At 66.1% G+C, this 230,686-nt stretch carries 174 protein-coding genes, 8 pseudogenes and 1 riboswitch (2 of these 183 running past the window's edge); of the genes and pseudogenes, 61 read left to right on the forward strand and 121 right to left on the reverse strand.

Going from position 1 to position 230,686, the window contains the following annotated elements; translation table 11 throughout:
• The 3 genes in view from ACCQ16_RS19125 to birA are tightly spaced (at most 9 nt apart) and all read right to left on the reverse strand, a layout consistent with a single transcriptional unit that may run on beyond the window.
• Nucleotides 1-203, reverse strand: partial view of an SPOR domain-containing protein gene (locus ACCQ16_RS19125; RefSeq protein WP_277573277.1) — the 5' portion only. Its footprint begins 718 nt before the window's first position; the window shows 203 of its 921 coding nt (coding positions 1-203); the start codon lies at nt 201-203; its stop codon lies off the left edge, out of view.
• A 9-nt stretch (nt 204-212) separates the two neighbouring features.
• Nucleotides 213-941 (reverse strand): type III pantothenate kinase, encoded by a 729-nt coding sequence (locus ACCQ16_RS19130; RefSeq protein WP_029820639.1) that lies wholly within the window; start codon nt 939-941, stop codon nt 213-215.
• Nucleotides 938-1,903 (reverse strand): bifunctional biotin--[acetyl-CoA-carboxylase] ligase/biotin operon repressor BirA, encoded by a 966-nt coding sequence (gene birA, locus ACCQ16_RS19135; protein ID WP_042774001.1) that lies wholly within the window; start codon nt 1,901-1,903, stop codon nt 938-940. Before birA ends, ACCQ16_RS19130 begins: the two co-directional genes overlap by 4 nt.
• A 355-nt stretch (nt 1,904-2,258) precedes the next feature.
• On the opposite strand from birA, the gene ACCQ16_RS19140 reads away from it, so the two are divergent.
• Nucleotides 2,259-2,573 carry a hypothetical protein gene (locus ACCQ16_RS19140; protein ID WP_008576447.1) on the forward strand — a complete coding sequence of 105 codons (315 nt, stop codon included), beginning with the start codon at nt 2,259-2,261 and terminating at the stop codon, nt 2,571-2,573.
• Nucleotides 2,574-2,581: 8 nt separating this feature from the next.
• The gene (locus ACCQ16_RS19145) at nt 2,582-3,337 is read left to right on the forward strand and encodes a M90 family metallopeptidase (RefSeq protein ID WP_029820641.1); all 756 of its coding nucleotides are present in this window, start codon (nt 2,582-2,584) and stop codon (nt 3,335-3,337) included.
• Nucleotides 3,338-3,473: 136 nt separating this feature from the next.
• On the opposite strand, the gene ACCQ16_RS19150 is transcribed toward ACCQ16_RS19145, so the two are convergent.
• The 13 genes from ACCQ16_RS19150 to aroE all read right to left on the reverse strand — a co-directional run bounded on the left by ACCQ16_RS19150 (nt 3,474) and on the right by aroE (nt 18,135).
• Nucleotides 3,474-4,658 (reverse strand): DUF1501 domain-containing protein, encoded by a 1,185-nt coding sequence (locus ACCQ16_RS19150; protein WP_057681281.1) that lies wholly within the window; start codon nt 4,656-4,658, stop codon nt 3,474-3,476.
• A 119-nt stretch (nt 4,659-4,777) separates the two neighbouring features.
• Nucleotides 4,778-6,367, reverse strand: coding sequence for a DUF1800 domain-containing protein (locus ACCQ16_RS19155; RefSeq protein WP_277573276.1), 1,590 nt, complete (start codon nt 6,365-6,367; stop codon nt 4,778-4,780).
• A gap of 118 nt (nt 6,368-6,485) precedes the next feature.
• Nucleotides 6,486-7,856: an ATP-binding protein gene (locus ACCQ16_RS19160; protein ID WP_008576455.1), complete on the reverse strand. Its 1,371-nt coding sequence runs from the start codon at nt 7,854-7,856 to the stop codon at nt 6,486-6,488.
• A 74-nt stretch (nt 7,857-7,930) separates the two neighbouring features.
• Complete coding sequence (locus ACCQ16_RS19165) at nt 7,931-8,614, reverse strand: response regulator transcription factor (RefSeq protein ID WP_002808458.1); 684 nt, start codon at nt 8,612-8,614, stop codon at nt 7,931-7,933.
• 71 nt (nt 8,615-8,685) lie between these two features.
• Nucleotides 8,686-9,051, reverse strand: coding sequence for a hypothetical protein (locus ACCQ16_RS19170; RefSeq protein ID WP_031424692.1), 366 nt, complete (start codon nt 9,049-9,051; stop codon nt 8,686-8,688).
• Nucleotides 9,052-9,325: 274 nt separating this feature from the next.
• Nucleotides 9,326-10,330 carry a tRNA dihydrouridine(20/20a) synthase DusA gene (gene dusA, locus ACCQ16_RS19175; protein ID WP_008576458.1) on the reverse strand — a complete coding sequence of 335 codons (1,005 nt, stop codon included), beginning with the start codon at nt 10,328-10,330 and terminating at the stop codon, nt 9,326-9,328.
• 460 nt (nt 10,331-10,790) lie between these two features.
• Nucleotides 10,791-11,015: a hypothetical protein gene (locus ACCQ16_RS19180; protein ID WP_008576462.1), complete on the reverse strand. Its 225-nt coding sequence runs from the start codon at nt 11,013-11,015 to the stop codon at nt 10,791-10,793.
• A gap of 562 nt (nt 11,016-11,577) precedes the next feature.
• Entirely contained in the window at nt 11,578-12,165 is a 588-nt protein-coding gene (locus ACCQ16_RS19185) for an ankyrin repeat domain-containing protein (protein WP_011348925.1), read from the reverse strand.
• 58 nt (nt 12,166-12,223) lie between these two features.
• Nucleotides 12,224-13,729 carry a catalase KatB gene (gene katB, locus ACCQ16_RS19190; RefSeq protein ID WP_277573299.1) on the reverse strand — a complete coding sequence of 502 codons (1,506 nt, stop codon included), beginning with the start codon at nt 13,727-13,729 and terminating at the stop codon, nt 12,224-12,226.
• Nucleotides 13,730-14,286: 557 nt separating this feature from the next.
• Nucleotides 14,287-16,422: an ATP-dependent DNA helicase DinG gene (gene dinG, locus ACCQ16_RS19195; protein WP_057681239.1), complete on the reverse strand. Its 2,136-nt coding sequence runs from the start codon at nt 16,420-16,422 to the stop codon at nt 14,287-14,289.
• A 264-nt stretch (nt 16,423-16,686) separates the two neighbouring features.
• Nucleotides 16,687-16,923: a hypothetical protein gene (locus ACCQ16_RS19200; protein WP_008576468.1), complete on the reverse strand. Its 237-nt coding sequence runs from the start codon at nt 16,921-16,923 to the stop codon at nt 16,687-16,689.
• Entirely contained in the window at nt 16,920-17,294 is a 375-nt protein-coding gene (locus tag ACCQ16_RS19205) for a hypothetical protein (protein WP_014091345.1), read from the reverse strand. Before ACCQ16_RS19205 ends, ACCQ16_RS19200 begins: the two co-directional genes overlap by 4 nt.
• Nucleotides 17,284-18,135, reverse strand: coding sequence for a shikimate dehydrogenase (aroE, locus tag ACCQ16_RS19210; protein WP_008576472.1), 852 nt, complete (start codon nt 18,133-18,135; stop codon nt 17,284-17,286). Before aroE ends, ACCQ16_RS19205 begins: the two co-directional genes overlap by 11 nt.
• Nucleotides 18,136-18,199: 64 nt before the next feature.
• Here aroE and ACCQ16_RS19215 point away from each other — a divergent pair, with 64 nt between their 5' ends.
• Nucleotides 18,200-19,081, forward strand: coding sequence for a TolB family protein (locus ACCQ16_RS19215; protein ID WP_277573275.1), 882 nt, complete (start codon nt 18,200-18,202; stop codon nt 19,079-19,081).
• A 464-nt stretch (nt 19,082-19,545) separates the two neighbouring features.
• Here the strand turns inward: ACCQ16_RS19215 and ACCQ16_RS19220 are convergent, their stop codons facing one another.
• Nucleotides 19,546-22,080: a PepSY domain-containing protein gene (locus ACCQ16_RS19220; protein WP_277573274.1), complete on the reverse strand. Its 2,535-nt coding sequence runs from the start codon at nt 22,078-22,080 to the stop codon at nt 19,546-19,548.
• A 229-nt stretch (nt 22,081-22,309) separates the two neighbouring features.
• Here ACCQ16_RS19220 and ACCQ16_RS19225 point away from each other — a divergent pair, with 229 nt between their 5' ends.
• Nucleotides 22,310-23,062, forward strand: coding sequence for a DNA/RNA non-specific endonuclease (locus ACCQ16_RS19225; RefSeq protein WP_029820651.1), 753 nt, complete (start codon nt 22,310-22,312; stop codon nt 23,060-23,062).
• A gap of 374 nt (nt 23,063-23,436) precedes the next feature.
• Here ACCQ16_RS19225 and hemB read toward each other — a convergent pair whose 3' ends face one another.
• Nucleotides 23,437-24,429: a porphobilinogen synthase gene (hemB, locus tag ACCQ16_RS19230; RefSeq protein ID WP_031424711.1), complete on the reverse strand. Its 993-nt coding sequence runs from the start codon at nt 24,427-24,429 to the stop codon at nt 23,437-23,439.
• Between the two features lie 224 nt (nt 24,430-24,653).
• The gene (locus ACCQ16_RS19235) at nt 24,654-24,896 is read right to left on the reverse strand and encodes a hypothetical protein (RefSeq protein WP_017156266.1); all 243 of its coding nucleotides are present in this window, start codon (nt 24,894-24,896) and stop codon (nt 24,654-24,656) included.
• Nucleotides 24,897-25,119: 223 nt separating this feature from the next.
• Between ACCQ16_RS19235 and ACCQ16_RS19240 the strand changes: the two genes are divergently transcribed.
• Nucleotides 25,120-25,590 carry a hypothetical protein gene (locus ACCQ16_RS19240; protein WP_008576484.1) on the forward strand — a complete coding sequence of 157 codons (471 nt, stop codon included), beginning with the start codon at nt 25,120-25,122 and terminating at the stop codon, nt 25,588-25,590.
• A gap of 99 nt (nt 25,591-25,689) precedes the next feature.
• Here ACCQ16_RS19240 and ACCQ16_RS19245 read toward each other — a convergent pair whose 3' ends face one another.
• The 4 genes from ACCQ16_RS19245 to ACCQ16_RS19260 all read right to left on the reverse strand — a co-directional run bounded on the left by ACCQ16_RS19245 (nt 25,690) and on the right by ACCQ16_RS19260 (nt 31,481).
• On the reverse strand, nt 25,690-27,480 hold the full coding sequence (locus ACCQ16_RS19245) for a DUF885 domain-containing protein (RefSeq protein ID WP_029820653.1): 1,791 nt from the start codon (nt 27,478-27,480) through the stop codon (nt 25,690-25,692).
• Nucleotides 27,481-27,548: 68 nt separating this feature from the next.
• On the reverse strand, nt 27,549-28,073 hold the full coding sequence (locus ACCQ16_RS19250) for a cytochrome c oxidase assembly factor Coa1 family protein (RefSeq protein ID WP_277573273.1): 525 nt from the start codon (nt 28,071-28,073) through the stop codon (nt 27,549-27,551).
• 148 nt (nt 28,074-28,221) lie between these two features.
• Complete coding sequence (locus tag ACCQ16_RS19255; RefSeq protein ID WP_277573272.1) at nt 28,222-30,459, reverse strand: S9 family peptidase; 2,238 nt, start codon at nt 30,457-30,459, stop codon at nt 28,222-28,224.
• A gap of 332 nt (nt 30,460-30,791) precedes the next feature.
• Entirely contained in the window at nt 30,792-31,481 is a 690-nt protein-coding gene (locus ACCQ16_RS19260; RefSeq protein WP_008576488.1) for a glutathione binding-like protein, read from the reverse strand.
• 383 nt (nt 31,482-31,864) lie between these two features.
• On the opposite strand from ACCQ16_RS19260, the gene ACCQ16_RS19265 reads away from it, so the two are divergent.
• The 5 genes from ACCQ16_RS19265 (at nt 31,865) to ACCQ16_RS19285 (ending at nt 39,497) form a co-directional block, all read left to right on the forward strand.
• Nucleotides 31,865-34,879 (forward strand): TonB-dependent receptor, encoded by a 3,015-nt coding sequence (locus ACCQ16_RS19265; RefSeq protein WP_218499330.1) that lies wholly within the window; start codon nt 31,865-31,867, stop codon nt 34,877-34,879.
• A 187-nt stretch (nt 34,880-35,066) separates the two neighbouring features.
• Nucleotides 35,067-35,768: a SapC family protein gene (locus ACCQ16_RS19270; RefSeq protein WP_008576490.1), complete on the forward strand. Its 702-nt coding sequence runs from the start codon at nt 35,067-35,069 to the stop codon at nt 35,766-35,768.
• Nucleotides 35,758-36,771, forward strand: coding sequence for a cupin-like domain-containing protein (locus tag ACCQ16_RS19275; protein WP_031424715.1), 1,014 nt, complete (start codon nt 35,758-35,760; stop codon nt 36,769-36,771). The genes ACCQ16_RS19270 and ACCQ16_RS19275 overlap by 11 nt, the downstream gene beginning before the upstream one ends.
• 10 nt (nt 36,772-36,781) lie before the next feature.
• Nucleotides 36,782-38,347 carry a tryptophan halogenase family protein gene (locus ACCQ16_RS19280; protein WP_011348942.1) on the forward strand — a complete coding sequence of 522 codons (1,566 nt, stop codon included), beginning with the start codon at nt 36,782-36,784 and terminating at the stop codon, nt 38,345-38,347.
• Between the two features lie 139 nt (nt 38,348-38,486).
• Nucleotides 38,487-39,497 (forward strand): energy transducer TonB, encoded by a 1,011-nt coding sequence (locus ACCQ16_RS19285; protein WP_029820660.1) that lies wholly within the window; start codon nt 38,487-38,489, stop codon nt 39,495-39,497.
• A 155-nt stretch (nt 39,498-39,652) separates the two neighbouring features.
• Here ACCQ16_RS19285 and ACCQ16_RS19290 read toward each other — a convergent pair whose 3' ends face one another.
• The 5 genes from ACCQ16_RS19290 to ACCQ16_RS19310 are packed head-to-tail and all read right to left on the reverse strand — an operon-like array spanning nt 39,653 to nt 44,061.
• Nucleotides 39,653-40,846 (reverse strand): ABC transporter permease, encoded by a 1,194-nt coding sequence (locus ACCQ16_RS19290; RefSeq protein ID WP_014091357.1) that lies wholly within the window; start codon nt 40,844-40,846, stop codon nt 39,653-39,655.
• Entirely contained in the window at nt 40,843-41,589 is a 747-nt protein-coding gene (locus tag ACCQ16_RS19295) for an ABC transporter ATP-binding protein (protein ID WP_014091358.1), read from the reverse strand. Before ACCQ16_RS19295 ends, ACCQ16_RS19290 begins: the two co-directional genes overlap by 4 nt.
• 31 nt (nt 41,590-41,620) lie before the next feature.
• On the reverse strand, nt 41,621-43,222 hold the full coding sequence (locus ACCQ16_RS19300; protein WP_277573271.1) for an alpha/beta hydrolase: 1,602 nt from the start codon (nt 43,220-43,222) through the stop codon (nt 41,621-41,623).
• Between the two features lie 54 nt (nt 43,223-43,276).
• On the reverse strand, nt 43,277-43,477 hold the full coding sequence (locus ACCQ16_RS19305) for a helix-turn-helix transcriptional regulator (RefSeq protein ID WP_008575151.1): 201 nt from the start codon (nt 43,475-43,477) through the stop codon (nt 43,277-43,279).
• Entirely contained in the window at nt 43,474-44,061 is a 588-nt protein-coding gene (locus tag ACCQ16_RS19310) for a hypothetical protein (protein ID WP_277569654.1), read from the reverse strand. The genes ACCQ16_RS19305 and ACCQ16_RS19310 overlap by 4 nt, the downstream gene beginning before the upstream one ends.
• A 457-nt stretch (nt 44,062-44,518) precedes the next feature.
• Here ACCQ16_RS19310 and ACCQ16_RS19315 point away from each other — a divergent pair, with 457 nt between their 5' ends.
• Nucleotides 44,519-46,081, forward strand: coding sequence for a GH39 family glycosyl hydrolase (locus ACCQ16_RS19315; RefSeq protein WP_014091362.1), 1,563 nt, complete (start codon nt 44,519-44,521; stop codon nt 46,079-46,081).
• 118 nt (nt 46,082-46,199) lie between these two features.
• Here the strand turns inward: ACCQ16_RS19315 and ACCQ16_RS19320 are convergent, their stop codons facing one another.
• Complete coding sequence (locus ACCQ16_RS19320) at nt 46,200-46,472, reverse strand: metal/formaldehyde-sensitive transcriptional repressor (protein WP_008575145.1); 273 nt, start codon at nt 46,470-46,472, stop codon at nt 46,200-46,202.
• 64 nt (nt 46,473-46,536) lie between these two features.
• Here ACCQ16_RS19320 and dmeF point away from each other — a divergent pair, with 64 nt between their 5' ends.
• Nucleotides 46,537-47,538, forward strand: a complete 1,002-nt coding sequence (gene dmeF / locus ACCQ16_RS19325; protein WP_029820663.1) for a CDF family Co(II)/Ni(II) efflux transporter DmeF — start codon at nt 46,537-46,539, stop codon at nt 47,536-47,538.
• Nucleotides 47,539-47,623: 85 nt separating this feature from the next.
• Here the strand turns inward: dmeF and ACCQ16_RS19330 are convergent, their stop codons facing one another.
• Entirely contained in the window at nt 47,624-48,451 is an 828-nt protein-coding gene (locus tag ACCQ16_RS19330; protein WP_011348949.1) for a ferredoxin--NADP reductase, read from the reverse strand.
• Between the two features lie 36 nt (nt 48,452-48,487).
• On the opposite strand from ACCQ16_RS19330, the gene ACCQ16_RS19335 reads away from it, so the two are divergent.
• From ACCQ16_RS19335 to ACCQ16_RS19350, 4 genes are all read left to right on the forward strand, one after another.
• Nucleotides 48,488-49,483: an ABC transporter ATP-binding protein gene (locus tag ACCQ16_RS19335; RefSeq protein ID WP_011348950.1), complete on the forward strand. Its 996-nt coding sequence runs from the start codon at nt 48,488-48,490 to the stop codon at nt 49,481-49,483.
• The gene (locus ACCQ16_RS19340) at nt 49,480-50,292 is read left to right on the forward strand and encodes an ABC transporter permease (protein ID WP_029820666.1); all 813 of its coding nucleotides are present in this window, start codon (nt 49,480-49,482) and stop codon (nt 50,290-50,292) included. Before ACCQ16_RS19335 ends, ACCQ16_RS19340 begins: the two co-directional genes overlap by 4 nt.
• Nucleotides 50,292-51,236 carry a 2-dehydropantoate 2-reductase gene (gene panE / locus ACCQ16_RS19345; protein ID WP_218488893.1) on the forward strand — a complete coding sequence of 315 codons (945 nt, stop codon included), beginning with the start codon at nt 50,292-50,294 and terminating at the stop codon, nt 51,234-51,236. The genes ACCQ16_RS19340 and panE overlap by 1 nt, the downstream gene beginning before the upstream one ends.
• A 298-nt stretch (nt 51,237-51,534) precedes the next feature.
• A complete protein-coding gene (locus ACCQ16_RS19350; RefSeq protein WP_029820668.1) occupies nt 51,535-52,050 on the forward strand; it encodes a hypothetical protein in 516 nt (171 codons plus the stop codon).
• A gap of 146 nt (nt 52,051-52,196) precedes the next feature.
• Here the strand turns inward: ACCQ16_RS19350 and ACCQ16_RS19355 are convergent.
• Nucleotides 52,197-52,328, reverse strand: a pseudogene (locus tag ACCQ16_RS19355) (acyl-CoA thioesterase); the annotation flags it as partial.
• Between the two features lie 68 nt (nt 52,329-52,396).
• On the opposite strand from ACCQ16_RS19355, the gene ACCQ16_RS19360 reads away from it, so the two are divergent.
• Nucleotides 52,397-53,499, forward strand: a protein-coding gene (locus ACCQ16_RS19360; RefSeq protein ID WP_094030629.1) for an IS3 family transposase whose coding sequence is annotated in 2 segments (ribosomal slippage) — nt 52,397-52,655 and nt 52,655-53,499 — 1,104 coding nt in all. Because the reading frame shifts where the segments join, the coding sequence is not laid out codon by codon here.
• Nucleotides 53,500-53,532: 33 nt separating this feature from the next.
• Here the strand turns inward: ACCQ16_RS19360 and ACCQ16_RS19365 are convergent.
• The 10 genes and pseudogenes from ACCQ16_RS19365 to mgtE form a co-directional block, all read right to left on the reverse strand.
• Nucleotides 53,533-53,805, reverse strand: a pseudogene (locus ACCQ16_RS19365) (acyl-CoA thioesterase); the annotation flags it as partial.
• A gap of 37 nt (nt 53,806-53,842) precedes the next feature.
• A complete protein-coding gene (locus ACCQ16_RS19370) occupies nt 53,843-54,295 on the reverse strand; it encodes a hypothetical protein (RefSeq protein WP_218493242.1) in 453 nt (150 codons plus the stop codon).
• A gap of 37 nt (nt 54,296-54,332) precedes the next feature.
• Nucleotides 54,333-54,659: a thioredoxin family protein gene (locus tag ACCQ16_RS19375; RefSeq protein ID WP_277573270.1), complete on the reverse strand. Its 327-nt coding sequence runs from the start codon at nt 54,657-54,659 to the stop codon at nt 54,333-54,335.
• Nucleotides 54,631-55,125 carry a flavodoxin gene (locus ACCQ16_RS19380; protein WP_277573269.1) on the reverse strand — a complete coding sequence of 165 codons (495 nt, stop codon included), beginning with the start codon at nt 55,123-55,125 and terminating at the stop codon, nt 54,631-54,633. Before ACCQ16_RS19380 ends, ACCQ16_RS19375 begins: the two co-directional genes overlap by 29 nt.
• A 10-nt stretch (nt 55,126-55,135) precedes the next feature.
• Nucleotides 55,136-55,972 (reverse strand): hypothetical protein, encoded by an 837-nt coding sequence (locus ACCQ16_RS19385; RefSeq protein WP_218542496.1) that lies wholly within the window; start codon nt 55,970-55,972, stop codon nt 55,136-55,138.
• A gap of 72 nt (nt 55,973-56,044) precedes the next feature.
• Nucleotides 56,045-57,088 (reverse strand): ribonucleotide-diphosphate reductase subunit beta, encoded by a 1,044-nt coding sequence (locus ACCQ16_RS19390; protein ID WP_029820672.1) that lies wholly within the window; start codon nt 57,086-57,088, stop codon nt 56,045-56,047.
• 176 nt (nt 57,089-57,264) lie between these two features.
• Complete coding sequence (locus ACCQ16_RS19395; protein ID WP_008575121.1) at nt 57,265-59,763, reverse strand: ribonucleoside-diphosphate reductase subunit alpha; 2,499 nt, start codon at nt 59,761-59,763, stop codon at nt 57,265-57,267.
• A gap of 602 nt (nt 59,764-60,365) precedes the next feature.
• The gene (locus tag ACCQ16_RS19400; RefSeq protein WP_008575120.1) at nt 60,366-61,409 is read right to left on the reverse strand and encodes a DUF475 domain-containing protein; all 1,044 of its coding nucleotides are present in this window, start codon (nt 61,407-61,409) and stop codon (nt 60,366-60,368) included.
• A gap of 105 nt (nt 61,410-61,514) precedes the next feature.
• Nucleotides 61,515-64,223: a bifunctional acetate--CoA ligase family protein/GNAT family N-acetyltransferase gene (locus ACCQ16_RS19405; protein ID WP_218488892.1), complete on the reverse strand. Its 2,709-nt coding sequence runs from the start codon at nt 64,221-64,223 to the stop codon at nt 61,515-61,517.
• A 115-nt stretch (nt 64,224-64,338) separates the two neighbouring features.
• Nucleotides 64,339-65,706, reverse strand: coding sequence for a magnesium transporter (mgtE, locus tag ACCQ16_RS19410; RefSeq protein WP_071117509.1), 1,368 nt, complete (start codon nt 65,704-65,706; stop codon nt 64,339-64,341).
• Nucleotides 65,707-66,331: 625 nt separating this feature from the next.
• Here mgtE and ACCQ16_RS19415 point away from each other — a divergent pair.
• Together ACCQ16_RS19415 and ACCQ16_RS19420 are read left to right on the forward strand one after the other, a co-directional pair.
• On the forward strand, nt 66,332-67,159 hold the full coding sequence (locus tag ACCQ16_RS19415; protein ID WP_127167711.1) for a carbonic anhydrase: 828 nt from the start codon (nt 66,332-66,334) through the stop codon (nt 67,157-67,159).
• A gap of 216 nt (nt 67,160-67,375) precedes the next feature.
• On the forward strand, nt 67,376-69,187 hold the full coding sequence (locus ACCQ16_RS19420) for a monovalent cation:proton antiporter-2 (CPA2) family protein (protein WP_008575111.1): 1,812 nt from the start codon (nt 67,376-67,378) through the stop codon (nt 69,185-69,187).
• Nucleotides 69,188-69,291: 104 nt separating this feature from the next.
• Here the strand turns inward: ACCQ16_RS19420 and zwf are convergent, their stop codons facing one another.
• The 5 genes and pseudogenes from zwf to ACCQ16_RS19445 form a co-directional block, all read right to left on the reverse strand.
• On the reverse strand, nt 69,292-71,142 hold the full coding sequence (zwf, locus tag ACCQ16_RS19425) for a glucose-6-phosphate dehydrogenase (RefSeq protein ID WP_031424748.1): 1,851 nt from the start codon (nt 71,140-71,142) through the stop codon (nt 69,292-69,294).
• Nucleotides 71,139-72,938 (reverse strand): glycoside hydrolase family 15 protein, encoded by a 1,800-nt coding sequence (locus ACCQ16_RS19430; RefSeq protein ID WP_127172444.1) that lies wholly within the window; start codon nt 72,936-72,938, stop codon nt 71,139-71,141. The genes zwf and ACCQ16_RS19430 overlap by 4 nt, the downstream gene beginning before the upstream one ends.
• Before the next feature lie 63 nt (nt 72,939-73,001).
• Nucleotides 73,002-73,300 (reverse strand): annotated as a pseudogene (locus tag ACCQ16_RS19435) (phosphotyrosine protein phosphatase).
• A 26-nt stretch (nt 73,301-73,326) separates the two neighbouring features.
• Entirely contained in the window at nt 73,327-76,647 is a 3,321-nt protein-coding gene (locus ACCQ16_RS19440) for an ankyrin repeat domain-containing protein (protein WP_277573268.1), read from the reverse strand.
• Entirely contained in the window at nt 76,640-76,900 is a 261-nt protein-coding gene (locus tag ACCQ16_RS19445; protein ID WP_005914803.1) for a YcgL domain-containing protein, read from the reverse strand. Before ACCQ16_RS19445 ends, ACCQ16_RS19440 begins: the two co-directional genes overlap by 8 nt.
• A 219-nt stretch (nt 76,901-77,119) precedes the next feature.
• Between ACCQ16_RS19445 and ACCQ16_RS19450 the strand changes: the two genes are divergently transcribed.
• From ACCQ16_RS19450 to ACCQ16_RS19465, 4 genes are read left to right on the forward strand one after another with little or no spacing between them, the layout of a single operon-like run.
• Nucleotides 77,120-78,319 carry a beta-ketoacyl-[acyl-carrier-protein] synthase family protein gene (locus tag ACCQ16_RS19450; protein ID WP_136732958.1) on the forward strand — a complete coding sequence of 400 codons (1,200 nt, stop codon included), beginning with the start codon at nt 77,120-77,122 and terminating at the stop codon, nt 78,317-78,319.
• On the forward strand, nt 78,319-79,092 hold the full coding sequence (locus ACCQ16_RS19455) for a beta-ketoacyl synthase chain length factor (protein WP_014091382.1): 774 nt from the start codon (nt 78,319-78,321) through the stop codon (nt 79,090-79,092). Before ACCQ16_RS19450 ends, ACCQ16_RS19455 begins: the two co-directional genes overlap by 1 nt.
• Nucleotides 79,089-79,910 carry a glycosyltransferase family 2 protein gene (locus ACCQ16_RS19460; protein ID WP_029820679.1) on the forward strand — a complete coding sequence of 274 codons (822 nt, stop codon included), beginning with the start codon at nt 79,089-79,091 and terminating at the stop codon, nt 79,908-79,910. Before ACCQ16_RS19455 ends, ACCQ16_RS19460 begins: the two co-directional genes overlap by 4 nt.
• Nucleotides 79,907-81,529: an NAD(P)/FAD-dependent oxidoreductase gene (locus tag ACCQ16_RS19465; RefSeq protein ID WP_277573267.1), complete on the forward strand. Its 1,623-nt coding sequence runs from the start codon at nt 79,907-79,909 to the stop codon at nt 81,527-81,529. Before ACCQ16_RS19460 ends, ACCQ16_RS19465 begins: the two co-directional genes overlap by 4 nt.
• Before the next feature lie 722 nt (nt 81,530-82,251).
• Here ACCQ16_RS19465 and fabG read toward each other — a convergent pair.
• The gene (gene fabG, locus ACCQ16_RS19470) at nt 82,252-82,983 is read right to left on the reverse strand and encodes a 3-oxoacyl-ACP reductase FabG (protein ID WP_277573266.1); all 732 of its coding nucleotides are present in this window, start codon (nt 82,981-82,983) and stop codon (nt 82,252-82,254) included.
• A 182-nt stretch (nt 82,984-83,165) separates the two neighbouring features.
• Here fabG and ACCQ16_RS19475 point away from each other — a divergent pair, with 182 nt between their 5' ends.
• Nucleotides 83,166-83,705 carry a hypothetical protein gene (locus ACCQ16_RS19475; RefSeq protein ID WP_008571166.1) on the forward strand — a complete coding sequence of 180 codons (540 nt, stop codon included), beginning with the start codon at nt 83,166-83,168 and terminating at the stop codon, nt 83,703-83,705.
• A 9-nt stretch (nt 83,706-83,714) separates the two neighbouring features.
• Here ACCQ16_RS19475 and ACCQ16_RS19480 read toward each other — a convergent pair whose 3' ends face one another.
• The 8 genes from ACCQ16_RS19480 to xanC form a co-directional block, all read right to left on the reverse strand.
• Complete coding sequence (locus ACCQ16_RS19480; RefSeq protein WP_029820681.1) at nt 83,715-84,146, reverse strand: hotdog family protein; 432 nt, start codon at nt 84,144-84,146, stop codon at nt 83,715-83,717.
• Nucleotides 84,133-86,499 carry an MMPL family transporter gene (locus tag ACCQ16_RS19485; RefSeq protein WP_277573265.1) on the reverse strand — a complete coding sequence of 789 codons (2,367 nt, stop codon included), beginning with the start codon at nt 86,497-86,499 and terminating at the stop codon, nt 84,133-84,135. The genes ACCQ16_RS19480 and ACCQ16_RS19485 overlap by 14 nt, the downstream gene beginning before the upstream one ends.
• 138 nt (nt 86,500-86,637) lie before the next feature.
• Entirely contained in the window at nt 86,638-87,285 is a 648-nt protein-coding gene (locus ACCQ16_RS19490) for a LolA-related protein (protein WP_033837365.1), read from the reverse strand.
• Nucleotides 87,209-88,183 carry a lysophospholipid acyltransferase family protein gene (locus ACCQ16_RS19495; RefSeq protein ID WP_008571161.1) on the reverse strand — a complete coding sequence of 325 codons (975 nt, stop codon included), beginning with the start codon at nt 88,181-88,183 and terminating at the stop codon, nt 87,209-87,211. Before ACCQ16_RS19495 ends, ACCQ16_RS19490 begins: the two co-directional genes overlap by 77 nt.
• The gene (locus tag ACCQ16_RS19500; RefSeq protein ID WP_011348971.1) at nt 88,180-88,467 is read right to left on the reverse strand and encodes an ApeI family dehydratase; all 288 of its coding nucleotides are present in this window, start codon (nt 88,465-88,467) and stop codon (nt 88,180-88,182) included. Before ACCQ16_RS19500 ends, ACCQ16_RS19495 begins: the two co-directional genes overlap by 4 nt.
• An 11-nt stretch (nt 88,468-88,478) precedes the next feature.
• The gene (locus ACCQ16_RS19505; RefSeq protein WP_071118221.1) at nt 88,479-89,228 is read right to left on the reverse strand and encodes a lysophospholipid acyltransferase family protein; all 750 of its coding nucleotides are present in this window, start codon (nt 89,226-89,228) and stop codon (nt 88,479-88,481) included.
• Between the two features lie 53 nt (nt 89,229-89,281).
• The gene (locus ACCQ16_RS19510) at nt 89,282-89,965 is read right to left on the reverse strand and encodes a COG4648 family protein (RefSeq protein ID WP_008571156.1); all 684 of its coding nucleotides are present in this window, start codon (nt 89,963-89,965) and stop codon (nt 89,282-89,284) included.
• A gap of 37 nt (nt 89,966-90,002) precedes the next feature.
• Complete coding sequence (xanC, locus tag ACCQ16_RS19515; protein WP_005914783.1) at nt 90,003-90,272, reverse strand: xanthomonadin biosynthesis acyl carrier protein XanC; 270 nt, start codon at nt 90,270-90,272, stop codon at nt 90,003-90,005.
• Between the two features lie 303 nt (nt 90,273-90,575).
• Here xanC and ACCQ16_RS19520 point away from each other — a divergent pair, with 303 nt between their 5' ends.
• Together ACCQ16_RS19520 and ACCQ16_RS19525 are read left to right on the forward strand one after the other, a co-directional pair.
• On the forward strand, nt 90,576-91,925 hold the full coding sequence (locus tag ACCQ16_RS19520) for an NAD(P)/FAD-dependent oxidoreductase (protein ID WP_136732979.1): 1,350 nt from the start codon (nt 90,576-90,578) through the stop codon (nt 91,923-91,925).
• The gene (locus ACCQ16_RS19525; protein WP_008571153.1) at nt 91,922-92,929 is read left to right on the forward strand and encodes a chorismate transformation FkbO/Hyg5 family protein; all 1,008 of its coding nucleotides are present in this window, start codon (nt 91,922-91,924) and stop codon (nt 92,927-92,929) included. Before ACCQ16_RS19520 ends, ACCQ16_RS19525 begins: the two co-directional genes overlap by 4 nt.
• Before the next feature lie 308 nt (nt 92,930-93,237).
• Here the strand turns inward: ACCQ16_RS19525 and ACCQ16_RS19530 are convergent, their stop codons facing one another.
• The gene (locus tag ACCQ16_RS19530) at nt 93,238-94,581 is read right to left on the reverse strand and encodes an AMP-binding protein (protein WP_031424779.1); all 1,344 of its coding nucleotides are present in this window, start codon (nt 94,579-94,581) and stop codon (nt 93,238-93,240) included.
• A gap of 597 nt (nt 94,582-95,178) precedes the next feature.
• Between ACCQ16_RS19530 and ACCQ16_RS19535 the strand changes: the two genes are divergently transcribed.
• The 4 genes from ACCQ16_RS19535 (at nt 95,179) to hemF (ending at nt 100,571) form a co-directional block, all read left to right on the forward strand.
• A complete protein-coding gene (locus tag ACCQ16_RS19535; protein WP_122272170.1) occupies nt 95,179-97,539 on the forward strand; it encodes a S9 family peptidase in 2,361 nt (786 codons plus the stop codon).
• A 432-nt stretch (nt 97,540-97,971) separates the two neighbouring features.
• Nucleotides 97,972-98,688, forward strand: coding sequence for a hypothetical protein (locus ACCQ16_RS19540; RefSeq protein ID WP_122272169.1), 717 nt, complete (start codon nt 97,972-97,974; stop codon nt 98,686-98,688).
• Nucleotides 98,685-99,269 carry a hypothetical protein gene (locus tag ACCQ16_RS19545; protein WP_109290462.1) on the forward strand — a complete coding sequence of 195 codons (585 nt, stop codon included), beginning with the start codon at nt 98,685-98,687 and terminating at the stop codon, nt 99,267-99,269. Before ACCQ16_RS19540 ends, ACCQ16_RS19545 begins: the two co-directional genes overlap by 4 nt.
• Before the next feature lie 402 nt (nt 99,270-99,671).
• Nucleotides 99,672-100,571: an oxygen-dependent coproporphyrinogen oxidase gene (hemF, locus tag ACCQ16_RS19550; RefSeq protein ID WP_127167700.1), complete on the forward strand. Its 900-nt coding sequence runs from the start codon at nt 99,672-99,674 to the stop codon at nt 100,569-100,571.
• Between the two features lie 845 nt (nt 100,572-101,416).
• Here the strand turns inward: hemF and polA are convergent.
• Nucleotides 101,417-104,218 (reverse strand): DNA polymerase I, encoded by a 2,802-nt coding sequence (polA, locus tag ACCQ16_RS19555; RefSeq protein ID WP_277573264.1) that lies wholly within the window; start codon nt 104,216-104,218, stop codon nt 101,417-101,419.
• A gap of 76 nt (nt 104,219-104,294) precedes the next feature.
• Between polA and ACCQ16_RS19560 the strand changes: the two genes are divergently transcribed.
• Nucleotides 104,295-104,585: a DUF2782 domain-containing protein gene (locus tag ACCQ16_RS19560; protein WP_008571145.1), complete on the forward strand. Its 291-nt coding sequence runs from the start codon at nt 104,295-104,297 to the stop codon at nt 104,583-104,585.
• A gap of 353 nt (nt 104,586-104,938) precedes the next feature.
• Here the strand turns inward: ACCQ16_RS19560 and tssA are convergent, their stop codons facing one another.
• The 12 genes and pseudogenes from tssA to ACCQ16_RS19620 all read right to left on the reverse strand — a co-directional run bounded on the left by tssA (nt 104,939) and on the right by ACCQ16_RS19620 (nt 128,852).
• Nucleotides 104,939-105,982 carry a type VI secretion system protein TssA gene (gene tssA, locus ACCQ16_RS19565; protein ID WP_127167698.1) on the reverse strand — a complete coding sequence of 348 codons (1,044 nt, stop codon included), beginning with the start codon at nt 105,980-105,982 and terminating at the stop codon, nt 104,939-104,941.
• Nucleotides 105,983-106,031: 49 nt separating this feature from the next.
• The gene (locus ACCQ16_RS19570; RefSeq protein ID WP_506175366.1) at nt 106,032-110,801 is read right to left on the reverse strand and encodes a beta strand repeat-containing protein; all 4,770 of its coding nucleotides are present in this window, start codon (nt 110,799-110,801) and stop codon (nt 106,032-106,034) included.
• Nucleotides 110,787-114,221: pseudogene (locus ACCQ16_RS19575) on the reverse strand (beta strand repeat-containing protein); the annotation flags it as partial. The pseudogene ACCQ16_RS19575 and the gene ACCQ16_RS19570, both read right to left, overlap by 15 nt.
• A gap of 11 nt (nt 114,222-114,232) precedes the next feature.
• Nucleotides 114,233-115,909: a ShlB/FhaC/HecB family hemolysin secretion/activation protein gene (locus ACCQ16_RS19580; RefSeq protein WP_277569306.1), complete on the reverse strand. Its 1,677-nt coding sequence runs from the start codon at nt 115,907-115,909 to the stop codon at nt 114,233-114,235.
• Nucleotides 115,906-116,367, reverse strand: coding sequence for a hypothetical protein (locus ACCQ16_RS19585; protein WP_277573262.1), 462 nt, complete (start codon nt 116,365-116,367; stop codon nt 115,906-115,908). Before ACCQ16_RS19585 ends, ACCQ16_RS19580 begins: the two co-directional genes overlap by 4 nt.
• A complete protein-coding gene (locus ACCQ16_RS19590) occupies nt 116,364-120,053 on the reverse strand; it encodes a protein kinase domain-containing protein (protein ID WP_277573261.1) in 3,690 nt (1,229 codons plus the stop codon). Before ACCQ16_RS19590 ends, ACCQ16_RS19585 begins: the two co-directional genes overlap by 4 nt.
• A 4-nt stretch (nt 120,054-120,057) precedes the next feature.
• On the reverse strand, nt 120,058-120,774 hold the full coding sequence (locus ACCQ16_RS19595) for a PP2C family protein-serine/threonine phosphatase (RefSeq protein ID WP_011348989.1): 717 nt from the start codon (nt 120,772-120,774) through the stop codon (nt 120,058-120,060).
• On the reverse strand, nt 120,771-121,346 hold the full coding sequence (gene tagF / locus ACCQ16_RS19600; RefSeq protein ID WP_277573260.1) for a type VI secretion system-associated protein TagF: 576 nt from the start codon (nt 121,344-121,346) through the stop codon (nt 120,771-120,773). The genes ACCQ16_RS19595 and tagF overlap by 4 nt, the downstream gene beginning before the upstream one ends.
• Nucleotides 121,343-124,873 (reverse strand): type VI secretion system membrane subunit TssM, encoded by a 3,531-nt coding sequence (gene tssM / locus ACCQ16_RS19605; RefSeq protein WP_277573259.1) that lies wholly within the window; start codon nt 124,871-124,873, stop codon nt 121,343-121,345. Before tssM ends, tagF begins: the two co-directional genes overlap by 4 nt.
• Nucleotides 124,870-126,147, reverse strand: coding sequence for a type IVB secretion system protein IcmH/DotU (gene icmH / locus ACCQ16_RS19610; RefSeq protein ID WP_277573258.1), 1,278 nt, complete (start codon nt 126,145-126,147; stop codon nt 124,870-124,872). Before icmH ends, tssM begins: the two co-directional genes overlap by 4 nt.
• On the reverse strand, nt 126,129-127,463 hold the full coding sequence (gene tssK, locus ACCQ16_RS19615) for a type VI secretion system baseplate subunit TssK (protein ID WP_372380364.1): 1,335 nt from the start codon (nt 127,461-127,463) through the stop codon (nt 126,129-126,131). The genes icmH and tssK overlap by 19 nt, the downstream gene beginning before the upstream one ends.
• 499 nt (nt 127,464-127,962) lie before the next feature.
• Nucleotides 127,963-128,852: pseudogene (locus ACCQ16_RS19620) on the reverse strand (aldo/keto reductase family oxidoreductase).
• A gap of 249 nt (nt 128,853-129,101) precedes the next feature.
• Here ACCQ16_RS19620 and ACCQ16_RS19625 point away from each other — a divergent pair.
• Nucleotides 129,102-129,983 (forward strand): LysR family transcriptional regulator, encoded by an 882-nt coding sequence (locus ACCQ16_RS19625; protein ID WP_209261785.1) that lies wholly within the window; start codon nt 129,102-129,104, stop codon nt 129,981-129,983.
• 58 nt (nt 129,984-130,041) lie between these two features.
• Here ACCQ16_RS19625 and tagH read toward each other — a convergent pair whose 3' ends face one another.
• From tagH to ecfK, 7 genes are all read right to left on the reverse strand, one after another.
• Nucleotides 130,042-131,373 carry a type VI secretion system-associated FHA domain protein TagH gene (tagH, locus tag ACCQ16_RS19630; protein ID WP_277573257.1) on the reverse strand — a complete coding sequence of 444 codons (1,332 nt, stop codon included), beginning with the start codon at nt 131,371-131,373 and terminating at the stop codon, nt 130,042-130,044.
• 319 nt (nt 131,374-131,692) lie between these two features.
• Nucleotides 131,693-132,241: a DUF6931 family protein gene (locus ACCQ16_RS19635; RefSeq protein ID WP_008573306.1), complete on the reverse strand. Its 549-nt coding sequence runs from the start codon at nt 132,239-132,241 to the stop codon at nt 131,693-131,695.
• Complete coding sequence (locus ACCQ16_RS19640; protein ID WP_277573256.1) at nt 132,238-134,205, reverse strand: type VI secretion system Vgr family protein; 1,968 nt, start codon at nt 134,203-134,205, stop codon at nt 132,238-132,240. The genes ACCQ16_RS19635 and ACCQ16_RS19640 overlap by 4 nt, the downstream gene beginning before the upstream one ends.
• Nucleotides 134,206-134,354: 149 nt before the next feature.
• Complete coding sequence (locus ACCQ16_RS19645) at nt 134,355-135,686, reverse strand: tetratricopeptide repeat protein (protein ID WP_277573255.1); 1,332 nt, start codon at nt 135,684-135,686, stop codon at nt 134,355-134,357.
• Between the two features lie 236 nt (nt 135,687-135,922).
• Nucleotides 135,923-136,237, reverse strand: a complete 315-nt coding sequence (locus tag ACCQ16_RS19650) for a PAAR domain-containing protein (protein ID WP_014091406.1) — start codon at nt 136,235-136,237, stop codon at nt 135,923-135,925.
• Between the two features lie 43 nt (nt 136,238-136,280).
• Nucleotides 136,281-138,800, reverse strand: coding sequence for a serine/threonine-protein kinase (locus tag ACCQ16_RS19655; RefSeq protein ID WP_109290453.1), 2,520 nt, complete (start codon nt 138,798-138,800; stop codon nt 136,281-136,283).
• Nucleotides 138,779-139,318 carry an ECF-type sigma factor EcfK gene (gene ecfK, locus ACCQ16_RS19660; RefSeq protein ID WP_218501781.1) on the reverse strand — a complete coding sequence of 180 codons (540 nt, stop codon included), beginning with the start codon at nt 139,316-139,318 and terminating at the stop codon, nt 138,779-138,781. Before ecfK ends, ACCQ16_RS19655 begins: the two co-directional genes overlap by 22 nt.
• A gap of 350 nt (nt 139,319-139,668) precedes the next feature.
• Here ecfK and ACCQ16_RS19665 point away from each other — a divergent pair, with 350 nt between their 5' ends.
• The 5 genes from ACCQ16_RS19665 to ACCQ16_RS19685 all read left to right on the forward strand — a co-directional run bounded on the left by ACCQ16_RS19665 (nt 139,669) and on the right by ACCQ16_RS19685 (nt 147,400).
• On the forward strand, nt 139,669-140,196 hold the full coding sequence (locus ACCQ16_RS19665) for an RNA polymerase sigma factor (protein WP_014091409.1): 528 nt from the start codon (nt 139,669-139,671) through the stop codon (nt 140,194-140,196).
• Nucleotides 140,187-141,263 carry a FecR family protein gene (locus ACCQ16_RS19670; protein ID WP_372380093.1) on the forward strand — a complete coding sequence of 359 codons (1,077 nt, stop codon included), beginning with the start codon at nt 140,187-140,189 and terminating at the stop codon, nt 141,261-141,263. Before ACCQ16_RS19665 ends, ACCQ16_RS19670 begins: the two co-directional genes overlap by 10 nt.
• A 461-nt stretch (nt 141,264-141,724) precedes the next feature.
• The gene (locus ACCQ16_RS19675; RefSeq protein WP_277573253.1) at nt 141,725-144,610 is read left to right on the forward strand and encodes a TonB-dependent receptor; all 2,886 of its coding nucleotides are present in this window, start codon (nt 141,725-141,727) and stop codon (nt 144,608-144,610) included.
• A 103-nt stretch (nt 144,611-144,713) separates the two neighbouring features.
• On the forward strand, nt 144,714-146,015 hold the full coding sequence (locus ACCQ16_RS19680) for a histidine-type phosphatase (protein WP_277573252.1): 1,302 nt from the start codon (nt 144,714-144,716) through the stop codon (nt 146,013-146,015).
• Between the two features lie 71 nt (nt 146,016-146,086).
• Complete coding sequence (locus ACCQ16_RS19685; RefSeq protein ID WP_277573251.1) at nt 146,087-147,400, forward strand: jacalin-like lectin; 1,314 nt, start codon at nt 146,087-146,089, stop codon at nt 147,398-147,400.
• 617 nt (nt 147,401-148,017) lie between these two features.
• On the opposite strand, the gene ACCQ16_RS19690 is transcribed toward ACCQ16_RS19685, so the two are convergent.
• The 15 genes and pseudogenes from ACCQ16_RS19690 to tssB all read right to left on the reverse strand — a co-directional run bounded on the left by ACCQ16_RS19690 (nt 148,018) and on the right by tssB (nt 163,599).
• Nucleotides 148,018-148,752, reverse strand: coding sequence for a hypothetical protein (locus ACCQ16_RS19690; RefSeq protein WP_011349007.1), 735 nt, complete (start codon nt 148,750-148,752; stop codon nt 148,018-148,020).
• Between the two features lie 60 nt (nt 148,753-148,812).
• Nucleotides 148,813-149,472 (reverse strand): CPBP family intramembrane glutamic endopeptidase, encoded by a 660-nt coding sequence (locus ACCQ16_RS19695; protein ID WP_008573281.1) that lies wholly within the window; start codon nt 149,470-149,472, stop codon nt 148,813-148,815.
• 51 nt (nt 149,473-149,523) lie between these two features.
• On the reverse strand, nt 149,524-149,913 hold the full coding sequence (locus tag ACCQ16_RS19700; protein ID WP_029820714.1) for a DUF4124 domain-containing protein: 390 nt from the start codon (nt 149,911-149,913) through the stop codon (nt 149,524-149,526).
• 438 nt (nt 149,914-150,351) lie between these two features.
• Nucleotides 150,352-151,454, reverse strand: a protein-coding gene (locus ACCQ16_RS19705; RefSeq protein WP_094030629.1) for an IS3 family transposase whose coding sequence is annotated in 2 segments (ribosomal slippage) — nt 150,352-151,196 and nt 151,196-151,454 — 1,104 coding nt in all. Because the reading frame shifts where the segments join, the coding sequence is not laid out codon by codon here.
• A 131-nt stretch (nt 151,455-151,585) separates the two neighbouring features.
• Nucleotides 151,586-152,275, reverse strand: coding sequence for a hypothetical protein (locus tag ACCQ16_RS19710; protein WP_031424834.1), 690 nt, complete (start codon nt 152,273-152,275; stop codon nt 151,586-151,588).
• 376 nt (nt 152,276-152,651) lie between these two features.
• Nucleotides 152,652-152,768: pseudogene (locus ACCQ16_RS19715) on the reverse strand (IS5/IS1182 family transposase); the annotation flags it as partial.
• Nucleotides 152,769-152,857: 89 nt separating this feature from the next.
• Nucleotides 152,858-153,739 carry a LirA/MavJ family T4SS effector gene (locus ACCQ16_RS19720; protein WP_029820715.1) on the reverse strand — a complete coding sequence of 294 codons (882 nt, stop codon included), beginning with the start codon at nt 153,737-153,739 and terminating at the stop codon, nt 152,858-152,860.
• 43 nt (nt 153,740-153,782) lie between these two features.
• Entirely contained in the window at nt 153,783-156,545 is a 2,763-nt protein-coding gene (gene tssH / locus ACCQ16_RS19725) for a type VI secretion system ATPase TssH (protein ID WP_372380094.1), read from the reverse strand.
• Nucleotides 156,546-156,598: 53 nt separating this feature from the next.
• Nucleotides 156,599-157,639: a type VI secretion system baseplate subunit TssG gene (tssG, locus tag ACCQ16_RS19730; RefSeq protein WP_029820717.1), complete on the reverse strand. Its 1,041-nt coding sequence runs from the start codon at nt 157,637-157,639 to the stop codon at nt 156,599-156,601.
• Nucleotides 157,603-159,486, reverse strand: a complete 1,884-nt coding sequence (tssF, locus tag ACCQ16_RS19735; RefSeq protein WP_277573385.1) for a type VI secretion system baseplate subunit TssF — start codon at nt 159,484-159,486, stop codon at nt 157,603-157,605. The genes tssG and tssF overlap by 37 nt, the downstream gene beginning before the upstream one ends.
• Nucleotides 159,487-159,490: 4 nt before the next feature.
• A complete protein-coding gene (gene tssE, locus ACCQ16_RS19740) occupies nt 159,491-159,994 on the reverse strand; it encodes a type VI secretion system baseplate subunit TssE (RefSeq protein WP_008572544.1) in 504 nt (167 codons plus the stop codon).
• 6 nt (nt 159,995-160,000) lie between these two features.
• Nucleotides 160,001-160,795 (reverse strand): type VI secretion system accessory protein TagJ, encoded by a 795-nt coding sequence (locus ACCQ16_RS19745; RefSeq protein ID WP_008572543.1) that lies wholly within the window; start codon nt 160,793-160,795, stop codon nt 160,001-160,003.
• 210 nt (nt 160,796-161,005) lie between these two features.
• Complete coding sequence (locus ACCQ16_RS19750) at nt 161,006-161,509, reverse strand: Hcp family type VI secretion system effector (protein WP_008572542.1); 504 nt, start codon at nt 161,507-161,509, stop codon at nt 161,006-161,008.
• Between the two features lie 82 nt (nt 161,510-161,591).
• Nucleotides 161,592-163,085, reverse strand: a complete 1,494-nt coding sequence (tssC, locus tag ACCQ16_RS19755; protein ID WP_127167797.1) for a type VI secretion system contractile sheath large subunit — start codon at nt 163,083-163,085, stop codon at nt 161,592-161,594.
• Between the two features lie 4 nt (nt 163,086-163,089).
• Nucleotides 163,090-163,599, reverse strand: a complete 510-nt coding sequence (gene tssB, locus ACCQ16_RS19760) for a type VI secretion system contractile sheath small subunit (protein ID WP_008572540.1) — start codon at nt 163,597-163,599, stop codon at nt 163,090-163,092.
• Between the two features lie 309 nt (nt 163,600-163,908).
• Here tssB and tagK point away from each other — a divergent pair, with 309 nt between their 5' ends.
• A complete protein-coding gene (gene tagK, locus ACCQ16_RS19765) occupies nt 163,909-164,580 on the forward strand; it encodes a transcriptional regulator TagK (RefSeq protein WP_008572538.1) in 672 nt (223 codons plus the stop codon).
• A gap of 96 nt (nt 164,581-164,676) precedes the next feature.
• Here the strand turns inward: tagK and ACCQ16_RS19770 are convergent, their stop codons facing one another.
• Both ACCQ16_RS19770 and ACCQ16_RS19775 read right to left on the reverse strand, forming a co-directional pair.
• On the reverse strand, nt 164,677-165,123 hold the full coding sequence (locus ACCQ16_RS19770; RefSeq protein ID WP_008572535.1) for a universal stress protein: 447 nt from the start codon (nt 165,121-165,123) through the stop codon (nt 164,677-164,679).
• A gap of 250 nt (nt 165,124-165,373) precedes the next feature.
• The gene (locus ACCQ16_RS19775) at nt 165,374-165,955 is read right to left on the reverse strand and encodes a sugar O-acetyltransferase (protein ID WP_008572534.1); all 582 of its coding nucleotides are present in this window, start codon (nt 165,953-165,955) and stop codon (nt 165,374-165,376) included.
• 449 nt (nt 165,956-166,404) lie between these two features.
• Between ACCQ16_RS19775 and ACCQ16_RS19780 the strand changes: the two genes are divergently transcribed.
• Entirely contained in the window at nt 166,405-166,629 is a 225-nt protein-coding gene (locus tag ACCQ16_RS19780) for a hypothetical protein (protein WP_031424851.1), read from the forward strand.
• 182 nt (nt 166,630-166,811) lie between these two features.
• On the opposite strand, the gene uvrD is transcribed toward ACCQ16_RS19780, so the two are convergent.
• Both uvrD and ACCQ16_RS19790 read right to left on the reverse strand, forming a co-directional pair.
• On the reverse strand, nt 166,812-168,998 hold the full coding sequence (gene uvrD, locus ACCQ16_RS19785; protein ID WP_031424853.1) for a DNA helicase II: 2,187 nt from the start codon (nt 168,996-168,998) through the stop codon (nt 166,812-166,814).
• Nucleotides 168,999-169,302: 304 nt separating this feature from the next.
• Nucleotides 169,303-170,697 carry an FAD/NAD(P)-binding protein gene (locus ACCQ16_RS19790; protein ID WP_277573384.1) on the reverse strand — a complete coding sequence of 465 codons (1,395 nt, stop codon included), beginning with the start codon at nt 170,695-170,697 and terminating at the stop codon, nt 169,303-169,305.
• A 169-nt stretch (nt 170,698-170,866) separates the two neighbouring features.
• Here ACCQ16_RS19790 and ACCQ16_RS19795 point away from each other — a divergent pair, with 169 nt between their 5' ends.
• Nucleotides 170,867-171,262, forward strand: coding sequence for a VOC family protein (locus ACCQ16_RS19795; protein ID WP_277573383.1), 396 nt, complete (start codon nt 170,867-170,869; stop codon nt 171,260-171,262).
• Between the two features lie 10 nt (nt 171,263-171,272).
• Here ACCQ16_RS19795 and cls read toward each other — a convergent pair whose 3' ends face one another.
• Both cls and ACCQ16_RS19805 read right to left on the reverse strand, forming a co-directional pair.
• A complete protein-coding gene (gene cls / locus ACCQ16_RS19800) occupies nt 171,273-172,691 on the reverse strand; it encodes a cardiolipin synthase (protein ID WP_008572527.1) in 1,419 nt (472 codons plus the stop codon).
• 16 nt (nt 172,692-172,707) lie between these two features.
• Nucleotides 172,708-174,012: a LysR family transcriptional regulator gene (locus ACCQ16_RS19805; RefSeq protein ID WP_277573382.1), complete on the reverse strand. Its 1,305-nt coding sequence runs from the start codon at nt 174,010-174,012 to the stop codon at nt 172,708-172,710.
• A 101-nt stretch (nt 174,013-174,113) separates the two neighbouring features.
• On the opposite strand from ACCQ16_RS19805, the gene ACCQ16_RS19810 reads away from it, so the two are divergent.
• The 3 genes from ACCQ16_RS19810 to ACCQ16_RS19820 all read left to right on the forward strand — a co-directional run bounded on the left by ACCQ16_RS19810 (nt 174,114) and on the right by ACCQ16_RS19820 (nt 177,084).
• The gene (locus tag ACCQ16_RS19810; protein ID WP_372380096.1) at nt 174,114-174,785 is read left to right on the forward strand and encodes a 4-carboxy-4-hydroxy-2-oxoadipate aldolase/oxaloacetate decarboxylase; all 672 of its coding nucleotides are present in this window, start codon (nt 174,114-174,116) and stop codon (nt 174,783-174,785) included.
• A complete protein-coding gene (locus ACCQ16_RS19815) occupies nt 174,778-175,833 on the forward strand; it encodes a 4-oxalomesaconate tautomerase (RefSeq protein ID WP_277573381.1) in 1,056 nt (351 codons plus the stop codon). Before ACCQ16_RS19810 ends, ACCQ16_RS19815 begins: the two co-directional genes overlap by 8 nt.
• A 228-nt stretch (nt 175,834-176,061) precedes the next feature.
• Nucleotides 176,062-177,084: an amidohydrolase family protein gene (locus ACCQ16_RS19820; protein WP_008572519.1), complete on the forward strand. Its 1,023-nt coding sequence runs from the start codon at nt 176,062-176,064 to the stop codon at nt 177,082-177,084.
• Between the two features lie 323 nt (nt 177,085-177,407).
• Here ACCQ16_RS19820 and rpmG read toward each other — a convergent pair whose 3' ends face one another.
• The 10 genes and pseudogenes from rpmG to rsmG form a co-directional block, all read right to left on the reverse strand.
• Nucleotides 177,408-177,575, reverse strand: coding sequence for a 50S ribosomal protein L33 (rpmG, locus tag ACCQ16_RS19825; protein ID WP_002809462.1), 168 nt, complete (start codon nt 177,573-177,575; stop codon nt 177,408-177,410).
• A 13-nt stretch (nt 177,576-177,588) separates the two neighbouring features.
• A complete protein-coding gene (gene rpmB / locus ACCQ16_RS19830) occupies nt 177,589-177,825 on the reverse strand; it encodes a 50S ribosomal protein L28 (protein WP_002809459.1) in 237 nt (78 codons plus the stop codon).
• Nucleotides 177,826-178,084: 259 nt separating this feature from the next.
• On the reverse strand, nt 178,085-178,732 hold the full coding sequence (locus tag ACCQ16_RS19835) for a cation diffusion facilitator family transporter (RefSeq protein WP_008572494.1): 648 nt from the start codon (nt 178,730-178,732) through the stop codon (nt 178,085-178,087).
• On the reverse strand, nt 178,729-181,941 hold the full coding sequence (locus tag ACCQ16_RS19840) for an efflux RND transporter permease subunit (RefSeq protein WP_372380097.1): 3,213 nt from the start codon (nt 181,939-181,941) through the stop codon (nt 178,729-178,731). Before ACCQ16_RS19840 ends, ACCQ16_RS19835 begins: the two co-directional genes overlap by 4 nt.
• Nucleotides 181,942-182,520: 579 nt before the next feature.
• Nucleotides 182,521-183,792 (reverse strand): permuted SH3 domain-containing protein, encoded by a 1,272-nt coding sequence (locus ACCQ16_RS19845; RefSeq protein WP_011349030.1) that lies wholly within the window; start codon nt 183,790-183,792, stop codon nt 182,521-182,523.
• A gap of 182 nt (nt 183,793-183,974) precedes the next feature.
• Nucleotides 183,975-185,246, reverse strand: coding sequence for a TolC family protein (locus ACCQ16_RS19850; protein ID WP_277573379.1), 1,272 nt, complete (start codon nt 185,244-185,246; stop codon nt 183,975-183,977).
• A 54-nt stretch (nt 185,247-185,300) separates the two neighbouring features.
• Nucleotides 185,301-185,684 (reverse strand): DUF2946 family protein, encoded by a 384-nt coding sequence (locus tag ACCQ16_RS19855; protein ID WP_011349032.1) that lies wholly within the window; start codon nt 185,682-185,684, stop codon nt 185,301-185,303.
• Between the two features lie 89 nt (nt 185,685-185,773).
• Nucleotides 185,774-186,015: pseudogene (locus tag ACCQ16_RS19860) on the reverse strand (hypothetical protein); the annotation flags it as partial.
• Nucleotides 186,016-186,161: 146 nt separating this feature from the next.
• Nucleotides 186,162-187,979 carry a DUF885 domain-containing protein gene (locus tag ACCQ16_RS19865; protein ID WP_127171735.1) on the reverse strand — a complete coding sequence of 606 codons (1,818 nt, stop codon included), beginning with the start codon at nt 187,977-187,979 and terminating at the stop codon, nt 186,162-186,164.
• Nucleotides 187,980-188,287: 308 nt separating this feature from the next.
• A complete protein-coding gene (gene rsmG, locus ACCQ16_RS19870; RefSeq protein ID WP_008575964.1) occupies nt 188,288-188,926 on the reverse strand; it encodes a 16S rRNA (guanine(527)-N(7))-methyltransferase RsmG in 639 nt (212 codons plus the stop codon).
• Between the two features lie 224 nt (nt 188,927-189,150).
• On the opposite strand from rsmG, the gene ACCQ16_RS19875 reads away from it, so the two are divergent.
• Both ACCQ16_RS19875 and ACCQ16_RS19880 read left to right on the forward strand, forming a co-directional pair.
• Nucleotides 189,151-190,779 carry an alkaline phosphatase D family protein gene (locus ACCQ16_RS19875; protein ID WP_277573378.1) on the forward strand — a complete coding sequence of 543 codons (1,629 nt, stop codon included), beginning with the start codon at nt 189,151-189,153 and terminating at the stop codon, nt 190,777-190,779.
• Nucleotides 190,780-190,950: 171 nt separating this feature from the next.
• Complete coding sequence (locus ACCQ16_RS19880) at nt 190,951-192,522, forward strand: alkaline phosphatase D family protein (RefSeq protein ID WP_277573377.1); 1,572 nt, start codon at nt 190,951-190,953, stop codon at nt 192,520-192,522.
• 16 nt (nt 192,523-192,538) lie between these two features.
• Here ACCQ16_RS19880 and ACCQ16_RS19885 read toward each other — a convergent pair whose 3' ends face one another.
• Nucleotides 192,539-193,135, reverse strand: a complete 597-nt coding sequence (locus ACCQ16_RS19885; protein ID WP_008575969.1) for a 4'-phosphopantetheinyl transferase family protein — start codon at nt 193,133-193,135, stop codon at nt 192,539-192,541.
• Nucleotides 193,136-193,261: 126 nt separating this feature from the next.
• On the opposite strand from ACCQ16_RS19885, the gene ACCQ16_RS19890 reads away from it, so the two are divergent.
• Nucleotides 193,262-193,513, forward strand: a complete 252-nt coding sequence (locus ACCQ16_RS19890) for a GlsB/YeaQ/YmgE family stress response membrane protein (RefSeq protein ID WP_005914591.1) — start codon at nt 193,262-193,264, stop codon at nt 193,511-193,513.
• 61 nt (nt 193,514-193,574) lie between these two features.
• Here ACCQ16_RS19890 and ACCQ16_RS19895 read toward each other — a convergent pair whose 3' ends face one another.
• The 5 genes from ACCQ16_RS19895 to ACCQ16_RS19915 form a co-directional block, all read right to left on the reverse strand.
• Nucleotides 193,575-194,012 carry a GFA family protein gene (locus tag ACCQ16_RS19895; protein ID WP_008575974.1) on the reverse strand — a complete coding sequence of 146 codons (438 nt, stop codon included), beginning with the start codon at nt 194,010-194,012 and terminating at the stop codon, nt 193,575-193,577.
• A complete protein-coding gene (gene xth, locus ACCQ16_RS19900) occupies nt 194,009-194,788 on the reverse strand; it encodes an exodeoxyribonuclease III (protein WP_122272141.1) in 780 nt (259 codons plus the stop codon). The genes ACCQ16_RS19895 and xth overlap by 4 nt, the downstream gene beginning before the upstream one ends.
• Nucleotides 194,789-195,478: 690 nt before the next feature.
• Nucleotides 195,479-197,206 carry a cation acetate symporter gene (locus tag ACCQ16_RS19905; protein ID WP_029820732.1) on the reverse strand — a complete coding sequence of 576 codons (1,728 nt, stop codon included), beginning with the start codon at nt 197,204-197,206 and terminating at the stop codon, nt 195,479-195,481.
• A complete protein-coding gene (locus tag ACCQ16_RS19910) occupies nt 197,203-197,520 on the reverse strand; it encodes a DUF485 domain-containing protein (protein ID WP_008575982.1) in 318 nt (105 codons plus the stop codon). The genes ACCQ16_RS19905 and ACCQ16_RS19910 overlap by 4 nt, the downstream gene beginning before the upstream one ends.
• 86 nt (nt 197,521-197,606) lie before the next feature.
• Nucleotides 197,607-198,989: a DcaP family trimeric outer membrane transporter gene (locus ACCQ16_RS19915; RefSeq protein ID WP_008575984.1), complete on the reverse strand. Its 1,383-nt coding sequence runs from the start codon at nt 198,987-198,989 to the stop codon at nt 197,607-197,609.
• A 296-nt stretch (nt 198,990-199,285) separates the two neighbouring features.
• On the opposite strand from ACCQ16_RS19915, the gene acs reads away from it, so the two are divergent.
• Together acs and ACCQ16_RS19925 are read left to right on the forward strand one after the other, a co-directional pair.
• Entirely contained in the window at nt 199,286-201,229 is a 1,944-nt protein-coding gene (acs, locus tag ACCQ16_RS19920; protein WP_277573375.1) for an acetate--CoA ligase, read from the forward strand.
• Between the two features lie 174 nt (nt 201,230-201,403).
• Nucleotides 201,404-202,072 carry a response regulator transcription factor gene (locus ACCQ16_RS19925; RefSeq protein WP_008575987.1) on the forward strand — a complete coding sequence of 223 codons (669 nt, stop codon included), beginning with the start codon at nt 201,404-201,406 and terminating at the stop codon, nt 202,070-202,072.
• A 286-nt stretch (nt 202,073-202,358) separates the two neighbouring features.
• Here ACCQ16_RS19925 and ACCQ16_RS19930 read toward each other — a convergent pair whose 3' ends face one another.
• Nucleotides 202,359-203,267, reverse strand: a complete 909-nt coding sequence (locus ACCQ16_RS19930) for a DUF4424 domain-containing protein (protein ID WP_218499223.1) — start codon at nt 203,265-203,267, stop codon at nt 202,359-202,361.
• 553 nt (nt 203,268-203,820) lie between these two features.
• Here ACCQ16_RS19930 and ACCQ16_RS19935 point away from each other — a divergent pair.
• A complete protein-coding gene (locus tag ACCQ16_RS19935) occupies nt 203,821-204,384 on the forward strand; it encodes a peroxiredoxin family protein (protein WP_014091440.1) in 564 nt (187 codons plus the stop codon).
• A gap of 3 nt (nt 204,385-204,387) precedes the next feature.
• Complete coding sequence (locus ACCQ16_RS19940) at nt 204,388-204,591, forward strand: hypothetical protein (RefSeq protein ID WP_005922076.1); 204 nt, start codon at nt 204,388-204,390, stop codon at nt 204,589-204,591.
• A gap of 208 nt (nt 204,592-204,799) precedes the next feature.
• Here the strand turns inward: ACCQ16_RS19940 and ACCQ16_RS19945 are convergent, their stop codons facing one another.
• Nucleotides 204,800-206,422, reverse strand: a complete 1,623-nt coding sequence (locus ACCQ16_RS19945; RefSeq protein WP_218490338.1) for a family 43 glycosylhydrolase — start codon at nt 206,420-206,422, stop codon at nt 204,800-204,802.
• 72 nt (nt 206,423-206,494) lie between these two features.
• On the opposite strand from ACCQ16_RS19945, the pseudogene ACCQ16_RS19950 reads away from it, so the two are divergent.
• The 6 genes and pseudogenes from ACCQ16_RS19950 to ACCQ16_RS19975 all read left to right on the forward strand — a co-directional run bounded on the left by ACCQ16_RS19950 (nt 206,495) and on the right by ACCQ16_RS19975 (nt 212,301).
• Nucleotides 206,495-206,732: pseudogene (locus ACCQ16_RS19950) on the forward strand (hypothetical protein).
• Nucleotides 206,729-207,739 carry an aldo/keto reductase gene (locus ACCQ16_RS19955; protein ID WP_372380098.1) on the forward strand — a complete coding sequence of 337 codons (1,011 nt, stop codon included), beginning with the start codon at nt 206,729-206,731 and terminating at the stop codon, nt 207,737-207,739. The pseudogene ACCQ16_RS19950 and the gene ACCQ16_RS19955 overlap by 4 nt, the downstream one beginning before the upstream one ends.
• Nucleotides 207,736-208,608 (forward strand): amidohydrolase family protein, encoded by an 873-nt coding sequence (locus ACCQ16_RS19960; protein WP_277573372.1) that lies wholly within the window; start codon nt 207,736-207,738, stop codon nt 208,606-208,608. The genes ACCQ16_RS19955 and ACCQ16_RS19960 overlap by 4 nt, the downstream gene beginning before the upstream one ends.
• The gene (locus tag ACCQ16_RS19965) at nt 208,605-209,375 is read left to right on the forward strand and encodes an SDR family oxidoreductase (RefSeq protein ID WP_218561012.1); all 771 of its coding nucleotides are present in this window, start codon (nt 208,605-208,607) and stop codon (nt 209,373-209,375) included. The genes ACCQ16_RS19960 and ACCQ16_RS19965 overlap by 4 nt, the downstream gene beginning before the upstream one ends.
• Nucleotides 209,376-209,544: 169 nt before the next feature.
• Entirely contained in the window at nt 209,545-210,402 is an 858-nt protein-coding gene (locus tag ACCQ16_RS19970; RefSeq protein WP_277573371.1) for a fumarylacetoacetate hydrolase family protein, read from the forward strand.
• 576 nt (nt 210,403-210,978) lie between these two features.
• Nucleotides 210,979-212,301 (forward strand): L-fuconate dehydratase, encoded by a 1,323-nt coding sequence (locus ACCQ16_RS19975; protein WP_218559092.1) that lies wholly within the window; start codon nt 210,979-210,981, stop codon nt 212,299-212,301.
• 225 nt (nt 212,302-212,526) lie between these two features.
• Here ACCQ16_RS19975 and ACCQ16_RS19980 read toward each other — a convergent pair whose 3' ends face one another.
• A complete protein-coding gene (locus tag ACCQ16_RS19980) occupies nt 212,527-212,886 on the reverse strand; it encodes an L-fucose mutarotase (RefSeq protein WP_008571727.1) in 360 nt (119 codons plus the stop codon).
• Between the two features lie 2 nt (nt 212,887-212,888).
• Nucleotides 212,889-214,190, reverse strand: coding sequence for an L-fucose:H+ symporter permease (gene fucP, locus ACCQ16_RS19985; RefSeq protein WP_057680794.1), 1,302 nt, complete (start codon nt 214,188-214,190; stop codon nt 212,889-212,891).
• Nucleotides 214,191-214,370: 180 nt separating this feature from the next.
• On the opposite strand from fucP, the gene ACCQ16_RS19990 reads away from it, so the two are divergent.
• Together ACCQ16_RS19990 and ACCQ16_RS19995 are read left to right on the forward strand one after the other, a co-directional pair.
• Nucleotides 214,371-215,120, forward strand: coding sequence for an IclR family transcriptional regulator (locus ACCQ16_RS19990; RefSeq protein ID WP_008571729.1), 750 nt, complete (start codon nt 214,371-214,373; stop codon nt 215,118-215,120).
• 265 nt (nt 215,121-215,385) lie between these two features.
• Nucleotides 215,386-215,546, forward strand: a riboswitch (yybP-ykoY riboswitch).
• Between the two features lie 12 nt (nt 215,547-215,558).
• The gene (locus ACCQ16_RS19995) at nt 215,559-216,143 is read left to right on the forward strand and encodes a manganese efflux pump MntP (RefSeq protein ID WP_209261533.1); all 585 of its coding nucleotides are present in this window, start codon (nt 215,559-215,561) and stop codon (nt 216,141-216,143) included.
• 96 nt (nt 216,144-216,239) lie between these two features.
• Here the strand turns inward: ACCQ16_RS19995 and ACCQ16_RS20000 are convergent, their stop codons facing one another.
• Nucleotides 216,240-219,692: a hybrid sensor histidine kinase/response regulator gene (locus ACCQ16_RS20000; RefSeq protein WP_228729584.1), complete on the reverse strand. Its 3,453-nt coding sequence runs from the start codon at nt 219,690-219,692 to the stop codon at nt 216,240-216,242.
• 727 nt (nt 219,693-220,419) lie between these two features.
• Between ACCQ16_RS20000 and ACCQ16_RS20005 the strand changes: the two genes are divergently transcribed.
• Complete coding sequence (locus ACCQ16_RS20005) at nt 220,420-223,062, forward strand: glycosyl hydrolase 115 family protein (protein WP_277573370.1); 2,643 nt, start codon at nt 220,420-220,422, stop codon at nt 223,060-223,062.
• Nucleotides 223,063-223,155: 93 nt separating this feature from the next.
• On the opposite strand, the gene ACCQ16_RS20010 is transcribed toward ACCQ16_RS20005, so the two are convergent.
• Both ACCQ16_RS20010 and ACCQ16_RS20015 read right to left on the reverse strand, forming a co-directional pair.
• On the reverse strand, nt 223,156-225,555 hold the full coding sequence (locus ACCQ16_RS20010; RefSeq protein WP_277570001.1) for a GH36-type glycosyl hydrolase domain-containing protein: 2,400 nt from the start codon (nt 225,553-225,555) through the stop codon (nt 223,156-223,158).
• 2 nt (nt 225,556-225,557) lie between these two features.
• Entirely contained in the window at nt 225,558-226,940 is a 1,383-nt protein-coding gene (locus ACCQ16_RS20015; protein WP_008571735.1) for an MFS transporter, read from the reverse strand.
• A gap of 157 nt (nt 226,941-227,097) precedes the next feature.
• On the opposite strand from ACCQ16_RS20015, the gene ACCQ16_RS20020 reads away from it, so the two are divergent.
• Together ACCQ16_RS20020 and ACCQ16_RS20025 are read left to right on the forward strand one after the other, a co-directional pair.
• Entirely contained in the window at nt 227,098-227,682 is a 585-nt protein-coding gene (locus ACCQ16_RS20020; RefSeq protein ID WP_008571736.1) for a gluconokinase, read from the forward strand.
• Nucleotides 227,683-228,518: 836 nt separating this feature from the next.
• A complete protein-coding gene (locus ACCQ16_RS20025) occupies nt 228,519-230,249 on the forward strand; it encodes an outer membrane protein assembly factor BamB family protein (protein ID WP_057680798.1) in 1,731 nt (576 codons plus the stop codon).
• A 338-nt stretch (nt 230,250-230,587) separates the two neighbouring features.
• On the opposite strand, the gene ACCQ16_RS20030 is transcribed toward ACCQ16_RS20025, so the two are convergent.
• Nucleotides 230,588-230,686, reverse strand: partial view of a hypothetical protein gene (locus tag ACCQ16_RS20030; RefSeq protein ID WP_005914565.1) — the 3' portion only. Its footprint extends 129 nt past the window's final position; 99 of the gene's 228 nt are visible here — the last part of the coding sequence; the start codon falls outside the window, past its right edge; it ends in the stop codon at nt 230,588-230,590.

Genomic DNA, 230,686 nt, shown 5'->3' on the forward strand with positions numbered 1-230,686 from the left:
GCCGCAGACCCCGATCCCGTACGCGCTGCAGCCGGCAGCCCAGGCCCGCCAGCACCGGTCACTGTCGGCAGCAATTCCAGCCGCGCCACACCGGTCGGCTGCAGCGGCGCCGGCGGTGGTGCCGGTGGCGGCTGCAAGGCCCACCACAACGCCACCCCGGCATTGAGGACGATCAAGACGACGATGAGCGCGCGGACATACATGCGCCGATTCTACGGGGACGCCGCAGCGGTCGCCCACGTCGCCAGACCATCCAGCACCAGGGCCGCGCGGAACGAGGCATCGGGCAGCAGCGGCAGCAACGGCGGCGCGCCACCGCCATGCACCAGCAGCCGCACCGGAACGCCCAGGCTGCGTTGGGCGTGCTGCAGGCTGCGCTCGATCAGCGCCACCGCCGCGCCATCGCAGCCGGAGGTCAAGGCATCGTCGGTGTCGATGGCCAGCTCGACGTAATCGCCGCCGCTGGCCGGCAGTTGCACCGCGCGCGCATGCAGCGCTTCGCGCATGGTGGTCGGCGAGGCGGCGATGCGGCCGCCGTGATGCAGGCCATCGGCGCCGAGCACGTCGATGGTCAGTGCGGTGCCCACGCCGGCCACCAGCACCGGCGCATCGCCCCGCGCACCCAGCAACGCCAGAAAGCGGTCCACGCCGAAGCGGCTCGGGTCGGCATAAGCAATCCGGACGCCGGCGCATTCGGCGGTGGTCCGCACGATGCGCACCTGCGTAAAGCGCTCCTGCAGGCAGGCGATCATGCGTTGCGTCAATGCCGGCGCGGCCACGCTGGCAACATACGCAATACGCCCGGACGGCAGCGCCGCCAGCGCCGCCGCGTCCATCGCCTCGGCGCCATGCGCCCACGCCTGCACCTGGCCGGCACGGTTGCCGTGCAGTGGCGCGTACTTGAAGCGCGAATTTCCCAGGTCGAACAACCACTCGCTCATGCAGGTCTCACGCTCACTTCTCCGGAGTGGAACAGGCGCACCGTCTCGCCCAGTTGCACCCGCAACGCGCCGTCGGCCGCCAGGCCGAGCGCGACGCCACGATGGTGGGTGCCGGCTTCCTCGACTTGCACCGTACGCCCGTGCAAGACATCCAGGTCTGCATAACGCCCCAGGAACGGCGCCAGCCCCTGCGCCTCGAACAGGTCCAGTGCCGGCAGCAACCCGGACAGCACCGCTGCCGTCACCTGGTCGCGCGACACCGGGCCGCCGGCCAGGGTATCCAGGTCGATCCAGGGCTGGTCGATGCTGGCCGCTGCGGTCGCCGGCATGTGCACGTTCAAGCCCAGCCCGATCACTGCACGCGCGTTGCCGGCCATCTCGCCGCCGCCTTCGATCAACAGGCCGCCCAGCTTGCGCTGCCGCGCCAGCAGATCGTTGGGCCACTTCAGCCCGACATCGGCAAACCCGCAACCACGCAAGGCTTCGGCCACTGCGACCCCCACGGCCAAGCTCAGGCCTGCGAGTTGGCCCAGCCCGCCATTGAAACGGCGCGACGCCGACAGATAAATGTGCGCGCCCAGCGGCGAGGTCCATTGACGCCCGCGCCGGCCACGGCCGCCGGTCTGACGCTCGGCCAGCAGCACCGCCACGCCCTGTTCGGGCGCCGGCTGCGCCAGCAAGGTGGTGTTGGTGGATTCCAGCGTCCAGGCCACATCCAGCGCCGCCAGCCCAGCTGCCGCACCGGGGGCCATGCCGGCGCGAATACGCGCCGCGTCCAGCAGATCCAAGGGCGTGGCCAGGCGATAGCCGTCACCGGCCCGTCCTTCGATGTCGACGCCGGCCGCACGCAGATTCTGGATGCGCTTCCACACCGCCGCGCGGGTCAGCCCGGCATCGCGCGCCAACGCATCGCCGGACAACCGGCCACCGGCGAGTTTGGCCAGCAACGCACGGTCATCCACGGCTGCGGCGGGCGATGCGGCGTGAGGTGGCAACGGCGCGGGCTGCAGCACCCGGGAGGAATGCCTGCGCGACGCGGCCGGCGCGCCGCCGAGGCAACGCGCGTGATGCAACATCGACAACCCAGACCAGGCGTGCGGTGGGCTCGGTGACCGACCGCACCGGGCATGCGCCCTGCGGCTGACCGGCGCGCGCGCCCGACCAATCTCCCGCAGCGCCGGCGCCGCACTGCCGGCCGCCGGCGCCTTTCATCTCACAGTGCATTGCGCGCAAAGTCCCCGAATCCATCCGCCAAAGTATGCGCCAAGCCCTCCCGGGCGCCCAGCGCGGCTTGCGTGAGGGAGTGAAAAGCGCGTTATGATCGGCGACTCACGCCGCTTGCCCTGGATGTGGACGATGCGCCGAATCACGGTTTGCCTGCTCCTGTTGTTGGCTCCGCTTGCCGCCCTGGCATCGGACCAGCTGATCGACGGCGATCATGACAGCTGCATCAGCACCAACTCGGCCGCGCGCGGCAGGACACCGGCGCCCGAAGCCGCACCGGCACGCAACAGCCCGCACAAGGCCACGCCGTCCACCGGCGGCGGCGGTGGCAGCGATGGCGATTCGTTGTTCCCGCGCATGCGCACGATGCCGCGCTGGCACAGTTTCCTGCCGGGCATGTTCCGCTGATCCAGTGGTTGATGCGCTGGCTGCGCCGGCCGCCTCCAGACATTGCTGATGCGCTGTGGCAGCGGCTGTGCGGCAGTTGCGCCTGGGTCGCCGCGCTCGATCCACTCCGCCAGCAACGCCTGCGCGCATTGACCGCGCAGTTCCTGCAGCAAAAGACCATTTCGCCTGTCGACGGGCTGCAGCTGCAACCGAACGATCAACTCGTGCTGGCCGCGACCTGCTGCCTGCCGCTGCTGGAAATCGGCGCCGCCGGTTGGCGCGGCTGGTCGCAGCTGATCGTGTACCCGGATGCGTTCCGCGTGCAGCGCACCCACATGGATGCGGCCGGGGTGATGCATGCCTGGGACGACACCCTGATCGGCGAAGCCTGGGAGCAAGGTCCGTTGATCGTCAGCTGGGCCGATGTGCAAGCCGACCTGGACGACCCGCAGGCAGGCTTCAACGTGATCGTGCATGAGATGGCGCACAAGCTCGATGCACTGGATGGCGCGCTCGACGGCACACCGCCCCTGCCGCGCGATGCGCAACGCGCCTGGGCGCGCGATTTCCAGCATGCCTACGATCTGTTTTGCCAACGCGTCGATGCGGGTCAAGACACCGAGATCGATCCGTATGCCGCCGAAGCCCCGGAGGAATTCTTCGCAGTGGTCAGCGAATATCATTTCTCCGCACCGCGCGTGCTTTTGCGCACGATGCCGCAGGTCGCCTTGCACCTGGAACGGTTTTACGGGCGCTCACCGTTTGCAGATTCAATGCAACGTTGATGTGCCGCGTCGCGGAGCGGCGTGCGGTATCGCACTTGGCAGGAGCAACCTGCAGCCGTCGCCCGAAGCAGACGCCGCGGGATCGACACAAGCCGGCTTCGATACCACGCACGGTGCGATCGCTCGCCATGCACACTCACACCAATCCAAGATCGCGTGGCTTGGCACCTGGGAACACCCGCTCCAACTGCGCTGGCGACAGCCCCCATAGACGGCCGAGCATTCCGCCGAACAGGCTGCGGTAGTTGTTGAGCACCGGGTAGTCGCGGTTTTGCAGCAGCTGCGACTGTTCGACCGCCACCTGCTCGCCAGCAATGCGGCCGCCGCGCACGCCACCGCCCAGCACCCAGTACGTTGTGCCATGGCCATGATCGGTGCCCTTGCTGCCATTCTCGCGGAAGGTGCGGCCGAATTCGGAGATGACCACCACCACGGTATCGTTCCAGGCCGGGCCCAACGCATCGGCATAGGCAGCCAGCCCTTCGCCGAGATTACGCAGGTTGTTGGCCAGGCCACCTTCCACACTGCCCTGGTTGGCATGCGTGTCCCAGCCACCGACATCGACGAACCCCAGGCGATAGCGCTCGCGCATCAGGGTCGCCATGCGCCGGGTTTCATCGGCAAACGTGCGTGCACTGGCGGCGCCACGGCCGGCTTGCTCCATCTCTTCGCGCAACTGCGCGGTGACCTGCTGACGCAATGCAAGACCATCGCGCGCAGCGGCGGCCAGCGGCGTGCTGTCGTACATCTGCGACAGGATCTGCGCCTGCCGCGCATCCAGCCCGCCTTTGCCGATACTCCGCAACGACACGTTGGGTAAATCGCCACCGCCCTGGAACGTCAGCGGCAACGAATCGGTGAACGCGATGGCCGGCACGCCACTGAGCACGCCAGACAGGCGCGCCATGAACCCGGAGCGGTAATCGCGGTGCTTGCCGGCCTGGCCGGATTCGATATCGTCCTGGGTTTCGAAGTGGCTGCGCGATAGATCGTCGGTGCCGGCAAACGGCACGAAGGCCACTTGCTTGCGTTCCCACAGTGGCAGCAGCGTCTGGCCTACCACCGGGTTGAGACCCCACTGCGCATCCAGCGCCAGGGCACTGTTTGGATTGGCGGCATCTGGCCGCGCAATCGCCAGGCTCGGCCGCGACTGGTAATAAAAATCGCTGCCATGCGGCACCAGCAGATTATTGCTGTCGTAGCCGCCACGTAAAAACACCACCAGCATGCGTGCGCTATCGCGTGGCGCAGCGAACAGACGGCCGGCCCACGGCATGCTTGCAGCGGCGGCAGAGGCAAGCAGAAATTGACGTCGTTGCATGGTGTACTCCCGCGGCATTGAGCGCCTGGCATTCGTTGGATCGCTGGATCGGTTGTTGTTGCATCTGCGAACGTGACGCGTGGGCCTTGAATCGGCAGATCCGACTCGGCGCCATGGCCTTAGCGATAATTGAAGTCTGGCGACGACAGCAAGAACCCATTCCATTCGACAGGCGAGCGCGCCTGCTCCAGCGCCTGCCGTGTGGCGGCCGACAGTGATGGCGCCAACCAGCGGTACGAGGGGTGCGTATCGATCTGCACCGGCGCAGGAATCGGCGTCTGGTTGTCGCCCTCCAGACGAAACAACTGCTTCGGTGCGCCGCCGATCGAACGCGCCACCTCGAACCTGCGTGCCAGCTGCCCGGAACTGGTCCAGGCCTGCGACTGCAGCGACCAACCATCGGGCGTGATGCGACCAAACAACGGTTCACCCAGCTGCTGCACCCAACTGGCCATTGGCGCGGCGTTGATCACCGGTTGACCCTCGTACGCCACCCGCATCGCCGACACCACGAACCGGTTCGGGTCCTTGAACTTGCGCGGTTGCGCCTGCGCAAACTCCGGCGACGCCAGCATGGTCTGCATGACCTTGGCGATATCGCCATCGCTGTGCTGGAAGGTATTGGCCATGCGCGTCACCAGCGCCGCAGGCGGGGCGTCGCTGACGAAGTACTCGGCCAGACGCTGCGAAATGAAATGCGCACAGGCCGGCTGGCGCACCAACACCTGCACGGCGTGTTCGATCTCATCCAGCCCACCGCCGGCAATGCGCTGGCCAAGCAGTATCTTGTCGCCGGGTTGGTGACGCGCCGGATTGAATTCGAACAGACCCTTGCGCACGACCTGCGCCTGCCCTGGCGCTGCAAGCGGCAACGGCGGCGCGCCATTGGCCTTGATCGGCACCAGGCCCGCGCCGGTGAGGATCAGCGCCAGTTGCTGCACATCCTGCTGGCCGTAGCCGCCGTGCACGCCCAGCGTATGCAGTTCCATCAACTCGCGTGCGTAGTTTTCGTTGACCTTGCCCTTGGCGTTCTTGGCGTTGTCCAGGTATTCCAGCATCGCCGGGCTTTCCAGCGTGGCCATCACCAGGTCGGCGAACTTGCCGGTGGCATTGGGGCGGATCGCATTTTCCATGTAGTCGGCCGCCATCCACTTCACCCGGGCCTTGTCGGCATACACGCTGAAATGATTGAGCCAGAACCACACCAGTTGCTCGCGCAGTTGATCCGGCGCGTACACCGCGCGCAACAGTTGCGCCTGCCGCGCCTGCACCAGCATCTGACCACCGCGCGCCTGCCATTCCTTGCGCAAGGCAACCTTCTCATCGCCATCGGGCATGGATTGCAGGCGGACCTTGTCGGCCTCGTACTGGGTCAGCAATGCCACCAGCGGGGTATGCAATGCGTCGAAGCGCTGCAGCTGCGCGCCTACCGCCGCGGGCAACGCAGCGTCGTCGCTGGGCTGCAACAAGAACGCACCAAAGCGCTTGGGGCCCAGCCGTGTCAGCTGCGTCGCGCTGCTGGCATCAACCCCATAGGTGGCCCGCTGCAGCCAGCGCATCTGCGATGGTGTCAGCGGCGTTTCGGCAGCCGTGCAGGTGAGCGCGTACAGGCTGCCGATCAACAGCGGCAGCACACGCCATCCTCGCGTGCGCCGCACGTGCGCGACGCGCGCATCCACGCCTACGGCCTGGCCAACTTGCTCGAACATGCAGCCCCTCCATCGCAACGGCTTGCCCGCCCAGTATGGGTAAGCCAACGCGTGAGGCGTTAAACGGTTGTCGGAACGCCAGCGCACATTGGCCACGGGTTCATCGGCCCTGCGGCGGTCACAATCCAGGCGGCAGGGTCACATCGAAGCGGGCACCGCCCAGTTCCTGCGAGCGCACCACCTGCAGCTCGCCGCGATAGCCCTTGATCAGGTCCTGCACGATCGACATGCCGATGCCATGCCCTTGCACACGCTCGTCGCCACGCACACCGCGCTGCAGAATCTTGGCCACGTCTTCCGGCGCGATGCCGGGGCCATCGTCTTCCACCGACAGAATCAGCCCGGCACGACGGCTACCGGTGGTGGGTCCCGGTTTTGCGGTCAGCAGCACCCGGCTGCGCGCCCACTTGAAGCCGTTTTCCAGCAAATTTCCAAGCAGTTCCTGCAAATCGCCCGGCTCGCCGTGAAAGCGTGCTTCGGGCGAAATATCGAATTCGCACAACACGCCTTTGACCGAATACACCTTCTCGAGGCCACGCACGATTTCTTCGGCGGTCGGTTCGATGGGCAATGGTGCCGCGAACAATTTGTGCCCGCTGGAAGCCGCACGCGCCAGCTGGTACGACACCAAATCGTTCATGCGGCGCAGCTGCACATCCATCTCTTCGTGCAGGTCGCGCTCGGACGCACCGCTATCGAGTTGTGTGCGCAAGACGGCAATGGGCGTCTTGAGGCTATGCGCAAGATCGGCCAGCGTGTTGCGCTGACGCTCCAGGTTGTCGCGCTCACTTTCGATGAAGGCATTGATGCTGTCGGTCAGCGGCTCCAGTTCGCGTGGATGCTGCTCGCTCATGCGCTGGATCTCGCCGCGCTGCACCTTGGTCAACTCGTTGATGACCCGCCGCAGCGGACGCAGGCTCCATTGCAGAATGAAGGCTTGCAATACCAGCAACACCACACCGGCGCTGCCAAGGTAGAACCACACTGCACCACGGAACACGCGCAGCTGCGCACCCATCGAGCGCGCGTCCTCCATCACGTAGATGGTGTACGGAATCTCGCCGCCGTGCTCGCGTTCGACATAGCTCACGCCCAGCCCGTAGCGATACAGCTGGCCCAGGCTGCCGTCGATCTGGGTCATTTCCAGCGGGCCGATGAATTCTTCCTGGCGCGGCTCGAGCATGCGGCCGTGCGGAATGTTCGGGCCTTCTGCCGACATCGAGGTCCAGCTTTCGTCCGGGCGTACAACTTCAACATAGAGCCCGCCGCCAGGCACATCGAAGCGCGGGTCGGGCGGTTGCCCGCCGATGTACAGCGACCCGTCGCGCACGAAATCGATATTGGCCGCATACGCGGAGGCGTAGTTCTTCAGCCGCTCACGCAGGTTCTTCTCGGCGGTGTCGGCAAACGCCACGTCCAGCGCGTAACCCGCCAGCGCCAGGAAGGCCACCAGGCTGAGGCTGGCGGCCAGCAGCTGGCGGGCCTGCAATGAGCGCGGCCGCCAGCGTCTATACCACTTGGAGCGGCCCGGCACTTGGTCTTCCTGCTCGCTGACGCGCTGACTCAGCCTTCGGTACGCGGAATGGCGAAGCGATAACCACGGCCACGCACGGTTTCGATCGGCTTGAGTTCGCCATCGGGGTCGAGCTTCTTGCGCAGGCGACCGATGAATACTTCCAGCACGTTCGAATCACGGTCGAAGTCCTGCTGGTAGATGTGCTCGGTGAGATCGGCCTTGGAGACCAGTTCGCCGGCATGCATCATCAGATACTCGAGCACCTTGTACTCGTAGCTGGTCAGATCGACGTTGGCGCCGTTGACGCTCACCGTCTGTGCCGCCAGGTCTAGCGCGACCGGGCCACATTCCAGCGTGGGCTTGCTCCACCCAGCAGCACGCCGCAGCAGCGCGTTGACGCGCGCCAGCAACTCTTCGACATGGAACGGCTTGACCAGATAATCGTCGGCACCCTGCTTGAGGCCTTCGACCTTGTCCTGCCAGCTCGAGCGCGCGGTCAGGATCAGCACCGGAAACTTCTTGCCTTCATCGCGCAGGGCCTTGATCAGCTCCATCCCTGACATCTTGGGCAAGCCAAGATCGATGATGCCGACGTCGAATGGCACTTCGCGGCCCATGTAGAGACCTTCTTCGCCGTCCTGTGCAGCGTCGACCGCAAAGCCTTCGCGCTTCAGACGCGCCGCAAGGGTTTCGCGCAGCGGAGCTTCGTCTTCGACCAAAAGGATACGCATGCACTCTCCCTAGTTACGTTGTCGGCCAGCGGCCGGGGAATTTATAAGACTGAACGCAGAACTATCTACGTTCAGTGGTTATCGTCGCGTGGTGGCGCGTCGGGCGGCGGCAAGTTACGCGCAGGCGCGGCCTGCGTCTGCTCCGGCTCATACACGGTGTGCACGCGCCCATCTTTCATGTACTTGACCCGATTGAGATTGCCGCCATCGAACGGCACACGCTCGGCACCCAGGATCTGTCCACCGGTAGACCGCTGCACATGCCGAATGGTGTCCGACAGCGTGCGGCTATTGCCGCGTGCCGAGGGCGGCATCGCCTCGCGTCCGCTCTGCACCATCGGATAGCCCTGGCCCCAGGCCGACGGCGCGGCCATGGCAACCCAGAGGGCAACCAGAGCGACTTGGCGAGCGCGGCAGTGCAATTGGGTCACAAACAAATCCTAGCGGGTTGTTCAGAAACATTCAAAATTCGTGAAATCGACCACGCATACCTGAGGGTCGAGCATCGGAATCGAGCCAAATTCTTGATTTTTCGGGGTGAATCCGATCTGAACTTTTTAGCTTCACGTTAACGGCATTCAGTGAAATGAATGCCGATCAGAGTGGCCGACACGGCGAGCACGCGGTATTACGGACGCGCCTGCTGCGGCAGCCACCGAAACGCTCGGAGATCCAGGCAGCCCGTTCAGGAATGCAAGCGGTGGGCCAACGTCAGGCAACCACGCGCCAGGACCGGGTGTCGGTGCGCTCCAGGGCCTGCTCGACCAGTTCCCAACCGGCGCCCGGGCGATGGGCGCCCTCGCTCAGGACCTGCCGGAACGCCCTGCCTCCAGGCTGACCATGAAACAGACCGAGGACGTGCCGGGTCATGTGCTTCAAGGCCAGACCCTGTGCCAGTTGGGATTCCACGTACGGCTGATAGGCGCGCAGCAAGGACTCGCGCGATTGCTCGGGCCGCTGGTTCAAGGCTGCATCCAGACAATGCAGGACGTACGGGTCATGGTAGGCGGCGCGGCCGAGCATGACGCCGTCGGCGTGCTGCAGATGCGCCATGGCCGTGTCCACGGCCACGATGCCACCGTTGAGCACGACCGGCAGACCGGGCCGCTCCTGCTTGAGCCGGTAAGCCCAGTCGTACCGCAGCGGCGGCACTTCGCGGTTTTCCTTCGGCGACAAGCCCTTGAGCCAGGCGTTCCGGGCATGCACCACCACCATGGCCGCGCCGGCTGCGACCACCTGGTCGACAAAGCGGGCAAACAGCGTGTAGTCGTCATCGTCGTCCACGCCCAGGCGGCACTTGACGGTGATCGGCACGTGGGTGGCCGCGCACATGGCCGCGACGCACTCGGCCACCAGCGCCGGTTCGCGCATCAGGCAGGCGCCGAAACGCCCGGCCTGCACACGGTCGGAGGGGCAACCGCAGTTGAGATTGATCTCATCAAAGCCCCACTCCTGCGCAATCGCCGCCGCCTGCGCGAGCAAGGCGGGATCGCTGCCGCCCAGCTGCAGCGCCAGCGGATGTTCCACCGCATCGAAGCCGATCAAGCGGGCGCGATCGCCGTGGATCACCGCGTTGGCGTGCACCATCTCGGTGTACAGGCGCGCGGACGGCGCCAACAGGCGGTGGAAGACCCGGCAATGGCGGTCGGTCCAATCCATCATCGGAGCGACGGACAGGCGCAGGGAGGCGGCGTAGCGATCGGCGGAAGCGGTCATCGACGAAGTGGCCGCAGCGAGCAGCCATTAGAATGCGAAGCAGGATCAACAGCTTACACGGGCGTCGATGAATCTGCGGCGGTGCGGAGTGGGCGGCTGGAGCGGCTGCTTTGGGACTTAGCTGCAGGATCGCCTACTCGTTGCGCCACGGGATCGCCCCCTATCAGCTGGCCGGCGACGAGCATGACGCGCGATTGCGAGTGGCGCTGGTGACGCGCTTGGGCGGCCAGCACCACGGGTGCGTTTTACTGTCGGAAACGGCAACAGCGCCGAAGATCGCGTTGACGCTGTTTTAGTTTCCCTCGCTCGCCAAGTGCGGGCGGTAACGGAGGCAGCGCTGCAGGATGCGCGGTGCCTGTCTGCGTTCGCCTCTGCGGCGAACGCCTTGCATCGTCAGTGACGAGCGGAGCTTTCCAGGTCCGGTGCCGCGGTGACCGCTGCGCCCGGACGAACCCGGAACTTACGGGTTACGGACACCGACACGCTCTTCGGCGCTCAGCGGCTTGCCCAGTGCATGGTAGGAGGCAACCAGCGTGATCAGGGCAGTGCCCATGACCGTGTAGAAGCTCCACGACTTGGCCAGCACATGCACCTGGCCGAACACCAGCGCAACCACGGCAGCGGCAGTGCACAGCACCATGGCCAGCAGCGACATCAGGAAGGGAATGGAGGGATCGAGCTTCATGGTCCGGGGGTTCCAAGGTGCGATGCGATAGCTGCAGCATCGGCGTTCCCGGCGCTTTCTTGAACTGTTTTCTGCGATTTTTTCCAGGCGATTTAAAGCAAGTCAGCAAGTACTCAGTTTTCTGTCAAAGCCTTGGCGCACAAGGGTTTGCGCGTCAGAAAAATCCTGACGCAATGGCGAAGATTTCACCGCCACTGTCAGAGATCCAGCGCGGCCGTGGCGGAAAACCGACGGCGCTGCAAGGCGCAGTTTGGGGGTACCAGACAGCGGTTCTGAGTGCTGCAATGGATGCGGCGATCCCGATCGACGCCGTCGACATGGCAGGTGCAGCAAGAGCTGGAGGATATGCAGCGACCGGGGGGCGCGGCGTGCACCCACAAGCGTGGCGTCTTCGCGAGAGCCGGGGCGTTGCGACAAGAGCGCGTGTGACTACAACCTGCTGCACGGCCGTTGGCCACGAGCAGCCGCCCGTTGCTTCTAGTGAGTGAAGCGCAACCACGGACGCATCGCGGCCGATGCGGCACGCTGTCAGGGGCGCGCCTGGCAGGCAAGACTGGCGCGCTCAGCGCGCCGGCACGGTGGCAAATTCGCCGCGTTGTAGCTTGGTCACATCGTTGCCCTGCCCGTCCTTGAGGCTGAGATCCGCGCCCTTGGCGGCGAGGTCCTTGAGCACGTCGGTGCGCTGGAACAACGCGGCATACATCGCAGCGGTCTGGCCGGCGTTGTTGCGCTGGTCCGGCGCGCAATCGGCCTGCATCAGGCGCTTGGCGATGCCCAGCTCGCCCTTGAAGATGGCGCCCATCAGTGCGGTGTTGCCGCGCTTGTCCTGCGCACAGGGATCGGCGCCGGCGCTCAGCAATTGCTCCACCGCCGGCCGCTGGCCGTGGTATGCGGCCAGGATCAGGGCCGTATAGCCCTTCTCGTCACGGGTATTGAGGTCGTAATGCGAACGGATGAATTCGGCCAGCATCTCCTGGCGGCCCTCACGCGCGGCGTCGAAGAAATACTCGCGCAGTTGCAGCTTGATCTGCTCAGGCGTGGCAGTGGCAGTGGCCGTTGCGCTGGCAGCAGATGCAGATGCAGATGCAGGCGACGCAGCGTTGGCAATCGCAGACACGCTGCCAAGCATCAGAAACAACAGGGTGCGCATAGGGATCTCCCGAAGTAAAGACGACACCGCGGCGCAGGCCGCGATGTCGTCGGGCGGATCAGTCCTGCAGGCTGGAGGCCAACTGCTTGACCCGCGCCAAATCGCCCTTGGCCACGCGGGTGACGCCGGTACCGTACTCGGGGTCGGCCTTGTACAGGAACGACAGCATCAGGTGCTTGCTTTCGGGGTCGGTGGTGGCCAGCGACTCACCGAAGCTCTGCACCAGATCGGCACGGTCCTTCTTGCTGTAGGAGCGATACAACTCGCCGGCCTGCTTGAAGTTCTGCTCGCGGGTGATCTTGGCCTGCTGGGTGGTGCCCGACAGCGGCAGCTCGCTGTAGCGCGCAGCGGTGTCCTGCGGACGCGGCTCCAGGCGGCTCGGCTCGTAGTTCACCCCACTGGCGGTCTGGCCGATGTTGCCTTGCCCATCCTGATTGCCGTTGTTGACCGCTACACGCGGGCGATTGACCGGCAGGCTCAGCCCATTGGCACCGATGCGATACAGCTGGGTGTCGGCGTAGGAAAAGATACGGCCCTGCAACAGGCGGTCTTCCGAAGGTTCGATACCCGGCACCAGATTGGCCGGCGCCATGGCCACCTGCTCGGTTTCCTGGAAGAAATTATCGACGTTCTTGTTCAACACCATCTGGCCGACCTTCTGCTCCGGCACGTCCGGCCAGATCTTGGTGGCGTCAAGCGGGTCGAAATCGAACTTGGCCAGGTCTTCCGGCTTGAGCACCTGCACGTACAAATCCCATTTCGGGTAATCACCCTTCTTGATCGCAGCGACCAGATCGTTGGTCAGGTGGCTGTAGTCCTTGGCCTGCACCGCGGCGACCTGCTTGGGATCGAGGTTCTTGATGCCCTGCAGCGTCTTCCAATGGAACTTGACGTAGTGCACTTCACCCTGCGCGTTGACCAGCTTGTAGGCGTGTACGCCATTGCCGTCCATGAAGCGATAGCCGGCCGGAGTGCCCTCGTTGGAGTACAGCAGGGTCAGCGTGCGCGTGGCTTCTGGCACGTGCGAGAAGAAATCGAAGCGACGCGAATCGTCATCCAGATTGGTGCGCGGGTCCGGCTTGAACGCGTGCACCATGTCGGGGAACTTGATCGCATCGCGAATGAAGAAGGTGGGGAAGTTGTTGCCGACCAGATCCCAATTGCCTTCGCTGGTATAGAACTTGGTAGCGAAACCATGCGGGTCGCGCAGCGTCTCCGGCGAATGGTTGCCATGGACTACCGAAGAAAAGCGCACGAACACCGGAGTTTTTTCGCCGGCGCTGAAGACCTTGGCCTTGGTCAGGCTGGAGAGATCGGCAGTGGCGGTGAACTCGCCTTTGACGCCAGTGCCGCGCGCATGCACCACGCGCTCGGGAATGCGTTCGCGATCGAAACGCTGCAGCTTCTGGATCAGCTGCACGTCCTGCAGCAGCGTCGGGCCGGTGGCACCGGCTGTCTGCGAATTCTGGTTATCGCCGACCTTGGCCCCATTGTCGCGGGTCAGAACGGATTGGGCGAAGACCGGCGGAGCGATCAACGTCGGGGCTAGCAGGGCTAGCACCATGAGGTGTCCAGGGCGCATGGCGTCAGCTCGTTTGAGGAGGCTGAATCATCGCTAGCAGGCCGGAGTGTGAGAAGTCGTTAGTTATGATCGCTTCGATAGGGGAAGATGATGATGACTGCGTTGCGTGATATGCATCGCCAAACTCGCGAGCGGTACATAGCAAATAACCGCATTATCGAACGCTACGTGCGTCATTGCGTTTTTTTGCGCGACCTGAGTTTCAATCGCGCGCAGCCAATGTTGCGTTGCAGGATCGTGCGCAGTGTGGATGACGCGAGTGGCCCATTGCGCATCGCGCGATGCAGGACTGGGCCACGTCTGCAGCGCCGATTATGCAGAGCCGCGGCACGAGATCCTCCAACGCTGCAGCTACACCATCGCGCGTATGCCGATGCGGTACGACTGGCCATGCTCCCTGTGTGGCTGCACAGCGCGGCGCTGGCTTGCATCGCGCAACACCCGAACCGGCGCGCTACATCCGTATCGGCTGCGCCATCACCGTCGCACGCGAGATTGCACATTGCGATGATGATGGCACTGGCATCGCCAGGCGATCTTCAACGCCCGATCACCCGCTTGAACGGCGGCAAGGCATCGATGATGCGTTTACCGTAGCGACGGGTGAGCAGGCGCGAGTCGAGGATGATCACGCGGCCGTGGTCGCTGGAGCTGCGGATCAGGCGGCCGGCGAATTGGGTGAGCGTGCGCAACGCATGCGGGATGGCGATCAGGTTGAAGGCGTTGTGCCCGCGGCTTTCCAGCCATTCGCTCAAGGTGGAGGTTTGCGGATCGGTGGGCACGGCGAACGGCACTTGGGTGATGACCACGGTGGTGCAGGCTTCACCGGGCAGATCCAGGCCTTCGCCGAAGGAATTGAGGCCGAACAATACCGAGCCTTCGCCGGCGCCGATGCGGCGCAAATGTTCGGTGATCAGTTGCGACTTGTTGCCTTCGCCCTGCACCAGCACGCGATTGCGTTGCGCCAACGGCATCAGGTCGGCCACCTTTTCCATCTTCCAGCGCGAAGTGAACAACACGATGCTGCCCTTGGCGTTCCAATCCAGTTCGCGCACCAGATACTTGGCCACTTCCTTGGGATGGCCTTCGCGGTCGTCGGGAGTGACCGGAAAATTGGGGACGATCAATTCGGCCTGGTTGGGCAGGTCGAACGGCGAGGCCAGCGATGCCATTTCGGCGTGATCGGGCAAGCCATTGTCGATGGCGAAGGATTGGAAATCGCCGCCACCGGTCAGCGTGGCCGAGGTCATCACCACCGAATCCACCTCGTTCCAGATCATCGTGCGCAGCACCTGCGCGGCCGACACCGGCGAGCAATGGCAGATCAGGTCGCCATCGCGCGAGAGGGTGATCCAGCGCGCCATCGGCGGCTGACCTTCCTTGTCTTCGCGGCGCCAGCCACTCCACAGATTGTGTTGCTGCTCGGCCATCTCCAGCGCCAGGCCGAGACTGCGCTGCAGACGTTCGCGCGCGGAATCGTCCTGTTTTCCCTTGGCAATGGCGCTGTGTGCGGCATGCACCCAGTTGAACAGTGCGCGGGTTTCTTCGCCAAGCTCTTCGATGGCCGGGCCCCACTGCGGCGGCAACTTGCCATTGGCCGCGCGCCACAGCGGATCGCGCTCGCCGGGCTCGGGCTTCCACACGCGTTCGACCTCGGCGTGGAAGGCCTTGAGCAGTTTGGACACGCGCGCAGCCACCTCGATGGCTTCGTTGGGCAGCAAGTTGCCCAGCTTGTCCTTGTCCACTGCGCGATAAGCGGCCGCGATGAGGAGCTGCAGGCGCCCGGTGCGCCTGGCCATCTCGTCCAGCGGCAGGTTGGCCGCGCCCTGGTCGATCGCCACGCCGGCGATGTGGTGGCCTTCGTCGAGTACCAGCAGCATGTCCGCTGGCGGGGCGATCAGCGGCTGGCCGTTTTCGGCATCGCCCAGCGACAGCGACGACAGCAGCAAGGCGTGGTTGGTGACCACGATCTGCGCCTCGCGTACATCGGTGCGCGCCTTGAGTACCGGACATTGCGCCGCGTAGCTGCAGCGGCGCCCCGCACAGCCGGAGGCCGGCGTGGTGATGCGCATGCGCAGCGGCACGGAGATCTGTTCCGGCGCATCGTCCAGATCGCCATTCCAGGTGCGGGCGGCGTAGGCCTTGGCCAACCGTTTGGCCAGATCCGCATCGACGGGGCTGAGCGGGCGGTCGTACAGCGCCTGCTCGTCTTCGAACATGGCGTTCTGACTGGTGTCGCCTTCCAGTTCGGCGGCATTGCGGGTGCACAGATAGCGGGTACGGCCCTTGGCCAGCGCCACGGTCGCTTCCAGTCCGGTGGCCTTGAGGAAGGCCGGGATGTCGCGCTCCACCAGCTGCGATTGCAGCGCCACGGTGCCGGTGCTGATGACCAGTTTTTTCTTGGTCGCCAGTGCGATCGGCACGCCGGCGGTGAGATAGCCCAGGCTCTTGCCCACCCCGGTGGGCGCCTCGGCGATGCCGATGCCGCCGGACGTGGCCAGGGCACGGGAGACCAGGCCGATCATCTGGCTCTGTGCGCGCCGCGTGGCAAAGCCCGGCGTATTGGCCTGCAGCTTGGCGTAAGCGTCGCGGATGCTGGCCTTGATCGGGTCGGTCAGGCTGCGCTGGGTGGAAACGGGCGCCGACGGCGCGGCCGGTGGGGCAACTTCACTCATCGCGCTATTTTCGCACGGACCGGCGCAGTGACTGCGACCGGCGCGCCGCAGGGCTGAACAGGTTGCCTGCCTGCGGCGGCCACCCGGCCACTCCCACGCTGGTGCGACTGCTACGCGGCCGAGGGCATGGTTCGATTCTCCGATCGTGGCCCAGCACCGGCCGCCTGCAGGCGCCCGCCGCCGGCGCGACCCGGAAGGCGGCGCAGTGAATGCCGATGCACGAAACGCCGCTGTCTTTAACGCGTCGGCAGGATCGGTGCGCGCTCAGTTCCGCTGCCGGCGTGCCGGCCACGCATGGCGCGCCCACACCAGGCCGATGGCCGCCATGGCCACGCCCATCAACAGCATGCCGGCGCCGACGCCATTGGGCCCGAAACGTTCGTACAGCAGGCCGCCGCGATTGACCGCCGCCAGCGCCTGCGGATGCAGCAGCGTCCACACGCCCTGCCCGGCACAGACCAATCCAACGATCACCAGCAAGATGGCTTTGAGCGGGATCACGGGCGCGGACCAGTGCCAGCCGGCAAACGCTGCAGGCTGGCCGCCAGCGTCCACACCAGTACGCCGATGCCGACGGCCTGCATGGCCATCAGCACGAAGTGGGCGATGCCGACCACCACGCTGATCTGGCGCACGTTGCCTTGCTGCAGCAACACCATCGGAATCGCCTGGACGGCGACCTCGGCGAACAGGCAGCCCAGCAGCAGCCAGAGCGCGGCCAGCCCCGCGCGCCGCAGCGGGCTATGCGGTACGCGCCACAACAGAGCCAGCCCGAGCAGCACCGCAATCAGCATCGGCACGCGCGACAGCAGGCTAGTGACCAGGGTCAGCAGGATCGCGGTGGCATCGGCGCTGCCCACGTCAGTCGGCACTGACCAGCACGGTCTCGCGCGCGCGCAGCGCGGCATAGACCGGGTCGGTGTCCGGGCGCACGCCATGCCACAGCGCGAAGCTCTCGGCAGCCTGTTCCACCAGCATGCCCAGTCCATCGATGGCGTACCGGCATTGCGCCGCGCGCGCCCAGGCCAGAAACGCAATGGCGGTGTCGCCGTAATTCAGATCGACCGCGGCCGTCAGGCTGTTGACCAGACCCAGTGGCAATGCGAACGCACCGGCATCGCGGTCGCGACCGGCGGCAGTGGCATTGACGATCAGTTCGAAGTCGCCCAGCTCGCGCAGGTCTTCGATGTAACGCGAGGTCACCCGCGCCGGCTCGCCCAGCGCATCGCACAAGGCATCGGCGCGCTCGGGCGAGCGGTTCACCACCACCATTGCGGTGATGCCCGCCTCCAGCAGCGCCGGCGCCACACCGCGTGCAGCGCCACCGGCGCCCAGCAGCAGCACGCGGCGGCCACGCAGATCCAGGCCCTGGCGTTCGGTGAGATCGCGCACCAGGCCGGCGCCGTCGGTGTTGTCGCCCTGCCACTGGCCGTCGTTGCGCACCAACGTGTTCACCGCCCCGGCCAACCGCGCGCGATCGCTCAGGCTGCTGGCCAGCGCATAGGCGGCTTCCTTCAACGGCAGGGTGACGTTGGCGCCCTTGCCGCCCTCATCGGCGAAGCGTTGCAGCGCGGCGCTGAAATCCTCCAGCGGCGCGTCGATGGCGGTGTACTCCAGCGCAATGCCGGTCTGCTTCCCGAACTCGGTGTGGATGGCCGGCGACAGCGAATGGGCGACGGGGTGACCGAACACGGCATAACGGGATACGGGCATGAAACGCTCTCTGGTTGACTAGACTGTGCGCGACTTGGAGCCGCTCTTGAGGCAGGAACACCGCATGCACTATCGATGGACGCTGCTCACGCTGGCGGCAAGTTTACTCTGCGTCCCGTCTGCTTCGGGGCTTGCTGAATTCGGCATCGAGGGCATGGGCGTGGTCTCCACGCCGGCCAACGAGGCGCGCGCCACGCTCAGCCCGGACGGGCAGCGCATCGTTTGGGCCAGCGACCGGGCCGGTGGCACCGGCGGCTGGGATCTGTGGCAGGCGCAGCTGCGCGGCGGGCGTTGGCAGGACGCGCAGCCGCTGCCGATCAATACCGCGCAGGACGAGACCACCCCATTGTTCAGTGCCGACGGCCGCTGGCTGCTGTTCGCCTCCACCCGGCCCGGCGGCGCCGGCGGCAGCGACCTGTACCGTGCACCGGTGGATACGCAAGGCGCCGTGGGCCCGGTGCAATCGCTGGGCGCGGCGATCAACAGCGCCGGCAACGAGCGCGCACCGACGCTGTCGCTGGACGGCACACGCCTGCTGTTCGCCAGCGACGGTCATGGCGGTGCTGGCGGCATGGATCTGTTCGTCGCGCGCTGGGATGGACAGGCGTTCACCGCGCCGGTGGCCCCGGTCGACATCAATAGCGCAGCCGACGAGCTGGACGCAGCCTGGCTCGGCGACGGGCGCGCATTGGTCTGGGCCCGGGGGAAGACCGATGGCCCCAGCCAGTTGCTGCTGGCCATCTGCAAGGACGGTCGTTTTGCCCAGGGCTTGCCGCTGCCACTGTCGTTCAACGGGCCGCAGGAGCGCACTTTCGGCGCGGTCGTGGATACCGCCAAGCCGGGCGAATTGCTGGTGACCGGCAGCGCCCGTGCGCCGCGCGCAGGGCAGTTGGACATCTACCGGATGAAGGCACCGGCAGCCGACGGCGATGCGAGTTGCCGTTGAGGTGGATGGGTGCATCGGTCAGATCGAGACGATGTTGTCTGGGCATTCGCCGCAGAGCTGCTGATCGCTTCCAATGCGGGGACTAGCAAACCGTGCGACGCGACGTGCTCATTCTTCGATAAACAACCCGCGAACTGACTGGCGTGGTGCCTGCGCCGCTTGCGGGACCGTTGGCGGCATAGCTGCCGCCGTTGAACCACAGGAATGGGTTCATGGCGTGTCCCGCGCGCGACGAGGACAGCGCACACTCGACCGGCGAGGCGTTGTTGATGGGTCCAACAGGTCGTCAGCCGACACAACGCTGCACCAATGCCATGCAAACGTAGAACGCTCGCCACTCGGAGTGGGCGCGTATCCGTCGTCCACGGTGGTCTGCGGCTCTCTGCTCTGCGCATCCGCACAATGCTCACTCGCCAGGTTCTGCTAGCCGATGTAAGGCGGGGCTGGCGCCATCAGCGCCGCGCTCAATACACATCGCGTCGATAACGGCCGGCCGCGGTCAGCGATTCCAATCGCGTGTCGCCGAGCAGTTCTCGCAAGGTTGCATCGACCTCGCGCGCCATGCTGTCCAGACTGCCGCAGACGTAAATGACCGCGCCGCGGTCGATCCAGTGTCGCAGCGTGTCGCCGGCGTCGCGCAAGTGATGTTGCACATAGCGTTTTTGTGGTTGATCGCGCGAGAACACCCACTCCAGCTGCTGCAGATGCCCGCTCGCCTGCCAGGCCTGCAGCTCGTCGGCGAACAGGCGGTCGTGCGCCGCATGCCGTTCGCCGAACAACAACCAGTGCCCATGCACGCCGGCCAACTCGGCCTCGCGTAGCAGCGCGCGCAGGCCCGCAATGCCGGTGCCGTTACCGATCAAGACCATCGGCATTGTTTCGAGCCGATGAAACCCGGGATTGGTGCGCAACCGTGCGCGCACCGGCGTGCCGATCGCCGCATGGCAGATCAACCACCCCGAACCCAGACCGGGACTGCCATCGGCACGCGTCGTCAGCCGCACCACCACCATCGCGGTGCCGTCAGCCGGTACGCTGGCGAGCGAATAATCGCGTGTGGGCAGCCAGGCACATGCATCCAGCCAGGTCTGCGGATCAGGGCGATGGGCAAGCGGCGTTGCGGGCGGCTCGGGCAGGACGCGCTCGGCGGCAGCCTGCTGCAATGGCAGCAGCTGCGCATCCACGTGCACCAGTGCGTCCGGCGCCAGGCCCCATGCCGCCAGACAGGCGCGCACTTGTGCTTGGGCATGCGCAGGCTGCACTTCGAGGATGTCGCCGGCCTGCCACTGCGCATCGGCAGGCGGCTGCAGATCGACGCGCCAGATCGGCGCCCCCTCGCTGCCCGGATTCAGATGCATGCGCGAGGAAAGGGTCCATTCGGTCAATTTGGGCCGTGCCAGCGGCGCCACGCGCATGGGTGCACCGGCGATCTGGCCCAGCTGCGTATGCCATTGCGCCAGCGCCTGCGGGTCGACGTTATCCAGTTCCACCGCAGGAAACAGCGCGCGTGCACCTTGCGCATCCAGCCACTGTTCGACACGCCGCGAGAACCCGCAGAACTGCGCATATTGGCGGTCTCCCAGCGCCAGCACCGCGTAGGTCAGGTGCGGCAATTGCAGGCGTTGCCGCAGCAGCCCACGCTCGAAACCGCGTGCCGCATCCGGTGGCTCGCCATCGCCAAACGTGCTGATCACAAACAGCGCATGCCCGGTGCGTTGTAGCGCCTGCGCATCCAGCTGCGCCAGCGAGCACACCTGCACCGGCAAGCCGGCGGCCTGCAGATGCCCGGCGGCCTGCCACGCCAGGCGCTCGGCAAAACCGCTCTGGCTGGCAAACGCAATCAACCACGGCGCCGCTTGCGAGGCCGGTGCTGCGCCTTGCAACACTTTGCGCGCAGCGCGCAGTTCGCGTTTTTTGCGGCGCCGATCCAGATACAGCATCCAGCCGGTGACGAAGAACACCGACATGCCCAGGCTGGCGAGCATCACCACGATGCGCCCGGGCAACCCGAAGAAACTGCCCGAATGCAGCGGGAACATGCTCGCCGCCAATTGCTGCCCGCGCGGCAGCAGCGCGTAGTCCAGGCGCTGCAGCAGTGCTCCGCTGTCCGGCGCGATATCAAGACTGTTGTAGGCGCGATCGTGAGCGGGATGGTCGGGCAAGAACCGCACATTCAACGGCTGCCCGGCGCGCGCGGGAATGCGCAGATCCAGGGCGGCGCTGCGCGTGGCGGGAATGCCATCGAGCGTGCGCTGCACGCGTGCAAGATCGACGGTGGCCGGGCGGTTATCGCCTTTGTCGCCGCGTATCGCAGGCAGGCCGCCAAGCAAGGCCATCATGCCATCGCGATACCAGGGGTAGGACCAGGTCAGCCCGGTCAGCGCGACCAGCAAATACACCAGCAAGCACCAGGTGCCGAACACCGCGTGCAGGCTCCACAAAAAACTGCGCCCCTGCCGTCGCCATTCCACCACCCACCAGGTGCGCGGGCTCCACCACCGTCGCGGCCAGCGCAGATACAGCCCCGATGCGCAGAAGAACAGCAAGATGAAGGCGCTCGCACCGGTGACCGCCTGCCCGCGTTTGCCGGCCGTCAGATTGCGGTGCAGGTCTTCGATGAAGGCAAACGCAGTGCTCAGCCGCGGCGGCGCGACCCGCTCACCCGTATAGGGGTCGAAATACACCCGGCCCGCGCCCTTGCCGGAGAGGCGCGCGGCAGACGGGCGCGCACCAGTGGGATCGATCAACAGGCGCGTCACCGTCTGTTTCTGCCCGGCACCGGCTGGCGCCAGATCGAGCCGTTGCAGCAACACATCCACCGGCAAGGGCTGCTCGCCCGCCGCATGCCGTTGCGCCAGTTGCGCAATGGCCGGATTGGCCATGCGCACGATCTCGTTTTCGAACGACATCGCCGCGCCGGTCAACCCCATTACCGACAGCACCAGCCCGGCAGTGATGCCGAGCAGCCAATGCAGCTGGAACAGGAGCGTCTTGATCAAGACCTGGACACGAAACAGGACGGCCGCCCATTGTAGATGAGAATGAGTCTCGCATCCGATCTGCATCGATGCCGACGGCGTTCTATGGCTCGCTGCACGCCGCGCCCGGCAGCGGTCTGTCTGGTCTGACGCGTGCTGCCGCGCCGTCATCTGCCGCACATGGCGCGGTCATCGTTTGGACATCGCGCCTTGCCACCTTCCTCACTTCCCTTGGCAAGCGAGCTCTGCAATGTCCTTCCTCCTGCGCGGTTGTGTGGCCCTGGCAGTGTTGTGCACGACCTCCGTGGCGATGGCCGCCACCCGTTGTCCCAGCCTCTACGCGAATGGCACCCCGCCGAGCGTGGGCAGCAGCACGACCCGCGCCACCGAGGTCTGCCACACCGAATACGTGTTGCTGGCCTCGGGCGTGACCAAGGACCCGGTGTATTCGGCCGAGCACCTCACCGACCAACAGGTTGCCGGCGCCGAGGCGATCGGCCGGGTCGGCTCCTTCCACGACGAAACCGGCATCCCCGCCGCTGATCGCTCGAAAAGTTCCGACTACACCAATACCGGCTACGACCGCGGGCACATGACGCCGGCCGGCGATGCATCGACCGAAAGTTCGGAAAAAGAAACATTTTCCATGGCCAATGTCGTCCCGCAGGACCACAAGCTCAACACCGGCGAGTGGGCGCACATCGAAGAACAGGTGCGTCAGCTGGCCAAGCAACACGGCGAGTTGTACGTGGTGACCGGCCCGGCATTCGACAGCGGCACTGCAGCGACGATCGGCACCGACAACGTCGCCGTCCCGACGTATGTGTGGAAGGCCATCTACGAACCGGGCGTGGGCGCGGGCGCGTATCTGTGCGTCAACGACAGCAGCATCAACTGCGACGTGGTGTCGATCGACGACCTGGTCGTGATGACCAACGTCGACCCGTTCCCCTCGCTCAGCGCCAGCGTGAAGTCGCAGGCGATCGCGTTGGTGCTGCCCTGAGACGGGATTTGGGATTCGGGATTTGCACCACTATCAGTTGCTGGCTCGGCACTGCGCCGTCGCCAGGCGCGTTGCGCGGCTGACCCGGAAATTTCAAGCGTAGCGCACCGGTCCTGTTGCGGCGTACGCAAGCCATACCATCAAAAGGTTTGAACGCTAGTGCATGGGAGCGACGTGCCGTATTGCATCTGATGCAGGCGGCACGTCGACTCCCCGCGATCCAGCGGGCGCTGGCGCATCTGTCAGGCTAACGACGCCCATCGAACCAGACCGCCCGCTCCAGACCCCACTGCACGCAGGCGACTGCCTGGCCGACGCGAGCGGCCCTCACTCTTGCGTAACTGAGTGGCAGCGCCGTCGCACCGTGCTCGCGCTCAGCGCGTTTCGCGCAACCAACGCGCCACTTGCGGGGCGAAATAGGTCAACACGCCATCGGCGCCGGCACGCTTGAAGGCCATCAATGCTTCGAGCACGCACTTGCGCTCGTCCAGCCAGCCATTGGCTGACGCCGCCTTGAGCATCGCGTACTCGCCGCTGACCTGGTACGCAAAGGTCGGCACGCGGAATTGATCCTTCACCCGGCGCACCACATCCAGATACGGCATGCCCGGCTTGACCATCACCATGTCCGCGCCTTCTTCCAGATCCAGGGCGATCTCGCGCAAGGCTTCATCGCCGTTGGCCGGGTCCATCTGGTAGGTGGTCTTGTCGGCCTTGCCCAGATTGCCGGCGCTGCCTACCGCATCGCGGAAGGGGCCGTAGAACGCCGAGGCGTACTTGGCCGAATACGCCATGATCCGCACGTTGAGATGATCGTCGGCATCGAGCGCGCGGCGGATCGCACCGATGCGGCCATCCATCATGTCCGAAGGCGAAATGATGTCCACGCCCGCCTGCGCATGCGACAACGATTGCTTGACCAAGGCCTCGACCGTGATCTCGTTGAGCACATAACCCTTCGCGTCGATGATGCCGTCCTGGCCGTGGGTGGTGTACGGGTCCAGCGCCACGTCGGTCATGACGCCCAGCTCCGGGAAGCGCGACTTCAACGCCCGCACCGCGCGCTGCGCCAGGCCGTCCGGGTTCCAGGCTTCGGCCGCGTCCAGGCTCTTGCCGGCCGGGTCGATCACCGGGAAGAGGTCGATCACCGGGATGCCCAGTTCCAGCGCGTTTTCCGCCTCGCGCAGCAGCTCGTCCAGCGACAGGCGTTCCACGCCGGGCATCGACGCGATCGGCGCGCGGCCAGGCAGTTCGTGTACGAACACCGGCCAGATCAGGTCATCGGTGGTCAGCGTGTTCTCGCGCATCAACCGACGCGAAAACCCATCGTGGCGCATGCGGCGGGGGCGATAGTGCGGGTGGGCCATGACAAGGCTCCTGTAGACAGCGCATCAGTTTACGCCCGCCATGATGCGCAGAACGCGCTGCGACGCAGTGTCGCAGCGCTGCAACGGCACGCGGGTTCTTGCTCGCTTTCTCTCAGCCACAGGTCGAGCAAGGCGCCGACGTCTGGCGATGCAGACCCTGCCGGACACGCGCGCACCCGACACATGCACACGCAGGTGCGCATCGCCGCCTTGTCGAGAGCCCGTTAGATAATCCCGCCGCCCAGGGTCAGGCGCATCACCCCGACCACGATCACCAGGCCGTTGAGCACCAAGCCGGTCTTGGCACGGCCACGGTTGCCTGCCGAGGTGAACAACAGCGCGATGGCGGCGATCAGCGCGCCCACCGCCGCGAACGGAATCAGGAACCAGTTGCCCCAACCCAGCAGCGGAATGAAGGCCAACACCATCCAGAGCAGCGCCACGATGCCCCACAACAGGCTGATCAGTCCCACGTGCCACCTCGTCTTGAAGAAAGCACGAGCTTACCGGCGCGGCCGTCCTCACGCCGTGGGCGGGTGGTCATCATGACCAATGGCGGTTTGGCGGCAGCCTCACACCGGCATGGCTAGGGTGCGCCAAAGTGCGGCGCGATTCAGTCCAGGCGCCGGATCATCGCTGCCACTACGCGGATTTCATTACCCAGCTTTCATCACCCAAGGGGGGTCCACCATGCACAAGCAATCGCTGATCAGGAACGTCGCCATCGCCGCGGCGACCGCCGCCTTGCTGGCCGGTTGCGCCAGCAGCTCCAAGGTGATGCTGGGCCAGGCGCGCGCGCCGATCGACCCGGCGCAGGTGCAGGTGTATTCCAACGCCCCGGTCGGCTCGGTGGAAATCGCCCAGCTCGAATCGACCAGCGCCGCCGGCTTCGGCACCCAGGGCCAGACCGACGCTGCCGTGCAACGCCTCAAGCGCGAAGCCGCCAAGCTCGGCGCCAACGGCGTGGTCATCGTCGGCGTGGGCTCCGAACGCTCCGGCGGCGGCCTGTCGGTGGGCGGTGGCAGCTACGGCGGCCGCGTCGGCGGCGGCTTGGGGATCGGCATTCCCACCACCCAAAAGCGCGCGGCCGGAGTGGCGATCTGGGTGCCGGCGGGGGCACAGCAGCGTCCTGCACCGGACGTCTCCCCAGCGACGCGGTAAAGCCCGCAAAGAATCACCCGCATCACTGCGCCAGGGCGCAACAGAAGGCTGTTTGCAGCCTTTTATCGCGCCCTGTTTTTTTGAACTCCACGGAGCTGGTCAGCGCTTGGCCTGTTGCGCGGGAATGAACTGCGTCTCCACCGCCTTGGCCAGCTGATCCGGTGGCAGCAGGCCCTGGTCGAGCAGGAAGTTGTTGAAGGCCAGGCGGTCGAACTTTTTGCCCAGGGCCAGTTCGGTGCGCATGCGCAGTTCGAGGATGCGGGTGTAGCCGTAGAAGTAGCTGCCGGCCTGGCCGGGGGCGCGGACGGTGTAGCGGTCCAGTTCCTGGCGGGTCATGGCCGGCGAAAGGCCGACATCGTCTTCCAGTACCTGGCGCGCGCGTTCGCGGTCGATCAGGCCCAGGTTGAGCATCGGGTCGAGCATGGCGCGGGCGGCGCGCAGCAGGCGGAACTGCAGGGCGATCAGCTGGCCGTCGAGCGGTTCGTACGGCACCATTTCCGCTTCGGCATACAGTGCCCAGCCTTCGACGTTGACCGAGTTGAAGGCGAACATGCTGCGCGCCAGCGAGACGCCGCGTTCGACCATGGCGGTGAACTGCAGCTCGTGGCCGGGGCGGCCTTCGTGAGCGCTGAGCGTCCAGGCGGCCGAGCCGAAGTTGAAGTCGTCGTATTGCTCTTTCTTGGCGCCATCGGCGGTCGGGTTGCCCAGCGGCAACACGAACTGGCCCTGCTGGCCGGTATTGCCGATCAACGGGGCCGGCAGGAAGTGCGGGGCCGGTTGCGCGGCGCTTTCGGCGGCGCTGCCCAGGCGCATCTGCATCGGGCGGTTAGGCACATCGACGATGCGCTGCTGGCGGATGATCGGGTCGATCTGATCGATCACGCCGCGGTAGTGGGTTTCCAACTGGTCGTCGGCGATCTTGTTGCCCTTGAGGGCGCGGATCACCTGCACATAATCGCCGCCCTGCACGCCCTTGGCCTTGGCCACCAGCGGCGCCAGTTGGCGCATGGCCGAACGGGTCTCCATGAACTCCAGTTGCGCGCGCTGGATCAGCTGCTGCGGCGCGATATCGATCCCGACCTGCTTGAGCTGGAAAGCGTAAAGCGGCTCGGGCAGGCGGGTGTCCTTGCGCGCCTTGGGTAGCACGGTGGCGCGGGTCCACGCGGCGTAGTCCTTCAGTTGCGTGGACATGGCCTTGAGCGCCTCGTCGGCGCCGGCGATCTTGTACTTGGCGAACAGCTCGCCAATACCGGCGACGTAGGTGTCCACATTGGCCAGCGCCTGCTCTACTTCGCGCTGGGTGGGCTGCAGCAGGGCCTTGTTGCTCAGTTTTTCCTCGTAGCGCTGGCGCGCCAGCGTGGTGGTGGGCGTGCTTCCCGGTAACAGGCCGACGTAACGCTTGAGGCGATCCAGCGCCTTGGCGCGGCGCTCGGGCACGGTCTGGTCGGAGAGCAGACCGTTGAGACCACTGAAAACCGCCTCGGGAGCATCGCTCCAGGGCAACAGATACCGTTCGTTGAGCTCGCTGCCTTCGATGTTCTGCTCGGCCGCGCCGATCATGATCTGCAGGTCCTGGCGCACGTTGGCATCGCGCTCGGTGGTCAACTTCGTTTGCAGCGTGGCGCGCGCCTTGCGCATGGCATCGCGATAGCGCGCGGCGTTGTCCGGGCCGAGGTCGACGACCTGATCGTCGTAGCCGGGCACACCGAAGAAGCTGGCGTATTCGGGCTGGAACGGCGCCTGCGCATTGAGCAGGATCTGCGCATAGCCGTTGCTGGTCTGCACCCAGGCCGGGCTGGCGGGTTGTGTGGGCGCAGTCTTGCCGGTCTGTGCCTGCAACGGTAACGAGTAACCGAGCGCCAGCGCAACGGCGAGAACGAGTGGCTTCATGAGGCAGATCCGCGAATTGAGTAGCGCGACCCTACCCATCTGCAGCGGCCGCGGCAATCTGCCTTAGGTCATGGCCGGCGGGGCGGCGGCGGCGAGGCGGCAACAGGTAACACATCGATCCGGGCGCCATCGACGCCGGCGAAGGTCAATGTCCGGTAGGTCCAGCGGCCCTGCCTGCGCATGGCATCCACCTGCACACGGCCCTTGCCGTGCGGGCCGTGCAGCCCGACGCTGAAATGCGCTTCGCCGGTAGGACCGGAATAACGAATGCTGCCGTTGATCGAGACGTCTTCGTTGATTGGCATGCCCAGCCTTTGCACGACCTGCGCGTCGGTCTTTGCGATCTGCAGCGCGTCGCGATACACGTCGCTGGATTTCAGCGCTGCAGTGATCACGTAGAGCACACCACCGATCAGCAACGCCAGGAGTACAGACAGCGCAATACCGATGCCAGGCACGGCCCACTTCCAGTGCCGGTTCTCCAAAGGTCGGCAGCACGCGAGCGTTGCGGTGCTGCTTGAGGAAGCGGTGGTGGCCGGGACATGGCACTCCTTGTGCAAACGCTGAGAACGCGGATGATCGGTACCGCCCATTGTGAGCGACGCACAGCAGTGGACAACGACTGCACAGCCGCCGGCGGGCGCAGGAGATGCTCAGAAGCGGCGCGCTACAGGTACGCGTCGGTTGCTGTGCGCCGCCCTCACCCAGCTGGCTCCTGTTGCTTGCGCCTGCTGGGCACGCTCAGTCGTGCACCGGCCTCAGGCAGCGCTGCAAGAACGCTTCGGCAGTCTTGTAACGATGCAGCGCCGTGGCACCCGACAACCCATGCTTCGCACCGGGATACGTCATCAATTCGAATGGGGTGCCGCGTTGCTGCAGCGCGCTCATCAGCGCGGTGGAATTGGTGAACAGCACATTGTCGTCGGCCATGCCGTGGATCAGCAGCAGCTTGGCGCGCAGGCCATCCAGATGCGTGGCGATGCGTGCCTCGCGGTAGCCTGCGGCGTTGCGAGCCGGCAGATCCATATAGCGCTCGGTGTAATGGGTGTCGTACAGGCCCCAATCGGTGACCGGTGCGCCGGCCACGCCGCAGGCATAGGCGTCGCTGTGCTTGGCCAGCAGCATCAAGGTCATGTAGCCGCCGTTGGACCAGCCCTGCACGCCGATGCGCTTGGCATCCACCCAGGGCTGTTGCTTGAGCCAGGCCACGCCTTGCAACTGGTCGTCCACTTCCACCGTGCCCTGCCTGCCGTACAGCGCGCCACCGAACGCGCGCCCGCGCCGCGGCGTGCCACGGTTGTCCAGCGAAAACACCACGTACCCGCGCTGGGCCAGGTATTGGTCGAACAAGGCATCGCCGCGGCTGGGCCAGGCATCGAGCACGGTCTGCGCCGCCGGGCCGCCGTACACGTAAACGATGACCGGGTAGCGCTTGGCCGGGTCGAACTTGTCGGGCTTGGTCAGCCGGTAATGCAGCGGTGTCTTGCCATCGGCAGCGGTGAGCGTGCCGAATGCGATCGGGCGCTGCGCATCGCGATAGGTGGCGTACGGATGCTGCGGATCGCTCAGGTCGTTCTTCAGCAGCGTGGCGATCTTTTCGCCACTGGCGCGGAACAACTCGATCTGCGGCGGCGTGGTGGTGTTGGACCAGGTATCGACGTACACGCTGGCGTTGCTTGCGAAACTGGCCGCATGCGTGCCGTTGGTGTTGGAGCGCTTTTCGATCGCGCCACCGGCCAGTGGCACGGCGTAAATATGCGTTTGTGTGGGCCCGTCCTTGCTGGCGGCGAAATACACGTTGCCGGCCTGCTCGTCGACGGCGAGCAGGGCATCGACCACCCAGTTGCCGGAAGTCAGTGGCGTCAACGTGCGGCCGTCTTCGGATGCAAGATACAAATGCTCGTAGCCGCTGCGTTCGGAGTTCCAGAGAAAGCGGCCGTCCTTGAGAAACCGCAGGTCGTTGCTGAGCGGCACCCAGGTGGGCGAGGTTTCGGTGATGAGCGTGCGCTGCACGCCGCTGGCCAGCGTGGTTTCGATCAGCTCAAGGGTTTTCTGGTCGCGCGACTGCCGCTGGAAGGTCAGCCGCTGTGCATCGCGCCAATCCACGCGCGCCAGATAGATGTCCGGGTTCTTGCCCAGGTCGATCCAGCGCGGGGTGGCCTTGGCGCGCGGCGCGATCACACCTAGCTGCACCGCTACATTCGGCTGGCCGGCCTGCGGATAGCGCTGGCTGATCACTTCGGTATGGTCGGCATACACTTCCGGGCGCTTTTGCACCGGCACTTGCGATTCGTCGATGCGCGCAAAGGCGATCGCCGAGTCGTCCGGCGCCCACCAATAGCCGGTGTGACGATCCATTTCTTCGTCGGCGACGAATTCGGCCACGCCATTGCCGATGGTCTCGCTACCATCGTGGGTGAGCTGCAGCGCGTTGCCGTTGGCCAACTCGATGGCCCACACGTTGCGCTCGCGCACGAAGCTGACGAAGCCGCCCTTGGGCGAGAGCTTGGCGTCGGTGGCGAAGCCTTCGCCGTGGGTGAGCTTGCGTACCGCGGCCGCGCCGGTCTTGCGCAGGTCGTACAGATACAACTCGCCACCGAGCGGGAACAGCAGCGCGTGCGCATCCGGTGCCCATTGGTAATCGACGATGCCGGTGAACGCGGCGATGCGCTGGCGTTCACGGCGGGCTTTTTCGACATCGCTCAAGACCTCGGTGCCGGGCAGCACGACCTTGGAATCGACCAGCAGGCGCGTCTGGCCGCTGGCGATGTCGTATTCCCACAGATCCAGCTGATTGCGATCATTGTCCTTGCCGCGCAGGAAGGTCACGCGCGAGCCATCCGGTGCCACCTTGGGCTTCATCAACGTGGGACCGGCAAGCGGCAATGGGCCGGTGATGGCCTCCAGGGTGAGTTTTTCGGCATGGGCCATGGGAACGGTGCTGAGCATGAGGGCAAGGGCTACGAACAGGGCGCGCATCGATGATCCTGTCTGACGACTGCGCACAGGATGCGGCGGCGTTGTGGATTTGAGAAGCGCGGCGATCCTGGCGTTGGCCGCTCAGGCGTGCGCGCGTTGGGATTGATGGGGCCGGGGATGCGCATGCATCGCAAGATGTCTGTGGACGATGGGGACTAACGCGCCGCTACGTATGGCGAGGGAGCGCAATTGGGGTCGCTGTCAGTCTCCGGCGATGCCGTACCCTCATCCCAACCCCTCTCCCGTGGGAGAGGGGCGCATGCCGCCCCGTTGATGTGCCGCGCGCGTTTGATGCGCGTGTACTGTTATGCATCCGCGCCTAAGACGTTGCTTCAACGCTTGCCGAACAGGTGCTTGCGCTCTTCATCGCTGAGCGGCTGGCCCGCATTGGGATTGACCTGCTCCTTGAGCGCGTAGGCGCGCTGGGTGGCGGGGCGGGCGGCGATGGCGTCGTGCCAGCGTTTCAGATGCGGGAAGGCCGAATAGTCCGGCTTGAGGTCGCCGTACACTTCGATCCACGGATAGCTGGCCATGTCGGCGATGCCGTAGTCGTTGCCCGCCAGGAAGGCGTGGTCGGCCAGGCGCTTGTCGAGCACGCCATGCAGGCGACGCACCTCGGCGTTGTAGCGCTCGATCGCATAAGCAATCTTTTCCGGTGCGTAGACGTTGAAGTGACCCATCTGGCCGCTCATCGGGCCCAGCCCGCCCATCTGCCAGAACAGCCATTCCAGTGCAGCGATCCGGCCGCGGGCATCGCGCGGCAGGAAGCGGCCGGTCTTCTCGGCCAGATACAGCAGGATCGCGCCGGACTCGAACACGCTCTGCGCACCGCCGCCATCGGCCGGTGCATGGTCGACAATGGCCGGCATCTTGTTGTTGGGCGAAATCTGCAGGAATGCCGGTTCGAATTGCTCGCCCTTGCCGATGTTGACCGGCTTGAGGGTGTACTGCAGCCCCGCCTCTTCCAGAAACAGCGTGACTTTGTGCCCGTTGGGCGTGGGCCAGTAGTACAGATCGATCATCGTGCGCTCCAGTCAAAGGTGGTCGTTGCGGCAGGCCTGACTCAAGGGCGGCTCCCTGGCGTGCAGGCGTCGCGCCGGCAACGCACTCGCACCTGACGAATCCGCTTGCCAGGTGCGCATCCAAGGCGTGTGCCCGCTACCTCAGTGCCATCGCACCTTGAGAGAGGTTGCCATCCAAGCGCGATGGTAAGGCCAAGCGTTTGCCTATGGCGGCATGACACACCTGGCTCGGTGGAACGATGTGTGACGCGACAGGGTCGCGGCCGATGCTGCAGTGCAAATTGACTTTGTTAAGGCTGCACTAACAAATGCTCGATTGTTCCGTCGACCTTTGCCTGCCCCCGTGGGGCCGGCCTTATCTTCTGTTTGGGGAAGCAATCACCGTGAGAGAGACTCGCACCCTGCCGCGCACGCGGCGCTTGACGTCTGCCCTGCTGTTCGCCTTGTCGACTCCGCTGGCCGCGCAGACCGCGCCGGCGCCGCAGTCGGCATCCACTGTCCCGGGTTCCAGTCAGGCCGACCCCGCCACCCTCGATACCGTCCAGGTCAGCGGTATTCGCGGCAGCCTTACCTCGTCGATGAACGTCAAACGCGATGCGCAAGGCATCGTCGACGGCATCGTGGCCGAAGACATCGGCAAATTCCCCGATACCAACCTGGCCGAGTCGTTGCAGCGCATCAGCGGTGTGTCGATCGACCGCTCGCTGGGCGAAGGCTCGCGCGTCACCGTGCGCGGCGTCGGCCCGGACTTCAACCTGGTGCTGTTGAATGGCCGCCAGATGCCGGGCGCCAGCATCGAAGAATCCAATGCCTCCAACTCGCGTGCGTTCGACTTCGCCAACCTGGCGTCCGAGTCGATCTCCGGCATCGAGGTGTTCAAGACCAGCCGTGCCAGCACGCCCACCGGCGGTATCGGCGCGACCATCAACATCAAGACTGCCCGGCCGCTGGATAATCCGGGCATGCATGCCAACGTGGGCCTCAAGGGTGTGCACGACTCTTCCAACGAGAACCTGCCCGGCCGCTTGCAGGGCGATTCGCTGACGCCGGAAATCTCCGGCATCTTCAGCAACACCTCGGCCGACGGACGCTTCGGCGTGTCGCTGAGCGGCAGCTACCAGGAACGCGACTTCGGCTACAGCCAGGTCGGCGTCCCCAATGGCTGGCGCGCATTCCGCGGCGATTCCACCGCCTACGGCACCATTCCGCAGCCGGGCGCACCGGGTTCGGAAAACATCGTCAACCGCCCCGGTCCGAACGATATCTATTCGGTGCCGCAGAACCTCAACTACCGCGTGGTCGGCGTCGAACGCCAGCGCACCAACGGCCAGCTGGTGCTGCAGTACAAGCCGCTGGACAACATCACCACCACGCTGGATTACACCTACTCGGAAAACAAGATCCAGCAGCAGCGCAACGAGATGTCGGTGTGGTTCAACTACGGGCCGTCCGCCAGCGCCTGGACCAAAGGACCGGTCGCCGGTCCGATCACCTATTCGGAAATCGTCAATCCGCCCACCAGCGATCTGGCCACCGCCGGGTCCAATGCGGCCACGCGCAACCAGAACAAGTCGCTGGGTTTCAACGTGGATTGGGCGGTGAACGACCAGTTCAAGCTCAACTTCGACATCCACCGCTCCACCGCCGAAGCCGGCGCGGACAGCCCGTACGGGTCGAGCAACTCGCTGGGCGTGTCCGGCTTCTACCGCGGCACCTCGGTGGTGGATTTCAGCAAGGATTTCCCGGTGCTGCAGCAGCAGCTGGGCTTCGGGCTGAACGGCCTGGACCCGTCGCGCACGCTGGTCACCGGCTCGGCGTTCCGCAACAGCTACATGAAGTCGGAAATCGATCAGGCGCAGGTCAACGGCGATTTCACCTTCGAAAACTATTCGCAGTTGAAGTTCGGCATCGGCAGCACCGAGGTCAAGAACCGCTCGGCGTTTTCCAACGTGCAGCGCGACACCTGGGGCGGCAACGGCACTGCGGCCGATTATCCGGACGACCTGTGGATTCCCAGCTCGTTCGCGCAGTACTTCGATGCGATCGACGGCAGCGGCAATCCGGCGCAGTTCAACCAGCTGTTCCTGTTCGATTTCGAGCGCGCGCGCCAGGCCGCTGCGCAAGCCGCTGGCGACGAGTCGCTGTACCGCATCTCGCCGGTGTTCACCACCGACCGCCGCGTCACCGAAAAATCCAAGAACGCCTACCTGCAGTGGGGCAATAGCTGGGACGATCTGCGCGTGCCGATCAGCCTGGCGGCCGGTGTGCGTTACGAAGAAACCAAAGTGGAAGCGCGCGCGCTGGTGCCGGTGGCCGTGGGCATCGACTGGGTCGCCAACAACGAGCTGCCGATCCGGCTGGCCGACTCGGCGTTTTCCGGTGGCAGCGGCAAGTACGAATACTGGCTGCCCAGCCTGGACCTGAGCTTCAAGCTGCGCGAAGACCTGGTGCTGCGCGGCAGCTACGGCGAAACCATCGGCCGGCCCGGCTGGGGCGACATCCAGGGCGGGCAGACGCTCAACCAGATCGGCCGCATCGAAGGCGGCTCGGGCCAGGAAGGCAATCCCGGCCTGAAGCCATTGCTGTCGCACAACATCGACCTGTCGCTGGAGTGGTATTACGGCGAAGCGAGCTACGCCTCGGTGGGGTTCTTCCGCAAGAACATCGACAACTATGTCGGCGTCACCACCCGCAACGACACCTCGCTCGGCCTGCACACCCCGGTGGGCGGCGCTTACTGGAACCAGGCGCTGGCCAATGGCTGCGCCACTGCCGACCTGACCTGCATCCGCAACTACATCTTCCGCAACTTCGCCGGCCAGCCGGGCGTGGTCCGCGGAACCGACGACACCAATGGCAATGCCACCGGTACGATCAGCGGTCAGCCGGGCGACCCGGTCGCCAACTTCTCCATCACCGCGCCGGCCAACCAGCGCTCGGCCTCGCTGGATGGTTGGGAATTCAACGTGCAGCACATGTTCGGCCAGAGCGGCTTCGGCGTGTCGGCCAACTACACCAAGGTCGACTCCGGGTTGACCTACAACAACTACGTGATCGGCGAGCAGTTCGCGCTGGAAGGCTTGAGCGATTCGGCCAACCTGGTCGGTTTCTACGACAAGGGACAATGGCAAGTCCGTGCGGCCTACAACTGGCGCGACGAGTTCCTGGCCGCGCGTTTTGACGGCAGTGGCCTGCCCAACCCGGTCTACACCGAAGCCTATGGCCAGCTGGATCTGAGCATTGGCTACCAGTGGACCGAGAACCTGTCGCTGAGCCTGGAGGCGATCAACCTCACCAACGAAATACAGCGCCAGCACGGCCGGCAGAAGAACGAGATCATCTATGCCACCCAGACCGGCCCGCGCTACATGCTGGGCCTGCGCTACAAGTTCTGGTGATGCCGCTTGGGCGATGCAGGACTGACTGCATCGCTACAGCAACCCACACGTTTCCCGGCAGCCTGGCTGCCGGGAAACGTACACGGCCGTTGCACCGCCCGGGGACGTGAAGGCATCCGGGGCTTGCCGTGCAATGGCGATTCGTTGAAGCATGGGCCACGCGCCCCCGCGTGCTGTGCCAATCCCCATGACCAATGCCGTGTTGTTGAACAATCTCGATCACCGCGATCTGCGGGTGATCACCGCGCACGGCGCCGCCTACGGCGATGACGTGATGTCGGCTGCGACCTTTCCGCAGGAATTTCGCCAGTTGCAGGCGCAATACCCCATCGTGTTCCATCGCAGCGGCGAGCGCAGTTTCCAGCCGCTGGCATTGCTGGGATTACGCCTGGGCGAGAACCTGTTCCTGGATGGCGCGCGTTGGGATGCGCCCTATGTTCCGCTGGCGATTCAACGCCAGCCGTTCCTGATCGGCGAACAGCCCGATGGGCCGATGGTGCATGTGGACCTGGACAGCCCACGCGTCAGCACCACCGAGGGCCAGTTGCTGTTTCGCGAACACGGCGGCACCACCGAATTTCTGGACCACATCAGCCAGGTGCTGCGCACGCTGCACGATGGCCTGGCGGCCAGCACGGCATTTGTCGAACGTGCGTTGCGTTACGACCTGCTCGAACCCTTCGTGTTCGAAGCCACCTTGAACAACGGCCTGGAATGCCGCCTGGCCGGGCTCTATGTCGTGCACGAAGAACGCCTGCGCGCACTCGATGAGGCGGCGCTGCTCGAACTGCACCGGCATGGCGATCTGGAACCGCTGTACATGGCGGTGGCCTCGATTGCGCAATTGCGCCATCTGCTCGAACGCATGAACCGCCGTCATGCCGGCTGAGCCACGCCCCATCCAAGAGCGTCACGGCCTGGACCCGCAACAGCTGGACCCGGCCATCCTTCGCTCCACCAGCCCGCTGGTGCTGCGCGGGCTGGTGCGCGACTGGCCGCTGGCCCGCGCCGGTGCCAGTTCTGCGCAGTCTGCTGCCGCCTACCTGCGTGGTTTCGACCGCGGCGAGGCGGTGGTGGCGCAGGTTGGGCCACCGGAGATCGGTGGGCGCTTTTTCTACAACGCGGACATGAGCGGCTTCAATTTCCGCCCCGAACGCGTGCCGTTGGGCGTGGTGCTGGACACCTTGCTGCGCGACCTGCACGCCTCCCAGCCGCCGGCGATCTATGTCGGCTCCACCACGCTGGACACCTACCTGCCCGGCTTGCGCGCGCACAACCCGATCGCGCTGCCACAGGGCGAGCCGCTGGCCAGCATCTGGATCGGCAACCGCACCCGGATCGCCGCCCATCAGGACCTGCCCGACAACCTGGCCTGCGTGGTTGCCGGGCGCCGCCGTTTTACGCTGTTCCCGCCCGATCAGCTGGCCAATCTCTACATCGGCCCGCTGGATCTCACCCCGGCCGGGCAGCCGGTCAGCCTGGTGGATATCGCCGCACCGGACCTGCAGCGTTTTCCACGCTATGCGCAGGCGCTGGACCACGCCCTGGTCGCCGAGCTGGCGCCGGGCGATGCGCTGTTCATTCCCAGCATGTGGTGGCATCACGTCGAGGCACTGGAGAGCTTCAACGTGTTGGTGAATTTCTGGTGGCGGCAGAGCCCGGCCTACATGGATTCGCCGATGAACGCGCTGATGCTGGCGCTGCTGACCATCCGCGACCTGCCGGCCGAACAACGCGCCACCTGGCAGGAAGTGTTCCGCCACTATGTCTTCGAGTCCGACGACAGCACCGCCGCGCATCTGCCTGATGCCGCACGCGGCGTGCTGGCCCCGATGGACGACGCCAGCGCGCGCAGCCTGCGTGCGCGGCTGCTGCAACGCTTGAATCGCTGAGGATTTGACCATGCCCGACACCACGCCTTCGGACCCGCAACAGCGCCCGGTACGCCGCGTCGTCATCGCCGGTGGCGGCACGGCCGGCTGGATGGCGGCTGCAGCGCTGTCGAAACTGCTGGGCCGGCACCTGCAGATCACCCTGGTGGAGTCCGACGAGATCGGCACGGTGGGGGTGGGCGAAGCCACCATCCCCAGCCTGGTCACCTTCCACCGCTTGCTGGAAATCGACGAAGCCGCCTTCATGGCCGCCACCCAGGCCACCATCAAGCTCGGCATCGCCTTCGAACACTGGCGTGATGTGGACCAGCATTACATCCATTCCTTCGGGCATGCCGGAACCGACCACTGGAGCGCCGGGTTCCAGCATTTCTGGTTGAAGGGGCGCCAGCGTGGAGTGGCGCGCGACTTCGGCGACTACTGCCTGGAACTGCGTGCGGCGCAGGAAGGCCGCTTCGCGCACCTGCCCAATGGCGGCATGAATTACGCCTACCACCTGGACGCCGGGCTGTACGCGCGCTTCCTGCGCCGCTTCAGCGAAGGCTTCGGCGTCACCCGCATCGAAGGCCGCATCGGCCAGGTGGAGACCGATGCGCAAAGCGGCTTTCTCACCGCACTGACGCTGCAGGACGGCACGCGGGTGGAAGGCGACCTGTTCCTGGATTGCACCGGCTTTGCCGGCCTGCTGATCGGCAAGACGCTGGGCGTGGGCAGCGACGATTGGTCGCGCTGGTTGTTCGCCGACAGCGCGCTGGCGGTGCAGACCGAATCGGTGGGTCCGCCGGTGACCTACACCCGTTCGCGCGCCGACCAGGCCGGCTGGATGTGGCGCATTCCGCTGCAGCACCGGGTGGGGAACGGCATCGTGTATTCCAGCCGCTACATGGACCAGGATGGCGCCCGCGCGGTGCTGGAACGCAACCTCACCGGGCGCGCGCTGACCGAACCGCGGCCGCTGCGCTTCACGCCCAACCAGCGCCACCGCGTGTGGGAGAAGAACTGCGTGGCGCTGGGCCTGGCAAGCGGATTCCTGGAGCCGCTGGAATCGACCAACATCCATCTGATCCAGCGCGGCATCATCCGCCTGCTGCAGACCTTTCCGCAGGTCATCAACGTTGCCGACATCGCCGAGTACAACCGTCAGGCGGCCCAGGAGATCACCCACATCCGGGATTTCGTGATCCTGCACTACCACGCCACCGATCGCCGCGACACGCCGTTCTGGCGCGACTGCGCGGCCATGGACATCCCCGATTCGCTGCGCCACCGGGTGGAGTTGTTCCGCCAGAGCGGGCGGGTCTTCCATCAGGCCAACGAGCTGTTCGCCGAGAACTCGTGGGTGCAGGTGATGCTGGGCCAGGGCGTGGTGCCGCAGCAGCACCACCCGGTGGCCGACCTGATGGGCGATGCGGAGCTGGGCCGCTTTCTGGAGACCATCCGCGCCCGGGTGGAGGCCGCGCTGGTGCGGTTGCCTGCGCACGCGGACTTCCTGCAGCGCTACTGCCCTGCCCCGCCGCTGCCCGAACCGGCCGCTCGCGTGCCGGCCCCGCCGGTCATGGCGACCCCGGCGGGATAAATTTCGGCGATCTGCAGCGCAACCCTTGGCTTAGACCGCCCCAGCAATGCTAGATTGCGGCATTGCCGTCCATTGCGGGAACAATGGCCGGCGCTCGCCGCAGCAACGTTATCTTTCGCACTCGGGGTAAGGGGGACGCATGTTGGATCTGACACAGGGCCGTATGGCACGCCGGATCGCGCCGGTCATTTTGCTGGTGGGCCTGGCCGCCTGCTCCAAGCAGGAAGACAAGGCCGCCACCACCACGCCGGCGACCGGCACCACACCGGCGGCAACGGCACCCACGCCGGCCACGGCGGTCTCGCCGCAGGTGCAGTCGATGGCTGCCGAACAATTGCGCGAATCGGCCACCAAAGCGCTGCAGGACAACCGCATGTACGCCCCGGCCGGCGACAACGCGGTGGAGTACTACCTGGCCTTGCGCGAGAAGCAGCCGCAGGATGCCACCGTCAACAGCGCGCTGACCGATCTGCTTCCCTATACCCTGATCGCCGCCGAACAAGGCATCAGCCGCGAAGAATTTCCCGAAGCGCAGCGCTTGATCGCGTTGATCGAGAAGGTCGACCCGCAGGCACCGGCATTGCCGCGCCTGAAGAGCGGCCTGGAAACGGGCATGAAGACCGCTGCCAACCGCTCCGAGCAGGATGCCGAGCTGGCCAAGAAGCAGGTCGAGGACAAGGCCAAGCAGGCGGCCGAGCAGAAGCGTCTGGCCGAGCAGCAGAGCCGCGAGGCCGCCGCTGCCCAGCAGATTGCCGCCCAGCAGGAAGCGGCCCGCCAGCAGACCGCCGAGGCCGAGCGCCAGGCCGCTGCGCGGCGTCAGGCCGAAGCGCCGGCACCCACACCGGCGGCACCGCGTCCGGCGCCGGCAGCCGCCGCTGCAGCCGCACCGGCCGCGCAGTCGCTGCGTCCGATCAGCACCCCGGCGCCGCGCTACCCCGCCGAAGCCCTGCGCTCGGGGACCTCGGGCGAAGTGCTGGTGGAACTCACGGTCGGTACCGACGGCTCGATCACCGCCTCGCGTGTGCTGCGCGCCAACCCGCCGCGCGTGTTCGACCGCGAAGCCCTCAACGCGGTCAAGCGCTGGCGCTTCGAGCCGGTGGCCGCACCGGTGACCACGCGGCGTACGCTGTCGTTCAATCCGGGCGATTGATGCCCGCGTCGTTGATGACATGGAAACGCAAAAGCCCGCAGCGATGCGGGCTTTTGCGTTGTGGCGGTGGTGCGTTGTAGCGGTGGTGCAACTCTGGTGTTGCGCGTTGCAGGGTGCCGCCGGAACTTGCCGCAAACAGCCGCCACCCAATACCCTCAGCCCGAAATCGCCAGACGCTCCTGGTGATACCGGCGCACTGCGGCATACCACAGCAATGCCGCCACCCCGAAACCGGCCAGCAGATACACCGCCCAGGTCTGCAGGTTGATGGTCTCGTGGCGGATCACCTTCAACAGCATCTGGTTCTGCGCCAGAAACGGCACCGAAAAATGCCACAGCTGCGTCTTCAGCGGATAGGCCATCAAGGCGTAGCCCGGCAGCATCGGCAGCAGCAGCAACCAGGTCATGTGCGCCTGCGCTTCCTTCATGCTCTTGGCCGCGGCGGCCAGATAGGTCAGCAGCGAAGTGCCGACAAACAGCATCGGGACCAGGATGAAGAGCATCTGCAGCATCGGCACGAAGCCGACGTTGAGCTGGCGGCCCAGGTTGGATGTGGAGAGCTGCGCGCTCAGCTTGAAGGCCAGCAAGGTGAGCAACAGCGACACCATGCCGATCACGCAGGCCGCGGCGATCTTGCCGCTGACGATGGCGCTACGCGGCGCAGGCGTGGCCAGCAACGGCTCCAGCGACTGGCGTTCGCGCTCGCCGGCGGTGGCGTCCAGAATCAACGAGGCGCCGCCCAGAAACGAGGTGATCACCAGCAACACCGGCAGCAGCATCGCCATCATCTGGCCGCGCTTGGCTTCGGCAGTGGCCAGGTCTTGCGCGGCCACTTCCAGGGGCCTGGACACCTGCGCATCGATACCGCGCGCCAGCAGCCGCAATGCGCCGACCTGCTGGCTGTAGCCGGTGAGCGCGGCCTGCAAGCGCATGCTCGGCACATCGGCCTCGCGGCGGGTGCTGTCCTTGATGATCTCCACCAGCGCCGGCCGGCCTTCGCGCCAATCCTCGGCGTAGCTGTCGCTGATGCGCAGTGCCACATCCACATCCTGGTTGCGAATGGCCGCGGTCAGATCGGCTGGCGCATCCACGGCATTGAGCCCCTGCGCGGCCAGGAATCGCACCAGATTCGGTGCGTTGCTGCGCCCGAGCGTGGGGATCTCCAGCGGCTTGTCGATCTGCGTGCGCACGCGGCTTTCGCTCAACGCGCCCATGCCCAGGATCAGGATCGGGTACAGCAGCGGCGACAACAGCAACGCCAATGCCAGGGTGCGCCGGTCGCGCGAGATGTCGCGCAATTCCTTGCGCAGCACGGTCCACAGCGTGGACAACAACGATGTGGTGCTCATGCGTGCAGTCCCTCGTCCGAACCGATCGCCTTGACGAAGGCGTCTTCCAGGTTGTGTTCACCGGTGGCAGCGCGCAGTTCGTCGGCGCTGCCGGACGCCACCACCTTGCCCTTGGCGATGATGACGATGCGGTCGCACAGTGCGGCGACCTCTTGCATGATGTGGCTGGAAAAAATCACGCAGCGCCCCTCCGCACGCAGCTGCTGCAGGAAGCCGCGCATGGCGCGGGTGGTCATCACGTCTAGTCCGTTGGTGGGCTCGTCCAGGATCACGTTGCGTGGATCGTGCACCAATGCCCGCGCAATCGCGGTCTTGGTGCGCTGGCCCTGGCTGAAGCCTTCGGTCTGGCGGTCGAGAATATCGTCCATGTCCAACGCGCTGGCCAGCAGGTGCGTGCGCTGCGCGATCTGGCTGCGCGACAGGCCATGCAACTGGCCGAAGTAGGCGATGTTCTCGCGTGCGGTCAGACGCTTGTAGACGCCGCGTGCGTCCGGCAACACCCCGAGTGCGCGGCGCACCGTCACCGGGTCGCGGGCGGCATCCACGCCATCGACCGTGACGCTGCCCTGGTCGGGCGTCATCAACGTGTAGAGCATGCGCAAAGTGGTGGTCTTGCCGGCGCCATTGGGGCCGAGCAGCCCGGTGATCTGGCCGTCGGCAGCGCTGAAGCTGACCCCGTCGACGGCTTTCACCAGACCGGTCTTGGTCTTGAACGACTTATGCAGGGTGTCGACGACGATCATGCGAGCGCCTCCGTGGCGTGGTCGATGCGACTCATGGTTCCCATCCGTTGAACGAGGTGAAGGCAGGCACGGTGTTGAGGCTGGCAACGCAGGTGGTATCCAGCGCCTTGGCATCGGCGGTCTGCATGAACTGGCTCAGCACCTTGGGCATGCAGCCCAGCCGGAACACGCCATGCCCCTGCCCGGGCGCGATCACATGCCGGCCGTTGGGCAGCCCCTGCAGCACGCGCTCGGCGTAGCGTGGCGGCGTGACCGGGTCGAGCGCGCCGGAGAGCAGCAACACCGGCAAGGTGGAGCGGAACGGCGCGCTTGCGGCGGCCGGCGCCGGCTTGGACGGCCACACCTTGCACGGTGCGAAGAACATCTCGGCGACCTCGTTGCCCAGCAACGTGGTGTCCTGGTGTGCGGGTGGGTGATAACGCCCGGCATCTTCGCTGCACAACACCGACCATTGCATCAGGCGATTCATCTGATCGGACATGCCCGATGCGCTCATCTGCGCCAAGGCCATCAACGAGGCGTAACGGCCTGCGGCAGCTTCGTCCAGCACCAACGGCAGCAACGATGCGGTTTCCGGCGCATACGAGAAACCGAACGCCAGGCCGGCCACGGTGTCGGCAGTGACCTGCTCGTGGCGTAAGCCACCGGTGCGCGGGTCGCGGTAGTCCACCGCCACCGGTGCCTGCCGCAGCCGCTCGACCACCTGGCGCAACTGCGTGGCGGTATCGACTGGAAAGCGCCTGGCGCATGCAGGCTGCTGGCGGCATTGCGCAGACTGCAGCGCGATCGCATCTTCGAAGGTGCGCGCGAACTCGCCGCCGATCACCAGATCGTTCGGCGCCACGCCATCGATCACCACGCTGCGCGTGTGCTGCGGATAACGCGCGGCGTAGTGCTGCGCCACGCGCGTGCCGTACGAGGCACCGATCAGATTCAGCGTCTGCACGCCCAGCGCTGCGCGGACCGCATCCAGATCGCCGATGGCTTCGCTGGTGGTGTAGTAGCGCGGGTCGGCGTCGTTGCGCAAACCGTCGGCACATCGGGCCGCATACGCAGTCAATTGCTCGGCGGAGGCCTGGCTGCTGTTCTCCAGCGCCAGCGGCTTGCCCGCCGCGTCGCGACACTCCAGTGGATGCGAACCGCCGGTGCCGCGCTGATCGACCAGAAAGATGTCGCGCTGCTTGCGCACTTCGTGCAGGCCCATGTCCACGATCGCCGCGACCTCAGTGGCCGATTGCCCCGGCCCACCGGCGATGAAGAACACCGGGTCCGGCGTGCTGCCGGCGCCGGCTTCGCTTTCCAGCCAGGCAATCTTCAACCCGATGCTGCGCCCGCTCGGCACGGCCGGATTTTCAGGCACGCGCAGGCTCGCGCATTGCGCTTCGATGTTGCCGGCAGCACCACCAGCGCTCAGCGTGCACGGGGTGAACAGCAGCGTGCCGTAACGATTGCCCGCGGCAGTGCCGGGCGGCATTTTTGAGGCGGACTGCTGCGCAGTCGCACCCGGTGCTGTCGCGGTGGATTTTGCTGCAACGTCGTTTGCTGCGGCCGGCGCTGCGGCGCGCTGGCATCCGGCAGCCAGCATCGCCATCAGCACTGCCGCCACCATCGTGGATTGCTTGACCATCGTCATCCCGTCTCCTGGCATTGCCTGTCCCCTGACGCTGCATGCGGCCACACGTGACCGTTACTGCCCGTCTTCGTAAAGAAAAACGTGCTCGATCGATTCCCCAAACAGGCGTGCGATCCGAAACGCCAACGGCAGGCTGGGATCGTACTTGCCGGTTTCCAGCGCGTTGATCGTCTGCCGCGACACACCCAGCCGTTCGCCGAGTTCCCCTTGCGACCACCCATTGGCCTCGCGCAATTCGCGCACGCGGCTATTCATTCAAAACGACGCGCGTGGATGCTTTTGGTGATGCCGTAGATGGCGCACAGCAACGGAAACACCCACAGCATCGCCGCGCTCGCCGGAACATCGATCAGCGCGGCGGCCTGCAGAAATCCGGCCGTCATGTACGCACCGCTGACCAGGCCGGCGGCAATGGCGATCGCTTCCAGCTCGATCCGTCGTTGCATCTCGTCCGAATCGCGCACGTAACGCGCCACCGCACGAATGACCAGTACCACCAGCACCGCCGGCAGCAGGGCGATCAATACGCGCGCCCAGTGCGGCCCGACATGCCCGAGCAGATAGCGCCAGAACAGCATCACCAGCACGTACAACAGCATCGGGATGCCGAATTCGCGGTAGTACCGCCGCGCCAACGCCGGACGGGTGCTATCGCGCGGATTGCCGCGCGCCAGCCACATCGGCACCGACAGCAGCATGCATGAGCCACCAATACCGGCACTGACCCCGGCTAGGTAGTTGTTCAACGGCAGCACGTGCCACAGACCAAGCAGCCCAATGCCGAGGAAGATCAGCCCCACGCAGAACACCAGCAGCGCCTTGCCTTTGCAGCTAGTCATCACACGGCCTCGGCGAAGCCATGACGCGCTGCCCGATCGCTGCGCGCACGCCCGGCGACCGTGCGCACAGCGCATCGCGTTGCGCGGTGATGCCTGCATTCCATGTGCCTATGCTGCCGCCGCATCTCAGTCGCCTGTCAAGTACGCTTGACAGGCAAGATGCGCCCACTGGCGCTTGCTGTCAAGCACCCTTTACACATTCGAATGCGGTTTTTTTTGCGTCCGCCGTCATTGCCTGGCCTAAGCGGCGAACACCCGTCGCGGGACGTCGGCAGGTAAGACAGACGACACACAGCCGCCGCAGCGTACGCACGGCACATGCCGATGCCGAGCCGCGGCCGCGTTCGCATGGCGGCTGCCCAGCAGTGTTGTTGGCCTCGCTGCATCACCCTGCGTGTCGGCAGTGGTCTGCCGCATATGCGTTAGGCTGCCGGCTGGCACTTCAGCAGGAGCGGCGATGCGTTCACATGTCTTGTTGGCGGCGGCGCTGTGCTGCGTGACGGCTTCTGCACCGGCGCAGCACGCAGCGCCGCGCACGATCCAGCTGGATCTGGCCACGGCGGGTGCGCCGGTCGATCGTTTCTACGACCTGTCGGTTGGCTCGGATTTTCCCGGCACCTTGATTCGCAGCGACACGCAGGCGCATCTGCTGCCTGCCGTGCAGGAGTTGGGGTTTCGCTACATCCGCTTCCACGATGTCTTCCATGATGTGCTCGGCACCGTCAAACAGGTCGACGGCAAACTGGTGTACGACTGGACCAAGCTGGACCAGTTGTACGACGCACTGCTGGCCAAGCGCATTCGCCCCTTCGTCGAACTGGGCTTTACCCCAAGCGCGATGAAGACCTCCGAGCAGACGCTGTTCTACTGGAAGGGCAACACCTCGCATCCGGATCCTGCCAAGTGGAGGCAGTTGATCGATGCGTATGTGCGCCACATCCGCGCGCGCTACGGTGCCGAGGAAGTGCGCCAGTGGTATTTCGAAGTGTGGAACGAGCCCAATCTGAAGGATTTCTGGGAGAACGCCGACCAGCAGGCGTACTTCGATCTGTATGCGAACACGGCGCGCACCATCAAGGCGATCGACCCGCAACTGCGCGTCGGCGGTCCATCCACGGCAGGCGCCGCCTGGGTGCCCGAGTTACTGGCCTTTGTCGCCACCAACAAGCTGCCGATCGATTTCGTCACGACACATACCTATGGCGTGGATGGCGGGTTTCTCGATGAAGACGGCAACCAGGACACCAAGCTGTCTGCGTCGCCGGATGCCATCGTCGGCGATGTGCGGCGCGTGCGCGCACAGATCCAGGCCTCGCCGTTTCCGGACCTGCCGCTGTACTTCACCGAGTGGAGCAGCAGCTATACGCCGCGCGATTTCGTCCACGACAGTTACATCAGCGCGCCGTACATCCTGACCAAGCTCAAGCAGGTGCAAGGCCTGGTGCAGGGCATGAGTTACTGGACCTATACCGATCTGTTCGAAGAACCCGGCCCACCGCCCACGCCCTTCCACGGCGGATTCGGGCTGATGAACCGCGAAGGCATTCGCAAGCCGGCCTGGTTCGCCTACAAATATTTGAATGCACTCAAGGGCCGCGATGTGCCGCTGAGCGACGCACACTCCCTCGCCGCAGTGGACGGCACGCGTGTCGCCGCGCTGGTGTGGGATTGGCAGCAGCCCGTGCAGGCGGTGAGCAATACGCCGTTCTACACCAAACAGGTGCCCGCCACCGATAGCGCACCGTTGCAGATGCGCATGATCCACGTGCCTGCCGGCACCTACCGGTTGCAGGTGCGCAGGACCGGCTATCGGCGCAACGACCCCCTATCGCTGTATATCGAGATGGGCATGCCCAAGGCGCTTGCGCCGCGTCAGTTGACGCAGTTGCAACAGGCCACGCGCGATGCGCCCGAACAGGACCGTCGTGTGCGTGTGGGCGCCGATGGCGTGGTTGCCATCGCGGTGCCGATGCGCAGCAACGATGTGGTGCTGCTGACGCTGGAGCCGGCGGCGCACTGACTGCAAGCGCCAGGGTGCCGCGCATCAGGACGACGGCGCGCGACACGCCCATGCAGGCCGTCCCGCGCGCCTGGACCATAACCGGCCGAGAGTGAGCGCAATGGTGTATCGGCCGCGCTTACTTCAGATAGGTCTTGAGGATGGCCGTGATGTCATCCACTGCCAGCTCACGCTCACCCAATGCATCCGGCGCGGCCACGTGATGCTTCAGGTGCTCGCTGAGCAACTCGACCATCAAGCCCTGCGCCGCGCCGCGAAATGCGGCCACCTGGGTCAGCAACGCGGTGCAGTCCACGTCTTGCGCCAGGGCTTTTTCCAGCCCTTCCACCTGCCCGCGGATCCTGCGCACGCGCGCGAGCAGTTTCGATTTGTCCTGATTGAGATGTGCCACGCCATATACCCCCTGGGGGTATTTAGGATACCCTCTGGGGGTACCTTAGCCAGAGCTACCGCCGATGTCGACCACGCACGCTGCGCCGCATTGCGCGCAGTCGCATACCTTTGCCAGCGCCAACCCGCTCGCCGAGCGCAGCACCCGCAAGGCGGTGATCCTGACCGTGCTCATGATGGCGGTGGAGATCGTGGGCGGTTGGACGCTCAATTCCATGGCCCTGCTCGCCGACGGCTGGCACATGAGCTCGCACGCGTTGGCGCTGGGACTGGCGTTGTTCGCCTACCGCTTTGCGCGGCAGCATGCCGGCGATGTGCGCTTCACCTTCGGCACCTGGAAGGTGGAGGTGCTGGGCGGTTACACCAGCGCGGTCCTGTTGCTGGGGGTTGCCGCGCTGATGGCATTCCAGTCGGTGGAACGCTTGTTCACGCCCAAGCCCATCCAGTATCAGGAGGCCACCGTGATTGCGCTGATCGGCCTGCTGGTCAATCTGATCTGCGCATGGTGGTTGCGCGACTCGCATGGGCATGCGCACGGTCATCACCATGGTCACGTGCACGCGCATGACAGTCACGGACATGCGCACACGCACGAGGGTCATGGTCATGGCCAGGAGGCGCACAGCGATCTGAATCTGCGCGCGGCGTATCTGCACGTGGTGGCCGATGCCGCGACCTCGGTGCTCGCCATCGTCGCACTGGTGGCCGGCATGCACTGGGGCGTGACCTGGCTGGACCCGCTCATGGGCATCGTCGGCGCGGTGCTGGTCACCGCCTGGGCCTGGGGGCTGCTGCGCAGCACCGGCAGCGTGTTGCTGGATGCGGAGATGGACGCGCCAGTGGTGGCCGAAGTGAAACAGGTCATCGCCGAGCTTGGGCATGCGATCGACATCGCCGACCTGCATGTCTGGCGGGTCGGCAGCGAGCGTTATGCCTGCGTCGTCAGCCTGGTCACTGCAGCCGATATCGATGCGGAGCTGGTGCGCCGCGCACTGCAGATCCATGAAGAACTGGTGCATGTCACGGTGGAGCTGCAGCGCCCGGCGCTTCTGGACGCTGCCGGCTAAAACCGCAGCAACTTGGCGTCACACGCTGCAGGCCACAGCACGCCTGCAGACACAGGCGGCATCGACGCGCCGCCTGCATGCCACCTCAGACCTTGGGCGGCGTGGAGCTGACGTACTTCTCGCGGCGAATCTGCGCACTCGGCAGGCCGGCGGCTTTGAGCGCGTCCAGGCAGGTGTCCACCATGTCCGGGTTGCCGCACAGGTAGGCGATGTCGTGCGCGGCATCGGGCGCGAACTCGGCCAGGTGCTGCTGCACGTAACCGTGCCGCACATCGGCATGCGGCTGCTCGGGCACTTCGCGCGAGAAGCACGGCACGTAGCGGAACTGCGGGTGCGCATCGGCAAACGCGCGGAAGTCGTCGCCGTACAGCAGCTCGGTCGGGGTGCGTGCGCCCTGCAGCAACACCACCTGCACACCGCGGGTGGCGATTGCCTCGGCCAGCAGCGGCAGCATCGAGCGGTACGGGGTGACGCCAGTGCCGGTGGCGATCAGCACGTAACGCTGGTTGTGATCGCCCGGCTGCAGGCAAAAGCGCCCGTAGGGACCGCTTGCCTGCAACTGGTCGCCAATCTCCAGGCCTTCGAACAAGGCCGTGGCCGAGCCGCCGGGCACGAAGCTCACCGCAATCTCCACTGCCTCGCCCGGCCCCAGCGCATGATCGTGGATGGTCGCCAGCGAATAGCTGCGCTTGGTCGGCGTGCCATCGGCATAGTCGAAATGGATCTGGATGAACTGGCCGGGCTGGAAATCCAGCGGCTGGCCGTCGTCACGGACGAACTGGCAGTGGGCCACGGTGGGCGCAATCATGCGCCGGTCGACAAGCTTGAGGGGGAATTGAACGGGCACGAACGTATTTGGGACAGTCTGTGATCGGGGCAAGCCCCAACGGGCTTCTATAATAACGGGCTGCAACTCGCTGCGCCGTCACCCTGGCGCGAAGGACCCGGCTTGAATTCCCCATCTCCCCGTGCGCCCGCCCTGCGCGTGTGCGATCTGCGCAAGACCTACGACAACGGCACCCAGGCGCTCAAGGGCGTCTCGCTGGACGTGGCGCCAGGCGATTTCTTCGCCCTGCTCGGCCCCAACGGGGCGGGCAAGTCCACCTTGATCGGCATCATCAGCTCGCTGGTGAACCTGTCCGGCGGCCAGGTGGAAGTGTTCGGCACCGACCTGGTCGCCCACCGCAGCGATGCGATGCGCCTGATCGGCCTGGTGCCGCAGGAAATCAACTTCAACCTGTTCGAAAAGCCGTTCGACATCCTGGTCAATTACGCCGGCTTTTACGGCATGCCGCGCAGCCAGGCGCAAGCACTGGCCGAAGTGGAACTACGCCGCGCCCACCTGTGGGAGAAGGCCCAGGTGATGAGCCGCACGCTCTCCGGCGGCATGAAGCGCCGGCTGATGATTGCCCGCGCCATGATGACCCAGCCGCGCCTGCTGATCCTGGATGAACCCACCGCCGGTGTGGATATCGAAATCCGCCGCGACATGTGGCGCGTGCTCAAGGACATCAACGCCGCCGGCACCACGATCATCCTGACCACGCATTACCTGGAAGAGGCCGAGCACCTGTGCCGCAACCTGGCCATCATCAATCACGGCCAGATCGTCACCCAGGGGCCGATGCGCGAACTGCTGGCCAAGCTCGACGTGGAAGGCTTCCTGTTCGATATCGACGGTGAGCTGCCCACGCAGTTGCCGGTGATCGAAGGCACCACGCTCACCGCCATCGACGGCCACACGCTGGATCTGGACATGCCGCGCGCGATGGACCTCAACCGCGTGTTCGCCGCGCTGGGCGATGCCGGTATCCGCGTGCGCTCGATGCGTACCAAGAGCAACCGGCTGGAAGAATTGTTCGTTCGTCTGACCGGGCCTGGCGAGACCGTCGCCGCCCCGGCTCCTGCCGCAACGGCGCCCGTGCGCCCGGCAGGCCACCCATGAGTCCTTCGGAGCCGTCGATGTCCGCCACGCCCGCCACACCCCGCCAACGCAACTGGATTGCGCTGGGCACCATCGTGCGCCGCGAAGTGCAGCGCATCCTGCGCATCTGGGGCCAGACCCTGGTGCCGCCGGCCATCACCATGACGCTGTACTTTTTGATCTTCGGCGGGCTGATCGGCTCGCGCGTGGGCGAGATGGGCGGCTACAGCTACATGCAATTCATCGTGCCGGGCCTGGTGATGATGAGCGTGATCCAGAACAGCTACGGCAACATCTCTTCGAGCTTCTTCGGCGCCAAGTTCGGCCGCCACGTCGAAGAACTGCTGGTGAGCCCGATGCCCAATTGGGTGATCCTGTGGGGCTACGTGTCCGGCGCGGTGCTGCGCGGGGTGATGGTCGGGGCGATCGTGCTGATCATCGCGATGTTCTTCACCCCGGTGCGGATCCCGCATCCACTGGTCACGCTGACCACGGTGCTGCTGGGCGCGACCATCTTCTCGCTGGCCGGCTTCGTCAATGCGGTCTACGCCAAGAAGTTCGACGACGTGGCGATCGTGCCCACCTTCATCCTGACCCCGCTGACCTACCTGGGTGGCGTGTTCTACTCGGTGAAACTGCTGCCCGGCTGGGCCGAAGCGGCCACTCACGCCAACCCGATCTTCTACATGGTCAACGCGTTCCGCTACGGCCTGCTCGGTAGCTCGGACGTGCCGATCTGGGTCGCCTACGCACTGATGCTGGGCTTTGTCGCCGTGCTCAGCGCGCTGGCGCTGTGGTTGCTGCGGCGGGGTGTGGGGCTGCGGAGCTGATGGCCATGCGCATCCTGATCCTGGGCGCCGGCGGTACCGGCGGGTATTTCGGCGGGCGTCTGGCGCAGGCCGGCGTGGATGCCACCTTCCTGGTGCGCGAAGCGCGTGCGGCGCAGCTGCAGGCCGACGGCTTGCGCATCCGCAGCCCGCTGGGCGATGCCGATCTGCAGGTGGCGCATGTCACCGCGCAGGACTTGCCGGCATTGGTGGCGCAGCGGCCGTTCGATCTGGTGATCTTGAGCTGCAAGGCCTACGACCTGGACAGCGCGATCGAGGCGATTGCGCCGGCGGTGGGCGAGCACACCACGGTGTTGCCCATCCTCAACGGGCTGCGCCATTACGCGGCCCTGGACGAGCGCTTCGGCGCCGCGCGGGTACTGGGCGGGCTGTGCTTCATCAGCGCGACCAAGGGCGAGCACGGCGAGATTGTGCACCTTGGCAAGCCGGCGGCGATCACCTTCGGCGAGCGTAGCGGTGACGCACATTCGACCCGGGTGCAGGCATTTGCCGCCGCCTGCGCGCAGGCCAGCATCGACTACGTGGCCAGCACCCAGATTGCGCAGGAGCAGTGGAACAAGTACAGCTTCCTCACCGCACTGGCCTCGGCCACGTGCCTGATGCGTGCGCCGGTCGGCGCGATCGTGGCCACCGACGACGGCCGCGCCTTGATCAACGGCCTGTACAACGAATGCCTATGGGCTGCCGATGCGGCCGGGCAATCGATTCCCGAGCCGGCACGCGCCAAAGCGTTGCAAACGCTGCTGCAGGTGGATTCGCCGCTCAAGGCCTCGATGCTGCGCGACCTGGAAGCCGGCCAGGACGTGGAAGTGGCGCAGATCGTCGGCGACATGCTGGTGCGCGTGCGCGAAACCGGGCGCAACGCGCCTCTGCTGATGGCGGCCAATGTGCACCTGCAGGCGTATCAGGTGTTGCGGCATAGTTGATCATGGCGGGCAACTGGGGCCGCCTGCGCGTGTGAGCCGTCTGCGCCATCCGCCCTTCGGGCACCTTCCCCCGCAGGCGGGGGAAGAGCGCCGGACAAAGGATGCGGGTCGCTACACGGCAATGGGCCAAAGGCCTGCATATCCATTCCACCGCGTTGCTCTGGGACGTCACTTCTCCCGCTCGCGGGAGAAGGTGGCGCAACGCGCCGGATGAGGGTGCGCCGGGTTGGCGCAGCCTTCGCGCTGCAACGACGCAGTGCACACGATGCTCTGCTTCCCATCGTCCGCCTCGCCACTGATGAAAGCGCTCAGCCACCTGTTTCGTGCCGGTCATTTCGTGATCCTGGCGTTCTTCGTGCTGTGCGCGGCGGGCCTGGTGACGATGGCCGGGCTGGAGTTGTGGCACGGCTTCACACCCGGCGGCGACATGGTGGTGCGCGACCGTTTCAACGTCGTGCTCGAAGCCATCGGCCTGCTGACGGTGGCGCTGGTCACGCTCGAACTGGGCCAGACCATCTTCGAAGAAGAGATCCTGCGCGACGTCAAGGTCAGCGGCCCGACGCGCGTGCGGCGGTATCTGTCGCGCTTTTTCGTGGTCATTGTGATCGCGCTGGCAATCGAAACGCTGGTGTCGATCTTCGAACTGATGCATGCCGACCCAGCCAAGCTGCCTTACGCGGCTGCCGTTGGCTCCTGCGCGGCACTGCTGCTGATCGCCTGGGGTGTGTTCGTCAAACTCAATCGCAGCGCCGAAGAGCTGGAACCGGAGGCGATGGAAGAAACCAAGCGCGAAGACCGCGAAGTGCAGGAGTAAGCGCGCTCACGGCGGCGAACACCACGTCGCGAGCGGTCGTCAGGCGGGTGTGGATGAAGCGCAGCAACCGCAGTGCACGTGATACTTACCGCACCGAGCACTGGCTGCGCTCACATGGCGCAGCGCAGTCGTCTTATTCGCTGCTCTTAGTCGGCTGCCGGCAGCGGCGGCACCGCAGTCGGCTTGCCATCGGCATCAAGCGCGATCATCACGAACTGCCCGCGCGTGCACAGCTCGCGCGCGCCGCTGAGCAGGTCTTCGGCGATCAGTTCCACTTCCGACGCCCCCCCGATTTTGAGTAGCACCTCAGTTTGGAGTCCAATTCCCTAACTCGAGGAGATTGGACGTGAAGAAGCGTTTTTCTGAAGAACAGATCATCGGCTTCCTGCGCGAAGCTGATGCCGGTGTGGCGATCAAGGACCTGTGCCGGCGGCATGGCTTCAGCGAGGCTTCCTATTATCTGTGGCGCAGCAAGTTCGGCGGGATGAGCGTGCCCGATGCCAAGCGGCTCAAGGACCTTGAGTCCGAGAACGCGCGGCTGAAGAAGTTGCTGGCCGAGCAGCTGTTCGAGAACGACCTGATCAAGGATGCACTGCGAAAAAAGTGGTGAGCGCACCGGCGCGTCGCATGCTGGTGCGCGAGTGGATCGGGCGTGGTGCCAGCGAGCGTCGTGCGTTGGCAGTGATCGGCATGAGCGCCAGTGCGCTGCGATATTGCCCGCGCGAAGATCGCAACGTCGAACTGCGCGAACGCATCTGTGCGTTGGCGCATCGCCATCGCCGTTATGGTGTGGGGATGATCTATCTCAAATTACGACAGGAAGGACGCATCGTGAACTACAAGCGTGTGGAGCGGTTGTACCGCGAGCAGCAGCTGCAGGTCCGGCGCCGCAAGCGCAAAAAGGTGCTGATAGGAGAGCGTCAGCCGCTGCTGCGGCCATCGCAGGCCAATCAGGTGTGGTCGATGGATTTCGTGTTCGACCGCAGCGCCGAAGGCCGAGTGATCAAGTGTCTGGTGATCGTGGACGATGCAACCCACGAAGCGATCGCCATCGAGGTGGAGCGCGCAATCTCGGGCCATGGCGTGACACGCGTGCTGGATCGGCTGGCGCACAGTCGCGGCTTGCCACAGGTGATCCGCACAGATAACGGCAAGGAGTTTTGCGGCAAAGCGATGGTGGCCTGGGCACATGCGCGTGGCGTGCAGTTACGGCTGATCCAGCCTGGCAAGCCAAACCAGAACGCCTACGTCGAATCGTTCAATGGCCGGCTGCGCGACGAATGCCTCAACGAGCACTGGTTCCCAACCCTGCTGCATGCGCGTACCGAGATCGAACGCTGGCGACGCGAATACAACGAGGAGCGACCCAAGAAGGCCATTGGCGGCATGACGCCATCTGCGTATGCCCAACAGCTGGCCAACACCGATATCATCAACCCCGGACTCTAAACCCGGCCGCTACTCAGAGCGGGGGGACGTCGCTTCCACCGTGATCGAGCTACGCCCCACCAACACCACGCGGGCGATGGTTTCCACCATCTGGCCCTGGCGGATCGGCAGCTTGAAATCCACCTGATCCGAACGCGCCGTCACCACGGTGCGGCGCGCATAGCGCGAGGCGGCCAGGAACGCGGCCTTGTCCATCCACGCCAGCGCCTGCCCACCGAACAGCGTGCCCAGATGGTTGGTGTGATTGGGAAACACGATCTCGGCCATGCGGGCTTCGGTCGGTGCAACGGGCGTGGAACTGGTCATGAAGAAGTGCCGTAAGAAGGAAGGAAAGCCAGCCCGATCATCTGCGCAGCGTCGGCAGGAAGCTCAGGTCAAGGTGGTAACGCAATGGACGCTGCGGATCGACGAACACCCGCAGCAGTTGTCCATCGGCCATAAACGGCTGCGGATCGACCCACAGATTATCGCTGCGATACTCGGTCAAGGTGTCGTGCGTGCGGTCGTGGCGATGGGCCAGGATACGGAACGGGTGCACGCCGTTAACCTGCAAAGACGCATTGCGTTCAACGCACACAAAACGCGCCTCCACCACCGTGCCATGCCGGCGCAACCACGCAGCACGGCGCGCATGCCAGACGCGATAGCCGAGGATGCCACCACCCACGCCGCCGAACGTCACGCCCAGCAGCAACAAGATCCAGCGCGCCTGATCCGGCAGCAGCGCCGCACCGGTCAACAAGCCCAACCCCGCCAGCAGGAAGCTCCAGGCGACGATGGTGACCGTGGTGTTCATCGCAGGGCGCCTCGCATCGACCGGGCGCCCGTCGCCATCACAGGCCGCTGCGGACCGCCGCTTCCACCTGCGCCGGCGACTGGAAGCCGGGTAGACGCGCTACTTCGGCACCGTCCTTGAACAAGGCCAGGGTCGGGGTCTGCCGCAAGCCCAGATCACGGAAAAACTCCTCGCCCACCACTTCCAGCTTCACCTTGAGCAGTGCGACGCCCGCGGCGTCCTCGCTCGCGGCGAACTTGGTCAGCGACATGTCGAGCATCTTGCAGCCCGGGCAATTGTCCTTGTAGTAGTCGACCAGCAGGCGCGGATGCGCAGCCAAGGCGGCAGCGTAGTCGTCAGGGGTAATGGCGTGGAGCGTCTGCATGGGGCGTGTTCTCGAACGGTGTGTCGGTAAGGGCAAGAATGGTGTCGGTCCAATGTTGGATCTTGGAGGCGTCGCGTTCACCGTGGGGCATTTGTTCGATCTCCAGCCGCGGGTAGCGCGTGCCGAAGAATGCGGCCATGCGCCGGGCCGCACCGCAGTAGTTCTCCTCACCCCACTGAGTTTCGCCGGTGCCGAACACCGCCAGGCGCTCCGGCTTGCCGACCGCGGCGACAAGCTGTTCGATAAAGCGCTTCATCTCCGGTGGCGTACGCCCGGCGTTGATGCTCCAGCTGCCGAGAATGTAGAGCTCGTGCTCGGAGCCATCGGGGCACGCCTGCGCCAGCGTCTGGATGTCGGCATCGATCCAGGTGACCGCATGGCCCAGTTCTTCGCAGCGCGCACGGATCGCGCGCGCGACATCGCGCGTGTTGCCGCTGAGCGAGGTGTGGGCGAGGAGGATGCGCATTAGATCAAGCTTAACCCTTGTTCTGTTGCTCAATCTTTCGCATCACGACATGAATCGTCGCCAGATAAAAATAGAACATCCAGCTGAGCCAAATACTCGTGTCGTAACTGGTCTTTTGTTTGTCGTTGTGATGTCTTAGACCGAAATTATTCGCAATGTTAAACAGATCGCTTTCGTCCGAAGAAGTAAGCAAAGATTTGACTTGGGGCCTTAGATACTCCAGAACATCTGACAAATCGCGCACTGCTTGTCGCCGGTCATCCAAAGTGGATCCATGCCTTCGATAACTAAGCGTCGCAGCCGTCAAACGATCGGCAACACTTTTGTCCTTGGTGGGGATATCCGCCTCAAAAATCTGCTCAAAGCCTGCCTCTGGCTTCTGCAGGATCTCCCCATCTTTCGAAATCTCAAAGCCGCCGACATAGTGCCTTAGCACTGAATTGACCTTGCTACGGAATTCGAGTTGGCCGTCAGCCTTGTTAAAAGTGTTCCAGTGCATTCCACAATCGCCGTAGCTGTGGAGATGGCCATCTACTGGTTTGGAAACATGCACATGAAGAAATTCGATGACGTCGAAGAAATCATCCTCCGAATAGAACTTCGCTTCACTATGAAGAGGCCAAAGTCCCTTCTTGCGAATGCTCAGAAGCATTTCCAGGGGGATGTCTGGAACAGACCCCTCGACGTCACCCGCATCAACACACTTGTACCCAAAAGCTTCGTCAAAGTAGCCGTCGTCTTGGAGCTGTGCAAATACACGAACAAACAGGTCTCTCACATCTGCTAAAGGTAAGCCAGAGAGGTTCGGATTCGTACCCTTTCGCTGTGAGTAGTAAGTGTGTGACATGGCCCAAGTTAGAAGTCTTAAGTCATCGACTGAGTACGGCTTGCGGCTATCGCAAGGCCAAATCATCCCAACTTAAAGATCATCAAACCCGTTATCCGAGTTGGTCTTCTTGTACGAGGCATTGCGCATCTCGAAGAAGTCGGTCTTGGTTTCGGTGAAGTTGTCGGCGTAGGCCTTGATCCACGGCATCACGTTGTCGTTGGCGCCTTCGTACAGCTTCTCGATGCCGAGCATGCCGGCCATCTTGTTGGCGCGGTACTTCACGTAGCGGATCATCTCGTCCACGTCGATGCCGTCGATGCCGTCCAGCACTTCGGCGGTCCACACCGTTTCCAGATCGATCGCGTGTTCGAAGGCCTTGTGCACGTAGTCGGTAAGCTCGTCGCCCTGCAGCGCCTGGTTCTCGCCGATGATGGCGCGGATCAGCTCGCTGATGAACTTCGAATGCGCCAGTTCGTCGCGGTTGATGAAGCTGATGATCTTGCCGGTGCCGGTCATGCGGTTCTGGCGCACCAGATTGTAGAAATACGCAAAGCCGGAATAGAAGTTGATGCCTTCCAGGATCGAGGACTGGATCAGCGAACGGATCAGCGTTTCGGCCGTCTTCTCGCGCATGAAGTCTTCGTAGGCGCCCATGATCGGCGCGTTGCGCTTGATGATGGTCGGGTGCGTGCGCGCGATCTCGAACACGCGGTTCTGGTCGGCCAGGCCGGTGATCGAGGCCAGCACATAGCTGTAGCTCTCGTTATGGATCACTTCCTGCTGGCCGATGATCGCGGCATTGGCGTGCGCGGCCGGGTCGGTGATGTATTCGGCCACGTTGTAGATGAAACGCGTCTGCGGCGAATCCAGCGTGGCCAGCAGGCCGATGATCGAATCGTAGGCATTCTTTTCGCGCGCCGACAGCTCGTTGTACTGGCGCGCATCGCCCTTCATGTCCACCTCGTCGGGGATCCAGAAGTTGGTCGACAGCTCCTTGTAGGCCCGATAGAAGGACGGGTACGGAATATCGTTCCAGTTGAGGATGCCCGAGGTCTGGCCGTTGATGATGCCGGTCGAACGGTTCGGGTTGCGCGGCTCAAGGATCTTGATGCGGTCGAGCGGTGTTGCGGACATGGGTTTCTACTCGTGTTTCAGGCGCCGCGCGTACAAACAGAAACGGCGGCGCAACAAATCAATCTGGAGGAAAGCCCCCTGAGTCAGGGGGCGCGCCAAAGGCGCGGGGTGTGGGAGCTGGTGAAGCAGGGTCCACGGTTCGCAACGCGAACCGTGGAAGCGAAGCGCGAATGCGCTTAGCTACTGCACCACTCGCACTCACTGATGTCGATGTCGTTGGAGCGCACGTAGTACGTGGTCTTCAACCCTTCGCGCCAGGCGGTCATGTGCAGGTCCAGCAGCGTGCTCGCACGGATGGTGCTGGGCACGTAGAAGTTGAAGCTGATCGACTGGTCCACGTGACGCTGGCGACGCGCGTTCTGGCGCACGCTGGCGAACTGGTCGACCTTGTAGGCACCCTTTTCGTAGTACGGCCAGGTCTCCAGCGACAGGCCGGGCGCGGCAACCGGACGACGGAAGTCCTTCTTTTCTTCGTAGTAGAACGCGCTGTAGATCGGGTCGATCGAGGCGGTGGAACCGGCGATCTGCGCGGTGCTCATGTTCGGCGCCACCGCCAGCATCCAGGCATTGCGCACGCCATTGACCGCCACCTGCGCCGACAGCTCCAGCCACTGCGGACTGTTGTAGTCGCGTGCACGGAAGTACTCGCCGTTGTGCCAGTCGCTGCCGCGGAACACGCTGTAGGTGCCCTTTTCCTTGGCCAGCTCCATGCTCGCCTGGATGGTCAGGTAGTTGATGCGCTCGTACAGCTCGTCGCTGTAGTCCTCGGCTTCCTTGGCATTCCAGTGGATGGACTTCTGCGCCAGCAGATGATGCCAACCGAAGGTGCCAAGACCGATCGCGCGGTACTTCTGGTTGGTGATGGTGGCCTGCGGCACCGGCAACTGGTTCAGATCGATCACGTTGTCGAGCATCCGCACCTGGATCGGGATCAGGCGCTCCAGCACGTCGGCGCCCAGCAGATCGGCCTGGTCGGCCTGCACGGTGATCGCGCGGCCCAGGTTGATCGAGGACAGGTTGCACACGACGAAGTCGCCCGCCTTCTTGGTGGTGACGATCTGATTGCCGCTGATGATCTCCTGCATCATCCGCGTCGGGCTCATGTTCTGCAGGATCTCGGTGCACAGGTTGGACGAATAGACCATGCCCTCGTGCTTGTTCGGGTTCTTGCGATTGACTTCATCGCGATAGAACATGAACGGGTTGCCGGTTTCCAGCTGGCTGACCATGATGCGCTTGAAGATCTCGATCGCCTTGACGGTCTTGCGCGTGATGCGCTCGTCGGCGACGACTTCTTCGTACTTGCGACGGAAGCTGCCGTTGGCGTCGCCCTTCTTCTCGTCATAGAAGTCCTGCAGGTACCAACCCTTGATCCGCTTCACTTCGTGCGGGTCGAACAGGTACCAGTCGCCGCGGCGCTCGACCGCTTCCATGAACAGGTCGGGGATGCACACCGAGGTGAACACGTCGTGCGCGCGCAGGCGCTGGTCGCCGTTGTTCAGGCGCAGGTCCAGGAACGCTTCGATGTCGCGGTGGAAGATGTCCAGGTAGACCGCGATGGCGCCCTTGCGCTGGCCCAGCTGGTCCACCGACACGGCGGTGTTGTTGAGCTGCTTGATCCACGGCACCACGCCGCCGGACGAGTTGGACACGCCGCGGATCGCCGAACCCGACGAACGCACATAGCCCAGGTAGGCGCCGACGCCGCCGCCGTGCTTGGACACGCGCGCCACGTCGGTATTGGAGTCGTAGATGCCCTGCAGGCTGTCGTCGACGGTGTCGATGAAGCAGCTCGACAGCTGGCCGCCGACCTTGCCGGCATTGGCCAGCGTCGGGGTGGCCACCGTCATGTACAGGTTGGACAGCGCCCAGTAGGCCTCGCCCACCAGCTGCATGCGGCGCTCGCGGCTGCCCTTGCCGGTGCCGATCTCGTCCTGCATCAGGTACAGCGCGATCGTCAGCCAGCGCTCCTGCGGCAGTTCGAACACACCGCGCGAGCTATCGGTGGCCAGGTAACGCGTGGCCAGCAGGTACAGGCCGTTGTAGGCGAACAGCTTGTCGCGCTCGGGCTCGATCATCTTGCCGGCTTCGATCAGCTCGTCCTTGGAATAGCGGCGCAGGATGTCGTTGGAATAGACATTGCGGTCGGCCAGGCTCTCCTGCAGGCCGACGAACGAGCCGTACTTCTGGCTGGCGTCGTAGAAACGGTTGCGGCTGGCGCGCTTGTACAGGCGGCGCAGATACAGACGCGCAGCGAAATGCTCCCACTCCGGGGTGGTCAGGTCGACGCGGGCTTCGGCCTCGCGGATCAGGTGGTCGACCAGGTCGTCGGCGTTGACGCTGTCCTTGCGCTCGACAAACCCGAACACCGAGCGCTTGTAATCGGCCACGTCCAGCTGCGGGAACTCGGCATGGATCTGGTCGATGGCGCGATTCAGGCGCTCCGGCTCGAACGGAATCTTGCGATTGCCCGCTTCTTTCGTGATCCAGGTGGAGACGTTTTGTTCTTCGATGGTCTGTGCGTGCATTGCAATGGCTTGGCGGGGAGGCGGCACGATGTCCGACGGGTCGGTCAATTCCGGCGCGCCGCAGGCGGGCGCGGCAACGCTGGCGGGAACGCTGGTGGGTGTTGCGGTACCGGCGGCGATCGCGGAAAGGGTGTCGTTGGTGGTCATGCGTCCTCCATGCGTAGGCACACGAACCTGCCGGAGCAGGCAACGACCGAGCGGCGTCCAGGGTGCACTGGCGACACAGGACGCACAGCGCGCAGGCCATGGCCTGCGGCGGCATCACCCACCAATTTCCCTGAACTCCCACGGCCGCCATCACGCGGTGTGCTGTCGCATGATGGTGTTCGGTGGCAACGCGCTGCCGTCGTCGGGCCGGAAGCGACCGCGGCAATGCCGGGGCGCGTACAGGTCGCTGAGATGGGAGCCGCAGGCAATGTCGCACTTGCGCATCGCCTTCGTCTGATCGGTGCCACTTGGGGGCGGTCACCACCGAACCCCAAGATAGTGGGGTACCCCCAGGGGGTCAACACCAAATGTGCCCAAATTGCGCCGAGCCTTGCGGCACAACGGGCTGCGCTGACGAGCGGTCGCCTCGCGCGGCGGGAGGACGAATCCGACTGCGCAGGTCAAGTCGGGAGGGTCCTGATTCGTTCGCCGCACTCACTCGCCGTCGACACCAGGCGTGCTATCGGTCGCGTTTTTTTACCCGCCGGGCGCCCACGCGCCGGCCAGCCGTTCAGCGACCGCGCAAGCTCGCCGGTGATCGCTCAGATCTCGGTCGGCCCGAGATGGTGGCGCTTGCGGTAGCGGATCGACGACCACACCGAGGCGGCGATGAAGGCCACGCCGATCAGGCCGGTCAGCACTTCCGGCACGTGGTAGACGGTGCCCACCAGCATGATGATCGCCAGCACGCCGATGGCGTAATGGGCGCCGTGCTCCAGGAACACGAATTCGTCCAGGGTGCCCTTGTGCACCAGGTAGACGGTCATCGAGCGCACGAACATCGCGCCGATCGCCAGGCCCAGCATGATGATCACCACGTCGCGGGTGATGGCGAAGGCGCCGATCACACCGTCGAACGAGAACGAGGCATCCAGCACTTCCAGATACAGGAACGCGGCGATGCCCGAACGCTTGGCCGGGCCCATGCTGCCGTCTTCGCTCTCTTCGGCCTCGAACAACGCATCCACGCTGCCGACCAGCAGATACAGCAGGATGCCGCCCAGGCCTGCGAACAGCACGCTCTGGAAGATGGCCTCCGGCAGGAACAGCTTGGTGCCCAGCAGCACCGACACCGCCACGATCACCGACATCGCATCGGCCTTGCCCAGCTTGCCGACCAGCCGCTCCACCGGGCCCAGCCAGTGCAGCTTGCGTTCCTGGTCGAACAGGAAATTCAGGAACACCAGCAGCAGGAACATGCCACCGAAGGCGGCGATGGAAGGGTAGTTATCGGTCAGCACCTGGCTGTAGCGGTCCGGCTCCTTCAGCGCCATCTGCATCACCGGCACCAGGCCCATGCCGGTGGCCACCGACACGATCACGATCGGGAACACCAGGCGCATGCCGAACACGGCGATCAGGATGCCCACGGTCAGAAACAATTTCTGCCAGAACGCGTTCATGTGCTTGAGCACGCCGGCGTTGACCACCGCGTTGTCGAACGACAACGACACTTCCAGCACGCTCAGCACCAGGCACAGCCACAGCGCCTGCCAGATCCCCATCGATGAGGTATGGCCCCACCACGCAGCCAGGCCCAGGCAGATGGCGGTGACCACGAACGACATTCTGAAATCGCGAAACATTGACACTCCCAGGCGGGCCGAGACGACAGCCGGAGCAATGGGCCAGATCGAGGCCTGGCAGCCCGGCGTGCAGTGGAGGATGGGGGACCGCGGCGTGACGCAACGTCAGGCCGGGCGCGGCTCGCCCATTATAGGGAGTGTCACCGCCATCAGGGTCGCATCGTCCGGATCCGGGCGCACGCCAAAGCCCAGGCTCTGGCACATCGCCAGCATGGTGCGGTTCTCGCGCAGCACCTGGCCTTCGATCTGTTTGAGGCCCAGCCAGCGCGCGTACTCGATCATGATGCGCATCAGCTGCCAGCCGATGCCGTGGCCCTTGAGGTCCGAGCGGATCAGGATGCCGTACTCGCCGCGCTGGTAATCGGCATCGGCGTGCAGGCGCACCGCGCCGAGCATGTCGCCGGTCTTGGGGTCGATGGCCACCAGCGCGATGGAGCGGGCGTAATCGAGCTGGGTCAGCCGGGCAATGAATTCATGGCTGAAATGCTTGACCGACTGGAAGAAGCGCAGGCGCAGGTCTTCGTCGGTGACGCGGGCGAAGAAGGCGCGGAACAGCGCGTCGTCTTCCGGGCGCACCGGGCGCACCAGCGCATGGGTGCCATCGCCCAGGCCGATCTGGCGCTCCCATTCCTTGGGGTACGGGAAGATCGCAAAGCGCGGATGGCCGCGGCCCTTGTGCAGCTTGCGCGCCGGCGCCACCGCCACGCGGGCGTCCAGCGCAATCACCCCATCGCGGTCGGCCAGCAGCGGGTTGATGTCCAGCTCGGTGATTTCGGGGATGTCGGCGGCCAGCTGCGCCAGCTTGACCAGCACCAGCGCCACCGCACGCTCGTCGGCGGCCGGCACGTCGCGGTAGGCCTTGAGGATGCGCGAGACGCGGGTGCGGCCGATCAGTTCGTGGGCCAGGCGCAGATCCAGCGGCGGCAGGGCCAGCTCGCGGTCGTTGATGACTTCCACTGCGGTGCCGCCGCGCCCGAACACGATCGCCGGGCCGAACACCGGGTCGTCGGCGATGCCGGCGATCAGTTCGCGCGCCTTGGGCCGCAGCACCGTGGGCTGCACGATCACCCCTTCGATCACTGCATGGGGATGCGCGGCGCGCGCACGCGCCAGGATGCCGGTGGCCGCTTCGCGCACCGCCGCCACGCTGGACAGGTTCAGGCGCACGCCATCCACGTCGGACTTATGCGCGATCTCGCTGGACAACACTTTCAATGTCACGGTGCGGCCGACGGCCAGCAACGGGTCGGCCAGCAATGCGGCCTCGTTGGCGGTGGCGGCCACCTGCAGCGGTACGACCGGGATGCCGTAGGCGGCCAGCAGGCGGTTGGTGGCGACCGGATCCAGCCAGCGCCGGCCGGCCGCCAGCGCCTCTTCCACCAGCGTGCGCGCGATGCCGGCATCCACGACGAAGTCTTCCGGCAGGCTGGGCGGGGTTTCCATCAGCGCCGCCTGCGCCTCGCGGTAGCGCACCAGGTGGGTGAAGCCGCGCACCGCATCCGATTCGGTGGCATAGGTGGGCACGCGTGCGGCGTTGAGCGCGGCGATCGCCGCATCGTCCTGGCCCAGCCACACCGCAAACACCGGTTTGTCGCGCTGGTAGCGGTTGCGCTGGTCCAGCGCGCGGGTCAACGCCTTGGCCGCATCGGCCGAGGAGGTGAACGCGGTGGGCACATTGACCACCAGCAGCGCGTCGTTTTCCGGATCGTCCAGCAGCGCTTCGATCGCTGCGGCATAGCGCGCGCCGTCGGCGTCGACAATGATGTCGACCGGGTTGCTGCGCGACCAGCCTTCCGGCAGCGATTGATCGAGTTTTTCCAGCGTCTTGGGCGACAACTCGGCCAGGGTGCCGCCACGCAGCACCAGCTGGTCCACCGCCAGCTGCCCCACCCCGCCGCCGTTGCTCAAAATGGCCAGGCGCCGGCCCGGGAAACTGCCGAGCCGGCCCAGCGTTTCGGCGGCGGCGAACAGCTCGTCCAGCGCGCCCACCCGCAACAGCCCGGCGCGTGCGAACGCCGCGCCGTACACCGCGTCCGAACCGGCCAGCGCCTGCGCGTGGGTGTCGGCATTGGGATTGATGCGGTACTGGCGGCCGGATTTGACCACCACGACGGGCTTGGCGCGCGCGGCGGCACGTGCGGCCGACATGAACTTGCGCGCATCGCCGATGCGTTCGACGTACAGCAGGATCGCGCGAGTACGGTAGTCGGTGGCGAAGTAGTCGAGCAGATCGCCGAAATCCACATCCAGCGTATCGCCCAACGACACCACCGCCGAAAACCCGACCGAGCGCGCCACGCCCCACTCCACCAGCGCGGCGGCAATGGCGCTGGATTCGGAAATCAACGCCAGGTCGCCGGCCTGCGGGCAGTGCGCGGCGATGCTGGCATTGAGCCGCGCATGCGGGGCGATCACGCCCAGGCAGTGCGGGCCGAGGATGCGCATGCCTTTGGCGCGCGCGGCTGCTTCCATGCGTGCGGCCGGCGAGCCGGGACCGCTGCCCAGGCCGGCGGTGAGGATGATGGCGGCCGCCACCCCACGCCGCGCGGCGATGGAGACGATGCGCGGCACGATGCGCGCCGGCGCGGTGATCACCACCAGGTCGGGCACCCATGGCAGATCGGTCAGCCGCGCCACCGTGCGCACGCCGTCGATCTCGTTGTAGCGCGGGCTCACCCAGCCGATCTGCCCCGGGAATCCGGCCGCACGCAGATTACGCACCACCGCCCGCCCGGCCGAACGCTCGCGCGGGCTGCCACCCACCACCGCGACGGTGCTGGGACGAAAGACCTGCTGCAGGTGGTACGTACTCATCGGACGGGGGACGCGAATGCCATCGCGCTACGGTACACGCACTGGCGTTTCAGGGCATGGGGTGACGGATGCATGCGCACGTGCATGCATCCGTGATTACCCGAGCGCGAGGCCTCTACAACAGCGTGCCGCTCAAGATCAGCGCGGCGATGCTGAAATAGATCACCAGGCCTGTGACATCCACCAGCGTGGCGACGAAGGGCGCCGAGGCGCTGGCCGGGTCGAAGCCGAAGCGTTGCAGCACGAACGGCAGCATCGAGCCGGACAGCGAACCGAAGGTGACGATGCCGATCAGCGCCGCGCCGATGGTCAGCGCCACCATCTGCCAGTGCGGGCCGTAGTCGTACAGGCCGGCGGTCTGCCAGATGGTGATGCGCACGATCGCCAGCACGCCCAGGATCGCGCCCAGGGTCAGGCCGGTGGGCAGTTCGCGCAGCGCCACTTTCCACCAGTCGCGCAGGCGGATTTCGCGCAGCGCCAGCGAGCGGATCAGCAGCGAGGTCGCCTGCGAGCCGGAATTGCCGCCCGAGCTCATGATCAGCGGGATGAACAAGGTCAGCACCACCGCCTTGGACAGCTCATCCTCGAAGTGCTGCATCGCGCTGGCGGTGAGCATTTCGCCCAGAAACAGCACGCTCAGCCAGCCGGCGCGCTTCTTGATCATCTGGCCGAAGCCAATCTGCATGTAGGGCTTGTCCAGCGCTTCCATGCCGCCGAACTTATGCACGTCTTCGGTGGATTCGGCGATGAGCGCGTCGAGCACATCGTCCACGGTGACGATGCCGAGCACGTGGCCGCGCGCATCCACCACCGGGATCGCCAGCAGGTCGTGGCGACGGATCAGCCGTGCCACTTCTTCCTGGTCCAGTGCCGGGTCAACGGTGACCGGGGGATTGACCTGCGCCACGTCCAGGATCGGCGCCTCCGACGCGCCGGTGATCAGGCGGCGCATGGTCACCACCTGCTGCAGCACGCGGGTGTGCGGGTCGAGCAGATAAATCGCGTAGACGGTCTCGCGGCTGCGCTCCACTTCGCGGATGTGCTGCAGGGTGCGGCCCACCGTCCAGTCCGACGGCACGGCCACGAACTCGGTGGTCATCAGCGCGCCGGCGGTGTTGGGCGGGTAGCGCATCAGCGCCTGAATCGACAACCGCGCCTCGGCACTGAGCAGCCACAGCAGCGGCTGGCGCTGCTCGGCATCCAGGCCATGGAAGATATCGGTGGCGCGGTCGTCGGCCATCTGGCCAAGCAGCGTGGCGGCCTGCTCGGCCGGCAGCGACGCCACCAGCATGCTGGCATCGCGCAACTCCGGCTGTTCGAGCAATTTCACCGCGCGCAGCAAAGGCAATGCGGCCAGCACCTGCGCCGCGTCGTCGCGGTCGAGGGTGTTGAGATATTCCACCGCATCGGCCGTGTTGAGTTCGGCCAGGGGTGCGGTCAGTGCATCGACGCCTTCGGCAAGGCGCAGGGTTTCGTCGTACATGGTGGTTCGCCTGGTGACGACCGTCGTCGATGACAGCCGGCGAACCTGGGCCTCAGGCGCGCGCCAGCTGGGTCATCGACCCGGGTCTAGGGTGACTGTCGCTGGACATGGGTAAGGGCTCCAAAGGTGCGTACCGACCGGTGATCCGGGCGATGGCGCGGCGCAGTCTGCGCGCCTGAGTCGGCTTGGTCAATGCCCTGCGCGCAGGCCGCTTAAAGCGCGTTATGCACGTTGAGACGAGATGCGTTGCCGCCAGCGGTGTGGAGCGGGTGCTGCGTGGCCGGCTTGACTGGCGCCAAGGCAAGCCGCGCGGCGCCCGCTGCGTGCCGCTGGCGGCCAAGCCTCCGGGAAGCGCCCTGTGGCGTGCCGGCGCACGGGGGGTGCGCAGCGGTGCGGAAAGGCTGGGGACGCTCGCAGGGCGATACGCCAATGCGTGCCGGGCAGGCGAATTGCCAGGTGCCGATGCACCGCCGAGATGGCGCCGCGCAACCGCCTGTCGCCGCGCCGTGCTGAACGTCACAGTTCATTGCTACAGTCCGCTTCCCGCAGCGCCTAATGCGTTGCTCTTACGCGATGGCATCGGCCATCGCATCCACGCAGTGCGTTTTCCTTCCGGAGTTTGTGCATGCCCGTTTCAAGGTCGCTTCTGTTACGTCGCATCAGCCCGCTGTGCCTGTGCATCGCCGCCGGATGGGGCGCGGTGGGCATGGCGCAAACCGCACTGCCCCAGAGCACGCCGGTGCAGGCGCACGAGACCGCGCCGCACAGCGGGCACGAATGGGGCTATACCGGCCCGGAAGGTGCCGAGCATTGGGCCGAGCTGGCCAAGGAAAATGCGCTGTGCGGCAATGGCCAGCAGAACAGCCCCATCGATCTGAAAGGCGCCATCGACGCCAACCTGGGCACGCTGCTGTTGAGCTACAGCGCCGTGCCGCTGGTCGTGCGCAACACCGGCCATTCCATCCAGCTGGATCTGCACGACGGCGGCACCATGGCGACCGGCGGCAAGCAGTATCAAGCGTTGCAACTGCACTTCCATCACCCCAGCGAGCACCTGTTGAACGGCCGGCGTTTCCCGATGGAGGCGCATCTGGTGCACCAGGGCCCGGACGGCACGCTGGGCGTGCTGGCGATCTTCTTCGAAACCGGCAAGGCCAACCCGGCGTTCCAGCGGGTGCTCGACGCCATGCCCAAGGACAAGGACCAGACCCGGCAGGTCGCCAACGCAACGGTGAGTGCCGAGGCGTTTCTTCCGCCGAGCAATCAACGCAGCTTCTATCGCTACGAAGGCTCGCTGACCACGCCGCCGTGCAGCGAAACGGTGGACTGGGTGGTGCTCAGCCAGCCGGTGCAGGTGTCGGAGGCACAGATCAACGCGTTCGAACGCGTGTACCCGTTCAATGCGCGCCCGCTGCAGCCGCTGGATCGGCGTTTTCTGCTTAAAAGCCGCTGATTGCTCGCACGGAGTGTCGACCGTGTGCGGTGCCATGCGCTGCATGCGCACTGACCGTGCAGGCGCAGGCGGTGCCGGACTGATCCGCGCGCGCATCCGCAGATAGGTGCCGGGCCGCATCGCGCAGCCGCGCGTCGTCGCCGTGCAGATGGCACACGCGTGCGCGCAGGCCAACGGAACTGCGCGTCATAATGCGTGCCTCAATGGAGAGTACGCATGCATAGCGGTGGTCTGGAACTGGCCTTGGTGCTGATGCTGGCCGCCATCGTGGCAGTGCCGGTGTTCAAGCGCTTCGGCCTGGGTGCGGTGTTGGCCTACCTGGTCGCCGGCGTGGTGCTCGGGCCCGATGGCGTGGGCGTGGTGCAGGATGCCGAACGCATCAGCGGCGCGGCCGAGATCGGCGTGGTGATGCTGCTGTTCGTGATCGGGCTGGAACTGTCGCCGGCGCGCCTGAAGGTGATGCGCCATTCGGTGTTCGGCGCTGGCGCCACCCAGGTGCTGGTGACGGCGGTGATCCTGGGCGGTTTGTTGATGGCAGCCCAGTTGGGCTGGAAGAGCGCGTTGATCGTCGGCGTGGCGCTGGCGCTCTCCTCCACCGCGGTGGGGCTGCAATTGCTGGCCGAACGCAAGGCGCTGAGCAGCGACTACGGGCGGCTGGCGTTTGCCATCTTGCTGTTCCAGGATCTGATTGCGATCCCGTTGCTGGCGGCCATTCCGCTGCTCGGCGGCAGCAAGAATGCAACGCTTCAATGGCAGGACGTGGCCAAGGCGATGGCGGCCCTGGCGCTGGTGATCGTGTGCGGGCGCTTTGTGTTGCGTCACCTGTTCAACGTGGTGGCGCGCACGCGCATGCCGGAGGTGTTCACCGCCAGCGCCTTGCTGGTGGTGCTGGGCACCGCCTGGATCATGCAGGAGGCCGGATTGAGCGCCAGCCTGGGCGCCTTCATCGCCGGCGTGTTGCTGGCCGATTCAGAATTCCGCCACGAACTGGAATCGCAGATCGAACCGTTCGAAGGCTTGCTGCTGGGCCTGTTCTTCATCTCGGTGGGCATGGGGATCGATCTCCACCGCGTGGTGGCCGAGCCGTGGTTGATCGCAGCAGGCGTGGCGATGTTGCTGGTGGTGAAGTTCTCGCTGCTGGTGGGTATCGGCAGCGTGGCCAAGCTACCGCTGCGCAGCAGCCTGATGCTGGGCAGCGTGCTGTGGCTGGGCGGCGAATTCGCCTTCGTGGTGTTCAACGAAGCCGACCGCGTGGGCCTGCTGGAGCCGGCCAATCACGACCGGCTGGTGGCCATCGTGGGCGTGTCGATGGCACTGACCCCGCTGTTGCTGCTCGGCATGCAGCGCATCCTCAACGGGCCGCTGCGCGTGCGCGCGCCCAAGCCTGATCGCCCGTACGACACCATCGATGCACAGACCCCCAAGGTGCTGGTCGCCGGCATGGGCCGCTTCGGCCAGGTGGTCGCGCGCCTGCTCACCGCACGGCATGTGCCGTTCGTCGCGCTGGAACACAACCCGGACACGGTGGAAGACCTGCGTCGGTTCGGCAGCCAGCTGTATTACGGCGACCCCACCCGCCCCGAGCTGCTGCGCGCTGCCGGTGCCGAGCGCATCAAGGTGTTCGTGATCGCGGTGGACGACCCGGACACCAACATCAAGACGGTGCGGCTGATCCGTCGCCTGTACCCGCAAGCCACCGTGCTGGCGCGTGCGCGCAACCGCCAACATGCCTGGAAACTGATGGACCTGGGCGCAGAACCGTTCCGCGAGGTCTTCGCCTCCAGCCTGGAGCTGAGCGAACGCGTCCTCACCTCGCTCGGCCTGGGCGAAGCCCTCGCACACGATCACGTCAAACGCTTCCGCCAGCACGACGAAGACCTGCTACGCCGCCAGCACCTGGTCTACGACGACGAAGCCAAGGTCATCCAGACCTCGCGCGATGCACGTGCCGACCTGATGAACCTGTTCGAAGCCGACGTCAAGGCGGATGTGGATGGGGAACCTGCACCCACCACGCAGGACCGCTGAGCTCTTCCGAAGGAACGCGCCCGCGCGCGAACAGGCGTTAACGGAAAGCCCGCCGCGCGCGGGCATGCTCCTACATTTGCAGCGAGTGCATGCCGCTCGCATCCTCAGCGGCGTGGCGTACGCGCTGCGGTTCTGCTCACCGATTTCTTCGCTGCACCGTTGCCCGCCGCAGTCTTGCTAACCGTCTTGGCGGCGGTTTTTGCGACCTTGCTGGTGGCGCGTTTGCGCACCGCTTTCTTGGCCGCGCTGCCAGACAACGTCGCCGCATCCTGCGAGGACTTCGCTGTAGCGGCGGACGCGCGTCTGGCAGACGCCCTGGTGACTTTCTTGGCCGGTGCCTTGCCGACCTTGCTTGCCGTCTTCCGGGTGGCGTTCTTCACCGGCGTCGCAGCACCAGCACGCGCTTCTGGGGGGCGGCGCGGCGGCGGTTTGCGGCCGGGCGTGAGGGCGCGCCAGGCGTGTCCGCCGTTCATGGCCAGCAATGCGTCGGCGGCCGAGGGGCCGGCGCTGCCGGCGGCGTAGTTAGGGAAGTCGCTGGGCGGTTGTTTCCATGCATCCAGGATCGGTTGCACGATGCGCCATGCGCCTTCCACCATCGCCGCATCCTGGAACAGGCCGGCCTCGCCGTTCATGCAGTCCTGCAGCAGGCGCTCGTAGCCCACCGTGTATTCCTTGGGGAACCAGTCGCGGTAGCGGAAGTCCATGCGCACCGGTGCCAGCGCCACCTGCGCGCCCGGGCGCTTGACGTCGAACTGCAGCGAGATGCCCTCGTCCGGCTGGATATGCAGCACCAGCCAGTCGGGACCGTAGCCGCCCACCTCGGTGCTGCGGAACGGCGCCAGCGGCGCGGGCTTGAAGCGGATCGCAATCTCGGTGGTGCGTTCGCGCAGGCGTTTGCCGGTGCGCAGGTAGAACGGCACGCCGGCCCAGCGCCAGGTGTCTACCTGCAGTTTCATCGCCACATAGGTTTCGGTGTCCGAATCGTCGGGCACGGTGTCTTCTTCGCGATAGCCCGGCACCGCATTGCGATTGACCGCGCCGGAGGCATATTGCCCACGCACCACATCTTCGGGCCTGATCGGGCGCACCGCCTCGATCACTTCGGCGCGACGGCGATGCATCGCCTCGGTAGTGAACGCCGCCGGCGGTTCCATCGCAATCATCGCCAGCAACTGGAACAGATGGTTCGGCACCATGTCGCGCAGGCAGCCGGTAGGGTCGTAGAACCGCCCGCGCCCTTCCACGCCGATGGTTTCGGCCGCGGTGATCTGCACATGGTCGATGCGGTCGCGATTCCACACCGGCTCGAACAAGCCATTGGCGAAGCGGAACGCGAGAATGTTCTGCACGGTTTCCTTGCCCAGGAAATGATCGATGCGGAACACCTGATCTTCGTGCAGCACCTTGGCGACCGTGGCATTGAGATGCTGGGCGCTGGGCAGATCGTGGCCGAAGGGTTTTTCCACGATCACCCGGCGCCAGCCTTCGCCTTCGCGTTGCCTGACCAGGCCAGCCTCGCCCAGGTTAAGCAATACCGGCTCGAAGAAGCGCGCGGCGGTGGCCAGATAGAACAGCACATTGCCCTGCGTGCCGTAGCGCTTGTGCAACTTGTCCAGCACCCCGCCCAGCGATCGGTAGGCGCCTTGATCGGTGAAGTCGCCGCGCAGGTAATGCATGCGCTCGCGCAACCAGTCCCAGGTGGCGGTATCGAATTCGTCGGTCTGGAATTCGGCATCGCGACTGCTGAGCAGCTGCGTCATCGACTGCCCCATGTTGGTCCGCCACGCGCGTTCGCTGATGTCGCCATGGTCCATGCCGACAATGGCGAACTCATCGCCCAGCGCACCGGAACGGCGCAGGTTGTACAGCGCCGGCATGACCAGGCGCTTGGTCAGATCGCCGCGTGCGCCGAACACCACGATGATGCACGGCGGCGTGGTTGCTTGCTCACTCATGGATGCGTTTCCTTTTCGCCCATGCGTCCATGCAGGCGCAATGCCGCATTGACCAGGGCCACGTGGGAATACCCTTGCGGGAAGTTGCCGAGCATGCGTTTGCTGCGCGGGTCGTATTCTTCGGCGAGCAGACCGACGTCGTTGCAGAGCCCGAGCAGGCGTTCGAGCAGCGCACGCGCCTGATCGGTGCGGCCGAGCAATGCGTAGTTTTCCACCAGCCAGAAACTGCAGGCCAGGAAGGTGCCTTCGCCGGCCGGCAAACCGTCGGCGCTGTCGTCGGCGCGATAGCGCTCGACCAACCCGTCGATGGTCAGATCGCGTGCGATCGCATCGGCGGTGGCGGCGATGCGCGGATCGTCCGGCGGCAGAAAACCCACGATGGGGATCAGCAGCAGCGAAGCGTCCAGCCGGTCCGAGCCATAGCTCTGCACGAAGTGACCGTCCGGATGCACGCCTTTTTCCAGGACTTCGGCTCGAATCTCTTCGGCAATGCGGCCCCAGTGCGCACGCTTTTCTGCGTCTGCATTGGTGATGCCATCGCGCGCGCCGCAGTCGAAGGCCAGCCAGGCCATCACCTTGGAATGCACGAAGTGGCGGCGCTCGTCGCGGATTTCCCAGATGCCCTCATCGGGTTCGCGCCACAGGGTTTCCAGCGTTTCCAGAATCTTTTCCAGCAGCGACGCAGACGATCCGTCGTCGTCGGACGGCAGGCCCACGCCCTTTTCGCGGGCGTAATGGAACGCGCCGATCAACTCGCCATACACATCGAGCTGGAACTGATCCACCGCGCCGTTGCCGATGCGCACCGGGCCGGAATGTTCATAGCCGGGCAGCCAGTGCGCTTCCCATTCCTGCAAGCGGCGCTCACCGGCAATGCCGTACAGCGCCTGCAATTGATCCGGCGAACCGGCAATGGTGCGTTGGACCCAATCGCGGAAGGCTGCCGCTTCGTCGCGGTACCCGGCCTGCAACAACGCGATCAGCGTGAACACCGAATCGCGCAGCCAGCAATAGCGGTAGTCCCAGTTGCGGGTACCGCCCAGGTGCTCGGGCAACGAGGCAGTGGGCGCGGCGACAATGCCGCCGGTGGGCAGATAACTCAGCCCCTTCAACACCACCAGCGAGCGGCGCACCTGCTCGGTCCACGGCCCGACATCGGTACAGCGGCGCGCCCAGCCGTGCCAGAACGCGGTGGTGCGTTGCAGCGCCTGTTCGGCGTCGATCAAGGGCGGCGTGGCTTGATGCGAGGCGCCGTGGCTGAGCAGAAACCAGGTGCTTTCGCCCTCACGCAGGGTGAAGTCGGTTTCGGTGCCCATGTCCTGGCCGCGCAGCGTTTGCGGCGAACGCAATGCAAGCTGATCGGGGCCGGCAATGGCGCGGATGCCATCGACGATGCGCGTCACCCATGGCACCGTGCGGCCGTAGTTGAAGCGGAAGGTCAGGCGCATGTGCATCGGCACGCTACCCTGCACGCAGCGCACGATACGCACCAGATGCTGATGGACTTCGCCGTTTTCGCTGGCGACCATGAAGTCGATCAGTTCCACCGTGCCGCTGTCGGTAATCATGCGCGTGCACAGCACCAGACTATCGTCCTGGTAGGCGCGCTCGCTGCGGAAGTCGGCAGCCGGCGACAACGCCCATTGCCCGTGTTGTTCCTCGCCCAGCAAGGCAGCGAACACCGCATCGGAATCGAAGCGTGGCAGGCACAGCCAGTCGATGGTGCCGCGATGGTCGACCAGGGCCGCGCTGTGGCAGTTGCCCAGCATTGCGTGGTCCTCGATACGCACGCTCATTGGTTGGGCGCTTCCTTCCGGCGAAAGAACGCGCAGTCTTGCATGGGCCGTGTCGGGATCAGGTTACGACTGCGCCGGTAAACCCAGCAGCGGTGGCACCGTGTGTTCCAGGCGGCGTACCAGTGCCGGGTGCATAGACGCATCCTCGTCGGGACGCTGCAGGCAGATCACCCGGCGGTGGCGTAGGGGCGCGGCGACGCTCCATGACCAGCACCACCTCTGCCTCCTGTAATAGCCCTGGGGTGACCTGCACTTGCGCATCGGCCGCCAGCCGGCCGATTGCGCCCGCACGCCGGGCCAGCGGCGAAGACGCGCTCGGCGGTGAGGCTGCGCAGGCGGGTGCGGCTGCACACGAACGGCACCCGCAGCGGTTACCCGACGCGCTGGTTCAGCGGCCTTCGCGCAGGAAGCGCGCCATCGAAGAGACGCCCGGCAGCGCCGGTTCGAACTGGCCGGCCACGTCGATGAAGCCGCGCATGATGGCGATTTCCCGCGGGGTACGGTTGAGCGCATCGCGGCGGTCGGCATCGGCACCGGCCCGCAGCAGGCGCTGCACCAGCAGCGGCAGGCCGTGCAGTGCAGCCAGATGCAGCGGGCCGAAGCCGCGCTGGTCGGCCACATCCAGCGAGACATCTTCGTCGAGCAGGCGTTCGACGCCGGCCAGCACCACCTGCTCGTCGCAGGAGGTACCCGGTTCGGCACGCGCGCCCAGCAACAGCAGCAACGGGCTGACCCGGCCACCGGCCAGGTAGTCCGGGTCGGCACCGGCCAGCAGCAAGGTATCCAGCAGGGCCAACAGGCGGTTCTTGTCGCGCGCGGTGAAGCCGTACAACGCCGCGCAATGCAGCGGCGCCAGCCCCTGATTGTCGGTGGCGTGCACGTCGGCCGCGGCGGTGAGCAGGCGCGCCACGATGTCCGGCAGGCCCAACGCGCAGGCCAGCATCAGCACGGTCACCCCGCCCGGCAGGCGGTGTTCGATCTGCGCACCGGCCTGCAGCAAGGCGGCCACGATCTCGGTCTGGCGCATGCTCACGGCCGCCGACAACGGCGTGGCGCCGCTGTTGGCCGCGCGCTGCGGATCGGCGCCGCGGCCGAGCAGATGCGTCACCACGCCAAGATGGCCACCACCGGCGGCACGCAGCAGCGCGGTGCAGCCTTGCGCGTCGACGGCGTCGACGGCGAGGCCGAGATCGATCAGGCGACGCACCGCATCGGTATCGCCGGTCATCGCGGCGGCCGGCACATCCGCTTCGCGCAGCGTGCGGCGCGGCAGCGACCAGATGCGCCAGTCCAGCCAGTCGGCCAGATCGCGGCGGCCGATCGACAGCGCCACGCCCAGCGGGGTCTGCCCGTCGGCAGCGCGCGCTTCCGGCGAGGCGCCCTGCTTGACCAGCAGTTTCAGCGAGGCATCGCGGCCCAGCGCGGTGGCCAGATGCAGCGCGGTCATGCCGTGGCTGTCGCGCGCTTCGCGGTCCACGCCATGTTCCAGCAACCACTGCTGCAGGCGCAGCCAGCCCAGCCGCACCGCCAGCGACAACGGCGGATCGCCGGCAGCCGACGGAGCGAAGGGGTCGGCGCCACGTTCGAGCAGTTCCAGCGCGAACTGTTCCAGCCCGCGCGATGCCGCATCGTGCTGCACGCAGGCACTCAGCAGCCGGGTCAGGCCACCGGCGCCTGCCGGCGAGACGCCATGCCGCAGCAACGCCTGCAGCGCCGGTACCGCCTCCACGCCGCGCGAGAGCAGCGCAAACATCGGGACATCGCCGCAGGCGTCGCGCACTTCGGCATCGGCGCCATGGCGCAGCAGCCAGTCGACCGCCTCGGCGTTCAAGGCCAGATGCGCATCGTGCAGCAGGCCGCCCAGTTCTTCCGGGGCGCATAGCCGCGCCAGCGCGACCAGACCGTCGCGCTGCCCGAGCTGCAGGCCTTCGCGCAGCAGCACCAGCGGCGGGCGATCGGGCAGCACGGCAACGCCAGGCGCCTCGCCCTGCGCGTCGCTGACCGCGGCCGGCAACGGGTAAGCGGGATCGAGCAGCTGCACGATCGCCCAACGTCCGGCCTCGGCGGCCACATCCACCGCGCGGCGACCGTGCGCATCCACGCTGTCGGCAGGTACCTGCAGGTCCAGCAGGCGGCGGATCAGCGCCGGCGACACATTGTCGGCGGCGCAGGCCAGCATCAACGCGTTGCGGCCGTCGCCATCGATGGCCAGCACATCGGCCTTGCGCGCGACCAGGCGTTCGAGCACGGCGCTGCGTGCCTGGCGCGCGGCATCCAGCCACGGCGTGCGGCCCAGCAGATCACGCGCTTCCAGGTTTGCTCCGGCCGACAACAGCGCCTCGACGATGTCGCCGTGGCCGGCCAGCGCGGCTTCGTGCAGCGCACTGCGACGCTGGCGATCGCGCGCATCCACACGCGCCTTGTGCTTGAGCAGCAACTGCACGCCGGCCGGGTCGTCTTCTTCGGTACCGGCTGCCGCCAGCAGCACCGGGGCGCCGCCCTCCGGTTCGGACTGCGCGCCGCGCTCCAGCAGGAATTTGGCCAGCCGCCAGTTGCCGACCTGGCAGGCCATCGCCAACGGCGAATGGCCTTCGTTGTTGAGCGCGTCGAGCTCGGCGGCGGCATCGCGCAACAGCGCGGCCACGCCCGGGTCGGAACTGCGCACGGCGTGATGCAAGGGGGTATTGCCGTCGTTGTCGCTGGCGCGCGGGTCGGCGCCATTGGCCAGCAAGGTCATCACCGCATCCGGGCGGCCGTGCCAGCTGTCGCGGGTGGCGGCCAGCAAGGGGGTCATGCCGCGATGCGGTTGATTGACGTCGACGCGGCGCACGATCAACTCACGCAGCAGGCGCAGATCCGGCAGTACGGCCGCCAGCGCCGGCAGGCTGCGTTGATCGCGCCATTCCGGCAGCGGCAACGCCTGCGGGTCGGCACCGGCCTCGAGCAATTGCAGCGCGCGGTCCACCCGGCCACTGCGCGCGGCCTCGAAGAGTTCGGGCACCAGCTGATGCCGGGCCACCGGTTCCAGCGGGCGCGGTTCGGCGGCGGCTTCGGAGAAGAAATCGGCGGCCTGGCGCGTATGCGGCGCATCGCTGCGCATGGGTGCGGCGGTGCGTTGCAGCAGCAGATGGGCCACCGGCAGCAGCACACCGGCAGCCACCGCCAAGACCCAGCGCAGGCCGCCGGACAACCAGCCCGGCCAGGCCAGCACCACGGCCAGGGTGCACACTGCCAGCACCAGTGCAGCCGCCAGCAGGCCGCGCCAGGCATGCAATTCCTGCGCGGCCAGCGCCTGCCAGCGTGGCGCCAGCGCGCCGCCGTCGCGTTCCACTTCGCCCCACAACGGCCAGGTCCGCCACAGCCCCAGCAAGGCCGCGCTGACTGCGACGCTCAGCGCCAGCGCGGCAGCCAGGCTGCCGCTGTCGCGCAGGGCGGTCAGCGGCCAGCTGATCAGCGCAGCCAGCGCCAGCAGGCCCACGCCCCAGATGGCCAGCAACGGCGGCAGCGCCTGCGCGACCGCGCGCGGCTGGCCCGGCACTGCGCGCGTCCCACGTGCCCACGACACCGCCAGCGCGAACGCCGGCTGCGCCAGCCACAGGCTCAGCGCGGCAACCACGCCGCCAATGCCACCGAGCAGGCAGAGCACCACGCCAGCCGCACCGGCCAGCGTTGCGGCGCGCATCCGTGCGCCACGCACAGGCTCAGTCATGGTCGCACTCGCCTGCGAGCACGATGGTCTTGGGCAATTGCAGATAGAAGCCGTGCTTGCCCAGCGCCTCGCGCACCGTGGCCGCGTCGGCCTGCGCCAGCCGGCGCTCCGGCGTCAACGCCACATCCAGCACGAACGTCAACGGCGCCAGCTGCGCCTGCACGGCGGCAGGAAGACCGGAGAAATCGTCACGTGTGGCGAGATAGACGAAGGTGTCCTGCTTGCGTTGGCTTTTATAGACGTAGGCGTGCATGCGCGCGTGGTCGCGCTCGGAAGAGAGATGTGTCGCGCCGATTGTGTCGCAATTGCGGCGACGGCGAAAGCGCGGCCTGTGCGAAAAATCCCAGCCGCGTCAGCGACATGACGGTGACGTTCAGTTGCGCCGTCCACGGGACCCACGCGCGCCATCGATATACTGACCGCACTTTTTGCCAGCCAGACCATCGTGAGCCAAGCGCAGCATTCGTCCCAGATGGCCCCGGTTGCCGTCACCGCGTTCACTTCCACCACCGCACTCGGTGCCGGGCTTGCCGCCCAGGCCGCCGCGTTGACCGCCCGACGCAGCGGCCTGCGTCGCAACGATTTCGGGCCGCAACCGCTGCTGCCCTGCTGGGTCGGGCGCGTCGATGGCGTTGAAGAGGTTGTGCTGCCCGATTCTCTGCACGCGTGGGATTGCCGCAACAACCGCCTGGCCTGGCTGGCACTGCAGCAGGACGGGATGGCGCAGGCCGTGCAGGCCGCCGCGCAGCGCTACGGCGCCGAGCGGGTAGCGGTGATCATCGGCACCTCCACCTCCAGCATCGGCGCCAGCGAAGAAGCGTATACGCGGCTGGTCGACGACGCCGACGGCGCGCGCTTCCCCGAGGATCTGAATCGCCCGATCGTGCACACCCCGCATTCGCTGGGCGACTTCGTGCAGCACGCCACCGGCCTGCGTGGCCCGTGCGTGACCGTGGCCACGGCCTGTTCGTCCAGCGCCAAGGTGTTCGCCCAGGCGGCGCGGCTGATGGAGGCCGGCGTGATCGACGCGGCGCTGGTCGGCGGCGTGGACACCTTGTGCGGCAGCGTGCTGTTCGGCTTCAACTCGTTGCAGGTGGTGGCGCCGGAGATGTGCCAGCCGTTCGACGCGCGCCGGGTCGGCCTGAGCCTGGGCGAGGCCGGCGGCTTTGCGCTGCTCGAACGCCCGGCCGCCGCACCGGATGCCGCGCTGTGGCTGTACGGCTACGGCGAATCCAGCGACGCGCACCATATGTCGGCGCCGCATCCGCAAGGGCTGGGCGCGCAGCTGGCGATGCGCGGTGCGCTCGACCGCGCCGGTCTGGAGCCGGCCGCAGTGGGCTATCTGAATCTGCACGGCACCGCCACGCCGGCCAACGACAGCGTGGAAGCCGCCGCAGTGGCAGCGATCTTCCCCGGCACCTTGCACGCCAGTTCGACCAAGGCCTGGACCGGCCACACCCTGGGCGCGGCCGGCATCGTCGAATCGGTGATCGCACTGCTCGCGCTGCGCGACGAGGTGCTGCCCGGCACGCTCAACAGCGACATCCCCGACCCGGCCTGTGGCCCGCAAATCCGCTTCGACAACGCCCATGCCCGCATCGATTACGCCATGAACAACTCCTTCGGCTTTGGCGGCAACAACTGTTCGCTGCTGTTCGGGCGGGCGTGCTGATGCTGACCGCGACCATCGAAGGAATCGGCTTCTGGACCCAGGGTCTGCCCAACTGGGACGCTGCCAGCGCCTTCGCGCGCGGCGGCGCGCTGCAGGAAACTCCCGCCCGCCCGGCGCCGCAGCTGCTGGCCGCCAACGAACGCCGGCGTGCGCCGGATACGGTGGCCGTGTCGCTGGAAGCCGCGCTGGCCGCCTGTAACGCCGCAGGCCGCGACCCGGCCAGCCTGCCGTCGATCTTTACCTCGACCTACGGCGACCTGGCCATCTCCGACTACATGTGCACCACGCTGGCCAGCGATCCGTTGGCGATTTCGCCAACCAAGTTCCACAACTCGGTGCACAACGCCGCCGCCGGCTACTGGACCATCGGCGCCGGTGCGATGACCCCGGCCACGGCGATGAGCGCCAGCCTGGGCAGCTTTGCGCAGGGCCTGCTGGAAGCGCTGGTGCAACGCGCTGCCGGCGCCCAGGCCGTGCTGCTGGCCAGCTACGACGCCCGCTCGGTCGGGCCGCTCGGGCGCGTTGCCCCCAGCCAGGGGCTGCTGGGTAGCGCGCTGGTGCTGGGTGCCCCCGGCCAGGCCGGCAAGCCGCAACTGCACGCACATCTGGACGACGGCGCTCCCTCGCCCGGCGATGGCGCGCTGGCGCGCCACATCGCCGGCAATGCAATGGCGCCGATGCTGCCGCTGCTGGACCTGTTGGCCGGCAATGGCGGCAGCGTGGCGCTGTATGCCACGCCGGGCCGGGTGCTGCGCGTGGAGGTCCGGCAATGAGCCGGCAACCGCTGAGCCGCGAGGACACCGCCATCCTGGTGCCGGCCTTGAACGAGGCGCTGCGCATCCGCGAAGTGGTCGCCGACGCGCTGACCTATTGCGCGCACGTCATCGTGATCGACGACGGCTCCGACGACGGCACCGCCGAGTGCATCGCCGGCATGCCGGTCACGCTGATCCGTCACCCGCAGCGCATGGGCAAGGGCGCGGCACTGCGCAGTGGGTTTGCCGAAGCACAGCGGCTTGGCATGCGCGCGGTGATGACCATGGACGGCGATGGCCAGCACAAGGCGGCCGATTTCCCGCGCCTGCTGGCCGCCGCCAACCGCCACCCAGGCTGCGTGATCATCGGTGCGCGCATGCGCAAGCGCGCCGCCCAGCCCACCATCCGCCGCATCGGCAACGATTTCGGCGACTGGGGCATTGCCTGGGGGTGCGGCTTCGGCCTGATCGACAGCCAAAGCGGCCAACGCTTGTATCCGGCCTCGGTGTTCACCCTGCCCAACGTGCCCGGCGAGGGCTTCGTGTTCGAAGCGCAGCTGCTGATTTCGGCCGCACGCCAGGCTGGCGCGCGCGTGGTCGCCGTGCCGATCGAGACCCGCTACGCCGGTACCTCGCCGGGCACCTTCCGCAAGAGCCATTTCCGGCTGGTGCGCGACCTGTGGAATATCACCTCGCACGTGGTCAAACAGGTGTGGGCATACGGCCATGTGTGGCGCGAATATCGCCGCGTGCGCGCCAACCCGGTGATCGTTGACGATCCCGATGGCGAATTTGCTACTGTCCCCGCGGTCACCAAGAGCAATCACTCCTCATGAATGCACAGCGCGCCGATGTCGTGATCACCGGGGGCGGCCTGGCTGGCCTGAGCCTGGCCCTGCAACTGAAGCAGCGCGATCCGCAGCTCGCCATCACCGTGCTGGAACGGCGCGCGCATCCGGTCCGCGAGGCCGCGTTCAAGGTCGGCGAATCCACGGTGGAAATCGGCGCGCATTATTTTGCCGACGTACTGGGCCTGCGCGAGCATCTGGAGACCGAGCAGATCCGCAAGTTCGGTTTCCGGTTCTTCTTCTCCGACCAACGCCACGACATCGACCGCTGCACCGAACTGGGCGTGAGCAAGATCCTGCCCACGCCGTCGTGGCAGATCGACCGCGGCCGCTTCGAAAATTTTCTGGGCGAACGCGCGCGTGCCCAGGGCATTGCCTTCATCGACAGCTGCAGCGTCAAGGGCGTGGACCTGTCCGAAGACGACAGCGACCACGCCGTGCGCTTCGAACGCGACGGCACGCCAGGCACGCTGGGTGCGCGCTGGGTGGTGGATGCCAGCGGACGTGCCGGCCTGCTCAAGCGCAAGCTCGGTCTGGCGCAGAACAACGAGCACAACGCCAATGCAGTGTGGTGGCGCGTGGAAGGCCTGATCGACCCCAACGGCTGGTCGCAGGACAGCAGCTGGCTGCAACGCTGCACGCCGCCGGACCGCTGGCGTTCGACCAATCACATGTGCGGGCCCGGCTACTGGTTCTGGCTGATCCCACTGTCGTCGGGTGCGCATTCGCTGGGCATCGTCTGCGATGCAGACCTGCATCCGCTGGAGAGCATGAACACCCACGAGAAGGCGATGAACTGGCTGCGCACGCATCAGCCGCAGGTGGCCGCCACGCTCGACCAGGCCGATTACCGGCTGCAGGACTTTCTGTTCCTGCGCAACTTCTCGTATGGCTGCAAGCAGGTGTTCTCGTCGCAGCGCTGGGCACTGACCGGCGAAGCGGGCGTATTCCTGGACCCGTTCTATTCGCCGGGCAGCGACTTCATCGCCATCTCCAACACCTACATCTGCGAATTGATCGGCCGCGACCGCGCCGGCAAGTCGCTCAGCCCGTACGTGGAGCTGTACCAGCAGCTGTATTTCTCGTTCTACGAAAACACGCTGACGCTGTATCAGGATCAGTACGCGCTGTTCGGCGACGAGCAGGTCATGCCGGTCAAGGTGATCTGGGATTACACCTATTACTGGTCGTTGCTGGCACCGCTGTTCTGCAGCGGTCGCATCGCCCATCTCAGCCTGCTCTCGCGCATGAAGAACGACTTCCTGCACGCGCGCGACATGAACCTGGCAATGCAGCAGGTGCTGCATGCATGGGGCGTGCGCAATACCGCCCAGGGCATCGCCGCCGGCAGCGGACGGCTGCTGGACCAATACCTGATCGGCTGGTTCAACGAACTCAATGGCGCCTTGAACGACACACTCGACGATGATGCGTTTGTCGCACGCATCCACGGCAATGTCGCGCAGATGGCGGTCCTGGCGCGCGAGATCCTGCAACAGGCACGTCAACGCTACCCCGACCTGCCCGACTACGGCCTGGAGGCGCTCACGGCCGATGCCAGCGGCGAGGCGATTCTTACGGCGCCGTGGTATGCCGACGCGGCGTGAGGCTGTGGAACGCGCCAACCCTGGCGCTTTTCCCTAGAAACGCATGTTCTCGAGCGGCACGTGCTTCACGCAGGCGCGCTCTGATCATGAAGAGAAGAAGAGTCCGGCGGCCAAGCCGGCATGCCTTGCTCGCAGTCCTGCATACCGACACTTTCGACTGGTCCTCGCCGGCCCACGCAGCGCGACCTGACGCGGCATCGACACCACGGGAGAGCTACAGGGACATAGTGGCAGCCTGTCCCGCCATGATGGGCAAGCAAGAACCAGCAGCAAACGCACGGCGTCGAGCGCGCGGTGCCCTCACCGCTCGCGGGACACGCCGTAAACCCGTCCATGGGGGCTCGTTGGCGGCATCCATGCCGCCAACGGTCCCGCAATCGGCAAGGACACCGCACCAACAATTGGCTGGTGGTTTTGTTGAAGAGCGAGGACACCGCGTCGCGCGGTTCGATGCTCGCTTGTTGAAACCTGCGCGCACCAACCATCCCAACTGGTCCTTGCCCGCTCGCCGTCGCGGGACCTTTGGCGGCATGGATGCCGCCAAAGAGCTTACAAGGACGTACTTGCAGCGTGTCCCGCGATGGTGAGCGGGCAAGGACCCTGCAGCAACTCAAAGCTTCGACTACATGGTGCTCTCAACTGCCAGCCTAGCCGTGTACTGATAGCGACCCCAAAGCAGGCCGCGCCCGACTGGCACTACGCACTCGTTTTGTTGGTCGTCCTCAGCCCATCCCACCATTGACGCCAATCACTTGGCCATTGATGTAACCGGCCGGTTCCGAGCACAGAAAGGCGACCAGCGCGGCCACTTCATCGGGTTTGCCGACGCGGCCGGCCGGCACCAGTTGCTTGATCACCTCCGGCGCAAAACTGTCGCCGACCATGTCGCTTTCGATCACGCCCGGCGCGACCACATTCACTGCGATGCCGCGGCTGGCCATTTCGCGCGAGAGCGACTTGCTGGCGCCGTGCAACGCCGCCTTGGCGGCGGCGTAGTTGGTCTGCCCGCGGTTACCCAGCACGGCCGCCACCGACGACACGCTGACGATGCGGCCCCAACGCGTGCGCGCCATCGGCAGCAGCAACGGCTGGGTGACATTGAAAAAACCGTGCAGCGACACGTCGATGACGCGGTGCCACTGCTCGGCATTCATGCCTGCCATCGGCGCGTCGTCATGGATGCCCGCGTTGTTGACCACGATCTGGATCGGGCCAGCGTCCAGCAAGCTCTCCAGCGCCGCCGAACTTGCCTGCGCGTCGGCCACATCGAAGGCCACTGCCTGTGCGCTGCCGCCATCGGCCACGATCGCGGCAACCACCTCGTCCGCACGCGCCAGGTGGCGGTTGGCGTGCACGATGACATGCCGGCCCTGCGCAGCCAGGTGCCGGCAGATCGCACCGCCAAGATCGCCGCTGCCGCCGGTAACGAGTGCGCGTCTTGCAGCTGAGTTCATAAGCCACGAACCATATGAGCAGAGAAGGAGCGTTATCGTAGATCAAGCTGCCCGTTGAAGGACGGACTCTTGGTACTTCTCGCGTATTTGCCTGACCATGCCGCAAATCCGATCGCTGCCGCTTGAGCGCTTTCGAATCCGGCTGGTAGCTTTCGAACACGGGCGGCGATGAACGAAACGAGATGAATGCAGTGAACTTGGCGGGCCTTGGCAAGCAAGGCGAGGACGCGATGAATGCATGGCTGCAGCTCCATGGCTTCAGCTATGTGGCCATTTGCCAAGCGCCGGACACCTTCGCGCCGTTGTTCGGCACAGCGGTCAAACGGCCGGATTTCCTGCTGCTGCTGGAGTCGATCGGCTTGATCGCCATCGACGTCAAGAACCGCAACAGGTACAAGAAAACCTGTTACAGCCTGCCCTATGAGGATGAACTCAGACGCGCGGTGGCGTTTGAGCGGCTGTTCCGCATTCCGGTCTGGTACGCCTATTTCAATCGCGAAGACGCTGGCCAGTCCTTCCATTGGATCAGCGCCTTGAAGGCACTCGAAGTCGGCGAGATCAAGACGCCGCACGATGGCAGTGCGGAATTCCTGTCGATCGGTCTGGAGCATTTCGAGCATCTGCACAGCGGCAGTGACATCGCGCGGCTGTATGCGCACCGCCTGCCCGGCGTCGGCAATCTGAGCGCGCTCATCGCGGCGAAGACACCCGTCAATCCCTGAGCGCAGGCCTCAGGCGGCACCCAGCATCACGGTGGCGCGTCCTTCGGCAAGCAATTGCTCGCCATGGGTCAGGCGAAAACTGTATTGCTGGCTGTCGTCGCCCTGCATCAACACCTGCGCCTGGCAGTGGATCGCATCCGGCAAGGTGTCCAGATACACCACGTGCAATTCCACGCTACGCAGCGCGACCAGCATGCCCGGGCGTACCGGCATGCCGGATTGGCGACCCAGCAATCCGCCATGCACGGCCATGGCCTGCGCGCCGTACTCGCACAGATGCAGCGCGCGCAAACGCCCGTTGCACCGCAGCGGATGCGTATCGCTGCGGTGTGCGTGACTGCGCAGCACAATGCGCTGTGCATCCCACTCAATCACTTCTTCCCACAGGCACATGCTGCCCTGATGCGGAATCAGCGCAGCGATTGCGTCACGTCCCTGCATGCGGCTCTCCGTTCGCGGTGCGTTCCAGCGCCGGTTCGCGCGACACCAGCAAGGCCAGAATGAAATTGAACAACACGCCCAGCGCCACCGTGCTGCCGATGGCACGCAAGACCGGGATACTGGAAGCGGCCAACAGCGCAAACACCAGCAGTGTCATCAGGCTGCAGACGATCAACGCGTGCAGCGTGCGCAGCTGGTCGGCGTGATCGTCGCCGGCATGATCGAAGAACAGCGCGTAATCCAGGCCCAGACCGGCGGCCAGGATCAGCGCGATCAGATGGAACAGATTGAGCTCCACCCCGGTGCCGCGCAGGATCGCCAGGATCAGCACCGTGGTCAGCGCCATCGGTAGCAGCACCCGCACGATGCGGCGCGGGCTGCGCAATGCAATCGCCACGGTCACCGCCAGCAACAAGGCAGCCAGGACCAGCGCACCGAGCACGCGTCCGCGGTAGGCGGCCACCAGCGATTCGGAGGCGTCCTTCAGATCCAGCAATTGCGCCCCGCTGCCCTGCACGGCGGCCGCCAACACCGCCGGATCGCGCAGGCCGGTCAACGACACCAATGCGGTGCTGCGATCGCCACGGCCGAGCAGCAGGCCACCGACCGACGTGGCCAGCGGCGAGCCGCTCAGATCCTTCGGCAGCAGCGGTGCGGCGCGCTTGGCGGCGTCCAGATCCTGCAGGAACGGCGCAAACGCATCGCTGCGGAATGGCGTGGTGGCCACGGCGCGCTCGGTCAGCGCGCGCGCCTGGGCGGCATCGGGCAATGCGGCCTGTCGCGCACGCTGGGTCTTGGCACTGGGCAGATAGCGTGCCGCCATGTCGTAACCGAGCAACACACCATCGCGCACCAGCGCATCCAGACGCGGGCGCAACTGCTCGCTGGCCTGCAATGCCGCTTCATCGCTGGCTGCCGGCAGCGCCAGCACGTAACGCACATCCGGCGCGCCCAGCTCCTGACGCAGATGGGTGTCCTGCGCCAAGGCCTTGGGTGGCACCGGGGTCAGCTTCGACAGATCGTTCTGCCAGAATTGCCCGGGCGCGAACACGATCACCGCAATGCCGATCACGGCCATCACCGCCAGGCTGATGCGTGGCCGCGGCAGGCGCGCAATGCCACGCCACAGCACCGCCAGCAGGCGCGAGTCCGCGTAGTCGCGCGGGGCCGGGTCGATCAAGGCCGGCAACAGCCAGCGCGTGGTGACCGCGGCGGTGGCAAGGCCGGCGATGGTGAACACCGCCAACTGCCGCAGGCCGTCCACGCCGGAAAACAGGAAGGTCACATAGGCAATGCAGGTAGAGACCACGCCGGTGGCCAGTGTTGGCCACAGGTGCCGTGCGTTCTCGCGCGGATCCAGACCGGGGCGCTGATGACTGAACAGGTGGATCGGGTAATCCTGCACCACGCCGATCAGCGTGAAGCCGAATGCCACGGTGATGCCATGCACGCCGTCGAACAGCAGCGCCACCGCACCCAGGCCGGCCAGACCGGCGCTGGCCAGCGGCAACACGCCAAGCACCGGAATCTTCCAGCTGCGGTAGGCCACCAGCAGCAGCAACACCAGGCCCACCGTATCCAGCGTGCCGATCCACTGCGCCTCGCCCTGCGTGCGCGCGGTGATTTCCACGGCGAATGCGCCCGGCCCGGTCAGCGTCAGCCGGGTGGCAGTGCCCTTGCTGACCTTCGCGAACGCCGCTTGCACGGCGTCATAGGCCAGTTGCTGGCCGGTGGGGTCGAAGCCGGCCGCGCGGGTCTGCACGATCAACAGCGCCGACGTGCCGGCGCGATCGAACCACACGTCATTGCGCGTGCGCGGCATCGCTGCCGGCTGCAGGGTTTCGGCCAGATGCAGGATTTCCATCGTGGGGTCGCGCGGCAGCAACGGCTCCACCATGGCCGCCGCCGGCGAGCCCAGATCCTGCACGCGCGCCTGCAACGCCGCTTCCAGCGTCGGCGCGTCGAGCGGGGTCTTGTCGAAGCTGTCGCTGAGCAGATAGCGGTACGGCAGCAAGCGCTTGGGAATCGCCTCCAACCCGGCATTGCCGCCGTTGCTGACCAGTTCGAACAGCTCCGGCTGCGCGGACAGCGCCTGGTGCAGTTGCTGCGACTGCTCGGCCAAGGTGACCGGATCGTTGTTGGACAACGCCATCAGCAGCAACCGCGATCCAGGGCCTTCGCCGAGTTCTTCGATCAGCAGTTTTTGCGCCGGCGTGCGCGGGACGGGCATGAACTTGCGCAAGTCCCCAGTGACCTTGAGCGTCTCGCTCAACCAGAAGCCAGCCACTGCCAGCAGGGCCAGCCAAAACAGCGCCAGGCGGATGCGGCGGTTTGCGTTCAATTCAAGCGCCATGGCATGCATATCCTGCTGCAGCGGCCGAACGCCCGCCGGCCGCACGCGCGACATCGGTCGTTATTGGCAACGTGCGCGTTTCAGCTGCGAAGGGTGTGATGTGTTTAGAGACGACCGGCGCAACCATCCCGCGCGCGGTCACGCGCCCGAACCGTGGCAGAGCGCGGTCAGCGCGGCGGCATCGGTCACGCCGGCGGCCGCGCGCGCGGCACCGGCCAGCAGGGTGCGCTGCATGTCGCCCTTGGCGGGCACGCTTTCGATACACCGCAGTTCGTCGTTGCCTCCGTACAGGCGCAATTCGTGCACCTGCTTGGCCACGGCAGCATCCTTGGGCTGCAGCGTCAGCTGCCAGGCCTGCGGCTGGCCCTGCCCACTGACGCGATAGTGCTGCTCCAGCAGCGCGCGGTCGCCGGACAGCAACGCGCCGAAGCCGGACTTCAAACCGGCCAGCTCGGGCACGCGGCTCAACGAGAAACGGCGTGGCGATTTGCCTTCGCGTTCCAGCACGCCTTCGTCGCCGGTCAGCGTGGTGGTTTCGTGGTACGGCGCACTGACCTCGCGCACCAGGGTCTGCGCGTCCGGGCGACGGTAGTGTCCTTCCACGCGCAACGGCGTCTTCAGCAAGGCCGAGCCGCGCAATTCGACGAATTCGGTGCTGACCGGTGCGGGGCGCGCCAGGCGCTGCAGCACCTGCCCGACGTCCAGCGTCTCAGGCGGTGCGGCGCATAGCGGTGCGGCGCTGAACAGCAGTATCAGCATCCACGGCAGGGTGCGGCACATCGGCATGGTGGGTGTTCCAGAAATCGTAGAAGTTGAACCAGTTGTACGGCGCGTAGCAGGTGTAATGTTCCAGCCTGGCAGCGTAATCGCGCATGAGTACCGCAAGCACCGGGGCGCGCTGACGACGCGGCACGTCCAGGCCTTCGCTGAAGGTCTCGAACGCCAGCTCGTAGTGATTGCCGCCGTGATACAGGCCGAACGCCAGCACCACCGGCACCTTGAGCGCCGCGGCGATCAACCACGGCGAGGTCGGGAACATCGCATTGCGGCCCAGGAACATCGCCGGCAGCGCCGGGTCGCCTTCGCGCGGACGATCGATCAGCAGCGCCACCAGCGCACCGGCATCGGTGGCTTCCTTGATCGCCATGACGATCGAGGTCGCATCCATGCCGGCGTCGATGATGTTGGCGGCCAGCTGCGGGTTGAGCGCCCCCAGCAGGTCGGTCATGGCGCGGTTGTGCGCCTTGTCCAGCACCACCTTGACCTGCACGTCCGGGCGCTCGGTGGCCAGCACGCGCAGCGCATCGAAGCTGCCCAGGTGCGAGCCGAAGATCAGCACGCCGCGGCCGCGGTCCATTTGCGTGTGCAGTTGATCCAGGCCGGTGATGTCCACGCGGAAACGCTGCATCTGCCCGCACAGCATGTACACCCGGTCCAGGATGGTCGAGGCGAAGGTATGGATGTGCCGCGCCACATCGCGCAGCGTGGCCGGGCGGCCCAGCACCCGCGCCAGGTAGGCACGCGAGGCGGCGCGCTCGGGGCCACGCACCAGCAGGAAGTACAGCGTGATCGGATACAGCAGCGCACGCCCCACCGCACGTCCGGCGTGCCGTGCAATGCCGCGGATCAGCCACAACGCAAAGCGCCCGCCACCTTCCGGACGCTGTTTCCAGTGCTTGCTCATGCCGCCGCCTCGGCCACCAGTTCGCCGCTGACCAGCAACGCCTCGGCGCGCTGCACGCGGAAGCGCCAGCGCGGGCCATCGCCTTCCAGCGTGACCGACGCGGTCTGGCCGGGCAGCAAGGGCTGCACGAATTTCACCTGCGGCAGGCGCATGGCCGCGCGCGGACCATGCAGGGCTTCCACCGCCTGCAGCACATGGTCGAGCACGACTACGCCAGGCACCACGGGACGGCCCGGGAAATGTCCGGGCAGGCAGGGATGATCATGCGGCACAACGAAATCCATAAGCGCAGAACTCAGATCCTGGGTTGAAGCATTGCAGCCACGGCCTTGTGTGCCTGCTCGGTCAATTGTTGGCGATCAGGCGCATCCGGCCCGGTCACCGCGATCGGCGCACCGATCCGCACGCGGATGATGCCCGGCCTCACCCTGAACAGGCCATCGACCGGCAAGACCTTGCCGCAGCCATCCAGCGCCACCGGCACCACCTGCACGCCAGCATCGATAGCGGCCTGCAGTAGCCCGGCCTTGAATGGCAATAATGCGCCGGTACGGCTGCGGGTGCCTTCGGGAAACAGACACAACTGTTTGCCCTCGCGCAGCAATGCGGCCGCCTGGCGCCGCACCAACGCCCCTGCCCTGCGGCTGTCGCGGTCCAGAAACAGCATGCCGGCGGCGCGCGCATACCAGTTCACGAAGGGCACCTTGCGCATTTCTTCCTTGAGTAAAAAGCGCAGCGGCACCGGCAAGGCATGGAACATCGCGCAAATGTCGATGATCGACTGGTGGTTGCTCACGAACAGATAGTTCTTGGACCAATCCACCCGCTCGCGCCCTTCCACGATGACGGTGGCGCCCGCACCGCGGAACAGCACCGGCGCCCACATCCAGCTGCCCATGCGCAGCAGGCGGTCGGCATCGCGCGTGATCGCCAGCGATGCCAATGCGTAGACGATGCCGCCAGCGGTAAAGGCCAGCGTGAACGCCAATTGCAACAGGTTGAACACAGCCCACGCCAGGCGCGACGGCATCCTTGCCAACGGCATTTTTGTCTTGTCCCCGAAAATATGCACGTCCGTCGCTGCCCCAGGCCACGCACTCAGCGCAGCAGATCGCGCCAGAAATCCGGCCCAAGCCGCGCCATCTGACGCAAGAAGTCTGGCAGATTACGATAGGGGCGCTGTGGAAACCAGCGGCCACGCAATAGATATTCCCCAACGAAGAAGCCGCCAATCACCCCATAGGCGAGCAGGTTGGCGAACAACGAGGCGCGCGCGTCGCTGATCGGCAGCGGCGAGGCATGACCCAGCTGCGCGAGCACGCCGCTGGGCTCGGCGCACAGACCCAGCACCAGATTGGCCAGGGTCAGACCGCACAGCAGCACTGCCCAGGCCAGCGTGAGGCGGCGCGTATAGCGGCGTTGTTCGGGCGTGATCAGCATGCCGGCCTGGCCGTACAGGCCCTCGACGATGCGCGTGATCAGCGGCGTGCGTCCGGCCCGCAGGCTGCGCCCGAAAAACCAGGCCACCCAACCGGTAAATACCACCGGCGGCGCCGCCAGCACCAACATCGCATACGGCGAATGCCACAGCGCGCCCAGCCCGGCAAGCAGCAACAGCGCCAACGCCCAGGCCCAGGGCCGGCGCGCAACCATCGGTTCGATCAACACCATCAGCACCAGCAAACCACCGGCGATGACGGCCAATTCCGGGCGGTGACTGGCATTGGCCCAATGCGCCAACGGCGAATACGCCACCGCCAGCAGAACGCCCAGCCCCAGCACCCACGCGGGTGCGTCGGGGGATGGCGCAGTTGGCAGATCAGACGGTCTTGTTGGCTTGGACATGCGCCGACAGTGCGCGCAGCGACGCGAAGATGCGACGGTTTTCGTCGTTGTCAGAGCGCAGCTGGAAGCCGTAGCGCTTGCTGATCGCCAGCGCCAGTTCCAGGGCGTCGATCGAGTCCAGCCCCAGCCCGGTATTGAACAGCGGCGCCTCCGGATCGATGTCGGCGGGTTGGACGTCTTCCAGGTTCAGACTTTCGACCAGGAGTTCGGCCAGTTCACGTTCGGCAGCGGTTTGCGAGGACATCCAGGATTTCCACAGGTCAGGGTCGGGCAACAAGAGTGAGAACAAGCAGGAGCAGCGCGGACGAGCATCGGCATGCATGAGCGTCGCGCCGGGCCGTAGTGTACGTTGCCGCCGCTGCCAATCCGAGCATCTGCCGCGCGGCTGGCCGGTGCCTGCACGTGCTGCCGGTCGTTCTTCACATATGAATCGGCGGGCCGCAAGCTGGCCGGGCCGCCGGTCAGGCTATCATGACTGCATGACGCTCGCCCGCCGCAGGTTCGTTCCAGGATGACTTCCACCGCTGTTCGCCTTACCCCGACCGCCATGCCGGCAGCCGGGCCGGCTCCCGGACCGGAGTGTCCGGATGTTCTGATCGTCGGCGGCGGCCCGGCTGGCTGCACCGCGGCCATCGCACTTGCCGAGCTCGGTTGGTCCGTGACCCTGCTCGAGAAGGCGCAGCACCCGCGCTTTCATATCGGCGAGTCCTTGCTGCCGATGAACATGCCGATTCTTGAACGCCTCGGCGTGCTGCAAGACGTGCGCGCCATCGGCGTTCTGAAGCGTGGGGCGGATTTTCCCAACGACAGCGGCGGCTACAACACGTTCCGTTTCTCCCACGCGCTCGATGCCAAGGCCGATTTCGCCTTCCAGGTGCCACGTGCGCAATTCGACCACGTGCTGTTCCAGCGTGCGCGTGCGGTGGGCGTGGATGCACGCGAGCAGGTCTGCGTGGAGCAGGTCGCATTCGACGGCGAACAACCGGTGCTGCAGGCACGCACGGCAGACGGTGGCGTGCAGCAGTTCCGCCCGCGCTATCTGCTCGATGCCAGCGGCCGCGACACCTTTCTGGGCAGCCGCCTCAAGCTCAAACGCGCCAATGCAACGCATCAGTCGGCCGCGGTGTTCAGCCATTTCCGCGGCGTGACGCGACGCCCGGGCGAGGATGCCGGCAACATCAGCATCTACCGGCATGCGCACGGCTGGATGTGGCTGATTCCGCTGCCGGACGACATCATGAGCGTGGGCGCGGTCTGCTACCCGGAGTACATGAAGACCCGCAAGGGCGACAGCGAGGGCTTCTTGATGCGCACGCTGGCGCTCAATGCCGAGCTCAACGCGCGCATGCTCGGCGCCGAGCGCGTGGCGCCGGTGCATGCCACCGGCAATTACGCCTACGAATGCACGCGCATGGCCGGGCCGCGCTGGTTGATGCTGGGCGATGCCTACACTTTCGTCGACCCGATGTTTTCCTCTGGCGTGTTCCTGGCCATGCACAGCGCCGAACGTGGCGCGGCGATGGTGGATGCGGCACTACGCGCACCGCAGTCGGAGGCGAAACTGCAGCGTGCCCTGCAGCGCGAACTGACGCGCGGTGTGGATGAATTCAAGTGGTTCATCTACCGCTTCACTTCGCCCACCATGCGCGCCTTGTTCGCGCACCCGCAAAACACCTGGCAGGTGGAACAGGCGGTGGTGGCAATGCTGGCCGGCGATGTCTTCGACGCCCCCAAAGTCCGCATCCGCCTGCGCGCCTTTCGCGCCCTGTACGCACTCACCACCTTGTCGATGATGCCGCGCGCCTGGCAGTCGTGGCGCCATCGCCGGCGTCAGGCCAAGCTCGGCTTCGACGGCGACACATTGCAATGCGACACGCAACAACGAGACGCTCAATGACCGCTTCCCAGGCCCAGACCACGCACGCCGTGCGCCATCCCCGGCTGCAGGTCGACTATGTCGACCAGACCGACCCTGCCGTGCTGCTGACCGACCCGCAGGTGCTGGCCGTGTTCGGCTTCGGCGATGCGGCGCCGCGCCTGCACGACCCGCGTTATCTGCGCGTGCCGCTGCAGCCGTACCAGGCCAGCGTGCTGGAAGTCTGGCGCACCGATGCGCCGGTGAGCAGCGGCCGCGATGGCAACATCGCCTGGTCCAGCGATGGGCACCTGCAGTTCGGCGTGATCGAGATCGACGAGCAGGATGTCGATATCGAAGAAGCCGCTGCCAGGGCATATGCGGAAATCACCGCCTTCGTCAGCAACGGCCAGACGCCGCGGTTGCTGCGGATCTGGAATTACCTCGACGCCATCACCCTGGGCAGCGGCGATCGCGAACGTTACCGGCAGTTCTGCGTGGGCCGTGCACGCGGGTTGGGCGCATTCGACACCGCGCAGTTGCCGGCGGCCACCGCCGTGGGCCGTTGCGATGCCGAGCGCATCATCCAGATCTACTGGCTGGCCGCCACCAATGCCGGCACGCCGCTGGAAAACCCGCGCCAGGTCAGTGCCTACCATTACCCGCGCCAGTACGGCCCGCAGCCGCCCAGTTTCGCCCGTGCCATGCTGCCACCGGCCGGCAGCGACATGCCGCTGCTGCTGTCAGGCACCGCTGCGGTGGTGGGCCACGCCTCGATGCACACCGGCCAATTGCTGGCGCAGCTGGAAGAAACCTTCGCCAACTTCGACGCCCTGCTCGGCGCCGCGCGTCAGCATGCACCGGCGTTACCGGCGCAGTTCGGCGCCGGCACCCGCCTGAAAGTCTATGTGCGCGAGCGCGACGACCTGCCCCGGGTTGCGCAGGCACTGGATGCCCGCTTCGGCGATGCGGTCCCGCGCCTGCTGCTGCACGCCGTGATCTGCCGCGATGAGCTGGCGGTGGAGATCGATGGGGTGCATGGGTGATGCCACGTGCCGCGGAGGCCATCTGCGGCGATCGATCGAGCAGCGCCCACGGATGGCGCGATGCGGGCTGACCTGATGCGGGCATTCGTGCCGCGCATCCCTGACCCCGCATCGAAGGCGCCACACAGGTGCCGATGAACGCCGACAACACCACCGCGCAGATGACGACCAGCAAGGCGGCAACGCTCTGTGGCCTGCGTCGACCACGCCTGCCCGCGCGTTCTTCGCGCTGTGTCTGCGGCCATTCATCGCCACGCTGACTGCCGCGTCCATGACGCCTGCCGTTGCGCACACGCGGCAGGTCACGCTCAGCCGTTGAGCAATCCCAGCACCACATCGCGCGGCAGCTTGCCGGTTTCGTTGCGTGGCAGGGCGGCGACCTTGCGCAGGCGGCGCGGCAGGAAGACCGGGTCCACGCTGACGCGGAGCGCGGCCAGCACCTGGGCTTCGTCCAGGGTGGGGGCGACCACCAGCGCGGCGATGCGGCCGACCGCCTGGCCGGGGTCGGGCGCGAGCTGCACGATGGTCCCGTCGATGACGCCGGGAATGGCGAGCAAGCGCCGTGTCAGATCGGCCAGCGATGCGCGCTTTCCGGCGATTTCCAGCAGGTCGGCCTGGCGGCCGCGCACCTGGAAGCGGCCGTCGTCGGCCACGTCCATCATGTCGGCCAACAGCACCGGCGTGGCCAGATGCGGCGCATGCACCAGCGTGCCAGAGGCCTGCGTTTCCAGGCGCACGCCGGGCAGAGGCGTCCACGCCGCTTCCAGCGCCGTACGGCGCACGGCGAACACGCAGGTTTCGGTGGAGCCGAACATCTCGCGCACCTCACCGCCAAAACGCGCTTCGGCGGCAGCGGCGATCTCCGGCGCCAGCGGCGCGGTGGCCGACACGATGCCGGCCAGCGGCGGCAGCGCCACGCCGGATTCGACCAACGCACGCAGATGCACCGGTGTGGTCACCAAGACACGCGGCGCGGGAATATCGGCCAGTGCACGTGCCACGTCGTCCGGAAAGAACGGGCGCCCGGCGTGCACCGCCAGCGTGGTCACCATCGGCAGCAGCACCGACAACTCCATGCCGTACATGTGCTGCGGCGGCACGGTGGCGACCACGTGCGGGACGGCATCGGTGTGCGTCCACAGACTTTGCAGCGCAACCAGATCCTGGCGCGTGCTGGTCAAAAAACTGCCCCATGTCTTGGGATTGGGTTGCGGGCTGCCCGTGCTGCCGGAGGTGAAACCGATCGCCACCAGCGCATCGTCGGCCAGCTGCGGAATCGGGCCCTGGGCCTGCGGCAACTCGGCCGGCAGCTGCCAGTACCGCGGCGGCGCCAGCTCCAGCGTCAGGTCGCCCAGACAATACGTATCGACGTAACGCGCCTGCACTTCGCCCACGACTGCCGGCGCTCGCGAGGACGGCAGCAGCGAGACCTGCCCGCGCAGCGCACATGCATAGAACGCCACCATGAAACGATAGCGGTCCTCGCACAGATTCACCGCATGGCGGCCCGCGGGCAGCTGTTGCGCCAGGCCGTGCACGTGCGCGATGAAGGTCGCCAGATCGACCGACTGCCCCGCGCGCCAGGCCAGCGGCCGGTCGGGCGCACCAACAGCCATCGGATGGGAAATAGCGGGGGCAGGCAGGCTGGACATGGAAACCGACGGTCGCAAAAGCGCGCTAGCTTGGCCGCCACCTGCGCCGCTGGCAAGTCAGGGGTTTTCCTCTGCGACGCGCGAAGTGGATCGCCGCCAGGGTGTGGCATGCGGGTGGCCAGGCCAGTTGGTGTGAGACGCGCGCCTTGTGCGGCATGGCACATCATCGTCGCTGCACGCGGCAAGTCTTCACCAGTGCGTGGTTGCGCTGGGCAGTGCGATACGCCGACGGGCTGCAGGTGTGCAGGGCAGTCGTGCGGCGCCTCTGCGCAGGTGCGCTTCCATACGAGATTTTCGTTGCGTTCGTCGGCGCATGTGCCAGTTGAGCGCGTGGCGTTACCAGTCCAGTGCCGTGGCGTTGAAGGATTCATTTGCGCTGTCGTGTCGTGCAGCGCCGATGCCGCGCACCGCTCTCATCTGCGAGTGCATGCTTGCGCAGCGCAGGCCCATGGTCGCGCCCGCTCATTGCGCGCTTACAGGTGCTACCGGGCGCTGCATGCAGCCACGCACGCATGACCTGTGGCCCAAGCCTGCTGCGAAGGCGAACTGCTAGGCTTGCGCGCTCTCCTTTGCGTCCAGCCGTGTCCGATGCCTAGATTGTTGCCGTTGACCCTTCTGCTGCTGGCCACCACTGCGCATGCGCAGTCTGCCGCCCCGCTCACCATCGAACAGGCGATGGCCGACCCGGACTGGATCGGGCCGGCGGTGGACCAGGCCTGGTGGCAATGGGACGGCAAACAGGTGCAATACCTGCTCAAGCGCGATGGCAGCCCGGTGCGCGACACCTATCGCCAGGGCACCGGCGGCGGCACCGCCGAGCGTGTGGCCGATACCGCGCGCGCCGGCCTGGACGCGGCAAACCCCAGTTACGATGCCACCCGCCAGCGCATGCTGTTCGCACGTAACGGCGACATCTTCCTGCGCGATCTGCGCACAGGTGCGCTGACCCAGCTGACCCGCAGCAACGAGACCGAATCGCGTCCGCAGTTCGCCAGCGACGGCGGTGCGATCTGGCGCGCGGGCAACAATTGGTACCACTGGCGCGCCGACGGCGGCACTGCGCAGGTGGCGGTGGTCAAGGCCGAGCGCGACCCCAACGCCGCTCCCAAGGCCGATGTGCTGCGCGAGCAGCAACTGGCGACGCTGGCCACCTTGCGCCGCGACAAGGAGCAACGCGACGCGCTGCGCACGCAGGAAGACGCCTGGCGCCGCGCCGATGCCACGCGTGCGGCGGCGCCGGTGTATCTGGGCGATGAGGTGGAGATCGTCGACAGCGCGTTGTCGCCGGACGGCCGCCATCTGTTGGTGGTCACACAGGCCAAGAACGCCGACGAAGGTCAGGCCGGCAAGATGCCCAGATACGTGACCGAATCCGGTTACGAAGAATTCCAGGAAGTGCGCACCCGTGTCGGCCGCAACGCCCCGGCAGCGCATGCGCTGTGGCTGGTGGATGTTGGCGCGGGCACGGCCAGATCGCTGTCGTTCGACCCACTCCCCGGCATCGCCACCGACCCGCTGGCGGCCTTGCGCAAGGCCGCCAAGCGCGACCCCCTGAAGGGCAACCGCGCGGTGCGCGTGGAAAGCGATGGCGACGGCAGCGGGCCGGCCGTGCACTGGAGCGATGACGGCCGCAACGTGGCGGTAGAAATTCGCGCGGTGGACAACAAGGACCGCTGGATCGCCAGCGTGGACCTGGACAACGCCAGGCTGCAGCCGCGTCACCGTTTGAGCGATAGCGCGTGGATCAACTGGGACTTCAACGATTTCGGCTGGCTGCCCGACAACCGTACGCTGTGGCTGCTGTCGGAAGAATCCGGCTATTCGCAGCTGTACACCGTGGAAGGCAACGGCAAACCGCGCCAACGCACGCGCGGCAAGTGGGAAGTGTCGATGCCGGTGCCCAGCGCCGACGGCGGCGGCATGTTCTTCCTGTGCAACCAGAAATGGCCGGGCGATTACGAAGTCTGCAAGCTCGATCTGCGCAACGATCAGCTCACCGAGATCACGGCGTTGAACGGTGTGGAAGGTTTCAGCCTCTCGCCCAACGGGCAGCAGTTGCTGGTGCGTTACTCCGGCAGCTATCTGCCGACCCAACTGGCCGTGGTACCGGCCACAGGCGGTCAGGCCACCGTGCTCACCGACACCCGCACGGCAGCCTTCAAGGCGCAGCCGTGGATTGCGCCGCAGTACGTGCAAATCCCGTCCAAACACGGTGCCGGCACGGTCTGGGGCAAGTATTACGGCCCCAAGACGCCCGAGCCGGGCAAGCAGTATCCGATCGTGATGTTCGTGCACGGCGCCGGGTATCTGCAGAACGTCTCCGAACGCTACACCCCGTATTTCCGCGAGCAGATGTTCCACAACCTGCTGGTGCAGCAGGGCTACATCGTGCTGGACCTGGACTATCGCGCCTCCGAAGGCTACGGCCGCGATTGGCGCACGGCGATCTATCGCAACATGGGCCACCCCGAGCTGGAAGATTATCTGGATGGCCTGGACTGGCTGGTCGCCACCAAGCAGGGTGATCGCACACGCGCCGGCATCTACGGCGGCTCGTACGGCGGCTTCATGACCTACATGGCGCTGTTCCGCAGCCCTGGCACGTTCAAGGCCGGGGCGGCGCTGCGCCCGGTCGGCGACTGGATGCAGTACAACCACGAGTACACCTCCAACATCCTCAACACGCCCGAGCTCGATCCGGAGGCCTACAAGATCTCCTCGCCGATCAATTACGCCGAGGGCTTGCGCGACCACCTGCTGATCGCCCACGGCATGATCGACGACAACGTGTTCTTCAAGGATTCGGTGGACATGACGCAGAAGTTGATCGAGCTGCACAAGGACAACTGGCAGGTGGCGCCGTACCCGCTGGAGCGCCACGGCTTTACGCGCGCCGATTCGTGGCTGGACGAGTACAAGCGCATCCTCGAGCTGTTCAATGAGCAGGTGAAGCCTTAGAGCATGCCAGGTACTTCGAGGTGAGGGCGAAGCGTCCTGTGGCGCGTCGAGACAGGGCGTGCGCCTTGCCCACGGGTCGGCCGCCAGCGGCACGGGGCGGGCGCCGCGCGTCCTGCACGCAGATGCCGGGGTCAGGCCATCTCGCAGTCACGATGCGCCCTGACCAACCGCGCAGAACGTAGCCGATCCGGCCAACTGCAGCGACGACGCTGCGATCAGGATCAACGACGCGGCACGTGCGCGGGCAAACCAACACCGGCGTCTGGGTTGCTTCCCGCTCACCTGTTGCTACGCCAGTGGCTCTAAGCTTGGCGCTGGACCGGTAACGCGCCATCGCTGCACGCGTGCTGCTGCACCGGTCCGCCGCATGACCGGTGCGCCGCCGGCATGACGGCGCTTCCACTCACCACGGGCGCAGGGAAGGGAGACGCGATGGGCCTGTGGGACCGTTTGTTTGGACGCAAGAGCACTGCGGCAAACACGCCGCGCACGGCACCGACGGCTGCGCCTGTCGCTGCCGCAGACGTGTCGGAGGCGGTGGCCGAGATCGATCCCGCACTGCAACCGGCGCTGAGCGCGTTTCAGCGCGGCGACCATGTGGCTGCCTACAACGCTGCGCAGACGCAGCGCCACCTTGGTGCCGATGCGCAGCGCCTGTGCGCGCTGTCGTTGAGCGCGCTGGACCGCTATCGCGAGGCCTACCCGTACTGGCTGGCGCTGTATGCGCTGGAGCCCACGGCACACAACGCACTGCAGCTGGCAACCACCTCGGTGATGTGCAACGAGATCGCCCAGGGCGAGCAGTGGTTGCTGACCTTCGACGATCTCAATGCACAGGAGCGGTCCACCTCGCCGGCGACCGCGCGTACCAGCTTCCTCACCGCGCTCACCCGCGCCGGCCACGGGGCGCACGCGCTGCCGCACCTGGAATGGCTGCGCGAGGCATATGCTGGCATGTCCATTACCGACAGCCATTTCCTGTACGTGCGCGGGCTGCCGTTTCTCGAAGCATTTCTTGAGCGCAGCACGCCGCTGTTGCGCCAATGCCTGCCAGCCGACGCAGTGCCCGAGTGGTACGCGCGCCTGCAACCTGCGCTGGATCCGCCCGGGCAGGCGATGGTGGCTGCCCACATCGCATCACTACGATGAGCGCCGTCCGGCCAGCATCGGCGCGCCAGCGCGGTGGCTTCGTCACTCCGCTGGCTGGGGTTTCCCTGTTGCTGGGGGCGGTCAGCGTGCTGGCCAATCTGATGCAGATCGCAATGATCGCACTGGCGCCAGGTGCGGCATCGCTAGGGCTGCCCCAAGGCATCACCCTGCCCCCCTCCTGGCAATGGCTGATCGATCACGCGCTGTCGTTATCGGTCGCCGGCGTGGTGCTCTCGGCTGCGTTCTGCTGGTTGAGTTGGGCGCTGCTGCAGCGGCGCGAGTGGGCAAGGCGTGGCTTCGTGGCGGTGTTGCTGGTGACCGGGCTGCTCAATTTCGGCGGACTGGCGTTGATCGGGCCCTTGTTCGACGGCGTGCAGACGCTGCTGCCCGCCGATGTGCTGCAAAGCCCGGAGTGGCCGCAGATGCAGGCACGTTTGCAGGCCACCCAGCAAATGGCACTGGTCCTCACCGGCCTGGGTGCGCTGGCGATCGGCTGCGTCCACGCAGCATTGGCATGGCGGCTATGCACGCCCGCTGTCCGCGCGGAGTTTTCGCAAGCTGAGCGACCTGATAGCCGGTAAGGACGTTGCAGCCTGCAGCAGTTCAGCTGCCTTGCAACGAAATACGCCTCGCTCGCCAGTTGCGCATCGAAAACTGAGAGCTTGCGTGTGCGGTTGCCTGGCTATCTTCAATCCCAGCTCGAATGCACGGCGCCCGCATCGCTCGCGGCACACGCCGTGAACCCATCCTTGCGGCAAGGACACTGCACCACACGTTGGTCGGCAGTTTATGAAGTAGCTCCTGATACGGAAACGGCGCTGTAGAACAAGCGAGTCTCGCCCCTCGGTTGCGCTGGCGTACGACCATCTCGACTGGTCATTGCCCAGCGGTGATCACTGCGCCGTCATCCCGCATCGCACTGCGACAAACGGGCGCGCTTGCGCGGGATGCACCGCGCGGAGCGCACGGCTTAGAATTGGGACATGAACGAATTCGACCGTGTACGCGATTATCTGACCGACCTGCAGGACCGCATCTGCGCCGCTGTGGAAGCTGCCGACGGTAAGGCACGCTTCGCCGAGGACCTTTGGAAGCGCGAGGAAGGCGGCGGTGGCCGTACCCGCATCCTGCGCGACGGCGCGGTGTTCGAGCAGGCCGGCATCGGTTTTTCGGATGTGTCCGGTACGCGCCTGCCGCCGTCGGCCAGTGCGCACCGGCCCGAGCTTGCCGGTGCGACCTGGCGTGCATGCGGCGTCTCGTTGGTGTTTCATCCGCACAACCCGTATATCCCGACCACGCACATGAACGTGCGCTACTTCCGCGCCGAGCGCGATGGCGAGACGGTGGCCGCCTGGTTTGGCGGTGGCTTCGACCTGACTCCGTTCTATCCCTTCGATGAGGATGTGCAGCACTGGCACCGCGTTGCACAGGCGCTGTGCGAGCCGTTCGGCCAAGAGCGCTATGCCACGCACAAGCGTTGGTGCGACGAATACTTTTTCCTGCGCCACCGCAATGAAACGCGTGGCGTGGGCGGGCTGTTCTTCGACGATCTGGGTCAGGATTTCGAGCGCGACTTCGCCTACCAGCGCGCAGTGGGCGATGGCTTTCTGGATGCGTACATACCAATCGTGCAGCGGCGCAAGGACACACCCTACGGCGAGCGCGAACGCGAGTTTCAGCTGTACCGTCGTGGGCGCTACGTGGAATTCAATCTGGTCTACGACCGCGGCACCCTCTTTGGATTGCAGAGCGGTGGGCGCGCCGAGAGCATCCTGATGAGTTTGCCGCCGCGGGTGCGTTGGGAGTACGGCTTCACGCCGGAGCCGGGCAGCGCCGAAGCGCGGCTGGCCGATTACCTGATTCCACGCGACTGGCTGGGTTGATCGAAACGCCGCCGTAAGGCGTGGCGTGTTGGCGGACGTCCACGCAGGCGGTGGCATTGGCGGGCACGTTACAGCGGGTCGCGAGCAAGCGCGTTGCCTGCTGACGGCTCGATCCACTGTGCATCACCGGTGCGCCACGCTGCCTGGAGACAGAGGCCGCACAGGCGCGGATCGCATGACTGCGACGGCGCCCTGGTCCTTGGCAGAATGAAACTCGCCCACCAGCGCCGGTAGCGGTAGCGTGCATGGCAAACACGCGCAAACGCGACAACCGTAAATCGATAGATGAATACGCGCGCGGCCGGCCTATAAACTGAATGAGCAGCATGGCCTCGTACCGCCGTCGCAGCATGCCCTCTGCATCGCCGCACCCGAACGATTGAGCGGGCATTTACGCTGCAACGCGGCATACATTTGAGCGTGGCGCCAAGCGAATGCGTTGCCTGCGCGAGGTCTTGGTCTGACGTCGCTACACGCCACGCGCCTGCGCATACCGGAGGCACCTGCAGCATCGCTGTTAACGCTGCAGCGCTTGCGCATAGTGGAAGGACACAAATAAAAAGCCCCGCAGACCAGGGGGAGGTCGGCGGGGCCAGGGAACGGAAACTTGGGGAGGAGTTTCCGCTCCGAGATCTGCTCCAGGGGATGGGAGAGATCTACCGACAGGCGTTGCGCCCGTCGAGGGATATAACAACATTTTCTACATTGATGGATCGTGAAGATAACTGTTAAAAAAATGTAGAATTTAGGGGGTATTCATTCCATTAACTCAGCTGAATTCACATTATGTTTGGAACGGATTATTGCTGATCTGCGTATTCAGCATATCGCAGCCATTCACCGCATCAATGCGCTTGGTCCCAGTTATCGCCAACGCCCGAATCCACCACCAACGGCACGCGTAATTCGGCTGCGCCCGCCATGCGCGTGGTGACCTCGCTCAGTAGCGTATCGACGAAATTAATATCGGCTTCGAACACCAGTTCGTCGTGCACCTGCAAGATCATCTTCGCGCGTTGCGCGTGGTCGGCGATCCAGCCGTCCACGTTGACCATGGCGCGCTTGATGATATCTGCGGCGGTGCCCTGCATCGGCGCGTTGATGGCGGCGCGCTCGGCACCGGCACGCTGGCCCTGGCTGCCGGCATTGATGAAGTCCAGATACAGCCGGCGCCCGAACACCGTTTCCACGTAGCCCTTGTCGCGCGCCTGCTGGCGGGTGGTTTCCATGAAGTCGCGCACGCCCGGGTAACGGCTGAAGTACAGCGCGATGTAGTCCTGCGCCTCGCCGCGGCCGATACCGAGCTGACGGGCCAGGCCGAAGGCGCTCATGCCGTACATCAGGCCGAAGTTGATGGCCTTGGCGGCGCGGCGCTCATCGCCGCTGACGGTGTCGATGGTGCGGCCGAACACTTCGGCGGCGGTGGCGCGGTGGACGTCGGCGCCGGATTCGAACGCGCCCACCAGTCCGGGGTCGCCGGACAGGTGCGCCATGATGCGCAGCTCGATCTGCGAATAGTCGCAGGCGATCAGCTTGCGTCCGGCCGGGGCGACGAACGCGCGGCGGATGCGACGACCGTCTTCGGTGCGGATCGGGATGTTCTGCAGGTTCGGATCGGACGAGGACAGCCGCCCGGTGGCGGCGCCGGCCTGGTGGTAGCTGGTGTGCACGCGCCCGGACTGCGGGTGGATCATCTCCGGCAGCTTGTCGGTGTAGGTGCTGCGCAGCTTGGCCAGGCCACGGTATTCCAGGATGACCCGCGGCAGCTCGTGCTGGTCGGCGATGGCTTCCAGTGCTTCTTCGTTGGTCGAGGGCTGGCCCTTGGGCGTCTTGACCACGGCGGGGAGCTTGAGTTCGTCGAACAGCAAGGCCTGCAGCTGCTTGGGCGAATCCAGGTTGAAGCTGCGCCCGGCCAGCTCGGTGGCTTTCTGCTGGGCAGCGAGCATGCGCTTGGACAGGTCCGCACTCTGGCGGCGCAGTTCGGCCGCATCCACGCACACACCGTTGGCTTCGATGCGGGCCAGCACGTCCACCAGCGGCATTTCGATGTCGCGGTAGACGCGCTCCAGGTCCGGTTCGCTGGCCAGCCGGGGGCCGAGCACGCGATGCAGGCGCAAGGTGATGTCGGCGTCCTCGGCGGCGTAGCGGGTGGCGTCTTCCAGGCTGATCTGGGCGAACGGGATCTGCTTGGCGCCCTTGCCGCAGACGTCTTCGTACTTGACGGTGTCGTAGCCGAGATAGCGCTTGGCCAGGCTGTCCATGTCGTGGCGGGCACTGCCGGAATTGAGCACGAAGCTCTCCAGCAGGGTGTCGTCGGCATAGCCGGCCAGCGCCACGCCATGCCGGCGCATCACGTGCAGGTCGTACTTGCCGTGCTGGCCGAGCTTGCGCACGGCCGGGTCGGTGAGCAGTGGCGCCAGTTGCGCCAACGCCTGGGTGCGGTCGAGTTGAACCGGCGCACCGGGGAAGTGATGGCCGAACGGCAGGTACGCCGCCTGGCCGGGCTCGGCCGCCACGCTCAGGCCGATCAAATCGGCCTGCAGCGGGTCCAGGCTGTCGGTTTCGGTATCGAAGGCGAACTGCCCGGCGGCACGCAGCCGCGCGATCCAGCTGTCGAGCTGCTCCTTGGTCAGGATGGTCTCGTACTGGCCGGGCGCCGACAGCGACGGATCGAGATCCACCGCGGCGTGGACGGGGCCGGAGACGAAGCCGGTGCCGCGCGCGCGGCCCGGCTCGGTGCGCGCAGTGGCAGCAGCAGCGCCCAGCGCCACCGGCTCGGCCAGCAGGCCCGCCTGCGCGGCCGCACCACCGAGTTCGCGCAGCGCCTGGGTGAAGCCGTAGCGGGCGTACAGCACCGCCAGCGCCTCGGCGTTGGGCTCGCGCAGGTCCAGCGCGCGCGGGCCGCTGGCCAGGGTGACATCGGTCTTGATGGTGACCAGCTCACGGTTGAGCGGCAGGCGTGGCAATGCGGCGCGCAGGTTGTCGCCGATCTTGCCCTTGATCTTGTCGGCGTTGGCGATGACGCCATCGAGCGAGTCGTATTCGGCCAGCCATTTGGCGGCGGTCTTGGGGCCGCACTTTTCCACGCCGGGCACGTTGTCGACGGTGTCGCCCATCAACGCCAGCAGGTCGACGATCTGATCGGGCCGCACACCGAACTTGGCGATCACCGCCGCGTCCGAATCCATGCGGCTGCCGCTCATGGTGTTGACCAGTTCGATGCCCGGACGCACCAGCTGGGCGAAGTCCTTGTCGCCGGTGGAGATGGTAACGCTCAACCCATCGGCGGCGCCCTGCAGCGCCAGCGTGCCGATCACATCGTCCGCTTCCACGCCGTCGATGCGCAGGATGTCGATGCCCAGCGCATGCACGATGTCGCACATCGGCTGCACCTGCGCGCGCAGGTCGTCGGGCATCGACGGTCGGTTGGCCTTGTAGTCGGCATACAAGTCATCACGGAACGTTTTACCGGGCGCATCCACCACGAAGGCGATGTAGGCCGGGCGCTCCTTCAAGGTGGCGCGCAACATGTTGACCACGCCGAACAACGCACCGGTGGGCTCGCCCTGGGCATTGGTCAGCGGCGGAAGTGCGTGGAACGCGCGATACAGGTAACTGGACCCGTCGATCAGGACTAATCTGCTCATGGCCCGATTCTACGCTGCACGCCCAGGGCACACCGCGCCAGCGCATACTGGCTGGCGATCAACACGGATAACGACAATGAACAAAGCACGTCTTTTGCTGCTGCCGTTACTGCTGCTCGGCGGCTGTGCCACCGGCGGCGGCGACCGCGCCGGTGGCGATATCCCGGCTGGCGCCGATGTCACCAGCAAGACCATGGGCAACGGCGACAAGGTCGACGAATACCGCGTCAACGGTCAGTTGGAGATGGTGCGGGTGACGCCGGCGCGCGGGGCGCCCTACTTCCTGTACGACCGCGACCATGACGGGCATACCGACGCGGAAAAGGACAAGGTCAACAAGGTGTATTGGCAGCTCTATAGCTGGTGATTGGGGGTTGGGATGCGGGATTCGTGGGGCATGCGTCGGGCATTGAAACGCCCGGTGGCGTTGCGTTTTGATCTGCGCTTCGTTGCCTTGGCCGAATTGCCGCCGTGCCTGGAGATGTCCCCTTGCGCACAGCGCGCCGCACACCCGCGTGGTGCGCTTGCGGTAGCGCTGACGATGGGCTGCCGGCATGCAGCCGTGCCCAGCGCTCTTTCACACGATTGGGCGCTACTCAACCGTGTTCACGATTGCTGGGCGCACCGCTCAGGTGCCCTGCCTGTCCAGCGCAACCGCTGCTCGGCGTTCCCTGCCCGGCGGGACACCAGGTGCTCGGGTTTCTTGCCTGGCAATGCGGCTCAGGTTTCTTCCAGCGGGCCGGTGACGCGTTGCAGTTCGTCGATGCCGGCCGGGGCCAGCTCCTTCATCAGCGCCAGGAAATCGCAGCCGACCAGGCGTTGGGCGCGGCGCAGCAGCATCGGCACCGGGCTGGATGGTTCGTGCCGGGCGTAATAGGCGCAGATCTCTTCCAGCCGCCGCTTCACATCCTCGGGGCCGGCGATCTCGTCGTTGCGGCGGGTGGCACTGGTTGCCGTGGCGGCGGCGTGGCCCTCGCCGGCAGCCTGCTCACCGTCTTCAGTGACCGCAAGGACGCCCTGCCGCGCTTGCCAATGCGGCAGTACGAAGCGCTCCAGATCGCGCAGGTCGGTCAGCAGCGGCCGCAGGTCCGGCGCAGCGGTGCCGACGCGCTCGCTCAGCAGCGCATCGATCGCGCGCGCCTGCCGCAGCGCCTCGGCAATGGCCTGGGCGGAGGTGGCCAGCGTTTCCGGCGCGCAGTCCTGGCAGCAGGCTTCGATTTCGGCCAGGCTGGGGCCGCTCTGGCCGTCGGGCAGCTTGATGCTGCCGTTGGCCACGCGCAGATCGCGCAGGCTGAAGCGGCCCAGCCGCGGCGACTGCACGAACGCGGTGGTGCGCAGCGCACCGAGCAGGCCCATCGGGTCGCTGAGGCCGACCAGCGCATTGATGCGCGAGGTGGGGTCGTTGTCGTCGTCGGCATCCAGCTGCGGATGCACGCTGTCCCAATGACGCTCGAGCAGGCCGTGGATCAACGCCAGCGCATCGGCCCAGCCCGGCAGGCCGCGCAGGCGCAGCCAGGCGGCGCCGAGCTTGCCGGCCACGCGCAGGTCGCGGCTGCGCCGGCTCAGTTCCAGCGCCAGCGCCTGCACCTTGTCCCAGTCCGGTTCTTCGGCGGCGATGACGCTCTCGCCCAGCGAGCGCTCGGCGCGGACCGCCGATTCACGCTCCAGGCGCAGGAACTCCGGGTCGTATTCCAGATCCGGTCCGGCCGGGGCATCGTCGCCGAGCGGCGCCAGCAGGGTCTCCAGGGAACTGTCGTCTTGCATGGCACGGCCTCCATCGGGGAAGCCGCCGCGGTGAGCGGCGGCAGGCAGGTCACTCGGGATTGCAGACGGCATCCGGGTCGCCGACATCGCAGGCCGGCTGCTGGTCGTCGGGCAACCGCAGGCCGGGGCGGACCAGGCCGAAGGCGCGGTACGGGGTACCGCTGGCCGACAGGTCCACGAAGGCCACGGTGCGGCTGGCCGAACTCTGCGCACGGCCGGCAAACGCCGAGGCCGGCACATTGAAGCCGGAGCCGCCGGCCAGATCGAGCAGGCTGCCGTCGACCGTCGTGGCGTTGAAATAGGCCGGCGGCGCGCCGATCGCCGCCACGGTCTGGGTGCCGGTGCCGATCACATAGATCGGGTTCTGCTGCGTACCGATCTGGCCGGTGGCGGCGAAGGTGCCGGTGCCGTTGCGCAGCGGCGCACGGCCGTCCTGGAACAGATTGCCGCGGACCGACAGGAACATCGCGCTGTTGCCGGCATCCACGCTGTAGCTGCTGCCATTAGCCAGCACCAGCAGCAGATCGCCGCCATTGGTGAAGCTGAACCCATTGCTGGCGACGAAGTCGCCCAGGCGTACGACACGGTTGTCGACGAAGCCGGCCGCATCGCCCAGCACCACCGCGCCGCCTGCGCTACCGCTGAGCAGGCCGGCGGTGATCGAACTGCCGGCGCGCTGGCGGATGCCGGCAGCGGCCTGCAACCAGCTGGTGGCGCCGCTCAGCTGGCCGCTCAGGTGCAGCTCGCCGCCGCTGCGCAGGCGCAGCGAGGGGCCGCCGTCGACGCGGCCGCTGACCAGCAGCGAGCGATTGCTGACCAGATCCAGGCCTTGCGCGCTGAAGTTGCCGAGCGCGTCGATGGCGTTGCCGCTGCCGGTGAGCGTGACCGCCCCGGCGGCATTGCCGCCGAGCTGACCGGCGCGCAGGTTGCCGGCGTTCTGGGTGATCGCCCCGCCGCTGCTCAAGGCCACGCTGGCGCCTTCAACGTCGTGACCGAGTACCACGCCGGTGCCGCCGCGCAGGGCGATGGCGTTGGCACTGAGCGCGCCAGCGGTGGTGAGCTGGCCACCGGCCTGCAGACGCAGGGCATCGCTGGCTTGCGCAGTCGCCGCCAGGTCGTTGCGATCGACGATGGCAATGCTGCTGCCGCGCGCCTGCACCGTGCCCTGGAAATCGTTACCGGCCGCATCCAGCACGATCGCACCGGTGCCGGCATCGAGCACGCTGCTGCCCGCCACGGTCAGCGCACCTTGCTGGGTAATGCCGGCAGCGGTGGCCGCAGGCACGGCAATCGCCTGGGCAACGATCCTGTTGGCCTGGGCCGTTGCTGCACTCCCGCTGCGTGCCACCAGCGCACCGCCGACGCGCCCCTGGCCCAGATCCAGGCCGGCGCCGCTGGCGACATCCAGTGCATCGACCTCCAGATTGCCCAAGACCAGCGCATTGCGATCGCGCACGCTGGCCGCGCCGCCGCTCAGGCTCACCGCCGCCTGGAAATCGTTGTCGGCATCGGTCAATGCAATGGCAGCGCCACTGCTGTTGATGCGGGTAATGCCAGTGACGGTCAACGCGCCGCTCTGGGTGACGGCGCCGCCATTGCTGGCCGCATCCAGATCGCCATCGACCAGGCCAACGCCCAGATTCAGCGCGCCGCTGTTACGGACCTGCAGGTCGCCGGTGTTGAGCGTGCCCAGGGTCAAGGCATTGGCATCGCGCACGCTGCTGGCCCCGCCGCTCAGGGTGAGCAGGCCCTGGAAGTCGTTACCCGCCGCCTCCAGGGTGATGGCGCCGCTGCCGGCATCGACCGTGGTGTCGCCTGCGACGAGCAACGCGCCACCGGTCTGGGTGATGGCGGCATTGGTGCTGTTCAAGCGCAGCGCGTTGCCTGCCGTGAGCGTGTTGCTCAGCGCGATGCCATTGGCGCCGGTCAGTTGCACCGTGCCACCGCGCAAGGCGCCCGCAGAGCGCAAGGTACCGCCGTTGGCTGTCAGCGTCAGCGCGCCGGTGCCGGTGTCGATCTGGCTGGCCGGCAGGTTCAAGTCACCGCCGGCGACCAGCGAGATCGCCGCGTTGGCACCGCTGCGCACCGCAGCGATGCTGAGGTCGTTGCGATCCTGCACGGCGATGGCATTGCCGGTGAGCGCAACCGCGCCGACGAAGTCGTTGTTGGCATCGGTCAAGGCGATGTCGCCGCTGCCGGCATTCAAGCTGGATGCACCGCCGACCGACAAACCGCCGCTCTGGGTGATCGCTGCATTGCCGCTGGTGCCGTTCAACGCGCCACGCACCACGCCGTTACCTAGATTCAATGCGCCACTGCTGTTGGCGGTGAGTGCATTGGTGGACAGCGTGCCGAAACTGAGCGCGTTGCCGGCGATCTGCACATCGCCTGCCGTGAGATTGACCACGCCGTTGAAGGTGTTGCCCGCGGTATTGAGCGTGACGTTGCCACTGCCTGCATTGACGGTGGTGGTGGTGCCAACGTTGAGTGCCGCGGCGGTCTGCGTGATCGCGGTGTTGTTGCTGCTCAGCGACAGCGCGTCTGTGGTGGTGATGGTGTGGCCGATGGTGAGACCGTCGCGCGCGGACAGGGTGACGTTGCGGCCGCGCAAGTCGCCGCCGGTGCTCATGCTGCCGCCATTGGCGATCAGGGCAAGATCGGCGGTGCCGGTGTCCAGGTTCTGCGCGGAGAGGTTCAGTGCGCCGCCGGCGGTCAACGCGATGGTGCCGTTGGCACCGGCGTTCAAGGCATTGATGGTGAGGTCGCCGCTATCGGCCACCGTGATGCCGGTGCCGGTGAGACTGATGCCGGCGCCAAAGCGGTTGCTGCCGTTGTTGAGCGCGATGCTGGCGCTACCGGCATCGACGGTGCTGGTGCCCACCACGTCGAGTGCGCCGGCGTTCTGCACGATGGCGGCGTTGGTGCTGCGCAGGGCGAGCGTGTTGGCGGTGACGGTGTGGCCCAGGGTCAGGCCGTCGCGTCCGAACAGCGTCACGTTGTTGCCACCCAGGGCTGCGGCCGTGCTCAGTGCGCCGCCGTTCGATGCCAGGGTCAGGTTGCTGTTGCCGACCGCGATAGCCTGCGACGGCAGGCTCAAGGTACCGCCGGCGGTCACTGCAACACTGCCGTTGCCGGTGCTGGTCAATGCGGCAAGACTGAGGTTGTCGCTGTCGGTCACGCCAATACCGTTGCCGGTCAGGCTGACGCTGTTGAAGTGATTGCCGGCTTGCAGCAACGAGATCGCACCGGTGCCCGCATCGACCGTGGTGGCGCCGCTGACCAGCAGTGCGCCGCCGCTTTGCGTGATGGCGGCATTGCTGCTGGCAAGCGACAACGTGCGCGCGGTGATGTTGATGTTCTGGCCCAAGGCCAAGCCGCTGTTGGCGCGCAGGCTCACTTCATCGCCAAGCAGTGCGGCAGACAGGCTCAGGCTGTTGGCGATCAGGTTGATGTCTCCGCTGCCGTTGTTCAACGTCGTGCCTGGCAGGATCAGGTTGCCGCCGGCGGTCAGCGCGATCGTGCCGCCGTTGTTGCTGGTCAGCGAAGAGAGCGTGAGATCGTTGCTGTCGCGCACCGCGATGCCGGCGCCGGTCAGGCTCATGCTGCCCTGGAAGTCGTTGCTGCCGTCGATCAGCGCGATGGCGCCGCTGCCGGCATTGAGGGTGGTGGCGGCATCGACGATCAGTCCGCCGGCCTGGCCGATGGCGCCATTGCCGCTGCTCGCAGCAAGGGTGCCGGCAACGCGGCCGCTTCCCAGGTTCAATGCGCCGTTGCTGGTGGCGGTGAGGTTGGCGGTGTTCAGCGTGCCCAGCGTCAACGTGCTGCTGTCGCGGATCGACACCTCGTTGCCGGTCAGGCTCACTGCACCGCCGAAGTGATTGCCGGCACTGCCCAACGCGATCGCGCCGGAGCCGGTGTTGAAGCTGGAGGTCGAACCGATGCGCAAGGCGCCTGCGGTCTGGTTGATCGCGCTGTTGCTGGTGGACACCACCAAGGTGCTGCTGTCGATGCTGGTCGCCAACGTCAGTGCGTTGGCGCTGAACAGCGAGACCGCATTGCCGGCGAGATCGCCGCCCAATGTCAGCGTGCCGTTTTCTGCGCGCAGCGTCAGGTCATCGCTGCTGGTCAATCCGCTGCCGGGCAGCGTGAGCGAGTTGCGTGCGGTGAGCGCGATGGTGCCGGCTCCACCGTTGTTGAGCGAGACCACGCTGAGATCGTTCCCATCGACCACCGCGATATTGCGGCCGGTCAGTGCAAGGCCGTTCCTGAAGTCGTTATCGCGTGCGAGCGAAATGGCGCCGTTGCCGGCATCGACGGTGGCAAGGCCGCCGACGTCGAGCACCCCTGCATTCTGGAAGATCGCGTTGGTGGTGGCAGTCAGGCCCAGGCTGCCACTGGCGGTGACGTTGTGATTGAGCACGATGCCATCGCGGCCGCTCAGGCTCACGTTGCCGCCATTCAAGCTGCCGTTCGTGCTCACTACGCCGCCATTGGCGATCAGGCTGAGCGCGCCGGTGCCGGTGCTGAGGTTTTGCGTGGGCAGCGTGAGCGCGCCGCCGGCTGTCAGGGCGATGGCGCCATTGGTGCCGTTGCTGATCGAGGAGATGCGCAGATCGTCACGATCGACCACGCTGATGCCGGTACCGGTGAGGCTGACGCCGCTGCGGAAATCGTTGCTGCCGTCGGTCAGCGCGATGGCGCCGCTGCCGGCGTTGAGGGTGGTGGCGGCATCGACGATCAGTCCGCCGGCCTGGCCGATGGCGCCATTGCCGCTGCTCGCAGCCAGGGCGCCGGCAACGCGGCCGCTGCCCAGGTTCAATCCGCCGTTGCTGGTGGCAGTGAGGTTGCCGGTGTTGAGCGTGCCCAGCGTCAGCGCGCCGCTGTCGCTGATCGACACGCCGTTGCCGGTCAGGCTCACTGCGCCGACGAAGTGATTGCCCGCGCTGCCCAGTGCCAGCGCGCCGGTGCCGGCGTTGAAGCTGGAGGTCGAACCGATGCGCAAGGCGCCTGCGGTCTGGTTGATCGCGCCGTTGTTGGTGGACACCGACAAGGTGCTGCTGTCGATGCTGGTCGCCAGCGTCAGTGCGTTGGCGCTGAACAGTGACACCGCATTGCCGACCAGATTGCCGCCCAATGTGAGGGTGCCGCTGTCTGCGCGCAGCGTCAGGTTGTCGGTGCTGGTCAATCCGCTGGCAGGCAGCGTGAGCGAGTTGCGTGCGGTGAGTGCGATGGCGCCGGCGCCCCCGTTGTTGAGCGAGACCACGCTGAGATCGTTCGCATCGGCCACTGCGATATTGCGGCCGGTCAATGCAATGCCGTTCTTGAAGTCGTTATCGCCTGTGAGCGAAACGGCGCCGTTGCCGGCATTGACGGTGGCCAGCCCGCCAACGTCGAGCACGCCCGCGTTCTGAGTGATTGCGGCGTTGGTGGCAGTCAGGCCCAGGATGCCGCCGGCGGTGACGGTGTGATTGAGCGCCACGCCATCGCGCGCGCTCAGGCTGACGTTGCCACCGCTCAAGGTGCCAAGCGTACTCAAGGCACCGCCATTGGCGATCAGGCTGAGCGCGCCGGTGCCGGTGGAAAGATTCTGCGTGGGCAGCGTGAGCGCGCCGCCGGCTGTCAGGGCGATGGCGCCATTGGTGCCGTTGCTGATCGAGGCGACGCTTAGATCGTCGCGATCGACCACGCTGATGCCGGTGCCGGTGAGGCTGACGCTGCTGCGGAAATCGTTGCTGCCGTCGGTCAGCGCGATGGCGCCGTTGCCGGCGTTGAGGGTGGCGCTGCCATCGACGATCAGTCCGGCGCTCTGGCTGATGGCGCCATTGCCACTGGTTGCATCCAGGGTGCCGCGGACGCTGCCGCTGCCCAGGTTCAACGCACCATTGCCGGTGGCGGTGAGGCTGCCGGTATTCAGCGCACCCAGCGTCAGCGCGCCAGTGTCGGCGATGCGCGTGTCGCCGCCGGTCAGCGTCACCACGCCCTGGAAATCGTTGGTCGCTTCATCCAGTTCGATGGCGCCGGTTCCGGCATTGACGGTGCTGGTGCCGGTGGCGGTCACGCTGCCGGCGGTCTGGGTGATCGCGCTGTTGGTGGTGGTCAGTGCCAGCGTGCCGCTTGCGGTGACGTCATGCCCCAGAGTCATGCCGGCAGTGCCGGTGAGGTCCACGTTCGTGCCGGCCAACGCGGCGCGCGTGGTGAGGCTGCCGCCACTGGAAAGGGTGAGGTTGGCGCTGCCGGTGTTGATCGCCGTTGCCGGCAAGGTCAATGCACCGCTGGCACGCAGCGACAGCGCGCTGTTGTTGCCAAGATTCAGGGTGCCGATGGCCAGATTGCCGGCAGCGTTCAACGAGATGCCGCGACCGGTGGCGCTGACCAGATCGCCAAAGGCGTTGCCGCTGTTGTTCAGGGTGATCGCACCGGTGCCGGCAGTGAGGTTGCTGGTGCCGACGATGGTCAGGAAGTTACCGGCCGACTGGGTGATCGCGCCGTTGTTGCTGGTGGCGAGCAAGGCACCGCCCACCCGGCCGCTGCCCAGGGTCAACGCGCCGTTGCTGATGGCGGTGAGATCGTTGACGTTCACCGCACCCAGTGTCAGCGCGCCGCTGTCGCTGATGCGCGTGTTGCCGCCGGTCAGCGCCACCACGCCCTGGAAGTCGTTGCCTGCGCCGTCCAGCGTGATGGCACCGGTTCCTGCATTGATGGTGCTGGTGCCGGTGGTGGCCACGCTGCCGGCGGTCTGGGTGATCGCGTTGTTGGTGGCGGTCAACTTCAGCGTGCCGCTTGCCGTGACGTCATGCGCCAGCGCGATGCCGCCGCGACCGGTGAGGTCCACGTTCGTCCCGGTCAGCGTGGCGCGCGTGCTGAGGCTGCCGCCGCTGGACAGGGTGAGGTTGGCGCTGCCGGTGTTGATCGCCGTTGTCGGCAAGGTCAATGCGCCGGTGGCACTCAACGACAGCGCACTGTTGCTGTCGAGGTTCAACGTGCCGATCGAGAGATTGCCTGCCGCGTTCACGGCAATGCCGTTGCCGCTGGCGCTGAACAGGCCACCGAAGGTGTTGCCGCCGTTGGTCAGCGAAAGCGCACTGCCGGACTGCAGGAATTGGCTGGTGCCCGTCACCGCCAGCGCACCGGATTGGGACAACGCGACCGTGTTGGTCAGGCTGAGGTTGCCGCCTACATCCAGGTTGCCGAGGCCGCTGATCTTGTTGGCGCCGCTGAAGGTGGCACTGCCACCGATAAAGCCACCCAGGCTGCCGGCGGTGTAGATGCCGGTCTGTTGCACGCCGCGACCGGTGCTCAGGGTGATCGCCCCGGTGCCGGCATCGATGCTGCCGCCGCCGGCGACGTCGAAGCTGCCACCGCCGGAGGCGATGAGCGACACGCTGCCGTCGGGGCCATTGGACAGCGACGCCGCACGAATGGTGCCGCTGTTGTTGATGAGTCGATCGAAGATGCCTTGCGCCGCGCGCGCCTGCAGCTGGATCGCGCCGCCTGGCGCGCTCAGGGTGCCGGAATTGTCCACCGCCTCGGTCGCCAGACTCAGCTGCAGCGGCTTGTCGATCAGCACGCCGAAGCCGCCGCTTTCGAACGTCAGCGTGGCTGCGTCGGCACCGGCGAGCGTGATGTTGCCGGCGGTGGCGGTGATGGTGCCGCTGTTGGACGCCCGGCCACCGATCAGCACGGCCGACCCGGCAGCGGCGTTGATGGTGCCGCTGTTGATGACCTGCGCCACGGTCGTGCCGCCGGCATCCAGGCTGTAGTCGCCGCTCATGAACTTGGACACGGTGGTGCCCAGCGTACTGACCACCAGGCCGCCGACATTGATGTTGGCGGTGTTGCCGATCAATACGCCGTTGCTGTTGAGCAGGAACACCTGCCCGTTGGCGTTGATGTTGCCGTAGATCTGCGTCGGGTTGCCGCTCTGCACCAGGTTGAGCACCACCGAACTGGCGCTGGGCTGGTTGAAGATCATCGTCGCCGACGAGCCGATGTCGAACGCCGACCAGGTCAGCGCCATGCGCGAGGAGGTCTGGTCGACGGTCCGGCTGCTGCCGTTGACGGCATTGATGGTGCCGGTGCCGCCGGCGATGCTGCCGCCGGTCGGCAGCTGGTTGGCCGCCACCTGGGCCAGGCCGCTGACCGGCATGGTCATCAGGGCGGCTGCCAGCGCAACGGCCAGCGGGCAGTGACGCAACGGGAGCGTGCGCGGCGAGGTCGCGGTATGGATGGTGGCGTGCATGCGCAGATCCCTCAGAAAGTGAAGCCGAAACGCGTGTAGATGCGGGCGTCGTCGCGTCCGTCGGAGGCATCGCGCGCACCGGTCGGAAGCGCGGCGCTGATGCGCCACTCGAAATTGGCGTACTGCGGCAAGCGGAAGGTCAGGCCCACGCCGGCGGCATCGAAACTGGCCGGCGCCAGGCGGCCATTGGCGGCGAACACGCGGGCGTGGTCGGCGAAAACATCCAGCTCCAGCAATTCGCGCCAGGGCCGGCCATTGAACGGCGATGCGGCATCGGCAAAACCGGGGGCATCGATGTGGTATTCGAGCGCGGTGTAATACCCGCGGTCGCCCAATGCATCGGAGACCGGATAGGCGCGCACGCTGTCGGGCCCACCGACAGCGAACTGCTCCATCGGGGTCAGCGTGTCGTCGCTGTATTGGCCGTTGAACTTGAAGTACAGCCGCTGCGTGCGGGTGAGGTATTGCAGGCGCGTGTAGGCCAGCCGCGCGATGGTGAAATAGCTGTCGCGACCGGGGCTGATCTGGTCCACCGCCGCCGAGCGGTCGCGCAAGGATTGCCGCACGCTCCCCTGCAGCAGATCCACGCCGCGCCAGCGCAGGTCGGTGCGCCGCAACGACAGGCCCAGTTCGGCGACATCGAACTGCTGGTCGGACAACTGCATGCCCAGCGCGCTGAGCTTGGATTGCTCGCGCAGATAGCGCGCCGAGCCCTGCAGCTGCAGCGTTTCGGTGTTGATGAATTTCCAGTCGGCGCCGGTGTAGACGATGGAGGTCGGCCCCTTCAGGCCAAGCCGGGCGAACACGCCGTTGCGCACTTCCAGTTCGCTGCGGCTGGCGCCCACCACCGCGCTCAGGCCGGACACGCTGCCGATCGGCAGGCCATAAGACAGCGCGCCGATCTGGCTCTGCCGCGGCGCCAGCGAATAGGCGTAGTTGGCGGCGAACACATCGCCCAGGCCGAGCGGACTATTCCAGGTGATGCCGGCCTGGGCGCGATAACGGCCGGTCAGCTCGGTGCCGTAGTTGTTGCCGCCCAGGGTGATCACATACGGGCGGGCGGCCTCGCTGGCGACCAGCACCACGTCGGTCTCGCCTTCCTTCTGGCCCGGCTGCAGCACCGACGACACCGACACGCCCGGCAGATCGCGCGCATACAACAGCGCGGTGTCCACGTCCTGCTTGCGCAGCGGGCGGCCCTGCAGCTGGCGCAGCGGTGCCGACAATGCGTTGCCGCGGTAGCGTGCGGCGCCCTGCACGCTGATCTGGCCGATGCGCCCTTCCAGCACGCGGATTTCGATCAGTTGGTCGGGGCCCGGCGTCTGCGCCGGCAGATAGGCCGTGCTGACGATGAAGCCGGCCTGCCGGTAGGCGCGGGTGACCGCATCGGCGACCGCCTGCAGTTGATCGAAGCGCAATGCCACCACCGGCTGGCCCTGGGCCAGCTCGGCGAAGGCAGCGTCGGCCACGGCCTGCATGCGGGCCGGGTCGATGCCGGCTTCCGGGTAGTGGCCCACATCGCGCACGCGAAAGCCGCGCACCTGCACGGTGACCGCCTCGGTCCGGTCCCTCATGGCCGGCACCGCCGCTGCCGACTGCGCAGCAGCCGTGGCATCGGTCGGCGACTGCGCCCACCCAGGTGCGGCCAGCAGTAGGCACGCGGACACCGCCGCGGCCAGACACGTCATACGCATACGTCCATTTCCCCTGAGACCATCCGGTGTTGCGCATGGCCGACGTGTCCCGCTGCACACGCAGGCGCCACGGCGGCGACTGCACGGCGATCGGCGTGTCTGACCTCGCCCCTTGCTGAACGTCGATCAAACCCCGACGTACATTTATGCAATGTTAGCAAGATTATTGCGATGAGCATCACGATTATGAAGACCGCTGCCACCTGACTGCGCAGTTTGCGTGCGACCGGATGCGCCGACAGCGGGCCCGGCCGGGCATCAGGCGAACTCGGCAAGGCGTTGCGCAGGGTCGCCCCCTGGGTCTGGCGGGCGGCGTCCAGTACGCGCCGACGGCGTGCGCGGTACTGCTCGCGGTCGAGTTGGCCCTGCTGATGCGCCAACGCCAGCGCCTGCAGCTGCGCATTGGCCGGGTGCGCAGCGGCAGCGGTGGGCGACGGCGGGGCGGCGCTCACGGCAGCTCCCGCAGCACGCGCAGGCCCACGTCCGGTTGCGCCGAGCCGTTGTCGGCGCGGCTGGCCTGCACCGTGCAATCGGACCAGTAGCTGGAAAAACTTCCGCCGCGCGCCTGCACGCCTGTTCCGGTCGATACCCATTCCCAGACATTGCCGGTGAGATTGATCAGGCCCCAGGGATTGGCATCGCGCCCGCGTGCCGACACCGGTGCGCGCGCGGCATCGCCGGCACTGGCGTTGGGCGGCACGCAATTGCTGTCTTCGGCCTGCCGCCAGTTGCTGGCCGCCTGCGCGGCATGCAGCCACTCGGCATCGCTGGGCAGGCGGTACCGCCAGCCGCCGCTGCCGATGGTGAGCCAGCGCAGATAGGCGCGCGCCAGGGTCAGGCTGATATTGCGCACCGGCGCGCGCGCCAGCTCCGGGGTGGCGGCGGCCTGGGCGGTACAGCGGCCGGTGGCCTGGCAGAACAGGTTGAAATCGGCCACCGCCACTTCGCCGCGCGACAACGCGTACGGCTTGCCGCCGGCGATGGCCGGGATCACCACCAGCATCGGCCCGCGGGTCTGCCCGAGTGTGTCGAAGCACGCCGCGGCACGCCCGGCCAGGCCGGCGCAGGGATCCGGGCCGGTGGGCACCGGCGGCAGGCTGTCGGCATCGTCCGCGTTGGCGGGCAATGCCGCAGCGGCGGGGTCGCGCGCAGTCGTTGGGGTGGCGGCGGGCTTGGCAGCGGATTTGCCGCGCGCCGGTCTTGCGCCGGCGGCCGGCGCAGCTGTCTCGGTGGCGCCGCCCGGCGACACGCTGGCGTCGGCCGGCGCATCGGCGGCGGGCGCGCGTTGCAGACGGGCCGACAACGAGCCTTCCGGCAATTGGCCGGCCGCCTTCATCTGCGCCTCCAATTGCGCCAGCGCGGTGGCGTCGGTGCGATAGAGCGTTTGCAGGCGCCCGGCGAGTTGCTGGCGTTCGCCGGGCGCCAGCGTGCCCGCGGTCATCACTGCGGCGGCCACCGCATAACGGGTTTGCGCGCTGCGCAGTTCGTCGCGCTGGCCGAGCGTCTGCAGCCCTTGCCTCAGCAGGTCGGCCGCCTGCGCGTATCGCCCGTGTGCGAACGCATCGCCGGCGGTGTTGCGATACACCTGCGAGAGCAGTTGCGGGCCTTCGCTGCGCAACAACGGATGGTCCGGTTGCAGGGTGCGGATGCGCGCCAGCGCATCGCGGGTCTTGCCCAGATCGTTGGCGGCGGCGGCGCGGCGCAGCGACTCGATCCGCGCGGCCAGTTCGGACTCGGCGCTTTCGCGCGCCAACGCTTGTTCGAGCTGGTGCTCCAGCGTCTGCAGGCGTGTGCGCTGGGCCAGCAGGCCGGCCGATTGCGGGGCCACGCCCAGGCCGACATCCACCAGCGCCTGCGCGCCAGCCAGCTGTGCGGGGTCGCTTTGTGCGGCAACCGCCGTGCTGATGGCCTCCGCCAGCGCGCTGCCCTGGCTGCTGCGCTCGGCCACCGGCAGTGCGGCCAGTGCGGCGTCGATACGCGCGCGCCAGGCCGGGTCGGTGCTGGGGTTGGCCAGATCGGCAGCCAGTGCCTTGCGCGCGCTGTCGGCATCGCGCGGCGCGGCGGCAACCGGCGTGCGTTTGGCTTGCTGCTCGGCCACGCCGACCTCGGCGCTGCGCAACTGCAAGCGCAACGAGTCCGGAAACGCTGCGCGCGCCTGTTCTACTTCGGTCCGCGCGGTGGTGAGTTGCCCGGCCGCCACCGCCTGCGCGATGGCCGCGTCCAGGCGTACTTCCAGTGCGGAATGGCGCAGCAGGCTGCTGCCCGGATCGATGCGGCGCACCTGGTCGAGCGTGGCCAGTGCGTTGTCGGGCCGGGTGCGGAACAACAGCCCGGCATCGAGCTGGCGATTGAGCGTGGTGTCGAGCGCGTTGAGGCGTTGGTTCTTTTCGCGCTCGATGGCCTGGCGACGCGCATCCAGCGCGGGCGAATACAGCCGCAACCGGTCGCGCAAGGCGAACACCTGCAACGCGCCGCGGTAATCGTCGCGGCCGTTAGCCGGATTCCACAGCGCGTCCAGGCGACGCAGCAGGAAATCTTCGATGAGGTCGCTGCGGTCCATCAGCACGCGCCGGCGGTCGTCTGCGCTCAGGCTGGACAGCGCCTGCATGACCTGGGTTTCGTTGCGGTACTGCTGCGGGTCCTGCGCACCGAAGCGTGCGATGACCTCATCCAGATGGCGCTGATGCAGATAACGCGATGCGCCCCACCCGCCCACGCCGACCAGCGCGAGCGCGGTGGCGCCATAGCCGATCAACGGCAGCGCGCGCTCGCGCAGAGGCACCTGGCGCAGGCCGTCGAGCAGTTGGTCCACGCGCGTGAGCCGCTGCGCAGCCGGGAATGCCACGGCCGCGCACAACGTGGCGTACTGGCGACGGGTCAGGCCCGGCACCGGCGGCGGGCGGCGGCCTTCGCGCAGCGCCACTTCGGCACTGAGTTTGTCGAATGGGTGCTTGCCGGTCAGCAATTCGAAACACACGCATCCCAGCGCGTACAGATCGTCGGCCGGGGTGGGCGCCTGTCCGCGGATCATTTCCAGGCTGGCATAGGCCGGCGTCAATGCGCCCAGCGTGGCCGCATCGAACACGGTCTGTTCGCCGGCGACATCGGCCGCATGCTTGCCGGCGCGTGCGATGCCGAAATCGAACACCTTGGCCACGCCATCGCGGGTGACCATGACGTTGCCGGGCTTGAAATCCGAATGCACGATGCCGGCCGCGTGCGCGCGCATCAGCGCCCGGCCCATGCCCTCGATCAGCGGCCAGGCCTGCTTGAGCGGCATGCCGTTGTAGGCCTGTTCGCGGATCAGCGTTTTCAGGTCGCAACCGTCGATGTACTCCATGGTCATGAAGACCAGGGTGCGATCCTTGTCGAAGTCGTACACGCGCACGATGTTGTCGTGGGCCAGCTTCTGCGAGCGGCGCGCTTCGCGCTGCAGGGCGACCAGTGCGTCGGGATGGCGGCGGAATTCGTCGCTGAGCACTTTGACCGCCAGCCACGGGTCGCGGTCGCGTGCTTCCACCTTGCGTTCGTCGCGGGCCAGATACACCACCCCCATGCCGCCGCGGCCGAGTTCGCGTTCGAGCTGGAAGCGGCCTTTGAGCAGGCTGCCAACACCGGCATGATCGCCACCGGTAGCTTCGGCCAGGTGCTGCCAGCTGGACAGGCTGGCGGTACCGGCCGTGCCGGTGCCGGTGCCCGTGCCGGTCTGCGTGCCGAGGTGGGTGGGCGTGCCCAGCCCCAGGCTGGTGAGGCTGGGCGCATCGCCGGGCAGGGGCTGCGCCGGTTGCACGCGGGTGATGTCGTCTTCGACCACGCGCGCCGGGCCGGGTCGTGGCATCACCACGGTGGCATCGTCGTCGACCATCGTTGGCGTGGGTATTGGCTGCTGCGTTGCCGACGGCGCAGGCGCAATCGCACGATCGCGCAACGCATCCAGCCGGCTCACCAGCGTGGTCACGGTGGCATCGTCGAGCAGGTGCTGGCGTTGCAGCGTCCACAGCGTTTCCACCCCGGCACGGTATTCGGCCTCCGGTACCGCGGCGCGCTTGCCCAGCGCGGCCAGGACGGCATTGAGGTCGAGCGCGCCGCGGCGCATGGCGGTGACCAGTTCGGTCACGGTGGCGGTGTCTTCGTGCATGCACTTACTCCTGCAGGCGGACGACGACGGCGGTGACGTTGTCGCGTGCCGCCCTCCCCATCGCCAATTCGAACAGACGCGCCAGCAGCGCGCGTGGATCGCCGAAGCGATGGCATTCGGCATCCAGCTCCGGGTCCGGGATTTCCTTGTTGATGCCGTCGCTGCACAGCAGAAACTGCGTGCCCGGCAGGCTCGGCGTCAGCACCCAATCGACGAACAGCGGCTCTTGCGCACCCACCGCGCGCGTGAGCACGCCGGCCGCCGCGGCGCTGGCGTGTGCGCTGCCGAACTGGGTGACATCGTCGCGCACGCCGTGCACGTGGTCGCGGGTGAGCTGGCGCAGCGGGCCGCCATGCTGCGCGTAGATGCGGCTGTCGCCGACCCAGCCGCACAGCATGAAATCCGGGTCGTGCACCAGCACCACCACGGTGGTGGCGATCATGTCCACGCGGCGCTCGCGCGCAACCTGCAGCAGCTCGCGATTGATCTGCGCCAGGGTGTCGTCGATGGCGTCCAGGAAATCGCACAGGTCGGCCGGGCGCACCAATGCGCTCAGCCGCTGCACCAGCAGCTGGCTGGCGTAATCGCCGGCGCTGTGGCCACCCAGGCCATCGGCCACCACCCAGAGGCCGGCGTCTTCGCGCAGCAGCAAGGCATCTTCGTTGAGCCGGCGCACCTTGCCGGTCTCGGTGTGCCCGGCCGATTGGTAGGGCGCGCTCATCGGGTCACCTCGGTGATGTCCTGCTCGGCCAGCAACCACTCCAGATACATCTGGGCGGCGGGCAGCCCGTCGATCGATTGCGCGGCCGCGCCCAACCGCCACCACAGCGATTGGCCGGGCGCCGGTACATGCGTGCTGGAAGGCGCGGCCGGCACGCCGAGCGCGCGCAGCGCGGCATCGAATCCGGCCGCATCGGTGCGTGCGCGCAAGCTGCGGCCCAGGCACGCAGCCACCGCGCCGAACCATGCCGCCGACGGCAGGCGCAGGTGCGGCAACGGCATTGCCACGGTCAGCGGAAAACAGCGCCCCACGCGGTCTTCGCCCGGGCCGAGCAGGCCGGCCCAGGCCTGCGCGCCGCACACGCCCGGCCCCAACGCAAACGCGCGCAGGCCGCTGTTGCGATACGCGCCAGGCCAGTGCTGCCCGAGTTGCTGGCGCGCCGTGTCCAGGCAGTTGGCGAACTGCAGGTCCCACGGCTGCACGAAGCTGGCCGGCAGGCGCCGCTGCACGAAGTCGCCCACGCCGGGCAACTTGCCGTGGAAACCGAGTGGTTCGTGCGCCGGCATGCTCATCCGCCGCACGCGAAGTGCTGGACGTCGCTGTCCAGAAACGGGTGGCGCAGGTTGCCGGCCCGCAGCGGCACCTGCACGTCGTGGCCGCCAAGCGCGAAGCGGGCGACAAAGCGCAGGTCCGACGGGTTTTCCAGGTGCCCGGCCTGCAGCGCGCGGAACAGCGCCCAATCGCCCTGGTAGTCCAGCGTACCCAGCGCCACGCCATCGGCGCCGAAGGCGGCGATGGACACATGCCCCGGCACCGGCCCGGGCCAGATCATCGGCATGCTTTGCGCCGCGCCGGGCTGGTAGTCGTAGCGCTGGCCTTCGATATCCAGCGTCAGCCGGGTCACGCCTTCGCCCAGCGTGGGCGCCAGCACCGTAAAGCCGATCTGCGGCGTGGGCCCGCCGCGAAAATATTTCTGCCGGATCCGCTGCGCCAGTTGCAGTTGCACCGGCAGACCGGGCGCGCCGATGACCGCGTCCGGGCCATCCTTCCAGCGCCATTGCGGGGACTGGGTGTCCAGCAGCGGTTTGACGGTGCCGGTATACAGCGCATCCAGACGGCCGCCGCTACCGAACAACTCGCCGAAATTCTGCAGCGGGATCTCCACCTGCGCCTGCGGATCGAACGGGTAGCGGCCGCGCACGAAATCCGTGCACACCTCGCCCACCGATTGCCTGACCTGCGCATCCAGCGCGGCGCGTGCGCCCTGGGTCATCAAGGTGGCGCTGCTGCCGGCCAGGCTCTGCAGCCAGTCGGTCACCGGCGGCGGCAGTTGCGCCATTTCCTGCCGGGCCAATGCCAGTTGCGCGTTAGCCGCCGCGGCATCGCCGCCGCCCTGGGAAATCACCAGCAATTGCCTGCCGAGCTGATCGAGCACGCTCAGCAGATGGTCCAGCGGCGTGCTGCCGGGCGCGCCGGCGGCCAAGGCGTTGAGCGCCAGAAAATGCTCGCTGATCGCCGCACCCGGTGTCGGCGCTGCAGCTGCGCCACCCTCGGCGGGCGTGGCCAGCGCGGCGCTCATCGCCGCCCCGCCGGGGAGTTTGGCCGCGGCGGCAGTCGCCTTGGTGCCTGCCGAGTTGGCGGCAGCTGCCAGCGCGCGCTGCGCGGGGTCTGCCGGTGGTGCGCGGTCCATTGCCTGGGTGTGCTCGCCGACCACGCCCAGCAGCAGCCGCAGTGGCGAACTGGGCCCGGCCAGCTTGGCGGCCGTGGCGCTGGCACCGGCCAGATCGGCCGACGGGCGCAGTTGCAGATCGGCCAGCAACGCATCCCAGTAACGGATGTAATCGGCCGTGTAGCGCTGCCCCACTTCGCGCACCAGCGTGGCCTTGGCGGACGCATTCAGCGCCGCACCGCCGAAGACCCAATCGTCGCGGCCGAAGCGTTCCACCGCCTGGCCGATGCCATCGCGTTGCAACGCGGCGAATACCGGCTGGGTGTACAGCGCCGGCACCGGGGTGGACAACGCCGTGCCACTGCGGCGCACGAAGGTGTCGGCCAGCAGGCCCAGCGCTTTATCCAGCCGCAACGGCGTGCCGTCCGGCGGGGTCAGCAACAGGTTGCCGTAGATCAGTGTCGATAGGTCGGCGGCGCGCAGGCTGGCGCGCGCCTGGGCGATGCGCTGATTGTCCAGCGACAGCGCACGCACGCGCGTGGGCGAATCGAGCACGGCCTGCAGATGCGCACCCAGCGCCTGCTGCAATGCCGGCTCGCGCGGGAACAATTTTGCCGCTTCGATGGCGGCCAGCGCGCTGAGTTGCGCCGGGTCCAGATGCTGCGGCTGGCCCAGCATCAGATAGCCCTTGAGCGTGTAGTACAGCGCCTGCGGTGCCTGTGCGTTGTCGACCAGACCGGTGCGCAGGCGCACCGCCAAGGCCGGCAACAAGGTGGCGTTGAGCTGACGCAGGTAGCCGGCCTGCACTTGCTCGCCCACCGCCTGGCCCTGGAACAACCCCATGCGCAACGACCACGGCGCGCCGGCGCGATACTGCTGCGCCACCTTCACCACCGCCTGCGTCGCATCGGCTTGCTGCAGGGTGCGCGCGACGTACTCGGGCATGCCGGTGGCGGCATTGGGATCGGGCACTGCCGGCCGCGCGTCCAGTGCAGCGCGTACCTGATGCAGGTACGCACGGTTGCCCACGTAGCTGAGCCCCAACCCGGCCAGCACTGCGCCGGTCAGCAGCGCCACACCCGCGTACGCGGCGGCCTGCAACCACGCCCTGCGGCGCTGCCGGGTGGGCGGGGTATTGGCCAGGCCGGATTCGCGCAGCACCACCTCGCGCAGCAGCCGCTCGACGAAAAAGGTGCGCCGTTGCGCGCCCGGCGCCTGCACGCGCGCTTCTTCCAGGCCGAAGGTGCGCGCCACCGCGCCCATCATGCGGTCGATCGGCGTGCCGTCCTGCGTGCCAGAGGTGAAATACACCCCGCGCAGCAACGGTGCCGGGCCATACGCATTGCCGGCGAAGGTGCCTTCGACGAATTGCCGCGCACGCTCGCCGAGTGCGGCAACCTGTTGCGGAAACGACAGGATTGCCGCACGCCGCAGACGGTCGCGTTCCAGGTGCAGGCGTTCGAACAGGCGAGCGCTCAGCTGCTGCTGCAGCACGCCGAACTCGTCGGCGAACCTGCGCGCCGCCTGCCCGTCCAGGGTCTGCGCCAGCGCAAACGTCATGCCCCACACCTGGTTGCGCTGCGCCGGCGTCAGATCGTCGAAGAACTCGCCAAAGCCGCCGATCAGATCGCACTTGGTGAAGATCAGATACACCGGCACGCTGGCCTGCAACTGCTCGGCCAGTTCGTCCAGGCGGCGGCGGATCGCCTGCATGTGGGTGTCGCGCTCGGCATCGTCGAGCAGCAACAGGTCCGACATGCTCATCGTCACCAACACGCCGTTGAGCGGGCGGCGCGGGCGATAGCGTCGCAACAGGCGCAGGAAATCGCGCCACGCGCCGGCATCCACCGCCTGGTCCGAATCCTGCGTGGTATAGCGCCCGGCGGTGTCCAGCAACACCGCTTCGTCGGTGAACCACCATTCGCAATCGCGGGTGCCGCCGACGCCGCGCAACGCCGCATCGCCCATGCGCGCAGCCAGCGGAAACTGCAGGCCCGAATGCTGCAGCAAGGTGCTCTTGCCCGAACCGGGCGGGCCGATCAGCGCATACCACGGCAGCGTGTACAGATCGGCGCCGCCGCGCCGCTTGCGTAGCAACTGGATCGCCTGCTGGAAGCGCGCCTGCAGCTGCGCGCGTTCCTGCCCGCTGCGCAGCTCACGGTCGTCGTCGCGGCCCGGCGCCGCCAGCGCGCTGGACAAGGTCGCCGCACGTGCCTGCGTGCGCCAGCGGCGCAGCGCCAGCACGCCCACCCACGCCACCACCAGCAACACGATCGCCAGCAGCCGCGCCGCCACGCTGCTCAGCGGGCTCCAGCCGGCCAGCGCCACATACGGCCCACCCACCCACAGCAGCACCGACAGCAGGCACAGCGCCAGCAGGCCAACCACCACCGTTGCGCTCAGCTTGGACAACAGCGTCTTCATCGTCATTCCCCAGGCTGGAACAGGATCTCCACGCGGCGATTGCGCGCGCGGTTGGCCGGCAATTGCACTGGCCGTGCGATCGGTTGCGAATCGCCAGCGCCGATGGCGTCCACCCGCCCCGGCGTACTCAGCTGCGCCTGCAACACCTGCGCAAGCGCCTGCGCACGTGCGGCCGACAAGGCGTAGTTGTCCTGGAAGCGCAGCGAGCGCACCGGCACGTCGTCGGTGTGCCCGACCACGATCACCCGCCCTGGCAATTGCTCGATGGCCGCTGCAATCTGCGCGATCAAGCCGCGCTGCTGCGGCTCCACCTCCACCCCGCCGGAGGCGAACATCGCCGCGCTGCTCAGGCGCACGCGCGTCTGCCCGTCGGCCTGTTCGTCCACGCGCAGCAGGCCGGCGCGTTCCTGCGCGGAGAGCAACTGCTTGAGCCGCACCGGCGGCGGCACGGGCGCAGCGTCCGGCGGCGTGGCCGGCGCAATGCCCCATTGGGCAGCCTGCGCACTGATCGGTGCGGACAGGCTGTTCAAACGCGCCTGCAACCACACGAACGCCACCACCACCACGCTCGCCCCCAGCAACGCAGCCGCCCACACCGGCAGATAACGGCCCAGCCGGCGGCGGTCTTCCACCCCGCGCCAACGCGGGGCCAGGCTGTCCGGCGCCGGGCCGCGCGCCGCACGGATGCGGCGATAGACATCGTCCTGGATGGCCGCCAGCGTCACCATGCCGCCGGACTCGATCTGGTAGCGGCCGACGAACCCCAGCGCCAGGCACAGGTACATCAGCTCGATCAGGTCCAGATGCCGTGGCACATCGGCGCACAAGCGCTCCAGGATCTGGAAGAACTTGGCGCCGCCGTACGATTCGCTGTGGAAGGTGACCAGCAAGGTCTTCTGCGACCAGCCGCTGCGCTCGCCCCACGGCGCATTGAGCACCGCTTCGTCCAGCAGCGCGCACAACACGTAGCGCGCGGCGGTGACCGCCTCCACCGGCGCGCCGCCATCGCGTGCACGTTGTTCGAAGCGGCGCACCTGCGCCATCACCTGCTCGCGCAGGCGGGCCACATCGGGCGATTGCGCACTGTGGCGCAACTGCACCGCCAACAGCAGCAGCGGCGTGGCGGCCTGCACCAACGGGTTGACGCTGCGGCCCAGCAGTTCGCTGATGTCGGTATCTTCGCTGGGCACGCCGCCGCCCTCGGCGGCCGGCAGCGGTGCGGCGTAGGCTGGCGCCAGATCGGCAACAGGTCGGCTCATGCTCAGCTCCGGATCGCCCACAGTTGCAGGTCCAGCCCGGCGAATTCGCTGCCGAAGTAGAATGCGATACCGCCGGAGGTCTTCAGCGTTCGCCACAACGCTGCGCTCTTGTCGAATTCGAAATACAGATAGCCGGCGTGATACGGAATCTGTCGCGGCGCCACCGGCATGGGCGTGGCCACGATGCCGGGCAACTGCAGATTGACCAGATCGCGAATCTGCTCCACCGGCCCGATCTTGGCGTGCGCGGGCAATTGCCGGCGCAACTCTTCGCTGGGCATGTCGGCCTTGGCCGCGAGCACGAACGCTGCGCTGTCGAGCAGGCCCGGGTCCGGCACCATCGCCACCCACACGCCGAACTTGCGCGCCTGGATCGGCAGCGGCGTGGCGGTCTGTTCCAGCACTGCGCTCAGGCTGCTGCGCAGGGCGCCGATCACCGGCTCGAAACTGTCCTGCTGCGATTCGTGCCGATAGGCGGGCCATGCAGGGGGGCGCTTGCCGGCAGCGGTGAACGTGCTCAATTCGCCGGCCAGCGCCACCAGGGCACGGAACAGCTCTTCCGGATGCGCCAATGGCGCGGCGGCCCAATGCGCCATCTGCGGCTGCCAACGGTTGACCAGCTGCAGCAACAGAAAGTCTGCGATATCGGCAGCACCGCCGCGATCGGTCAGCGTCACGCGCGATGCCAGCGCCTCCCCGCGCTGATGCAACAGGCCGAGCAATTCGGTGAGAAACGTGGTCAAGCGCGGCGCCGCCTGGCACACCATCGCGCTGGGAATGAAATGCGGGTCCAGCACCACCTGGCGGTCGGCGCGCGTCTCGATGATGCGCGCCACCGCGATGCGGTCCAGCCCTTCCAACGGCTGCGAGTGCGGCAACAATCGCGTGCTCAACCCGCCAACTTCCATCAACACCGCTTCGCTGGTGCTACCGGAGGCGTCGTTGCTCTCGGTCTCGCGCACGCGGTAGCGAAACAGCTGATCGGCCGGCGATTCCGGGCGCCCCAGTTCGGGTTGTGCCGGCACCCGCAGCGGCACGGTGAGATAGACGATCTGGTCGCGGCAAGTGGGCTCGACCTCCAGCGCCACCGGCAGCGGGTCGTCGCCCGGCATGGCGAAGGGCGTGCCATCGGCAAACACGCCACGCGCACGACGCAGGCCCAGCTTGCCGACCGCCAGCAGATCGGTCTCCCATTCCAGCTCGCTCACGCCCCAGGCATGCGGCCGCAACCGCGCCGCACGCAGGTCGACGTAGCGCTCCAGGTAGCGCTCCTGCTGCTGCAGATGCTGCGGGCGCAGGAACAGCCCTTCGCTCCACACGACCTTGTTGTTCTGCATGATCCACTCGCTGAGAAAAAGGTCGGCCACAGATGCAGCGCACAGGCGTCCACACCGCGTTGCATGCGACTGCCAGGCATGCCTGCAGGAACGCCCGCGCGCTGCGTTGTCGGGTGCATTGAGCTGCGTTGCACGCGGCACGCCCGGCGGTCCTTGCCGACGCAAGCGCCGCACCGCCGATGCGTGTCGGTGGAGCGATTCTGCGGCGCACCCAAGGTGGTCACCCGTCAAAACGTCTCAGGCGCCGTGCCCTGTCGGACAGGCGCCAACGCCTGCGCCGCTGCTGTCAGCCGGTCACGTTGCGGTCATTGGGCGAGACGTTGGGCTGTGGGGCGCTGGCCGTGAGAGCAGGCCTGCGGTGTCGATGCGGCAGGCGCATCGTGGAGCGGCCAACAAGACCTCGCGAGTCGTCTGGTTGGCCTGGATGGTGCGCAGGCACCCGCCTGGCGATTGCGCGGAGACGGGTTGGCCGACAATCGGCATGTTGCCGCCCACCTTCCTATTGAGCGCCACTGGCCTCGGCAGCGATGCCATCGAGCGTTGCGACCTGCTCGGCCGACAGGCTCAGCTCGGCGGATGCGAAGTTCTCGCGCAGGTGCGTCACCGACGATGTTCCCGCGATGACCAGGATGTTGGGCGAGCGCTGCAGCAGCCATGCAAGTGCAACCTGCTTCGGCGTCGCGCCTACCTGCCTGGCAACGCCCGACAGCAGCTCCGACTGCAGGGGCGAAAAGCCGCCGAGCGGAAAGAACGGAACATAGGCCACACCCTGTTGCGCGAGCATCTCGATGAAGGCGTCGTCGTCGCGCTTGACCAGGTTGTACTGGTTTTGAACGCAGACGATGCTGGCCAGTGTTTGCGCTTGTTCGAACTGTCGCGCAGTGACGTTGCTCAAGCCGATGTGGGTACGAGGCCCTCGCGTTGCAGCTCGGCCAGGCACGCGACCGGTTCGGCGATCGAACGCTCGTCGGTGTCCATTGCCGTGCCCAGCCTCACGTTGACCACGTCCAGTGTCTCCAGGCCGAGGCTCTGCAGGTTTTCATGCACCTGCCGCCTCAGGCTTGCAGGCGACACATCGATATTCCACGAAGCATCGGGGCCACGGCTGAAACCGATCTTGGTCACGATGACCAGATCGCTGCGATAGGGATGCAGTGCTTCGCGGATGAGTGCGTTGGACACATCGGGGCCGTAGAACTGCGCGGTGTCGATGTGGTTGGCGCCCAGGGCGATTGCTTCGCGCAACACCGACAAGGCCGATGCCTTGTCGCGCGGAGGTCCCCAGACATGCGGTCCGGGCAACTGCATGGTTCCGTAACCCATCCGATTGATGGCAAGGGTGGTGCCGGGCAGGGTCAATGTGCCGCCAAGGGGCTTGCCGCTGTTCATGGGAATCCTTTTGGTGTGTATCCGGGTGATGTGCCAAACCGCCGCGTGTGTTGGGACACGCCGAGATTGCGACGGGATCTTTCGCGTGGCTTGAAGAAGCAAGAAGCAACGCGGGACGTGCGCTGCGGCGACTACGTGGCCGCTGCCGCGGCGCAAGGGAACTGTACGTAGGCCACCCTTGTGCGACAATCCGGCACAAAGCGGACGGGCCGTACGGATTGCCGAACAATGAGCGGTCACCTGGCAGACATGGAGGCTTTCGTGCGCGTGGCGCGCGCGGGAGGGTTTCGAGAAGCCGCCAAGAGCGCGGGTGTGAGCGCATCGACCTATAGCGATGCGATCAAGCGCATGGAGGCATCGCTCGGCGTGCGGCTGTTCAACCGCACCACACGCAGCGTGGTGCTCACCGATGCAGGCAATGCGTTGTTGGCACGCATCGCGCCCGCCTTGCTGGAACTGGAGAACGCCAGGGAGGTGGTCAGCGCCTTTCGTGATACGCCGACCGGCACGCTGCGGCTGAACGTGCCGGTCAGTGCCGCGCGCCTGGTGCTGCCGAGGATCCTGCCGGCGTTTATGGCGGCGTACCCGGACATCACGCTGGAGATCCTGACCGAAGAAAGTTTTGTCGACGTGATCGCCGCACGCTGCGACGCCGGCATCCGCTATGGCGAACGGCTGCAGCAGGACATGGTGGCCATCCCGATCGGCCCGCGCGTGCAACGCATCGCAACGGCGGCTGCGCCAGGCTACCTGGACCGGCGCGGACGCCCCACCCACCCGCGGGAACTCGTTGCCCACGACTGCATCCGCGGGCGCTTCCCAAGCGGCGTCATTGCAGAGTGGGAGTTCGAGCGCGACGGTGAAGTGGTCACCATCGTTCCGCAGGGGCAATTGCTGGTGGAGATCGGCGGCGGGATCGAGCTGGCGATCCAGGCGGCGATCGCCGGAAGCGGCATCCTGCATCTGTTCGAACAATGGCTGCAGCCGCAGTTCGACACAGGTGCGCTTGAACCCATCCTGCGCCCGTGGTGGCAGCCATTCCAGGGCCCGTACCTGTACTACCCCAATCGCACCCTCACACCGCCGGCGCTGCGCGCCTTCATCGAGTTCGTCAAGACTCTGCCTGACTAGCGCGCTGGCAACGCCGCCGGTGTGCCCGTGCAGACGGCACGCGATTGGATGAAGCGTTCTAGATCCCGCGCCCCGCCGGCTGCCGCCGTGCCGATTTCAGGCGCGCCAGTTGCGCTTCGTAGGCACGCGCGAACTCATCGCCGAACAGGCGACGGAAGCATTCGTCCGGGTCGCTGCGTAGCTGCTCGAAGTTGTCGCGGTAACGCTCCCAGTAACGCCCCTTGCCACCGAAACTCAGGCGCTTGCCGCCGGCGTCGGCTTCCTGCTCCAGGCGGTCCGGGCTGAAGTGGAACAGCATGGCGTCGAAGGCTGCGCGCATGCCGGCCAGCATCGCCATCTGATGGCAGCGGATATCGTCGAAGGCATCTTCGAACGCTGGCACGCCGGACAGAAACGACGCGCTTGGCGGTGCGAGCAACTTCTGCAGCGCATCTTCGGCGGTGGCGGCGAACTTGAGCGGATTGTTCTCCGAGCGCTGGATCACCGTGACCGGCAGCCGGAAGGTGTTCTTGATCTCCGCGCGTGCACGCAGCACGTCCATGACGCCGTCGACCACGATGGCGAAGATGCGATCCAGCTCCGGCGGCACCGTCGTTGCCGCCGATGCTGCGGCTGCAACCGGCGCCGCCGGCGACGTGAATGGCGAAACCACCGGCGCGGCCATGGGCGATACCGCAGGCAATGGCGCGGTTGGCGCAAAATCGCCAAGCGTCATGTCCCAGTTTTCCGGCAAGGTGGCACGTGCATCGGGACTGGCCGGCGGACGGAAATGGTCGTGGCGGGCGTTGCTCTGATTCCACGCGCTGGGGCTGGCATCGCGCGCCGGCGCAGGCAACGGGTCGAGCAGGCGCAACGGATCCAGCTCGCGGGGTGCGCCGCTCAGCAGCAGATCGTCCAACACTGCGTCCACCGCAGGCCGCGCCGCAGGCGGCGTGCCGAACTCCAGCAGATCGAAGCCCGCTGTGGCGGAGGGGGCACGCAGCGTCGACGGCGGTGGCGCAACCTGGGTGCGGTCGTCCATCGCATCTGGCAGCGGGTCGAATACCGGTGTTGCCGGCGATGCTGCGGCCAGCGATTGGACCTGCACCTGGATCTCGAAGCTGTCCAGCTGCAGGCGGTCGCCATCGCTGAGCGCGGACGGGTCCGCACGCGTCAGCGCAGTGCCGTTGAGCGACATGCCGTTGGTGCTGCGGTCTTCGATGAAATACATCCCGTTGAGGAAGCGCACCACCGCATGCGTGCGCGAGACACCGGGCGCGGCCAGGACCCAATCGCTTTCGTCGGAGCGGCCGATGCTGCCGCCGGTGCCGGCAAAGCGCTTCTGCGCGCTGGCACCGAACTGCGCGGCCTGCGCGCCGCTGACGGTGAGGATCAACTGCGAACTGGACACGCCATGGACTCCTGCATACGGTGATCGGAAGGTGCGACTGGCATGGGTGTATGTCGGCAGAAAACGCTGCGTGCGTCATTGCCGGTGGAGTGCATGCGGCAAACGGACATCGCCTGCGCTGGAGCACAGTCGCAAAAGCTGATCGCCGTGCGCGCCCGCGCTGTCGGTTCGGCACCGAGGCTTCTTCTGGTGCGGTAGCTTGGCGTGTGCACCGCATCCAACCATGCTTTGGAACACCAGCTGCGTCTCGCGCAGTTGGCGCCGATGCCGTGCCCACGATGTACCGCGCGCGGATCGCCAATTCGACAATTAGTCAACTTCATGGCGCCCCCACACTGGTCAGCAACTCCATGGCATGCGCTGCATAGCCGCTGCGCCGCGCCTCCAGCTGCGCCGGCTCGCGCGCGGCCAGCAGGGTGATGGCGGCGGCCACCGCGCGCGCCGTGAGATGGTCGGCCGGCGGCACCGGCGTGGTCTGTTGCGGCGGCGCCAGGCTGCCGCCGGACCAGGCCACTGCCGCAGCCAGCCACGCACCCAGGGAGACATAGTCGCCGGCATGCGCAAATGCCTGCGCGGCGCGACGATGCGCCTCGCTGGGCTCGCGCACCCACTTCTCGGCCAGTGCCGCGCCGGCACGGTCTTCCTCGTCCAGGGTTTCGCCGCGCACGCATTGGCACAGCCAGGCCACCGCGTAGCGCTTGGGCAGCAGGCGCGCGAGCAGCTTGATGGCATCTTCGCCGTGACCGCTGGCCAGCAGCGCGCTGACCGCCGCCTGCGGCGTGATCGGCGTACTGAGCTGTGCGCAGGCCGGCGCAGACAGCTGCATCTGCGCACAGGCCTGCGCCAGCGAGAGCGTGGGCGCGCTCATCCGATCATGATCAGGCCGCCGCCGACCTGCACCAAGGCGTCGGCCTTGATGCTGACCAACGGGCCCTTGAGCGTGGCCGAGGCACCGGCTTCGGCGCTGAGCATGCCGCCGGAGGTCAGTTTGAGCGTGGCATCGCCAGCCACCTCGGTGGCCGGTGATTTGGCCTGCAGCCGTGCATTGGCCAACAGCTTGATGGCCGTGGAGGTGATCTTGGCTTCCGAGCTGGCATCGACCAGGATCTTGATGCCGCTCAACACGATCTCGCCGTTGTGTTTCATCACCAGCCGCGCGCTGCCGGTCACCAATTCGATCTCTTCGCCGGCTTTCAGCAGCAGCTTCTTGCCGACCTCCACGCTGTCGTTGTTGTCGATCCGCGCACGACGGTCGTGCTTGACCGCCAGTACCCGATCGTTGTCGATGGTACTGGTGTGGTCGTGCTGCACCTCTTCGCGCAAATCGCGCTGCGCGCGCAGGTAGAGTTCTTCCGCGCCGGCCTTGTCGTCGAAACGCAACTCGTTGAAATCGGCAGCGCCGCCCAGCAGGCTGCGGCTGCGCACGCCGCTTTGGGTCTTGTTATCGGGCAAGGAAAACGGCGGCGCATGGTCGCCGTTGTAGACGCTGCCCACGATCAACGGGCGGTCCGGGTCGCCTTCCAGAAAGCTCACCACCACTTCCTGCCCCACGCGCGGCAGGCTCATTGCGCCCCAGCCCTTGCCCGCCCACATCGAAGCCACACGCACCCAGCACGACGGCGCGGCATGCGGGCGTGCCGCAGTGGCCCAGTGAAAGGTCACCTGCACGCGGCCATGCGCATCCACCGCAATGTCCTCGTCGGTGTCGCCGGTCACCACCGCCGTCTGCAGGCCGGCAATGGTCGGCGTTGCGGTGCGTTGCAGGCTACGGAACGGCAGCCGGCTTTCCATCACCTGCACGCTGCTGGAAAACGGCGGCTCGCCGCTGCCGTGTTCGGGCGCGGCCAGCGTGGTGTGCGCCGACAGCACCAGATATTCCTGATTGAGTTCGGCGCGCGGAAACCCGCGCAAGTGAAACAAGGCACCGACCATCAGGCCGCAGGCATTGGTGGTGGCTGCATGGCTGGCGCGCCGCACGTTGTGCGCCTCGGTGCGCACCTGCATGTAGCGACGACCGTCGGCCTGCACGGTATGCGCGCCGGGGTAGTCGAAGGCAATCAGACCATCGACGGTGTGCAACTGTTCGCCGCCGGCATCGGCATCGGCGGCCAGCGATGCACGCGGCTGCAGCGGGTCGTAGTCGGTGCTGCCATGCTGGCTGGAATGCACGCCGCGCGCACTGCGCCAATGGCTCACCACCGAGCGCATCAGGCGCCGGTCGTCGGTTCCCGGCGGCACATAGGGCAGGCTGTCCACGCCGTTCTTCGTTGCATGCGCACCCAGTGCATCGGCCAGCACCAACGTATGCGCACTGCGGGTATGGGTGAAGTAGTAGTAGATGCCTTCGCGTTCCAGCAGCCGGCTGATGAAGCTGAAATCGTCCTCGCGGTATTGCACGCAGTAGGTGCGCTTGGCGTACTGCGCGCTCAACTGCTGCTGCACATCGCCGTAGCCGATCTCGCCCAGCACGCTGGTGACGATCTCCGGCACGCTCATGTCCTGATAGATGCGGCAATCGCGGCGCTGGGTCAGCAGCCAGGGTTTGGGCACCACCTGCAGTTCAAGCACGGCGTAATCGAGCGCATCGACCACGGCGTAGCCGTTGTGCGCGCAACTGGCCACCATGCCGTGATACCAGCGCTGTTCGCCCTCGCCATCGGCCAGCTGCACCGCCACTGGCGTGCCAAGCAGATCACGCAGGTTGGGCTGCAGTTCGGTGCACAACGCATCGATGCGGTAGTCGAACAGCTGCCCCAACGCCTCGCTGGCCTGCATGCGATGCAGCAGCAGGCGCTCGCCAAGGTCGGAGTGCAGCGTGATGGTGCGCGGCATCGAAGTATCCACAGGTGATGGGGCAACGCACGTTGCGCTGACCGACGGCGCCGTGTTGCGCCCGCGCGTGCAACGGCAGGCGGCTAAAGGCACGGCAACTGTCACGCGCATGCTCACATGCGTGCGTGCAGCAAAGCCGACATTTCGTCTCAGGCTGGCCCAGGCGTGCGCGCGGTCACGACCCAGCCGTGCACCGGCTGGCCGCGTTCGCTGCGCAGCACGTCCAATTCCAACGCGATCGGCTGCAAACCGGCGCCTCGCAATGCGGCGCGCACGTGCGCATGGCTGTGCCGATAGCGCCCGCTGGCATCGAGTTCGACCCGGTCGTCCGGCTCGTCCAGCGCTTCGACCGTGAACCCCAGCACGCCCCCTGGCGTGAGCGCGCCGGCAGCGGCAGCGAGCACCGGCTGCAGCGCGCCGAAGTACACCAAGGTGTCGGCCGAGCCGATCACATCCCACTGCGCGTGCTGCGCGTGCAGGTATGCGGTGAGTTCGGCGACCTCCAGCCGATCGTAGCCACCGCGTTGGCGTGCCTTGGCGACCATGCCAGGCGACAGGTCCACGCCCACCAGTTGACGTGCATACGGGCGCCACAGCGGCGCACACAGCCCGGTGCCGCAGCCGGCATCGAGCATGCGCAGGCCCGCATGCGGTGGCGCAAGGCAGGCCGCCAGTGCCTCGGTCAGCCGTTGCGGCGCGCGGTACTCCAGGTGATGCAGCAACTGTTCGTCGAAACTGTCGGCAAAGCCATCGAACAGTTCACGCACATAGGTATCGCCGGCACGCGGCGGCGGTTCGGCGCCGCCACAGGCCGCCAGCATATGCGTTGCCACCGGGTTGCCCGGCTCAAGCGCCAGCCAGTCGCGATACACCGTTTGCGCCTGCGCATGCTCGCCCAACAGGTAGAGCCCGGTGCCCAGCGCCTCGCGGGCGTGCAGGTGGTCCGGTGCCAGCGTGCAGGCCTGCTGCAGGCACTGCACCGATTGCTGCAGATGCTCGGCGGCCTGCGCGTTGTTGCGCAGGAACAGGCCGAGCAGGTAATGCGCATGCGCGGACTGCGGATAGGTGTGCAACAGCGCCGCGTAGGTGACGAAGGCTTCTTCGCTGCGCCGCTGCGCTTCCAGCACCGCTGCCAGATTCGCCAGCGCGTCGGCATGTGCAGGCGCCAGCGCCAGTGCGCGGCGATAGCAGTGTTCGGCATCGCGCAGGCGGCCGCATTCGCGGTGCACGTTGCCCAGGTTGTTGCAGGCATCCGGTTGCGCGGGCGCCAGCGTCAACGCCTGGGTGATGGAGGCCACTGCCGCGGCGCTGTTGCCGCGCTGATGCAACAGGATGCCCTGGTAATGCAGCGCGTCGGCATGCGCGGGCTGATCGTCCAGCAGCTGCGTGTACAGCTGCGCGGCATGTTCGAGTTGGCCACTGCGGTGCGCGGCGATCGCCTGCTGCAGTGGCTCGGTATGTGGCTGTGGCACAGTTTGCATGAGCTTCTCCAAGGACACGGCAACCGGTGGTGCGGGTACGAATGTGAGCGCGCAGGGGCACGGCGTCATGTCTGCAACGAGCCGCCAACACCCCGACCGTGGTGCCGATGCGCCGGGGCGGCCACCGCCTGGCATCGCCGCGGGCGCCGGCAGGCTCGAGTACCGGCGCAAGCCCGCCATGGGCAGACAACTGGCGGCGGCCTGCCACCGGCCACCAGCCGCCCCCCACGCAGTACTCACCCGATCAGCACGGTGAAGCAGCCCAGGGTGATCACCCCGCCATGCGCGGTGCTGTCGCCCAGTCGCGCGGCAGGCTGGCCTGCGATCAACACGGTCGGTGCGCCGGCCACGATGCTGTCCGGCGGGCCGACGCATACGGCCATGTCGCCCAGCCGCGCCGCCGGCAGGCCGCCGATCAATACCGTTGGCGCGCCGGGGCTGACGATCGGCCCGCCCACATGCGGCACCACCCCGGTCACCATGGGGCAGACATGCAAATCGGTCAGGCGCGCGGCAGGTTGCATCGGCACGCTTCGGTCGTGGCCATGCACGGCACTATCCCGCCAGGCCGCAGCGGTCACCCGACAATTCGTCTCAGCGCTGCGCCACCGAGGTGGTGGTCTGTGCCTCGCTGGTATCCACCGGCGGCGTCGCCAACGCCAGGGTCTGGCGCGCCGCGCGCAGGGGCTGGTCTGCATTGCCGAAAATGCCGGTAAGAATCTGCAAGGCCTGCTGCGCGTGGTCGCGCGCCGCCACGGTCTGGCCCAGCCTGCGCTCGGCTTCGGACATGCCGCGCAGGATCTCGGCCGTTTGCGGATGCGCGCGGCCCAGCACACGCTCCGAGGCAGCAAGCGCGGCGCGCTGTTCGGCCAGCGATGCTTCCACCTGGCCGTCGTCCAGCAGCCAGAACGCATGGTTGCTGCGATAGGCGATGGTGGCCGGTGCATCGTTGCCGAAGGCCGCGCGTGCGCGCTCCAGCGTCCTGCGGTAGTACGGCCCGGCTTCGGCCAGCTTGCCCTGCTGGCGCAACGCGCCGGCCAGGTTGCCTTCGACCATCAAGGTGTCGGCGGCACTCTCGCCATACAACGCGCGTGCGACCTGCAGCAGCGGGACGAGTTCGGCTTCGGCACCGGCAAAGTCGCGCTGCATCAGCAGGAACACTGCCAGGCTGTTGCGCATCGACACCACCAATGGATGCTCGGGCCCGTGCATGGCCATGCGCTCGCGCAACAGGCTGCGCTGCAAGGCGATCGCCGGTACCAGCTGGCCGTTATCGGCCAGCATGGCGGCGTAGCTGTTGCCGGCGTCGATACGCTGGTCCGCGCTGCTGGAGGCATTGGCCAGCGCGGCGACATAGGCATGCCGGCTCTCTGCCAACGCATCGCGCATGCGGCCCTGTTCGCGCAGGGCCCACGCCAACCAGGCACGCAGCTCGTTGCCCATGGCCTGCTGTTGCGCATCGCCGCGTGCTGCCTGCGCAATGCCCTGGCGCAAGACGCGCTCGGCGTCGCCTGGTTTGCCGTCGCCAGTGAGCGCCTGGCCCAGCATGGACGTGGCCTTCAAGGCCGGCAGGCTGCCCGCACCGGCAGTCTGCTGCGCCAGGGTCTGTGCGATGCGCAGATGCTCCACGGCCTGCGCAAAATTGGCCAGCGCAATGAGCGTGCGGCCCAGCGTCAGTTCCACCTGGGTGCGCGCATCGGGCTGGTCGGCCAATTCGCGCGCCGCACGCTGCGAGGCCTGCTGCAGCACGCGCAGCATCAGGGTCTTGTCCAGGTCGCGCGCCACGCCAGGGTCCACGCTGGACAACACCGAACTCATGAAATCGCCGGTGACCTGCGCACGTTGCGCATCGCGCGCGGCCTGCTGCAGCGACCACAGCGTGGCCCCCAGCCCGGCGACCACGGCAACCGCAGCGAGGCCGGCGGCGACGACGCCGCTGCGATGACGCTGGGTGAACTTGCGCAGCCGCAGCCAGCGGCTCGCCTGCAGGGCGCGCGGCGGGTAGCCGTCCAGCCAGCGATGCAGATCGTCCAGCAATGCGGACACCGATGCGTAGCGCGCGCCCGGCTGCGGCTCCAGCGCGCGCAGCACGATCGCATCCAGCCCGTCGCGCAGGTGCTCGTGTAATTTCTGGTAGGTGGTCGCGCGCGCCGCGCAGATGCGTGCACGCGCATCGGCCGGCACTGTTGCCAGCCGCTGCGACGGCGGCTGCGGCACCCCGTCGCGCCCGGCCACCGGCGCCAGCCCGCAACTCAATTCGTAGAACATCGCTCCCAAGGCATAGATATCGCTGCGCGCGTCCACATCCGGCGCGCCGCGTGCCTGCTCCGGGCTCATGTAACCCGGCGTGCCGCGATCGTGCGCGTAGGTCATCCCCGGGTTGGTCGCATCGATGGCGATGCCGAAGTCGATCACCCCTGGCATCGGCCGCCCGTCGATCTCGCTGACCAGTACGTTGCTGGGTTTGAGGTCGCGATGGATCACGCCCTTCTGATGCGCGTGCTGGACCGCCTCGCTGACACGCAGCATCAGCAACACGCGCGCATGCAGCGACAGGCGGTGTTGGTCGCACCACCAGGTGATCGGCTCGCCGCGCAGGTATTCCATCACCAGGTACGGCTGGCCGTGGGCATCGGTGCCCACGTCGTGGATCTGCGCGATCGCCGGGTGCACCATCTGCGCCAGCAGCCGGCACTCGAATTCGAACAGTGCACGGCCCTGCGCATCCAGCGCATCGGCGGCCACCAGCTTGATCGCCACCTCGCGCTCGTACGCGCCATCGGCACGGTGGCCCAGATACACCTGGCCCATGCCGCCGGCGCCGATCAGGCGATCGATCGCCCAGGCACCGAAGCGCGTGCCGGCCGGTAGTTCCGGTAACGGCGCACGCAATGCGGCGGCGGCCTGTTTCAACGGCGCCCGCACGCGCAAGGTGGCTTGCGATTCCACTGCCAGCATCGCCAGCAATTGGTCGCGCACGCTGGCGTCGTCGCCGGCCTGCGCGCGCGCAAATGCCTCGCGCTCGGCGGCAGGCAACTGGCAGGCCTGATGAAACAAGGCTTCCAGACGTTGCCACGCGGTGGCGGCCAGGCTCACAGCTGCGCCGCCAGCCACACCCTGGCAAAGCGCAGATCGCGCTCCAGCGTCGGCACCGACACCTCCAGCTGTTCGGCGGCCTCGGCCACGCTGAAGCCCACCAGCTCGGTCAATGCGAATGCACGGGCCTTGCGCTCGTCCACCTGGGCCAGCTTGTCGAAGGCATCGGCCACCAGCATCAATGCCTCCGGCCGTGCGGCGCCGTCGGACAGGCTGAGGGTCAGCGTCACTGCCTGCCCCAACCGCTTGGCGCTGGCCTGCTGACGCGCCAGATCCACCAACAGGTGGCGCATCTGCAGCGCAGCCACCGAATAGAAGTGCGACCGCGAACGAAAACCCTGCTGGCCCTGTTCCAGCCGCATCCACGCCTCGTGCACCAGCTCGGTCGCCTGCAAGCCAGCGCGCCCGTCGCGACGCAGCTCGCGCATGGCGGTGGCGCGCAACACGTCATAGACCTGACGCGCCAAGGCGTCGCCCGCGCCGGGTTCGTCGCGCTGCCAGGCCTGCAACAACTCGGTGATCGGCAGCTCGGACATCCAAGCCCATCTCGCCTGCGTGGACACGCAGTATCCCGCATTGGCACCGACGCGGAACACGCCGCCGGTAATCATTCAGACCCCCGATCACCGCGCCCCGACAGCGCGGAGCAGCCCAGGTAGCTAGCAAGGTGCCGCCGGCAGCCGGGTCCGCCTCAGGTACGCCCAGCCTGTCGCCGGCAGGGCGCGGCCCCAGGACGCGGCGGTCTCGGGTCGCGGCGGCTGCATGGGCAAGCACGGGCCTGGCGCCGGTCGTGCGCGCCCGCCGCCACGTCATCGGCAGCCAACGCGTCACCGCCACGTCATACGACGCCGCTAGCCTGCGCCCCTGCAATCGGCCGGAGGTCGGGGTGTCGGCACATCCAAAGCGCGCCTGGGCACGTCTGTTCACCGAACATGGCCCGGTGCTGCGCGGCTTCTTCGTGCGCCGCGGGGCGAACGAGGACGCCGAAGACCTGGTCCAGGAAACCTATCTGCGCCTGCTGCGTGCGCATCAGCAGCCGGGCCAGGCCATCGCCAACCCGGAAGCGTATCTGTACACGGTGGCGGTCAATCTGGCGCGCGAGCAGGCGGTGCGGCGCAAGCAGGCGCCGCTGCGTATCGAGGACATGGAACAGTTCGCGCAACGGCTGGTGGCCGGTGACGATGTCGAAGACAGCGCCCAGCGGCAACAGCGCCAGCAACGCCTGCAGACCGTGCTGGCCGGGCTGCCCGAACGCGTGCGCGCGGTGCTGGTGATGCAGTATCGCGATGGCCTGAGCTACAAGCAGATCGCCGAACGCCTGGGTGTGTCTTCGCACATGGTCAAGAAATACGTGGTGCGTGGCCTGTCGGCCTGTCGACAGGCCTTGGCCGACGAGGGAGCGCAATGGTGGTGAGCGTCGCGTCGCTGGCGGCGCGCCGCCTGACCGAGGAAGCAGCGCACTGGCATGCGCTGCAACGCATGCAGCCGCTGGATGCCGACCAGCAGGCGCGTTTCATGGATTGGCTGACCGCCTCGCCGGCGCATGTGCGCGAATACCTGGCAGTGACGCAGGTGGCCGGTGCGCTCGGTGAGGCGTTGGATGCGATGGCGCTGGATGTCGACGCGCTGCTGCAGGCCGACCGCCGACACGACACCGGGATGGCGCGCAACGTGATCGCACTGCCGTTGCCGCCACGGCATCCCGTCGCTGCAAGGGGAACCGCTCGCCCGCAGTCGGCGGCACGCCGGCCGCACTGGCATGTCGGTCTGGCCGCCATGCTCGGTCTGCTGACGGTGCTCGGCAGCTGGGCCTGGCCGCACACCTCGACCTATGCGACGGCGCATGGCGAACAACGCCGCGTGCAACTGTCCGACCGCAGCGTGGTGTTCCTCAATGCGGACACGCGCATCCAGGCCACCATGACGCCGTGGTCGCGCCGCCTGCAGCTGCTGCAGGGCCAGGCCAGCTTCGCTGTCGCAGCGGACCGGCGCCCGCTGCAGGTACGGGCGCTGGACCTGCGCGTGGAAGACATCGGCACCGCGTTCGACATTGCGCTGCATGGGCAGCAGGCACGCATCGACGTGTCTGCCGGTCGCGTGCATGTCTGGCGCGCCGACCGCCCGGCGCAGCCGATGCTGACCAATCTTGGCGCAGGACAAAGCGCGCGCATCGACGAGGCCGGCCAGGTCGCATTGAGCAATGAAGATGTCGCCACCATGCATGCATGGCAGCAGCAGCGCATCGTGTTTCGCGACGAGCCGTTGCGCAACGTGGCCGAAGACTTCAATCGCCTCAATCGCATCCAGCTGCGTATCGACGACGAACGCGCCGGCGCGATGCGCCTGACCGGCAATCTGCGTAGCGACGACCTCGCCGGCCTGCGCGCGTTTCTCGCACGGCAGCCCGGTCTGCGGCTCGAACAACACGCCGATGCGCTGCACATCGTCGGCGGTGCACCACCGGCGACCACCGACCGGTAGCGCACGCGGCCGATGCGACCGACCCGCTGGCGCTGACGTGCGCGCAGAAATCGCACGGCAGGCACCACGGCATTGCCCGACGTGTGCTTGCCATTGGCCGGCACGCCGCGGTGTCGCACGGCCATGCCTGTTTGCATCGGGTGTTTGCGCCGACGCATCTGCGCAGCGAATGGCTGGCATCCGGATCGGCGCATTCGATCTAGGCGCACGCGTTGCGCTGCATGGTGCCGCGTAACGCAACGATCGACGCGATCGGCGATCGGAGGGGCAACGTGCTTTTTCCCGCGCACCACCGCTCTGCGCGTAGCCACGGCACGCGCACGCCATCGCCCTTGCACGTGTCACAGAAAATTCATCGAAAAACGGTGCCCGACTCGGCTCGTCGCCCCTCGTAGAGGGGGTAGTCGCCGCAGCGATCCGCGTGGATCGGTGCGACGCCCCTCTCCCTCTGCCTGGAAGTGATGATGCGCTGCTGCCTGTTCCTGTCCGTTGCCCTCGCCCTGCATGCCGGCGCTGCCGGCGCCCAGACGCCACCCGTCGCAGTCGACGCCATTCCCGCACAACCGCTGGCGCGCGCGCTCAATACGCTGTCGCGCCAGACCGGCCTGCAGTTCGTCTATGCGGCCAGCGTCGGCGGCACGCAGCAGAGTCGCGGCACCACCGCCGGCGCCGCGCCCGAGCAGGCCTTGCAGCAACTGCTGCAAGGCACCGGATTGCGCTATCGCTATCTGACACCGACCACGGTGACCATCGAGCCGGCAGAGACGGTGAGCGATGCGCCCGCAGCAACGCTGCCTGCCGCGGCCACCACCCCGGCCGCCGCCGGTGCACCCGTGCGTGAACTGGACAGCATCCAGGTGCTGGGCAGCTATGCCGGCAGTCTCAGCGCCGCGCTGCGCGAGAAGCGCTATGCCGACAGCGTAGTCGACGTGATCGCCGCCGAAGACATCGGCAAGCTGCCGGCGCAGAACGTGGCCGAAGCCTTGCAGCGCGTGCCCGGTGTGTCGATCGTGCGCGACCGCGGCGAAGGCGTGTACGTGCGCGTGCGCGGCCTGGGCCCCAACTTCCAGGTGACCACGCTCAACGGCCAGACCATGGCGGTCAACGAGAACGTGCGCACCTCCGGCCAGACCGGCCGCCAGTTTCGCTATGACACCTTGCCGGCGGAACTGGTCTCCGGCCTGGACGTGATCAAGAGCCCCACCGCCGATCTGGACGAAGGCGCCATCGGCGGCATCGTCAATGTGCGCACCTTCCGCCCGCTGGAATTGGGCAAGACCTTGCTCAACACCTCGCTGGAATCCAGCCAGGCGCAACGCACGCATGCCAACGACCCGCGCGTGTCCGGCCTGTTCAACTGGGTCAATGCCGAGGGCACCTTCGGCATGCTGGTGTCCGGTGCGTATGCCCAGCGCAGCCTGCGCCAGGACCGCGTCAACGAAGTGAGCTGGGATTACTACCCCAATGGCGTGCCGGGTGCGCCGGGTGCGTCCTACCTGCCCACCGGCCTGCGCCCGACGCTGGAACTGGAACAGCGCGAGCGCACCGGCGTGGCCGCCTCGCTGCAATGGCGCCCCAGCGCCGCCTGGGAAACCAATCTGGACCTGCTGTATGCCAAGCAGACGGTGCATTACGACGAATACAGCCTGGGCGTGGGCTTCGACGGCGTTGCCAAGATGAGCAACCTGCAAGTGGACCACGGCGGCGTGACCGGCTTCGACTATCGCAATGGCCAGGTGCAGGTGTCGCGCGAAACCTCCGGCATCACCGACGACAACCGCAGCGCGCGCCTGTCCAGCACCTGGAATGGCGATCTGTGGACGCTCGGTGCGGTGGCCTTCCATTCGCAGGCACACAGCTACGACTCCGACCCGATCCGCCGCATGCGCCTGCGCAGCGGCACCAACCTGTCGATGCGGGTGGAGATGCCGCAGGCCGACGACGACAACGTACCGAACTGGAGCTTCACCAATGGCTTTGATCCGACCAACCCGGCCAGCGTCAGCGGGCGCCGGCTGGAATGGCGCGAGATCGATGCGCGCGACAAGGAAGACGCACTGCAGCTGGACGCCAAGCGCACGCTCGGCGATGGCTGGCTGCGCGACATCAAGTTCGGCGCCAAGTACCGCGAGCGCTCGCGCACCTACGACCGTGCCGACCTGCTGCTCAACCGCATCGCCGGCGTGCGCTTTCCGGGCAGCTATTTTACCGCGCTGCCGGTGAGCGACATGCTGGTCGACGGCAAGGGCCAGCTGCCACGGCAATGGCTGGCGCCGATCGAGGCGCCGTTCTGGGGCGACTGGCCCACCGCCGCCGACCTCAGCGGCACGCCCAATAGTGCCGACCTGCAAAACTCCTACGAAGTGCGCGAGAAGATTGGCTCGGCGTATGCGATGACCGACTTCGGCGGCGCGCTGGCCGGGCGCGACCTGCGCGGCAATCTCGGCGTGCGCCTGGTGCGTACCGAGCAAACCACCGACGGCCATGCCGATCTCGACGGCGCCGCCCAGCCGGTACATTTCGAGCGCAGCTATACCAATGCGTTGCCCTCGTTCAACGCCGCCTGGGACGTGCGCGATGACATGGTGCTGCGGACCTCCGCAGCCAAGGTAATCACCCGCCCGGATCTTACCGACCTCTCGTCCAAGCTGACCTTCAACTCCAGCGGCGAAGTGTTGACCGCCAGCGGCGGCAACCCGGCGCTACGGCCGTTCGAGGCCTGGCAGTACGATCTGACCTTCGAGTGGTACATCGACGGCACCTCGGCACTGACCGGCGGTGTGTTCTACAAGGACATCTCCAGTTTCATCCAGACCCAGCTGTCCTACCTGGATTACCAGGGCCAGACCTACCTGCTCTCGTCCAAGACCAACGGCAGCCAGGCCAGCGTCAAGGGCGTGGAGCTGGCCTACCAGCAGGTGTTCACCGGCCTGCCGGCGCCGCTGGACGGCTTGGGCATGCAGCTCAACTACACCTTCACCGACAGCCAGGCGACCTACCGCGACGGCACGCGCCGCTTCACCGACAGCCTGGAAGGCGTGGCCAGGAACACCTACAACGCCGTGCTGTTCTACGAGAAGGGCCCGCTGATGGCGCGCGCCAGCTACAGCTGGAGCGACAACATCGTCAACGCGGTGGGCACGGCCAATGTCGCCACGCTCAACAGCGATGCCTTCGGCAGCCTGGACGCGAACGTGGCCTGGAAGGTCAACGACACCCTGTCGGTGTTCGTCAACGCCATCAATCTCACCGGCCAGGTGCAGCGGCAATACGTCGGCGATCACCTGTTCGGCGGCTACACCGACTACGGCCGGACCTGGTCGCTGGGTCTGCGCGCGCGGTTCTAAGCGCGCCTGCATGCGCGGCTGACGGTCGTCGCCCTCGCGCACGACCGCCACTGTGCTGCGCGGTTCTTTTCGTCCCACCGTTTCATTCGCACTGGATTTGCCGATGCTTCTGCGTTTCTGCCGCCGCGCTACCGCCCTGCTCGGGCTCGCGCTCGTGCCGCTCTGCCCTGCCCATGCCGCCACCGCCGCGCCCGACACGCTGGAGAAGGTGTTGATCCTCAAACGCCATGGCGTGCGTGCGGCGATGTCCAGCCCCGAACAGCTGGGCCGCTATTCGCTGCATCCATGGCCGCATTTTGCCGTGCCGGCCGGTCATCTCACCGCCAACGGCGCGCAGCTGGAGCACCTGTTCGGCGACTACTACCGCGCGCGCTACACCACCCTGGGCCTGTTGACCGGCGATGGCTGCGGCCAGGCCTATTACTGGGCAAACCGCACCCAACGCACCATTGCCTCGGCGCAAGCGTTGGCCAGCACGCTGACGCCTGGTTGTGCCAACCCGGTGCACGGCGTGCCGGCTGGCAGTTCCGATGTGTTGTTCGATGGCACCGCCGCGCTGCGTCAGCCCGAAGCGCGTGCGCGCATGCAGGCCGCCATCGCCGGCCGCATCGGCGGCGACGCCCGCGCCTGGAACGCCGCACAGGCCGATGCGATCGACACGCTCGAACACCTGCTGCTGCAATGCGCGCAACGTCCCTGCCCGCCGCAGGCTGCGCCCGGCAAGCTGCGCCTGACCACGGTACCGGCCGGGCTGGATGATGCCGGCCCGTCGATTCCCGGTATCGATGGACCTGCCGCCGCCGCCTCAGGCATCACCGAAAGCCTGCTGATGGGCTGGGCCGATGGGCAGGACTTCGCTGCGCTGGGCTGGCAAGGCCTGGACGAGGCCACGCTGCTGCGCGTGTTCGCCCCGCACCAGGCCGAATTCGCGCTGCGTCTGCGTGCGCCGACCGTCGCGCGTCTGGCCAGCACGCCATTAGCCGCACGCCTGCTGGCGACGCTGCAGCAAGGTAGCGATGCACACGCCGCGGCCGACGCCATCGGCGGCGATGCGCGTCTGGTGGTGGTGTCCGGCCACGACGGCACCCTGACCCTGCTGGCCGGCATGTTCGATCTGCATTGGCAGTTGCCCGGCTACCAACCGGACCAAACCGTGCCCGGTGGCGCGCTGGTGTTCGAGCGCTGGCGGCGTGCCGACGGTGAGCGCGTCATCCGCCTGCGCTACACCGCGCAGAGCCTGACGCAGCTGCGCGAACGCGTGCCATTGACGCTGCAGGCACCGCCGCCGAGCGCGGCCATCTTCGTTCCCGGCTGCAGCACTGCCACGCCGGCGTACGACTGCCCATTGCCGCAGTTCGCCCGCATCGTCCAGGCCGCACTCGACCCGCTCGCCATGGACCACTGATCCCCTCCACGCGGCGCGCTGGGCCCAACGCGTCGCGTCCATCCGCTGTTACCCAACCGCACGAGGTCATCATGCTTCAGCATCTGCGTTCTCTGCTCAGCGTCGGAATCGGTGTGACCCTGGCCTGCGCCGGTGTCGCCCACGCCCAATCCAGCGTCGGCGTCCTCGACGTGCTCACCTACAACGTCGCTGGCCTGCCGGAGGGCATCTCCAGCAGCAACCCCGCCACCAATACGCCGCTGCTGGCACCGAAACTGGCGCCGTATGCGCTGGTCCACGTGCAGGAAGACTTCAACTACCACGCGGCGCTCTACGCCGGCGACAAACATCCTTACCGCACGCCCACCAGTGGCGGCGCCGCCATCGGCGATGGCCTCAACACGCTGAGCAACTATCCCTTCAACGACTTCACCCGGGTCACATGGGACAAGTGCAACGGCACCGACTGCCTCACGCCGAAGGGCTTCAGCTACATGCAGCTGCGGCTGGACAACGGCGTGCTGCTGGACGTCTACAACGCCCATCCAAATGCCGGTACCGAAACTGCCGACCTGGCCGCCCGCCGCGCCAACATCAGCCAGTTGTCGCAATTCATCGGCACCTGGTCGGCCGGCAACGCGGTGTTGGTGATGATGGACTCCAACACCCGCTACACCCGCAGCGAAGACAACATCCGCGAGCTGATCGCCAGCAACAACCTGATCGATCCGTGGGTGGAACTGATCAAGGGCACCGCCCCGGCCGCCGGCGCCGCACCGCTGCTGTGCGGCACGCCGCCGACCAACACCTGCGAGGTGGTGGACAAGATCCTGTACCGCGCCGCGCCGCAGCTGACCCTGGCCGCCAATCGCTACCAGCTCGACCCAGGCAATTTCTACGACAGCGCCGGCAAGCCGCTGTCGGATCATTATCCGCTGTACACGCAGTTCGGCTGGGCGGTGGGCACCGACGTGCGCACCAGCGACAGCTTCGGCGGACCGCATGGCGTACCGTTCAACGACGTGGCAGGCGGCGCGCACCAGCGCCAGCTGCGCAGTGTCACCCTGCGCGGTGCCGAACGCCTGGATGCAGTGGCCGCCAGCCTGGACAACGGCGCCACGCTCGCCCACGGCGGCAGCGGCGGCAGCGGCGGCACCGCCACCACCCTGGCCCTGCGCAGCGGCGAAATGCTGACCGCGGCCACCGTCACGCTCGGTCAGTACAACGGCCGCACCCGGCTGTTCTCGCTCAGCGTGACCACCAACCAGGGCCGCAGCATCGCCGCCGGCACCCCGACCAGCGAGCGCTACACCCTCACTGCTCCCACCGGCTGGCATATCGCCGGCTTCACCGGCCGCGCCGGCGATGCCATCGATAAGCTGGGTGTGATCTACCGGAAGGATTGAGCGAACGGTTGTACCACTGCAACGGAGCGGCGTCGGCCTGGCGCCGCTTTTCTTGTCTGCGGCAATCACGACGAGGCTTCGGCCGGCATCCTCGCAGCGCGCGATGGCGTACTTCTGCAACGCTCCGCAATTGCGTACCGCCCAAAGTCCCGCACTCCATGCGTGCACGGGCTTTCAACTTCGTGCGGTTCCGGCGCCACATCCAAGATCAAACAGCACCGCAGATGCCGGCGCTTTCGCGACAGATCCGCGCTGACGCTCGGCAGTAGTTGCGCGGCAAGGTAACGGGTTTCAGCCGGTTGCGAAGATCGAGAATGGTGGTTCTGTCTGCAGCGGACTCCAGGTCATCACGCTAGACAAGACGCTCTAGTGCGATCAGCCGCAGCATTGCGGCGATGGACGATCGGGAACGGCATGACTGCGTATTGGCAAGAATCCAACGATGAACTCGATTGTCCATCCTTCGCGGGCTGAAGTGGCGATACTGATGTGAGTACCAGCGCGCGCGGCTGCAAGCGCCCACTTTCTTGCGCATCACCTTGATCAACCACGAGCGACGCTCCGTGCGACGCCGCGCGCAAGGGTTTCCCTGCGCGCAGCATGGCAGGCCATCGCGCTCAACGCTTTGCCGCCTCGCAGAGCTTGCGATTGAACCAGGTGGACCTGGCAATGGGCAGGTACGCATCCCAGTCGCTTGGCGGTAGCATCGTGCTGTCCTTGTCCATCTCCGCCTGGAACGAGGCCTCGTCGCGGCTGCGACCGGCCATGGTCTGATCAAGCGCCTTCAGGCACTCCTGCGGACGGTTCAGGCGCAGCAGGGTGAGCGCGCGGTCGTTGGCGAAGCGGTCGCGATCGAGCCAGTTGAAAAACTCGCCGCACTCGCCCGCGAACGCCTGCATGCCGGCGAGTGCTTCGGCATAGCGCTTGCCGCGATAGTCGCGCAGGTACGCCTCACGTCGTCGGCTGCTGGCCGCGGAGGTGCAGCCGGCAGGCAACTTCAGATAGTCGCCTTCGAAGCTGGCGCGCATGCCGCAGTAGTCGCGGCAACTGTCTTGCGTCAGTGCGGCGATGCTGAAGCCACCGGCCACCGGCTTGAACGCGAGCTTGCAAGGCGTGTCGCTGGCATCGCGCACTTCCGCCTTGTCGCCTTGCAGCGTGCCCTCCAGCGAACAGGTGTGGCCGTTGGCGCCCACGGCGAGAATCTCGAAGTGGCGCGCCCCACCCTTTTCGCTGACCTGCAGGCTGCCCCAACCTTGCTTGGTGCCGTATTCGCCGGGCGTCGGGCCGGCCGCCATCGCGCCGAACGCCGCCAGCCACACCAGCATCCCGCTCCATCCATATCGTCGTGCCATTGCTTCGTCCCGTGTTCGGTTAAGCGACAAGTGTGCGGCATCGCGGCTACGCCAGACCACTCAGGTGTAGGCCATCAAGCCCAGCAAATCCAGCGCGCCATGCGCCAGGATCGCCGGCCACAGCCGCCCGCGTCGGGCCACCCACCAGCCCAGGATCAACCCGAACATCAAGATATTGATGGCACCAATCGGACCCTGATATAGGTGATACGAGGCGCGGACCGCCACGCTGACATTCACCGCAACTGCAGGGCCATAGCGCGGCTCCAGCGCGCGGATCACGTAACCGCACACAAATACTTCCTCGAAGATCGGATTGATCAGCGAGATCGCCAGCACAGCCGCGATCGACAGCCGCCCGGCGACCATCGCATCGAATGGATTCGTGTTGCTCCCCGAGCTCCAGTTCAACAGCGTCAGTGGATAGGTGAGCAACAGACACACCGCCAGCAAGCCGAGTCCCGCCGCCAAGTCGCGTAGTTGCCACTGCAGCCCCAGCGACTGCGGCCTCCATCCGCGGAACCACAGCACTGGCAGCAGGATCGCCAGAACGAGCAGTTCGTAGAACACCATGCCCCACAGGCTAGCGTCGGAGAAGACCGGCTCTATGGCATCGCGCGCCACCGCCGAAAGGCTGGACCAGATCAGCAGACCGAAGGCGATCGTCACCACGATCAGCAACTCGCACCATTTGGAAAAAGCCCCTTCACGTCCTTGCATCGATCTTCCTTGCCGTGCCTTGATTGCAGATGCGCGACTTGAACACCCTTGCTAGCGACAGGCCTGCACGACCGCTCGCTCAAGAGCCTGCATGAAATCCGGATCGCCACGCATCGTAGTATCGGCGCGGGCGCTGTCGCGCACATGGGTGGCGCGCGTACACGCCTCCGGGCTCGGCTGGCGCTCGTAGCTGATCAGGCGTAAGCCCAGGTTTGACTCCTGGCCCGTGGCAGACGCCGTGTTCGGGCCTGCCTGCGTCGCCGCAACCGTTGCGGTCGGAGCCGGCCCGGCTTGCTTGTTCCAACGCTTCTGCTCGGCGCCGTCGGCGCACGGCGTGGACTGGTAAACGGTCCCCAGCTTTGCATCGCTGCACTTGTAGGCCGACTGCGCCGCTGCCGGTAACGACAATACGCACATCACCAGCGCAAGACTTATTTTCATTTACGCCTCCCCCCAAACGGCATAGCTTACCGATAGCGGAGAACGAAGCGTTGTCTCTTGGAGCACGCGTTCTCTTCTTCAGTGACGAAGACGGGTAAAGCGCGCCTGGCGGCTTGTTACAGACCGGCTTGGACCGGCTTGGACCGCCATGAACCCGGCACATTGCCGATGGCAGCGCCAAGCAGACGCACAGTGCTCGCTGACCGATGTCGCATGCAGCCCTTTTTTTTTTTGCGCCGGACACAACTCTGGCCGGCGATGGAAGTGCAAAGAACTGCAGTTTCCGCCGACGCGCAAGCACAGCGGCCATAGACGCATCTTTTTGCGGGCATTCAGCGGCTCGTCGGCATCTCAAGTCGCTGTTGTCGACCGATAGGTTAGCCTGGCCCGGTTACCCCGGCTTTGTCGACGTCCCCCCGCTCTGAGTAGCGGCCGGGTTTAGAGTCCGGGGTTGATGATATCGGTGTTGGCCAGCTGTTGGGCATACGCAGATGGCGTCATGCCGCCAATGGCCTTCTTGGGTCGCTCCTCGTTGTATTCGCGTCGCCAGCGTTCGATCTCGGTACGCGCATGCAGCAGGGTTGGGAACCAGTGCTCGTTGAGGCATTCGTCGCGCAGCCGGCCATTGAACGATTCGACGTAGGCGTTCTGGTTTGGCTTGCCAGGCTGGATCAGCCGTAACTGCACGCCACGCGCATGTGCCCAGGCCACCATCGCTTTGCCGCAAAACTCCTTGCCGTTATCTGTGCGGATCACCTGTGGCAAGCCGCGACTGTGCGCCAGCCGATCCAGCACGCGTGTCACGCCATGGCCCGAGATTGCGCGCTCCACCTCGATGGCGATCGCTTCGTGGGTTGCATCGTCCACGATCACCAGACACTTGATCACTCGGCCTTCGGCGCTGCGGTCGAACACGAAATCCATCGACCACACCTGATTGGCCTGCGATGGCCGCAGCAGCGGCTGACGCTCTCCTATCAGCACCTTTTTGCGCTTGCGGCGCCGGACCTGCAGCTGCTGCTCGCGGTACAACCGCTCCACACGCTTGTAGTTCACGATGCGTCCTTCCTGTCGTAATTTGAGATAGATCATCCCCACACCATAACGGCGATGGCGATGCGCCAACGCACAGATGCGTTCGCGCAGTTCGACGTTGCGATCTTCGCGCGGGCAATATCGCAGCGCACTGGCGCTCATGCCGATCACTGCCAACGCACGACGCTCGCTGGCACCACGCCCGATCCACTCGCGCACCAGCATGCGACGCGCCGGTGCGCTCACCACTTTTTTCGCAGTGCATCCTTGATCAGGTCGTTCTCGAACAGCTGCTCGGCCAGCAACTTCTTCAGCCGCGCGTTCTCGGACTCAAGGTCCTTGAGCCGCTTGGCATCGGGCACGCTCATCCCGCCGAACTTGCTGCGCCACAGATAATAGGAAGCCTCGCTGAAGCCATGCCGCCGGCACAGGTCCTTGATCGCCACACCGGCATCAGCTTCGCGCAGGAAGCCGATGATCTGTTCTTCAGAAAAACGCTTCTTCACGTCCAATCTCCTCGAGTTAGGGAATTGGACTCCAAACTGAGGTGCTACTCAAAATCGGGGGGGCGTCGTTGTGATACCAGTTACCTATTTTGCACTTTCGTTCGTTCCGGCACATTGCTGACAAATGGTTTTCAGAACGTCACAATGATTGGACAGTGATCTGATATGTCGTCGAGCGGGTTGATGCTTTTAGAAAAGTTGGCCACTGCGGGAGCAATATTAAGCACTTCAACATTGGTCGCAACATTGCTTCCGGAGATTGCATAATCGTACGTCTTGGAAACTCCAATCTTAGCGTTATGCGTGTCTCCATTAAAAGCAACATTGAAATAATTAAGATCGGAACCACTCTCTTGCATGGCGAGGATGAGACCTGCGGGCTCACAATTCAGATCTCCCATTAACACAAACGAGCCGTTGTGCAGCTGATGCAGTGCCTCGGCTACCCACCCAACTAAAAAGGCCGCCTTCCCGCTAGCATTGGCATGGTAAACATACAAACTTATCCCGTTCAAAGCCCCCAGACACGCAACATGACGCTTGCTTTGCTTCGTGAATTCACCTCCGCCTTTTTTCCAAGGCGAAGTCCCGAAAACGTCCCTGAAGCTTGGAGGATTAAAGCGCATCAATACACTTTCATCGAGGTCATCATCGATAGCTGCATAGCCAAGCTGAGCCTTGGTCCCCTTTGCGGTCCGCTTAGCAGTGACTACTTGCTTGTTGATGGCCACACCTCCAAGCTCAAGGTCGCTTGTAACTTCACATAGGACAGCAAATTCTGCGTTGTGCAGATGGAAAGCCTCAGCGACAACTTGCTCCATTATTTTTTGCTTGCTGCCTGGCGTTCCAGTACCAAGCCGCTGGACATTCCAGAATAGGATCCTCATTGCAGGCACCCTGTCTTTAAAAAATTCGACTGATAGCAAAGCCACCGCCTTCTGCCACTGGTGTCAATCATCACAGTTCTCCAATCCGATTAGGCGTCACCAAATCCCGAAAATCTGGGGAAACAAAGAATTCGACAAAATCGCATCGATCATTCGTTCCGTTTCACTACCGCGGCAAACCGAATCATCACTAGTTCCATCAGCGCATCGTCATGCTTGAAAATAATCCTGTAACGCTCCTGGACCGGGAGACGGGGTCAGATTCACTTCTAAACCGAACCTGATCCGATTTTTTATTAAAGTGTTCCTAACGCTGTTCCCGAGCACGCTCGCGCTTGTTGCCGATGGCTTGGATCGTCGAGGAAGTGGCGGCGATGAAGAATGCAGCTTCGCAGTTCTGCAGTTCTTCGTTTTTGCCTGCACCGGTCTAGCTCGGAATTCATATGCTCTGCGCTCCTTTTAGTTCTTATCGGGCATTACGGAAATCTTGGCCGCGCACCCGACAATTCCAAAAGTTCAGTTCTTCCTCGCCTCAATGACAGACTTGTAATAGATGTTTTCGCGCAGCTGGGTATAGGCCCGAATTTCTTCCCCGTCGTTTGTCCAGACCGTCCTGTTGATGTGGGGTGGCTTCATGTTGATGGTCCGCCCATTCGTGTAGTGTGCGTCTACGTAGGGTTCCTCCCCATTTTTCAAGCCCTTGTGCCGGCGAGCGTAGAGGAATTCCCCCAACCACGATTGAGTCGGGAGCAGCGTCCGCAGGCGTTCGGTAGCGATCTGCGGGCACCTGAATGTCTTAGCGTAGATGTTCTGTCGATAGTCCTCCGCACCGTCGAAGCAGTCCACCAGGAAATTCCACATATAGGCTCGCTGTGGCCCGCCTTGTGCGAGAAACGTCCGGGTGGAACGGTACTGGACTGACTTGGCGTAGTAAACGGCCGCCACCTCGCCGAATCGCTGGACCAGCAGAAGCCACTGTATCGCGTGCGTGAACTCGCCATGGGCGCGGGTGAAAAGGTCGCGAAACATGATCTTCGCCCCCACTACATCGTTGAAATCAGCAGGGCTAATCTGGCCATTGAGAATGACCACTTTCCTACTGAACCCGTAATAGGATGCATATTTTCCAAGCGCACAGGAGAAGGCGCCGAGACGGCGATAATTGACGCCATCGCGCTGTACCTCACGGAACTTTGCGTATTCCGTGCCCAGCTCAAAGGACAGGTCCTTGACCGCCGACGCAAGCGCTTCGTTGTCGGAAAGGAAACTGGCCATGCGCGCGAAGACGAGCATGTCCCTCATCCGCTGCGTCGCTTCGATCTGGACACCATCGACAACCTGGAAATTCTCATCCAGGAACAACACCATTTCCAATTCCGATGCATCACTGATCTTCATCGAAGTCCTCTCTTTGGATTCTGTCCGTGCGCGCCTGCGCCTGTCAGTGGAACAGGTACGAGAAGCCGTCTGGATTCGTGCTCATTCCTACGCCTCCGATGGATGCCTGGTGTGCAAGCCGCCCCAGGAATTCCCTCGACATCGCCGGCAACATCGAATTCGTCAAAATCGCATCGATCATCCGCCCACCCGATTCGCTCTCGGTACACCGGCTCACCACCAGCTCAACAACTGAATCGTCGTACTCGAACGGAATCTTGTAGCGCTCCTCGATGCGCTTCTTGATGCGGTTCAACTGCAGCCGCACGATCTGCCCGAGCATGGCGTTGCTCAGCGGGTAGTACGGAATGGCCACCAACCTGCCGAGCAATGCCGGCGGAAACACCTTCAACAACGGCTCACGGATGGCCTTGGCCATTCCGTCGGGATCCGGCATCAGTTCCGGGTCCTTGCACAGGCTGGCGATCAGGTCGGTGCCGGCGTTGCTGGTGAGGATGATCAAGGTGTTGCGGAAGTCGATGCGGCGGCCTTCGCCGTCTTCCATCCAGCCTTTGTCGAAGACCTGGAAGAACAGTTCGTGCACGTCGGGGTGGGCTTTTTCCACTTCGTCCAGCAGCACCACCGAGTACGGCTTGCGGCGCACCGCTTCGGTGAGCACGCCGCCTTCGCCGTAGCCCACATAGCCCGGCGGTGCACCCTTGAGCGAGGAGACGGTATGCGCTTCCTGGTACTCGCTCATGTTGATGGTGATCAGATTTTGTTCGCCGCCGTACAAGGTTTCGGCCAGCGCGAGTGCGGTTTCGGTCTTGCCCACGCCGGAGGTGCCGGCCAGCAGAAACACGCCGATCGGTTTGTCCGGGTTGTCCAGACCGGCGCGGCTGGTCTGGATGCGCTTGGCGATCATTTCCATGGCGTGGTCCTGGCCGATCACGCGCTTGGCCAGCAGGTCGGGCAGGCGCAGCACGGTGTCGATCTCGTTGCGCGCCATGCGCCCGACCGGGATGCCGGTCCAGTCGGCGACCACGGCGGCAACCGCTTGGTAATCGACGGTGGGCAGGATCAGCGGCGATTCGCCTTGTAATGCTGCCAGTTCGGCCTGCACCAACTGCAGGCGCGCTAACAGCGTGTCGCGATCAACTTGCACCGGTGCGTCGAGCACGGCAGTGTCGCCAGACGCCGACTGCGCCACAGCGGCATCTGCGTCGGTGTCGGCCTCTGCTTCCAACGCACTGCCGGTGCCTTCCACCGATGAATCACCGCTACGCAGTTGTGCGCGCAACGACAACAGCTCGTCCACCAATGCCTTCTCGCCAACCCAGCGCTGTTCCAGCTCGTGCAGGCGGCCGTGCTCGCTTTGCAGCAGGCTGGCGCAAGCTGCAGCACGCTCCTCCCCCACGATGCCAATCGCACGCTCGCGTTCGATGATGGCGTGCTCGGTCTCCAGCGATTCGATGCGGCGGCGACTGTCGTCCACTTCCGCAGGCGTAGCGTGCAGGCTCACCGCCACGCGCGCGCAGGCGGTGTCGAGCAGGCTCACCGATTTGTCCGGCAGCTGCCGCGCCGGGATGTAGCGGTGACTGAGCTTGACCGCCGCTTCCAGCGCTTCGTCCAGGATCTGCACACGGTGGTGCTGTTCCATCATCGAAGCGACGCCGCGCATCATGCGCACTGCCTTGGCTTCGTCCGGCTCGTCCACCTGCACGGCCTGGAAGCGCCGCGTCAGCGCGGGGTCTTTTTCGATGTACTTCTTGTACTCGGCAAACGTGGTCGCCCCCACGGTGCGCAAGGTGCCACGCGCCAGTGCGGGCTTGAGCAGGTTGGCCGCATCGCCGGTACCGGCCGCGCCACCGGCGCCGACCAGGGTGTGGGTTTCGTCGACAAACAAAATGATCGGCTTGGGGCTGGCCTGCACTTCGTCGATGACTGCGCGCAGGCGTTGCTCGAATTCGCCCTTCATGCTGGCGCCGGCCTGCAGCAGGCCCACATCCAGCGTGCGCAGCTGCACGTCCTTCAACGCGGGCGGCACATCGCCGCGCGCGATGCGTTGTGCGAAGCCTTCCACCACCGCGGTCTTACCGACACCGGCCTCGCCAACCAGGATCGGGTTGTTCTGGCGGCGGCGCATCAGGATATCGACGACCTGGCGGATCTCGTCGTCGCGGCCGATGATCGGGTCCAGCTTGCCCTCGCGTGCCTGTGCGGTGAGGTCGGTGGTGAATTTCTTCAGTGCTTCCTGCTTTCCCAGTGCGGCCGGCGCGATGGCGCCGCTAGCCTCCCCAGGTGCAGCGGTCTGACCGAGTGAGAAACCATCGCTGGGCAGCAAACCATCTTCCGGGGAGCCGGCCACGATCCGCGCAAAGTCTTCGCTGAGTACCGCGGGCTTGAGCTTGTCGAACTCCTTGGAGATCGCCAGTAATGCATTACGCAAACCGCGCACGCTCAGAATGCCAACCACCAGATAGCCGGTGCGCACCTGCGCTTCACCAAAACTCAGTGAGGCATACACCCAACCGCGCTCCACCGCTTCTTCGACATTGGCCGACAGGTCGGTGACGGCAGTGGAACCGCGCGGCAAGGCGTCCAGGGCCGACGTGACATCACGCGCCAGCGTGGAGGGGTTGAGCTGAAAGTGTTTGATGATGCGGTGCAGGTCCGAGTCCTGCAGCTGCAGCAACTGATGCAGCCAATGCACCAGCTCCACATACGGGTTGCCGCGCAGCTTGCAGAACACGGTGGCGCTCTCGATACCGCGGTAGGCCAGCGGATTGAGCTTGCCGAACAGGGCACTGCGGGAGATCTCGGCCATGGTGCGTCCTTGAATCGAATAGAGAGTCGTAAGCGAATCGGCAAGGCGCTGCGTCACCCCGAGGGGCGCAGCAGCACCTCGTCGGCGTCGGCAATGCTCCAGGCACGGCGGCCGAGCCAGGTATCCAGGCCCAGCCGGCTATTGCGCGCCAGGTGCGGCGTGGGGACCTCGTCGGCCTTAAGCAACAGCTGCAGTTCCCAGCCAAATTCGTCGCCCAGATAACTGCGCACCGCAGCGGTGAGTTGCCTGAGCGCTTGGCCGCCCGGAAGAAAGCGTTGAAACGCCAGGCGCGGCAGCGGCCCCAGGCAGATGCGCACGCGTTGCTGGGCGCCACGCACGTGTGCGCCCACCACGCTGTCCACGCCCAGCCGCGCGTTGCGCGGACCCAGACCAAGTTGCAGGTGCGCATCGGCCGGCAGGCGCATCCATTCGGCGATGAATTCCTGTACCTGCACCGGCCATTCGAACAACTGCTGCAGCAGGGCACGCAAGCCTTCCGGCGTGCGCGTGGCGGTACCAAGACGGCCGGCGTAGTAACGACGTGCATCGTCCGGCAACGCGTCGCGGTCGCGCAGATGCGGGCTGGCGATGCCGACCAGTGCATCCAGCCAGGCACGGAACTGGTCGCTCGCCGGGCGCTCGGCCTGCACGCTGGGCTGTGCCTGCGCCCAGGCGCGGTAAAACAGGCTCAGCATGCGGTGGTGGAACACATCGGCAAATGCGGCAAAGGTGCCGTCCTTGGCTTGCTGCGCACGCTCAATGGCGTATTCGGTCAGGTGCAACGGCAACGGCGCATTCGGGCCGAACAGGCCTAAAAACAGACCGTACAGCGCGGCAGGCTGATCGTGCGTTGCCGGTGTGTAGCGGTCCAGCGCATGGGGTGCGAATGCCAGTGATGGCGCATGCCGCAGCCGCAGCACATCGTCGCTGGCGCGCGTCGATTCACCCAGGCGTGGCTGCAGCGTGTGGCAGCGCTCGATCGCGCGCAAGGCCGCGAACGGGCTGAAATCCTGTAGCCGGGTCTGCAGCGCCTGGGCCAGCGCCGCAGCCGCGGCGCTCACAGGCGCGGGCGCGTGCCGGGCTGGGCTGGCCATCGGGCCACCTCGTTGCGTTCGGTGGTGCGCAGCACGGTTTCGGTGAATGAATTCACCGAGACATAGCGCGCGAAGAAGTGCCGCAGCACCGAGGCCAGCAGGAAGGCGCCGGTGCCTTCGAAGGCGGCGTCCTCGCAGGTCAGCGTGATCTCCAGGCCGCGGCCGAAGGTGATCGGGCCAGGCACCGGGATGCGCCGCACGATCGGTGTGCCGCTCACCTGCTTGACGCCTTCGATCTGCCGCTGCGCGGATGCGTCGAACGGGTCGCAGTACAAGGTGAGGATCTCGCGTAGCGCAGCGGCGCCGTCGGGGCCGTCTTCGAAGAGCGAGAGATAATTGAGCTGCAATTGGCTGAGCAGGCGCCACGCAGTCTGCCCATCCGACAACGCCGGGCGCGGCTTGGTCGGCCCGGCCACGCAGCGCACGCTCTGGACCGGCACGCCGCTGTCCATGGTGAAATCGGTGGTGCCCTTGCCTACCGGCATATGCAGCGGCAGATCGCGGTTGCTGCACCACAGTTGCAGCCCAAGCTGGCGCAGGCGCGTGCTGTGCGGCTGATCGTCGGCATCGACCAGGCTGACGAACACTTCGCTGCCCACATAACTCGACCGCGCGCCATCGCGGCGCTGGCGGGCCGATAGCATGCGCGGTTCGCGGCGCATGCTGTAGAACGCGCCATGCCGTGCATGCCAGGTGCGTGCGTCGCCACCATAGAACGGCGCGAAGCGTTGCTCCGGCTCCTGACGATCGCCGAAGCCTTCCACTTCGCCCAAATGATGGACCTCGAAATCCATCGGCCGGGTGCGGTCGGCCAGCACGTGGTATTCGTGCAGGCCGGCGTGCAGATGGATGCGATCGGCACGCCGTGGGAACAGATTGATTGCCGGGGTGCAGAACAATTTGAAATGCTCGGCGCCCACTGCCGCAGCCAGGCTCGGCAGGCTGCGTTGCAGCAACACCACCACCTCGAAGCTGCTGCCGTGCAACCGCCGCAATGGCGCGCGCAGCCCGGTGAGTTCTGCGAACAGAAAGCGCTCCGGACAGGCGAAGTATTCCTGCAGCAGGCGGTAACCACTGAACGAACGGCCGTCGTACGGAATCAATGCATCGTCATCGGCAAAGCCGCGCATCTGCACGGTATCGGCGCCCAGCGTCATCTCCAGCATGCCACCGCTGGCATTACTGCCACGCACCACCACGGCGGTGGTATCGGCATGCAGTTGTTCGTAAAGGCGCTTGGGCAAGCCGTCGGCGCCGGCCAGAAACAGCGGCAGCCGATCCAGCGCCAGCGCTTGCGTCTGCGCGCCACCCACCAGCTCAAAGCGCAGCCGCACGCCGGCACGCACCACGCGCCCGGGCGGCAAGGCGATGCCGGCAGCCGCCACTGCGGCCGGCGATTCAAGATACTTGGCCTCGGCCAGCTGCAACGGCCACAAGCTCACTGCATGCGCGGTGCGAAATTCGCAGGCGGTGCGCTCGCCCGGGCCGACCAGGCTGCGCAGCGCGCTTTGCCGCGGCACCACCACGCCTGCTGCCAGCCCGCTGTCTTTCAGATCCGGCTGCAACTGCACCACCGCCATCGACGGCAACGGTGCCAGATAATGCGGGTAGACCATCTCCAGCAGGTGCTGGGTGAACACCGGGTATTGCGCGTCCAGCTTGAGTTGCACGCGCGCGGCCAGGAACGCGAAGCCTTCCAGCAACCGCTCGACATACGGGTCGGCACATTCGAACGCGTCCAGACCGAGCCGCCCGGCGATCTTGGGATACTCGCGCGCGAACTCGGCGCCCATGTCGCGCACGTGCTGCAATTCGCGGGTGTAGTACGGCAGCAGGCGCGGGTCCATGGCGTCAGCCGTGCCCTTCGACGACATCGAGCCGCCCGGTTTCCAGGTCCAGCGCGGTCTTCAGATACAGATTCAACGGCAGCGGTTGCGCCCACATCTCCGATTCGATGGTGAACAGCAGCGAGCGCCGGTCCATGCGTGCGGCATCGGCATGCACACTGACGCGCAGCGTCTCGGGTATCAGCCGCGGTTCGAAGGCCAGAATCGCCTCGCGGATGCGCTGTTGCAGCGCTGCCGCATCGATGCCGGCCACTGCAACACCGGCCAGGTCCGGGATGCCGTAATTCAGTACCGAGCTGCGCACCTGCGGGTGCGCTTCCAGCGGGCGGCTGGTTTCCAGATTTACGGCATTGAGCAACCACGACAGATCGCGGATCACGCATTCGCGCAGGCGCGTGGCCGAGATCACGCGTTGCTCGCGGCTCTCTTCGCGCTGGCTGGGCGCGGCATCGGTGAGCCGGTCCAGTAGCGAAGGCTGCAAGCGTTCGGTGGTGGTGAGTTCGGCCATGGCGCGTCAGCCCGCGTCGAACTGCACGTCACGCACATCGAGCAGCGCAATCTCGTGCGACTCTGTGCTCCACATGCGCTGGCCCAGGCCGATTTCGCCTTGCGCACCATGCGTCCATTCGGTGCGGCGCGCCAGTTGCAGCTCGCCGGCATCCAGGTGCTCGCTGCCGGGGTAACGCACCGGCAGGTAGCCGAAGGCCTGGCCGCCGTTGCGCCATAGCACGCTCACGGGCGCCCACACGGTGTCGCGCAGATCCAGCGGCGCTTGCATGCGCAGCTGCTGGATGTGGCTGAGCGGTGCCCAGGCGTAGCCGCTGTCGAGCATGAGCTCGATGCAGGGTCCGAAACGGGTATCGGCATCTGCAAGCCACTGGAAGCGTTCGCCATCGAGCACGCCGGCACTGGCCGGTGCCAACTCGAACGCTTGCGTCCGCAACGCAGCTGCTTGTTCGCCATGCCCTTGCGCCGACAGTTGCAGCGCGTGTAGATGGATCGCCAGCCACTCGGCCGGTTCGCCAATCACATGCGGTAGCCGCGTGCCGGCAAACACCTCGGCGCGCGTCTGTTCGCCCTGCAGCACTGCAAGGTACGTCTGCACCAAGGGCAGCGTGGCGGCATCCAGTTCAGCGCAGGCGCGCAGCTGGTCTGCGGCGCGCGACCACTGGCCGAGGACGGCCAGCAACTGAAACAGGAACACGCGCTGCGCTGCATCGGCCGGTTGCCGGCGCACCTGCTGGATCAGTTGCTGCAACGCCTGCGCCGGCTCGCCTTGGGCAAGCAGGGTCTGTGCGGTGGCATCCATCGCGTGGCTCCTTGTCGAAGAAGGTGGCGGTGCCGTGCGCGGCACCGCCCGTCATTGCATTGCCGCCATCGGAGGCAGCCAACGTCACAGCGCCAACATCCGCTGGGCGGCTGGGTGGCGCAGCGCGAGCGTCTACACGCGTGCTGCATGCCGCACTGCCTCGCCAAACGCTCCTGCGTGGCGAAGGCGTTGTGGTTGCCTGCGTTCGTGTTAGGCCTTGGCCACACCCTGGATGTCGTAGGTGAATTCCTTCGCGCCACCCTGGGCGGCACCCTTGTCGTCCTGTGGCTGGAAGCCGTACTTGAACTTGCCGAAGTGCAGCGTCACGTTTTCGGTCAGGCGGTCTTCGCCGCCGGAACCGCCGGTCGACAACGAGGTAATCAGCACGCCTTCACTCAATTCCAGGGTGAGAAAGTCGCTCTGCTCGCCAGTGGCATTGGTGACGTACAGCCAGGCGTTTTCCACACGTGCTCCGGTGCATACCGCATCGAGCAATGCGTTGGAGCAACCATCCACGTACTTGGTGATGGAGATGTCCTGGATATGCGCCTTGCCACCACTGGCCGAGCCGCCACCGGTGTGCAGGTCGCCGGAATTGCTCGCGCCCCAAGACCAGGCCAGGATCGGAATTTCGCCCTTGTGCTTCTTGTGGTTGGACGCGCCTTCGATCTTGACCTTGCCGCTGCCGAACTTGATATGCATGTCGAACGCCATGGAACTGCTCCTTCAATGAGAGTGACAACACGAGGTGGCGCGACGCACATTCGCGTCGTGCCCGTGACGCGAATGCGTCGGATCAGGCCTTGGCGGCCGAGGGAAGGCGCGAGACCAACCGCAACGACACGGTCAGGCCCTCCAGCTGGTAATGCGGCTTGAGGAAGAACTTGGAGCTGTAATAGCCCGGCGCGCCTTCCACTTCTTCCACCACCACCTCGGCGGCAGCCAGCGGCTTGCGCGCCTTGGTTTCTTCGCTTGAGTTGGACGGGTCGCCGTCGATGTACTGGGTGACCCAACGCGTCAGCCAGCTCTGCATCTGTTCGCGATCGGAGAACGAACCGATCTTGTCGCGCACGATGCACTTGAGGTAATGCGCAAAGCGGCAGCACGCGAACATGTAGGGCAGGCGCGCGCCCAACGCTGCGTTGGCGGTGGCATCCGGGTCGTCGTATTCGTCGGGCTTGTTGAGCGACTGCGCGCTGATGAAGGCGGCCATGTCCGAGTTCTTGCGATGCACCAGCGGCATCAGACCCATCTTGTCCAATTCGGCGGAGCGGCGGTCGGTGATCGCCACCTCGGTCGGGCACTTCATGTCCACGCCACCGTCGTCGGTGGGAAAGGTGTGGGTGGGCAAGCCTTCCACTGCGCCGCCGGATTCGATACCGCGAATGCGCGAGCACCAGCCGTACTGCTTGAACGAGCGATTGATGTTCACTGCCATCGCATAGGCAGCGTTCTGCCAGGTGTACTTGGACGAGTCAGCGCCGGCAGTGTCTTCTTCGAAATCGAATTCATCCACCGGGCTGGTGGCCGCGCCGTAAGGCAGACGCGACAGCGTGCGCGGCATCGCCAGACCGATGTACTTGGAATCTTCCGATTCGCGCAGCGAGCGCCATGCGGCGTAATCGGGCGTGGAGAAAATCTTCGCCAGGTCGCGCGGGTTGGAGAGCTCGCTCCAGTTGTCCATGCCCATCAACTTGGGCGCGGCTGCGGCGATGAACGGTGCATGCGCGGCAGCGGCCACCTGCGCGATGCCGTTGAGCAGTTCCACATCCGGCGGGCTCTGGTCGAAATAGTAATCGCCGACCAGGCAGCCATACGGTTCGCCACCGAGCTGGCCGTATTCCTGCTCGTAGACCTTCTTGAAGATGGGGCTCTGGTCCCAGGCGGTGCCCTTGTAGCGCTTGAGCACCTTGCCCAGTTCCTTCTTGCTGATGTTCAGCACGCGGATCTTGAGCTGCTGGTCGGTCTCGGTGTTGTTGACCAGATAATGCAGGCCGCGCCAGGCGCCTTCGAGCTGCTGCAGATCGGCGTGATGCAGGATGTGGTTGAGCTGCTCGGTGAGGGCGCGATCGATCTCGGCGATATAGGCCTTGATGGTCTGCGACACGTCTTCGCTGACAACATCGCTGCGGTTGAGCACCTGCTCGGCCAGCGTGCGCACGGCCGATTCCACTTCTTCCTTGGCGCGCTCGCTCTTGGGGCGGAACTCGCGATTGAGCAGCGCGGCAAAGTCGCCCTGTTCGGTTGTTTCGGTGCTACTGGTGGCCAGTGCGGCTTCGGTCGCGGACATGGCGTCAGGCTCCTTCCGGTTCGGAGGCAGGCTTGGCGGCCGACACCAGCGACTGCAGCAACGCCGGGTCGCGGATGGCGTTGGCAATCAGCTGCTCTGCACCGGCCTTGCCGTCCATGTAGGTGTCCAGGTTGGCCAGCTGCGTGCGCGCTTCCAGCAGCTTGGCCAGCGGCGCAACCTTGCGCGCGATGGCGGCCGGCGAAAAATCGTCCATGCTTTCGAAGGTGATATCCACCGCCAGCTCGCCTTCGCCGGTGAGCGTGTTGGGCACCTTGAATTGCGCGCGCGGCCGCATCGACTGCAGGCGGCTGTCGAAGTTGTCGACGTCGATCTCCAGTGCCTTGCGCTCATCCAGCGAGGGCAGCTCACCGGCATTGGCGCCGGACAGATCGGACATCACCCCCATCACGAACGGAATCTGCACCTTCTTCTGCGCGCCGTAGACCTCCACGTCGTATTCGATCTGCACCCGTGGCGCCCGATTGCGGGCAATGAACTTCTGACTGCTGGCCATGCCTGATCTCCGATTGAGCCCGTTGCGCCAGCGTGCGGTGCACGTGCGCTGCCATGTGGCTTGGATGTCGCCGGCCCGGCGGAATGCCTGCAGCCTGCGTGCGACGCCGCTGCCGCGGGCTAGCCCGCAACCGCCGCGCACCACGCGGACCGAAGCGGCGGGCCGTGCGATGACGCTTCCTCAGCGCTGCGGCGAGGATAGAAATGCGCCCGTGGGCTCACCCGACAAATCGTCTCAATCGCCGCGATCGTGCGCAGGCAGGCACCGATGCGTGATCCAGCGCCGACTTTGTGAAAGAGGCGTGATGGGTTGGCGCTGCTTTTCTCGGTTGACCAGGGGACAGGCCCCGGGGAGTGGGCCGCAGGCAGCATCCGCATGAGCAGCACCGGTTACTACAGCGCCATCGTTCCGCACGTATCCACGGCCGGGGAGGCACACACGCCGCTGATGATCGACCTGCTGGCGTATATCGAGCAGCACATCGGCGAGGCGGAGTTGGGCACCGAGTCGTTGCAACACGCGTTCGCGTTATCGCGCGCATCGCTGTACCGCCTGTTCCAGTCGCGCGGCGGCGTGGCCAGCTATATCCGCGAGCAGCGGCTAAGCACCGCGCACCGCTACCTGCAGGCCTATCCGGACTGCAGCCTGACCTGGTTGCTCTACGAGATGGGCTTTGCGTCCGAGCGTCAGTTTCAGCGCGCGTTTCAGCAGCGCTTCGGTATGCCGCCCATGCAGTGGCGTCGCCAGTGCCGCGCTGCGCCGCATCTTCCTGCGCCACGGCGTGGTCACTACGTGCCGATGTGGCGCTTCATGCGCGAACTGAGCCAGCACGTACAACCCGAGTACGCATCCATGCGTAGCGGCGCGGCCACACCCACGCACGGCTCTCCGCTGGTGCATACCGAAGCACTGCGCCGGCTCGCCCGACCGGTCCGGCGCTTTGCGGCACAACTGGAGCCGATGGAGAGCGAAGTACCTTGAGTTGCGTAGGAGCGCGCCTGGGCACGAGGTGCATGACCTGGGCGCCACATCGCGCCCAGGTACGCGCCCAGGTGAGGCAAGGCACTGGCATCGGCATCAGCGAATGACCAGTACCGGAATCGCACTGTGGGTCAGCACTTCCACCGTCTGGCTGCCGAGCAGCATGCGCTGCATCCCGCGGCGGCCGTGCGAGGTCATGATGATCAGATCGCTGTTGCAGTCCTTGGCGGTCTGCACGATGCCCTCGGCCGCGAAACGATCCAGCACATGCCGCGGCGTGGCCTTGATGTTGGCAGCGGCGGCCAACTCCAGCGCCGGGCGCAGGATCTTTTCGGCGGCCGCTTCGCGCTCTTTGCGGTATTCGGGGCTGGCCTCGTAGCCCACGCTCCAGCCCATTGCGTCGTACATGCCCATCGCCCACGGCTCGGACACGGTGACGATATCCACTTTCGCACCGGTCGCCTTGGCCAGCTCCAGGCCTTGAAACAGGCCGCGATGCGACAGCTCGGACGCATCAATGGCGATCAGGATTCGTTTGTACATGATGACCTCCCGGATGGACCGGCAGCGGCGCCGGCGATTTGAGATTGACAGCACTCAACAACGCAGACCTTGATACAAATCAATCTTGCACGTCACGGACTGTAGCGCTTCAAGCCGCTCATCTGGCTGACGAGCAACCATCACCTCGGCGCCAGTAACGCGCTCAAAACTGCCCTGTTTGCGTATGAGCTGCATTGCGCAGCGGCCACGTCCGCCTGACAGCTTCGGTCGCGGCGCTTCTTGGTTGCCTTCAGTCGGTGGGCGCTTCATCGGCAGCACCCCGGGGTACGCGCACGCGCGCCGGATTGCCCACGGCGGTCGCGCCGGCCGGCACATCGCGCGTGACCACCGCACCGGCACCGATCACTGCGTCGTCGCCGATGCTGACGCCCGGCAGGATGATCGCCCCGCCACCGATCCACACATTGCGCCCGACGCGAATCGGCCGTCCGAACTCCAGCCCGCTGGCGCGTCCGGCCGCATCGCGCGGATGATCGGCAGCGTAGAACTGCACGGCGGGCCCCACCTGCGTGCCTTCGCCGATATGCACCTGACAGATATCCAGAATCACGCAATTGAAATTGAGGAACACGCCCGCGCCCAGATGGATGTTGTAGCCGTAATCGCAATGAAATGGCGGCCGGATCACCGCACCGGCACCCACCTCGGCGAGCCGCTCGACCAGCAATGCATGCCGCTGTGTGGATGGCTGCGCGCCAGTGGCGTTGTAGCGCTCCATCCACGCCGCCGCCGCCGCTTGATCGGCCTGCAGTTGCGCATCGGTGGCGTTGTAGAGCTCGCCTGCCAGCATCTTCTGTTTTTCGGTTTGCATGCCGCCGGGTACCTGTGCAATGAACTGCTGACAGGGTGGCATGGATGCAGCGCGCTACGCATCGAGCGATGCACCAATAGCCCCGATTGCCGGCTCAAAGTGGCTTACAGAACCTCACGATCTGCCTATTCGCTAAAGCGATTGGCGCGCTCACCACCGGAAACCGCCAATGGGAGTTCGAGCACCGGCCTCACCCGCGAGGTGACTGTGTCGCCATTCCACCGCTTGTCGCATCCGTTGCAATGCCGCGGCGCCAGCATCGATACTCCAGGCCGTGCCCTTCCGGTGCGACCACGTTCAAGGATGACGTCATGACACGATTTGTAGCAGCCTGCGTTGCGTTCTTGCTGTGGGCATGCCTCAGCACACCTGCACACGCAACCACCTCACTTTCTTTTGAAGAGAGTGGCTACTCCATCCTGTTCGAAATCGGGCACGACACCCGACCAGTGATCGCCAGTCTTCGTTTCTACGCCCCCGGCGACAGCAAGGCCGTGTTGTTGCGAGGCAATTTCCAGGTCAGGACGTTCGATACCAAACGCAGAATCCTGCGCCTGATTTACACAGGCGACGACACGCGCGTGCCGCCCTTTACCCTGGTCGTGCTCGCCAACAGGTCGACACTGGCCGTGAACGGCAAGCAGATCAACTCAAGCTTCAGCTGGGAAATGTAGGCGCGCAACAGCGCAGCGGAGGCAACGCTTCATCCATCGATCATCTGTCACGGATGGTCATGCGACCTCGCTCGACGTATGAGGTGCAGCAGCGGTCGGCTCTGCTTGCTGCACGCACAATGCAACGGCACGACGCCCTCGCCTGCTGAACAACGCGCAATCGCTGACGAGTGCCGAGCCGCCTACACCACAGTCAGATTGGCGTAGGCCATCACCAGCCACTTGGCGCCGACCTCGTCGAACTGCACCTGCACGCGCGCATGCGCGCCAGCGCCTTCGTAATCGACCACCACGCCGCCGCCGAACTTGGGGTGTTCGACGTTGGCGCCGAGCTTGATCGGCGCGGTCTCCACGATGCCATGCACCGGGCCGCCGCGCGCCGCGCCCAGCGATGCGGTGCGCGAGACCTGCACCTTCGGGCGTACTTCGTTGAGCAGGTCGCGCGGAATCTCGCGCAGGAAGCGCGAGGGCACGTTGTAGTTGTCCTGGCCGTGGATGCGGCGCGATTCGGCGTAGCACAGCACCAGCTTCTGCCGCGCGCGGGTGATGCCCACGTACGCCAGGCGACGCTCCTCTTCCAGTCGCCCGCTCTCTTCCAACGAGCGCGCGCTGGGGAACAGGCCGTCTTCCAGGCCGACCAGGAACACGATGGGGAATTCCAGGCCCTTGGCCGAATGCAGCGTCATCAACTGCACGCCTTCCTCGCCAGCCTGGGCCTGGCCTTCGCCTGCCTCCAGCGAGGCATAGGCCAGGAAGGCGACCAGCTCGGTCATGCCCTGGCTGTCTTCGTCGTCGGGGCGGGTGAAGCGCGAGGCGACCGACACCAGTTCGTCCAGGTTCTCGGTACGCGATTCCGAATCCAGCCCGCCACGGCTTTCCTTGGCCCAATGCTCGCGCAGGCCCGAGCGCATCAGCACATGGTCGATGCGTTCGGCCAGTTCCATCTGCCCGGTTTCGGCATGCAGCTGGCCGATCAGGCTGAGGAAGCTGGCCAGGGCATTGCGTGCGCGTGCGGCCAGCGTGTTCTGCTGCGTGCACAACATGGCCGCTTCCCATAACGACAACGCACTGGCACGCGCCAGCCGGCGCACCTCATCCAGCGTCCGGTCGCCAATGCCCCGCGTGGGCGTGTTGACCGCGCGTTCGAACGCCGCGTCGTCGCTGCGGTTGGTGAGCAGGCGCAAATAAGCCAACGCGTCCTTGATTTCGGCACGTTCGAAGAAGCGCATGCCGCCATACACGCGGTACGGCAACTGCTCGGAAATCAGCGCTTCTTCCAGCGCGCGCGATTGCGCATTGCTGCGGTAGAGCACCGCCACTTCGCCATAACTGCCGCCGTCGCGCACCCACTGCCGTGCACGCTCGACCACATAACGCGCCTCGTCCACTTCGTTGTAGGCCGCATACAGATCGATCGGGTCGCCATCGCCGGAATCGGTCCACAGCTGCTTGCCGATGCGGTCCGGATTGTGCGCGATCACCGCATTGGCCGCGCCCAGGATATTGGCGCTGGAGCGGTAGTTCTGCTCCAGCCGCACGGTCTGCGCGCCGGGGAAATCTTTGAGAAAACGCTGGACGTTCTCGACCTTGGCACCGCGCCAGCCGTAGATGGCCTGGTCGTCGTCACCCACCACGAATACATTGCCCGATTCGCCGGCCAGCACGCGCACGAAGGCGTACTGGATGGCGTTGGTGTCCTGGAACTCGTCGACCAGAATCTCGCGGAAGCGCGCACGGTAATGCGCCAGCAAGGCCGGGGTGTCGCGCAGCAGTTCGTGCGCGCGCAGCAGCAACTCGGCGAAATCCAGCAGCCCGGAGCGGTCGCAGCGTTCCTGATAAGCCGCATACACCTGCCGGCGCACTTCGGTCCAATCGTCGTTGGGCTCGGGCTGGATATGCTGCGGACGGCGGCCCTCATCCTTCTGCTCGTTGATCCACCAGCTCATCTGCTTGGGCGGATACTTGCTCTCGTCCAGCTCCAGCGCCTGCACCACGCGCTTGACCAACCGCAACTGGTCGTCGCTGTCCATGACCTGGAAGCCTTCCGGCAACCGCGCGTCCTGCCAATGCAGACGCAACAGGCGATGGGCCAGCCCGTGAAATGTACCGATCCACATCCCGCGGCTGCCATTGCGCAGCTGCAGGTCGGTGCGGTGACGCATTTCGCCGGCCGCCTTGTTGGTGAAGGTCACCGCGAAGATGCCGTGGTTGGGCACGCCCTGGACTTCGTTGAGCCAGGCGATGCGATGGATCAGCACGCGCGTCTTGCCGGAGCCGGCGCCGGCCAGCACGAGGTAATGCCCCGGCGGCGCAGAAACGGCCTCGCGCTGGGCGGGGTTTAAATGATCGAGCAAATGAGAGACATCCACCGGCGCATTTTACCGGTTGTGGCGTCGCTGCGGCTGAGATTGCGATGAAGCGGTTGGGATTGTGGTGATTGCTCGCCGGATAGACGCCCCTCTCCCTTCGGGGCGAGAAGGCAGGGCTTGCGCACCGACGGTGCGAGTGTCTTTGAGCGGCCGCGCCGCTGGCGCGGGCTGGGCGCGGAGCGGGGATTGGGGTGAGGGTACGGGGCGAAGCCACTACGAGTGATGGGTAACACGAGGCTTCGCTCGCACCCTCATCCGGCGCTTCGCGCCACCTTCTCCCAGCGGGAGAAGGGAACAACGCCCATCACCGCCCCAGCAGCACCAGCACATCCCGCGCAATCGCCGCAGCCTGCTCGCGCAACTCCGGCACCGCCAGGCTTTCCCACAGCGTGCCGATGCGCAGGCTGCCGATCACCCGCAGCTGCGGCTGCGTACGTCCATCGGCATCGATCAGGCTGCCATCGGCAGTGGTGTCCACGCCAATCCCATGCGGCCCGGCCACGGCAATGCCCTGCCCCAGCAGTTGCTGCAGCAGCCGGTTGCGCATCGCCTGCACGCGCATTTCCACCCCAGTGGCATTGACCAGGGTCTGCACATCCAGCTGCAAGGCATGTCCGGCGCTGGCGGCCCCGGCGCTCACGCGCACGCAAGCACCCACCTCGAAGGCCACGTCCAGCCGTGCGCGATGCACCTGCAGCTGCCCGCTTGCCTGCATGGCCTGCAGCTGCGCATGCACCGGTGCGGCGATGCGATGCCGATGCACGTCCCAGTAGCGCACCACATGCCGCAGAAAACGGCGCTGATCGGCAACCGACAGCGTCTGCCATAACGCCTGGCTCAACGGCCGGATGCGTTCCATCACGCTCTGCCATGGCAGGCCCTGCGCGGCGGCGGCACGCGCGTGCTGGCGCAGTGTGCGCATGCGTGCGCGCAGCGGCATGGTCAGCAGCGGCTGTGGATCGAACAGCGCCACGCCGCCGTGCGCCTGCGGTAACGGCAACAACCCATGCCGCGACACCACGTGCACGCTTGCCCGATGCGCCTGCGCTGCCAGCGTCATCACGGTATCGGCCATGCTCAAGCCCGAACCGACGATGCACACGGCCGCGTCCGGTGGCAGCGCTGCCACCGCCTCGGTCTCCCAGGCTTCGACACGCTGCGCGTGCGACAGCCCGGTGGCACCCCGCAGCGGCAGCGGTCGCAGCGCATTGCCCACTGCCAAGACCACCACGCTCGCCTGCAGCACCTGTCCATCGTCCAGCTGCAACAGTGCGCCGCCGGCATTGGGCTGCAGCGCCTGCACGCGTGCGGGGTGGACGCGCAGCGTCGCCGGGCTGTGCGCACGCGCCGCCTGCAGGCGGTCGCGCAGATACGGCGCGTAGTGCCGCCGCCCCACGAACTGCTGCGGCAACTGCGCATCGTCCAGTTCGGGGCAACAGGCGTTCGCGCGCAGGTAATCGACAAAGTCGTGGGGCAGTTCCGGCAGCGCGCTCATGCGCGCAGCCGGCACATTGAGCAGGTGTTCGCCGCGCGCGGTGGAATACGCCACGCCTTCGCCAAGCGCCGCATGCGGCTCGATCATGACGATCTGCAACGGCGCTGCGGCCTGGCGCAGCAGCTGCAGCGCCACCAGCACACCGGACGCGCCACCACCGACGATGGCGATGACGGCATCGCCGGGATCACGCAGTGTATTCATGTCGACATTGTAGGCGATGCATGCGCAATACCCGCAGGCCGTCGCCGGCAGTGATTGTCTTCACGGCATCACCAGCGCGGTGTGTGTCAACGCCTCCCACACGCCCTGCATGCCAGGCGCTTACGATTGGTTGATCAGCATCGGCACGCGCCCTTGGGGAATCTGCAACATGTCCATCACCCTGGTCAGGCTCATCCTCTACGTCCACGATGTGGCGGCAATCAAGGCGTTCTACCAGACCCACTTCGCGCTCCCGCTCACCGAGGAAATTGCCGACGAGTGGGTGGTGCTCGCAGCTGGCGGCATCGAGCTGGCGCTGCACCGGGTGGGCCAAGCCTACCGGCAGCGGGCATCGACGCATGCGCTGGCTCCTGTCGCGGATGCGACACACGCGACCACCAAACTGGTGTTTGCGATGACCAGCGATCTGGTCGCGCATCGTGCGCAACTGCAGCACGCAGGCGTGCATGTGGGCGAGCTCAAACGTTACCCCGGCTTTGCGTACCAGATGTACGACGGCCGCGACCCGGAGGGCAACGTCTTTCAGGTCATGCGCCTGGATTGACCCAGGCGCCCTACATCAACGCGTCGGCCAGCCGCGCAATGCCCTCGCGACTGCGGCGCCAGGCCGGGCGGCGACGCCACTGTTCCAACGTCAGTTGCCGCGCGTTGGCCAGATAATCCTGCTCGATCTCACGCAACCGCTGCACCACCCCAGTGTCGTAGCAGAGCATGCCGATCTCGGCGTTGAGCGCGAACGAGCGGATGTCCAGATTGATCGAGCCCACCAGCGCGATGTCTTCATCCATGCTCAGGTGCTTGGCGTGCAGAAAGTGCGGGCGATACAGCGAAATCTTCACCCCGCAACGCAGCAGTTCTTCGAAATAGGCTTCCTGCGCCCACGCGGCCAGGCGTTGGTTGTTGTGCTCGGACAGGATCAGCTGCACGTCCACGCCCGAGACGGCGGCGATGCGCAATGCGCTCAGCAAGGCTTCGTCGGGCACGAAGTACGGCGTGACCAGCACCACCTTGCGCCGCGCCAGATGGATCACCGCATTGATCGCATCGCGCGCATTTTCGAACGGGTACGCCGGCCCGCTGGGCAGCAACTGCGTCGCGATATTGGCCTCGCACACCGGTGCATCGGGCCACACGTCCAGCCGCTCTCCGGTTTCGGTGAACCAGTCGCTGGCGAACACCGCTTCCAGATGATTGACCACCGGCCCGCGCACGCGTGCCACCAATTCGCGATTGGGCACGCCATGGATGAAGCCGGCTTCGGCCAGGTTCTGCGAACCGACAAATGCCACCCGGTTGTCGAGCACCGCAATCTTGCGATGGTTGCGCAGATCCATGCGGCCGCTGCGACGCCAGCGCAGGCCACCCGGCAGTACCGCCAGCACCTGCACGCCGCCGTCCTGCAGGCGCTTGCGGTAACGGCGCAGGCCGCGCTTGGCGCCCACCGCATCCAGTAGCACGCGGCAACGCACGCCGCGCGCGCTGGCGCGTTCCAGCGCCGCCACCACCGCCTCGCCCACCGCATCGTCGAACATCAGGTAGTACAGCAGGTGCACACGTTTGTCGGCCGCGTCGATCGCCGCGATCAGGGCCTGCAACGACTGCGCGTAGTCGTCGAGCAATTCCACCGCGTTGCCCAGGGTGGGCATGAAATCGCCCTCGCGTTCGATCAGCGGCACCACTTCGGCACTGCTGGTGTCTGCCTGCGGCATCCAGCGCAACGCATGCAAGGGCAGTTGTTGTTCGCGAATCACCTGCGAAGCGGTGGCTTGCCGCTCCACCCGCAGCCGCGACAACCATGGGTGGCCGAACAACAGGTACAGCGGCAAACCGACCACTGGCACAAAGCCGATCAACAGCAGCCAGCTGCGCGCCGCACCCGGCGTGGTGCGGGCGGGGATCCATAGCAGCGCGGCCAGGCGGATCGCCCAGTCCAGCGCCAGCAGCCAGGTACCTGTGACCCAATCGGGCAGCATCAGTGGTCCGTTTTCATCAGGAATCCGATTCTGACCTGGCCGCGCGCAAACGCAACGGCGGTGCATAGACAGGGGGGCAATAACGAAACGGCCCGCCCTGCGCATCGGCCGGCTGCACGCGTTCGGCGCAGACCTGCCGCAACGTCTGCACGAAGGCCGACTGCATCCGGGTGGGATACCAGTCGCTGCGCGTGGTCATGCCGATCTGCCGGCGCAGCAACGGCCCGGCGCTACCGATCTCCTCGAGCAGGCCGGCGCGGCGCTCGAACAGGAACTGGTCGCGCGACATCAAGGTCAACCAGTCGCCTTCCAGCAGCAGGCCACGCACGGTCAATTCGGCGCCGCATTCGATGCGCACCGGCGGCGGCTCCAGCTGGTGGTCGCCGAACAGCTGCTCCCAGCGCGCGCGCACCGGCGTGCCGGCGGCAGCGATCACCCAGGGGTAATCGCGCAGTTGCGCAAACGCGTAGCCCTGCCCGGCCAAGGGGTGACCGCTACGCGCCACGATCACCGGTTCGTCGTCGAACAACGGCTCCTGCAGCACATCGCGCACCGGCAACGGGTCGCGCAGCGCACCGATCAACAGATCCAGGCCGCCCTCGCGCAGACGCGCCAGCAATTGCTCGTACGGGCCCTCGACCACCTGGACGCTGGCCCCCGGATGGGCACGCGCAAACCGCGCCAGCACCTGCGGCAACAGGATGGCGCGCGCCAGCGGCATCACCCCCAGGGTGAGGCGCCCGGCGTGCTGGGAACGCAACGCGGCCACCTCGTCCAGCCCGGCGCGCAACTCGGCCAGCGCCAGCCGCACCTGCCGCAGCAGCCGCAGCGCCACCGGCGTGGGCTGCATGGTCTTGCCGCGGCGTACCGTCAACGGCACTTCGATTAAATCGGCCAGCGCTTGCACCGCGCGATAGATCGCCGGCTGCGAAACGCCGGCGCGCACCGCCGCCAACGCGTAACTGCCTGCCGCATCCACCGCCACCAAGGCCTGCAGCTGGCCCAGCGACACCCGCCGCTCCAGGCCAGGGCGCGCCGGCAGGCGCAGCGCACGCCGCGCGACCCCGATCCCCCGTGCCAGATGCGCCAGCACCCGCTCGATACGCGGCACCAGCAACCCGGCAGCCTCGGTGGCCGACATGCCACCTGGGTGCCGGTCGAACAGGCGCACGCCCAGGTGCTGCTCCAATCGCGCCACCGCCTGGGTCAGCGCCGGCTGTGACAGATTCACCCGCGGCGCCGCCGCGCTGATGCTTCCGGCCTGGTGCACCACCACCAGCGCGTACAGGTGACGCAGATTCGGTTCCGGGATCGGCTGCATGCTCTAACTATAAGCAAAACCAATATGCATACCTCAAATGAATCTTGAGCCAGCTGGCTTCGGCCAGCCAGACTCGGCGCACTCTTAACGAGGATGGATGGATGAGCCAGGTCGTTACCCGGATCGAGCGGACGCCGTTGGCCATCGTCGACGCGCTGGCGCAGGCCGGCGTGGCCACCGCGCACGAAGCGCAGGGCCGCAGCGGCCTGCTGCACCATCGGCTACGTCCCATCTACGCCGGCTGCCGCATCGCCGGCACCGCGGTCACCGTGTCGATTCCGCCCGGCGACAACTGGATGATGCATGTGGCCATCGAGCAACTGCATGCAGGCGATGTACTGGTGGTCGCGCCCACCAGCGACTGTTGCGACGGCTACTTCGGCGACCTGCTGGCCACCTCGGCGCAGGCGCGCGGATGTCGCGGCCTGATCATCGACGCCGGCGTGCGCGATGTGCGCGATCTCACTGCCATGCAGTTCCCCGCCTGGAGCCGCGCCATCTGCGCGCAGGGCACCATCAAGGAGACGCTCGGCTCGGTCAACGTGCCGCTGGTGTGCGCCGGGCAACTGATCCGGCCCGGCGATGTGGTGGTGGCCGACGACGATGGGGTCTGCGTGGTGCCGCGTGCCACCGCTGCCGAGGTGCTGACCGAGGCACAGGCGCGCCAGGCACGCGAGCTGCGCAAGCGCGAACGCCTGGCAAACGGCGAACTGGGCCTGGACATCTATGCGATGCGCGAACGTCTGGCCGCCGAAGGCCTGCGTTATGTCTGAGCGCGTGCGCGCGATGTGGATGCGCGGCGGCACCTCCAAGGGTGGATTCTTTCTGGCCGACGATCTGCCCGCCGACACCGCCGCGCGCGACGCGTTTTTACTGCGCGCCTACGGCTCGCCGGATGCGCGCCAGATCGACGGCATGGGCGGCGCCGACCCGCTGACGTCCAAGGTCGCCGTGGTGTCGCGCTCGACGCGTGCCGATGCCGACGTGGACTATCTGTTCCTGCAGGTCGCGGTGGAACACGCGCAGGTCAGCGATGCGCAGAACTGCGGCAACCTGCTGGCCGGCGTTGCCCCGTTCGCGCTGGAACGCGGCTTGCTGCCCGCACGCAACGGCCAGACCCAGGTGCGCATCTTCATGCGCAACACCGGTACCCTGGCCACCGCCACCGTGCAGACGCCCGGTGGCACGGTGCGGTACGACGGCGATGCCCGCATCGACGGCGTCCCCGGCACGGCCGCGCCGATCGCGCTGGCATTCGCCGATATCGCCGGCTCTTCGTGCGGCGCGCTGCTGCCGAGTGGGCATGCGGTGGACACCCTCGACGGCCTGCAGGTCACGCTGATCGACAACGGCATGCCCTGCGTGGTGCTACGCGCCAGCGATGTCGGCATCAGCGGTTACGAAGACCGCGCCACGCTCGACGCCGATGCTGCGCTCAGGGCGCGCCTGGAAACGCTGCGTCTGCAGGCAGGCCCGTTGATGCATCTGGGCGATGTAGGCACTGCCACGGTGCCGAAAATGATGCTGGTCGCCGCCCCGCGCGCCGGTGGTGCCATCAGCGTGCGCTCGTTCATCCCGCACCGCTGCCATGCCTCCATTGGCGTGCTGGGTGCGGTCACCGTCGCTACCGCCTGCCTGCTGCCCGGCTCGCCCGCCCACGCGCTGGCACAGGTGCCTGGCGGGCGCAGCCAGCGGCTGGACGTCGAACACCCCAGCGGTGCGAGCAGTTGCCTGATCGAGCTCGATGCGCAGGGCAGCGTGGTCGGTGCCGCGGTGGTCCGCACGGCGCGCAAATTGTTCGATGGTGAGCTGTATGGCTGAACGTGCCGTTGCATCGCCGAGCTGCCGCGGCCGCCATCGCAGCGGCACGTGTGCGTATGGACCGCCTGAGCAGGCCATTGACACGCAGCGCGTCGTGATCCATGCCGATCTGCCCATCGGGACCACCACATCCGTCGAGACCTGCAGCGTCCGTGCCCCCGGCCGCCCCACCTTGCGCGCAGGCAATCGCTGGCGCACCGCTTCCGCTGCAACGCACCCACCATCGCCATGATCATCGACTGCCACGGCCACTACACCACCGCGCCTGCCGCGCACGATGCGTTCCGCAAGGCGCAGATCGCGCATTACAACGATGCGCAAGCGCCTGTGCCGGTGTATCCGCACATCAGCGACGATGCGCTGCGCGAAAGTGTGGAGATGCACCAACTGCGCCTGCTGCGCGAGCGTGGTGCCGACATGACGATCTTTTCGCCACGCGCCAGCACCATGGCGCATCACATCGGCGACGAAGCCGTGAGCCAGGCGTGGACGCGCCACTGCAACGACCTGATCGCCCGCGTGGTACAGCTGTATCCGCAGACCTTTATCGGCGTATGCCAGCTGCCGCAATCACCGGGCGTGCCGATCGCGCACGCGATCGCCGAACTGGAACGCTGCGTCAACGAGCTGGGTTTCGTCGGCTGCAACCTCAATCCCGACCCATCCGGCGGGCACTGGAACGGTGTGCCGCTGACCGACCGCGCCTGGTATCCGTTCTTCGAAAAAATGGTCGAACTCGACGTCCCGGCGATGGTGCATGTCTCCGGCAGTTGCAATGCCAATTTCCATGCCACCGGCGCGCATTACCTCAATGCCGACACCACGGCCTTCATGCAGTTTCTCGAAGGCGATTTGTTCACCGATTTTCCGCAGCTGCGCTTCATCATTCCGCACGGCGGCGGTGCGGTGCCGTATCACTGGGGCCGTTTCCGCGGCCTGGCCGACATGCTGGGCAAGCCTGCGCTGTCCACGCATGTGATGGGCAATGTGTTCTTCGACACCTGCGTGTATCACCAACCCGGCATCGACCTGTTGTTCAAGGTGATCGACATCGACAACATCCTTTTTGGCTCGGAAATGGTCGGCGCAGTGCGCGGCATCGATCCGCAGACCGGCCACTATTTCGACGACACCAAACGCTACATCGATGCGCTGGCGATTTCCGATGCCGACAAGCATAAGGTGTTCGAGGGCAATGCGCGGCGGGTGTATCCACGGCTGGACGCACAATTGCGTGCGCGTGGGCTGTAGCCGTGTCCCCTTCTCCCGTCGGGACATTGTCCTCCTTTATGGGGGAGAAGGTGCCCGTAGGGCGGATGAGGGTACGGGCGAAGCCTCGTGCAGTCAGAATAATTGCGAGGCTTCGCCCCGTACCCTCACCCCAACCCCTCTCCCGAGGGGAGAGGGGCTTTATCACGCACCTTTGTTTCTCTTGGGCTTGGCTGGCAACCCGATAGTGGAAATCACACTGCCATCGGCACCTGCACGCATCAACACCATTCCCCAACCCCACAAACGCAAACACCCGCCTTGCGGCGGGTGTTTGCTTGAAAGCGGATCCAGCGATCAGTCGATCACTTGATCTTGCCTTCCTTGTACATCACGTGCTTACGCACGACCGGGTCGTACTTCATCATTTCCATCTTCCCCGGCGTGTTTTTCTTGTTCTTGTCCGTGGTGTAGAAGTGGCCGGTAGCGGCCGAGGAAATCATACGAATCTTGTCACGCTTGCCTTTTGCCATGACTGCTTACTCCTCAGACCTTTTCGCCGCGCGCACGCAGCTCTTTCAGAACGGCATCGATGCCGTTCTTGTCGATGGTGCGCAATGCATGCGCGGAAACACGGAGCTTCACCCAGCGGTTTTCGCTGGCAACCCAGAAGCGACGCTCGTGCAGGTTGGGCAGGAAGCGACGACGGGTTCTGTTGTTTGCGTGGGAGACGTTGTTACCCGTCTGCACACGCTTGCCGGACACTTGGCATACGCGGGACATTACGCACCTCGATAAATGAATTGCCACCCATAGCCTGGGGAGCGGCGGCCCCGACAGCGCAGGGCTGTCACGCAACGTTGGGAATCAAGAACTTACGCTGGAACAGGCCGGCAACCCCATTGCGCTGGGTACCGCCATCCGGAACGATCCGGGCACAGCGAGCCGCGCATTATGCACGGCTTTCCTATGTGCCGCAAGCACTTACGCTACCTGCCCGGACGCGGTCGGCGGTGCACCCGGCAACGGTGCCAACGCGCGATCACCCGCCTCCGGCTTGCGCTGGCGCAGCGACCCGGCGCAGTTCCGCCCAGGCACCACGCGCCACCTGCCAGGCCGAGCGCAGAAACAAGAGCAACAAGACCCCTGCGATCAGCAGGTCCGGCCAACCACTGCCGAACGCCCACACCGCTGCGCTGGCCGCCAGCACCGCCACGCCCTCGTAGACATCGTTGCGCGAGCAGGCCCAGGCCGATGCCAGGTTGATGTCGCCGCTACGGTAGGGCCACAACAGGCGCAGGCAGACCAGATTGGCCGCGAAGTTCAGCCCCGCCACCACCCCCATGCTCTGGAACAGCGGCAGCTGTGGGTGGGCCAGTTTCCAGCCGATCTCGGCTGCCACCGCCAGCGCCGCCAGCAGGATCATGCCGGCCTTGAGCAGGGCCACCCGCGCCTTGGCGGTCAGGCTGGCGCCAACCACAGCCAGGCTGAGTGCATAGGTGAGTGCATCGCCCAGATTGTCCAGGCTGCCGGACAGCAGCGAGGCCGCGCCGCTGTGCAGCGCGCCGGCCAACATCAGCGCAAAGCTGCCGATATTGATCGTCAGCACCCACCACAGGACGCGCCGTTGGCGCGCCTGCATGGCGGCCACATCCAGGGTCTTGCCGCAGCCGCAGCAGGCATCGCTCATGGCGTGCCCCCGTGCGGCTGCGTGGGAAGCGATGCGACGCGTGGCGCCCGCTCCCGATGCAGCCAGCGATACAGCACCGGCAATACCAGCAGGGTGAGCAGGGTGGAGGAGACGATGCCGCCGATCACCACCGTGGCCAGCGGGCGCTGCACTTCGGCACCGGCACCGACGTTGAAGGCCATCGGCACAAAGCCCAGCGCGGCCACCAATGCGGTCATCAGCACCGGTCGCAGCCGCGCCAGCGCGCCTTCGCGCAATGCCTGCTCCAGCGGCATGCCCTCGGCGCGCAGGCTGCGCACGAAGGCGATCATCACCAGACCGTTGAGCACCGCCACCCCCGACAACGCGATAAAGCCCACGCCGGCGGAAATCGACAAGGCCAGCCCGCGCAGCGCCAACGCCACCACGCCGCCGGTCAGCGCCAGCGGCACGCCGCTGAACACCACCAGCGCATCGCGCAGCGAGCCGAACGACCAGTACAGCAGCGCGAAGATCAGCACCAAGGTGCCCGGCACCACCCAGGCCAGGCGCTGGCTGGCGGAGATCAGTTGCTCGAAGGTGCCGCCGTAGCCGATCCAGTACCCGGTCGGCAGTTTGACCTGCGCCTTGACGCGCTGCTGCACCTCGGCCACGAAGCTCCCCAGATCGCGATCGCGCACGTTGGCCGTGATCACGATGCGGCGCTTGCCGTCTTCGCGGTTGATCTGGTTGGGTCCCAGCACGGTGTCGACCTTGGCGACCTCGCGCAGCGGCACGGTGGTCGGCTCGCCACTGCGCCAGCCTGCCTCGCGGCTGGACTCGTCCGCATCGGCACGTTCGCCATCGCCACGCAGCGGGATCGGCAGATCGGCCAGCGCCGTCGGGTCCTGGCGCAGGGCTTCGGGCAGGCGCACCACGATGTCGAAGCGCCGGTCGCCTTCGAACAATTGCCCGGCCTCCTGCCCGCCTACGGCCGCCGCCACGGTGTCCTGCACCACGCCGGGATTGAGCCCGTAGCCGGCCAACGCGGCGCGATCGGGCACCACCGCCAGCATCGGCAAACCGGTGGCCTGTTCCAGGCTCACATCGGCCGCACCGGGCACCGCGCCGGCGATTTCCTGCACGCGCTGCCCGAGCTGGACCAACGTGTCCAGATCGTCGCCATAGACCTTGATCGCCACATCCGCACGCACACCGGAGATCAGCTCGTTCATGCGCATCTGGATCGGCTGGGTGAACTCGTAATTGTTGCCGGGCAGCTGCTTCACCGCCTCCTCGATCTCGGCCAGCAACTGCGCCTTGGGCTTGCGCGGATCCGGCCACTGCGCACGCGGATGCATGATCAGGAAGGTATCGGCGACCGATGGCGGCATCGGGTCGGTGGCCACTTCGGCGGTGCCGAGTTTGCCGAACACATGCGCCACCTCCGGAAACTGCTTGATGCGTTTTTCCAGCGTGGATTGCATGGTGATGGCCTGCTCCAGGCTGGTGCCGGGAATGCGCAGGGCATGCAGCGCAATATCGCCTTCGTCCAGGTTGGGAATGAACTCGCTGCCCAGGCGCGTAGCCAGCACCGCGCACAGCGCCACCGTTGCAAACGCTGTAATGCCGACCCAGCGGCCGTGGCGCAGCGCACGATCGAGCAATGGCGCGTAGACGCCGCGCGCCCAGCGCATTGCGCGGTTGTCGTGCTCGGCCACCTTGCCGCCGAGCAGCAACGCAATCGCTGCCGGCACGAAGGTCAGCGACAGCAGCATCGCGCCGGTCAGCGCCAGCACCACGGTGATCGCCATCGGGTGGAACATCTTGCCTTCGATGCCGGTGAGCGCGAACACCGGCAGATACACCGCGGTGATGATGCCCAGGCCGAACAGGCTGGGGCGGATCACCTCGGCAGTGGCTTCGGCAGTGAGCTCGAAGCGCTCATCGCGTTCGAGCACGCGCCCCAGCCGGCGTTGCGCTTCGCCGAAGCGGCGCAGGCAGTTCTCTACGATGATCACCGCACCATCGACGATCAGGCCGAAATCCAGCGCACCCAGGCTCATCAAATTGCCGGATACGCCACCACGCACCATGCCGGTGAGGGTGAACAGCATCGCCAGCGGAATCACTGCGGCCGTGATCAGCGCTGCGCGCACGTTGCCCAGCAACAGGAACAACACCACGATCACCAGCAATGCGCCTTCGATCAGGTTCTTGGCGACGGTGACGATGGTGCGGTCCACCAGCGCGGTGCGGTCGTACACCGGCACCGCCTGTACGCCGGCCGGCAGGCTGGCATTGGCCACCTCCAGCCGCTGCGCTGCGGCCTGCGCCACGGTGCGGCTATTGGCACCGACCAGCATGAACACCGTGCCGAGCACCACTTCGCTGCCGTCCTGGGTGGCGGCACCGGTGCGCAATTCGCGCCCCTCGCCCACCTGCGCCACATCGCGCACGCGGATCGGCACGCCGGCGCGCCGATCCAGCACGATTGCGCCGATCTGCGCGATGTCGTCCACCTGCCCCGGCACCCGCACCAGAAACTGCTGGCCGTTGCGTTCGATATAGCCGGCGCCGATGTTGCGGTTGTTGGACTCGACCGCCTGGGCAACGTCGTCCAGGGTAAATCCCAGCGCGACCAGGCGCGCCGGATCGGGCGTGATATGGATCTGCCGCGCATACCCGCCGATGGTGTTGACCTCGGTCACGCCCGGCACATTGCGCAGCTGCGGGCGCACCACCCAATCCTGCAAGGTGCGCAGATCGGTCGCCGTCCATGCACTGCCATCGGGCTTGCGCGCATGCGGCTTGGCCTCCACGGTATACATGAAGATCTCGCCCAGGCCAGTGGCAATCGGCCCTAGTTGCGGCTCCAGCTCGGCAGGCAATTGCGACTTGACCTGCTGCAGACGCTCGGCCACCTGTTTCCGCGCGAAATACAGATCGGTGCCATCGGCGAACACCGCCGTGACCTGCGACAAGCCATAGCGCGACAGCGAGCGGGTGGATTCCAGACCCGGCAAGCCCGCCAGCACTGTCTCCAACGGAAACGTCACCCGCTGCTCGGATTCCAGCGGCGAATAGCCCGGCGCTGCGGTATTGACCTGCACCTGCACGTTGGTGATGTCCGGTGTTGCATCGATCGGCAAGCGCGAAAAACTCCACGCCCCGATCGTAATCAGCACACCGGTCAACGCCAGCATCAACCACCGCTGCGCGATCGCAAAGCGAATGATGTTGGTCAGCATGACACGCTCCCCCGTGCAGACATGGCACCGCAAGCCGCCGAGCGTCGCACTGGTCGCACCACCGACAGACAGCGCCGTTGCCCCACAGGAACGCGCCGCACCACATCAAACAGACACTCACCCACGCGCCAGCACTGTCGTGGTATTAGTTCTCGTTGTTGCTGTTGCTGTTGTTTGCTTTCGGGGCCCCATACCGCAGCGGCAAGGCCGGCAGATACAACCCGCAGGGCGGCGCGCATGGATGCGCGACGTTTTTGTAAGGGACAGGGACGTCCCTTACAAAAATTTCTGCCGGCCTTGCGAACCCGCAGCGCCGCAGGCCCGGAGGGCGCGAGGACGGGGTGTGCTTTCTTTTGGTTACTTTTCTTTGCACAAGCAAAGAAAAGTGACTCGCGCCCGACAGGGCGTGAAAGCCTTTGCCCTAGCCCGGAGGGGCGCGAAAGTCTCTGCTCCAGCCCGAAGGGCCGCGAACGCCCCCGCCCTAGCCCAAGAGGGCGCGAAGGCCTTGGACGTGGCACATTCCCCTGCACCAAACAAACGCCCCCACTCGACAACGCACTGCCACACAAACCAACGCGATCAATGATCATGCGAAGCCCCCGACTTTTCGATATCGGCCTTCACCAGATAACTCTGCTCCACCACCACCGCATCGCCTACCGCCAAGCCCGATAACACTTGCACCTGCTGCGCATCGCGCGCCCCCAGCTTCACCGGCCGCACTTCGTAGACATCGCCCACCCGTACAAACACCACGTCCCAGTCGCGGAACCGCTGCAACGCCCCCACCGGCACCACCATCGCTGCCGGTTGCTGCGCCACCGTGACCCGCGCCTTCACCGCAGAGCCAGGCCGCCATAAACCATCGCTATTGCGCAGCACCGCGCGCGCCACCGTGCTCTGGCTCGCCGTCGCCGTGCCGGGCAATACACGCTCCAGGTTCGTTTGCGCCACGACGCCATCGCTGATGCGCGTGACCGTCACCGGTGCGCCGGCGGTGATATGCCCGGCGTCGGCGCCGAAGATGTGCAGATCCACCCACAAGGTGGACAGGTCGGCGATCTCGAACAAGGCCTGGCCTTCGCTGGCATTGCTGCCCAGGCTGGCATTACGCGCCAGCACGGTGCCGCTGATCGGTGCGCTCACCGAATAGGTGGTCAGGCTCAGATTGCTCTCCACCGTGGCCAGCACCTGACCGGCGCGTACCTGGTCGCCCACGTTGACGCGCAGGCTGCGTACCGGGCCGGGAAAACGCGCGGTCGCCTGCGCTTGCGCGCCTTCTGCCGGCGTCAGTAGCCCCTGCACTTCGTGCTGGTCGGCAATGCTGCCGGCGCCCACCGGCGCAACACGAATGCCGGCGTCCTGCGCGACTTTCGCCGCGATGGTGGTGCGGCCTTCATAGCTGGGATAGGCCCAGCGATGGGTCTTGCCCTGCACGGTGGCGCGCACCTCCACATCGAACGAATGCGGTTCGCCGACCGTGCTGTCGGCCAGCAGACTGCCGTCGTCGCGCGGCTGCAATCGATGCACTTCATTGATACCGCCGAGCCGGGTCAGATGCACCTCCACCTTGCCGGCGGTGGCCGGCAATGGTTTGCCATCGCGGTACAGCCAGGCCTGGTACGTAGGCGGCGTGCCGTCTTCGGCGATGGCCAGCTCCACGCTGTCGCCGTCCTGGCTGAGCAACCGCCCGCCGTGCGTGCCGGTCTGGGCTTCATCAGCGTGCGCATCGGCGCCCGCCTCGCCTTCGGCGGCGTGCCCTGTGTGGTCTTCGTGCGCTGCGTCGCTGTTGCGGCTGCAGCCGCTGAGCACCAGCGCCAGCAGCAGCGGCGCAATCATGAAACGTGTCATCGAAGGTGGTCCTGGTTGGCGCCGACGCACTGCGTCGGGCGAACGAATGGAAGTGGGTTGCGAAGAAGGAGCGCCTGGCGTGGGCAGCGTTTGGCGAGCGCTGGGTGCCGACATCGCTGCAGATGCGGCGATTCCGCCAACGCCCTCACGCGCGGCATGAAAACGCAGTACCGAAACAGCAGTCATGGCGTCACCTGCGCGGCAGGCTCGCGCACGAACGGCTGCCCGGTCAGACGCTGGATTTCGATCAACGCGGTCTGCGCTTCCAATGCGGCAGCCAGTTGCTGCTGGCGTGCATCGCTGCGTTGCGCCTGCAGCTGCGCCCAGTCCAGATAACTGGTGGCGCCGGCGCGATAGGCGCGCTCGGCGGCGGCATCGGCGCGTGCGAGCGCCGGCAGTACATCCTCGCGCATGCGCGTCACTTCCAGCTGTGCCGCGCGGTAGCGGTCATGCGCATCGGCCAGCGTGGCGTAGAGCGTCAGCGCCTGCGATTGACGTTCAATGTCCAGCAACGAGAGCTCCGCTTCGGCGGCGCGAATTTCCGGCTGCGCGCGTGCAGCGCTGCCCAATGCCAGCGAGACGCTGCCGAGCAATGCAGTGGCGTCATTGCCTTCGAGCCGGCGCACGCCCACCTGCCAGTCCAGATCCGGGCGCGCCTGGCTGCGTGCCAAGTGCACCCGTGCCTCGCGCACGCGTTGCTCGCCGTTCAAGCGTGCCAGTTCCGGCGTGGCGTCGAGCAGTTGCGCCAATACCTCGAACTCGGGAATCGCCGGCAGCTGCAACGGGTCGCCAGTGATCGCACCGAAGTCCGGCGTGCGATCGCCCCACAACACCGCCAGCTGGCGGCGTGCGGCCAGCAGCTCCTGCTGCGCGCGATCGCGCTCCAGTTCTGCGCGCGCCTGCAGGGCTTGGGCGGTCAGCAGCACCGATTCGGGCGATGCGCCGGCCTGCAGCCGCTGGCGCGCAGCACTGACGGTGCGCTGGCGCTGGGCCAGCGCTTCGAGTGCCGCCGCGTGCCGCTGCGCAGCCATGCCGATGGCCAGGTAACGCCGTGCCACCTCGGCCAAGACGTCCAGCCGGGCCAGGGCGCGTTGCGGTGCCAGCGCATCGATGCGGGCCTGTGCCAGGGTGCGGCGTGCGTCGAGCTTGCCGCCGCGTTCCAGCACGCCGGCCAGGGTGACGGTGAGTTCGGCCTGGTCCAGCGCGCGGGTGGGACCGGTGCCGAACACGTTTTCCAGTTCGGCACCGATCCGCAACGGCGGACGCAGTGCGTCGCGCTCGGCTTCGGCGCTGAGGACCGCACGTTGGCCATCGGCCAGGCGCAGATCGGGGTGCTGGCGGGCGACGCGTGCAATGGCGTCGTCCAGGGTCAGCACGGGTTTGGGCGGCAGGTCCTGCGCCTTGGCGCACGGCACCACCGCGAAGACGGCAAGCGCCGTCAGTCGCAACCACATGAGGTGTCTCCGGAATCGGGATCGATGGACAGGCCGGCAGCTGCCGGCGATGCATCAGGCCGCGATCGGAGGACGCAATCCGGTCTCGCTCAGATGCGAGCGGTAGGCGGTGGTCAGCACGGGCGGCTGCCCGTGCGTGCGCGCAGGCAACGGGCCCCAGGCCAACGCCGGCAGCATGGCCGGGCTATGCCCGTGGCAGTAGCCGCTGTGCATCAAGGCATGCAGCAAACCGGCACCGTCGCGTTCGCCGGCATCGCCTTCGTCGGCACCGTCATGGCCATGCGGTGCGGTGTCGTCCAGATGCGCCTGATCGTGCGCCAGCGCATGCACATCGCCCAGTGCGCAGGCGACCGGTGCAACCAGCACGCCCATGACCAGCACCAGCAACGCCATCAGGCGGAGCAACGGGTGCGACAGGCGGGCGCGAGGAAGCAGCATGGGCGCAGCGTATAGGGGCCGGGGTGGTTACACAATTGCACGGGGTGTTGCGTTGTTTGATGCGCTCGGTGGCTTTCAAAGCTCGGTGGTTCGAGCGCGCGGTGCCCTCGCCGCTCGCGGGACACGCCGTCAACCCGTCCATGGGGGCTCGATGGCGGCATCCATGCCGCAAGCGGCGAGGACACCGCACCAGACAGTTGGCTGGTGATTCTTACTGAAGAGCGAGAGCCGCGTCCGGTGGTCTGCTGGTTGCTTGTTGAAAACGCTGCACACCGACCAACGCGACTGGTCCTTGCCCGCCTACCGTCGTGGGACCCTGGCGGCATGGAATGCCGCCACGGAGCCTACATGGACGTACTTGCGACGTGTCCGCGATGGTGGGCGGGCAAGGGTCCTGCAGCAAACGCGAAGACCTTGAGGGCGCGATGCCCTCACCGCACTAGAAGGTTGGCCGGCGGTCGGCAATGCGACCCAGCATCACGGCGCCGCGCGACCGGCCGATTTGGCGTCTATCGGGCGTGCCTTGCTCTCAGCGATAAAGGCGCGCACCTGCTGCTCCAGCACGGGCAAGGTGACCGAGCCCTGGCGCAGCACCACATCGTGGAAGGCCTTGATGTCGAAGCGGTCACCCAGCGCCTTTTCTGCCTCGGCGCGCAGCTTGACGATGGTGATCTCGCCCAGCTTGTAGCTCAGCGCCTGGCCTGGCCAGGAGATGTAGCGGTCCACTTCGGTGGTGACTTCGTGCTCGCTGAGCGCGGTGCGGTCGCGCAGATAGGCCAGTGCCTGCGCGCGGCTCCAGCCGTCGTGATGCACGCCGGTGTCGATCACCAATCGGCAGGCGCGCCACATCTCGTAGGTAAGCCGGCCGAATTCTTCGTACGGGGTTTCGTAGATGCCCATCTCCTGGCCGAGCTTTTCGGTGTACAGCGCCCAGCCCTCGCCGTAAGCAGAGATGTAGTTCTCGCGCCGGAACGCCGGTTGCTCGCCCTGCTCCAGCGCCAGCGACCCCTGCAGCGAATGACCCGGCGAGGACTCGTGCAACGTCAGCGCCGGCAGGTTGTACAGCGGCCGCGATGGCAGGTTGTAGGTGTTGACCCAATAGGTGGTGGCGCCGCCGCGGCCGGCGGTCCAGAACGGGGCGATATCGTCGGGCACCGGCTTGATGGTGAAGCGCCCGCGCGGCAGCGTGCCGATGAACTTGCCCACCTGCCCGTCCACGCGCTTGGAAATCCATGCGGCGCGATCGAGCAACTCCTGCGGGGTCTTGGCGTAGAACTGCGGGTCGGTGCGCAGGAAGGCCAGGAACTGCGCGAAGCTGCCCTTGAAACCCACCTGCTGGATGATGGCGTTCATCTGGGTCTGGATGCGCGCCACTTCGTCCAGGCCGATCTGGTGGATCTGCTCGGGCGTCAGTTCCAGCGTGGTGTATTCGCGGATTTGCTGCCGGTAGAACGCCTTGCCGTCGGGCAGTGCTTCGGCCGCCAGCGTGGTGCGCGCCTTGGGCATATAGTCGTTGCGGAAGAACGTCAGCAGCTTGCTGTACGCCGGAAGGACGGCGGTGCGCAACGCGGCCTTGGCCTGTTCGCGCAGTTGCGCCTGCTCGGCCGCCGGGATCTGCGCAGGCAGCTGCTTGAACGGCGCGTAGAAAGTGGATTCGGTGGGGTCCTTGACATCGGCCACGGTGGCGATGGAGACATCGCGCCCGTCCAGCACGGCACGCGGCACGCTGAATCCGCGTGCCAGGCCGGCGCGCATGTTGACCGTCTGCTGGTCGAAATAGCGCGGTACATCGTTCAGGCGCGCGATGTAGGCGCGGTACTCGGCCGCGGTCTTCATCGGCCGCTGCGCCATGAAGCCCAGATTCGACCAGAACGAGCTATCCGAATTGAACGGCATTTCGTACAGGCGCAAACGCACTTCGGCCGCCAGGTTTTCCACCTGCGGGCGGTAGATGGCGAAGTTGATCTGGTTGGCCGGCGAGAGCTGCTTCGGGTCGATGCCGTCGAGCTGCTTGAGTACGCCGTCCCATACCGCCAGACGCGCCTGCTGCGCGGCCGCGCTGACATCGGGCAGATGCGTGTTGTCGCCGGTGGTGTCGCTGTCTTCGTCGGCCTGGCCGGTCTCGGCCTGGCGCCAGGCCCACTCTTTCTCGTAGATCGCGCGAAAGCGTGCATCGGCCGGTGCCTCGGCGGTGAGCGTGGCCGGGGCCGGTGGCGTGGCGGCCTGCGCCGAGGGGGCGGCGAAGCCTGCGCCCAGCAGGGCGAGCGAGAGTGCGGCGGCGAGCGGAGAGGTCACGTGCGGAAGCCTGATCTGGAGCGAACGCCCGATCATGGCAGCACCCGGTCGTGCTGCCATGGGCCGGAAGTCCCAACACGGGCTGGTGCAGGGGCATGGCTGGAGTGTCGGTGCTGCCCTGTTATTGACGGGCGTGTCAGGGGGACTGCCCCCATCCGCCCTTCGGGCACCTTCCCCCGCAGGCGGGGGAAGGGACTTTTAGGTTTGTCAGGGAAGGACGAGACGCTCTTGGTGAGTGCGGTATCGCCCCCGCCTGCGGGAGAGGGTCGTGGTGAGGGCCGCTTGAGACCGGCCGACGCGGCTTCGGCTCAGCCCTTGCGCACCACCACCAGGTGCCGCTCGCCCTCCAGGCCGGGGACCTGCAGCGGGTGCACCTCGCCAACGGTCCAGCCGGCCGGCAATGCGGCGATTTCCTCGTGCGGGTACACACCCTTCATCGCCAACAGGCTGCCGCCCGGGCGCAACAGGTGGCCGCCGACGGCGATGATGCCGGCCAGCGTGTCCAGCGCGCGCGCGGTGAGGTGGTCGTAGGCGGCCGGCTCGTCCAGCGCTTCGGCACGGGATTCGGCCACGCGGGCGTTGCCCAACTCCAGATGGCGCAAGGCCTCGCGCATGAAGCGCGCCTTCTTGCCATTGCTTTCCACCAGCGTCACCTGCAGCTGCGGGCGGGTGATCGCCAGCGGGATGCCGGGCAAGCCGGGGCCGGTGCCCAGGTCGGCCAGGGTACCGCTGGCGATGTAGGGCTGCATGGCCAGCGAATCGAGCAGATGGCGGGTGACCATCTCGCGCGGGTCGCGCACGGCGGTCAGGTTGTAGGTCTTGTTCCAGCGCACCAGCAGGGCCAGGTAGCGCAGCAGCGGTGCGGCGAAGGCCGCATCCAGGGATTGGGCCTGCAGGCCGCGTTCGAGCGCGGCAGAGACATCGGGGGCGAGTGCGGCATCGTTCATGGCGCGATTATCGCAGCTGGGCTGGCGGGCATGCGCGCACCGATCTTTGCATCGCGGCTGGGAATGGCGTGGTTGCCTCGGCAGGCCGTTGCCCTGCCGCGTGCTGCCCGGCCGCGCCGTGGCTGGCTGTGCTGAACCACCGGCAGTGACGCTGCAACACGTGACACAAAACGGACATGCCGTGGCCACAGCATGGTCGTGTCTGCTTGCCTGCCGTTTTGACCATGCCTGTGATCGACCCGTCTGCCGCCTCACCCCTGCCTGATTGCGCTGCCACGCCGGCGCCACCGGATCCGAGCCGGCGGCGCATCCTCATTGCCGGCGCCAGCCTGGCCGCGGCGGGGCTGCTCAGCCCGTTCGCACGCGCCAGCGGCAGTGCCGATCCCTTCACGCTGGGCGTTGCGGCCGGCGACCCGTTGGCCGATGGCTTCGTACTCTGGACACGGCTGGCACCCCGCCCGCTGGACCCGGACGGACGCGGCGGCTTGCGCGCAGCGGTGCCGGTGCGCTGGCAGGTGGCCAGCGACCCGCAGATGCGCACCATCGTGCGCCAGGGCGAGACCATCGCCAGCCCCGTCTGGGGCCACGCGGTGCACGTGGAGCTCACCGGTTTGGCGGCCGATCGTCCCTACTGGTATTGCTTTCAGGCCCTGGGTGCACGCAGCCCGATCGGCAGTGCGCGCACCCTGCCGGCGGCGCATCGGACGCCGGACGCAGCGCGGTTCGGGTTTGTCTCCTGCTCGCACTGGGAACTGGGGTATTTCAGTGCCTACCGCCACCTCGCCGCGGAACAGCCGGACCTGGTGTTCTTCCTCGGCGATTACATCTACGAGTACAGCAACCACGGCGAGGCGGCGCACAAGATCGTGCGCCCGCACGGCAGCGGCGAATGCCTGGATCTGGCCGGCTACCGCAACCGCTACGCGCTCTACCGCACCGACCCGGACCTGCAGGCGCTGCACGCCGGCAGCGCCTGCGTGGCGACCTGGGACGACCACGAGGTACAGAACGATTACGCCAATCGCTGGTCGCAGGACCCCTCGATTCCGGTCGACACCTTTCTGGCCCGGCGCGCTGCCGCCTACCGCGCCTTCTACGAACATTTCCCGCTGCGTGCGCGGCATCGCCCGCACGGCGCGGACATGCGCATCTACCGCTCCTTCGATTACGGCCAGCTGGCGCGTTTCTACGTGCTCGATGGCCGCCAGTACCGCAGCGAGCAACCCTGCCCGCAGGCCAATGGCTGGCGCGGCGGCCATGTGGTGGCCGACAGTTGCCGCCAGCGCACCGACCCGCAGCGCACCATGCTCGGCTGGGAGCAGGAGCGCTGGCTGCATGGCCGCTTCGCGCAGTCGCCAGCGCGCTGGAACGTCATTGCGCAGGATCTGCTGGTGGCACCGATGCGACAGGCTGGGCGCGACGGCGTGGTCGGGCACTGGACCGATGGCTGGGACGGCTACCCGGCCACGCGCGACCGCATGCTCGATGCGATTGCCAAGACGCGCCTGCGCAACCCGGTGTTCTGGGGCGGCGACATCCACTCGTATTGGGTCACCGACCTGAAGGCCGATCCGGCCGACGACGCGTCGTCAACGCTGGCCACCGAATTCGTCGGCACTTCGATCACCTCCGACGGCCAGAGCAACGACGAACTGCACGCGACCATGGCAGCCAACCCGCATGTGCACTACGTGGACGGGCAAACGCGCGGCTATGTGTCGGTGACGCTTACGCCGGGCCAGATGGAAACCCGGCTGCAGGGCATCTCCGATCGGCGCGACCGCAACGCCACGGTGTCGACCACCAAGCGCTTCGTGGTGGAGGACGGCAGACCCGGCGCAGTGGAGGCCTGAGCCGGGGCGGCAGCCGCGGACGCACTGCCCCGAGGCTGGTGCGCGCGGCATCCTGCTCGCGGCGCACTGTGCGGCCCATCGCGTTAACGCGCCCGGGGGCGGTCACGGACACGTGGCGGTAAGACGGCGGCGCTACACCTGCACGCAGCCGCAGCCGCCTGAAGGACACGCATGACCGTCTCCGATCCCGCCCGTCGCCGCATCCTGCAAGGCTTGGGTGCCGGTGTGTTGCTGCCGGCCACTGCCGCTTGGTCTGCGCGCAGCCTGGCCGCGCCGTCGGGACGACCCACCATCACCGACGGGGTGCAGAGCGGCGATGTGCTGGACGACCGCGCGATGCTGTGGAGCCGTGCCGACCGCCCGGCGCGGTTGCGGGTGGAATGGGACACCCGCCCAAGCCTGCGTCAGGCGCGGCGCGTGGACGGCACGATCGCATCGGCGGCGCACGACTTCACCGCACGTGCGGACCTGAGCGGCCTGCCACGCGACCAGGACATCTTCTATCGCGTGCGTTTCGAAGATGCCGACAGCGGTGTGTTGAGCGCGCCCGTCCACGGCCATCTGCGCAGCGCACCGCAGGCGCGTGGCGATGTGCGCTTTGTCTGGAGCGGCGACACGGTTGGCCAGGGCTTCGGCATCAACCCGGACATCGGCGGCATGCGCATCTACTCGGCGATGCGCGAGCGCAATCCGGATTTCTTCCTGCACAGCGGCGACACCATCTACGCCGACAGCCCGATCCCGGCCGAGCTGACGGTGGAAGACGGCAAGCGCTGGCGCAATCTCACCACCGCGGCCAAAAGCAAGGTGGCCGAGACGCTGGACGAATTTCGCGGCAACTACCGCTACAACCTGCTCGATGCGCACGTGCGCCGCTTCAATGCCGAGGTGCCGCAACTGTGGCAATGGGACGACCACGAAACCACCAATAATTGGTCGCCCGGCAAGCAACTGGATGCGCGCTATCAGGTACGCGACATCGACGTGCTGGCCAGGCGCGCCCGCCAGGCGTTCCTGGAATACGCGCCGATGCGCGGCGTGCGTGCCGACGGCAGCGGGCGTATCTACCGCAAGATTGCCTACGGCCCGTTGCTGGATGTGTTCGTGCTGGACATGCGCAGCTACCGCGGCGCCAACAGCGACAACCTGCAACCGCGGCCCGGTCCCGATGCCGCGTTTCTCGGGCCGGAGCAACTGGCGTGGTTGCAGCGCGAACTGGCCGGCTCGCGCGCGCAATGGAAGGTGATTGCCGCCGACATGCCGATCGGCCTGCAGGTGCCAGATGGCGAAGATGGAAACGGGCGCCCGCGCTGGGAGGCGATTGCCAATGGCGACCCCGGCGTGCCACGTGGCCGCGAACAGGAAATCGCCACGCTGTTGCGCTTCATCAGCCGCGCACGCATCCGCAATACGGTGTGGCTCACCGCCGACGTGCATTACTGCGCGGCGCACTACTATCACCCCGATCGCGCCGCGTTTCAGCAGTTCGAACCGTTCTGGGAATTTGTCGGCGGCCCGCTCAATGCCGGCAGTTTCGGGCCCAATGCACTGGATGCCACGTTCGGCCCGAGCGTGGTGTTTCAAAAAGCGCCACCTGCGCCCAACACCTCGCCGCTGGCCGGTTACCAGTTCTTTGGCGAAGTGGACATCGATGGCCGCAGCGGCGTCCTCACGGTGACGTTGCGCGACCTGGATAGGGTGGCGCAGTTCCGTCAACCGATTCTGCCGCACGGCGTGGCGTAGGAACGCGGCGGACGGATTACGCGCCCGCCAACGGATGGAACGCCAATGCGGCGCGGCACTCTGGAGTGGCCCACCATTCGTGCAGCTGCCAGTGTTCGGCCTGGCCAAGTTCCGGATCGCACCACTGCAGGCGCAGTGCGCCGTCGGGCGCGGGCGCATACGCAAGCCGGTGCAAGCCGAACGACAGGCCATGCCCATGGGCCTTGAGCAAGGCTTCCTTGGCGCACCACAGCCGGAAGAACAACGCGTGTTGTGCGTCCGGCGCCAGCGCAGCGAGCAAGGCGATTTCATCGCGATGAAAGAAGCGTTGCGCGATCTCCAGCACACGCGGGCGCGCACGAATGCGCTCCAGATCCACGCCCAGTCGCACGCCCTGGCCCAGCCCTACCAGCAGATAGTCGCCGCTGTGGCTCCAACCGGTATCGCGGTCGGGCAGCGCCGGCTGCAACGAGGGACGCCCGCGTGCATCGCGCTGCAATGGCACCACTGCCGGGTCGATGCCCAAGGCCGGGCCGAGCAACTGACGCGCCTGCGGCTCGCCACGCTCGCCGGGGCGGTGCGGGCGTAGCCACAGCTGCACCGGGCCAACCTGCCAGCTCGCATGCGCTGTCACGCGCCGTGCACCAAGCCGAACATTCGGCCACACCGTTCATCGCGCTCGACAGCTGCTTCACGCGCAGCTGCGTTGAATGGCGCCCATGCACCACTTCCGGTGCACGCGAACATGGAGATCAGCAACATGGGCATCATCATCTGGTTGATCGTCGGCGGCATCGTGGGTTGGCTGGCCAGCATCATCATGCGCCGCGACGCGCAGCAGGGCATCATCCTCAATGTGGTGGTGGGCATCGTGGGCGCACTGATCGCCGGTTTCCTGTTTGGTGGCGGCATCAACCAGGCCATTACGCTATGGACCTTCGTGTGGTCGCTGGTGGGTGCGGTGATCTTGCTGGCCATCGTCAATCTGGTGACCCGCGGCCGCCTGCGCTAACGCAGCGCCTCACACCGCTCTCGCGTCGCGCAACGCCCGGGCCTGCCCGGGCGTTGTCGTTTCAGCCTTTCGCGGCAATGCGATCGGCCGGGTGGTGCACGCCGTCTTCCACCGGCACGGCGATGTTCAACGCATACGGATTGACGCCTTCCAGGCAGCCGACGTTATAGCCGTATTCGTTGGGATTGGAGCGGCGCCGGTGATGGGTGTAGATGCCGCACACGCCGCAGAAATAATGCGCTGCGGTCTGCGTGTTGAATTGATACAGCTGCAGCACTTCCTCGCCCTGCACTACATGCAGGCCATCGAGGGTGACCGACGCGACGATGGCGCCGCGCCGGCGGCACATCGAGCAATCGCAGCGGCGTGGATCGAGCAGGCCATGCGGCAGATCCAGATCGATTTGCACTGCACCGCAGTGGCAACTCAGGCGATGCACCGGCCCCAGCGTGACATCGCCCACCTTGTGCGTGCTACGACGCAGATGCCGTTCGCTCATGCGCCGACCTCCGCCAGCCGCACCCACGCCGGCGCATGGTCACTGGGCCGCTCCCAGGTCCGCGGTTCGCGATCGATGCCCGATTCCACCGCGCGCGTGCGCAACGCGTCCGAGACCAGGGTCAGGTCGATACGCAAGCCCAGATTGCGGCGGAAACCGGCCTGGCGGTAATCCCACCAACTGAAGTGCTCGGCGTCCTGGTTGTGCAACCGGAATGCGTCGTGCAAGCCCAGCGCCAGCAGTTTGTCCAACGCGGCGCGCTCGTCGGTCGAGGTGAGGATGTGGTGCTCGTTCCACACCGTTGCATCGTGCACGTCGCGCGCGTCCGGGGCGATGTTGAAGTCGCCCAGCACCACCAGCTGCGGGTACCGCTGCAGCTCCTGCGCGATCCAGTCGTGCGCTGCGGCGAGCCAGCGCAACTTGTAGGCGTACTTCTCGGTGCCCACGTCCTGGCCATTGACCACATACAGATTGATGATGCGCACGCCATCCACCGTGGCGGCGATGACGCGCTGCTGCACATCGTCGAGCCCGGGGATGCCCATCTGCACGTCAACTGCCGGCGAGCGCGACAGGATCGCCACGCCGTTATAGGTTTTCTGCCCGCAGAACACGCTGCGGTAGCCCAGTGCCGCCAGCGCTGCATCGGGAAACTTGTGGTCTTCCAGCTTGGTTTCCTGGATGCCCACCACATCCGGCGCAAACGCGGCGAGCCACTGTTGCAGGTGCGGCAGGCGCACATTGAGCGAGTTGACGTTCCAGGAGGCAATCTTCATGGCGCGGACCGTGGTTCAAACCACCAATGGTACCGCGCCATGCGTCGCCCTCAGGACGGTGGAGCCCGGCGTGGCGGAACCGGGCTATTCCGCCACGCGCTGCCGTGCCGTGTGTGGGAAGGCGCGCGTGCCGGCCTGGCGTGCGCGTCATCGGCGCCACCCTGCGAGCTGGCGCACTGGATCAGCGCAACTGACGCGCTTGCCGCCGAACGTTGGCGAGCGGCCTGCGCCTACGCGCGGGCGCTACCGGTCGGGCGCCGCCGCCCGTGAGCGAAGGCACGAGGCGGGCACCTGCACCGGACAGCCGCCGTCATTCAATCACTTGACGTGAAGCAACCCGCCCGGTCGAAGTGGATAAGCTGGCCTGACCCCCATGAGACCGCCGGCCATGCCGTCATCCGCCGCAGTCGCGTCGCCACCGCAGTCGCCTGCCTTCCCCGGCCTGAGCCTTGACGAGCGCGACATGCGCGACCGCCTGCGTCTGGCCGGCCTACTCACCCGTGCCGACCTCAGCCGTGGCACCGGAGTATGCGCGCACCACCGCGAACACGCGGCCACCTGGGCCAGGGCCGCGCGGGCATCTCGCACACGTTCCTGGCCGGGCCGCCCCAACAGCGGCGGCATCGCCAAAACGCAGAACGCCGGCACTGGGCCGGCGTTCTGCGATCACAGCAACCATCAACCCGTCGATCAGTGACCGGAGGCGCCACTGGCACCCAGGCCGGTTTCGGCACGGATCTGCTGCGCCTTGAAGGCAGCGCGTTCGTTGGCTGCCTGCGGGCTGCGATCCAGCACCGAGAACAACCAGATGCCGACAAAACCAATCGTCATCGAGAACAGCGCCGGCGAGGTGTACGGGAACGGCGCCGAGCCGGCCGCGTTGCCCAGCGTGTCCACCCACACCGACGGCGACAGGATCGTCAGCACCAGCGAGGAGATCAGGCCGAGGAAACCACCGGTCACTGCACCACGGGTGGTGCAGTTCTTCCACAGCAACGACAGGATCAGCACCGGGAAGTTGGCCGAGGCGGCGATGGCGAAGGCCAGCGACACCATGAAGGCAACGTTCTGCTTCTCGAACACGATGCCCAGCAGCACCGCGATCACGCCCAGCACCAGGGTGGTGGCACGCGAGACCTTGAGCTCCGAACCAGGCGCCGGGTTACCCTTCTTGATCACCGTGGCATACAGGTCATGCGACACCGCCGAGGCGCCGGACAGGGTCAGGCCGGCCACCACCGCCAGGATGGTGGCGAAGGCCACCGCCGAGATGAAGCCCATGAACACGTTGCCGCCCACCGCGTTACCGACCAGCACCGCCGCCATGTTGGCCGCGCCCTTGCCGCCGTGGATGGTGCCGGTGGCGACATCGGCGAACTGCGGGTTGGTCAACACCAGTGCGATCGCACCGAAGCCGATGATGAAGATCAGGATGTAGAAGTACCCGATCCAGGTGGTGGCCCACAGCACCGACTTGCGTGCCTGCTTGGCATCGGGAACGGTGAAGAAGCGCATCAGGATGTGCGGCAGGCCGGCGGTACCGAACATCAGCGCCATGCCGAAGGAAATCGCCGAAATCGGGTCCTTGACGAAACCGCCCGGCCCCATGATCGACAAGCCTGCTTTTGCTGCATCCTCGGGCGAAGCGCCACCGCTGGCCGCGACCGCGGTTTTCACCCGCACGCCTTCGGCAAACAGCGCCTCGAAGCTGAAGTTGAAATGCCACATGATCGCCACGGCCATGAAGGTCACGCCGGTCAGCAGCAGCACGGCCTTGATGATCTGCACCCAGGTCGTTGCGGTCATGCCGCCGAACAACACGTAGATCATCATCAGCACGCCGACCAGGGTCACCGCCACCCAGTAGTCCAGGCCGAACAGCAACTTGATCAGCGCACCGGCACCGACCATCTGTGCGATCAGATAGAACAGCACCACCACCAAGGTGCCCGACGCCGCAAAGCTGCGGATCGCTGTGGGCGCGAAGCGGTAACCGGCCACGTCGGCGAAGGTGTACTTGCCGAGGTTGCGCAGGCGTTCGGCCATCAGGAAGGTCAGGATGGGCCAGCCGACCAGAAAGCCGATCGCATAGATCAGGCCGTCGTAGCCGTTGGCCATCACCGCAGCGGTGATGCCCAGGAACGACGCCGCCGACATGAAGTCGCCAGCGATCGCCAGGCCGTTCTGGAAACCGGTGATGCCACCGCCAGCGGTATAGAAGTCGGCGGCCGACTTGGTCTTGGCCGCCGCCCATTTGGTGATCCACAGGGTGGCCAGCACGAAGAAGCCGAACATGGCGATCGCCACCCAGTTGGTGGGCTGCTTGTCGACCTGGCCCAGGTCGCCGCCGGCGGCCAGCGCGATGCCGGCAGGCATCAGGCCGGCCAGGATCAGGAGAAGGCGCGAAATCTTGCTCATTTGCGGGCTTCCTCCAGGATCTGCGCGGTCAGCTGGTCGTAGGTGTTGTTGGCGCGACGCACGTAGATGGCGGTGATGACGATGGTGAACACCATCACTCCGATCGCGATCGGGATGCCGATCGAGGTCACGCCGGCACCGATCGGCTTGGCGAGGAATTCCTTGTCGAAGGCAATCAGGCCGATGTAGCCGTAATAGGCCAGCAACATCAGTATGGTGAGCGTCCAGCCCAGCGTGTTGCGCTGACGCTTGAGTGCGTGGTACTTCGGATTGGCATCGATCTTGGCGATCAACGCGTCATTCGAGACGGTCATGGTCTGTCTCCTGGTAGAGCGCTGGTAAGACATAAGGCGGCGATGCCCGCTCCACCGCAGTGGAGCAGGCCGCCAGTGGCAGAACGCTAGAAGCTGTACTTGGTGGTGAACTGCAGCCGCGAAATGTCGCCGCTGTCGCCGTTTTCGGCTTCGCGACGGCCGTACATCAGCTCGGCGCCCACATCCACCTTCGGCAACGGCGAATAGAACACGTTGGCGCGAATGCTTTGCTGGGACTTGCTGGCAAGCCCACCGGTATTGGCCAGCGAATGGTCGTAATTCACGCGCGAGTACATGAGGGTGCTGCGCAGCTTGGCGTTGTAGTCATGGCGCCAGGCCACCCAACCGGCAACCGTGGTGACGGTCTGGATATTGCCGTCGATGTCGATCTCCACATCCGAGCCGTTGCCCAGGCCCAGATAGCGTCCCAGGCCCTCGCCGTAGCTGAGCTGGTAACGCAGATCGTTCTTGGAGTTGATGATCCAGCGGCCGCCGCCGGCGATGGCACCGCCGAAGTCGGTGTCGTTGGTCAGCGCGCTGCGGGTGCGGTACTGGCGCGCAATGGCCGACAGACCGAAGGTGCCCCAGGTCCCCTTCCAGTTGTAGCGTGCAGTCAGGTCCGGCATCGCGCCATGGTCCGAGGCCAGGATGGTGTTGCCGCCCTGGTACGGGGTGGTCAGCGTCTCGGGGTTTTCGGCCGACACGCTGAAAGCGCCGCGGGTGTACCGGATCTGGGTCTGACGGCTGAACAACGCACCGTCGGTCGGCCCGACGATGTCGGCCGCTTCCGGCAGGATGGTGGGATCGATGAAGTTGGACCAGGTCTGACCGGCCAGCCAGTTGTTCCAGCTCATGTAGGCGTGCCGCAAGGTACCGCCATACAGATTGTTGACCTGGTTGGCCAGCGCGTTGCCGAAGAAATCCAGTTCGATGAAGGCGGTGAGCTTGTCGCCGTTTTCGGTGACGGTGTCCACGCCCAGATTGAAGCGCGAGAACTTGGCATGGAAGTCGGTATCGGTGCTGGACGCCTGCCCGCCGACCGGCGTCTGGGTCGGGATATACAGGTAACGCCCCACCGCACCCTCAGGCAATGCGCCGTCGCTGGTACGGGTGGTCATGAAGTCGGCCTTGATGAAACCACCGTAACGGAACGTTGTCCCCGGCAACGCGTTCGGCGTGATGCTGGTCAGCTGGATCGGCTTCTTGCCGGCCGGCACCGCCGGTGCAGGCGGCGTCTGCGCCTGCAAGGTGCGCACTTCGGTGACCTGCGTCTGCGTCTGCGCGATCTGGCCCTGCTGCTGTTGCTGCGCAGACACCAGCATCTGGACCTGGCGCTCGAGCTCGGCGATACGCGCTTCCAGTGCCTTTTCCTTGGACGTCTGGGCGAACGCAGCGCCCGGCAAAATGGTGGCCACGAACAAGGCGGCCGCCAACGGATGGCGCACCAGCGGTGCAATACGGTGTTTCATGGAACCCTCTCCCCAATGAAGGCCTCGCGCTTGATGGCGATGCTGTGCGGAGCGTGAGGCAGTCCGCGCTTCGGAGCCTATTCGCCTTTGGTCGTAGCTGCAACGCAGCATTGCGCAAGATGACCGATGGTCGCACCGCAGCACGTCTGGCATGTGCGTTGGCGCACTCACCCCGGTTACGACCATGGTCTAAGGCGCCGTTGACCGCCGGGACAGAATGGATGCGGCACACTGATTGTCTACCGAGGGCAGCCGCAACGCCCTCTTCCGACAAGTTCATCGCAAGTGAGGGTGCCATGGCTGATGTTTATCCCGTCGATCCCGCGTTCGCCGCCGATGCGCGCGTGACGCGCGAGCAGTACGCCGCGCTGTACCGCGAATCGATCGAACACCCCGAACAGTTCTGGGGCAAGGCCGCGCAGCGGCTCGAATGGTTCAAGCAACCCACCCAGATCAAGGACGTCAGCTACGCGCTGGACGACTTCCATATCCGCTGGTTCGGCGATGGCGAGCTCAACGCCAGCGTCAACTGCCTGGACCGCCAGCTGGCCACACGCGGCGACAAGACCGCACTGCTGTTCGAACCCGACAGCCCGGATGCGGCCTCCTACCCGGTCACCTACCGCGAGTTGTACGAGCGCGTCTGCAAGCTGGGCAATGCGCTGCGCAACCTGGGCGTCAAGAAGGGCGACCGGGTCACCATCTATCTGCCGATGATCGTCGACGCCGCTGTGGCCATGCTCGCCTGCGCGCGTATCGGTGCGGTGCATTCGGTGGTGTTCGGCGGCTTTGCCGCCAACTCGATCGCCGACCGCGTGATCGATTGCCAGAGCAAGCTGATCATCACCGCCGATGAAGGCCTGCGCGGCGGCAAGAAGATTCCGCTCAAGGCAAATGTCGATGCAGCGCTGAAGATTCCCGGCACCGATACGGTGGAAACCGTGCTGGTGGTGCGCCATACCGGTGGCGCAGTGGAGATGCAGGCACCGCGCGATCGCTGGTTCCACGATGTGGTCAACGGCCAGCCGGCCGAGTGCACACCCGAGCGCATGAACGCCGAAGACCCGCTCTTCATCCTCTACACCTCCGGCTCCACCGGCAAACCCAAGGGCGTGTTGCACACCACCGCCGGCTATCTGTTGTTTGCCAGCTACACGCATGAAGTGGTGTTCGACCTGCGCGAGGACGACATCTACTGGTGCACCGCCGACGTGGGCTGGGTCACCGGCCATAGCTACATCGTCTATGGCCCGCTCGCCAATGGCGCCACCGCGGTGATGTTCGAAGGCGTGCCCAATTACCCGAACGTGTCGCGCTTCTGGGAAGTGATCGACAAGCATCAGGTCACCATTTTCTACACCGCACCCACCGCGATTCGCGCGCTGATGCGCGACGGTGCGGAACCGGTCAAAAAGACCTCGCGCAAGAGCCTGCGCCTGCTTGGCAGCGTTGGCGAGCCGATCAATCCGGAAGCCTGGCGCTGGTATTACGAGGTGGTCGGTGACAGCCGTTGCCCGATCGTGGATACGTGGTGGCAGACCGAAACCGGCGGCATCCTGATTTCGCCGCTGGCCGGCGCGGTCGATCTCAAGCCGGGCTCGGCCACCTTGCCGTTCTTCGGCGTGCAGCCGGCGCTGGTCGATGCCGAAGGCAAGATTCTGGAAGGCGCCACCGAAGGTAATCTGGTGCTGCTCGATTCCTGGCCGGGCCAGATGCGTAGCGTGTACGGCGACCACCAGCGCTTTATCGACACCTACTTCCGCACCTATCCGGGCAGCTACTTCACCGGCGACGGCTGCCGTCGCGATGCCGACGGCTACTACTGGATCACCGGCCGCGTGGACGATGTGATCAATGTTTCCGGGCACCGCATCGGCACCGCCGAAGTGGAAAGCGCGCTGGTTTCGCACCCCAAGGTCGCCGAAGCGGCCGTGGTGGGCTTCCCGCATGACGTCAAGGGCCAGGGCATCTATGCCTACGTCACCCTGATCGCCGGGCAGAGCCCGAGCGAAGACCTGCACAAGGAATTGGTCAGCTGGGTGCGCAAGGAGATCGGCCCGATCGCCTCGCCCGACCACTTGCAGTGGGCGCCCGGCCTGCCCAAAACCCGCTCGGGCAAGATCATGCGCCGCATCCTGCGCAAGATCGCCGAGAACGCGCCCGACCAGCTCGGCGACACCTCCACGCTGGCAGATCCGTCGGTAGTGGATTCGCTGGTCAACGAACGTCTGGCGCGCTGACGCGCCGAAGGGCCGGGATTCGGGATTCGGGATTGGGGATTCGCAGAAGCGGCTTTCCAATCTCTTTCCATTTTCATCTCCGGATCTGCATTGTCGAACAGTAATGCGTGCGGGCAGTTACGAATCCCAACATCCCTGCTTTTACGAATCCCCAATCCCAATCCCGGCTCCCCAATGACCACCCTGCTCATCGCCGACGACCATCCCCTGTTCCGTGAAGCCTTGCGCGGGGCGGTGCAGCGCGTGATGCCGGGGGTCGAACTGTTCGAAGCCGATAACGTGGATGCGCTGTACACCCTGGCCGATGCGCAGCCGGACGCCGATCTGCTGTTGATGGATCTCAACATGCCTGGCGCGCAGGGATTCAGCGCGTTGGTGCACATGCGCTCGCTGCATCCGCAATTGCCGGTGGTGGTGGTCTCCGCACGCGAAGAGCCCACCGTGATGCGGCGCGCGATCGACCACGGCGCGTTCGGCTTCATTCCCAAATCCGCCGATTCGGACACCATCGGGCGGGCGCTGGCCACCGTGCTCGATGGCGAGCGCTGGATCCCGGCCGAAGCGCAAAACCTGCCGCCGACCGACAGCGAGGAACGCGAGGTTGGCCAGCGTCTGCGCGATCTCACGCCACAGCAATTTCGCGTGTTGCAGATGCTGGGCGCGGGGCGCCTCAACAAACAGATCGCCTACGACCTGGGCGTATCCGAAGCCACCATCAAGGCCCATGTCACCGCAATCCTGCGCAAGCTCGGCGTCACCAATCGCACCCAGGCAGTGCTGATGGCCGGCAAGCTCGCCATCGATGCCGACGGCATCGTGCTGCCGCCGCCGGAAGAAGACTGACGCGCGCAGGTGTAGGGCTGCGTGCGTTGGGGTTGATCGGTAACGCTGGGCCGCGTCCGGGTGCGCTCGTGCCCGTGCTCCCGCTACCTCGGCCGTCCATCGGTGGTGGGCAATCGACGGACGTGCCATGCAACGCAGCGTGGCACCAACGTAGGAGCGCACCTGGGTACGATGCGCGTTCTCGGCAACGCTTTGCAGAAGACAACCGATGCGCGTTGGCGCATACGATCGTGGTGAGCGTTGCAAAACACTTCGTCGCGCCCTGCTGCCCTGCTGCTTGTCCGGTTTATTCCGGTGCGCGCACGAACAACACGTTCAAATCGCGCATCGGCACGAAGTTGGCCTGCTTGAACTGGAAGGTTAGCGGGTCGATCTTTTTCAGCTCGCCGTCGAAACACAGGCTCAGGATGTCGCTGGCCGCCTGCTTGCGGATGGTCAGCTGGAAGTCCTTGATCGGGCCGCTCCAGTTTTTGCCGGTCGTGAGCACGTAGCGCAGATTGGCCCATCCTAACCCGTACTTGCCTTCACGACGCTGCATGCTGGCTTTGGTCGCCGGTTCGATGCAGGTGTCTTTTGCATACGCCTTCAGCAAATAGCTGCTGGGCTGCGGGACGCCGGTAGACAGGCTGGGTGTATAGGTGTGGCGGATCTGCACGCTTGCCTTGGCAGGAAATTTCTGCTGCCAGACGAAGTAGGCGTTGAGCGTGAAACGCGGTTGCCCATCGCCATCGACCCAGCGCGCGGGCAGCGGCTTGCGCCCCTTCGGTGACGTGGCCGATTCGGTGAGCGCGGCGACATCGTCCTGGGTCCAGCCGGTGGCGGCGAACGCGGTGGAGATGTCGCTGCCGTCATCCAGCAACACCACCAGCTTGCGCGTGGTGGCAACCGGTTTGCCGTCGGCCCAGAGCTTGAAATCGCTCAGCGCATTATGGTCGGCCATGCCGAAGTACATCGGCGGCATCGGGAAGGCCACTGGCACGCTCAGGTCGCGCTCGCTGGTGTTGGTGAACACATAGTCCACTTGCACGCGTTCTTCGCTGAGCAACAGCGCTTCGCGGTCCATGCTGATGTCGGGCTGATGCAGCAGGCGGATGGTGCCATTGTCGTCGCCGAAACTGCTGTCATTGGCCTGTGCAGCACTGCAGGCAAGCAGTGCCAGCACACACAGCCGGACGAAAAACGCCATTGCGCGCATGAGGTGATCCTTGAAAGGCCGGCGTACCCGCGCGCCGGGCCGCACAGCATGCCACGCGCGGGCTCGACCGGATGGTGGGCAGCGCGTCGCGCGACGCGTGCGGCAATGGCGCAGGGTCTGATGTGTTTGTGGTGCTGTCGTGCTTGCTGGTGGCGTTGGCCTGGCCTACGGATCAGCCTGCACGCGAGGCGACGCGCCTGGACCGTCCACAGGCGCTCGCTCGCCTTGGTGGCGGTGTCGCTGTGGGGTCCGCTTAGCGTGTTGGGTGATTTGAACGCACCAGTGCGCTCGCATCGTCATCCGGCCTTCCCTACGCGTGCCACGCCAATGCCGCAGGCACGCTTCCATGGCGCGCTGATTGCGCAAATGCCAATCGCGACACCACGCGTCAGTGACAAGCCCAAGCGCGGGGGCGTGATCGCATCCACAACCGCAGACCGTGCGACATCGCAGTTGTCGATATCACCATTGACCATGAGCTGATGCCTGGGCAAGGCTCGAGCACCAAGGACGCTTTGGAGCTGGCATGGCGCGACGTTTCCCCTGGCTCTGGATGGGCCTGCTGGTGGCCTGTGCATTGATTGCCGTGCTGGCGTGGCAGAACCGGCAGCTACGCGTGCAGCAACACTGGCTGCAGACGCGCATCAGCACGCCGTATGACGGCATGTACGTGCCGCGTATCGAAGCGACCGATGGCGATGGCCGACGGCATCTGCTCGGTGCGCCGCATGGGCCGGCGCAGGTGCTGTTCTTTTTCACCACCACCTGCCCGTACTGCCAGCGCTCGGCACCGACCGTGCTGCGGGCAGCGCGCGAGCTGCAGGCCAACCTGCCCGGCCGGCCGCAGCTGCTGGGCGTGTGCCATTGCGATGCCGCGCAGGCTGCGCGCTACGCACATGTGCACGGTTTCGATTTCCCGGTGGTCACGTTGACCGATCGTCGCGCGTTGATGCTGTTCCGCGCACGCAACGTGCCGCTGCTGATGGCCATCGATGGGGAGGGGCGCGTGCGTCATTCGCATCTTGGCGTTTTCGATACCACGGAGCGGGTGCAGGACCTCGTTGCCGCCTTGCGCCGCACGGACGCGCCAGCGGCTTTTGCAACGGTGAAGGAGTAATGCATGAAGAAGCGTTGGGTAAGCTTGCGTAGTGCGTTGATGGCAGCGACCTTTCTGGCCAGCACCGGCTTCGGTGCCTTCCAGGTGATGGCGGTCGATAACGCACAGCCGAAAGTCGAATCGTGTAGTGCATGGGCCTGCAAAGCCGAGTGTCCGGAATTCGGCGGCGACCTGGGCCAGGGCAACGTCTGCTACTGCTGCGGTTAACTGCGATCGATAGAGCGACCGCGTCGCTGCCAGATGGAGCAGGCCGGCGTACGGAATCGGCATGTACCGCGTATCCATGTCGATTCTTCGCGCCGTCCGCATCCCGCTGACGCTGTGCGCAAGGCCTCGATGGTCGCTGTTACGCCTGACGGCGAGGTCCCCCCGGGCCTCGCCATTTGACTGTCACGCTGGGTGGCGTGATGCGCGCTCAGCTCAGCGCGCGATAGCGGAAATCGCGCAATACCACCTCGCCTTGCTGCGCGGCATACACGCCAAGCTGCAGGCTGAGAAAACCGCCGAACACGTTGTGATGGAATCCGGAGACTTCCATGCGGGTGGGGTGGCGCGTCCATTGCCGGCCTTCATCGACCGAATACTCGAACCCTACGACCTGGTGATCGTTGGTCAGCCGCACGCGAATGCGCCGATGCGTGTTGGGTGCGCGTGCCCAGACCAGTTCTTCGGAATATTCGTAGGTCTTCATGCTGTCGGCAGTGAAGCCGATGCCGACGAAGGCCTTGTGGTTATAGAACAACACAATGCCGCCTTCGGCATTGCCGACCAGTTCCAGCGTCACCTCTGCCATGTAGGCGCGATCGGGCACGCCGCAGGTCAGTGGCGTGCTGTCGATCGGCGAGCTGCCCGCACAGGCCAGCGTCAGCGCCTTGTTCGCGCGCCGCACCCGCGCCTGTTCGCCGGGCTTGGGCGCATGCAGGCTCCATTGGGTGCCGAACCTGTCGCTGGAAAAATCGTCGGACAACGCCAACCCCGTCGCCGGCACCATGCCGGCGGCAGGCACGCGTGCCGGTGTGCGTAATGGTTTGGACAGATCGCCGCCAGTGGCGCGAAACCAGCCGTCGGCCGTCCACTCGATCGGCTCCAGCAAGGTCTGCCGCCCCAGCGTGCGAAAGCCGTTTTCGTAGCCGTGATAGACCATCCACCAGTCGCCGCGCGGCCCTTCCACCAGCGTGGCATGCCCACGCGACCACCACGGCTCCTGGTCCGATTGGGTGCGCACCAGCGGGTTGCGCGGGCAGTGTTCCCACGGCCCATGCACCGAGCGCGAACGCGCGGCGATGACCATGTGCCCGGTCACCGGCCCGGCAGTGCCGCCAACGGCGGTGACCAGGTACAGCCACCCATCGTGCCAGGTCAGCTTGGGGCCCTCGGGCGCGAAATTCTCCACCACCCAGTGGTCTGGATAGCGCCACGGCGCGTAGGCCGGTTCCAGCTGCCCGTCGGTGGCCAGGCCGTCATCGCGCAGGCGTACCTTGCGGATGCCGTTGACGAACAGATAGCGCTTGCCGTCTTCGCCGACCACGTGACCGGGATCGATGCAGCCGGTGATCTTCAGGTCGATCGGTGCGCTCCACGGCCCGCGGATGTCGTCGGCCCAGATCACGAAGATCGACCAGCCGGTGTCGTCCGGATTGGCCGGGATGTAGATGTAGTAGCGACCGTTGTGCTTGCACAGGTCCAGCGCCCAGATCGTGCCCAGCCCCTGATGCAACGCCGGGCCGATCGGGGTCCAGTTGACCAGATCGGTGGAATGCCACAGCACGATGCCCGGGTAGGAAAAGAACGACGAAAACGTCATGTAGTAGTCGTCGCCATCCTTGAGGATGGTGGGGTCGGGGTGATCGCCGGCCACGATGGGATTGAGATAGGTGCCGTTGCCCAGATCCGCCTTGCGCTGCCCCTCCACACCGCGCGCCCATGGCGGGGTGCCTGCGCACTGTGGCGTCGACGCCTGGGCCGCGGCCGCCAGCGGCGCGACCAGTGCGCCGGCAGCCAGTCCCTTGAACAAGTCCCGCCGTGTCGTGTCTGCCATGCGTCAGCTTCGTCGAAGAAGGCAGGTATCTAGCCGCACCGGCTTTCATGCCGCAACCGCAGGCCGGGCGTTATAGGAACTGGTCATGCCAGTTGCGAAATCCGACATAGCGCCGCCGGCCTCACGACGGTGTGCAGACCCGGGCACCGCAATGCTGCACTGCAGCGTGATCTGTTCATTGATGATTGCCATATTCATATGCGAACAGTCCGGCACCTGCCGGATGGTGGACGTTGCAATGCTCAGCTTCTGCTCGACGGATTCTTCAAGCCCCCGCACCTGCGCCCTGCTCGCGGAGCGGCGCGCATGAGCGGCGTGGCGCGGGAGCGTCTGGGCGGCACGGACGTGCAGCTTTCTGCACTGGGCTTCGGTGCCGCCCCGATCGGCAACCTGTACACGGAAGTGGACGAAGCAGACGCACTGGCAGCGGTCGCAGGCGCGTTCGAGGCCGGCATTCGCCATTTCGATACCGCGCCCTACTACGGCTACGGGCTGAGCGAAGCGCGTCTGGGTCGTGGCCTGGCCGGTGTGCCGCGCGCGGACTACACGCTGTCGACCAAGGTCGGCCGTTGCGTCTACGACGACGCCCACGCCGTTGCCGGGCGCGATGGTTTTGCGGTGGCCGGGCGGCGTGCCGAGTTCGACTACAGCGCCGACGGCGTACGCCGCGCGTTCGACTCCAGCCTGCAGCGCCTGGGCACCGACTACATCGACGTGCTGCTGCTGCACGACATCGGCGCGCTCACCCACGGCGACAACCACACCAACGTGCTGCGCCAGGCCTTGGAGGAGGCCTTGCCTGCGATGGCGGAGCTCAAGGCGGCCGGTGCCTGCGGGGCGATCGGGCTGGGCGTCAACGAGCAGGACGTGGCACTGGAGGTGTTGCCGCGTTTTCCGCTCGATTGCGTGATGCTGGCCGGCCGCTACACCCTGCTGGAACAGCACGGCGCGCGCGCGTTGCTGCAGCAGGCGCAGCAACGCGATGTGGCGATCCTGTCGGCCGGCCCGTACAGCTCCGGCCTGCTCAGCGACGCACGCGGCCCCGGCGCCACCTACAACTACGCCCCGGTCGATACCGCCACGCTGCAGCATGCGCAGCGGCTGTACGCGGCCTGCGCGGCGTTCGGGGTGGATATCGGCGCGGCCGCCTTGCAGTTCCCGCTGGCGCACCCGGCGGTGACCACGGTGGTGGCCGGCATGCGCACCGTGGCCGAAGTGCGATCGGCTGCCACGCGGCTTGCGGCTCCGGTGCCATCGGCACTGTGGCAACGCCTGCGCGATGAGGGCCTGCTCGCAGCGGAGTTGCACACGCCATGAGCCGGGTCGACGCGCACCTGCATTTCTGGCACCTGGCCCGTGGCGATTACCACTGGCTGACGCCCGAGCTGGCACCGCTGTACCGCGATTTCGGCCCGGATGACGTCAGCGCTGCGCTGGACGCGGCCAATGTCGGTCACGTGGTGGTGGTGCAGGCGGCCGCCACCGAAGCCGAGACCTGTTACCTGTTCGAGCTGGCCCGCGACGACGCGCGCATTGCCGGCGTGGTGGGTTGGGTGGACTTCGCTGCGCCCGATGCCGCTGCACGCATCGGCGCACTGGTGCATGCCGGCGGCGGCGTACTCAAGGGCCTGCGCCCGATGGTGCAGGACATCGCCGACGTGCACTGGCTGGCCAGTCCCGCCCTGGATGCCGCCTTCGATGCACTGCTGGCGCACGATCTGGCCTTCGATGCGCTGATTCGTGCCGTGCACGTGCCGGCACTGCAGGCACGCTTGAAGCGCCATCCGGGCTTGCGCGTGGTGGTCGATCACGGCGGCAAGCCGCAGATTGCGGCCGGCGAGTTCGTTGCCTGGGCCGCCGGCATGGCGGCCCTGGCGCAGCATCCCACTGTGCATTGCAAACTCTCCGGCCTGCTCACCGAAGCCGCGCGCGGCGCGGGCGTGGACGCGCTGGAGCCGTACGTGGCGCATCTGTTCGCCCGCTTCGGCGCGCAGCGGCTGATATGGGGCAGCGACTGGCCGGTGCTGACCCTGCGCGCCGACTACGCGCACTGGTTCGCGCTCGCCCAGCAACTCGTCACCCGGCATGCCGCCGAGCACGCGGCAGCCATCTTCGGCGACAACGCACGCACGTTCTATCGTCTGCCACGGCCGGCGGCCCCCACCCACGGAACCTCATCGGTATGACTGTCTCGATCTCCACCACACCCAACACCCGCCTGCAGGGCAAGCGCTGCCTGATCACCGCCGCCGGCGCCGGCATCGGGCGCGAAAGCGCGCTGGCCTGTGTACGCGCCGGTGCACAGGTGATTGCCACCGACATCGACGCCGCGGCCTTGCAGGCGCTGGCCGCCGAATCCGATGCCATCACCACCCATCTGCTCGACGTCACCGACGCCGCCGCGATCAACGCATTGATCGCCGCACACGGCCCGTTCGACGTGCTGTTCAACTGCGCCGGCTTCGTGCATCAGGGCAGCATTCTCGACTGCGATGAGCCGGCATGGCGCCGCTCGTTCTCGATCAATGTCGATGCGATGTACTACACCTGCAAGGCGGTATTGCCGGGCATGCTCGAACGCGGCCGCGGCAGCATCATCAACATGTCCTCGGTGGCTTCCAGCATCAAGGGCGTGCCCAACCGCTTCGTGTATGGCGTGACCAAGGCCGCGGTGATCGGCCTGAGCAAGGCGATCGCGGCCGACTACGTGGCGCAGGGCGTGCGTTGCAACGCGATCTGCCCGGGCACCATCAAGACGCCGTCGCTGGGCGAACGCGTCAAGGCCCTGGGCGGCGACGAACAGGCGGTGTGGAAGAGCTTCACCGACCGCCAACCGATGGGCCGCCTGGGCGACCCACGCGAGATTGCGCAGCTGGTGGTGTACCTGGCTTCGGACGAATCGTCGTTCACCACCGGCCAGACCCACATCATCGATGGCGGCTGGTCCAACTGAGCACGGCAACGACGCATGCGGCCGCCCACCACACACGCAGGCGCAGCGATCGCGTGACGCGATCTGTCGCATGTGTCTGCGTCGGGATGCGCACACCGTCCTTACCCACCCGATGCATGCGCGCTAGGTTTGCTAGCCGCTCCCCTTCTCATCTGCAAAGGAAGACCGCATGAAACTCGTACGCATTGGCGCCGAAAGCCACGAACGCCCTGGCCTGATCGACAGCGAAGGCCGCATCCGCGACCTCAGCGGTTTGATCGACGACGTGGCCGGCGAGCATCTCACCAACGCCGGATTGGACAAGCTGCGCGCGCTGGATGTCTCTGCGCTGCCGGTGATCGAAGGCGAGCAGCGTTACGGCGCCGCCGTGGGCCGCATCGGCAAGTTCATCTGCGTAGGCTTGAACTATGCCGACCACGCCGCCGAATCGGGCATGGAAGTGCCCAAGCTGCCGATTCTTTTCATGAAAGCCACCACGGCGGTGTGCGGCCCCAATGACACGGTGATCATCCCGCGTGGCTCGGTGAAGAGCGACTGGGAAGTGGAGCTGGGCGTGGTGATCGGCGACGTGGCGCGCGATGTATCGGTGGAGCAAGCGCTGAATCATGTGGCTGGCTACGCAGTGATCAACGACCTGTCCGAGCGCGAGTTCCAGCTCGAACATGGCGGCCAGTGGGTCAAGGGCAAGAGCGCGGACACCTTCGGCCCGATCGGCCCGTGGCTGGTCACCCGCGACGAAATCGCCGACCCGCAGAACCTGTCGATGTGGCTGGAGGTCAACGGCCACCGCTACCAGAACGGCAGCACGCGCACGATGGTGTTCGGCGTGGCCGAACTGGTCAGCCACATCAGCCGCTATATGACGCTGATGCCGGGCGATGTGATCAGCACCGGCACGCCGCCGGGCGTGGGCCTGGGCCAGAAGCCGCCGGTCTACCTCAAGCCCGGCGATGTGATGGAGCTGGAGATCGAAGGCCTGGGTCGTCAGCGCCAGCCGGTGGTGGCGCACCCGCGCGATGCGGCTTGAGGTTCTCTAGAAGGATTGAGGTAGCACTGCACTACATTGCGTACCACCCCTAAGAATTTTTCTTGCGCGAAAGCCGAAGGACTCACGCAACTCGAATCGCACGACAACGCAAAGCCCCTCTCCCATCGGGGCGCCAAGGCACAGCTTGCGCGCCATTGGTGCGCGTGCCTTGAAGCGCCCGCGTTGCTGGCGCGGGCCGGGGCGCGGAGCGGGGGTTGGGGTGAGGGTACGTAGCCACGGAGTCGCGCAATTCGATGTCATGCCGTCTGTTGTTTGGTCTGACATGTAGACGCTCATGCTGACGCATCACAAGCACGTTGCTCTTGCGGAGTTTGCCGCCGCGTTGCATTTCAAAAACGGTGTAGCGCTTCGATGGCAATACACAGCTGGTTGTGCGATCGATTCATTGGGCTGCGTTGCAAAGGCATGAGTCACTGCAGCGCCTCAACATCCCTGGCGCTAAGCGTTCGTACCCTCACCCCAACCCCTCTCCCGGTGGGAGAGGGGCTAAAGCAATTCTCTGTTTCCGTTCTTGTCGGTCCGTTCTTCTTCCACCCTTCACCGCCCAGGATTTTCATGCGCACCATCATCGCCCTCGAAACCCATGACGTCCGCTTCCCCACCTCGCGCGAGCTCGATGGGTCGGACGCGATGAACCCGGATCCGGATTACTCGGCCGCCTATGTGGTGCTGCGCACCGATGCAGCCGATGACCTGGCCGGTTACGGCCTGGTGTTCACCATCGGCCGCGGCAACGACGTGCAGACCGCCGCGGTGGCGGCCCTGGCCGAGCATGTGATCGGCCTGTCGGTCGACGAGGTCATCGCCGATCTGGGCGCATTCGCGCGCCGGCTCACCAACGACTCGCAGCTGCGCTGGCTGGGCCCGGAAAAGGGCGTGATGCACATGGCCATCGGCGCGGTGATCAACGCCGCCTGGGACCTGGCCGCACGCGCGGCGAAAAAGCCGCTGTGGCGCTTCATCGCCGAACTCACGCCCGAGCAGTTGGTCGACACCATCGACTTCCGCTACCTCACCGACGCGCTCACCCGCGACGAAGCGCTGGCCATCCTGCGCGCTGCGCAGCCGAAGCGCGCGCAGCGCATCGCGCAGCTGATCGAGCAAGGCTACCCCGCCTACACCACCTCGCCCGGCTGGCTCGGCTACTCGGACGAGAAGCTGGTGCGGCTGGCCAAGGAAGCGGTGGCCGACGGCTTCCGCACCATCAAGCTCAAGGTTGGCGCCAACGTGCGCGACGACATTCGCCGCTGCCGCCTGGCGCGCGAAGCGATCGGCCCGGATATCGCCATGGCGGTCGATGCCAATCAGCGCTGGGACGTGGGCCCTGCCATCGACTGGATGCGCCAGCTGGCCGAATTCGACATTGCCTGGATCGAAGAACCCACCAGCCCGGACGACGTGCTCGGCCATGCCGCCATCCGCCAGGGCATCGCGCCGGTGCCGGTTTCCACGGGCGAACACACGCAGAACCGCGTGGTGTTCAAGCAACTGTTGCAGGCCGGCGCGGTGGACCTGATCCAGATCGATGCCGCGCGCGTGGGCGGGGTCAACGAGAATCTCGCCATCCTGCTGCTGGCCGCCAAGTTCAACGTGCGCGTGTTCCCGCATGCCGGCGGTGTCGGTCTTTGCGAGTTGGTGCAGCATCTGGCCATGGCCGATTTCGTGGCCATCACCGGCAAGATGGAAGACCGCGCCATCGAATTCGTCGACCACCTGCACCAACACTTCCTGGACCCGGTGCGCATTCGCCACGGCCGCTATCTGGCCCCGGAAGCGGCTGGTTTCTCCGCGGAAATGCACGCCGCCTCGATCGCGGAGTTCAGCTATCCGGGTGGACGGTTCTGGGTGGAGGATCTGGCGGCCAGCGCGAAGACCTGAGCCCGCGTTCCCTCATCCGCCCTTCGGGCACCTTCTCCCGCGCGCGGGTGAAGGAAACGGTACGGGACCGCTCGGCAATTCGGATTGACACATCTCGGCCTGAACTTTCGGCCATGCAGAACAGCCAACGGCTGGCTGCCTAAACCTGCCACGCCTGGATCAACGCGGAGCATGCCCTTCTCCCGCCTGCGGGAGAAGGTGCCCGCAGGGCGGATGAGGGCGCTCTTAGCGCTGCGCGTGGATCGCCTCGCCCAGCGCGAAGATCCGCCCGGCCTGCCGCCATTTCTCGCCTGGGGCACTGCCGGGCAGCGGTTTCTGAAACCGCCACATCAACTGCTCCCACGCCTGGATGCGCGGGTCGGCGGCATCGCGCGCGGCTTTGGCGGCCGGGTCGTAGTCCTCGCTGACCTCCATCAGCATCACCAGCCGGTCGCCGCTGCGAAAGATCTCCAATTCCAGGATGCCGGCCTGCTGCAGCGAGGCCACTACCTCCGGCCACACCTCGGTGGGCTGATGCCAGCGCTCGTACTCGGCGATCAGCGCTGCATCGTCGTGTAGATCCAGCACATAACAAAGACGCGGCATGCTCAGGCTCCTGCAACGACGGGCGCCGCGCGACGTGCGCGCAACGCGAACGACAAAATCACCGCAAAGCACGCACCCGGCACCACCATCGCCCAGTGGATGCCGGCCATATCCGATACCGCGCCCATCACCGCCGTAAGCAAGGCACCGCCGATGATGGACATCACCAGCATGGACGAGCCCAGCTTGCGGGCATCGTCGTGCATGCCGTCCAGGCCCAGCGCAAAAATGGTCGGGAACATCACCGACATGAACACGCTGGCCGCCACCAGCGCGTACAGCCCGGTCCAGCCGGGTAGCGCGATGGCCACCGCGCACAAGACCAGATTGATCACGGCAAAACTTGCCAACAGCTTCGCAGGCGCCAGGTAACGCAACAGCGCAGTGCCGATGAAGCGGCCGGCCATGAACAGCACCAGCGAGATGGTCAGATAGGTCGCAGCGGTTTTTTCCGGCGTGCCAGGCACTGCGTCCTGCAGATAGCGGATCAGATAACTCCAGATGCCGACCTGCGCGCCCACGTAAAAGAACTGCGCCACCACCGCAAACACGAACAAGCGGTTACGCAGCAGTTCGCCGAAGCGTGCGCGCCTGGGCGCAACGCCGGTGTCTGCCTCCGGCGCGCCGCTGGGAAAACGCACCAGCGCGATCAGGATCGCCCACAGCACCACCACCGCACCGATGATCAGGTAGGGCATCTGCACGGCCGCCGATTCGGTGGCGAAGAACGCCTCGCGCGCGGCCGGCGCCATCGCTGCCAGTTCGGCCGGGGTGTGCTCCACGCCGGAGAAGATGAAGTGCTGGCCGACCAGCACGCCGGTAATCGAGCCCAGCGGGTTGAACGCCTGGGCAAGGTTCAGGCGCCGCGCCGCGCCATCTGCCGGACCAAGGACGGTCACCAGCGGGTTGGCCGTGGTTTCCAGGAACGCCAGGCCGCTGGCGATCACGAACAGCGCCAGCAGGAACAGCCAGTAGGTGTGCACCTGGGCGGCCGGATAGAACAGGAACGCACCGCAGGCGTACAGCAGCAGGCCCAGCACCACCGCGGCCTTGTAGCTGTAGCGGCGCATGAACATCGCTGCCGGCATCGCAAACACGAAATAGCCCATGTAGAACGCGCTCTGCACCAGCCCGGCCTGCAGGTCGGTCAGCTCGAACGCCTTCTTGAACTGCTTGATCAGGATGTCGTTGAGGTTGTTGGCCATGCCCCATAGAAAGAACAGGCTGACGATCAACAACAGGGGAACCATGGCGGTACGCGCCAGGTTGCCGCGCGGCGACGCGGCAATGTCACTGTGATGCATGCGACCGTTCCCCTCCCAAGGCTGTGGCGCTTGCGTTGCAATCGGGCGAGCGTACTGCGCAGGCCAGCGCCATGCAAATATAAAATCTTTGTTTATATTTGCACGAAGAGACATCCACCGCCGCCGTGCCTGCGATGCCTGTACCCTGGCGCGCCGCACCTTGCCTGGACCCGCAAACGGATGAGCACCGAACCCGCCAAGTACCGCGCACCCGCCCTGGACAAGGGGCTGGACATCCTGGAATTGCTCGCCCGCCAGGCGCAGCCGATGAGCATGGGCGCGATCTCGCAGGGTATCGGGCGCTCGCGCGGGGAGATCTTTCGCATGCTGCAGGTGCTGGAAGAGCGCGGCTACCTCACGCGCGATGGCGAAGGCGATTACGTGCTGACCAACCGGCTGTTCATGCTCGGCATGCAGCAGCCGCACGTGCAGAGCATCAGCGAGGCCGCGTTGCCGGTGATGCGGCGGCTGTCCGATGCGATCTCCCAGCCCTGCCACCTGGTGGCGCCGTCCGGCGACCAGATCGTGGTGATCGCGCAAATGGACGTGCCCAGCGACCTGGGCCTGGTGGTGCGCCCGGGGCATCGTCGCCCGTTGACGCATTCCAGCTCCGGGCTGGTGCTGTTCGCCTTCCAGCAGCCGGAGGTGCAGGCGCGCTGGCTGGACATGCTCGAAGCCAGCGACGTGCCATTCGAGCGCGCGCAGTTCCTGGCCGCCGCCGCGCAGGCGCGCCGCGATGGCTATGCCATGCAGCCCAGCGAGGCAGTGGTGGGCGTGGTCGATCTGACTGCACCGATCCTGCAACGCGGCAGCGCCAGCTACACGCTCACGGTGCCCTTCATCGAACGGCGCCCTGCGCTGGTGAGCCCGCAAGCGGCGTTGCAGGCCCTGTGTGCGGCAACCGCCGAGATTTCCAGCGCGCTGCACTAGCCACTTGCACGCCCGGCGCACGCGCGCCGTCGCCTGCCATACGCGTTTCCAGGCGCCCGGCTCCTGCGCGATGCCGCATCGCCCGTGCTGCCACTGCGCCGCACGTCGATGCCTGCGATGTAAGAAATACACACTTGTTGGGCAGCTCGAAGAAGCGGGCAGGCCGCACGCATGGCGCCCGGATAGCCACGGCTATAAAGATCAGACCGACCTTCGCGTGCAGTGCAAACGCACCGAACGCGGCAATGCGTTGGTACACTGCGCGCCCCTTGGGGAGTAGCCTGCTTTCGTGCATCGAAAGCGCCTGCATCAACATACTCGGCCAGTGCGCCGTGGTGCAGGCAACCAGTTCGGTTTGGCGAGACCAGCGGCATGCGTGCACGACGACGGTTGGCGCGGGCGCATGCCGTTGTGACCGTGCCCAACCCGAGAGTGTCGATGTCTCCTTTTTCCATTGTGTTGATCGGTTTTGCGATGTCGACCGATGCGTTTGCCGCGGCGATCGGCAAGGGCGCGGCGATGCGCAAACCGCAGTGGCGCGATGCGCTACGCGCCGGCCTGATCTTCGGCTGCATCGAAGCCATCACTCCGGTGATCGGCTGGCTGCTGGGCCGTGCCGCATCCAGTTATGTGTCTGCCTACGATCACTGGATCGCCTTCGTGCTGCTGGGCGCATTGGGCACGCACATGATCGTGGCCGGCCTGCGCAACGGGCCGGAGGAGGCCGAAGACGCAGCCTCCGACACGCCAAAACGGCATGGCGTGCTGGGCTTGGCCACCACCGGCTTTGCCACCAGCATCGATGCGATGGCGGTCGGCGTCAGCCTGGCGTTTCTTGATGTGCATATCGGCGTGGTGGCGGTGGTGGTGGGCCTGTGCACCTTCAGCATGGTCACTGCCGGAGTGATGCTGGGCCGCGCGCTGGGCAATCTGATCGGCAAGCGCGCCGAAATCCTGGGTGGACTGATCCTGGTGATCGTCGGCAGCGTGATTCTCTACGAGCACCTGAGCGGCGCGGCGTAAGCACCTCTCCTCGTAGGAGCGTGCCTGCGCGCGACGGAGCGTTATCGGTAATGCCCAATCGCGCGCAGGCACGCTCCTACGCTGCAGCCGCACCTGTCAGCGTGTCTTTGCATCGTGGTAGGCGCTCAGGAACGCGCGTAACGAGGCCGGTTTCACCGGCTTGGTCAACAGCCGATAACCGCGTTCGCGCGCAAGCTGCTTGAGTTCGTCGCGGCCGTCGGCCGTGAGCAGGGCGCCGGCGATCGGCGCCGGTGCGGCGGCTTGCACGGCATCGAGCGTGTCCAGGCCATCCATGCGGTCGTGCAGGTGGTAATCCACCAGCATCAGGTCCGGCTGTTCGCGCGCACGTTCCAGTGCCTGGTCCACGGTGCTGGCGGTGATCACCTCCACCTGCCAGCGACCGAGCAGCGCGCGCATGCCATCGAGAATTTCGCGGTCGTTATCCACGCACAGCACGCGCAGGCCGGCCAGCGAATCGCCACTGGGCGATGCACGTGCGGCCGTCACCGGCAACAGCGGTGCCACCGGAACCGGCGCCACACGCGGCAACAGGATCGAGAACATGCTGCCGCGGCCGACCTGGCTGCGCGCGCTCAGGTCGTGGTCGAGCAGGCGCGAGATGCGTTGGCAAATCGACAGGCCCAAGCCCAGGCCCTGCTCGCCCCAATCGAAGGGCTGCTGATAGCGGCGGAATTCTTCGAAGATCTGCCGCATGTGGTGCTCGGGGATGCCAGGGCCGGTGTCCCACACCTGCAGCTCCACCTGCTGCCCGCGCCCGCGCATGCCCAGCACGATGCGGCCCTGGCGCGTGTAGCGCAGCGCATTGGCCAGGAAGTTCTGCATCACCCGGCGCAGCAGGCGGCGGTCGCTGCGCACCCAGATCGGGCGCACATGCACCTGTAGCTGAAGACCACGGCTGGCCGCCACCGGCGCGTATTGCGCGGCCAGCTCGTGCATCAGCGCGCTGGCGTCGAAATCCTCGACCGTGGGACGCAATCCACCGGCATCCAGGCGCGAGACGTCGAGCAAGCCGTCGAGCAATTCTTCGGCCGCACGCAGCGAGGCATCCACGCGTTCGGCCAGATGCCGCTGCTCTTCGTTGTGCTGAAGGCTCTCGCGCAAGGCCGAGGCGAACAGGCGTGCGGCGTTGAGCGGCTGCAACACGTCATGGCTGATGGCCGCCAGAAAGCGGGTCTTGGATTGTTGCGCCAGCTCGGCTTCGCGCGAACGATCGGCCACGCGTTGTTCCAGGTTTTCGTTGGCGTCCAGCAACGCGCGTTCGGCGCGCTTGTAGTCGGTGATGTCGTTGTAGCTGGTGACGTAGCCACCGCCCGGCAGCGCCTGGCCACGCATCTCGATCACCTTGCCGTCGCTGCGGGTGCGTTCGAACACATGCGGCGAGCCGGCGCGCATATGCCGGATACGCCGATCGATCTGGTCTTCGATATCGCCCTCGCCCAGTTCGCCGCGCTCGGCGTTGTAGCGGATCAGATCGGCCACCGGCCGGCCCACATACAACATGCCATCGGGATAGCCGAACAACTGCTGATAACGCCGGTTCCAGGCGGTCAGGCGCATGTCCGGGTCGACCACGCTGACCGCGGCGCTGATGTTTTCCAGCGTGGTGGACAAGATCTCGCGATTGAAGCGCAGCTCCTGGCCGGCTTCGTCCAGCACTGCCACCACTTCGCCCAGTTCCATGCCCGAACCGCGCAACAGGCTGGTCAGCACCAGGCGCGCGGAGGCGGCGCCGATGGAGGCCGCGAGCAGGCGTTCGGTGAACTGTACCCAGGCGCGGTCGGCCACCACGGTGGGCTGCAGCTCGCGTTCCAGCAGCACCGCCTGGTCGACGAAAGCGCGATGCGCGTGCCGCTCGCCCACCACACGCTCGGCCAGCGCCTGCAGATCGGCCACGCGCACATGTCCCGGCCAGTCGCCGGCCACCGCCGGGCGCTGCGCGTACGGATCCAGGAACGGCGCTGCACGCAGCCGTTCGTCCACGCCGGGACGCCAGCGCGCAGAGACCAGCATCATCGCGCCCACGTTGATCAGCAGCGACCAGAACGTGCCATGCGCCAACGGGTCCCAGCCGCGCATGCCGAACAGCTGCTGCGGCTGCAGCCAGGCGATACCGAAGGGCCCGTCCACCAGCCAGTCGGTCTGCAGCCAGCCGGCGCGCGTGGCCGCCGGCAGCAGCAGCGTGTAGATCCAGGTCATGAAGCCGAGCGCCATGCCGGTCTCCACGCCCTTGCGGCTGGCACCGCGCCAATACAGCCCGCCGATCACACCGGGCGCAAACTGCGCCACCGCGGCAAATGCCATCAGCCCGTACGCAGCCAGCGTGGTGTCGTTGGCCACGCTGCGGTGATACCCGTAGGCAATGAGCGCCAGCAGCAAGATGGCAACACGTCGGATCCACAACACGCGCGAGGCCACCGCCGCGCGCGCATCGGCGCTGCCGCGGCGACGCAGCAGCACCGGCATCACCAGGTCGTTGCTGACCATGGTGGCCAGCGCGATGCTGGCCACGATCACCATGCCGGTGGCCGCCGAGAAACCGCCCACATACGCCACCAGCGCCAGCACCGTGTTGCCCTGGCTCAGTGGCAGGGCCAGCACCACCGCATCGTCGACCACCGCACTGCCCTTGCCGAACAATGCGATGCCTGCCGAAGCGATCGGCACCACCATCGCCGAGATGATCACCAGATAGGCGCCGAAGAACCAACGCGCACGGCGGATATCGCCAACGTCGCTGCATTCGACCACCGCCACATGGAACTGGCGCGGCAGGCAGATCACGGCCAGAAAACTCAGCAGCGTCTGCGAAATGAAGCCCACCGACGGCGTGTGCTCGAACAGCGTGCGCGCCGAATCGGCGATATGCAGTTGGTGCTCGCTCAACCATAGCCACGCGAACAGCCCCACCGCCACGATGGCGACCAGCTTGATCACCGACTCCAGTGCGATCGCCAGCATCATGCCGCGGTGGTGTTCGGTGGCGTCGACCTGGCGGGTGCCGAACAAGGTGGCGAACAAGGCCATCAGCAATGCCACATACAACGCCGGGTCGGCGAAGATGCCGCGCCCGGCGCTGCTATGCCCGGTCAGCACTTCCAGGCTCATCGCCACCGCTTTGTATTGCAGCGCCAGGTACGGAACGATGCCGATCAGTGCAATCACCGCCACCAGCGCGGCCAGCCGGCGCGAACGGCCGTAGCGCGAGGAGATGAAATCGGCGATGGACACGGTATTTTCGGCGCGCGCGATCAGCGCAAGGCGCTCGATGATGCGCCAGCCGAACAGCAGCAACAGCAGCGGGCCCAGATAGATCGGCAGGTAGCCGATGCCATTGCGCACCGCCGAGCCGACCGCGCCGTAAAAGGTCCACGACGAGCAATACACCGCCAGCGCCAGGCTGTAGACCGCCGGCCGCAGCCACGGCCGCTCCGGATACAGCGGGCGGCGGTCGCCCCACCACGCCACCCCGAACAGCAGGGCTGCGTAACCAAGGGAGACCAGCAGCAGGATCCAGCTCGAGACCAACATGTCCTCCGACGTGGCGCAGCGCCAGCGGTGGAGTTTACGCAGTCGCGCACATCGGCGTTGCAGGCGCCGCATCCGGGCCGGGCGGCTCTGCGGTGTGGGTGCATCGGCATGCGCGTTGCGTCCTGCCGGGCTGCGCAAGGCCTTGGTGGCCTGCACTACCCCCGCCTTGCCGGGCATTGGCATCGCAGATTGCGCAAACATGCCCGCGCGGACTGGGGGCATATCTGCGGTTGATGTGCGGCCACCGGCACGGCGCCCGTGGCCCATTCACACATGCCGGCACGGTTGAGCCACACCGCGACCATCGCCGCGCTCGGCGAAACCATCGCCGCGCAAGACGTGACCTGCGCAGGGCTGCGGAGCGTCTACCGAGCAGCCGGGCTTGCCGGCGGGCTTGATGTTAGCGCTAACACAACATACTGTCTGTCCACCTTGAATCGGACGATGTACCCAAAGCATTTCGTTGCTCGATGGCGTCTTGCATGACAGCAATGCCAGGCACAAGGTCATCGCTTGCGTCACTGCGCCAGTGCGATCGACTGTTGCAGTGCAACGACGGCAGTCAACGCACCCAGTTGCGCGTTCATCACCACGCGATGGAACGCGACCCCTCGTGCAGGCGTGGCGCAGACCGGTGCGGTGCATCGGCCGCGCCCGCCGCTTGGCAGTGCCGTCGATCCGTGTGTCGCACCCATCCAGAAATCAGCACCGCATGTGTGGAGAGCCCATGTCCGTTCAAGCAAAAAGCCAGATCTCGTCTAGTGCGCCGTCGGGCGTGCGATCCCTGCTGCTCATCGTGGCCGGCCTTTTCGCCGCCGACGGTGTCTGGGCCTGTCGCACGCCGGTGTCGGTGTGCGAACGCGACAGCGCCGGTGCGTTTGCGCTGATCCGCTCGGACGTACCCGCCACGGTCGTGGTCGATGCCTCGGCCGATTCCGCCGTGCGATCGGTGGCCGACAATTTCGCAGCCGACCTGCAACGGGTTGCCGGCCGCACCAGTGGCGTGAGCACCGATCTGGCAGGCGTCCGCGGAACGGCCGTGATCGTGGGCACGCTCGGCCAGAGCCCGATCATCGATGCGCTGATCGCCGCCGGGAAAATCGACAGGCGCGCCTTGCTGCAACGCTGGGAGGCGTATACGCAGATTGTCGTCGATCGCCCCACGCCGCAGATCGATCGGGCGCTCGTCATCGTCGGCGCCGATCGCCGTGGCGCGGTCTTCGGTACCTACGATGTCTCCGAGAAGATTGGCGTGTCGCCGTGGTACTGGTTTGCCGACGTCGCAACGGCGCATCGATCCAGCCTGTTCATCACCCGCGGCAGCGTGTCCGATGCGCCGAAGGTGCGCTACCGCGGATTCTTCATCAACGACGAAGACCCTGCCTTGAAGGGCTGGGCGACGAAGAAATTCGGTGGCGTCAATGCGAAGATGTACGCGCATGTCTTCGAGCTGGGCCTGCGCATGAAGGCCAACTATCTGTGGCCGGCGATGTGGGGCAAGGCATTCAATGTCGATGATCCCAACAACATGGTGCTGGCCGATCAGATGGGCATCGTCATGGGCACCTCCCATCATGAGCCGATGATGCGCGCGCAGAAGGAGTGGCACCTCAAGAGCATCCCCAACAGCGGCGGCGCCTGGGACTACACCCGCAATGCCGCCAACCTGCGCGCCTTCTGGAAGGGCGGCATTGCGCGAATGATGTCCAAGGGCGGCGGCCAACGCTACGACAGCCTGGTGACCGTCGGCATGCGCGGCGATGGCGACGAACCGATGGCCGAGAGCACGGCCAGCCATTTGCTGGAACAGGTTGTGGCTGACCAGCGCGCCATCATTGCCGATGTGACGAAGGCGCCGGCCGCGCAAACGCCGCAGGTGTGGGCGCTCTACAAGGAAGTGCAGGACTACTACGACCACGGAATGCAGGTGCCCGACGATGTCACGCTGCTGTTTTCCGACGACAACTGGGGCCAGATCCGCCGCCTTCCGGTGACCGACCTGCAGCGCGCCGGTGGGTATGGCGTGTACTACCACTTCGATTATGTGGGAGTGCCGCGCAACTACAAATGGATCAATACCAATCAGGTCGAAAAGATCTGGCAGCAGATGGATCTGGCCTATCGGCGCGGCGCACGGCAACTGTGGGTGGTCAACGTCGGCGATATCAAGCCGATGGAATATCCACTGAGCTTTTTCCTGAAGATGGCCTGGAATCCGGAGGCGATGACGCCCGGCGCACTTGCGGCGTATCCGCAGCAATGGGCACAGGAATCGTTCGACGCGGCGCATGCCGCGCGCATCGGAGAGCTGATCACCCGCTACAGCATGCTGGTTGCGCGGAGAAAGCCGGAATTGGTCGATCAGGACAGCTTCGCCCTGGGCGAAGGTGCGCCGGCCAAGCTGGATGGCGGTGAGTTCGGCGCAATCGCGGCGCAGTGGCAGGCGCTCGAGCAGCGCATGCTCGGCGTCAAGGCGAGCCTGCCTGCCGACCAGCAAGATGCCTATTACCAGTTGATCGAATACCCGATCGCGGCGGTTTCCAATCTCTACCAGCTCTATTACGCGGCCGCATGGAACAAGCGCCTGGCCGCTCGCAACGATGCACGTGCCAATTACTTCGCCGACATGGTCGAAACCACCTTCGAGCGCGACAAGGCCCTGACACAGCGCTACCACGCGATCAACGGCGGCAAATGGGACGGCATGATGAATCAGGTCCACATGAGCTATGTGATCTGGAACGACCCGACCCAACAGTCCATGCCCTCGATCAGCCGCGTTGGCGGCGATACGCCGCCCGACCGGATCGCGCGCTCGATCGCATTCGCCCCGCCTGCCCCGCAAACGCCAGGGGTGCTTGCGCTCGAAGCGCCCATGTTCTCGCGGGTCATCGCCAACAAGGGGCTGCAATGGACGGCGATCCCCGCGCTGGGACGAACGCAAGGCGCCCTGGTCGCGCTGCCGCAGGGACAGCCTGCCACCACGGCCGAAGACCGTGTCGCAGTGGAGTACGACGTGGTGGTCACCACGCCGGGCCCTGCGACGCTCGGCCTGTATCTTGCGCCCACACTGGATACGTCCAACCGCGGGCCGCTCCGCCTCGGCGTCTCCATCGACGACGGTCCGGTGACCACCGTCAATTGGGAGCTGCACCCGACCGGGGGGGCACAGAACACGCCCGCCGAAAAAGCCTGGGCAACCGCGGTACGGGACAATGCGGTGTTCGTCTCGGCGCAGATGGGCGCGTTGGCGAAGGGTCGGCACACGATCAAGGTCTTCAGGATCGACGACAACATCGTCCTGGAGAAGCTCGTGCTGAGCACCGTGCCGGTGCCTGCCTCCTATCTGGGGCCAGCGCCGACACGCTAACGCAAGCCAGCTGGAGGGCGTCGCAAGCGCGCTCCAGCCGCTTCAGCCGTCCATTGCCGCCGCCAACGCCGAGGCGGCGACCGGCCCGCGGACTCATCCGGGCAACCGGACCTCGACCCGATACACCTGCCCGCGCGCGATGTTGCCGATGCGCTGCTCCGGACAGAGCGCGCCATCGACCAGTACCTCCATCGCGGTGCGACCCGGCTCGCGCGTCAGCGTGACGTCGAAGTCCGCACCACGGAACTGGCGCCTCGCACGCGCGTGCGGCCAATGCGACGGCAGCTGCGGACGGATCGCCAGCGTATCGCCCTGCCCGACCAGTCCGAACAAGCCCTCCAGCACGCAGCGATACACCCATGCCACCGTGCCGGTGTTGAACAGCTGGCTCGAACGCCCGGCCGTGCGCGGGTATTGATGCCACGCGCCACGGTAGTAGTTGGGCAGCGACACCGGCAGGTGGCCGCGTTGCAGCACATCCTCGCGGGTCGGCCCCGGCAGCAATGCGCGCAGGATTTCCCAGGCGCGGTCGGCCTCGCCAATCTGGTACAGGCTGTACAAATAGAATGCCGCTGCGTGGTTGTACACCGCGCCGTTTTCCGCCGCGCCCGGCCACTTCTGGGTCAGCCGTCCTACGTCATCGCGCATGTGCGTGTACGCCGGCGCCAGCATCACCGGGCCATACGGTGTGTGCAGCTGCTCGCGCACCGCCTCCAGCAGCGCCGCACGTTGCTGTGCATCGGCAGTGCCGGCCAGCAGCGCGAAACTCTGCGGATTGAGATAGATGCGCCCCTCCACATCGTCGGCGATGCCGAAGCGCACCCCGTCGTCGGTGATGCCGCGCGCGTACCAGTTGCCGTCCCACAGCTCACGGTTGGCGTCGGCGTTGATGACGGCAACCGCCTCGCCGAATGCCTGCGCCTGCGCGCTGCGCCCTTGCGCGGTGCAGATCTCCGACCACAGGCGCACTGCATACGCGGTGGCCACGGTGAGCCAGCCGGACACGCCCTTGCCGCGCCAGCCGACCATGTTCATCGGGTCGCACCAGTCGCCCTGCGCGATGAAGCTCAACCCACGTGCATCGCGCGCATCCAGTAGCCACTGCATGGCCGCATCCAGGCGCTCGGCCACGCTCAGGCGCTGCCCGTCATGGGTTTCCACGAGCGCGTCCAGGATGCTGGTATCGCCGGTTTCGGCCAGATAGGCGCTCAAAAAGATCGGCAACCACACGCAATGATCGGTATGCGGCACCTGGTTGATGTATTTGAGCTCGGCGCCTTCCACCAACAAGATGCCGTCCGGCATTGCGCCGCTGGGCTCCTGCTGCGACAGGGCGTGCAACAGCGCCGCGCGTGCGGTGGCAGGCTGCAGGTAGGCCATGCCCATATGGTCCTGCAGATAATTGCGCGTCTGCGGATCGGTGGTCAGGCGATTGACGTCGCCGTGATAGAACACCTGGCGCGGCAACCAATGGTTGACCAGATTGTCCAGCGCCGCATCGGGTGTTGCGATCTGCACGCAGCCACGACCGGCCTGCAGATACTCCGCATATTCACGCGCCGCCTGGGCGAAACCGGCTTCGGAGAGATAGCGCGCACGCAGCGCAGCGATTTCGGCATCATCCTTGGCCGGCCCGAATGCGAAGCGATACACGCTGGCCGCATCGGCGTCCAGTGTCAGCCGGTATTGCAACGCGGCGGCCGGCGTTTCGTAGTGCGCATCGTGGTTGCCCAGCTGCTCGGCCTGCACGGCCGAAGGCGCGTGCAACCCGCCCTCGCCTTCGAATGCCATCTGCTGCGTGTCCCAGGCCACCGGCGTCTGCTCGTGCAGCAGGAAGGTGCAGTCCTTGAAATCGCGCTGGCGGAAGTAATCGTCCACCTTTTGATACGGCGCCACGCTACGGCAGACGATTGCGCCCAAGGCCGGCTCGTAACCGCCGGACTGATGCATCCACGACATGTAGCCGACCGGGAAATAGACATACAGGCTCAGCCTGCGTGCGCGTCCGGACAGGTTGTGCACACGACATTCCCACAGCTCCACCGCATCGTCGGTGGGTAGAGACACGCACAACTCCACCACGATGTCGTCGTGGCGCACCCGCCAGCGCACATCGTGCTTGCCTGCAGAGAATTCAAACGCCTGCGGCTGCGCGCGCACCGGCTCGTGCGGCACCGAGTACAACGCGCCGGTGTCTTCGTCCTTGAGATAGAAAAAACGACCGGGATGATGCGCGTAGTACGGCTGCTCGGGCATCATGAAATTGCGCGCTTCCAGCATCGGCGCATGCGCGTATTTCGATGGCTCCGGCTGCATGAACTGGCCGGTGGCATAACCGCGGCAGGTCAGCTGCACCATCATGCGGCGGTTCCACAGGAAGCCGCCGGCATTGGGCATTGCAGTAGGGCTATAGAGCGCATAGCGCGCACCATCGGCGCTGGGCGCCATCAGGCTGGACAGCGCATCGGACGTGGCGGGGGGCGTTGCAGACACGGTCAGGGGTGCTCCGGTTCGTCGCGCTTGCGCGCGGCCAGTTCGAGCTGGATGCGGTTCAACAGCCCGTCGTCCAGCGGATAAAAGCGCATGGTCCAGGCCGCCAGCAGCGCAACCGCGCCCGGAATCACTGTCAGCAACAGCACGATGCCGGTCAACGACCCGGTGGACTGCGCGGTATTGGCGACATAGCCCATTGCAGCCAGCACCCAGGCAATGCCGGCCGAGGCCAACGCCCCGCCGAGCTTTTGCGAAAACGTCGCCGCGGCGAACGTCATCGCCGTGGCACGGCGGCCGGTGCGCCATTCGGTGTAGTCGGCGCTATCGGCATACATCGAAAACGCCAACGGCGATTTCGGCCCCAGCGCCAGGCCGATCAGCATGTTCAAGACAAACACCGCCCACACCGCATCGGCCGGCACGAAAAACATCGCACAACTCAGCAGGCCAACAAGCACCATCAGCCAGAACATCAGCTGGCGCTTGTCCCAGCGCCGCGTCAGCAGCGGCGTGATGGCCGCACCCACGCCCAGGGCCACCGAGTAGCTGCCCAGAAACAGGCCGACCAGATCCGGACGTTGTACGTAGTACTTGAGGTAGTACACGCCCGCACCGCCGCGCATGGTGATCGTGATCATGATGATCAACGACAGCACGAACAGTACGCACCACGGTTTGTTCTGCAGCAGGTCGGCGATGTCACGACGAATCGGCGTGCGTTGTTGCGGCGGCGGCTGCACGCGTTCGCGCGTGGTCAGCGCCACGGTGACGAACAACGCCAGCGCCACTGCGCCATACAGCAGCATCGTGCGTTGCCATCCTAGCGCATCGTTGCCTGCGCCGAACCAGCGCACCAGGTCCATCGTGAAGTAATTGACCAACGTGGTCCCTGCAAATGCACCGATGAAACGCAGGCTGATCAGACCGGTACGCTGCTGGCTGTCGGCGGTGATCACGCCGGATAGTGCCGAGTACGGAATGCTCACCACCGTGTAGGCCAGCATCATCACCAGGAAGGTGATCGTGGCCCACCACATACGCCCATGCTGGTCCAGATCCGGCGTGGTGTAGGCAAGCACGCCGGCAGCAGCCATCGGCAACGCACCCCACAACAGGTACGGGCGGAACTTGCCCAGCCGGCTGCGCGTACGGTCGGCCAATGCGCCCATCGCCGGGTCGGCGATCGCATCGGCGATCTTGGTCAACAGGATCATGGTGCCGACTGCAGCCGCCGGCAGGTGCATGGTGTCGGTGTAGAAGATCAGCAAGAACGCCGAGATGTTGGCCCAGTACAGATTCAGACCCAGATCGCCGGCACCATAGCCCAGCTTTTCGCGCCAGCGCAGGCGCGCCGATGCAGGAGACGTTGCGGGCGATGACGTCATCGACACACCTTCAAATGCGTTGTACCCGGCCGAGCACGCCGTTACGCTGGGTGCCCGCGCACCTGGCGAGGAGCGCCGACGCTACACCACGCATCGGCTGCCGCCAACGTGAAATCCATTCGAATGCCGAATCGATCCAGAGATATAACCTGACGTGATGGACACCGCCACACATGCCACGCCCGCGTCCGCTTCGCCGCTTGCCATCGTGGTGATGGGCGTGTCGGGCAGCGGCAAGACCACCATTGCACACGCGCTGGCAGCGCATTACCGCTTCCGTTTTCTGGATGCCGACGACTACCACAGCGTGGCAGCACGCGCGCAGATGGCGGCCGGCCAACCGCTCACCGACGCGATGCGCCTGCCGTGGGTCGAACTGCTATCGGCCACGCTGCGCGATTGCGTACAGGCAGGCGAATCGGTGGTGCTGGCCTTCTCCGGTTTGCGCAGCGCGCATCGCCAACTGCTGCGCAACAGCGGCGTGCCGATGCGCTTTGTGTTCCTGCATGCGGCCCCGCACGTGATCGCCGCCCGCCTGAGCAACCGCGCCGGCCACTTCATGCCACCCACATTGCTCGACAGCCAGCTGCAGACATTGGAGCTGCCGTTGGACGAAGCGGACGTGGTGTCGGTGGACGTGGACGCCAGCGTGCCAGCGGTTGTGCAGGATGCGATCGCACAGCTAGCCGCGATCGATCCCGCTGCAGTGCAACACGCTTCGCGCGCGTCGGAGCGGGTGTAAGCGGACGCAGACCATTTGCGTGATGCGTGCAGTGGGTGCCGTCTAGGCGTTGTGCGTTGTGCGTTGTGCGTTGTGCGTTGTGCGTTGTGCGTTGTGCGTCGCGAGGCTGCCGCTTCCGTGTCGAGATGGATACCTGCAGCGATGCGCGGCGCGCAGCGTTACCGAAGTGCAGATCGGTGGTACCCATCACGGCGTAGCGCGCGAAACATCTGCTGTCGCGCTGGCTTGCGTATCCAGCGCGCAGCCGCACGGCCGCACGCCGCTGCGAAGTGCGCGCATCTGCAACGCGCCATGCCCTTCTCCCGCCGGAGAAGGTGTCCCGAAGCGACGGATGAGGGTACGGCCACCCGCATCGCGCATCCCGCCACCGCCGCACGACAAGCAACGCGCAATGCAATCGGCCACAGCGCCGATCCCAAACGCCCCATTCGGTACATACCGCAGGACGCTGCCATCGACCGGAGACGCTGCGCACCGGGTTCTCCTCGCGCCCTTCCCCGTCGCGGCCAACCGCTGCAAAGGCCCACCACACAAGGTTGCGCAACATTTCCTGGTTACTTCTTGCAAACCGCCGTCATCGGCGCATCCTGGGCCAAGCCCGCATCAATCATTTTTTCTATCGCAACCCAGGAAATAGTGATGAATCATCACGATTGGTGCGAATAACGAACCGATTGAACGTAAATTTTTCAAGCTGGTCGCACCAGATGCAAACGGACCCGACCGCTGTCTGAATGCAGGGCCGCGCAGGTGTTGCGCAGTCACGTCAATCGTCCATCGTTCGGTCAGCAGATCCGGGGGGATCCAGCGCTTCCTTCCATCTAGGACATGCCGTGATGACCAATCCCAAACGCCGTTTGCGATTTTGCAGTTTGACGCTCGTTCCTTGCCTGCTCGTCAGTGCCGTGGCTTTCGCGCAGTCTGGCGCCACCACCGCGCAACAGCCGGTATCGTCCCTGGATACCGAGGCATTCGCACGCTCCGGCCAGGTCTGGCGCAGCTTCGGTCAAGACCTTCCCTTCGCCAGCCCCACCAACTGGACCACCGCCGGTGGCGGCTACTTGAACTCGCGTTTCGCACCGGGCGAGTGGAAGATCAATCGCACCACCGCCAAGACGCTCAAGCCGGCGTGGACGCTGACCACCACCGGCGACATCTCGGCCACGCCCAGCGTCGAAGGCGGCACCCTGTATGTGCCCGACTGGGGTGGCACGCTGTATAGCGTGGACACGCAAACCGGCAAGCCGAACTGGCAAGCTAAACTGTCCGATTACACCGGCAACGCCAACTCGGTGACGCGCAATACGCCGGCCATCAGCGCCAAGAGCATCATCGTTGGCGACCAGGTCGCCGGCACCTTGCTGGCGCTAGACAAGAAGACCGGCAAGCTGCTGTGGAAGACCACGGTGGAAGCCAACCCGCAGGCGCGCATCACCTCCTCGCCGGTCATCTACGGCAACCGCATCTACGTCGGCGTCTCCTCCGGCGACTGGGGCAACCTGGCGGCCAACCACACCTTCAGCTTCCGCGGCAGCGTGGTGGCGGTGGATCTGAACACCGGTAAGAAGGTATGGCAGTTTTACAACGTGCCCGAGGGTTACACCGGCGCATCGGTGTGGGGCCAGGTGGCCATCGATCCGATCAACCGTCGCCTGTATTTCGGCACCGGCAACAACTACAACATTCCGCAGGGCGTGGGTAACTGCATTTCAAACGCGCGCTCTTATCGCGGCAGCGAACTCACCGTGCAGGATGAGCTCAACTGCATGGCGCCGGACAACTACGTCGATTCGGTGATTTCATTGAATCTGGATACCGGCAAATTGATCTGGGCCAACCGTGCACAGGGATACGATGCGTGGAACCTGTCCTGCATCGTGGCGCCAACCAACGGTCTGTGCCCCAACACGCAGGCAACCAACCTGACCGGCCCGGATTACGACTTTGGCGGTGCCGGCGTGCAACTGTTTGCCGTGCCGCGCAACGGCAGGTTGCAGCAGTTGGTCGGCGCTGGTCAGAAGAGCGGCATCTACTGGGCCTTCGACGCCAAGACCGGCGCCAAGGTCTGGTCGACCCAGGTCGGCCCCGGCGGCACCACCGGTGGCGTGGAATGGGGTACCGCGTTCGACCCGTACAAGTCGCAGATCTACGTGGCCATCAACAACAACTCCAACGCGACCTATACGTTGGGGCCGGCGAACGTGCAGACCCATAATGGCGGTTCATGGGCCGCGCTGGACGCGGCAACCGGCAAGATCAAATGGCAGGTCAAGGTGCCCGGCATCAACCCGGTGAATCCGACCGTGCCGGCGGGCGGCCAGGGCTCGCTGACGGTGTCGCCGAACCTGCTGTATGCGGGCTCGATGGCCGGCAATATGGTGGCACTGGACGCCGACACCGGCGCCACCGTGTGGAACTACAACGCCAGCGGCTCGGTGATCAGTTCGCCGGCCATCGCAAACGGCGCGCTGTATTGGGGCGCCGGCTACGGCCGCTTCAACTTCGGCACGGCGGCCACCGGCAACCAGCTGACCAAGTTCGTGCCGGACAACGCAGCAGCCAAGTAAGCGGAGTCTGCAGGACGGCAGTGGCGCGTCCTGTCTGCAACACGACACTGCCGCCTTCGGGCGGCAGTGTCTTTCAGTGATTGTTGTTGGGCTGGTATGGCTGCAAGCGCTGCACGGCGTGAGCCGCAATGCGGTGCGGGATCGTCTGCAGCGATGACGCCGCTCCACGCGCCAAACGCAGCGCGGCAAACTAAACGTCGCCAGTGGTTGCCAGGCGGGTACGGACGGCGTGCAGCAACCGCAGCGTCCACAGGCCATGCCGGACGAGCAGAGGCCGCACCCGCCGAGTGGCTGCTGGTGGCTGCGCACACGCGGTGGTGGCTGCTCCAAGCTCCCAGCTACAACCGCGTGACCTGGCATAGGCGAATCTGCCCTGCTTCCAGGCCGTGCGCCTCGGCCGCACGGCGGCGCAGCGCGCGCACCAGTGCGGCTGCGTC

This window comes from Xanthomonas sp. NCPPB 1062 (assembly GCF_041481705.2).
In the GTDB taxonomy this organism is placed as follows: Bacteria; Pseudomonadota; Gammaproteobacteria; order Xanthomonadales; family Xanthomonadaceae; genus Xanthomonas; species Xanthomonas euvesicatoria.

Bases quoted from the DNA above. Each gene is read 5' to 3' on its own strand.
- ACCQ16_RS19130 (WP_029820639.1), bottom strand. From the start codon at position 941: ATGAGCGAGTGGTTGTTCGACCTGGGAAATTCGCGCTTCAAGTACGCG.
- ACCQ16_RS19140 (WP_008576447.1), top strand. From the start codon at position 2,259: ATGATCGGCGACTCACGCCGCTTGCCCTGGATGTGGACGATGCGCCGA.
- ACCQ16_RS19150 (WP_057681281.1), bottom strand. From the start codon at position 4,658: ATGCAACGACGTCAATTTCTGCTTGCCTCTGCCGCCGCTGCAAGCATG.
- ACCQ16_RS19155 (WP_277573276.1), bottom strand. From the start codon at position 6,367: ATGTTCGAGCAAGTTGGCCAGGCCGTAGGCGTGGATGCGCGCGTCGCG.
- ACCQ16_RS19165 (WP_002808458.1), bottom strand. From the start codon at position 8,614: ATGCGTATCCTTTTGGTCGAAGACGAAGCTCCGCTGCGCGAAACCCTT.
- dusA (WP_008576458.1), bottom strand. From the start codon at position 10,330: ATGACCGCTTCCGCCGATCGCTACGCCGCCTCCCTGCGCCTGTCCGTC.
- ACCQ16_RS19180 (WP_008576462.1), bottom strand. From the start codon at position 11,015: ATGAAGCTCGATCCCTCCATTCCCTTCCTGATGTCGCTGCTGGCCATG.
- ACCQ16_RS19185 (WP_011348925.1), bottom strand. From the start codon at position 12,165: ATGCGCACCCTGTTGTTTCTGATGCTTGGCAGCGTGTCTGCGATTGCC.
- katB (WP_277573299.1), bottom strand. From the start codon at position 13,729: ATGGTGCTAGCCCTGCTAGCCCCGACGTTGATCGCTCCGCCGGTCTTC.
- dinG (WP_057681239.1), bottom strand. From the start codon at position 16,422: ATGAGTGAAGTTGCCCCACCGGCCGCGCCGTCGGCGCCCGTTTCCACC.
- aroE (WP_008576472.1), bottom strand. From the start codon at position 18,135: ATGCCCGTATCCCGTTATGCCGTGTTCGGTCACCCCGTCGCCCATTCG.
- ACCQ16_RS19215 (WP_277573275.1), top strand. From the start codon at position 18,200: ATGCACTATCGATGGACGCTGCTCACGCTGGCGGCAAGTTTACTCTGC.
- ACCQ16_RS19225 (WP_029820651.1), top strand. From the start codon at position 22,310: ATGTCCTTCCTCCTGCGCGGTTGTGTGGCCCTGGCAGTGTTGTGCACG.
- hemB (WP_031424711.1), bottom strand. From the start codon at position 24,429: ATGGCCCACCCGCACTATCGCCCCCGCCGCATGCGCCACGATGGGTTT.
- ACCQ16_RS19240 (WP_008576484.1), top strand. From the start codon at position 25,120: ATGCACAAGCAATCGCTGATCAGGAACGTCGCCATCGCCGCGGCGACC.
- ACCQ16_RS19245 (WP_029820653.1), bottom strand. From the start codon at position 27,480: ATGAAGCCACTCGTTCTCGCCGTTGCGCTGGCGCTCGGTTACTCGTTA.
- ACCQ16_RS19250 (WP_277573273.1), bottom strand. From the start codon at position 28,073: ATGGGCGGTACCGATCATCCGCGTTCTCAGCGTTTGCACAAGGAGTGC.
- ACCQ16_RS19255 (WP_277573272.1), bottom strand. From the start codon at position 30,459: ATGCGCGCCCTGTTCGTAGCCCTTGCCCTCATGCTCAGCACCGTTCCC.
- ACCQ16_RS19260 (WP_008576488.1), bottom strand. From the start codon at position 31,481: ATGATCGATCTGTACTACTGGCCCACGCCCAACGGGCACAAAGTCACG.
- ACCQ16_RS19270 (WP_008576490.1), top strand. From the start codon at position 35,067: ATGACCAATGCCGTGTTGTTGAACAATCTCGATCACCGCGATCTGCGG.
- ACCQ16_RS19275 (WP_031424715.1), top strand. From the start codon at position 35,758: ATGCCGGCTGAGCCACGCCCCATCCAAGAGCGTCACGGCCTGGACCCG.
- ACCQ16_RS19280 (WP_011348942.1), top strand. From the start codon at position 36,782: ATGCCCGACACCACGCCTTCGGACCCGCAACAGCGCCCGGTACGCCGC.
- ACCQ16_RS19285 (WP_029820660.1), top strand. From the start codon at position 38,487: ATGTTGGATCTGACACAGGGCCGTATGGCACGCCGGATCGCGCCGGTC.
- ACCQ16_RS19290 (WP_014091357.1), bottom strand. From the start codon at position 40,846: ATGAGCACCACATCGTTGTTGTCCACGCTGTGGACCGTGCTGCGCAAG.
- ACCQ16_RS19295 (WP_014091358.1), bottom strand. From the start codon at position 41,589: ATGATCGTCGTCGACACCCTGCATAAGTCGTTCAAGACCAAGACCGGT.
- ACCQ16_RS19300 (WP_277573271.1), bottom strand. From the start codon at position 43,222: ATGACGATGGTCAAGCAATCCACGATGGTGGCGGCAGTGCTGATGGCG.
- ACCQ16_RS19305 (WP_008575151.1), bottom strand. From the start codon at position 43,477: ATGAATAGCCGCGTGCGCGAATTGCGCGAGGCCAATGGGTGGTCGCAA.
- ACCQ16_RS19310 (WP_277569654.1), bottom strand. From the start codon at position 44,061: ATGACTAGCTGCAAAGGCAAGGCGCTGCTGGTGTTCTGCGTGGGGCTG.
- ACCQ16_RS19315 (WP_014091362.1), top strand. From the start codon at position 44,519: ATGCGTTCACATGTCTTGTTGGCGGCGGCGCTGTGCTGCGTGACGGCT.
- dmeF (WP_029820663.1), top strand. From the start codon at position 46,537: ATGTCGACCACGCACGCTGCGCCGCATTGCGCGCAGTCGCATACCTTT.
- ACCQ16_RS19340 (WP_029820666.1), top strand. From the start codon at position 49,480: ATGAGTCCTTCGGAGCCGTCGATGTCCGCCACGCCCGCCACACCCCGC.
- panE (WP_218488893.1), top strand. From the start codon at position 50,292: ATGGCCATGCGCATCCTGATCCTGGGCGCCGGCGGTACCGGCGGGTAT.
- ACCQ16_RS19350 (WP_029820668.1), top strand. From the start codon at position 51,535: ATGAAAGCGCTCAGCCACCTGTTTCGTGCCGGTCATTTCGTGATCCTG.
- ACCQ16_RS19370 (WP_218493242.1), bottom strand. From the start codon at position 54,295: ATGAACACCACGGTCACCATCGTCGCCTGGAGCTTCCTGCTGGCGGGG.
- ACCQ16_RS19375 (WP_277573270.1), bottom strand. From the start codon at position 54,659: ATGCAGACGCTCCACGCCATTACCCCTGACGACTACGCTGCCGCCTTG.
- ACCQ16_RS19380 (WP_277573269.1), bottom strand. From the start codon at position 55,125: ATGCGCATCCTCCTCGCCCACACCTCGCTCAGCGGCAACACGCGCGAT.
- ACCQ16_RS19385 (WP_218542496.1), bottom strand. From the start codon at position 55,972: ATGTCACACACTTACTACTCACAGCGAAAGGGTACGAATCCGAACCTC.
- ACCQ16_RS19390 (WP_029820672.1), bottom strand. From the start codon at position 57,088: ATGTCCGCAACACCGCTCGACCGCATCAAGATCCTTGAGCCGCGCAAC.
- ACCQ16_RS19395 (WP_008575121.1), bottom strand. From the start codon at position 59,763: ATGACCACCAACGACACCCTTTCCGCGATCGCCGCCGGTACCGCAACA.
- ACCQ16_RS19400 (WP_008575120.1), bottom strand. From the start codon at position 61,409: ATGTTTCGCGATTTCAGAATGTCGTTCGTGGTCACCGCCATCTGCCTG.
- ACCQ16_RS19405 (WP_218488892.1), bottom strand. From the start codon at position 64,223: ATGAGTACGTACCACCTGCAGCAGGTCTTTCGTCCCAGCACCGTCGCG.
- mgtE (WP_071117509.1), bottom strand. From the start codon at position 65,706: ATGTACGACGAAACCCTGCGCCTTGCCGAAGGCGTCGATGCACTGACC.
- ACCQ16_RS19415 (WP_127167711.1), top strand. From the start codon at position 66,332: ATGCCCGTTTCAAGGTCGCTTCTGTTACGTCGCATCAGCCCGCTGTGC.
- ACCQ16_RS19420 (WP_008575111.1), top strand. From the start codon at position 67,376: ATGCATAGCGGTGGTCTGGAACTGGCCTTGGTGCTGATGCTGGCCGCC.
- zwf (WP_031424748.1), bottom strand. From the start codon at position 71,142: ATGAGTGAGCAAGCAACCACGCCGCCGTGCATCATCGTGGTGTTCGGC.
- ACCQ16_RS19430 (WP_127172444.1), bottom strand. From the start codon at position 72,938: ATGAGCGTGCGTATCGAGGACCACGCAATGCTGGGCAACTGCCACAGC.
- ACCQ16_RS19440 (WP_277573268.1), bottom strand. From the start codon at position 76,647: ATGACTGAGCCTGTGCGTGGCGCACGGATGCGCGCCGCAACGCTGGCC.
- ACCQ16_RS19445 (WP_005914803.1), bottom strand. From the start codon at position 76,900: ATGCACGCCTACGTCTATAAAAGCCAACGCAAGCAGGACACCTTCGTC.
- ACCQ16_RS19450 (WP_136732958.1), top strand. From the start codon at position 77,120: ATGGCCCCGGTTGCCGTCACCGCGTTCACTTCCACCACCGCACTCGGT.
- ACCQ16_RS19455 (WP_014091382.1), top strand. From the start codon at position 78,319: ATGCTGACCGCGACCATCGAAGGAATCGGCTTCTGGACCCAGGGTCTG.
- ACCQ16_RS19460 (WP_029820679.1), top strand. From the start codon at position 79,089: ATGAGCCGGCAACCGCTGAGCCGCGAGGACACCGCCATCCTGGTGCCG.
- ACCQ16_RS19465 (WP_277573267.1), top strand. From the start codon at position 79,907: ATGAATGCACAGCGCGCCGATGTCGTGATCACCGGGGGCGGCCTGGCT.
- fabG (WP_277573266.1), bottom strand. From the start codon at position 82,983: ATGAACTCAGCTGCAAGACGCGCACTCGTTACCGGCGGCAGCGGCGAT.
- ACCQ16_RS19475 (WP_008571166.1), top strand. From the start codon at position 83,166: ATGAATGCAGTGAACTTGGCGGGCCTTGGCAAGCAAGGCGAGGACGCG.
- ACCQ16_RS19480 (WP_029820681.1), bottom strand. From the start codon at position 84,146: ATGCAGGGACGTGACGCAATCGCTGCGCTGATTCCGCATCAGGGCAGC.
- ACCQ16_RS19485 (WP_277573265.1), bottom strand. From the start codon at position 86,499: ATGGCGCTTGAATTGAACGCAAACCGCCGCATCCGCCTGGCGCTGTTT.
- ACCQ16_RS19490 (WP_033837365.1), bottom strand. From the start codon at position 87,285: ATGCCGATGTGCCGCACCCTGCCGTGGATGCTGATACTGCTGTTCAGC.
- ACCQ16_RS19495 (WP_008571161.1), bottom strand. From the start codon at position 88,183: ATGAGCAAGCACTGGAAACAGCGTCCGGAAGGTGGCGGGCGCTTTGCG.
- ACCQ16_RS19500 (WP_011348971.1), bottom strand. From the start codon at position 88,467: ATGGATTTCGTTGTGCCGCATGATCATCCCTGCCTGCCCGGACATTTC.
- ACCQ16_RS19505 (WP_071118221.1), bottom strand. From the start codon at position 89,228: ATGCCGTTGGCAAGGATGCCGTCGCGCCTGGCGTGGGCTGTGTTCAAC.
- xanC (WP_005914783.1), bottom strand. From the start codon at position 90,272: ATGTCCTCGCAAACCGCTGCCGAACGTGAACTGGCCGAACTCCTGGTC.
- ACCQ16_RS19520 (WP_136732979.1), top strand. From the start codon at position 90,576: ATGCCGGCAGCCGGGCCGGCTCCCGGACCGGAGTGTCCGGATGTTCTG.
- ACCQ16_RS19525 (WP_008571153.1), top strand. From the start codon at position 91,922: ATGACCGCTTCCCAGGCCCAGACCACGCACGCCGTGCGCCATCCCCGG.
- ACCQ16_RS19530 (WP_031424779.1), bottom strand. From the start codon at position 94,581: ATGTCCAGCCTGCCTGCCCCCGCTATTTCCCATCCGATGGCTGTTGGT.
- ACCQ16_RS19540 (WP_122272169.1), top strand. From the start codon at position 97,972: ATGGGCCTGTGGGACCGTTTGTTTGGACGCAAGAGCACTGCGGCAAAC.
- ACCQ16_RS19545 (WP_109290462.1), top strand. From the start codon at position 98,685: ATGAGCGCCGTCCGGCCAGCATCGGCGCGCCAGCGCGGTGGCTTCGTC.
- hemF (WP_127167700.1), top strand. From the start codon at position 99,672: ATGAACGAATTCGACCGTGTACGCGATTATCTGACCGACCTGCAGGAC.
- polA (WP_277573264.1), bottom strand. From the start codon at position 104,218: ATGAGCAGATTAGTCCTGATCGACGGGTCCAGTTACCTGTATCGCGCG.
- ACCQ16_RS19560 (WP_008571145.1), top strand. From the start codon at position 104,295: ATGAACAAAGCACGTCTTTTGCTGCTGCCGTTACTGCTGCTCGGCGGC.
- tssA (WP_127167698.1), bottom strand. From the start codon at position 105,982: ATGCAAGACGACAGTTCCCTGGAGACCCTGCTGGCGCCGCTCGGCGAC.
- ACCQ16_RS19580 (WP_277569306.1), bottom strand. From the start codon at position 115,909: ATGACGTGTCTGGCCGCGGCGGTGTCCGCGTGCCTACTGCTGGCCGCA.
- ACCQ16_RS19590 (WP_277573261.1), bottom strand. From the start codon at position 120,053: ATGCACGAAGACACCGCCACCGTGACCGAACTGGTCACCGCCATGCGC.
- ACCQ16_RS19595 (WP_011348989.1), bottom strand. From the start codon at position 120,774: ATGAGCGCGCCCTACCAATCGGCCGGGCACACCGAGACCGGCAAGGTG.
- tagF (WP_277573260.1), bottom strand. From the start codon at position 121,346: ATGAGCATGCCGGCGCACGAACCACTCGGTTTCCACGGCAAGTTGCCC.
- tssM (WP_277573259.1), bottom strand. From the start codon at position 124,873: ATGACGATGAAGACGCTGTTGTCCAAGCTGAGCGCAACGGTGGTGGTT.
- tssK (WP_372380364.1), bottom strand. From the start codon at position 127,463: ATGCAGAACAACAAGGTCGTGTGGAGCGAAGGGCTGTTCCTGCGCCCG.
- ACCQ16_RS19625 (WP_209261785.1), top strand. From the start codon at position 129,102: ATGGAGGCTTTCGTGCGCGTGGCGCGCGCGGGAGGGTTTCGAGAAGCC.
- ACCQ16_RS19635 (WP_008573306.1), bottom strand. From the start codon at position 132,241: ATGAGCGCGCCCACGCTCTCGCTGGCGCAGGCCTGTGCGCAGATGCAG.
- ACCQ16_RS19640 (WP_277573256.1), bottom strand. From the start codon at position 134,205: ATGCCGCGCACCATCACGCTGCACTCCGACCTTGGCGAGCGCCTGCTG.
- ACCQ16_RS19645 (WP_277573255.1), bottom strand. From the start codon at position 135,686: ATGCAAACTGTGCCACAGCCACATACCGAGCCACTGCAGCAGGCGATC.
- ecfK (WP_218501781.1), bottom strand. From the start codon at position 139,318: ATGTCCGAGCTGCCGATCACCGAGTTGTTGCAGGCCTGGCAGCGCGAC.
- ACCQ16_RS19670 (WP_372380093.1), top strand. From the start codon at position 140,187: ATGGTGGTGAGCGTCGCGTCGCTGGCGGCGCGCCGCCTGACCGAGGAA.
- ACCQ16_RS19675 (WP_277573253.1), top strand. From the start codon at position 141,725: ATGATGCGCTGCTGCCTGTTCCTGTCCGTTGCCCTCGCCCTGCATGCC.
- ACCQ16_RS19680 (WP_277573252.1), top strand. From the start codon at position 144,714: ATGCTTCTGCGTTTCTGCCGCCGCGCTACCGCCCTGCTCGGGCTCGCG.
- ACCQ16_RS19685 (WP_277573251.1), top strand. From the start codon at position 146,087: ATGCTTCAGCATCTGCGTTCTCTGCTCAGCGTCGGAATCGGTGTGACC.
- ACCQ16_RS19690 (WP_011349007.1), bottom strand. From the start codon at position 148,752: ATGGCACGACGATATGGATGGAGCGGGATGCTGGTGTGGCTGGCGGCG.
- ACCQ16_RS19695 (WP_008573281.1), bottom strand. From the start codon at position 149,472: ATGCAAGGACGTGAAGGGGCTTTTTCCAAATGGTGCGAGTTGCTGATC.
- ACCQ16_RS19700 (WP_029820714.1), bottom strand. From the start codon at position 149,913: ATGAAAATAAGTCTTGCGCTGGTGATGTGCGTATTGTCGTTACCGGCA.
- ACCQ16_RS19710 (WP_031424834.1), bottom strand. From the start codon at position 152,275: ATGGAGCAAGTTGTCGCTGAGGCTTTCCATCTGCACAACGCAGAATTT.
- ACCQ16_RS19720 (WP_029820715.1), bottom strand. From the start codon at position 153,739: ATGAAGATCAGTGATGCATCGGAATTGGAAATGGTGTTGTTCCTGGAT.
- tssH (WP_372380094.1), bottom strand. From the start codon at position 156,545: ATGGCCGAGATCTCCCGCAGTGCCCTGTTCGGCAAGCTCAATCCGCTG.
- tssG (WP_029820717.1), bottom strand. From the start codon at position 157,639: ATGGCCAGCCCAGCCCGGCACGCGCCCGCGCCTGTGAGCGCCGCGGCT.
- tssF (WP_277573385.1), bottom strand. From the start codon at position 159,486: ATGGACCCGCGCCTGCTGCCGTACTACACCCGCGAATTGCAGCACGTG.
- tssE (WP_008572544.1), bottom strand. From the start codon at position 159,994: ATGGCCGAACTCACCACCACCGAACGCTTGCAGCCTTCGCTACTGGAC.
- ACCQ16_RS19745 (WP_008572543.1), bottom strand. From the start codon at position 160,795: ATGGATGCCACCGCACAGACCCTGCTTGCCCAAGGCGAGCCGGCGCAG.
- ACCQ16_RS19750 (WP_008572542.1), bottom strand. From the start codon at position 161,509: ATGGCGTTCGACATGCATATCAAGTTCGGCAGCGGCAAGGTCAAGATC.
- tssC (WP_127167797.1), bottom strand. From the start codon at position 163,085: ATGTCCGCGACCGAAGCCGCACTGGCCACCAGTAGCACCGAAACAACC.
- tssB (WP_008572540.1), bottom strand. From the start codon at position 163,599: ATGGCCAGCAGTCAGAAGTTCATTGCCCGCAATCGGGCGCCACGGGTG.
- ACCQ16_RS19770 (WP_008572535.1), bottom strand. From the start codon at position 165,123: ATGTACAAACGAATCCTGATCGCCATTGATGCGTCCGAGCTGTCGCAT.
- ACCQ16_RS19775 (WP_008572534.1), bottom strand. From the start codon at position 165,955: ATGCAAACCGAAAAACAGAAGATGCTGGCAGGCGAGCTCTACAACGCC.
- ACCQ16_RS19790 (WP_277573384.1), bottom strand. From the start codon at position 170,697: ATGAATACACTGCGTGATCCCGGCGATGCCGTCATCGCCATCGTCGGT.
- ACCQ16_RS19795 (WP_277573383.1), top strand. From the start codon at position 170,867: ATGTCCATCACCCTGGTCAGGCTCATCCTCTACGTCCACGATGTGGCG.
- cls (WP_008572527.1), bottom strand. From the start codon at position 172,691: ATGCTGCCCGATTGGGTCACAGGTACCTGGCTGCTGGCGCTGGACTGG.
- ACCQ16_RS19805 (WP_277573382.1), bottom strand. From the start codon at position 174,012: ATGCAGCCGATCCCGGAACCGAATCTGCGTCACCTGTACGCGCTGGTG.
- ACCQ16_RS19810 (WP_372380096.1), top strand. From the start codon at position 174,114: ATGAGCCAGGTCGTTACCCGGATCGAGCGGACGCCGTTGGCCATCGTC.
- ACCQ16_RS19815 (WP_277573381.1), top strand. From the start codon at position 174,778: ATGTCTGAGCGCGTGCGCGCGATGTGGATGCGCGGCGGCACCTCCAAG.
- ACCQ16_RS19820 (WP_008572519.1), top strand. From the start codon at position 176,062: ATGATCATCGACTGCCACGGCCACTACACCACCGCGCCTGCCGCGCAC.
- rpmG (WP_002809462.1), bottom strand. From the start codon at position 177,575: ATGGCAAAAGGCAAGCGTGACAAGATTCGTATGATTTCCTCGGCCGCT.
- rpmB (WP_002809459.1), bottom strand. From the start codon at position 177,825: ATGTCCCGCGTATGCCAAGTGTCCGGCAAGCGTGTGCAGACGGGTAAC.
- ACCQ16_RS19835 (WP_008572494.1), bottom strand. From the start codon at position 178,732: ATGAGCGATGCCTGCTGCGGCTGCGGCAAGACCCTGGATGTGGCCGCC.
- ACCQ16_RS19840 (WP_372380097.1), bottom strand. From the start codon at position 181,941: ATGCTGACCAACATCATTCGCTTTGCGATCGCGCAGCGGTGGTTGATG.
- ACCQ16_RS19845 (WP_011349030.1), bottom strand. From the start codon at position 183,792: ATGACACGTTTCATGATTGCGCCGCTGCTGCTGGCGCTGGTGCTCAGC.
- ACCQ16_RS19850 (WP_277573379.1), bottom strand. From the start codon at position 185,246: ATGTGGTTGCGACTGACGGCGCTTGCCGTCTTCGCGGTGGTGCCGTGC.
- ACCQ16_RS19855 (WP_011349032.1), bottom strand. From the start codon at position 185,684: ATGCTGCTTCCTCGCGCCCGCCTGTCGCACCCGTTGCTCCGCCTGATG.
- rsmG (WP_008575964.1), bottom strand. From the start codon at position 188,926: ATGAACGATGCCGCACTCGCCCCCGATGTCTCTGCCGCGCTCGAACGC.
- ACCQ16_RS19875 (WP_277573378.1), top strand. From the start codon at position 189,151: ATGCCTGTGATCGACCCGTCTGCCGCCTCACCCCTGCCTGATTGCGCT.
- ACCQ16_RS19880 (WP_277573377.1), top strand. From the start codon at position 190,951: ATGACCGTCTCCGATCCCGCCCGTCGCCGCATCCTGCAAGGCTTGGGT.
- ACCQ16_RS19890 (WP_005914591.1), top strand. From the start codon at position 193,262: ATGGGCATCATCATCTGGTTGATCGTCGGCGGCATCGTGGGTTGGCTG.
- ACCQ16_RS19895 (WP_008575974.1), bottom strand. From the start codon at position 194,012: ATGAGCGAACGGCATCTGCGTCGTAGCACGCACAAGGTGGGCGATGTC.
- xth (WP_122272141.1), bottom strand. From the start codon at position 194,788: ATGAAGATTGCCTCCTGGAACGTCAACTCGCTCAATGTGCGCCTGCCG.
- ACCQ16_RS19905 (WP_029820732.1), bottom strand. From the start codon at position 197,206: ATGAGCAAGATTTCGCGCCTTCTCCTGATCCTGGCCGGCCTGATGCCT.
- ACCQ16_RS19910 (WP_008575982.1), bottom strand. From the start codon at position 197,520: ATGACCGTCTCGAATGACGCGTTGATCGCCAAGATCGATGCCAATCCG.
- ACCQ16_RS19915 (WP_008575984.1), bottom strand. From the start codon at position 198,989: ATGAAACACCGTATTGCACCGCTGGTGCGCCATCCGTTGGCGGCCGCC.
- acs (WP_277573375.1), top strand. From the start codon at position 199,286: ATGGCTGATGTTTATCCCGTCGATCCCGCGTTCGCCGCCGATGCGCGC.
- ACCQ16_RS19925 (WP_008575987.1), top strand. From the start codon at position 201,404: ATGACCACCCTGCTCATCGCCGACGACCATCCCCTGTTCCGTGAAGCC.
- ACCQ16_RS19930 (WP_218499223.1), bottom strand. From the start codon at position 203,267: ATGCGCGCAATGGCGTTTTTCGTCCGGCTGTGTGTGCTGGCACTGCTT.
- ACCQ16_RS19935 (WP_014091440.1), top strand. From the start codon at position 203,821: ATGGGCCTGCTGGTGGCCTGTGCATTGATTGCCGTGCTGGCGTGGCAG.
- ACCQ16_RS19940 (WP_005922076.1), top strand. From the start codon at position 204,388: ATGAAGAAGCGTTGGGTAAGCTTGCGTAGTGCGTTGATGGCAGCGACC.
- ACCQ16_RS19945 (WP_218490338.1), bottom strand. From the start codon at position 206,422: ATGGCAGACACGACACGGCGGGACTTGTTCAAGGGACTGGCTGCCGGC.
- ACCQ16_RS19955 (WP_372380098.1), top strand. From the start codon at position 206,729: ATGAGCGGCGTGGCGCGGGAGCGTCTGGGCGGCACGGACGTGCAGCTT.
- ACCQ16_RS19960 (WP_277573372.1), top strand. From the start codon at position 207,736: ATGAGCCGGGTCGACGCGCACCTGCATTTCTGGCACCTGGCCCGTGGC.
- ACCQ16_RS19965 (WP_218561012.1), top strand. From the start codon at position 208,605: ATGACTGTCTCGATCTCCACCACACCCAACACCCGCCTGCAGGGCAAG.
- ACCQ16_RS19970 (WP_277573371.1), top strand. From the start codon at position 209,545: ATGAAACTCGTACGCATTGGCGCCGAAAGCCACGAACGCCCTGGCCTG.
- ACCQ16_RS19975 (WP_218559092.1), top strand. From the start codon at position 210,979: ATGCGCACCATCATCGCCCTCGAAACCCATGACGTCCGCTTCCCCACC.
- ACCQ16_RS19980 (WP_008571727.1), bottom strand. From the start codon at position 212,886: ATGCCGCGTCTTTGTTATGTGCTGGATCTACACGACGATGCAGCGCTG.
- fucP (WP_057680794.1), bottom strand. From the start codon at position 214,190: ATGCATCACAGTGACATTGCCGCGTCGCCGCGCGGCAACCTGGCGCGT.
- ACCQ16_RS19990 (WP_008571729.1), top strand. From the start codon at position 214,371: ATGAGCACCGAACCCGCCAAGTACCGCGCACCCGCCCTGGACAAGGGG.
- ACCQ16_RS19995 (WP_209261533.1), top strand. From the start codon at position 215,559: ATGTCTCCTTTTTCCATTGTGTTGATCGGTTTTGCGATGTCGACCGAT.
- ACCQ16_RS20000 (WP_228729584.1), bottom strand. From the start codon at position 219,692: ATGTTGGTCTCGAGCTGGATCCTGCTGCTGGTCTCCCTTGGTTACGCA.
- ACCQ16_RS20005 (WP_277573370.1), top strand. From the start codon at position 220,420: ATGTCCGTTCAAGCAAAAAGCCAGATCTCGTCTAGTGCGCCGTCGGGC.
- ACCQ16_RS20015 (WP_008571735.1), bottom strand. From the start codon at position 226,940: ATGACGTCATCGCCCGCAACGTCTCCTGCATCGGCGCGCCTGCGCTGG.
- ACCQ16_RS20020 (WP_008571736.1), top strand. From the start codon at position 227,098: ATGGACACCGCCACACATGCCACGCCCGCGTCCGCTTCGCCGCTTGCC.
- ACCQ16_RS20025 (WP_057680798.1), top strand. From the start codon at position 228,519: ATGACCAATCCCAAACGCCGTTTGCGATTTTGCAGTTTGACGCTCGTT.